Source organism: Ascidiaceihabitans sp. (assembly GCF_039986515.1).
GTDB lineage: Bacteria > Pseudomonadota > Alphaproteobacteria > Rhodobacterales > Rhodobacteraceae > Ascidiaceihabitans.
Genome location: NZ_JBDWQO010000003.1, coordinates 113,533 through 305,464, shown reverse-complemented (window position 1 = coordinate 305,464; position 191,932 = coordinate 113,533). Strand labels below are relative to the sequence as shown.

Sequence of the window (191,932 nt, the reverse complement as noted above, 5' to 3'; positions counted from 1 at the left end):
TGTTCACCGCCCGGCAATGCGCAAAATCTATGCCCAGGTTTTCAGTGATCATGGTTTGGATGCGATCGTCTTTCCCACTACGCCACTGACGGCGCGGCCCATCGGGCAGGACGAAACGGTTGAGTTGAACGGCGCACAAGTCCCCACCTTTCCGACTTATAAATCACTGGACAGATCTTTGATCGCCTCGGTTACAAGATAATAATTTTCGCAAGCATGTAGAGGCACGCCGACGCTATTTTTCTGTCCTAATTCTCGCGCCCACATCCCACCGCAATTGACCACGTAATCAGCAGTGATGATGCCTTGATCCGTGCGTACACCGCGGACTTTGCCACCCTCGACATGCACCTGCTCCACTTTGATCTTTTCCAAGATTGTCGCGCCGTGCACACGCGCGCCCTTATGTTGCCGGAAATTATGATGTCAGTCGGATGACGGCGCACCGCGTACTTGAAGCCAAAGGATTGGCGTATCGCGACGGGCGTAAAGGGCGTTTTGTATCGCCGCAGCGGCTAACATATGACATCAGCCAAATGGTTAATTTTTCGGCGGATGCACAGGCAAGAAATGTGGGTTTGCAGATCGAAATACTCGACGCCGGACCGCACGATGCCGATGCGAAATTGGCCCGTGAACTATCAGTACAAGTCGGAGAACAGCTGCATGCGTACACGCGACTATTTAAGATAGAAGGTCACGCTATTTTCATTGAAACCGAATTCGTGATCGCCGCGCAATTTCCCGATTTGTTAGGCCACGACCTGCGCCAATCGACAACGCTGTTTCTAAGCCAGCACTACAACATGTGCGCACATACTGGCGGTGTGATCATTCGAATGCGCGGCGTATCGGCAAACGAAGCTAAGCTGCTTGGACTGTCGGAAAACACCGCCGGTATCGAATTGGAACAGGTCATCCACGACGCCGAGGGCACTGCGTTTTGCATTGGCCGTCAGATATGGCGCGGGGAATTGGCTGAGTTTTCGGCCCGTACATTCGTAAATTCCGAAAGCTAAGTCTTCAGGAAAAACTTGCAACATCGTCCATGTTTTCTGAGTGCCGTTCTGTTGACGCAAAACTTGGAGGAAATTCATCGCGATCAGTGGCTTTTTTGATGTGTAGTTTCCCGTCATATCATTAGGTTATGGTTCATCAGTACAGGGATTGAAGATGAACACGTTTCACAAAAAGCTGACCGCGCTGCGGCATGCCTTTCACCGTGATCCTGAACTTGGCTTTCAAGAACTGAAAACCAAGGCGGTGGTGGCCGATCATCTACGCGGTCTGGGGCTTGATGTTCACGTCAGTGCGGGCGTCGTCGGCGTATTGCGCGCAGGTCTCGGCAATCGGACCATTGGGCTGCGCGCAGACATGGATGCGCTGTCGATCTTAGAGACCAGCACTCATGATTATGTGTCAAACACGCCCGGCGTGATGCATGCCTGCGGTCATGATGGCCACATGACGATGTTATTGGGCGCAGCTGAAACGCTGGCGAAAGACCCTGATTTTGACGGCACAGTCGTGTTCATTTTTCAGCCCAATGAGGAACACGGACTGGGTGCACGCGCCATGATTCACGAGGGTTTATTGGAGACGTTCCCGATTGATGAGGTCTACGCAATCCACAACTTACCCGGCGCACCTGTTGGACAAATATCAACGCGCGTCGGACAGGTCTGCGCGAGCGAAAGCCTGTTTGAGATTGAGATAAGCGGCCAAGGCGGACACGCCTCGATGCCGCATGTCGGTGTTGATGCAATCACAGTTGGCTCCGAGATGGTGCAGGCGCTGCAAACAATTGTGTCGCGCAAACTTGCCCCCGGTGCAGGTGCGGTTGTGTCGGTCACGGAGTTTTTGAGCGATGGACAACGCAATGTGCTGCCCGGGCATGCAACACTAAAGGGCGACGCGCGCGCACGGTTGCCGCAAGACCGGTTGGATATTGAGCGCTTCATGCGCCAGATCGTGGACGGGATCGCCGCGGCCCATGGGGTTACGGCCAAAGTTCAATTTGTGACCGAATTCATCGAGACCATCAACGCGAGAGATCCTGTCGACGCGGTTGTGCGTGCGGCCAATGCCATGGGTCTAGAGGTCATCGGTGATCGGGACGCCATGAGCTTTTCCGAAGATTTCGCCCATTTTTGCGCAGCTGTTCCGGGTTGCTTTCTATTGCTTGGCAATGGGGAAAACGGCCCGCATGGCCAACCGCTGCATGCGGCGGATTACGATTTCAACGACGCGCTTTTGCCTATCGGAGCGGCCTTTTGGGCCCAACTGGTACGTGATCGCCTGCCAACCAGAGAGACTTTGTTATGACCAACATTCTGCCAACCGCTCAATTGGGCCATGTGCCCGCCAACCGAAAATCCGGCGATGCCGCGTATCGGGTTTTGACCGAAAGCGAATTTGCCATCGCGCGCGCAGAGATTACGGCATGGGACGGTTACGCGGAAACTCCGTTGGTGTCACTTGGTGCTTTGGCTTCGGCAATTAATGTTGGAGAAATACTCTACAAAGACGAAGGTTCCCGCTTTGGCTTAGGGAGTTTCAAGGCATTGGGGGGGGCTTATGCGGCGGTGCGCGTCCTGCAGCGCGTTATTTCAGAACGACTGGGCCAAGAGGTCTCGTTGGCGGATGTCCGTGGCGGCAAGCATGCGGCGGAATGCGCCGCAATTACCTTGGTCTCTGCAACCGACGGCAATCACGGGCGCTCGCTTGCCTGGGGCTGTAAACGGTTCGGCGTGCCTTGCCGTATCTACATCCATGCAGAAGTCAGCCAGGGGCGCGCGGATGCAATGCAAGACCTTGGCGCTCATGTTATTCGGATCGAGGGAGATTATGACGCGTCGGTCGCTTTGGCCAAACAAGAGGCAGAAGAAAACGGTTGGTTTGTGGTCTCTGACACGTCTTGGCCGGGCTATTCACTTCCGCCTCGCGATGTGATGGCGGGTTACGGGGTGATGACGCAGGAAATTTGCGAAGCTTTGGCCCAGGCACCATCACATGTGTTCTTGCAAGGAGGCGTTGGTGGCTTAGCCGCTGGCGTCGCAGCGGGCTTGCGCCAATTTTATGGCGATGCGTCGCCGCGCGTTGTTATTGTAGAGCCGGACCTTGCGGCGTGCTTGTTCGAAAGTGGCAAGTCAGGCAATGCCACGAATGTGAAAATTGACGAAGAGACCTTGATGGCAGGTCTGTCTTGCGGAGAACCATCGCCCCTCGCGTGGGAAATTCTAGAAGAGGAGGCGAGTGACTTCCTCACAATCCCTGAACGTCTCGTTGCACCATGCGTGCGATTGTTGGCCGCGCCATTGGACGGCGATCCGACAATTGAGGCGGGAGAGAGCGCCATTGCAGGTCTTGCGGCTTTGATTGTGGCACGCAAGGATAGCGTGTTGTCCAACACGTTAGAATTGGACGCAAATTCGCGGGTGTTGCTTATCGGTTCCGAAGGGGTCACTGACAGAGCCATCTTTAAGATGATCATGGAGGGCCGCGATGCCGCCTAAGACATTGGCGCGCGGATTTTGCACCGCTGAATTTGAGGGCCGGACCCAGAGGGCGCAGGCGCTTATGGCCCAGCAAGGGCTGGCAGGCATGCTGCTGATGAGCGAGCCTGACGTGCGGTATTTCAGCGGATTCCAAACGCTGTTCTGGCAAAGCCCGACACGACCATGGTTCTTGTTCGTTCCCGCCACGGGCAAACCAATCGCCGTGATCCCCGAAATCGGAGCCGCCTTGATGCGACAGTCTTGGCTCGACGACATTCGGACGTGGAGCGCGCCGGCGCCTGATGACGATGGTATTAGTTTGCTGACAGAGCTCTTGTCGCCCTATGCGAAAGCAAAGGCGCGGATCGGGGTGATGAAAGGGCACGAAACGATGCTGCGGATGCCTTTGGGGGACTGGGAACGCCTGATCATGGCGCTTCCCGGTCTGGACATCGCGGACGTCACCGGACTTGTTCAGGGCCTTCGCATGGTGAAGTCTACCGCGGAAATCGAGAAACTCTCCCACATTTGCGCGATTGGATCGGCAACGTTTGCCCGCGTTCCAGAGGTTATGTCGCAGGGCATGGCGCTCGAAGACGTGTTTCGCACATTCAGACGCGAAGCACTGGCGCAAGGCGCTGATGATGCGCCCTATGTTGTGGGGGCCGCAGATCAGGGTGGGTATGTCGACGTCATCTCACCACCCACGCGCCGCCCTTTGCAAGTTGGTGACGTGCTGATGTTGGACACTGGCCTCACATGGGATGGGTATTTTTGTGACTTTGATCGCAACTGGGCCATTGGCCGCAGGGATGATGCTTCGCGCCGTGCCTATGATGTGTTGTGGCGTGCGACCGAAGCGGGCATTGCAGCCGCGCGACCGGGCAACACCTGCCGTGATTTGTTCAATGCCATGTCCGCAGTGATTGCCGAACTTGACGAAAGTGGCGGTGACATCGGGCGTTTAGGTCACGGGCTTGGGATGCAGCTAACCGAACAGCCGTCACACGCATCGTTTGACACCACTGTTCTGACCGAGAATATGGTGCTGACGATTGAACCTTCGTTATCATACGGCAATGGTTTGATGATGGTACATGAGGAAAACATCGTCGTCGGAAAAGACGCCGCGACTTTGTTGAGCACGCGTGCGGCGCCAGATCTGCCGGTCATTTAATCGAGGAGCGCCGAATGGATAAGTACAAACCCGGCGATGATATCGGCGCGCTGGACTTCTGGCCCTTTGATGCTCCGGCAAGCCAGTATCGCGTCACCAAGGGTGATCCAAAGACCTATGGGCGTATTGATGCCGGTGGGGCGGGGCACACCACCCGCTACGGGATATGGCGCTGCACGATCGGTGCATTTGAATGTATCGAGCAGGGCGACGAGCTGATGACAGTGCTTTCTGGTCGCTGCAAACTTATCCAACATGACACTGGGATGACCCGCAGCCTTGGCCCCGGAGACAGCTTGTTCGTCCGCGATGGCAGTCAGGTAACTTGGGACGTGGCTGAGGATATTACCAAAGTCTTTTTCGGGCACAAAGCGCGCGGATACTAAGGCAGAAGTGACGTGCCCGCTTGGGAAAACAACTGACCAAACCCAGTCAACTGGTCCGTAATTCCAGCGCGGCGCAAGCAGCTCCAGAACTGGGCCTGATTGGACGTGATAACGGGTTTGCCAGCGGCCTGTTCAATCTCTTCGATGACCTCCAGCGAACGGATGCCGCTGCATGACAGGAAGATCGCATCTGCCTGCGGGTGATCAATCTCAAGTGCGAACTTCTTCCAGTAGGCGGGTGTAACCCGACCAAACTCCAGACCAGTTTCCAGATTGAGCCCCTGAATATCAAGAACCTCGAACCCTTTTTGCACCAAAAATTCAGCCTCGGCGACGTTGATCGCGTCCAGATAAGGGGTGCCAACCACAATCTTTCGCGCCCCCAGTTCGCGCAGTGCATCAACAACGCCAGTGACAAGGCACATAGGCTGCGTCCACGGTGCGCCTTTCGCAATCTGCGAAAAGACACGATCCTCACCATTCACAATTGACCCGCTTGTGCAGGAATAGCTGATGACCTCGGGTTTCATATCAGGTTGCAGGCGCGCTGCGGCCTCTGCCATGTTGGCGATGTGTTGGGCAAGCGTTTCGGGGGTCGTGTAATCGTCGGTCTTAAGACGGGTGATATGCACTCCGACCCCTTCAGGCGCCATGGTGAAAAAGTCCTGCTCTGCGGCCAGATCAGTCGACATCAGGATAAAGCCCAGCCCAGCCCTGTGATAGCGCCCGCCGTCCATTTCAGGCGTGCGGGGTTTGGACGTGATGACATCACCGGATCTATACATGGTTCTGCCTCCTTTGGCGAATTAGACGGCCTCTTTCACCGCGCTCAGAAATTGTTGTGTTCGCTCTCGTTGCGGGTCGCCAAAGAGGTCGGCTGGCTTGCCTTGTTCCTCGATCTTGCCACCGTAAAAGAAGCACACCCGATCCGAGATATCGCGGGCAAAGCCCATTTGGTGTGTCACCATTAGCATAGTGAGGTTGTGCTCTGACACCAGTTTGCGGATCACGTTTGTCACCTCACCGATCACCTCGGGATCAAGCGCAGAGGTGACTTCGTCAAACAACATCACCTTGGGCCGCATCGCCAATGCGCGGGCAATCGCAACCCGTTGCTGCTGACCACCTGACAGGCGTGATGGATGCTGGTCTTTTTTGTCGGCCATTCCGACCAATTCAAGAAGTTCCTCACCCCGGTCGCGCGCCTCGGCCTTGGACATGCCAAGTACCTGCACCGGCCCTTCCATGCAGTTCTGGATCGCCGTCATGTGCGGAAACAGATTGAAATGCTGGAAACACATGCCGATATCTGTGCGCCGTTCCCGCAGATGGCGCTCATTAGCTCGAATTAGTTTTCCGTCTTTGCCCATGTGCGTCAACGGTTTGCCATCGACATAGATGACACCTCCGTTGATCTGCTCAAGCGTCATAAGCATCCGCAAAACAGTTGTCTTGCCAGAACCGGACGGCCCAATAATCGACACCATTTCACCCGCCGCAACGTCCAGATCAAGGTCATCCAAGACGACCAAAGACCCATAGGCTTTGCGCACTTTCTTAAAGCTGACCATCGGTTTGTTTTCGTCCGCAATCTCCAGCGGGAAACCTGAAAAATCTTCCATGTTCTACATTCCTAGTTTGCGGCGCACGAGGTTTTCAAATGCGCGGATAAGGCCAGCGGCAGGCAGGGAAAGCGCCAGAAAGATAACACCGACGAGTGTGTAAGCTTCCAAGTAGCGCCACGTTTCCGAGCCGATCGAGTTAGCGGTATGGATAAGTTCGGCAACGCCGATCACCGAAAGCATCGGCGTGTCTTTGAAAATCCCGACGAGGTAGTTCCCCATGCCTGGAATGGCAGATGGGATCGCCTGTGGGATGATCAGGCGTTTGTAGGTCTGCATTGTCGTCATGTTCAATGCAGTCGCCGCTTCCCACTGCCCTTTCGGGACACTGTCCAAACCGCCGCGATATACTTCCGAGAGGTAGCACGAATAATGCAGGCCGATGGCAATCATACCCGAGATCCATGGGCTGAGGGTGATACCGAATTGTGGCCCGACGTAGAAAATGAAAAAGATTTGCAGAAGGAGAGGTGTCGAGCGCACGAATTCAACGAATTCACGGACCACAAACGTCAAAATCCGACTGTCACTGCGTTGTGCGAGCGCAAATACCAAGCCGAGCACCAGTGCAATAAGATAGCCCGCTGCCGCGGCAATGAGCGTGTTCAGTGTCGCCTCAAGCAGGCGCGGAAGGATTTCCCAAGCATAGTCCCATCGCCAATCAAACTTTGGGAACCACTCGTCTTTCAATAACCAGTCAAACATGGATCATGCCCTCCCCATTTTGCGGGCCATAAAACCCTCAAGCCAACGCATGAACGGCGTCAGCAGGAAGCGCGCCAGAATGTAATAGATGACCAGTGCCATGCCAAAGATTTGTGCAGACATATAGGTGCTGGCATTGATTTGTTTGGCTTGGAACATCAAATCTGTGACGGAAATCAGTGACACAAGTGCGGTGCCTTTCAAAATTTCGACCATCAGGTTGCCCCACACGGGCAGCATATTCACCAATGCTTGTGGCAAGATAATGCGCCACATGCGGCGTGCGCCGCTCATGTTGATTGCGGTTGCCGCCTCCCACTGTCCTTTAGGGACCGACATAATACCCCCACGAACAAGCTCGGCACCATAGGCACCGGCATTCAACCCAATTGCGACCCAACCGGCTGTGAACTTTTCAAGCGTGACGCCGAACAACGGCAAAACAAAGAAAATCCAATAAAGCTGAACCAACAGGGACGTGCCCCGGAAAAGCTCAATGTAAGTGACCGCAGATCCTTTGATCATTCTGTTTGGGGACATTTTCATCAACCCAAAGACAAGTGCGAGGCCGACCGTCAGTGCTGCCCCCAAAAGAAATTGAGCGACCGTAACTCCGGTACCTGACAACAGTCGCGGCCAATACTGGCTCAAGAATTCAAAAAGGCTCATGTGTGTGCTCGACCGTTGAGATTTCAAGAAAAGTGGCAAGCCCTTTGGCCCGCCACTTATCGCTGCATTAGTGAAGCCGAACCTTAGCGGTTAGCGCAGGCCCACTCAGTGGTGACGTCACCCGGTAGGTGCAGCTCTGAATATTCGTGCTCGGCAACCTTCGCCATCATTTCCTCAGTTCCAAGATAATCCTTAAGGGCTGCGTTAAAGCCGGCCAAGAAGTCTTGATCCTCATGGCGGAACCCGATTGCAGCAAAGTTCTTGCTCCACTCTTCCATCTGCGATGAGTCACCCAATTCAATTTCGTCGTGATCAGCCGCGAGGTGCTGCGCTTCGAAATCGGTCAAAACAGCGGCGTTAGCACGGCCAGCTTTCAGGGCTGCTACCATTTCTGTCGGGCCAGGAACCTGCATGATGTTCGCATCTGCAATTCCAAGTTTTTGCGCTGCCTCAACAGTGTTGTAGCCAGCGCCCGTCACCATGATGTGTTCGCCGTTTAACACGTCAGTATAGCTGTTGATGCCTTCAGGGTTTCCCGCAGCAACCAAAATACCGTCACCAGATCTTGCAACCGGCTCAGAAAACGACACGTTTTCACAACGCGATCCCAGAACGTACATACCGCCTGTAATCAGGTCGAAACGCTCAGCTTTCAAACCTGGAATCAAGCCACCCCAGTCGCCAACAACCGGTTCGACATTCGTAAGACCCATTGAAGCCAGAACTTCAATTGCGATGTCGTTTGTGAAACCGTCTGCATCGCCGGCCTCGTTCGGGTAACCCCAAAGCGGAATGTTTGCAAAACCAATGCGGATAGTTTCACCAGCGTCGATGCGGTCTTGTAGTGGGCCCGCGAAAACGGACGTCGCCGTGGTCGCCATTAAGAAGCCGGTCGCGATAAGACCTTTTGTGATGTTCATGGGCATAAATACCTCCTTGCCATTGTTGATCTGAGCGTGCGCCGTAGGCGTCACGTCCCAAGGGGTTGTTGATTGCGCCGCACACCAAGGGATGCCCCCAAGCTGTGTTTTCAGCACTTGTTCAGTTTTTTGGAATTAGCCCCCCAACTTCCAACAACGATGATAGAGACGATGAGGGAGCATTTTCGTCGATATTCTCGTTTTTTTTGACTAATTGCGTTGTCTTTTGATAATTTTCCGATCTACATCGGAGCATGGATGACAAAGACTTAGAGATTCTCAAACTTGTTCAACGCGATGCCCGCCTCACGGCCGAGGCGTTGGGATTCGAGATCGGGCTATCCCCTCCGGCAGTGCAAAAACGCCTGAAGAAATTGCGCGAGACCGGTGTGATTGAAAGCGAAATTGCCGTGCTGTCCTCTGCCAAATTGGGGCGGGGAATGACGGTCATTGTTCAGGTCATGCTCGAACGCGAAAGTCGTATGCATTTGGATGCGTTTAAACGCAAAATGCGAACTGCACCAACGGTACAACAATGCTATTATGCAACGGGTGAAGCCGACTTCATACTGGTAGTGATTGTTGAGGACATCGCCGAATACGAGGCCTTTACCCAAGAGTATTTCTTCGATGAATCCAATGTGAGCAAATTCACATCGTCAATCGTGATGGACAGGGTCAAAGTCTCATTAGATATTCTTTAGACGTTCTAGGGTTTCGTCCCTTGAACCAGTGTTTAAATCTGCCCCGAGAACAACCTAAACACCGACGTTCCCCAAACCGCCAATGTCAAAGACCAACTGCTGCATCTACAAGCCGGCACAAAAATTTTCTGAACGTTTATACACGGGTCCACGTCTCAAGTTTTAGAGAATCCCACAGCGAATGGTCAATTTGACCTCGCCCTATTTTGTCGTGATTAAACTGCCAATAAGCGGAAACTCGCCACATCACAAAGACCTTTGTGTTACGAGCGCGCGAATGCTGCGCCAGCATAAGCCGCACGTGCATAAGACCGCTTCGTCCCGCACTGTGTGAGTTCCTGGAAGGTGCAGCGAATGACTGCGACGCCGAGGAAATCGGGACAATCAGTGTTTGAAACCGTTGCTACGGCAAGCCCTGGCCTCATTGCGCAATACCCTACCTTGCGAGACCTGCTGGATGCTGAAATATCTGAAGCGTTGAAAGACAGCGAAAACCTGTCCGCAAAAATCCCCATCGCCGAGATCACATTCCAGCCGCCCATTCCAAACCCCCGCAAGATCATCTGTGTTGGTATGAATTATCCCAAGCCTTACCCCGTTGATGGCGTGGCCCCGCCCAGCCCTGAACACATCATTCTGTTTGGCAAGGAAGGCGAGACACTTGTCGGGCATGGCGCCACTTTGGAGGCACCGCGCGGTACACCGGCCGACAGCTTTGACTATGAGGGCGAAATTGCGGTTGTGATCGAAAAACCAGCACGCCATGTGACGGCCGCGCAAGCGATGGATCATGTTCTAGGCTACGCGCCTTTCAACGATGGTTCTGTGCGCGACTGGCAAAAACACTCGATCTATGCAGGCAAGAATTTTGCAAATTCTGGATCCTGGGGGCCTTGGGCCACCACCGCTGATGCGCTGCCGCGTGTAGAGGATTTGCATCTGGCCGTCACCTTGAACGGGGACATGATGCAATCCGCATACGGGCGCGAAATGATCTTCTCCCTGCCCGAACAAATCGCTTACGCCTCATCTTTGTTCACTCTGCACCCGGGTGACGTAATCGCAACAGGCTCCCCCGATGGAACCGGCGGTAGTCGGACACCAAAGCGGTTTTTGAAACCAAATGATCTGCTTGCGGTACCTGCTTGTCCATTCAGGATCACGCGGTTTTGGGGCTGCAGTTCTGGGCTCTGTCCCGCAGGGCGCATTTTCAGGGATGAATCCCGGCGAAACAACCACCCAAGACTATATGCAAAGCCATGACAATGCCGTTCTCTGGGCTAGCCTAAATCGCCCGATCATTGCTGAACGTGCGGCCGAGGCATTGCGTGCGGACCTGCATCTGATTGCCGATGCGCCGCACAATCCCCTGACGCAGCATGGTGATGATTGGCTACACCGCAAAGGGGCGGCAAGTGCGGCCTCTGGTCTTGTTCCGCTGGCCGGATCGCGGGCAACACCCGGCTACCTTTTGCGCCCAATCGATCAACCTGATGCGTTGATGTCCACGGCGCATGGGACGGGTCGCCGCTATGATCGATCTTCCATGCATGGTCGGGTGCGGGCCAAACGATCTGATGTTGAAGCAATGCAACGCACGTCCTTTGGCGGTCGCATCATTTGTCAAGATCGTGACTTGCTGATTGAGGAAGCACCACTGGCCTACAAATCGTCGCAAAGTGTGGTGGCCGATCTAGAAACAACCGGTGCAGCAAAATCAGTTGCAATGTTCCATCCGCTTTTGACCTTCAAGAAAACACGAAATGGAGATCGGATATGAAACATAACATGCCAATTTTCCTTCTCATCACTAGCGGCAACGGACCTGCCGAATGCAATCAAGCTGTCGCAGGCATTCTACAGCATATGCTTGATGAGACCGAAGCGATCGGCCTTGATCTGGATGTGAATACCAAGCCTTCAAAGCATGGTGCAAAGTCCGCTGTGGTTGTTGTAAATGGTCTGGGTAATGATGCGTTTGCCCGACGCTGGTGCGGGACGATCCGTTGGCGTTCCAAAAGTACGTTACGACCGAACCACAAGCGCGCAAACTGCTTTGTTGGCGTTTTCCAATTGACGCGGAACGCGACACAGAAGGTTGAGGTTAACCCCAGCGATGTTGTGTTTGAGAGCTTCCGGGCAGGTGGGCCCGGTGGTCAACACCAGAACACGACAGATAGCGCAGTGCGGGCAACGCATCGGCCAACCGGATTGACAGCAGTAGCGCACGAAATGCGGTCACAACATCGCAACAAGTCCCTGGCACTTGAGCGACTACAGACCTTGATGAATGCGCAAGCCACAGCAGATTATGAGGCCCAAAAAAACGATCAGAACCAGCTCCACAACACACTGGAACGTGGCAACCCTGTCCGTTGCTTCAAAGGCACCAACTTTCGTGAGGAAAGGTGCCGATGATGGACATGATCAATAGCTTCTTAACCGATGCATTGAAAAGTGACTTCTTCGCTGGCGGTCTAGCTTTGGGTGCCTTTGGCATTGCCGTCGCGTCTTTTCGTGTCGGGATAATTGCGCTCTACAAGCTGGTCATGCGCCGTGTTTGGGTCAGCCTGACGTTGGATAACCGCAGCGCGGCTTATCGCCACTTTTGCATTTGGATGGAACATAACAATGTGCTGTCTAAATCGCGGCATGTGCGGATGACTGATGGTAGATGGGCCAGCGGCACAAAGGGATATGCCCCGGCACCCGGACTGCATTGGTTTTTAAGCCAGGGTAAGATTTGCCGTCTTGAACGCGACATTAACGAGAAGTCAAAAATCGGAAATCCTCACAATCAACGTCCAATGGAAACTTTACATGTCACCGTATTATTCGGCCGCGTCGCGACCATCCTTGGATGGATCGAGGTCGGACGACAAATCGCGCAAACGAAAGATCGCATCGGCCCCGGGCTACACATCCTGAAAGGCGATTACTGGGATAATGTTGGTGATATCCCGCGCGGCTCCATGGATACAGTTGTGGTAGACGACGACCGCGTGCGGCGGGTCTTGGAAGACATGCGTTGGTTCTATTCAACCAGTCAATGGTATGCTGAACGCGGTGTGCCATGGCGGCGAGGATATCTGTTTCATGGCCCACCCGGCACTGGGAAATCGAGCCTAATCCGAGCGCTTGCGTCGGAATTGTCTCTGGATATCGCGACTCTTGATGTTGGCAGGGCAACGCTGACAGATGATGATCTTCGTGAAGCAATGATTTGCGCGCCGAAACGCGCGTTGATCGCCGTCGAAGATGTGGATGCCGTATTCACACAGCGGACCGGTGGCGAAAAGCGTACTGGTGTCAGCTTCTCAGGACTGCTGAACGCTATTGACGGCGTTGCTGCTCAGGAGGGGAGCGCATTGATCATGACGACGAACCATAAGGAAAAACTGGACCCTGCTCTGATCCGACCAGGTCGTGCTGACGTGCATACAGAATTGAGATTGGTGAATGCTAAAACAGCTCGGCAGTTGTTTGATCGGTTCTTCCCAAATGAGGCGTTGCTTGCGGAACAGTTTCAAGAACGGTTGGGAATTCAGAAAAGTAGTCCAGCCGAAATTCAGGGCTGGTTGTTGGCAAACAGCTCTGATCCATCAAAAGCCGCGCTTGCGGCAGGTTTGTTGCGCGATCCGGGCATCATGGCGGCAGAATGAAGCATGCCGACTTGCGGTGCTGTGGCGCATCTAAGCCGACCTCGGAGAATTTGATCTTAATGTCCGCTGTTGATTTTTTTACCAACCAAAGCTATCAGCAGAATCCTGTTTCAACCCCGAACCCCACGGAAGTCCGATGTAATCGCTGCACACATATTTCAACCGACGCCCTGACAATTCATGTCGGGTGTTTTTGTGCGACCAATCGATACACCGTGAGACAGTTATGACTATCTACAAATACCCGCGTACGCGGCACATTGAAGGTTCGCGCCTTCAAGTTGGCGATATGGCGGATGATAAACCAATCAAAGACCTCAAAGGCGAACGCCTGATCGTGGAAGAGAAACTCGACGGGGCCAACTCAGCCGTATCCTTCGACGCGAATGGCAACTTGATGCTGCAGAGCCGTGGGCACTACCTGACGGGTGGTGGCCGTGAACGCCACTTTGCCTTGCTCAAGACGTGGGCTGCTGCCCATGCCCATGTTCTGCACCCGGTGCTGGGTCACCGCTTTGTCATGTATGGCGAATGGATGTATGCCAAGCACACTGTGTTCTATGACAGGTTACCCCATTACTTCATGGAGTTTGACGTGCTGGATCGGGACAATGGCACCTTCCTCAGCACTGTTGCTCGTCGGTCGTTGCTAACCGGTTTGCCAATCATGCCGGTCCCTGTAGTGCATGAGGGTGAAATCACGTCCGTCGATCACCTGAACAGCATGACACGTCCAACACCATACAAGTCGGTTGATTGGCGTGATGCTTTGGCCGTTGCAGCAGAAAGGTCTGGCAGTCGCCCTGATATGGTGGACCAGCAGACAGAAGACAGTGATTTGGCCGAGGGCCTTTATCTGAAATTGGAAGATGCGGATCATGCGCTGGACCGGTTCAAGTTCGTCCGAGCTGACTTCTTGCAAGCGATCGAAGCCGCCGATGGCCATTGGCACGACCGTCCGATCTTGCCGAATAACTTGGCAGATGGGATCGATATCTTTGCGCCGGTGCTGGGCGTGCAAGGGGCTTACGATGCGTAGGCCCATTAAACCCATTGTCACGCACGACGACCTGTTGTCGTTGGTTCCAACCGGCCCGCTTTGGCAGGTCGATTGGGCGGCAATCTGGCCGTTATGGCCTGAATTAGCGAAACTGGACACCTGCCCGCAGGATCCGATCCACCATGCTGAAGGCGATGCGGGAACACATACGCGCATGGTGGTCGAAGTATTGGTCGCTGATCTTGATTGGCAAAACCTGTCACCTGATGATCGCAGCAACGTGTTTTGGGCGGCGGTCTTGCATGATGTCGGTAAACCGGCGGTGACGAAACATGAGGACAATGGACGCATCTCGTCCCGTGGGCATTCACGGGTTGGGTCGTCCATCGCACGACAGTTACTTTGACATGCAAGGTCGCCATTCGCATGGCGAGAGGCGCTGTGCGGAATCATCGCTCATCACCAACTCCCGTTCTGGCTGATCGAACGACCTGATCCTATTCGACTGGCGATTGAAACGTCATGGCGGTGCAGGCCTGATCTTCTATGTTTGCACGCCAGAGCAGATGCGTTGGGTCGGATATGTCAGGATCAACAGGCGATCTTGGAGTGCGCCAGCCTTGCTGAAATGACGTTCCAAGACGCCGGTTGCTTGCACAAGTCATTCGCCTTCGCTAACGACGAAAGCCGTGTTGCCTTCTTCGAGCTTGAAGACCGTGATCCAAACTATGCCGCGCATGAGAACTTCAAATGCACGGTCACGGTGATGTCTGGCCTTCCCGGCGCAGGCAAAGACACGTGGGTGTCTCATCATCGTCCTGATCATCCGGTTGTCAGCCTAGACCTTATCCGCGATGAACTTGGGCTATCGGCCACAGACAACCAAGGTCAGGTCATCCAAGCCGCCCACGAACGGGCCAGGGAGTATCTGCGGGCTGGAACAGACTTCGTTTGGAACGCCACGAACGTGACACGACAAAACAGATCAAAGGTGCTGCGGCTACTGCGGGATTACGGTGCGCGGGTTGAGATCGTCTACGTCGAAGTCAACCCCGATCAATTGCGTCGACAAAACAGAAATCGGCCGGACGCGGTTCCTGATGCAGTCATTGAGCATCTGACACGGAAGCTAGAACCACCTGAGATGTGGGAAGCTCACAAAATTTCTAATGAATGCTAGCGAGGGCGGGCGAGGAATCAACAAGCGGACGTTCATGTTCTTTGCAACATCCGGTAAAGAGGGCCGGAGGAGCCGTTTGCTGCGTCCGGAACGAGTGGTCGCTTCAGGGTTCGTTGCGGAAATCATGACATTTGCAACAACTCGGCAGAGCCATGGAACCAAGTTGAATTGGCTAGTGCATATTTCCGGTGCGAAATGTTGGGCTGTTTTTAGGTGCTAGGCAGGGGTCCTAGATGCGTGCCGCACCGCAAGAACCCTCAACAAGGGCGTATTCTGTTGAAAAACTCCAATGTCGAGCAATTTGAGTAAATCTGGCAGAATAATATTCCGAATTGCAGGCTTTTCTTTGACATTTTGCGGCATGTTTAGGCCGGCGGAGGACAGTGTTCTGGTTTCAGAAAATTTGCAATCGCTGCAAAGAGTTTTTCAACAGAATGGGCGGGAAGCGGACATTCGCTGCACACTAGCTTCCATAGAACATGCCAGCAGCGCCTCCAGATATTCTTTTATTGACTGTATCGATCAGACCAAACACGTTCCAAACCTCAAAATGACGTTCGCAGTGTCTTCTGGTTGCGTTGCAAAGAGCCCAGACGCAGTCGTCTTAAGGCGCAGGTCGCTCTTTTTCACCCAAGTTTCAAACGTATTTGCATCATGATAGCCTAGGTCCATCGCAACGATGCTGGGTGTTTTACTGTCTGTAATATCTGAAGGTAACGTTCCAAACTCAGCTTCAATAGCATCTAGAGTTTGCACCGAGATTTGCCCGTTCGCAGTATGCACGAAAAACCCTCCGCTCAAAGGTGATACGTCGCCGTAGAGGCCCCTCAATTTTGTTTTCAGCGTCTCTTGCTCTGCCACATTAGCCAGTATCGTGACGCCTTTAATCCCACTTGCCGTATTGGGATGCTCTAGCCATTCGGGAACATATATCAGCTCAGGCCGGTGCTGTTGGCACAAAAAGAACGAGAGCCGTGGGAAATCCAGGTCTGGCATGAGCGCGAGAGTTGTCTTTGTTCTGTCGGCGCTGCCATCGGGCAAAGTGACATTTCGCCCGAATTCAAGGTGGCCAGCAACCGTGAAACCCGCGTCTTGGGCCGTTGCTGCGTCTTTCACGCTGTCCGTGCTGTGCAACGCGCTTAATGCGACACCTTCGCGCTGTTGAAGATGTTCGAACACATGGCGCCCAAAGCAAAATTCGCCCGCGGGCACTTCGTCGATCAAAGTCTCATCATAGATGCCCATGATCTCCAGCAGGCAGCCATCGAACATGGCAAGGCTTGTACTGGTGCCCCAAGGATGTCTGCCAATCGCCGTCATGTTGAACCCAAGCGAAATGAGCCGGTCGCGGAGCCCTTCGATATCATGGGTTGCGAGAAGCGGATGGTCGATGCCGAATGACGCGTTCAAGTGCCTTGCTCCTTGTCTAGAAAAGATACACGCGCCGGTCCGACATCACGTGCTTTGGTGCCGACGACGACCCGACCTGCAGGGACATCTTCAAGAACGATTGCGCCTGCGCCTATATTTGCGCCGGCGCCGATAGTGACGCTACCAAGCACCAAGGCCCCCGCACCTATGATCGCGCCGTCTTCAACTTTCGGATGACGATCTGCGCCGGAGTTATTGAAGGTGCTGCCAAGGGTCACGTTGTGCCAGATTGATACGTCCTTGCCGATCACTGTGGTTTCACCGGCAACAAAACACAGCCCGTGATCCAGCCAAAAGCCCGCGCCAATTTGCGCGGCGGGGTGGATATCTGTTGCAAAAGCCCGACCGCAAGCAGCTTTCACCGCCATAGCAAGGGTCGTGTCCCCGTTTTGCCAAGCCGCATGGGCCACGCGATGTCCCATCGTGGCCTGAACACCGCGCGAAAACAAAAGAATTGCAGCAGGTCCACCGGGTTCAAAATTGCGACGCGCTGTTTCGGCTATGTCGCGTTCGGTGTCCGCCACAATTTCCGGTGTTTCGCGATAAGTGTGCGCAACGACGCGCCCGACAGCTGCGTTGCACATCGTACCGAACAAAGCCCCTACGAGATCAGGAAAATCGTTGAATGAGCCCAGACCTAAAAGTTCGGAGGTTTGCGGATCGCGCGCAAGCAGCGCTTTGACGTCATCAACTAACATAGCCAAACGCTATCCGAGGGGTCGGTGCACTGTCGAGCCAAACGCTTTTAGCGGACGTATATTCCATCAGCGCATCCGTGCCGCTTGAGCGCCCAAAGCCAGAGTTCAGCGACCCGCCAAACGGGGAAGAAACGTGAATGGCTTTGTAGCTGTTTATCCAAAACGTTCCCGCTCGCACCTGATCAGCGATGCGGTGTGCACGCCCCACATCGGCGGTCCAAACTGCTCCGGCAAGGCCAAAGTCTGTGGCATTGGCAAGCGCGATAGCCTCCTCTTCGGTATCAAAGGGGATGGCTGCAACGACGGGGCCGAAAATCTCGGTCTGTACAGCGTGATCGATGTTCGACAAACCGTTTAGAATCGTTGGCGGCACAAAAAAACCTTTGTCCGGTGTCGTGTCGCGGCTAAGAACACTTGCCCCGTCCGACATCGCCCGCGCCACCATGTCACTCACATATGCAAATTGGCTGGCGTTGCTGATCGGACCGACCTCGGTCGCTTCATCCAGCGGGTCGCCGAGTTTGATCTCGTTCATGCCGTTTGTCAGCATCTCGACCAATTCCGCATGAACCGAGCGCTGCACAAGCAAACGCGATCCAGCAACACAGCTCTGCCCCGCACCAGAAAAGATCGCGGCCTGCGCCCCAAGGCAAGCGTGTTTGAGGTTTGCATCATCAAAGACAATATTAGCCGATTTCCCACCCAACTCCAAAACCGCAGGCTTCAGGGCTTTTGCAGCCGCCGTTGCCACTACACGACCCGTCTCAGGCGAGCCCACAAAGATCACCTTGCGCACCGCTTGGTGTTCGATGGCGGCTTGACCTGCAGTGGGCCCAAGCCCGCATAGCACATTCACAAGACCCTTAGGTAATCCCACCTGCTCCGCCAGATAGACCAGTGCAACCGTGGTCACCGGGGTCAGCTCGCTTGGTTTGATGACGACACCGTTGCCTGTGGCAATCGCGGGTGCGATTTGCCAGCCGCCAGTGAAGATGGGCGCGTTCCAAGGGGTGATCTGGAAGACAACGCCCAAGGGTTCGCGTTTGGTATAGTTCAGATGGCCCGACGGCACTGGGATCACTTCACCATGAATTTTGTCCGCCCATCCACCGTAATAGGCAAACATCTCAGCCACTTTGGTGACTTCCACGCGGCAATCTCGGATCGGTTTGCCAGCGACCAGTGCCTCAACTGTGGCAAGCGGTTCTGCGTTGGCCAGAACTGCGCGTGCAATCTCCTGCATCACCTGACCACGCGCTGCACCAGACATCGTCACCCACTCCACCTGCGCAGCTTGGGCCGCGAGGCAGGCCTCTTTTGCCAGCGCTGCACCTGCATCGGGGTACTGGCTCAAATTCTGTTCGGTATAGGGATCGATCAAAGTAATCGCGTCGCCAGCGCCGTCCACCAATTCACCATTGATCAGGCTTTGTGGCCGCGTTCCAAGGCCAAGTGCCGCCATTTGGGCGGCAAAAACGTCTGTCCGCGCAGTCATGTGTTGGCTCCGTACTTGGTGATTTCGTTGAAGTCGGCGGCATCGGGGATGTCTCCAGAGTGAGATAGCCATAGGTCTGCAATTCCTGCAAACCCTGCCAAATCAACGCCTGTCTGTTCGGCCAGCTCTAGCGCTAGTCCGACGTCTTTGCGCATCAGGCCCATCGTAAAGCCGGAATCAAATGCACCGTTCAGCACCCACTTGGGGAAATTCACCTCACTGACCCCGCTGCGACCCGACCCTGCGTTCACACCGTCAAGCAACCCCTCCGGCTTCACCCCCGCCGCTTCGCACATGCGCACGGCTTCGGCGACAAGTACAAGGTTCGCGGCGCACAACATATTGTTTGCGATCTTGGCCGCATGACCTGCGCCGGACGCGCCAACTACCACGGTTTTTGCCGTTAGGATATCGGTCACAGGGGCCAAACGATCAATCGCGTCCTGATGTCCTGCCAGCAACATCGTCATCGTGCCTGTATTGGCCGCGGCTGGTCCACCGCTCACAGGGCCATCGATGAAATCAAAGCCATTGGTCTGACCCAATTTTGCCATCGCTTGAGATGTGGTTGGGGTCGACGTCGATGTATCAAGCACGATGGCGCCGGTTTCGATATGTGGCGCAACATCAGCCATCACTAACTCAACCACTTGCGCTTTGGGGAGGGACAGAATGATAATCTCTTGCCCGGTCACCAATGCGCTGGCTGTTTCCACGACATTTGCGCCAACAGAGCGCATGCGTGCCTGAATACCAGCGTCAGGATCATAACAGCTCACATCCATCCCTACTGCAATCAGTTGGCTGGCCATGCCACCGCCCATGTTGCCGCATCCAATGACCCCGATTTTCATAAAAACACTCTCCTTCATTTGAGAGGATCATAGCAGCGTTCCGCAATCTGCAAATGCATCGCCGTGTCAATATTGTTGCGCTGAACGCAACGCTTAATTGTTCAATGCCACCAATGAACGCGACATTATGGGGATCAGCTTTTGCGCAGCCAAAGGCAGCCTACGGCCTTGCCGAACGAATAGGCTCACCTTGCCGCTGCCAAAATTTGAAACCGCGACTGCACGTGCGCGCAAATTCCCCGCATTGATGTCATCAGCCACAACAAACTCGGGCAAAAGTGTTATGCCCAAATCACTTCGCACAAAGGCTTTGAGCGCGGCGATCGACCCCGTTTCCATCACCGCACGTGCTCGAAATCCATGCGAAGCTTCCATATCTGCAATCACTGCGCCTACCCCGTAGCCTTTGTTGAGAAACGCACAGGGTAAGCCGGAAAAATCTGCAATTTTCACTTCTCCAGCTGCATCGAATTTCCCACCCTTTTGGCAAACAACAACCAAAGAGCGGTCCGCCTGAGCGATAACATTCAATCGCGGATTAGGGGCGACATCAAACGCCAGACCAATATGGGCCCTATCTTCAATCACGGCGTCCGCCGTTTGATCCGTGGAACCAACGTTCAAGGAGAACGTAATCTCGGTGTGGTCTCGTGAAAACTTTTCCAACACCGATTGCGAGAAATCACTAACGAACCCTTCGCCTAGAGCGATAGAAATCGCGCCGCGTTCCATGTTCGCAAGGGCGTCGAGCTGGGACCTGAGAGCCTCCATCTCGCCGCTTTGCCTTTGCGCGTAATCTAGCAGCAGCAGGCCCGCCTCGGTTGGCAAAACACCCTTCCGCCCGCGTTCAATCAGCGCCGTCGCAAGCTGCTTTTCCAAAGATGCGATATTGCGGCTGACTGTTGAAGGTTCCAGTCCAAGCTGATCCGCCGCCGCACGGATTGTCCCCGCTGTCAGTGCCGTTTTGAAACTCAGGATATGTTTGGGTTCTGGCTGCATCTATTTACCAATTTTGCAACGCGACCTTATCGTTTGTTGCGATTAGCGCAATGATGTTTGCGGTGCTGTGTTATGACTGGCGAACAACCCAGAATGCGCTACCGCCTTCGCATTTAGATTTTTGATACGCTATGACATTGCAGAGCTTCATGCACATTGCAGCATCGGTTGAACCGGGCTCGTTGCCGCCTTTTGCTTTCGCAGAAACACTTGATGGCGCGCCATCGGCAAAGCCGCCATTTGTTTTTAGGCTATTATACGTCGTCAGCGCTGTGTGGATGTTTGGGCAGGAGGGTTGGATGGAGGGCAAATCATGCCGAGAGTACAACTTCCCACCGTCACCCCGAAACGCAGAGCTTGGAATAAGGGCCGCCTTGTCCGACAAAAGCGCCGCTACTTCCCAAACAGGTTTGGGCCATCCGCGCACGCCTTGAACTTGCGGGCAATCTTCGCGATCTGGCTCTGTTTAATGTCGCAATCGATATCAAGCTACGCGGTTGCGACTTGGTCTCGCTGAAAGTTACAGATCTTGTTAGGGACGACAGAATTCCTGAACGCGTGTCCGTGGTTCAAAGCAAGACGAACAAGCCTGTGCAGTTTGAACTGGCTGAAAACACGCGAGATACTTTGACCAACTGGATCAAGTCTCCGGAAATGATAGGATACCAGTTCATGTTTCCGAGCCGGTTTCATGATCGGCCGCACATATCGACACGCCAGTATGGGCGCTTGGTTCGGGATTGGGTTGTCTCGGTTGGTTTGAAACCTAGTGGCTACGGCACCCATTCTATGCGCCGAACAAAGGTGGCGGAGATTTATCGCAAGACAGGCAACCTGCGTGTTGTTCAGCTTCTGCTTGGCCACACAAAAGTTGATAGCACCGTCAGATATCTGGGGGTCGAGCATCGAGGATGCGCTAAGCATAGCAGAAAGGATTGATATCTGAGAACTCTGACGAACGGTTGGAGCCGTTCGTCATTTCGAAGCGGCCTTGATCGTTTGATACTTCCTACGGCAGCGCTGAGCCCGAACCTACGCCGGAAGGAGAATTTGCGAATGTCCGCTGGCTGACCCTGCGGTTCCTCAGCTACAAGAGCTCAATTTACAGTTGAAAATGAGGCTAAGCTTCGGTTTGGGAGGAAAACATGCGGATTTTGGTGAAGATTAGCGGCGAGGCTTTAGCAAGCGGTGCATCCGGCGTTTTTTCGGACGAAGCAATCACTCAAGTTGTTGACCAACTACTTTTTCTTCATTCGAATAATATCGATTTAGCTGTTGTCGTCGGTGGTGGCAATATTTTCAGAGGGAGTAGTTCCTCTGATTGGAACATTGAACGTGCCGAAGCAGACAACGTTGGCATGTTGGGGACTATAGTGAACGGCATTTTGTTGAGGGCGAAGTTTGAAGCAGCTTCGAATGTTCCAATTCGTCTTATGTCAGCTGTTGATATCCCACAAATCGGTGAAAAATATGTGCGCCGAAGAGCCAAACGGCACTTGGAAAAACGGCGCATCGTCATCTTAACTGGAGGGATTGGTGAACCGTATTTGACGACTGACTATCCATCTGTCCAGCGAGCCGTTGAACTCGGCTGTGAAACCGTGCTTGCAGTGAAGAATGGAATTGATGCCGTTTATGAAAGCGATCCGGCGGAAAACCCTGATGCTCGCAAATTTTCTAGTTTGACATTTGAACATGCAATCAAAGAGTCACTCGGATTTATGGACCGTGCGGCGCTGGTTCTTGCTGAGCAGCACGATATGAAAATTCGGGTTCTCGGCTTCGAAAACCAGCAAGCTGCATTGGAAGCGCTTAAGGATGGAAAGATTGGCACGACGGTGACGCGGACAGGCCCCATATCCTACCATTAGGAGAGACAATCTCCCTGATGCGGGCATTGAATCTGGCTGAATGAACGGCGGCTTTGTCCGCATAGCAGACCTTAACCGTGGCGGGTCACTGATTTTTCGCTGCCACACGGCCGCAAGTCCGGTTTGAGCCCATTGCGGAAGTGTCAAATTCTTGCTGCGCACGCATGCGGCGTAAGAAATGCCGCTTGCGCGAAAAAACTGATGGCGTCTTGCAGCGAAAAGATTGGACATTCATGTGGGCCGCGGTAAGGATCATACGTTGAATTCACAGATCGCATATCTTTGTCACCGTTCACCTTTGGTATCAAGCTTGCGTAGAACTGGCCCTATAGCTTGAAAATAAACCAACCTATCTTAAGGTCGTAAAGACGGAGGTCGCTATGACACGCTGGGTAGTGATATTTAGAGATACGGCCGACATGCTTGCCGTGCGGGCGAGCCAAGAGCTGCGCGATGCGCATGTCGCGTATGCGAAGAAACACCCTGAATTGTTGATAGGTGGCGGTTTGAAGCCCAATCCCGACGAAGAGTTTTGTGGCGCACTTTGGGTTGTTGAAGCCGCAGAAAAATCGGAAGTCGAAGAATTGGTTGCCAACGATCCATTCTACTTTCCCGCCCATCGGACATTCGAGATTTTTACTTGGGGAAAGCTCCTAGAAGACCAAACAGCCACCCTCTGACTCTGGTAGTAAGGCTCACGCCAAAGCGTTTAGTTGGCCAACCGATGCTCTTGCTTTGGGCCAGTTAAGCCGCTTAGCCAGTGAAACAGATGATACCAAACAGGATGAAGCCAGCAATGAAGACGGTTTCAATAACGGTCAGAACAATGGCTTGTCCGCCAACATCAAAGATGGTTCTGAACGATGTCTTCATGCCGGCCGCGGCGATGGAAACCAACAGCGCCCAACGGGACAGGTCGGCAAGGAGGGATTGCAGGAACTCAGGGATTCGACCCGTAAAGTTATTGGCAAAGGTCAGTCGGGAGGCCATCGGGCGCAATCTCCTTGGTCGCAAGCGCAGGATGTGGCGCAGCGTGGTGTGTTAGGATCTTGGGAGGCCATTTCGTGAAATGGGTGAAGGAGACACACAAGATGCATCCCCTTCTGTTTTCAGGAAATTCACAGCTCCGCTGTTTTGACAGCACTCAAAATCAACAAGAGTTGTCAGCAAAATAGGGTCAGACCTGCAAGCGTGAAGTTTCTATGCGTCTTTGCCAGCCGTGAAGTTAAATTCGGCACCGGTACGGATGCCCGATGGCCGGCGTGTCGTCATGGTCTTAAGCCGCGTGCAAAAGCGAACGCCTTCCATGCCATGCAGATGGTGGTCGCCAAACAACGACCGTTTCCAGCCACCAAAGCTGTGGTAGGCCACAGGCACCGGAATAGGCACATTCACACCCACCATCCCGATCTTGACCCGTGACCAGAAATCGCGCGCGGCATCCCCATCGCGGGTGAAAATCGCGGTGCCATTCCCGTATTCATGATCGTTGATCATATCGACGGCCTGGTCATAAGACTCCGCACGAACAACCGACAGGACGGGGCCAAAAATCTCTTCGCGGTAGATCGTCATATCCGTTGTCACATTATCGAACAGGCAACCGCCGATGAAATAGCCGTTTTCATAGCCCTGCAATTCGACGCCACGTCCGTCCACAACAAGGTTGGCGCCCTTGTTGATGCCTTGGTCGATGTAGTCGTGGATTTTGTCGTAGCTTTGCTTGGAGATAACAGGCCCGAGTTCTGAGCTTGGGTCAGTGTAAGGCGCAACTTTGAGCGCACGGATGCGTGGCGTCAAAGCCTCGATCAACCGATCCGCTGTGCCTTCCCCGACGGGGACCGCCACCGAAATCGCCATGCAGCGTTCGCCCGCCGACCCGTAGGCCGAGCCGATCAAAGCATCTGTGACTTGTTCCATATCCGCGTCGGGCAAAATGACCATGTGGTTCTTGGCACCACACAAGGCCTGCACACGTTTGCCCGCAGCGGTGCCACGCTGGTAAATGTATTCACCGATTGTCGTGGACCCGACAAAACTGACAGCGTCAATCAACGGACTGTCGAGCAACGTATCCACGGCCTCTTTGTCGCCGTTGACGACGTTGAACACACCTTCGGGCAAACCAGCCTCGGCCAGCAGTTCGGCGATGCGCATGACGACGGATGGATCTTTCTCGGATGGTTTCAGGATGAACGCGTTGCCAGTGGCAAGGGCGACCGGATACATCCACAACGGCACCATGGCCGGAAAATTGAACGGGGTGATCCCTGCAATCACACCCACCGGCTGGCGAACCGAAAAACTGTCCACATTCTGACCGACGGCTTCGGAGTATTCCCCCTTGAGCAGCTGCGGCACGCCGCAGACAAATTCCACCACTTCGATCCCACGGGCAATTTCGCCTTTGGCGTCGGGGATGGTTTTGCCATGCTCAGCCGACAGCATCACCGCCAGTTCTTCGATGTGCCTCTTCAGCAGATCGCGGAAGTTGAACATCACTGCGGCGCGCTTGGCCGGGGGTGTTGCGGCCCAACCGGGGGCGGCTTTGGCGGCGATGCCGATCACGGTATCGACGTCTTCCTTTGTTGCCAGTGTTACGCGGCTGATAACCTCGCCAGTGGCTGGATTAATGACATCTCCAAGGCGGCCGGACGTCCCCGGCCAGTGTTCGTTAGATACAAAGTGACCAATGGAATTCATGTGAAATCCCCTTTTTTGTTTGAGTGTGATGAAAGTAAAGTGTTCGGTTTAGTGTGCCGTGGTCCGCATTCGTTCCGACCTACGGCGCAGCATTTCCAGCGTGACCAGCAGTGCGATGGATGTCAGAATCAGCAATGTCGCGACGGCCAGAATAGTTGGGTTGATCTGTTCCCTCAGGCCCGAAAACATCTGACGCGGGATCGTGCGCTGTTCGGGTCCGGCGATGAACAGGACAACAACAACTTCATCAAAGGATGTGATAAAGGCGAACAAGCCCCCCGAAATCACCCCGGGCCGGATCAACGGGATCACGATATCCCAGAACGCTTTCAACGGTCTGGCACCCATGCTGAGACCCGCATTGTAAAGGGACCGATCAAACCCTGCCAAGGTCGCCGTCACTGTGATGATCACAAAAGGCACGCCAAGGGCAGCATGGGCGAGGATCAGCCCTGAGTAGCTGCCAACAAGATTGAAGCGCGAATAGAAAAAGAACATCCCCGCCGCGATAATGATCAGCGGCACAATCATCGGCGACAACAACAGCGCCATGATCAACCGTTTGAACGGCATGACAGGCGACGCCAGCCCGACGGCAGCGATTGTCCCCAAAACCGTGGAGATAAGGGCCGCAGCAAACCCGATGACAAAGCTGTTGCGAATGGCAATCATCCACTTGGGGTCATTGAAAATATTGGCATACCAGCGGGTTGAATAAGCAGCCGGGTCAAGCGCTAGCATGCCTTCGGTGAAGGAGAAATACGGCTCAGTGTTGAACGACAGCGGAATGATGATGAGGATCGGAACCATCAAGAAGGCGAGCACAAGAAAGGCCGTAGCGCGCAGGCCATAGTGGCCCAGATAATGCCAGAAGCCGAAATAGGGAGGAAGGTGCTGCATGGATTATCCCAACTTGATGTTTCCGGCCCCGACGAAACGGTCGTAAAGCCAATAAAGGATCAGGATCATGCCCAGCAAAAGCGAGCCAAGTGCCGCGGCAAGTTCCCAGTTGTTTGATTGCTGCATGTGGAAGGCGATGATGTTCGAAATCATCTGCCCGTCGGTCCCACCCACAAGTGCAGGGGTGATGTAATACCCGACCGAAATAATGAAAACGAGGAGCGCGCCCGCGGACAGGCCCGGCAATGTCATCGGCAGGTAAACCCGAATGAACGCCGGGATCGGGCGGGCGCCCATCGACAAGGCTGCGCGCAGAAAGCTTGGGTCGATACCTTTCATCACGCTGAACAAAGGCAGGATCATGAAGGGCAGCAGAATGTGGGTCATGGCGAGGATCGTCGCGAATTGGGTATAGAGTAATTCAAGCGGGGCATCGGTAATTCCAACGGCCATCAACATCGAATTCACCACACCATTGGTCTGCAACATCGCGATCCATGAGGTGGTGCGCACCAAGAGCGAGGTCCAGAAGGGCAACAACACGAACACCATCAACATATTTGCGTACTTTGCCGGTGCGCTCGCCATGTAATAGGCCAGCGGATATCCCAGCAGAACGGTCAGGCCAGTGATAATCAACGCCGTCCACAGCGTCTTGGAATAAAGCTGGACGTAGATTTGCGTGTCTTCACGGGTTTGGATGCCCCCATCGGCCCCTCGTTCCAGATCAAGGGCCGTCAGGTAGTAATTGGACGTATACACATCGCCAGAACTTTGAATGGCGCGCCATGTCTCGGGTTCGGCCCAGCGTGCATTCAGATTAACAAGGATTTCGGCGCCACTGGCGGCCAGCTCGGCCTCTTCGATGCGGCCCAACCGGCGGGCCGTTGAATTGATGATGCTGCTGAACCCTGGCAGGATGCGGTTGATTTCTTGGCCCAACTTGCCCGCAGTGCGGTCTTTGGCCAAACGCCCAAGATCAATCGCCATCTGCGCCAGCATGGCGTCACTGGGCAGCGCGGTGTTGTCCCATCCATCAAGGGTCTGCAAGGTATCGGGGATAAGTTCGGCGACAATCGGGTGATGCACGCTGCGAAACAGCATAGTGGCAATCGGGGCCACAAAGGTGAACATCAGGAACGCCAGAATGGGCAGAACGAACATGAACGCCGCGCGTTTGCGTGTGCGCAATTCTCGCATCGCCGCACGTCTGTCTGTTGTTGAAATCACGTTGGCATTCATCTGATCGCATCCCGCAAAATGAAAACTGGTGGTGGTCCACGCCGCAAACGGTACGGCGTGGAGCCTGCATTAGAGGCCTATTGCAGCAGCCATTCGTTGAACTGCTCGCCCAGGGATTCGCCAAAGTCAGCCCAGAAGATACCGTCGGCCTTCAGACCCTGATCAATGTGTGATGTTGGCAGATCCGGCACGACCGCCGCATCAACATAGGCCGCAGACGACAACCGTGTCGGGCCATAGGCCACGTCCGCCATCCCCGCCAAGGGGCGCGACTGTGTTGCCGAAGCAATGAAATCCATGGCCAGCTCTTTTTGCGCGGACCCGCGCACGATGGCCCAGACGTCAAGGTCAAAGACGTGGTTGTCCCAGACCATCTCAAACGGTTTCCCATCTTCCTGAATTGCGCTGAAAATACGCCCGTTCGCAGATTGGACCATCACCGCACCGCCGTCGTTCAACAGTTGGGGGGCTTGGGACCAGCTGTCAAACCAGACGATGTCATCACGGATCGTTTCAAGTTTTGTAAAGGCGCGGGCCTGACCTTCTTCGGTCGCCAACACTTCATAAACGTCCTCTGGCGCGACCCCATCAGCGATCAATGCCCATTCCATGTTGACTTGTGGCCGCTTGCGAAATGCGCGCATGCCGGGGAACCTTTCGGTGTCAAACAGATCGGCAATTGTGGACGGCGTGTCACCTGTCATTGTTTCACTGTTGAAGGCATAGACGATTGTCCAGACGATCACGCCCACTCCGCATTCGTTGGCCAACGCCGACGGGATGAAATCATCCATGGCGGGGGTGCCATCATCACCGGCAGGAAGAATGTCACGTGGAATGATTTCAAGCAGGCCTTCGGAACAGGCGCGTTCAAGGTCGATCACCTCGATGTCGACCACATCCCATTGGACGTTGTCCGCCTCAACCTGAGCTTTGATCTCGGCGATGCCACCGGAATAATCCTCAAACAGCACGTTTGTGCCAGTCGCTTCGGCAAATGGGCCGATCATGTGTTCCTGCTGGGCTGCACCATATGCGCCGCCAAACGAAACCACCGTCAAATCTTCGGCGCTTGCAAGCGAAGCAAAGCCCAGCACGAAAGCCGCCGCACTGGCCAGCATGTTTGGTCTTAAAGTCATATCTTACTCCTTGTTGTGATGGTGCGCACTTGTTGTCCGCATCCGAGATGGCGCATCCAGTTAGGCCGGAAACGCAAAACAATCTTTCTTAAGCCAAACCAGTTGGCCGGTCTGACCTTCCTCAAATTCCGGCGCGGCCAGATCATTCAGAACCTTGACGTTCATTTCGGTTTTGTCGGGAAGCTGAAAATAATACCGGATGAAATCTCCGACATAGTGTCGGGCAACAAATGCAGCTGACATTTCGTTTTCATAGGCGTGTGATGTTGGCTTGATGAACAGCTTTTCCGGCCGCACAGAGATGTTGCAACTGTCGCCGGCTTTAACCCCGTCTGCGCATTGTGCCGTAACCGTTTCGCCGCCGCTGATCACAACCTGCGCCAAGGTGCCATCGATCGATTTGACCTTGCCGGGCACAAAGTTGTTTTCACCGATGAAGTCCGCAACAAAGGCATTGCTTGGTTGTTCATATAACTCTGCCGGGGATGCGCATTGTTGCACTACACCATCGTTGAACACGGCGATTCTGTCCGACATCGACAGTGCTTCGGTCTGGTCGTGCGTCACATAAACGACGGTGAACCCCAGTTTCTTGTGCAGCCTGGTGATTTCATACTGCATCTGTTCGCGCAGCTTTTTGTCCAACGCGCCCAAGGGTTCGTCCATCAGGATCATGTCGGGCTCAAAGATCAGCGCACGCGCCAGCGCGACCCTTTGGCGTTGACCACCCGACAATTGACCGGGAAACCGCCCGCCGAAATCTTCCATCTCGATCAGCTTCAGGTATTCGCTCACCCGCGCCTTGATATGGTCTTTGGGCATTTTGCGCACAGTCAGCGGATAGCCCAGATTTTCTCCAATCGTCATATGTGGGAACAGAGCGTAATTCTGGAACACGACACCGATGTTGCGCCGATAGGGTGCAGTTTTGGTGATTGATGTGCCGTTGATGGCAATATCGCCGCTGGTGACACCTTCAAAACCGGCAAGCATCATCAGGACCGTACTTTTGCCGGACCCCGAAGGGCCCAACAACGTCAAAAACTCACCTTTGCCCACATCAAGTGTGAAGTCTTTCACAACCAAGGTCTTCTGGTCATAGCTCTTTTTGACGCGGTCAAATCGTAAGAAGGGTGTTGCGGTATCCGGGTCCATGAAACTCTCGTTGATCATCAGTGAATGCGATGCGAAAGGACACCAAATCGGACTTCCCCACCGTCGGGAAAACACCGCTAAAGCAGCCTCAGCTTCACAAGTTCATGGATGTTAGTTCGCGTTTTGCGAAGTTTTATAGATACAGATTTTGGTCGTGTATGGGTACAGATTAACCTTCGTTAATCGCGCACCTCAGCTTGCCCAAACCTTCTTCCAGTGCCGCATCATCCACACAGGAAATGCCAAATCGAAACGAATAGGTGCCGTCGCCCGGATCGTGGTAACAGCTTGAAATCTCTTCGATAACGACGCCGTCCGACAATGCGCATGCTACAATTTGTTTTGCGGTTCGGGTCTGGCTGAGGTCGGTCATCATAAAGTTTGTTCCCCCCAAGGAACTGCTGATCTGAAAGTCCTGAAAATCCTGTTTCAATATCTCATGGGCCAAGATCCATCGCTGCTCAAGCGACGCATGCAGCCGCGACAAGAGGGCATCATAGTGCCCGAACCGCAAAAAAAGTGCCGCCGTGTTCTGCAATATCATCGGAGCATGGCGAATCATTAATCCGCGCAAGGCTCGCGCTTCGGTGATCAGTCTTGGGTCCGCCACCAAAAAACCAATGCGCAGCCCGGGTGCAAGGCTTTTGGACATGCTGCCAATATAGATGACCCGTCCGGATTTATCCTGCCGTTGCAACGCAAGGTTGATATCTTTGCGGTAATTCAGCTCGCCATCATAGTCGTCTTCGAGGATCAGAAAGTCGTATTCATCAGCCTTTTGTAGCAACAGGTTTCGCCGAGCGGCAGACATTGACGCCGTTGTCGGGAATTGCCGGTTGGCCGTTACATAGACCAGATCAACCCCCATAAGGCGCTCGTCCACAACAAGGCCCTCATCATCCACCTCAATGAACTGGACATTTCCAAACAGCCGCTCGAAAATGTTGCGTGCTTCGGGATATCCGGGGTCTTCAAATGCCACCGTCTTATCGGCCCCCCCAAGCAGTGAGGCGACAATATAAAGGGATTGCTGACTTCCCATTGTCACCAGAATATTCTCGCTGAAGGTGAAGATCCCGCGCAACGGCAGAATGCGCTTGCGGATCTGGTCCAGCAATTCCTCGCTGTCGCGGTAAAAATTGTCTCCGGTCCAGATGCTTAGGTCGTGCCGGTTCATCGCCAGTCTTGTGCATTCTCGCCATTCAGTCAGCGGGAAATGCGCAACATCGATCTGGCCGCAGACCAGTGGGTACGGGCAATCCCGCCAGTTTTCGGGTCGCTTGATGCTTTTGTTTCGCGAGGGCCGCACCTTAGTGTTCAGGTGTTTCTCAAGGTCAACCGACTGATGGACCTCGCTGACCACATCAGACCCATTTGGCGGCGCCAATCGCAGATTCGAATGCACGAAATACCCTGACCTGTGGCGGCTTTCGATCAACTCATCTTCTAAAAGTCGCGCATAAGCCCCAAGGACCGTGTTGACCGAAACGTCAAGCTGACCCGCCAACAATCGAACTGACGGCAATTTCGAACCCGGCGGCAGGATGCCATCCAAAATCACTTGGGAAATTTCGGCATGGACCTGATCGCGCAATCCAACTGGTGAGGTTCTATCAATGTCAATGCGCAGGATCATCGGGATTATGCCTTTACCGTGTTTGGGGATTGGTACTCAGCGATAGTTTGCGGTTGTCCCGGATCAAAGCGATGGTTCTTCTAAGCGAACTCAGAGAATATCCGATTAATCTTCGCTGTTTGGCAACCCTTCTCCTCCAGCCTGGATGAATGCGATTGCTCAACATTGTACTTTCTGATGATCAGAGGGCACCCAAAATGTGGGTCATTTGGACATCAGGTCGGGTTTGTCATAAGAAAATTCTAGGAATTCAGTCGAGTGGCAGCCGGTTGGCCTGTGTACAAGGGTAACCATTTTGAATTTGCCACACAATTTGAGGTACTTCTCTATGAAGCACCTGACTACTGCGACAACCGTTCTAAGATTGCAGCATGAGCATTGGTTGCACCTGCAAAAGGCGGGTCTGTCCCGTGACTTTCGTGTTGATCTAGCGAGCAGCGAAAGGGAGGTTCTGGTTTGGTGATTTTTGACGACCTTGAACGACTGCTTCGGTGACGTGGGCTGCGATGCAGCAAGCGTGTGCTGCAGCCGCGAACAATTACTACGTTAGCAACATGGCCAAATGGGAAAGGCGGCTTTGTCCGCATAGCAGACCTTAACCGTGGCGAGTCACTGATTTTTCGCTGCCGCACTGCCGCAAGTCCGGTTTGAGCCCAATATGACCGATGCTGCACCGTGTATAAACAGTAACAATCTGCTGAAAGCAGCCATTGCAGCCCAAATGAACGGCGCTGACACGGCATTCGTTTAATCTGCAGGGGCTACTGAATCGCACGAAATTCGGACGGTGTTAAACCCACACTCGCGCGAAAGTCTCGGCTGAAATGGGCACTGTCGGAAAACCCGGCGCAAAACCCAATCACTGTAAGTGGGGTGTCGCCAGACTGCAGTAGACGGCAGGCCTTAGAGATACGCACCAGGCGAACCAAGTGCGAAAAACTAAGTCCAGTTTCGCCCAATCTGCGCTGGAGCGTCCGGCTTGACAGACCTAACGCGCTTGCCAAGTCGCCGGTTTTCCATTGACGCGCAACATCTCGCATCAATAGATCGGTCACTTTTTTGACCAGGGCCGCTAAGGATTGATCGCCGATCGGTGGCAAATCTAACAGCAGCAGCGCTTCATCTGTTGTTCCCATACCTTCAGGGTCGGCGTGGGCCCTCCATCCAATTGTCCATTCACCGGTCACAAGACTGGCCGGATCATCAGGGAGCCAAAAGCAGCGCTTGTCGCGAATGCGCAAAACCCTGCCTCCCTGCGCCGCCATCTCGCACGACAGCCCACGACAACCGATGCCTTCCAAAAGCCCAATGATCAATCCACAAATAAACAGGTTCTCCGCTGCCGTAGGAATGCCGTCGCCCGTCGAGTAACGCTTGAAACGAGCTTTGTTTCCATCGGAAAAATCAATTTCCAATCGGTTTTTCGAATGGGAAAACACTTCAAACCGACGCCATTTACCAAACAATACTGCTGGATTTTCAGAGCGAAGTGCGTTGTGCCAAATCGGATCATATGTGACGTGACTGATCCCTTGACCGATTGACAATAGCGCCTCCTGACCGCACTCGCGCCCGACAGTTTGCAATAAGCTGCGCTTGAATTCTGCCGGAATATGGGCCTGGCGCAACGTATCGACGCCACCTAAGTCCTTAGGGAGCAACGCCGGGTGAGTTTGTCCGAGATAGATTGCGACAAGGTCAATCAGGCTCGCTTTGGCGAAATTGCGAATGAGATAACCTCCACAACTATTTGGTAGCTCAGGCAATCGACAATTATGGCCATACTTGATGCAGGTTAGGATCGGCCATTAACCTATACAACAGACTTCGCTAACCCGTCTCGTCAAAACGACTTTCGTAGGTCATCGGCAGGTGCCGGTTCCGCTGCCCTGTCGCTGCAAATACCCCGTTTGCAATCGCCGCTGGAACTGGTGGCAGTGCCGCCTCACCCACTGCGGATGGGGCCGTGTCAGCCGGCACAACCAATGCCACTTTCACCTCAGGGGCGGACTCTTGGCGAAGTGGTTCGTACATATGGAAATTGTCTTCATCGATACGCCCCGCGGCAATTGTGATCTGTTCTTTCAAACTCATACTGCAGCCCCAGATAATATTGCCCATTATCTGACTTTCTACCTGATGTGGGTTTAGCACCAAGCCACAATCCTGAGCACACCAAGCTTTAGTTACCCGTACTGCGCGTGTTGTGTGATCGATCTGAATGTCCACAACAACGGCGGCGGCGGTTTCATCTTTGTAAACAGCACACGCCAGCCCACGTCCGGTTTCGGGGGGGGATGGCCGACCCCAGTCGGATATTTCGGCCACCTCACGCAATACATTGGCTAGTCGATCACTGCTTAGTGGCAGGTTTTGCAAACGGAATTGCAACGGGTCGATACCCGCTATGAACGCCAATTCGTCCATCATACTTTCAATAGCAAAAGCGTTTGGTGCAGACCCAAGGCCGCGCCAGGCATTGATTGGGACCGGAGTACGGACAGCCGCGTAACGGATGCGCCGATTTGAAATGTCATATTGCGGAACAATGCCGCGAATTGTTCCATCATCTGGGGTAGCAATATCAATTGCCTTGCCAACCAAACTGGGCACTGTCCCTGTCAAGATGGATGAAGAAACAAAGTCATGATCCCAGTGACTTATTTTGCCGTCTGAGGTGACTCCAGCCTCGATGTAATGCGCAAATTTCGGTTGGAAATAATTGTTCTGAAACTCGTTCTCGCGATCCCATTGCACGCGCACTGCCCGGTTGAAGATGGCCGACAAACGCGCTGCCGCCTCGGACGCCTGACAGGGCACCCGCCCACCAAATCCGCCACCGATACGGTGCGTGTGCACAACAACATCTTCGGCCTCTCGACCAAGGATCTTTGCCACCCGGTTTTGAACGAAATATGGGTCTTGCGTGCTGCACCAAACCTCAATCTTGTCCTCTTTTACCCAAACCACACCAGAACGCGGTTCAATCGCCGCATGGGCCGCAAAAGGCGTGTCGTAGCGACCGGTTACACGATGTTTGGCATGCCGCTGCGCCGTGCCTAGATCGCCAGATGACCACAGAGTGTGGGCGAAATTATCGTCTGAACGAAATTTTTCGACATCAAGACGAGAGTCTATTTGGCCCTGATCAAGCGTCTCGTCTATTTTCCATTGCGCATTTAAGGCCTCAATAGCAGCTCCAAGAATAAACGGACTTTCAGCAACTAGACCAATAAAGTCATCGCCTTTGTCGATTTCAACGCCAATGATGCCCGGTATTGCGCGGGCTTTGTTTGTGTCGGCTGATAGAAGTTTTGCCCCAAAGCCTGGCGGGTAAATCACAGCGCCAAAAGCCATGTCAGGGACCTGAACGTCACGGGCGTAGGTCATCTGACCGGTAACAATTGCCTCTAGTTCATGATGTCGCCAATCTTGTCCGATTGCCTTGTGGTTTTTGGCTGATTTCAAGGCAAGTCGTGGCAGGGTGTCATCTGGCAGCAATTGGTCCTCGCTGACAATAACTTCTGTGTCAGGCACCAAGTCGCTGTAACGGAGGGTGGTACCATCTGGCAAAACAAATCCTGCTCGACCGTCCTTGATCTGGTCCGCAGGCAGATCAGATTTTTCCGCCCCCAATCTCCGCAATGCCTCGCGCAGCTGTGCCGCGCCCCAAGAAACCGGATCAAAGAAATTCGCGATACTTTGGCTGCCAACGGTCATCTGAAACGGAGGAACCTGATCTGTATCAGGCAGAATGCACTCAATATCGGCCTGATCAATATTCAGCTCTTCAGCCACAACCTGACTAAGCCCCAGTCCAGCACCTTGCCCCATTTCCATTCTTGGGCAAAAAAACCGGATGCGCCCGTCGGCCATTGCCTGAAGCCATAGCACCCCGTCCTGAGTGTTGGGGGCGTCAAGCGTCGGGAATGCGGGCAACTTGGCGCGCATCACGGGATAAGAAGCATAAGCGGCAACTGTCAGACCTGCGGCAATCCAGCCAGTCTTTTTCAGAAAAAGCCGGCGGTTGATTTTTTTCGTTTCGATTCGTTGTTTCATGGTCAAGCCTCTTGCGCGACGCGGACAATGGCCTGGCGAATACGTCCGTATGTTCCGCACCGACACAAGTTCCCACTCATTTCTTCGCGAATTTCCGCATCGGTCGGATCGGGCACGCGTCGCAGCAGTGCTGATGCGGTCATTATCTGCCCGGCCTGGCAATAGCCGCATTGCGGGACACCTTCGGCGATCCAAGCCTGCTGAACCGGATGCAGCCCCTCTCCAGAGAAAGTCTGCGCCAGCCCTTCGATGGTCGTGACCTGCGTGTCGTCTAAATCTGAGACATATGTCTGGCAGGATCGTGTTGCCACGCCGTCAAGATGCACGGTGCAGGCTCCACAAAGCCCGATCCCGCAACCAAATTTAGTGCCCGTCAGTCCCGCAAAGTCGCGAAGAAAGTCCAGCAAAGTCACGTCCTGCAATTCTTCAGGCACGGTGACCGGGCTGCCGTTAATTACTAGTTGCATGATGAGCTCCTCTTTTTTTTCAGAGTAAATTCATAACTTCGGAGGCGATATGATAATCGCGCCAAAATGCATGACATCCGCGAAAACCGTCAGGTTTCGATTTAGGAACTGTGCTCAAGCAACGGAAAAGTATCAGGCCAAGATAAATGCAGTGTTAGGCATGAAGACGTTTCATTCCCTGCATTGCGGAAAATAGAATAAGGTGAAATGCAATCGCGAGCAGCCCGATTAGACCGTCAAAAAATGGTCCAGTCGCGACGTGACGAAACCAGCCGTTGGTGCCACTCCGGCGAAAGCTAACTTTGTCCGCCTGACTGTGAGTTCGAGCAACTCCGAATGTTGCTCTTCCAGCGAATGACCGGATTGTGGACTACGACCGCAGCATCTTGGCCAATGGACGAAGGTCCGAAGGGGGCCGTCATGAACTACACTCGTTACATTGAAGGGAAGTCGGCTGACGGAGTTTCCTGATCGAAGACTCTTTCCAAAGCATCTTGGAGTTCTGTAGGCATCTCGAGAAACTGCTTGGTTAAGGCGGGCACGCAGTTGGTCTTTTCGTGGCGAGATTTTGCAATTTCCAACAACAAGGCTTCCACTAGCTCCGCCTTGCTCGGCTCTGGCAGGCTTGTAGATGCGGCCAACCCACAATGAATGGCCTTCAGCGCTTCCAGCTTATCGTCACTTACCCGGACCGGGCACAAACTCCTTGGCCTCTCCGCACCAGCACATCAAATCGGTACTGAGGCAGGAGGTAAAGGTCGGCAGAGCGCCAAAGTGGCGTTCCTTTCTTGGAGTTGAACGGCAGCTTCCATAACTAGCTCACTCAGCCAGCGAAATTTTGAACTCCAGCGTCTCGTACCCACCAAGAGACTTATCGGCAATATAAGTTCTTGCCAAAGTGCCGCCTGCTTTTTCGATGACCCGCATCGACGCAGGGTTATCAGGGCTGGTGGTAATTTCGACGTACTTCAAGCCGATTGCCTTCGCCTCTGGAAGAATTCCTAGAAGCGCGGCAGACGCCAACCCTTCTCCTTGCCGCCAAGGCACGACAGCGTACCCAATGTGACCCAAACAAGTTGGAGGCAACTCTTCGGTGCCCGGTTTCCATCGCAAACCTATTTGGCCACAAAATCCATCATCCCAGATCCAACGACGGATACTTGGCAAGCGTGGCACTTTCGAGCCGTCTGGCAGTGTAACTGGTCCTCCCCTTGCAGTCGGATCATCGAGATTCAAAATAAATGATGGTGCGTCCTTTGAGATGCTGTCTAATTGCTCTTGTGCGGCTTCGGACCGCAAATTGGTTGGCGACCAACCTCTTCGCAAAGCCGAGACGTAAGCGGGAATGCTATCAATGCTTGGCTTGAGCAATATCATTTGGTCGGTTCCATAAGTAATTTTCTTGAAACAGACATTCAGGCAAGGCGCTGCAAATGGCAAGAAAGGCTCAAAGCGGATATGCGCCGGCGCGGCAGCAGGGGCGCAGCAAGTCCGCGCGAATTCCCAGCCGCCCGATGGCTGGTGTCAGCCCATAGCGGTCCTCGGGCGGAATACCTGACAATTCAAAAGCAGATTTTGGTGTCCAACTGAGTGAACAACATCGATGTGGAATTAGTAGCCGTTTTTGCTTACCGGCAATGGCGGCTTAGAGTTAGACTGCGTCGGTTTCTACAGACCCTGTGAGCATTCTAAGAAGGTCGTTCAACTCGCCTCTTTGCTTGTGGGAAAAGCCATCCATCAGCCGATGCTGTGTCTTCACATGGTCGGTCACTGCGGCCTCAATTTGTGTCATACCGTCTTCGGTGAGACGGATAAGAAAACCACGCTTGTCTTCGGGGTTCGGTACCCGCACAACAAGCCCCCTCTTCACCAGCTGGTCGACGCGATTGGTCATTGTTCCGGATGTCACCATTGTCAGGTCAAGAAGCTCGCCCGGGGATAATCCATCCGGTTTCCCTGATCTGCGTAGGGTCGCCAGAACATCAAAACTGGCGGAGTTAAGCCCATGGGCCTTCCAGGTTTTTTCCATCTCACTTCGTAACATCGCCGCGAGGCGATACAGCCGACCGATGGTTTCCATTGGTCCAACGTCTAGGTCGGGGCGGGCGCTGTTCCATTGCGCGACGATGCGGTCAACTTGATCCATGAAGTGGTGAGTAGTGACAATTCATCTTGACGTCAAGATTTATCCATGTATCTTGACGTCAAGAGAAATGGAGCCCAGCATGAACCGACAAATTGACCTTGCAATCACCGCCATCGCGCCCTTGGTCTGGGGCAGCACCTATTATGTAACGACTGAGTATTTGCCTGTAGGCTATCCAATCACGATGGCCGCACTACGCGCCTTGCCCGCCGGGTTGATACTGCTGGTATTGGCCAGGCAATTGCCCCAAGGAATTTGGTGGGCACGTGTTTTTGCGCTTGGGGCGCTAAATTTTACTTTGTTCTGGACCTTGCTGTTTGTCGCTGCTTATCGGCTTCCGGGCGGCGTTGCAGCGACTGTTGGGGCGGTTCAGCCGCTCATCGTTGTGTTCCTCGCCTCAATCGTCCTCGGGTCCGCCATAAGACCCACATCAATCACCGCCGCGGCCATGGGTATTGTCGGTGTCGGCTTTCTTGCGCTTGGCGGGAACGTTGGTCTGGACCCAGTCGGGTTGGCTGCGGGGCTTGGCGGGGCAATCTCCATGGGAGCGGGGACGGTGCTGACGCGTAAATGGCAACCTTCTGTACCGCTCCTTACCTTTACCGCATGGCAGCTGAGCGCGGGGGGGCTGTTGCTGGTGCCGCTTGCTGTTTTGCTTGAGCCACCCCTGCCAGCGTTGGACGTACAAAATATCCTCGGCATTGGATATCTTGGCCTCATTGGCGCAGCACTAACCTATATCCTGTGGTTCAGAGGCATTTCGCGCATCGAACCGGGCGCGGTATCCGCCCTTGGCTTCCTCAGCCCGTTGGCCGCCGTTCTGATCGGCTGGGTGTTGCTTGGTCAAGCTCTCACCGTCTGGCAGATCGTCGGCGCTGGAATCGTTCTTTCTGCAATATCGCTAGGACAGCTATCTGGTCGGTCCCTGCGCCTCACTCCCCTACAACACGCAAATCATACAACCAACTAAAGGAAATTCCGATGAAAATTATCGTATTTGGAGCAACCGGTGACGTCGGCTCTCGCGTCGTCACAGAAGCCGTCACTCGCGGTCATGACGTTACCGCGGTGGTCAGAAACAAGGCAGGGCTCGCCAAGCTACCGGAAACTGTTAAGGGTCTTATCGCAAGTGTCAGCGATCCCTCGGCCGTTGCAAAAGCCATGGCAGGCCATGATCTGGCGATCAGCTCTCTTCGCACGCCGTCCGGCCACGAAGGCGACGTCGTCGCCCTCACGCGATCCATCCTCAAAGGTGCTTCGATCGCGGATGTCCGGGTGATCATCGTCGGCGGTGCCGCGCGGTTGCGTCTTCCAAACGGCAGTCCGCATACTGTTCTTTCCGACCCTGATTTCCTGCCCGAGAGCATCGTTCCAACCGCCAGAGCCTCGCTCGCGCAGGCTGAGCTTTGCATAAGCACCGTCGATGCGGACTGGACTTACGCCAGCCCCTCAGCCCTTCTGCGGCCCGGGGTCCGTCGGGGAAAATTCCGAATTGGCGCCGATACGCTTTTGATCGACGCAAATGGCAACTCGGAAATCTCAATGGAGGATTTTGCCGTTGCTTTGGTAGACGAAGCGCAGAGTGCCCAGTTCATACGGACCTCATTTACCGTCGGGTATTGAGAACTAGCTCCTAGGGGCGTGAAGACATATTGCACTCCTCCCTTGTCATCTGGTGGAGTGTTTTCATATTTCGGATCGATCAATTTTGCCGGGTTGAGCTAAACGCTTTCACCATTGGCCTGCTATTGTCGGAGCTGCCATTCGCTACGCATCGGTCCAAAGTGCGGTTCCGGGCGCGGCACTAAGCTTTGCAAATTGCACTATCTGCGCAAAGCAGACACTGGCGCTGACTGTAGTTGGTGTTTCAACCAAAAGGACCAACTGCCAGTTGTCCGATCATCAAGTACGCAAAGGTCATCACCAGCGGCGGTTCGTTGGCTTCTCTGATCCCAGGCACCTCTGTGATCCTCTTGCAGTCGTCCGCATAGCCCTTAGTCTACTCTTTCGCAACTTAGGGAGTGGTCGAAATTGAACGCAATTTCCAATCAACTTCAAGCTGTTGAAAAGGCTTTGGTCTCAGACGCAAAGATCTCCAGAAATGTTTTGGAAACGTTGTTGGGCCGCACGCCACGACGAATGGCGGTCTGCACAGTAACAACGCGATCATATCCGCCATTCGCGATATTCTTCATCCGGCCATCCGCAACCCATTCTTCAGCAAAATAGGAGGGAAGGTAGCCCACGTATTTTCCTGTCAGGATCAAAAGCGCGTTGGCCTCCATCTGATGAGCAGTCGCATTAGATGGAAAATCCCGGGTCTTCGGGGCTACGACGTCTTCGTTGAGATACGCGCGCTTCGCGAATAGAGATCGGTGCAAGGCTGCCTCTACCTTGGCTGGATCGTCCAAGTCAAAGAGAGGGTGATCTGCGCCGCAATACAAGCGCACCATCTCTTTGCAAACATCTGTGTAGATCAGCCCGGGCTTTGGCGAATGAAATACTCCAATCCCAATCGACACCTTATCGTCGAGGACTGCAAACTCGATATCATTGGGGGCAAGCGAATGCATTTCGATGGTCACATCCGGTGCTTTGCTCATGAACTCAGACAAAGCTCTGACAATGGGCGCAGACTTGTTTGACGCCCAGTTTTCTATGATCCCCAGTGACAGATGCCCAAATAGCCGGCCTCTTGAGCCGTCTACCGTTTCCTGGAATTCTCCTAATGCGCCAAAGAGTTTCTGCGCTGCCTGATAGACCGTGGTCCCATTGTCTGTGAGGCGAAAGCCTGTTCGACCTCGATCGCACAACCGCATACCCAAACGGGTTTCAAGCTCTGATATCTGGCGTGAGATCGTCGAGGTCGCAACATTCAAGACCACTTGCGCGTTTGAGAAACCCTCGGCTTCGGCAACGACGCAAAAGACGCGCAGCAAGTGGATGTCGGCCTTCGCTATCTGTTTGGCAACCATGCTGCTCTGCCTCTTAGTTGTATCTTTGTGCATCTCGAGTCCTGATTATTGTAATTTATTACATTTGTAAAAGGTGCAGAATTTTGTCGTGGGCGATGCGTCGACGGGTCAGGTTGGATTTCGCGGAGCAATGAGAACCCCGTTCAAGAAATGAAGGACAACATGGAGAAGAGAATGAACAAGCTAACGAAACTGACTACAACGGCCGTGTTGGCCACGCTTGGTACTGGTGCATTCGCCGCTGACGTTGTTATTGGCGTGCCCAACTGGCCATCGGTTCGTGTCACTGCGAATGTTTTGAAAATTGTCCTTGAGGACAATCTTGGTCTGGATGTGGAGCTGCAAAATGGCAGCAACCCCATTGTATTTGAAGCAATGGATTCCGGGGCGATGCATGTACATCCCGAGGTTTGGCTGCCGAACCAGTCCAACCTTCACAACACGTTTGTAAAGGAAAAGGGCACTGTCGCGATGAACCCCAATGGGATCTCCGCTGATCAGGCAATGTGTGTGACCACCGCCACCGCTGAGCGGACGGGCATCAAGGCGTTGTCTGAGCTGAGCGATCCTGACATGGCAGCCAACTTTGACACGGATGGCGATGGTATGGGCGAGATCTGGATCGGTGCAGCCGGTTGGGCATCGACAAATGTTGAAAAGATCCGCGCCAAATCCTATGGCTACGATCAGACCATGACGTTGAAGGAAATGGACGAGACATTGGCGTTGGCCGAGGTGGGTGCTGCCACGGATCAGGACAAGAATATTGTCTTTTTTTGCTACACGCCGCATCACATGTTCCAGCTCTATGATTTGACCGTACTGGACGAGCCTGCCCATGATCCGGCCAAGTGGAATGTGGCGCAGCCCACCGATGATCCAAACTGGTTGGAAAACTCTTCAGCTGGTGTTGCTTGGAGCAAAGCCTATTTGCACATTCACTATCAGGCCGCGATGAATGAAGACGCGGCAGCAATCCTGTCCAAAGTTGACCTAACCTCGCAACAGGTTTCCGCCATGGTCTACGCATTGATTGTGGAAGAACAAGATGCCGCCGAATTCGCCCGCAAATGGGTCGAAGAAAATGCAGACCAAGTGGACAGCTGGCTGAACTAATTCAACACTCCCGTGCCTCGCACGTCAACAGATGTGCGGGGTGCACTTGCAAGTGCTGACCTGTCATTCGGCACTTGCCTTTTTCCCAATAGGTCAAAATCAATGAATGATAACTCTGTCATATGCCTGGACGGTGTGTGGAAAGTTTTCGGCGAACGTTCGGATGAAGCAATCAAAGCCATCGAAACCAGAAACCTGAGCAAGGCTGAGGTGTTGGGCGAGTTTGGTTGTGTTGTCGGCATCGCTGATTGTTCCTTCTCTGTTCAAAAGGGCGAGATTTTTTGTGTGATGGGGCTTTCAGGTTCCGGCAAATCCACAATGGTCCGACACATCAACCGTTTGATCGAACCCACTGCGGGCAAGATTTCTGTTTTGGGCAAGGATGTGCTCGCGCTGTCGCCAGAAAAACTGCGTGAAATGCGCGCTGTGAACCTTGGCATGGTATTTCAACACATGGCCTTGCTGCCGCACCGCACTGTGCGCGACAATGTGGCGTTTCCTTTGCAAGTGCGCGGAGAACCAAAATCTCGCCGCTGGGAAGTCTCGCAACGCTGTCTGGAACTGGTGGACCTTCAGGGCTACGAAGATCGCTTCCCGCGTGAGCTGTCAGGCGGCATGCAGCAGCGGGTAGGCTTGGCCCGCGCACTGGCCTCGGACCCGGATGTCTTGTTGATGGATGAGCCATTCTCGGCGCTCGATCCGTTGATCCGTCGCCAGTTGCAAGATCAGTTCATGGCGCTTTCAGCAGAACTTGGCAAAACAACCGTTTTTATCACCCATGATCTGGACGAAGCGATCCGCATCGGCACCCGAATTGCCATTATGAAAGACGGGCGCATCGTACAAATCGGCACACCAGAAGAGATTGTCACCAAACCCGCAGATGATTACGTGCGCGATTTTGTGGATGGGATTTCCAAGCTCAAGCTTGTCTTTGCCCATTCCATCATGGTGCCCCTGGGGGAATACACACCCAAAGCTTGGGAAGATCTGTCGCAAAGCCCGCGCACGGCTCATGGGACAGATTTGGATACGCTGATTGATATCAGCACTGCCACTGAACATCCCATCGTGATCACATCTGATGACGGTACTGACGTTGGCGTGATCGACAAACCGACCCTTCTCAAGGGCATTCAGGGAGGTAAGGCATGACCGATACAGGATTGGAAAGCGGCCCCAGTGCCGCCAGCACGACAGTCGCCGATTTCACTGTCCAGAATAACGCCTTCTATAAGACGGCGTTTAAGAAAATTCAGGATACCAATGGGTTTGCATGGTCATGGAACACAATGGCGGCGGTCTTTGGCCCGCTTTGGGGGGCGGCCCGTGGGATCTGGGGGTTCTTCTGGATGTTCCTGGTGTTGGAGCTCTTCGCGCTGGTACAGATCGGACGCGGCCTTTGGGGGGAATTGGGTGCGGAGCAACTGGCAAAGTTAGAACGCGCACTCAATAACATTGAAAAACGAGAGGCGCAGGCGGCAGAGCTGCTGGCCAATGGCGATGCGACGGGGGCCGAGGCAAAACTCAAGATCGCCGAGAACCTGAAAAAGGTTGCCGCACGGGCGCAGGAACAGGCTGATCTAGCCTCAGCCGAGGCCACAACAATTCTACTGACAGGGATCGTGATCCTTGTTGTCATTAAGCTGCTGGAAGGGTTCTACGCCAATGTTGCCTATGAGGCGCAATATCTGAAATGGCGGACAAAACCGGAGAGCCAGCAGTCAGGGATCAAAACCGCAAGCCTGATGTTCGGATCGGCCATGGCATTGGCCATTGTCCCGCTGACATTGCTGCGGTTTACGGTGACCAACCCCGATCAGGTGTTGGCCAGGCTGACCTCCGGCCTGATAGGCGAGACAATTCCAATAACTGAATTCCCGGTCAAAAAAGAATACTTCTCTGCCCTTTCCAAAAGGGGTGATGCAGGATTTGATTGGGCCGCGGAAAATTTTTCGGACACGTTTGACGGTATAACCGCAGGCATTCGCTGGTGTCTGGACGGGTTGGAAATTTTGCTGCTGCAAACCCCTTGGCCTGTGGTCATGCTGGTGATTGTTGTGATGGCCTACCGCTTGGCCGGACCACGTGTGGCAATTTTTACGGCCGCCTCATTGGCCTATCTTGCCTTCATGGGGCTTTGGGAACTGTCCATGATCACGGTCGCATTGATCGGGGCTGGGGCGCTGCTGTGCATCACCATTGGCGTGCCTTTTGGCATCTGGTTTGGAAAATCCAAGCGCGCCTATGCCATCGCAGAACCGGTGCTGGATTTCATGCAGACCATGCCCGCCTTTGTCTATCTGATCCCAATCATTGCCTTTTTCGGCACGGGCAAACCTCCGGGGGTGCTGGCAACGTTGATCTTTGCGATGCCACCGGTGATCCGCCTCACCGCATTGGGGATGCGCGGCGTGCCCGAGGCCACCAAAGAGGCCGCCATCGCATTTGGCTGTTCGCGGCGGCAATTGTTGTTCAATGTTGAATTGCCGCTGGCGCTGCCCTCGATCATGACAGGGATCAATCAAACCATCCTGATGTCGTTGTCCATGGTTGTCATTGCCTCATTGATCGGGGCCGATGGGCTGGGGGCGCTGATCCTTGAATCCCTGCAATACGCTGCCAAAGGGCAAGGGTTGCTGGGTGGTCTTGCCATCCTTCTGTGTGCGATGGTGATCGACCGGATTGCGCAGGGCAGCTATCGCAAAAACGCTGGCGGTTCCTGACCGCCAGCCTCTCCTGAAAAACTGTTTTGATACTTGCGCAAAGGGAATATTCATGTCCGATCCACATCTGAATTCTATGATGGAGAACCTCTATTGGTGGGGCATTCCCACATTGTTTCGCTGTCCCAATAAACCAGCAACGGGCCACGACATTGCCCTGGTTGGGGTGCCGCATTCCACAGGAAATGGCACGACTGAACGCGATCAGCACCTGGGGCCGCGCGCATTAAGGAATGTATCCAGCATGCAGCGGCGCATGCATAGCGGCTTTCGGCTTGATCCATGGAGTCAGGCAAGCATTGTGGATGTGGGCGATGTGCCTTTTCCGCGCGCCAATGACAACGAAGACTGTATCGCGCAGATCACACGCTTTTACAGTGACATCGACGCGGCAGGCGCGCGTCCGATTTCTATAGGTGGGGATCATTCCATCACGGGCGGGATCATTCAGGCGTTAGGCTGTGGTCAGGTGACAGGTGGCGAACCAGTGTGTTTTTTGCATCTGGATGCGCATACGGACGTTTTTACCAAGGTAGATCACTTTCTGGGGGCGCATAAATCAGCAGCCCATTGGGGGGCCTATCTCGCCGATCAGGGAAAGGTCGATCCGACCCATTCCATGCAGATCGGTTTGCGCGGTCACGCGCGAACATTGGATTGGCTGCAACCCTCCTATGACTATGGTTACAACGTCGTCACCATGAAAGAGTTTCGCCAGAGAGGCCTTGCGGATGTGGTCGCGCAGGTGGCCGAGACATTGGCTGGGCGGCCTGTCTACATCACGTTTGATCTGGACTGCCTTGACCCGACAATCGCGCCAGGGGTGTCCAACATCGAAGCGAGCGAAAAAGGGTTCGACATCGATGAAGCCATAGGTCTGCTGCACGCTGTTCGCGGGTTAAACATTGTCGGGGGGGACATCGTTTGCATGATGCCGACCAAAGACAGTCCCAACCAGATCACCGCTTTGACCGCAGGGGCCGTAATGTTTGAGATGATCTCAATGGTCGCCGAAAATCTATCAAAGACACCCAAGGAGGTCACATCATGAACGACATCACAAAAGAGTTTTTCCAGCCTGTATCAGGCATGGACTTGCCCCGCTTTGCGGGCGTGCCAACCTTCATGCGGCTTCCACATGTGACCCCGGACCATCCGGCTTATGACCATGTGCAGCTTGGCCTTGTGGGTGTTCCGTGGGATGCGGGAACCACCAACCGACCGGGTCCACGTCACGGCCCGCGCCAGGTGCGGGACCTGTCAACAATGATACGTGCGGGTAATCCGGTCACCGGCGTGAACCCCTTTGATCTGGTCAATTGTGCGGACCTTGGGGATGTTTCGCCCAATCCGATTGACATCATGGATTGCATGGACCGGATTTCTGCCTTCTACGCGCATTTGAAATCTAGAAGCATCTTACCCATAACTGTTGGCGGCGATCACCTTGTTTCCCTACCAGTTTTGCGTGGACTGGCCACTGAAGCGCCTCTGGGATTGATCCAGTTTGACAGCCACACAGACTTGTTCGACACATATTTTGGCGGCAACAAATACACCCATGGCACGCCTTTTCGCCGCGCCATCGAAGAAGGGCTTGTTGACCCAAAACGCATGGTACAAGTCGGCATTCGCGGCACCGCTTACAACACCGAAGATGTGCAATGGGGCGAAGCACAGGGCGTGCGGATCATTCGGATAGAAGAGTTTTTCGAGCGCGGCGTGAAGGATGTGATGGCTGAAGTGCGTGCGATCGTTGGCAGTCAACCAACCTATTGCACCTATGACATCGACTTTGTTGATCCAGCCTATGCACCAGGGACCGGCACACCAGAAGTAGGTGGGCCAAACAGCTATCAGTCGATCCAAGTTGTACGGGAATTGTCAGGATTGAACTTGATCGGCGCGGATTTGGTCGAAGTTTCGCCCCCATTTGATGAACGCGGCAACACGGCTTGGCTGGGTGCATCACTTGTATTCGAACTGATGTGCGTTTGCGCCTCGTCCATGGCCTGAGACAAAAAGATTGACATGGCGCTTCGGCCAAACGGCAGCTCTTCTCCTATCCGCAGATTGATTTTTGAGCGTTTCGTTCCAGCTAGCGGCCACAGCACAAAACCTCAGGAAACTTGCAAAACTGGACCCTACACCAGACCCCATATGAAGAAGGGGTGCGTCACCCCAAATTTCGACGGCCGTCAAACCAGCCAAAACATCGACTTCTTCAACAGTATCAGGACAAAGCGACCATTCGTTGCGATCGCAGCAAAATCCGGTTCGCGATTCCTAGATGGCGGCGAAAGGGGAAAGGTTCGGCCAGCGTGGTGTTTCCGGTGATCTGGAGTGTGGCCTTCAGTCCGGCATAGCCTACAAGGTTACATCAAAGTAAAAACCGCTCTGAGCGATCAGCAAAATCGTGCAAATGGACCGTGACTTGATCGTCGCTTAGCATCGCCACACCATAGGCCGGTGGTTCGAAATTTGCCGCAATAGGATCGACGCTTTCGCTCAGCTCTAGGGCGACTTGATGATTGAGGCCACGCATGCAGGAATAGCTTATGCCGCGCCAATTCCCAAAGATCGCACGATGCACATGGCCAAAGAACAGATGTCGGATACGGGCCTTATGGGGCGCAATAACATCGTAGAACGTTTCAGCATCCCGCAACATGATCTGGTCCATCGCGGCTATGCCGATCTTGAATGGCGGGTGGTGCATGAACAAGAAGATCGGGCCGTTGGTTTGGTCCAGTTCGCGATCCAACCAAGCTTGGCGTGCCGGACAGTAAGCGCCCGCATGGGATTCTGGGTCTTTTGTGTCCAACAACAAGAACCGCCCGAACGGAGTGTCAAATCCACTTTGCACAAAACCGTTTCTATCACGGGGTATCTCTGGGAAAGCCGCACCAAAGGCAGCGGTATCGTCGTGATTTCCGACCAACAAATGTACGGGCATGTTGAGCGCTTTGATTTCTCGCGAAAACCGCGCGTAGGCGGCCGCGTCACCCCAATGGGTGATGTCACCCGTCAGGACAACGAAGTCCGCATCACCGTGTCCCGCATTGATAGACGCGACAGCGGCTCGCAGCCGCGCGGCGGGGTCTTGTCCATAGAGCGTCCCGTCGCCAATAACATGTGTGTCAGTGAGATGGATAAATTTCATTCTGCAGCCATCGGTTTGGCCCAATCGTCCCAGTTGGTCCCTGTACTAAAAACCGGCCCGTCCCAAGTGAATGGGATCTCATGAATAGTGGTGCCTGTGTCCTGTGCTAGGATAACAGCATAGGACGGCGCCATGGGAGCACCTTGCAGCAACTCTTGCTCGGACAGGTCAGGCAAGGATTGATTGCCGGTGGAGCGGACGCTGGCAAAGGGAATGCCGCACCAAGTCCCGTGTACGGGAGCATGGACATGGCCAAAGTGAATATACTCGATGCGGTCGCGGTAGGTGGTTAAGAGCTTGGCCAAAAGTGCGCGATCTTCGGGAACAACAGCGATTTTGTCTTCGGCAGGCAGGCCAAGCGGCATGGCATTGTGATGCATGAACAGGCGCGCGCTGGTGCAGTCTTTCAACTCATTTTCAAGCCAATCGCGCCGCGCGGCGCAGAAGTGGCCAGCGTGGGTGCATGGGGCTGTTGTATCGAGGTAGATTAGACGCGTGCCATCCACCGTTTCTGCGTGGTTGATGAAACCCGCCGAGTCTTTGGGATGATCCGGGAAGGCCGCAAGAAAGGCGGCGCGGTCATCGTGGTTGCCGATCAACAGACGCACGGGACAGGGCAAATCGTTAAGGGCATCAACAAGTGTCGCATAGGCCGCAGGTTCGCCCCAATGGGTCAAATCACCAGTGATGATGATCCGCTTGGCATCGTTGTGCTCGGATCGCACATCGTCGAGCGCTTGGGCGAAACGTTTGTGGGGGTTCAATCCGCCCATGCGTTCACCGGGAGCCGTCAAGTGAATGTCGGAGATATGCACAAGCTTCATGGGTATTAACCTTTTAGAAAAGAGTTCTGGCCGCCCCCGAAAGGACGACCAGAGGTTGGTTTAGCCGTTTGGCAGAAGGTCAGTGATTTCTTCGACCAGCTCTTCCTGAAGCTCTTTCATGTCGGTGGCATCGCCGGTGACAATGCGTTCGATACCGTCATAGATCACCTGCGTGATCGCCAAGCCGTTGTCGCCGGGATAGGCCAGCCATTCGCGCAGCAGCGGAAGCTGATCCACAGCGGTCTGCTTGTTAGGGTTCTGGTCGTAGAAGTCCGCGAGGATGATCTCGTTTGCGGCCTTGTTCGGTGGCATGTAGCCCGTGGTCTTAGCCACTTCTGCAGCCCCTTCACCAGAGGTGATGAATTTCAACCAAGTCCAAGCCGCTTCGCGCACGGCAGGATCGTCTGAGGTCGAGGTCAGCATCGCTGCGTTGCCGCCCGCTGGCAGACCCTTAGGGGTGCCGTCGAGACCGGGGAATGGGCCCGTGACAAGTTCAAAATCGCCTTGGCTACGCTCAACCGCGCCGAGGGCTGAAGTGGACCAGAACATCATGCCAACATCACCCGCAGAGAATGACGACAAAGCGGCCTTCCATTCGAGGTTTTGCATTTCACACTCTGTGAAGATTTCCTGCATCTGCTCCAAAGCGACCAGAGCCTCAGGGCTGTCCATGGTCACGCGGCCCTCTTCGACGATGGCTTTGTCTTGGCTCCACAACAGGGCCTGCACGAACCAGTTGCCGGTGATGTTCCAGCCCCAGAAAATCGGGTTATCGATGCCGTTGGCTTTCATGGTTTGACAGGCAGCAATGACCTCATCCCAAGTCGTTGGAAGTTCGGTGAGGCCGCCTTCGCGCAGGATATCCATGTTGTAATAGCCAACAGGCAGAGAGATCGAGAACGGCAGGCCGTAGACTTCGTCGTCGAAGGTCGACAGAGACAGCATGGCTTCGTGGTAGCCATTTGTTTCAAAATCGGCCTCGGCTGCAATGAACGGGGCCAATGACTGGGCGATGCCTTTGTCGACCAATGGCGCCTGACGGTTCAGACCCTGCATGGTGACGTCTGGCAAATTACCTGCGACAGCCTCGCGCAGGATTGTGTTGGTAGCATCCTCATAGGATTCGTAGGTGGCGCGGAAGACGACATCGATGTTTGGGTGGGCAGCGTTGAAGGCCGGCATCATGGCTTCATACGTCACATCAAACAGGTGGCTATAGGGATAGGCGAACTCGATCGTCACCTTGTCTTGGGCGAAAGCGGCAGAGGCAGATAGCGCCAGAGCCATTGCAGTTACAGTATTTTTCATTATCTCTACTCCAGTTGGCGGGGCGTCCGGTTTGGCGATTGGTAGACCCCAATGATGTTCCCCGTGCGGGGAGGCGATATTCCCTTGCAGGGCTATGGGTAGGGCGGGCCAAGGCGCGCCCTATTTCATTCCAGACAGCGTGATCCCCTCGATAAAGCGGCGTTGTGCCAGCAGGAACGCGACGATCAGCGGTGTGACAATAACGGTGGCTGTGGCCATCATCGGACCAAAGAACGACCCGTCTCCATCGCCCTTGAACTCACGCAAACCCAGTGGCGGGGTGAAGAGATCGCGGTTTCCGGTCACAACGATGCGTGGCCAGAAATAGTCGTTCCAATGGGCTACGACGGAAAAGATCGCGAAGGCCAGAAGCGCAGGGATTGCGGTGGGCAACATGACCCGCCAGACGATGGCCAGTTCCGACATTCCGTCCATGCGCGCGGCGTCAATCAGATCGTCAGGCACAGTCATAAAGAACTGGCGCATCAGGAAGATCCCAAAAACCGAGATCGTCCACGGCACGACAAGGGCTGCATAGGTGTTGGTCAGCCCCAGCTTCGCCAGACCGATATAAAGCGGCAATGCAATGGCGTGGACTGGGATCAACAGACAGAACAGGACCAGCCCAAAGACCGCATCGCGCCCCCAGAAATTCAGCTTTGCCAGCGCATAGGCGGCAGGCAGGGCCACAACACTCTGGATCAAGAAGATCGATACCGTTACGATAACGCCATTCAACAGATAACGGACAAGCGGCGCCTCGGTGAAAGCCTTGGAATAGTTGAAGACAACAGGCCGCATGGAACAGTCTGCCTCAGTCTCGGCCAAAAGAGAGGCCTGCACGCTGGCGTCATCTTGGCCCACAAACCGTGCGCGGGCGGCTTCGATATCGGCGCGGTCTGGCTGGCGCAGGGCGACGCAGCGCGGGTCTATCATCATCTCTTGACGGCCGAAAAAGCCGCCTTCACCACGGTCGATTTCGCCGGGGCTTTTGAACGAATAGCTGACCATCATGTAAAAGGGCGCCAGCACGATAATCGTACCAAGGATCAGCACCATGTGTTTCCACCAATCGCGTGTCATCAGTAGTGCACCTTACGTTCGACCAGCCAGCGCTGGATCAGGGTCAGAAACATAACGAACAGCAGGAACAACATGGTGATGGCCGAGCCGATCCCAATCAGGTTCTGCTGGATGCCTTTCTCGAAAATTGCGAACATCATCACGTAGGCGGATTTGTTCGGCCCGCCGCCTTGGGGCCAGAAGGCCTCGATCGTGTCAAAGACTTGAAAGGCGCGAATACAGGAAATGGTCACGACAAAGACGGTGGTTGGCCCAAGGGCGGGCCATGTGACCAGTCGGAACCGCTCCCAACCAGAGCGGGCACCATCCATTTCAGCGGCGTGGTACAGCTCGCGATGCACTGACGTTAAACCCGCCAAAAACAACACCATGTTAAAGCCGAAGCCCTGCCAGATGCCAATAAAACAGACCACCCAGATCGCGTAGTCACGATCCCCCAGCCATAAGGGGAAGCCATCGGCGCAGCCACCTGCAAAGAAGGGGATAACCTCAAACCACGTCCCGCACGCCATCTCTAACGTGCGGTTCACCATGCCAATGGTCGGATGCAGCATGAATTCCCAAGCAATCGCCATCGCCAGAAGCGTGGCCATCACTGGCAGGAAATAGATCGTTTTGTAGATGTCGCCGATCCGGCCCAATGAGTGGACCAGCAAGGCCGCCCCAAGGCCAAGACCCACGGAGATTGGCACCACGGTCACCACGTATGTAAAGGTCGCGACAAACATCTTTTCGTAAGTGGAGCGGGTGAACAGGCGCTCGTAGTTTTGCAGCCCGACCCAATCGAATCCGGCATTGCCCAACGAATAGTTGGTGAAAGACAGGACACAGGCCACGAGAATCGGCACCAGCAAGATCAAAACCATCAAAATCAGGGCCGGCGCGGCCAACCCCCAGCCTGTGCGCGCTTGTCTATTGTCGGCTTTGGCCTTGGTGACGTCTGCTGCGAGGCTGGGATCCACGGTCACCATGTCAGGCCACCTCAGCTGCGCGGCTGGCAGCAAGTTCGACGTGGCGCAACCGCGCGCCACCCGCGTCGAATATCATGGCTGCATTCAGATCAAAGCTCAGGCCAACCTGCGCACCCAGCGCCAGATTCTGCCGCTGCGCTGGCATGGCCCGGAGGGTCACCCGCGATCCATCGTTACCCAAGGCAACTTGGGCGAAGACTTCCGACCCGAGGTTTTCTAAATGCACAACCCGTCCGGTCAGACGCGGCGCGGATTGCGTCAATCGCAGGGCTTCGGGACGCAGGCCCATCTGCATCACCTTCGGGCTGTCAATGGATAGACGAGAATTCAGGACCTGATCAAACATCGTTAACGCAGTGCCGTTGCGCTCTACCGGCAGGACATTGATCTTGGGCGAGCCAATGAATTCAGCCACGCGAATATCGTCAGGGTTTTCATAGATCACATCAGGGGCTGCACATTGCAGGATTTCACCGCCCATCATCACCGCGATCCGGTCGGACATGGTCATGGCTTCGACTTGATCATGGGTGACGTAGATAAACGTGGCCTTCAGGCGGCGGTGCAACTCGGCGATCTCGGCGCGGGTCTGAACACGCAGCTTCGCATCAAGGTTTGACAGTGGTTCATCCAACAAAAACGCCGCCGGATCGCGCACCAATGCGCGGCCCAAGGCAACACGCTGTCGCTGCCCACCCGACAATTGCCCGGGCTTGCGATCAAGAAGTGCCGCGATTTCCAGCATCTCGGCTGCATGCCGGACAGCTTGGGCGATATCGTCTTTCTGCGCCCGCGCACCAGGGAGGACATCACCCAGCACCGGCAACCGCTGCAATGCGGACATTTGGCGCATCTGCAAAGGCACAGCGATATTCTCGGCCACGGTCAAATGCGGATAAAGCGCGTAGGATTGAAACACCATCGACAGGTTGCGATCCGCCGCGCGGAGCTGTGTCACGTCCGTACCGCCGATTGCGATGGTGCCGCTTGTCGGTGTTTCAAGCCCAGCGATGATGCGCAACAGGGTCGACTTTCCGCAGCCGGAAGGGCCCACCAGTGACATGAATTCACCATCCTTCACGTCCAGGGTCACCCCTTTCAAAACGGGGGTCTCTCCGAAGTGCTTGGTGACAGATGCAATCTGCAGATCTGACATGTGATTCCCCTTTGGTTCAACCAAGGGAATAGGTGGCGAGCACAACAGTTTTGTGTCGTCATATTAGTGAAACCGATGGGTTCTATCAGAGGGGCAAAAGGAAAGATCATGCGCCCCAACCACCATCAATTCGAAGCCTTTGCCTATGTCGTCCGTGAGGGGAGCTTTTCCGCTGCAGCCAAACGGCTTGGCGTTACCCAATCCACGATCACGCAACATATTGCCAACCTTGAAAGAAGCGTCGGGACACTTCTTTTGCTGCGCGGACGCGACGGGGTGGAACTGACCCCGACCGGACAGGATTTTTATGGTCTAGCAGACCGCATGATCGCCCTCAGCGCAGAGGTCACCGAGAGGCTCGAAGGGTTCAACGCCATGAAAGAAGGGCGCCTCAAGATCATCGGAAATGCGCCACAACCCGCGCTGAAGATCATCGCACGGTTTCAGCGCCGTTTTCCCGATATCCGCGTCGATTTTGGACTTTACGATTGGACGACGGCCAAATCAATGATCGGCAACCGCCTTGCGGATGTAGGCTTGATCACGGATGCACCCGATCATGAGCATTGGGAAAAGATCCATATAGAAAGCGCACGTTACATGATCTATTGCCGCTGCGATCACCCTTTCGCCAAGCGCGCCAAGATTTCACTGTCTGAACTTGAACAAGAGACAGTCATTGTGCCCGAGAAAGGGTCGCTCACGCGCCGCTTACTTGACCACACTTGCGCTCGTTACGATATTTCCCTTAATCGCGTGGCCACCATGACGACTTTCCCATTGATGTGCGAAGCGGTGTTGCAGGGCATTGGTGTCGCCTTGTTCCTTCAAAACAGCAGCCTGATCAAAAGCAATCTTTGCGAAATTGACATCGAAGAAATGCCTGAAGCCCAGGACACGTCCCTTATCGCCACCAAAGACCGGGCGCGGTTGAAGCTCGTTTCAGAATTCATCAATGCCGCCATTGAATGAGAATTCTCCAAGCGTTCGGTTCCACTTTGCGAGCTAAAGGCAGCCGTTCATGTGTCCTGCAGCATTGGGAGGGTTGGAAAGACGTTGGAACAGTTATGAAATTTCATGCTCATGCGATGGATGATCCGACAGTCACAGATGTGCTTTTTGGCACAAAATAGACACTTAACGATTTCGTCACGACGTAAAATGTTCGTCACGACGTAAAATGGAGCCCATCGGAAACGCCGATTACTGTGAGTATGCTTTCAAATCTATTGTTTTGGTTACGCATCTATCGTTTTGAATTTGGCCACCTCGCAATCCGTCTGGTGCCTTAATCTGGCGCCCTAACTGGTAAAGTGTATTTTGATGCGCTACGTCGGCTGCGACTTTGCGCATCGGAGATCCCATGTTTATTGCCACGCTTCTGACCTCACCTGTTTCGCCAACCTTGGACCCGGCTTTGGTCGAAAGCCTGCGCAATGCCTGGGGCGGTGGCGACGCGGTTTGGTTGTCCCCGGATGAGGCGGCGGAGTTCACTTTGCCTGTTGTACCCGACAACCAATGGGATGTGTGGGCGGATGTTCAGGGCCTTGGCGTTGATTTAATCGTTCAACCTTTGGAAGGGCGCCGCAAACGCATGCTGTTGGCCGACATGGACAGCACGATGATCCAGCAAGAATGCATCGACGAGCTGGCGGATGAGGCGGGCGTTGGCGCACGCGTCAAAGACATTACGGCACGGGCGATGAACGGTGAGTTGGACTTTGACGGGGCCTTGCGCGAACGCGTTGGTTTGCTGAAAGGTCTACCGGAAAGCGTGATTGAAACCGTCTTGGCGCAGCGCATTACCTTGATGCCGGGCGGGGATGCGTTGCTGGCCACGATGAAGGCAGCCGGCGGCTATGCAGCTTTGGTGTCAGGTGGGTTTACGGCATTTACATCATCCGTCGCAGCGCAACTGGGATTTGATGAGAATCGCGCCAACACGCTTGTGGTTGAAGGCGGTATTTTGACCGGAGCCGTCGGCCTGCCAATCCTAGGAAAACAAGCAAAAGTCGATGCCCTTGAGCAGATAACCGCGCGTTTGGGATTGGCTGAAACTGATGTGCTTGCGGTCGGGGACGGGGCCAATGATTTGGGCATGTTGCACCGTGCGGGCACAGGGGTGGCCTTACATGCCAAGCCAGCTGTCGCGGCAGAATGTGACGTGCGTATCAACTTTGGCGACCTGACTGCTTTGTTGTTTTTGCAAGGTTATGCCCGCTCTGATTTTGTAGGTGCTGCAAAATAGTGCGTTTTGTGATATCCTGGGTTCAAGAGCCGAAGAAGGGAACACGAAACGCCAAAATTCCCGCTTACCTACCACGGCGGTGGAATGCCGGAAACCGAGTAAGAAGGGGCCAAAGCCATGGCCCTCTGACAGGCTTGGTTTGAGAAAGATGGACCGGCCTTTGTTGACGGGGGAAACCCTGTAGGCCTGTCCAAGACTGTTAGTGCAAGTGGTGTGGCCAATGATGGGGGCGCCAACCCTGTGTCAGGCTATTCGATCATTCAAGCCGACGACATGGCAAGCGTTTTGTCTGTAGCCAAAGGTTGCCCGATGGTTGTGGACGGGTCCGGGTCTTGTGAAGTCGCCGAGATTGTTGAGTTAGGGTAGGCTGGGGGCTTTGCCCCCGACCGGAGGTCGGTGTTTTTAAGGGAATTGGGGGCTTTGCCCCCAGACCCCCAGGATATTTGTTGCGAAGAGATCCCTAGAGCAATTTTGGAGCTGCTCTGAGCGTTCCGGTTTTTAGTCCTGCGAAATTGGTGATCGGAGCGTTGAGGTATTTCATCGTTTCCGGATGTTCAGGGTCAAGCACACCTAACTTCACAAGGATCGCCGCAATCGCGCATTCGCTGGCCCTTGTCGCACCATCCGTAATTTTTAGCGCCACGCCCATCTTCTTTTCGGGAATGATTGCTACAAAGAAGGCTTCGGCCCCTGTTTTTATCGCAACTTTTCCATGCATAGCCCGCATCAGGTTTGTGCAAGCGCGACCTTCCCCTGCAACCAATTCGGGGTGGGCCATCATGGCGCTGCGCAGACGTTCTTCGGGGCTGCCGGTCGGCGCTGCTGCGAAATGCGCCATGGCCCTTGCCATACCGTGTAGCGTTGTGGCGTAGTTGGGCGCAGAACATCCATCAATTCCGAACCCCGGCGACGTGACTTGCGTCAGGGTTTCGTAAATATCGAGGCATGCTTTTTGCACCGGATGATCGGGATGTACGTAGTCGGGACCCGCTTTGAGGTGTTGCGTCAGCGTCAAGAACCCTGCGTGTTTACCTGAGCAATTGTTGTGGATGCGGCAGGGGCTTTGGTCTGTTTTGATCAGATCATCACGCGCTGGCACATCAGCAGGGATTTGAGGCCCGCAGCGGAATGCATCGTCATCAAGGCCCAGCGCATCCAGCCATTTTCCAACGCGGTCCGTGTGGATTGCAGCCCCTTGATGCGACGCACATGCCAGCGCCAACTGCTCTGACGTCAAGTTGTAAGCATCTGCTGCGCCCGATTGGATCAATGGCAATGCCTGGATCATTTTGGACGACGATCTGGGCAGCACAACAGCCTCTGGATCACCCCATGCGTGGGTGATTTGCCCCGCTTCGTCGCAGACCACGGCATGGCCGGAATGCACAGATTCAAGGAACGGACCCCGCCAAATTTCTGCCATTGGCACAGATTGCGTCATTTTTCCCCTCACAACTTGGCGAATTCCTGCCAATCAGGCTTTCGCACGTCGCCAATTTCGCGCTAATGTGCCACTTGTCGAGAAGAATAGAGGCACTGGCAAGAGAGGGATCACAAATGATCTCCGGGCTTGTGTCGAAAAATTGAGGATTAGGTACAGTCTGGAGGCTGGACAGATGGGAATTAAAACAGTTTTTGCCGGGTTTGTGGCGGGTGCGGCGATGATCGCAACCAGTGCAGCGGCGCAGGATCAAAGTTCGAACCGCGTTGCGGCCAAAACCGACTGGAGCGTCTTTGTCGAAGACAATCCAACCGAGTGCTGGGGCGTGTCGACACCAAAAGAGATCGTCAATTCACGTGATGGGCGGGTTGTTGCCGCCACGCGCAGCCAAATTTTGCTTATGGTGTTTTACCGCCCTAGCGCACAGGCCAAAGGTCAGGTCGCATTCACGGGCGGCTACCCTTTCGCAGGGGGCAGCACCGTTAACATGAATATCTCTGGCAACGAATTTGAACTGTTCACAGATGGCGAATGGGCTTGGCCCGCAAGCCCTGCTGACGACGCCAAAATCGTGACAGCGATGAAGCGCGGAGCGTCTGCAATTGTGACGGGCCGTTCCGGTCGTGGGACAGTGACCAAAGACACCTTTTCGTTGCTGGGCTTTACGGCCGCGGTTGAAGACGCTGAAAAGCGCTGCGGCGGGTAATCTGCACCGTTGGATTGGGTCAAGATCATACACATTCTGTGCGTGATGGGGTGGATGACGAGCATTTTCGCTGTCCCCCGCGCCTTGATCTATTGGAAGCGTGAATTTGCGCGACTGAACGAGGACGGCCCAACCGGGGATTTGACCTTTCGGCTATATCGCTTTTCCTCCGGGCTGGGCTTTATCGCGATTGGCACCGGATTGGTGCTGGGTTGGCATTGGGATTTCCAAACTTGGGTTTGGGTCAAGCTGGCTTTGGTCGCGGCCCTCGCTGTACATTACACAATGACTGGCCGCATGGTGCTGCGTGCGCGCAAAGGCGTGTTCGTTGAATCGGATCGCTATTTGCGGATTTTTAACGAGGTCAGTGTATTTGGCGTCATCGGTATCCTGTGGGTTGTTGTCACAAAGCCGTTTTAAGGGCTTGGCCCTTTTAATTTGCGCCCATGATCCGATATAGGGCCTGAAACCCGCATTTAAGGATTCTTCCCATGGCCAATGCGCCTATCACGCAAGACGTTATGACCATTCCGCGCAAATTGCCGGAGGGTCCGGTCAATTTGGTCGGCATGACGCGCCCCGCAATGCGTGAGGCTTTGATCGCGATGGGTGCGCCCGAAAAGCAAGCCAAGATGCGTGTTGGCCAGATTTGGCAGTGGATCTATCAATGGGGCGTACGCGACTTTGAGGCGATGACGAACCTGTCCAAAACCTTTCGCGCCGAACTGGCAGAGCATTTTGTGATCGAGGTGCCCGAAGTTGTCAGCAAGCAAGTGTCAGAAGACGGCACACGCAAGTATCTGGTGCGTATCGCAGGTGGCCATGAGGTTGAGGTCGTGTACATCCCCGAAGAGGGCCGCGGCACTTTGTGTGTGTCTTCACAGGTCGGATGCACGTTGACATGTTCTTTCTGCCACACAGGCACGCAAAAACTGGTGCGCAATCTGACGGCTGGTGAAATCATCGGTCAGGTTATGTTGGCGCGTGACGATCTGGACGAATGGCCCACACAAGGCACACGCCCCGATGATCGCACCCGCCTGTTGTCCAACATCGTTTTGATGGGCATGGGTGAGCCACTTTACAACTTTGAAAACGTCCGCGATGCGATGAAAATTGCAATGGACCCCGAAGGCATTCAGCTGTCGCGCCGCCGCATCACGTTGTCCACATCGGGCGTTGTCCCGGAAATTGCGCGCACGGCCGAGGAAATCGGCTGTTTGTTGGCGGTTTCGTTTCACGCAACCACGGACGAGGTCCGCGACACATTGGTGCCGATCAACAAACGCTGGAACATCGAGGCCCTGCTGGAAGCGCTGCGTGCTTACCCGCGCGTCAGCAATTCGGAACGCATCACGTTTGAATATGTGATGCTGGACGGCGTGAACGACAGCAAAGAAGACGCGCACCGTTTGGTGAAACTGATCGAAGGCATCCCCGCCAAGATCAACCTGATCCCGTTCAACGAATGGCCTGGCGCACCCTACAAGCGGTCATCGGGTAACCGCATCCATGCCTTTGCAGATATTATTCACGATGCCGGATACGCGAGCCCGATCCGCAAACCGCGCGGTGAAGACATTCTCGCGGCCTGTGGTCAGTTGAAATCGGCCACAGAACGTGCCCGCAAATCGCGCAAACAGATCGAAGCCGAAGCGGGCATGTAATCCCCTGCTCCGGCTTTTGATCATTCAGGCAAAGATAAAGTCAGAGTTCGACAGATCCGCAATTTGCGTGTTCAAAAACCCGATATCGATCCACGTGCTGTATTCCATCAATACGTGATCCCCCACTTGCGTCAGGGTGAATTGGTTCAGGCTTGTGAACCCCCAGAACGACATGTCCACAAGATCTTCGCCAGACGTGAAGTCGGTGATCTTGTTAAGTTCGTTTTGATCCGTAACCTGGAAGACAAATACGTCATTTCCAGCGCCTCCGGTGATACGATCATCGCCGTCGCCGCTGTAGATGGTGTCGTTGCCATCGCTGCCACGCAAACGGTCATTGCCATTACCGCCATACAGAACATCGTCTCCGATGCCACCGTTCAACACATCAACGGACCGTCCGCCGTAAATGGTGTCGTTGCCGGTGTTTCCGTAGATACGGTCGATATCGTTTACGAGACCAGTGTAATCCACATCGTTGATGTCGCCGTAGATCAGGTCATTACCTTGATTGCCCAAGATGAAATCGCGACCTTCTGCTCCGGTGATTGTGTCGTCGCCTTTGCCACCATTTAGCGTGTCATTGCCTTGCCGGCCCACCAGCGTATCGTCACCGCTATAGGTTTTGATAACTGTGTCTACGTTGGTCGCCACAACCACATCCGCCTGATCCGCGAAGGTGGTTTTGATCGTAACCACATCGCTGGCACTGACTGTCACTCTCCAATTGTCAAACGACCCGGCCGCGCCATAAATTTCTTGCATCGCCTGAACATCAAAGGTGCCCAGTTCGGTCGTGTAGGGGTTGTCGATGTTGTAGGTCATGACGGTGTTGTCTTGGTTGTCGGACCCAGAGTTCAATTGAACGTTGCCCTCAAACGGATGTTGCAAACCCAAAGCGTGCCCAAGTTCGTGCAGGTTAACCTGGTATCCGTAGGCGCCTTCGGCCTGATTTTGGTACGCATTCACAAAGTAGCCCGTGCCTGCTTCGTTGTTGTAGGCTTGCGCCACGTTGGCCCACCCCCCAACACCAGACACGTCCGCGCCCATGATGTTGATCATGCCTTCGCCTTGGACCTCGACGAACTTCAAGCCGGACACCGCTTCGTATTTGTCCATGACCTGACGCATCAACGTGCGCTGGGCTTCGGTGTAAGACCAATAGGCGTCCGCTTCATATGGGTCGTAATCGGCCAGTGCAGGAAGATCAGCTGTGTCCGTAAAGCTGTATGTCACCACGGTTTGCGTGCCAACGGCGACGCCACCGTTCCAGCGCAAGTTGTCGTTTTGCGTGTAGTACAGGATCGCAGTGTAATCATCGACAAAGACAGGTGCCGCATCCGAAGTGCCATCACCACCGATTTCATCGATGTTTTCATGTGTATGCGAATGGTCGTGGCCGTGGTCGCAGTCGGCACCACAGTTCTCGTCACATACATGTCCGCCTGAACCATCTTGGTCGATTGTCGCAGCCATTTTCACCATTCCCATTTCAAAATCTCTTACACCGTAACCTGACTTAAGAATGTGGCCAAGTTAGGTTTCATTCACTGCGTTTCAGGAAACAATCGAATTCGCAAAAGTAAACAATTTCATAACGTTAACTACCAGTCGGTATAAGTATAATCCCGCCTATACCTGCCTCATTGTTTACAAAATGCCCTGTAATCGCCCCGATTTGGCGCTTTTGAAGCCATTCTTAGACGCGAAAACAGTCTGCAGGGAAACCAAGGAAATGGAATTTAGAAAATGACACTTATTGTAAATCAAGACGCCTTTGTGGCGGCGCAAGTGGTCGATCTGATCGCGAAAGAACGGGCTTTGGCATTGTCCAAGCGTGAATGGAAACACCGCATCGCAGGCTACGGCTACAGCATCCGTGAAACCGCCGAAGGTGAAATCATCGAAACGCTCCCCCACCACGTTCCTGTGTGCGCCTTGCCGCCAGAGCTGGCTGCTTGATTGCTGCCACGCCCTTGCTTGGATTTTAAGGTGCAGTAAGCTTTCCACATTTAGATGTGGAGGATTTTATGACACTTAAGATTGGCAAAGCCGAATTCGATGTGCAGCCGTTGATCGCGCAGCCCGCGTTGGACAATGTCGCCGACTATCTGGACCGAAATCAATTTTCGCAATCCAAGGTTTTTTGGTGGAACTGTCGTATGCTAAGGGGCAGCGATGCCGACGGGCAGCTGACGATCGAACTGGATTGTTTGATCTCTTTTCCAGTGCTGGCCCCGCGCAGCACCACAAAGATCGACAAACCTAAATCCGTGGCGTTGCGCAAAGCCATGCAAACCCACACGGGCCTGAAACGCAAAGATATGCTTGCGGCCATTCGCAAGGCCGTCCAACCCGTGCGCGTTGATTTGGATGCGAGACCTGCCGTCAAGCGCCTTGGCGAACGCTTCTCCTTCGACATCAACCTAAGCGTTATTTTTCGCTTCTTTACGATGACGCCCACAAAGAACGCAGCCTTGGGCAGCGTTGTCATCGGCGTGCCTGTGGCGAACCTCTTTTCAGTAAAAAAAACCAGCATGTGTGGAAAAGGCGTGCAGATGGGGGACTATTTCAACGACTGGGCCGACGGTCTCCACAACACCGAACAGCACAAAGGCTGGTTCGAAAGCGAAGCAGAACACGTCGACGCCGCCAATGAACGGCTCAAGAAACGAGAAGCCGAACGTAACGCCAAAAAAGGCATCCGCATCAAACCCCGCGACGGTTAACGCCCGGGGATTTCATCGCGGCGCGCACCGGGCTCCCAGTTTTCAATCAGCTCCATCGCCTCGGCAGCGGTGTCCACAAAGCGGAATAGGTCGAGGTCTTCCGCCGAGATCGTGCCCGCATCCGCCAACACATCCCAATTGATGATCCCGTCCCAGAACGCCTTGCCAAACAGCAAGAACGGCACACGCTGCATGCGGCCCGTCTGGATCAGCGTCAGCGCCTCAAACAGTTCGTCCAAGGTGCCAAAGCCCCCCGGAAACACCGTGATCGCCCGCGCCCGCATCAAGAAATGCATTTTGCGGATCGCAAAATAGTGGAAGTTGAAACACAAATCCGGCGTGACATACTCATTGGGGGCTTGTTCAAACGGCAGCACGATGTTCAATCCGATGGACGCGCCCCCCGCATCGACGGCACCGCGGTTGCCCGCTTCCATCACACCCGGACCACCGCCTGTGACGATGACGTTTTCCTTACCGCCGCTTTCCATAGATTTCAGCGTCATCAGCCGTGAAAACTCGCGCGCTTCGTCGTAAAAGCTGGACAGATCGGCCAGCGTCTTGGTGCGGGCTGTGTCCTTTTTCGCGGGTTCAGGAATGCGTGCGCCGCCAAACATGACGATCGTGGACTCGATCCCTTGTTCGTCCAACATCATCTCGGGCTTCAGCAATTCCAGCTGCAACCGCACAGGGCGCAATTCATCGCGACACATGAATTCCTCATCCGCAAACGCCAACGCGTAGGCAGGCGAACGGGTTTGGGGTGTATCAGGCGCGCCTTTGGCGGCCTCACGGTCGGTATGTGCGTCCCGAAACGGGCTTTCACGGTGGTCTTTCATCTCAAGCAATCCTTTGGCTGTTGATCAAAAGGTAACGCGCCAAGCACACCTTGCCCAGACGAGATTACAGATTTGATTGCAGATATTATTGCACGAAGCCCCCGTTTGCTGTCTAAGCGCCGCAACGCATTTTGGGAGAGAATCCATGTCTAACGCACAACTCGAAACTGCCATCGAAGCCGCCTGGGAGGCCCGTGACACAATCACCCCAGCGACCAAAGGCGAACAACGCGACGCGATCGAAGCCACATTGCATGCGCTGGACAGCGGTTCCTTGCGCGTTGCTGAAAAACAGGCGTCCGGGGATTGGCATGTGAACCAATGGGCCAAAAAGGCCGTGCTTCTGGGATTCCGCATCAAAGACATGGAAATGCAATCTGGTGGTCCGCAAGGCGGCGGCTGGTGGGACAAGGTCGATAGCAAGTTCATGGGCTGGGGCGAAGCCGACTGGAAAGACGCAGGATTTCGCGCCGTACCAAACTGCATCGTGCGCAAATCTGCATATATCGCACCTGGTGTCGTGCTGATGCCGTCCTTTGTGAACTTGGGCGCTTACGTCGATGAAGGTACAATGGTCGACACATGGGCCACAGTCGGGTCATGCGCCCAAATCGGCAAAAACGTGCACTTGTCAGGTGGCGTCGGTATTGGTGGCGTTCTGGAACCCATGCAGGCTGGCCCCACAATCATCGAAGACAACTGCTTTATCGGCGCACGTTCCGAAGTGGTCGAAGGCTGCATCGTACGTGAAGGTTCCGTTTTGGGCATGGGTGTCTACATCGGGCAATCCACCAAAATCGTGGACCGCGAAACCGGCGAATTCACCTATGGGGAAGTGCCTGCAGGGTCTGTTGTCGTGGCGGGCTCCATGCCGTCCAAAAACGGCGTCAGCCTGTACTGCGCGGTTATCGTAAAGAAAGTCGATGCCCAAACACGGTCAAAGACCTCCATCAACGAGCTTTTGCGTGACTGACGCCCCCAAAAAACCAAAGAAACCGTCGCGCCAGCAGGTCTTTACCCTGCTGGTGCAAATCGGCCGGAAAGACGGTGACGGTCTTCCCGAAAAGGCCACCGGTGCAGCACTTATGTGCTTTTCCAGCGGCATCGACGAAGCAGAAGCCGTCCGCGAAACCGTGGCCATTCTTAAGCAGGCGGATACAGCCCCTTTGGACGTGACGGGCTATGGCACCTTGGCAGAACGCGAAGCCGAGGGGCATGACATCGGTGATGATGAACGCGAACTGATGCAACGGGCTTTGGATGAAAACTCTGTGATTATCGCCCAGATGACGCCATTCTTCGACTGACCCAAACCTTAAGCGGCCCTTTGATCGACCAATGTAATCGCTTCAAAGGCGCGTAAAACCGGAAACACAGGCTTGCCATGTTCCGGCAATTTGCTTCTGTCGCTGCCGGCCAGAACGCTTGCGTTCAGATCTTCGGCTTTGCGCCGCAACCGTCCAATATACAAGCTTTCGACAGATGTCCCTGCCGCCATGATTTCCTCATGCCCGGGCAACAATAGATGTGTGTAAGTGATCAGAGGCGTGAAATCTTCATAGTGGGCTGCATAACCGTTCACCAGATGACGGGCTGGCACCAAAACAGCTTCTTGGCCGAAAAGATACTCTACCTCTGATCCACGAATAATCAGGCGTTGGTCCGGTGCTGCAATCATGTCCTGACGCAATCCGAAATAAGGTGCGCGCAGTCGTATCGGCCGGTAACTGCCCAAGGCAGGTACAGTACGTTGCACGCGGTTCAACACAGGCACAGATCCCGATCGTTCCGTTTGCACCAAATCCCCACGCTGCAATTGCCCTGCTGCCCGATACCCCCACGGCGTGGCAATCGGCGCAGACAAACAAAGGGTCGGCGATGGACCGATCGGTTCGATCTGGGTGGAAACGGCGGCAAAAACAGCATCGGCGGACATGTCACGAGGGCCTTTGGCCAACATGAAATCACGGATGTCGTGGGCGCTCAGCGGTTTGGCGTTTTGCACAAAAACCGATTCTGACGTTGCCTCTTCGGGTCGTTCAAGCGACAGGCGGCCCCACTTGGCTGCGACATCCCATGCATAGGTCAAACGTACAACGTCTGTACGCCCTGATCCACGCCACCGCAGTGTCGCATGCGTGACTTCGTTGTCATGCGCATGAACCAATGCCACCCCACCGCCAGGAATAGCTTGAATGCTGAAAGACCTGTTGAACGGGTGTCGCCGCTCAAATCCCAGCAAAACCTGCGGCCGGCCATTGGGTGACATTCGGGTTTCCAGAACCAGTGTACCGCGCGGCATTACAACTTCGGGCTCCAGATCCACCAAGCGCGTCTTGCCGCGATCGGACCCAAGCCCGGACGGCGCGAACCGTCCCTCATTGTGATCTGTTGTCGCGATCCAGGACATTTTGCGTCAGGCCACTTTCTGCGCGTCACGCAGCAATAGTGCTTCAAAGTGCTTCAGAACACGGCGGGCCGCAGGGCTATATCCAAGCCCTGTATCAGGGTCTATTTCAGGGAAAAGCGTGCATATCTCCTCGACCACAGCGCGGTCAAAACTGCTGGTGGTTTGTGGTCCCGGCAGAAAGCTTTCTGTCGCCAAGCCTTCGGAATAGACCACCTGATGACGGTCAAACATCAAGTGAACATATGTCACTTCACCACCCACACGCCGTGTCACAGACTTATCATTGATCAGCTCTTTGGCCGCCACCAGAACCTCACTTTCGCCGAACAGCAATTCGGCGACGTTGTCCTGAATCAAGATGCGGTGCTCGGGCGAGACCAGCAGATCGTTATGGGTGCCAAAGGTGTTGGCACGGATATGAATGGGCGCAAAATGATCCTGCGCCGCAACGGTGCGTGTCCCGATCCAACGCAAAGGCTGCGCCTTTTCGTCTTGGGTCAGCACCAGATCACCCGGCACCAATTCTTGCACTTCACGCTGCCCGGTCGGCGTGGCAATCATCGTGCCCGCCACAAAACACGGAATGGAATTGACGTTTACGATACCAATGTCCGTGTTATCGCCATTGTCGACGGTGTAGGTAAAGTTGAACTCTTCGGTGTCACCATCCCCCACGATGTTGATCGTGCCATCGGCATTCAACATGATGGTCTGGCCAGTGCTCAGCGTCACTGGCACACCAACTGTTACAGGTTGCCCGTTCAGGTGGGTGATCGTCAGTGTGCCACCGCCACCATTCACGTCGTTGGCCAACACATCCAGGTCAATGTCGCCGTTGGGGTAAAGATTGGTTGAATCCGTCAGCGCCACAACTTCGGTTTGAACGGAATCTCCGGCGATCAGCAGGTTGGAATCATATTGGCTATCTGTCACATCCGCGATAGCAATCCGAATGGAATTGACCACGCCGGAATTGACAGGAATCGTCAGTGTCATCGTAACGGTAAAACCGTCCATTTCCGTGTTGTAATCACTGTTGGCATTGTCGACATACAGGTTCTGGTTTTGGCCAGAGTTGATGTTGCCCGGGTCGGTGTCCCCGTTGCCCACGGACATCGGCACCAAAGATCCGTTGATCCAAACACCCACGAAATCCTGATAAAGTGAATCTTGATATTCGGGGTATTCCTCTGACGAAAAGACGAATTTCATCGTCATTAAGTCACCCGTTGGAATGAAATCCACATCCAGAACAGACGCATCAAAGGTGCGCGACCCCGCGGCTGTGTTGAACTGTCCGAAGTTGTTGATCCCGGATGTATTCGTCGAGGTGTTGTTGTCTTGGTTCGCTTGCCCGTTTGAATTGGTGAAGTCGTCCGCATCACCGGTAGACATAATAACACCGGTGTCGCCCGGTGTGACACCCGGTGAAACACTGTCACCGTTGGTATAGATGCCCGAAGAATCGTTATCCCCGTAGTAGGTGGCCCCCGTTACGGTAACCCCATCCCCGAAGATAGTTTCCGCCATCTGCGTCGCATTTGCGCTTGTATCGATCGGAAGTTCCGATGCTGTAACCATGTCTGCCTCACCCAATTTTCAAGGCAGCACACATCACAGCGCACACAGGTTTTTCCTGCATGAATTCAATCGCACATCGTTGGTGCGCAAAGCCGTTCTTTGACGGTCTAACTGCTAGATGCCCTGCCTCGGGTCATATTATTAAGTGAACGTTAACACGTATGGCGGGCCTTTGGGAATTATTTGCGCAAACAACCCCTTGGCATCGCGTCCTTTTCGCCACATTGCTATGGGAAGCCACCGACAGGAGATACCAATGACCGCAATAGATCCCGCCGCACTGACCGCAGACCTTGTGCATTGTCCCTCTGTCACTCCGGCGGATGCCGGGGCTTTGGACATTTTGGCGACGCTTCTGACCGATGCGGGTTTTCACATTGCCTGGGCCGACCGCGTCGGTATCCGTAATCTTTTTGCGCGGTGGGGAGAAAAAGGGCACGCGACCACATTTGGGTTTAACGGACATACGGATGTCGTGCCCATCGGAGACGAAGGCGCGTGGACCATGCCCCCGTTCGGCGCCGAGGTCAAAGACGGCATAATGTACGGGCGCGGCACAACAGATATGAAATCCGGCGTCGCCGCTTTCGTTGCGGCTGCAGTGGATTTTGTGCGCAATACCCCACCCGATGGGGCCATCATCATCGCCATTACAGGCGACGAAGAAGGCGATGCGATTGATGGCACCACTGCATTGCTGGAACACATGGAGCACACAGGCGAAAAGATGGACGTCTGTCTGGTCGGCGAACCCACCTGTCCGAACAATATGGGTGAGATGATTAAAATCGGACGTCGTGGGTCTTTGACGGCGTTCTTCACAGTGACCGGAAAGCAGGGCCATTCGGCTTATCCGCACCGCGCAAACAATCCGTTGCCTGCGGTGGCACGCCTTATGGATCAACTGGCCTCTCACGAGCTGGACCAAGGCACCGAACATTTCGACGCATCAACTTTGGCTGTTGTCACAATCGACACCGGTAACCCTGCCACAAACGTCATCCCGGCAGAATGTTCCGCAACGGTCAACATCCGCTTCAACGATGATCATTCAGGCGCATCTTTGACCGATTGGCTGCAACGCGAGGCAGACGCCGTGGCAGCCGCATTCCGGGTGCAAATAGACATGCGTGTGAAGATCTCGGGCGAAAGCTTCATTACGCCACCCGGCGCCCTATCGAACTTGGTCAGTGCTGCGGTGCAAGCGGAAACCAACATCGTTCCGCAACTGTCCACCACGGGGGGGACCTCTGATGCGCGCTTTGTGAAGGCCCATTGCCCGGTTGTCGAATTTGGCCTCGTCGGGCAATCGATGCACCAAGTCGATGAACATGTTCAGGTCGCGCATATTCATCAGCTGAAATCGATCTATGGGCGCATTTTAAGAGACTATTTTACATGATAGTCTCTGTTTTTCAGACCTCTGACATCGACACATGTCTTGCATTGCGCCGCGTGGTGTTCATCGAAGAACAAGGTGTGTCTGAACAGGAAGAAGTTGACGGTCTGGACGATAATGCCCTTCATGTTTTGGCGACGGTGGGGGACTTACCCGTCGGCTGCGCCCGAATTTTACAAAAAGGCGCAACTGCCAAAATTGGACGTGTCTGCGTTTTGAAGGAAAAACGTGGCACCGGCCTTGGGGCAAAACTGGTGCAAAAGGCCTTGGAACTGGCATCGCAAAATGCTGGCATTGATCGCGCTGTTTTGGGCGCACAACTACACGCCATCGCGTTTTACGAAGGTCTTGGGTTTACCGCATTTGGTCCCGTTTATGACGATGCAGGGATTGATCACCGCGATATGGAACGCCTGCTGTGATCCGTCAAACCTTGGTCGTGATGCTGAAAGAGCCGCACGCGGGGCGTGTCAAAACCCGGTTGGGGCGCAGCATTGGAATGACCGCGTCGGCATGGTGGTTCCGTCATCAAGTGAACGCCCTGCTTAGGCGCATCGAAGATCCACGTTGGGATATTGTTTTGGCGGTATCCCCTGACCGCGAAGGTCTGTTGTCGCGTGTTTGGCCAGCGCATTTTGCCCGTGTGCCCCAAGGGCATGGCGACTTGGGTGACCGAATGGGACGCGCCTTGGCGCTGTGTGGGCCGGGGCCGGTCTGTGTGATTGGCGCGGATATTCCAGGGATAACATCCAAACGCATTGCACGCGCTTTTGCACATCTTGGGTCAAACGACGCAGTGTTTGGGCCCGCCCCCGATGGCGGCTATTGGCTTATTGGGCTGAAGCACACGGCCCCGTTGCCTTCACGTTTGTTTCAAAACGTGCGTTGGTCCACGCAACATGCGCTGACAGATACCGAAGCGTCTATGCCGGGTCTTCGCATCGCGTATTGCGACACATTGCGCGACGTGGACACTGTCGACGATTTGCCCATGACGGCGCGAAGCGGGCGTGATAGCTGAACTGGTATGACCCGTATCCCCACAAAGCCCGAGATCCTTGATTGGATCACCGCCAATCCCACGCTGACATCCAAGCGCGACATTTCAAAAGCTTTCGGCATCAAAGGTGCCGCACGCATTGATCTGAAGCGGTTGCTGAAAGAGCTTGAAGCAGAAGGGCATCTGGAGAAGCGGAAAAAGACCTATTCCGATCCCGATCGGCTTCCACCTGTAAGTGTTTTGTTGGTCACGGCACCCGATAACAACGGTGATTTGTTTGCCAAACCGATGGAATGGCAAGGAACGGGCGTTGAGCCCGTTGTTCTGCTGATCACCCGCGCCTCAGATCCAGCACTTGGGGAAGGCGACCGCATCTTGGCCCGCCTCACTCAGGTCAAAGCCGATGACCATCACTACGAAGGGCGTCTGATCCGACGTATCGGCACCAACCCCAAGCGTATCTTGGGTGTGTATCGGGCGCGCTCCGAAGGGGGCCGCATTCTGCCAATCGACAAAGGCGGCGACAAAGAATGGATCGTGGGCGCCGGTGCCACAGGCGGGGCCAAAGACGGCGAACTGGTTGAAGCCGAACTGGCCGGACCAAAGGGGCGCATGGGATTGCCACTTGCCCGTATCGTCGACCGGTTGGGCGATCCTTCTGCACCCAAAGCGGTATCCTTGATCGCCATCCATCAACACGCCATTCCGGACGCCTTCCCGGACGATGTTGTTGCCGAAGCGGACGCACATTCCCCCAAGGAATTGGGCAACCGCGTAGATCTGCGCGATATGCCACTGGTCACCATTGATCCATCGGACGCCCGTGATCATGATGATGCCTGTTTTGCACAAGCCGATGACAATCCCGACAATGAAGGTGGTCACATCGTTTGGGTCGCCATCGCGGATGTTGCAGCCTACGTCACGCCGGGGTCCGCATTGGACCGTGAAGCGCGCAATCGGGGGAATTCGACGTATTTTCCCGACCGTGTTGTGCCCATGTTGCCTGATCGTTTGTCCGGTGATCTTTGTTCGCTGCACGAAGGCGTGCCTCGCGCCTGTATTGCTGTGAAGATGACACTGGACGCGCAGGGTCAGAAAATCGCGCATGAGTTTGTCCGCGGCCTTATGAGATCGCCTGCGTCCTTGCACTATGAAGAGGTGCAAGCCGCCATTGACGGATCACCGAATGAGCGCACAGAGCCTGTGTTAGAGCCTGTTTTGCAGCCCCTTTACGCCGCCTACGCTGCATTGGTAGAAGCCCGCCAACTGCGCCAACCACTTGAGCTGAACCTGCCCGAACGCCAGATCGTTTTGGGCGATGACGGCGCAGTACAATCGGTGAACTTCAAAGACCGCCTTGATGCGCATAAACTGATTGAAGAGTTTATGGTGCTGGCCAATGTCGCGGCTGCAGAAACATTGATCGCAAAAAAGTCGCCGCTGTTGTTCCGCGTCCACGAGGAGCCCTCGCAAGACAAGCTGAACGCCTTGCGCGAAACCGTCATGGCGGCAGGTTTGACGCTGGCTAAGGGTCAGGTGTTGCAAACCGCGCACTTAAACCGGCTGTTGGCGCAAGCTGCAGACACCGACGATGAAGAACTGATCAACATCACCACGTTGCGCAGCATGACGCAGGCCTATTACAGCCCGCAAAACTTTGGGCACTTCGGTCTGGCCCTGCGCAGCTACGCTCATTTCACATCACCCATTCGGCGGTATGCCGACCTGATCGTGCATCGCGCTTTGGTCACGGCACACGGTTGGGGTGATGACGGCCTTTCACCTGCTGACATTGATAATCTGGAAAAGACCGGCACACATATCTCGGACACAGAACGGCGATCCATGGTTGCTGAACGCGACACCACAGACCGTTATCTGGCCGCCTATCTGTCCGAACGCGTCGGCGAGGAATTCACAGGCCGCATCAATGGCATCGCAAAATTCGGCATGTTTGTGAAACTGGACGAGTCTGGTGCAGATGGCTTGGTGCCCATCCGCTCTTTGGGGAATGAATTTTTCCACTTTGACCGCGACGCAGGCACTTTGATGGGTGCTGACACAGGCATCACCTATCAGATCGGGCAAACCGTCACCGCGAAATTGACCGAAGCAGCACCCGTTACAGGCGGTGTCGCACTTGAGCTTTTGACCGTGGAAGGTGCCGAAGTCCCACGCGGCAACCGCATGTCCCCTGCAGGCCGATCCCCTCGTCGAAAAGCAACCAACCACAAGCGCAAATCAGATAAGATCAAGCGCAAGGTCAAGCGCACCCGCCCTTAGCTTTTCTGTCCAAGCGCCTCGTCAACACGGTCAATATACGCGCCTAGAATCGCGTCCTCCGATACACGCTTGGACAGCAACGTGCCCACTGGCGTCGACCGCAGCCCACCCAGAACGGGCGCCACACAGGCGTCCGCCAATGTTGGCTGTTCCCCAAACAAAAACGGTCCTTCCCACAACCGGGTTGTGATCGCTTCAAGGTCTTGGTTGGCCCGCGCAAGCCGCTCTTGCGGACTTAACCGACCCAGTCCCTGAACGTGCATCCCCTTCATGACATTTCGACGTAGCCCACGTGTAATCAGGACACGCAATGGTTTCGGGATGTCGGCAAAGTATGCATCTCTGATTGTCGGCCAAACTGCGTCATCAGCCCAGCGGTCCAACATGACGTGATAGTACAGATGGTCTTCTGCCATACGAATTAGGCCCCGCGATGTGGACTTTTCCAAATCCGAAAGCCCTTTGTCAAAATCAGCACCCTGAGCTTCCAGATAGGCACGAATACCATCGCTATCGCCAATCACCTGCCCATCCACTGTGATGGCGGGCAATTTTCCCTTAGGCCACTTACGAGGATCGCTTGAGTTTTCACGCGCCCATGGAACGCCTGCCATAGTCATCAAATAAATTGCCTTTGTGGAAAACGAACTTGCGCTTGTTTCCCCGAAAAGCGGTGGAAAGACAGTCAAAGTGATCATTGAAACGGCTCCTATTCTGGTTGGTGTCATCTCTAACAATCGATCCTGTCAATTATTGTCAGTATGTGTTTTTATGTTGTGACCATGAACCGAACGCACCGTCTTTTCCAAATGATGCAAAGCTTGCGTAGGATGCCTGCGCCGGTAACCGCGCAGCAATTGGCAGATGACGTCGCAGTGTCCCTGCGGACTGTCTACCGCGACATTGACGCCTTGCGCGGTCTTGGGGCTGTTATCGACGGAGAGGCCGGTTTCGGTTTTACCTTGATCGAAGATGCTGCACTGCCACCCCTTGGATTTGATAACGATGAATTGGAAGCTTTGGTGCTGGGGCTGCGCAACGTGAAGATTATCGGCGATCCAGCCTTGGCCAAAGCCGCAACATCAGCTCTTGGCAAAATTCACGCGCGTGTCCCACCACGTCAGGCTCACCGGTTAGAGCATGCCGTTCTGGACGCACGTAGGTTTCATCGCCCGGAACCGGCAACCATTGACGTTGCACGGCTGCGACAAGCCACTTGGGACGAAGTTTGCGTGTCTTTTGACTACGTCGATGGCAAAGGTTCGGCCACACAACGCACTGTTAAACCTTTGGGCATCGTTTACATGGACCTTAGCAATTCGTTGCTTGCATGGTGTTTTCTGCGTCAAGATTACCGCGTTTTTCGTCTGGACAGGATGCAGGCTTTGCAAGTCACAACAAACAGCTTTCGCCCGCATCGCGTTGCACTTTTGCGCGAACATATGGCGTTGATCAAAGCCGAAGTTACCGCGTCGGCGAAAGGTCGCAAAAACTCTGAATGACCATTGTTGACGCAGATCATTTGTTGCTAATTTGGAAACAATAGACAGGTTGGGGATATAGAAATGCGTGGCAACCGATCAGGGCTTTGGGCAATTGGGCTGGTGTGGTTGGCACAGGCAGCAGACGCGAACCCCGCAGAAAAATCCTTAAGGCCAGTGGAACGCCCAACACCCGTCTCGTTCAAAACGGCACCGCAAACCGAACCGATTGCTTCAACAGCTGGCTTACGTAAATGGGCAAAAGAATTCCAAACCCGCGCTGAATCGGAAGGCATCGACCCGGACTTGATCGCCAGCGTTTTCAAAGAAGCCGTCTATGATGAAAAGATCATAAAGCGGGATCGAAACCAGTCGGAATTCACCAAAACAATCTGGGACTATCTCGATACCGCCGTTTCGGACGTGCGGGTATCCAATGGGCGGACTGCACTGCGTAGACACGAAAAAACACTGCACGCCATCGAAAAGAAATTCGGAGTAGACAAAGAAGTTGTGGTGGCCGTTTGGGGCTTGGAAAGCGCTTATGGAAGCTTTCGCGGCAGCAACAACACTTTGAATTCTCTGGCAACGCTTGCCTACGATGGCCGACGTGGTGCGTTCTTTGAAACGCAATTGATCGCAGCATTACGTATTTTGGAAAATGGGGACACAACTGCGTCTAACATGAAAGGCAGTTGGGCCGGCGCAATGGGGCACACTCAATTCATGCCGACATCTTTCTTGGAACACGCCGTCGACTTTACCGGTGATGGAAAGCGCGACATTTGGTCAGATGATCCTACGGATGCACTGGCCTCGACAGCGGCTTATTTGGCATCGTTTGGATGGCAAAAGAACGTGCCGTGGGGGATCGAAGTCCGCGTGCCGGAAGGCTTCGACTACACCCTCGCAAACCGTGACATCACGAAGTCTTCCACAGAGTGGCAAAAGCTGGGTATCACAGCCGTGACCGGCTCAACCGCCAAAATTGGGCCTACATCATTGCTGTTGCCTGCAGGTGCAAAGGGCGCAGCATTTCTGATTACACCCAACTTTGATGTCATCGAGCACTACAATACTGCGGACGCTTATGTGATTGGGATCGGACACTTAAGCGATAGGCTAAAAGGGCGTCCAGCGATCCAAGCTAAATGGCCACGCGATGATCGGGCTTTGACAAAAAGCGAACGCATTGAGCTGCAAACAAACCTAACGGCCAAAGGTTTTGATACGCAGAAAATCGATGGAAAAATCGGCCCTTTGACGATCAACGCTGTACGCGCTTACCAAATCAGAACAGGTATGATTCCCGACGGATATGCGTCTTTGAGGCTGCTGAAATCCCTACGTTGAAGCGGCAATTTCTTTTCGCCAAAAATATCCCGGGGGAGGGGCAACGCCCCGGGGGCAGAGCCCCCAAATAACGCCCCGGGGGCAGAGCCCCCAAATCCCGGGTGGTCAAGTCACAGGCTTAGGATGGCGACATGCCACGCAACCGCTCTGAACGGCGGCGCAGCAGCTCAACCACGGTAAGCAGCAAAATTGAAATTGCGACAAGGATTGTGGCAACAGCCAGAATAGTCGGGCTGATTTGCTCACGCAGACCCGTGAACATTTGCCAAGGCAGAGTTTTCTGGCCCGCAGACCCCACAAACAACACCACGACTACCTCATCGAAAGAGGTGATAAAGGCAAACAAGCCGCCCGAAATCACACCCGGCAAAATCAAAGGCATCTGGATCCGGAAAAATGTCGTAACAGGATCAGCTCCCATGTTCGCAGCGGCGCGGGTCAGGGAATTGTCAAACCCGACAAGCGTTGCGGTAACGGTGATGATCACAAACGGAATACCCAACACGGCGTGCGCCAAAACAACCTTAACGTAACCCACAAAGTTCTTTCCAAGACCCAGTGAACTTTCCATGAAATTCCCAAGGTCAGAGTAGAAAAAGAACATGCCCGTCGCGGAAATAATCAGCGGTACAATCATCGGTGAGATCAAAATCGCCATGATTGTGCCTTTGAAGGGCACATGGGATTGCGACAAACCGATGGCGGCCAAAGTGCCCAAGGACACCGAAATGATCGTCGCAATCGGCGCGATAATCAGCGAGTTTTTCAAGCTACGCTGCCATTCGTTGTTGGTGAAAAAATCCTGATAGTGCTTCAAAGAATAGGCGTCAGGGTCCAAACGCAGCATACCCGGCGTGTAAGTGAAGAAATCCTGCGCATTAAAGCTAAGCGGGATAATCACCAGAATAGGCGTGATCAAAAATATGAAGATCAGCGCACAAATTACGCGAAATCCGTAGTACCAAACCCGCTGTGGCAGCGTGGCGTATGGAGGCAATCCCATAGTCTTTATCCCAGTTTAACGTTGTCGATGCCGACGATGCGGTCATAGGCCCAATACAGCGCCAGAACCACAATCAGCAGGATTGTTCCAAGCGCAGCCGCCAAGCCCCAGTTGAGCGAGGAAGAGATGTGATAGGCAATCCGGTTGGAGATGAAGACACCTTTGGTGCCGCCGACGATTTCGGGGGTGATGTAGTAGCCAATCGACAGGATGAAGACGAGGATAGACCCCGCGCCAATACCCGGAATGGACTGCGGGAAATATACGCGCCAGAAGGCCGTCCAATTGGTGGCCCCCAACGATTTGGCCGCACGTAAGTAGCTTGGCTGAATTGTCTGCATCACGGAATACATTGGCAGGATCATGAAGGGCAACAGAATGTGCGTCATCGCCACGATCGTACCAAACTGATTGTTGATCAGGATCAAACGGTCCGCATCCGGCACAAGCCCGATCCAAACGAGAACCTCGTTGATCACCCCGTTTTGCTGCAACATGACTTTCCATGCAGACGTCCGCACCAGCAGAGATGTCCAAAACGGCAGCAGAACCAGAATAAGCAACATATTCGCTGTCCGAGAGCTCGCATTCGCCAACAGCCAGGCAACAGGATAGCCCAGCGCAATGCATGACCCTGTGATGATCAGCGACATGATCAGCGTTCGCCCGAACAACTTAAGCAAAATCTGCTTGTCTTCCGATTGCCATTCGATGCCTTCAGGCGTTTTTTGCGCGTCGACCGCGTTTAGGAAGTAGCCCGAGGTGTAGATGCCGGAATGCGTTTGGAGCGTCTTCCACGTTTCAACGTCACCCCAGCCTTTGTGGATCTTGATCAACTTATCTTTGAAGGGCGCGTCTTCCGTCGGGTCCAGCCGTTTCATTTTCCGACCCGATTGCCGGAACATGGACGACATCCCGGTTTTTTCGTAGTTCAGGCGCGTTCCAAGTTTGGTGTGTTTCTTTTCGGCGATGGCAACGACCATGTCGCGCGTGAAGGCCGCATAAACGGCTTCGTCTGGCAGCTCTCCGGTGGTGGCGTCCCAACTGGACAAAGCGGCCACCGTTTCGGGCAAAGTATTCACGACGATGTCGTTCTCAACGGACCGGAACAACATAGATCCGATCGGGATGATGAAGGTCAAAAGAACAAACAAAAGCAATGGCGCAATCAGCATCAATGCACGCAGCTTCTGGCGGCGTAAGGCGCGCGCCAGACTGCGTTTCAGGGGCGTGCCGTCTGCGGCCAACATCACGCCGTTTGCTGTGCTATCGCTCATGTTTGGTCTCTCAATTAAAGGGTCGCAGGGGCCCGAGGGCCACTGCATTTGGTTTTGGGGTAAGGTGGGTTTTAACCCACCCTACGTGGCTTATTTTGCCAACCAAGCTTGGAATTTTGCGTCGATATCGTCGCGGTAGTCAGCCCAGAACTCGTAGTTGTAGAGGAACGTGTTCTTGGCGTTGTTCGGGTCTGTTGGCATGTGTGGTGCCATGTCGATACCCAGTTCTTTGTGCTTGCCGACCAGTGGTGCGGAAGACTGACGCGCAGGGCCGTAGGAAATGTACTGCGCTTGGTCTGCCAGACGCTGTGTGTCTGTCGCGAACATGATGTAGTCCAGTGCACGTGCTTGACGCTCTGGGCTCAGGCCCGTTGGGATGATCCAACCGTCAAGGTCAAATACTTGCGCGTCCCAAAGCATACCGATTGGCTGCTTTTGCTCTTCGATCGCTGCGAACAGACGGCCGTTGTATGTGGAACCCATAACGACTTCGCCGTCAGCCAACAGTTGTGGCGTGTCCGCACCCGCAGACCACCAGATCACATCGTCTTTGATGGTTGCCAGTTTATCAAGCGCCTGCTGTTGACCTTCTTCGGTCGCCAGAACGTCATAAACGTCTTCGTTTGCAACGCCGTCACAGATCAACGCCCATTCCATGTTGTTGATTGGACGCTTTTCCAAAGAACGCTTGCCTGGGTAGGCTTCTGTGTCGAACACGGCGCAGACGGATGTTGGAGCTGTCGCGCCAACGAGGTCTGTGCGGTAGCCGAATGTTGTCGAGTACACGATTTGCGGGATGAAGCAGTCGGAAACCAACAGATCGCCAAAGTCTTCAGACGCTTTTGTGCCATCAGGCGCATCAGCCAACATTGTGTCCGGGTCGATTTCCATCGCCAGACCTTCGTCGCACAAACGGATCGCGTCCGCCGCAACCACGTCAACCACGTCCCATGTGACGTTGCCCGCTTCGTTCATCGCGCGCAGTTTTGCAACGGCTTCGGCAGAGCTGTCATCGTTGATGATCGTTACGCCATTCGCTTCGGCATAGGGGTCGTGATACGCGCCTTTTTGCGATGCAGAGTAAGCGCCGCCCCAAGATACGATTGTCATTTCGGATGCCATGTGGCCGTCAGCCGATACCATGCCAGCCGCAACAGTAAGGGCCGTTGTGGCCATCAATGTTTTGGTGAGTTTCATATGTAGTCTCCCAAGTTCTGCCCGGTTTGGTATTGAGGCTGGGGGATACGGGCTTGTTACCCCGCCTCTAATTTATCGCACCGGGGGGTCGCCCGCGCGATTCCATTTACCGCTACGCGTCCAGCGCGCGGCAATCCTCTGCCATCCAGCCGATCTCAATCTGCTCGCCCGGCTTCAAACGCACCTGATCTGGCGCGTTGCGTGTTTTGATGATGAATTCATCTGTGCCTGCCACGCGCAAGCGCGTGCGGAAGATGTCACCCATATACACAAATTCCAGCACTTCGGCTTTCAGCGTGTGTGCGCCTTCTTGCAAGCGCGTCGGATCCATTTCGACCCGCTCTGGGCGGATGGACACCCGCGTGCGTTCGCCGGGTTTTGTCACGTTCACCGGCTTTGCATCAATCAAATCGCCACCATCAAGTTGAACTAATGCAATGCCGTTTTTGATTTCTTTGACCACACCTTCCAGCGTGTTGTTTTCACCGATGAACTGCGCCACGAAGCTGTTTTCGGGTTCTTCATACAGCTTGTCGGGCGGGGCCAGTTGCTGAATGCGCCCGTCGTCAAACACCGCAACACGGTCTGACATCGTCAACGCTTCGGTTTGGTCATGCGTCACATAAACAGTCGTGATGCCCAACTCATGCGCCAGATTGGTAATTTCAAACTGCAAAGTTTCACGCAGCTGTTTGTCCAATGCGCCAAGCGGCTCGTCCATCAAAACCAGTTCGGGTTCAAACACCAAGGCGCGCGATAATGCGATACGCTGTTGCTGACCACCGGACAGTTGCGCAGGACGTCGTCCGGCAAAGTCTTGCATCTGAACCATGCCCAGCGCCCGCATCACTTTTTCTTCACGCTCGGATTTACCGATCTTGCGGACCTCCAAGGGGAAGGCAAGGTTCTCGGCGACAGTCATATGCGGGAACAATGCGTAGTTCTGAAACACCATACCGATGCCACGTTTGTGCGGTGGAATGTTGTTGATCGACACCCCATCAAGGCGAATGTCGCCATGCGTCGCTGTTTCAAAGCCCGCCAACATCATCAGGCAAGTCGTTTTGCCTGAGCCTGACGGGCCAAGCATTGTCAAAAACTCGCCTTGCGGCATGGAAAGGTTCAAATCTTTGACGACAAGATTCACGCCGTCATAGCTTTTTTGCACGCGCTCGAATTCGACAAACGCCATGTCGTGTTTGGTTTTGGCCAAGAGAGGCTCCCCAGTTGTACCAGCGGATTTTTCCGCTTTTGTTGAAGATAATTAAAACGAGGGCACATCAACTTTGCAACCAACTATGTCACAAATCTGCGCATGAAAGGTCGATTTTCCGAAAAAGAGACGAAATTGGTCGCATCGACTGGCATTTTTGGGCGGCATGGTTGAACCTTAGGGCACCGGCCTGTGTTGCAAAGGAACCAACAGTGGAAAAACCGAATCTACCATTTAAGCAAAGTGAATATGACGATCGTCTTTTGATGGTGCGGACTGCTATGGCTATGGCAGGGTTGGATGCTTTGCTGGTAACAGACCCTTCCAATCAAGCCTGGTTGACCGGATACGACGGTTGGTCTTTTTACGTGCATCAAGGTGTGATTGTGACACAAGATGCAGACCCTATTTGGTGGGGCCGAAGCCAAGATACCAATGGCGCCCTTCGCACAGTTTGGATGCAAGATGATTGCGTCATTGGCTATTCGGATGACCATGTTCAATCTGATGTAAAACACCCGATGGAGGATCTCGCACGGCATCTCGATGGTCTCGGCATTCGCAATCTGGGCGTGGAAATGGACAACTACTACTTTTCAGCCAAGGCCTTTTCCGTTCTGCTTCAGGCCCTGCCAAACATCGGTTTCGCCGACGCGACGGGCATGGTGAACTGGCAGCGAACCGTTAAATCCGAAACCGAACTCACCTACATGCGTAAAGCTGCCATGATTTCTGAGAAAGTAATCAATGGGCTGTTGGACCGGGTCGAACCCGGCGTTCCGAAAAACGAAATCGTTGCAGAAATCTACCGCGACGCCATTCGCGGCGTTGAAGGCGCTTGGGGTGATTATCCTGCTATCGTGCCCCTGTTGCCTTCCGGCGCAAATGCCGCCGCCCCTCATCTGACGTGGGACGGAACACCATTTGTATCAGGCGAAGCTACCTTTTTCGAGATATCGGGATGTTATAGACGCTATCACGCACCTTTGTGCAGAACCTTGTTCTTAGGCACCCCGCCCGAAGACATGAAGCGCGCCGAAGCTGCATTGGTCGAAGGTTTGGATGCTGGCATTGATGCTGCCCGCGCGGGAAATCGTGCCTGTGACGTGGCCAGGGCCTTGGATGCCTGCTTGCAAAAGGCCGGGATCGAACGCGCGGCACGATGTGGGTATCCCATCGGCCTAAGCTATCCACCAGATTGGGGCGAACGTACCATTTCCTTACGCGCCGATGATGAAACCATTCTGGAACCGAACATGACATTCCACCTGATGCCAGGGCTTTGGACGAAGAAATGGGGACTGGAGATCACAGAAAGCATTCGCATTTGCGAAACTGGGCGGGCCGAAACCTTCAGCAACATGCCACGTGAACTTTTTGCGAAACCTTGAATGGGGGCTTTGCCCCCGGCCTTTGGCCTCCCCCGGGATATTTTTAGCAAGAAGATGCACAGTATATTAACGATCAAAATTCATGATGGTCCGGCAGTACAGGCGGGGACGCCGATGACTGTGCGAGGAGAAGCAAAGCTTCTTTATCTATGGGGGATGTTCAACCTGAATCATCCCCCATTTTCTTTTCGCCAAAAATATCCCGGGGTGTCTGAGGGGCTGGCCCCTCAGGATGCTGGTTTCAAAAGGCCTTGATCTTTCATTTGTGTATAGGCTTCGTCCAAAGCTTGCCTTGCACGTTTGCCCAAAGTCGTGATTTCTTCTGGCGTGATCACCAACGGTGGTGAAATCACCATGCGGTCATAGACATGCCGCATGATCAGGTTGTTGGCAAAGCAACGTTCCCGCGTCATATAGCCCGCTGTACCCGCATCCATAGCGAATTTTGCCCGGCTGTCTTTATCAGGCGTAAGCGCCAAGGATCCCATCATTCCAACAATGGTCGTTTCCCCCACAAGAGGGTGATCACTCAACCCATGCCACACCTCGTGAAGTGCAGGCATAGCCACATCGCGCACGTGGCCAAGAACGTTTTCCTCTTGCAAGATGCGCAGGTTTTCCAACGCGACTGCGGATGCCACAGGGTGGCCAGAATAGGTATAGCCGTGGTTGAATTCCCCCGCATTGATAACATCGGCAACCTCGTCCGAGACAATGGAACCACCGATCGGTTGATACCCGGACGATAGGCCTTTGGCGATTGTCATGATGTCGGGTTTGATCCCAACCGTTTCAGACCCAAACCAATTGCCTGTGCGCCCGAAGCCACAAATGACCTCATCAGCAATCAGCAAAATCTCGTATTTGTCGCAGATGCGCTGGATTTCAGGCCAATACGTTGCAGGTGGAATGATGACACCGCCTGCGCCCTGAATAGGTTCTGCGATAAAGGCCGCCACACGATCTTCGCCCATTGCAAGGATTGCTTTTTCAAGGTCCTGCGCCCGCGCCAATCCGAAGTCTTCCGGTGTTGCGTCGCCACCTTCCGCCCACCAGTAGGGCTGATCGATATGGTGAATGTCGGGAATTGGCAGACCGCCTTGCTCATGCATGGGCGTCATGCCGCCCAACGATCCGGAACCCACCGACGATCCGTGATAAGCATTTTTCCGGCTTATGATGATCGACTTGCCCGGTTTGCCTTTCATGGCCCAATAGGTTCGCACCATTCGAATGTTGGTGTCATTTGCTTCGGACCCTGAGCCCGCAAAGAACACTTGGTTCAAATGCGAAGGCGCAAGCGACGCAATTTCTTTGGCCAGGGCAATGACAGGCGCGTGAGTCGTCATAAAGAAGGTATTGTAATAGGGAAGTTCGCGCATTTGGCGGGCTGCCACATCCGCCAATTCATGCCGCCCGTAACCGATATTCACACACCAAAGACCCGCCATGCCATCAAGGATTTCATTGCCTTCGCTGTCCGTAAGATACACCCCTTCAGCCCGTGTGATGACCCTTGCCCCACGTTCTGCAAGCTCGTTTCCGGTTGTAAACGGATGCATGTGATGCGCCGCATCCAATGCTTGTAGCTCAACCGTGGGCAAGTGGTTTGTGATGGCAGACATGGGGCATCCTTTCAAAACGTGCAACGCGTCGACAATATGGGCTTCGTTCAGGCAGTCAATCACCCTTTCAACGGGGAAGAGCCAACATCTTCTTGCCGCGTGATACAAAACTTGGTTCTATACAAACTGACCGGGATCAACCCGGCGCACCGCACGGGAGATACCTTATGACACGAAGATTGCTTGCTACAGTTGCTGTAGCTGCGTTGACCGCCACATCAGCCTTTGCCGAAGAGGTCCGCGTTTACAACTGGTCCGATTACATCGACGAAGAGTTGTTGACCAAATTCGAAGAAGAAACAGGCATCAAGTTGATCTATGACGTCTTCGACAGCAATGAAGTGCTGGAAACAAAGATGCTTACGGGTTCTTCCGGCTACGATGTGGTGGTGCCATCCGGCACGTTTTTGCAGCGCCAGATTTCCGCAGGCGCGTTCCAGCCATTGGACCAATCCAAGCTGAGCAACGCAGGCAACATGTGGGACGTGATTGAAGCGCGGACAGATCAATATGATTCCGGAAACGCCCATTCCATCAACTACATGTGGGGCACTACGGGTCTTGGCGTGAATGTCGGCAAAGTCACAGAGATATTAGGCGCAGACGCTCCGATGGGATCTTTGGAACTGGTGTTTAACCCCGCCAATATGGAAAAGCTGGCTGAGTGCGGTGTGCATTTTCTGGATGCTCCTGCCGAAATGATCCCCGCAGCGTTGCAGTTCTTGGGCGAAGATCCCGACAGCCATGATCCGGAGGTCATTGCAAAAGCCGAAGCGGTCTTGATGGGTGTGCGCCCCCATATCACCAAATTCCACAGCTCCGAATACATCAACGCCTTGGCCAATGGTGACATTTGCGTAGCGTTCGGTTGGTCTGGCGATATCTTGCAAGCCCGTGACCGAGCGGCAGAAGCCGAGAACGGCGTAGAGATCGCCTATAATGCTCCGTCTGAGGGCGCATTGATGTGGTTCGACCAAATGGCAATTCCGGCCGATGCACCGAACCCGGATGCAGCGCATAAATTCCTGAACTTTATCATGGATGCGCAAAACATGGCGGCGGCGTCGAATTACGTTTACTACGCCAACGGCAACAAAGCGTCGCAAGAATTTCTTGTCGAAGATGTGATTGGTGATACAGCGATCTACCCGGACGAAACCACGCTGGAAAACCTATACACAACAACGCCTTATCCGCAGAAAGTGCAGCGCGTCGTGACGCGTTTGTGGACTAAAATCAAATCAGGCACCTAACTTCCTGATCCTATGGGCGCGGCACAGGTCGCGCCCTAAACCATGACATAGGGGATACCTTTGGCCGAGACCGTTTTTGCCCCTTGGGATGATCCGAGCGAAAAGCCGTTGATCACCTTCAGCAACGTCACAAAACGCTTTGGCGATTTCACCGCCATCGACGATCTGACGCTGGATATTTTCGAAAAAGAATTCTTTGCACTGCTTGGCCCGTCGGGTTGCGGCAAAACCACAATGATGCGGATGCTGGCGGGGTTCGAAAACCCAACAAGCGGCGTCATCGGGCTGGCCGGCAAAGACATTGCCGGCGTGCCGCCCAACAAACGCGCCGTGAACATGATGTTTCAAAGCTATGCGTTGTTTCCGCACCTTTCGATCTGGGACAATATCGCTTTTGGATTGAAGCGCGACAACCTGGGCAAAGATGCAATCGCCACCCGTGTGGATGAAATGTTGAAACTGACACGTCTGGAAAAGTTTGCGCGGCGCAAACCACATCAGATTTCTGGCGGTCAACGTCAACGCGTGGCGCTGGCACGATCTTTGGCAAAAGCCCCAAAGCTGCTGTTGCTGGACGAGCCACTTGGCGCCTTGGACAAAAAGCTGCGTCAGGACACGCAGTTTGAATTGATGGACATTCAGGAAAAGACCGGCACGACATTTGTCATCGTGACCCACGATCAGGAAGAGGCCATGACCGTCGCTTCGCGCGTCGCCGTCATGGACGAAGGGCGCATCATTCAAGTGGCCACGCCCGAACGCATCTACGAGGGGCCGAATTCTGTCTATGTTGCCGATTTCATTGGGGACGTGAACATTCTAAGCGGCACAGCATCTGCCTATGGCCGCGAAATGTACCGCGTCGATTGGGGGGGCAGCACACCCGCAACTGCCACCAGCGCCGTGCCCTTTTCCGATGGCCAAACGTGCCATCTTGCGATCCGCCCAGAAAAGATTTCAATCACTGCAGACAAACCCGAAGCGGACAATGCGGTTCAAGGCAAAGTGCTGGACATCGCGTATCTGGGGAACTTGTCGACGTATTACGTCGAACTTGCCACCGGCCAAACGATAAAAGCGCAAACTGCAAACACACGACGCGTGTCGCGCCGCAGTTTTACTTGGGAAGATCCAGTTTGGGTGTCGTGGACGGCAACAGCCGGAGTGCTTTTGGACAAATGAGGCGCACGTTTTTAATAACAGTGCCTTACATTTGGCTTTTGGCGTTGTTTCTGGTGCCATTTGTCATGGTGTTCAAAATCTCGCTGTCGGATTCTGTGCTGGCTATTCCCCCGTACTCGCCCACGATGAAAGACGGATTATGGGGTTTGCTGTCGCAGCTGGACATCGAAAACTTCACCTTCCTGACCACGGATGATCTGTACTGGAAAGCCTACCTAAGCTCGGCCCGCATTGCGTTAATCTCTACGTTTCTAACGCTGATCGTGGGGTATCCAATCGCTTACGCCATGGCACGCGCCCCTCAGGAATGGCGGGCCACTTTGATGATGTTGGTAATTTTACCTTTCTGGACGAGCTTTTTAATACGGGTCTATGCATGGATCGGCATCCTAAGCACAGAAGGGTTCCTGAACCAATTCTTGATGGGAATTGGCATAATTTCGGAACCCTTGGTGGTCTTGAACACCAACACCGCTGTCTACATCGGCATCGTTTACACCTATGTCCCCTTCATGATCCTTCCCATCTACGCAGCTTTGGAACGGCTGGATGGTTCCTTGATTGAAGCGGCCGAAGATTTAGGCTGCTCACGCCTGCAGGCCTTTTGGTTGGTCACAATTCCATTGTCGAAAAACGGGATCATTGCAGGGTGTTTTCTGGTCTTTATTCCGGCGTTGGGCGAATTTGTTATTCCATCGTTGCTGGGCGGTTCAGGTACTTTGATGATCGGTAAAGTGCTGTTTGAAGAATTCTTCTCGAACCGCGATTGGCCCGTCGCATCAGCTGTAGCCGTAATCTTGTTGCTGATTTTGATCATTCCCATCGTCCTGTTTCAACGCAATGAACAACGCCAAGCGGAGGCGGATCAATGAACCGTCTGAGCCCATTCAATGTCGTTTCCCTCACCCTGGGTTTTGCGTTTCTATACCTGCCGATGCTGATCCTTGTGATCTACAGCTTCAACAAGTCAAAGCTTGTGACGGTTTGGGCCGGGTTTTCCACAAAATGGTACGGCGAACTGTTTCAGAACGAGGCCTTTCTGGACGCAGCTTGGGTCACCTTGAAAGTGGCCGTCGTGTCGTCGACTTGTGCCACAATCCTTGGCACAATGGCCGCCTATACCTTAGTGCGCGGCGGTCGGTTTTTCGGGCGAACACTGTTTTCCGGCATGATCTATGCGCCCTTGGTCATGCCCGAGGTGATCACAGGTTTGTCGCTGCTTTTGTTGTTCATCAGCATCGGTCTGGATCGCGGCACGATGACAATCGTTTTGGCGCATACCACGTTTTCGATGTGTTTTGTGTCGGTTGTTGTCTCGTCACGCCTGATGTCATTTGACCGTTCCTTGGAAGAAGCCGCGCTGGATCTCGGGGCCACACCCTTCGCTGCGTTTCGGCTGGTAACTTTGCCCATCATTGCGCCCGCAGTGGTCGCAGGTTGGTTGTTAGCCTTTACCTTATCGCTGGACGATTTGGTCATTGCGCAATTCGTTTCAGGCCCATCGGCAACCACATTACCCATGAAAATTTGGTCATCTGTTAGATTGGGCGTCAGTCCGGAAATCAATGCGCTTAGTTCAATCCTGATCGCGTTGGTATCCGTCGGAGTGATCACCGCATCGCTGGCATCAAAGCGCCAAACCATTCGCATGCAGCAAGAAGAACAATCCGCAGCCCGCATCACATGAGGCACATTTTTCCAAGCTACGCGTATGGTCCCGAACCCAAGGCGCACTGCTGGTGGGATGAAACCTGCACCATACCGCAATTTTCATCGCTGACCGCAGATGATTCCGCCAGTATAGCAATCATCGGCGGCGGATTTACCGGATTGAACGCAGCCTACCATCTGGCAAAAGCGGGCAAGGACGTTGTTGTGCTGGACGCGAACGAAATCGGTTGGGGCGCATCGGGGCGCAATGGCGGTTTCTGCTGCTTGGGCGGTGGAACCGCAAGCGATGCGCTTTTGGATTTACGGTTCGGTAAGCAAGATCGCCTGCATTATCGGGAAACCGAAAAACTGGCCGTTTCATATGTCGGCGATTTGATCCAAAATTTGGGTTTGGATGTTGATCGCCACTCGAATGGGGAAACAGCAGTCGCGCACCGCGCAAAAGACATGAACCACCTGCTGGCATCTGCGGAGCAGATCGAGGAAAACTATGGCGTTGTACCGCAGTACACTTCGCAAGATGACATGGCTGCCCAAGGCTTATCCGGTCCATTCTTCGGCGCAATGACAACGCCAATCGGCTTTGCTTTAAACCCTCGGAAATATCTTTTGGGGCTCGCTACAGCTGCAAGTAACGCAGGCGTCCGCATTTTTGAAAATGCTGATGTCGTCAAAGCGGAACGCACAGCCAATATGTGGGTATTGGATGTTGGGAATTTCCAACTGAAAGCCGACAAAGTCATTGTCGCGACCAACGGATATTCAAGCGAAACAGTGCCGGACTGGCTTGCGGGAAGATACATGCCCACGCAGTCAAACGTGATCGTCACGCGCCCGATTTCCGATCAGGAACAAGCCGAACAGGGCTGGACAAGCGCTCAGATGGCCTTCGATACGCGCAATTTATTGCATTATTTCAGGCTATTGCCGGATGGACGGTTTTTGTTTGGAATGCGCGGCGGATTAACAGCTTCTGCGCAATCCGACTTACGTTCAATGCAAGCCGCACTTCGAGATTTTCGGAAAATGTTCCCAGCTTGGTCGCAGGTCGACATAACCCACAATTGGTCAGGCATGGTCTCGGTTGCCCGCAGTCAGTTGCCGTTTGTTGGACAAGTTCCAGATGCGGAGAACATGTTCGCAGGACTCAGTTTTCACGGGAACGGCGTGGCCATGGGCAGCTATGTGGGCAAGCTACTAAGTCAATTGGTCATGAAGGATGACGCAGTATCACGTCCTTTGGCAATGTCAGATCCCCCCGCACAGTTCCCGTTTGGCGCAGCAAGGCGCGTGATAATGCCCGCTGTTTATGCCGGGTTGGCCATGCTCGATTTTTAAGGCTGTGCCTGAATAGACCCTTCATGCGTTCAAAACTGACGAACGGGCCCTCCAATATTGACACATGCGGTGCCGTGGCCCATTCCAGCACCCAAACCGCGTAAAGAGGTGAGCAGATGAAGATCGCAATGATTGGCACCGGGTATGTCGGATTGGTGTCCGGTGTATGTTTTTCAGACTTTGGGCATGATGTTGTATGTGTCGACAAGGATCCCGCAAAGATCGAGATGCTAGAAGCTGGCAAAGTTCCAATTTATGAACCCGGTCTCGATGCATTGATGGCAAAAAATGTTGCGGCGGGACGGCTGTCGTTTTCGGGGGACCTGGCAAAGGCTGTTGACGGGGCCGAGGCTATTTTTATCGCTGTTGGTACGCCAACCCGACGCGGCGACGGGCACGCGGATTTAACGTATGTCATGGCTGCTGCCGAAGAAATCGCCACGGCGCTGACAGGATATGCCGTCATCGTAACCAAATCGACTGTTCCGGTTGGAACAAACAGACAAGTAAAACATGTCGTCAGCAAAGCCAATCCAGATGTCGAATATGACGTCGCATCAAACCCTGAGTTTTTGCGTGAAGGTGCTGCCATCGATGATTTCATGCGCCCAGACAGGGTTGTCGTTGGGGTGCAAAACGACCGCGCGGCTGACGTCATGGCGGAAGTCTACAGACCCCTCTACCTGCGAGATTTTCCAATCATGACCACCGATCTGGAAAGCGCAGAGATGATAAAATACGCAGCCAACGCATTTTTGGCTACCAAAATTACCTTTATCAACGAAATTGCCGCCCTGTGTGAACGCACAGGGGCAGACGTGAAAATGGTGTCTAAAGGCATGGGGCTAGACGGGCGTATCGGAAACAAGTTTCTGCATGCAGGTCCCGGCTATGGCGGCAGTTGCTTTCCAAAAGATACTCAGGCTTTGGCACGCATGGGGCAGGACCATTCCATGCCTATGCAGATCACTGAAGCCGTCATTAAGGTAAACGATGAAGTCAAACGGCGCATGATCGATAAGATCGTCGATATTTGCGAAGGTTCTGTAAACGGAAAAACGATCGCGATCCTTGGCGTGACGTTTAAACCCAACACCGACGACATGCGGGATGCTCCGGCCTTAACGATTGTTCCAGCCCTTGTAGGTGCAGGTGCCAAAGTTAGGGTTGTGGACCCACAGGGGCAACGGGAAGGCCAAGACCTACTACCCGGTGTCAACTGGCTGGACGATGCGTACAAAGCGGTACAAAACGCCGACGCGACAGTCATTTTGACCGAATGGAATGAATTTCGCGCCCTAAACTTGAAACGCGTCGCAAACCGTATGGCGCGACCAGCTTTAGCCGATCTGCGAAACATCTATTCGGAAAAGGACGCCAAGCGCGCCGGATTCGTTGCATACACCTCTATCGGACGGGCAGACTACGGCATCTCAAGTTAAGCATCTTCCCGAATTGCGGTGACTTCACCAGGGAATACCAAAACACCCCCCTGCAGTACCAGCATAGTCGCGCCGCCTTCGCTGCGCACTTCAGTGATTCTTGCATAGCTTTCAACGGCAGTGGAACCGATCAGGGAATCATTCGCATATGCTTCAAGCTCGAAGCTGTACACGCCGTCCTCAAACGGTGTTTGATCATCACCCACGCCAGCCCATTCAATCGGTTCTGCGCTGTTTGGTACGGTCATTCGCTGCACTTCGGCGCCATTTGAATCTCTTACAACAAGAAACACCTCATCTGCTGCCGCAGGTGGATTCGGCGCCAATGTAATTGGAGATCCGCTGAATTGAGCAGGCGCTGCGCTACGGACTTCCATACCAATCCAGCCTCCCATCTCGGCCATATTCCCTGCCCCAATTTGGGTTCCCAGTGCAGACAACAGCTCATTTGCCTTCACTTGCTGTTCAACCATCGAAAATTGAGCCAATTGAGCCGCGTATTCAGACGAATCAATTGGCTCCAAAGGGTCCTGATACTTTGCCTGCGCGGTTAACATCTGCAAAAATGTTTCGAAATCAGAGGACAGAACAGACCCTGCCTCTGCGGGTGCTTGCTGCTGTCCTGTTTGCATCGCGATACTATTTGCAAACGTACTGGTCTGGGTAATCGGGGTCATTTTCTTAATCCTTACACACGAATATCAATACCGTTGGACGCATAGGCCAACGTGTTTTCAGAAGCACTATTAGCAATATTTGACTGCGCTACCTGTGCGGTCACGCTTTCTGGGTCATCATCAAAAATTGAGCCAGAGTCCGATTGTTCTGATGGGTTTTGCCCAAATGAGAAGTTGATGTCGTCATACCCCATGTCCATGAAGGATTGTTCCAGATCACCGATATGCCTGCGCAGCAAATCAAGCGTATCAGAACGATCAGCTAAGATATTTACCGAAATTCCGGCTTCAACAGGAGTTAACATCATACGAACTTTACCCAATTCCGCAGGGTTCAAGGCAACTTCTATAACTTTATCCGCAGCTTGTGCGCTTTTTACCGCTTCAATCAATTGCTTTGCTACCGCAACCTGATGATCCGGGCGCGGCGTAGCCGGCAAAATTGGCGATGGTGAAGATTTGGTTTCCGCGGGGGTATCAATTGACGCTAAACCCACTTCCAAAACGTCAGCAATTTGTGCTATTTTAGGGTTCGCGTTTCGCAAATTTTCCGGCATTTGAGCATGCAATATGGACTGAACTGGATGCGACAACACCTTCGGTGTAATGATCTCAGGTTGATTTGGTTTGGTTATCCGAACGTCAAAATCAATGGCGTCAAGTTGGGCTTCTTCAGCCGCAATATCACTCTTGTTCACCACCAGCGTCGCGGATCCACGCCCACTTTTTAACAGATCATACTCAAGTCTTTGAACGTTTGCCGTATCAAACAAAGATGCTTTAACCCCAATCTCTGCTTCACCTTTTTTAATAATTTCGGTGGCTGTATCCGTCACAGACTCTGCAGCCATATCCGACGGTTGCCTTCCAGGAGGCAACACCATCATTTGCTCCAGAGGCGTCCGGACAGAGGAACTGACTATTTTTTTCTCAAACCCCAAAGAGGCCGAACCAGCATCAGCATCAGTGGTTTCAACTACGGTATGTTCTTCAGGTGCGCTTTGTTGAATCGAATTTTTCAAGTTCTTTGGGCTAAAAGGGATGACTTGCTCTTCAGGTTTCTCTGAACCCCGAACAGTCACAACCACTTTTGGCACCTCTTTTGTGGTGTCTTCCAGAAGCACCTTGTTGCCTCGAACTTCACCTGAGTCCTGAAGGGTGTTTTCGGTCGCAGTCGAAGGTTTTTCCAGTTTGGTCTCAGCGTCCCGCGCAATATCTGCAGCATGCACTAACACCTCGTCAGGGTCTTCGTCCAATCTATCAGATCCATCAGCTTCCAGCTCACGTTCCGCGGCCAGCAGCACATCTTCAAAACTATCTTCACCTTCAGTCTCGATACTGTTTTCAGTTGTAGATTTTACACCAGCGGTGACAGAATTTAAAAATGTAGATTGTAATGGGTGCACCCGAACGCTCCAAGAATTCTTCTTCGATACGCTTACTATGTACATGTATAGTTACCAGTTCTTTACTGGTTTGCCTGCATTATCTGAAAAGTACTTTCAATTGAAGAGATATGCACATGATAGAAATCACACAGAGTGCCCAAGCAACGAAAGCCCTAACGCCAAAGGATGACAAAGCGTTACGTCAAGCGGCGGAGAATCTAGAAGCAACTTTTTTAGGCGAGATGTTAAAGGCTGCCGGTCTTGGCGAATCACGGGAAAGCTTCGGTGGCGGTGCTGGCGAAGATCAGTTTTCTTCTTTTCTAGTCCAACAACATGCCAAAGCAATGGTTAGTTCTGGTGGAATTGGCTTGGCCGAATCAATTTACAACTCATTAAAGGAGCGCCACGAGAATGGATGATCTTTTACAAAACACAATTAGCGCACTGGATAGTATACTGGACGACGAGCGTCGAGCGTTATTGGATGGAGATCTTGAATTAATATCTTCTCTACTGAAAGAGAAAGAAATTTTAATTGAAACACTTAATGCACAAGAGGAAACTGATCGCGTCGAACTGGAAAACTTGAATGATAAGGTCAAGCGCAACCAAGACTTGTTAAATTCGGCACTTGAAGGAATTCGAACAGTTGCGCGCCGCTTGGCGACGATGCGACGCATACGCGGATCGCTGGACACCTACGATGCACAGGGCAGAAAAAAAACAGTTGATTTGCAAACAAGCCGATCTGTCGAAAAACGAGCCTGAAGCGATTGAATAAAATGTGATGAATTGGAATTAGGAAATTTAGCAAACCGTTAGCACTTTTCGGCGCATGTTTGGATCGCACTCATGACGAGTGGCGCATCTCCAAAAATGGATAATGCAGCTGTCAGAATGACATCCTGTCCGGACCATACAGGTCGGAATCAAACAGACGTAAAGCGTCACAAGAAGGAAAGTGCAAATGTCGAGCATTCTTACAAACAACAGTGCCATGGTTGCGTTGCAAACCCTCAAAGGGATCAACAAAAACCTAGCAATGACCTCCAACGAAATCTCAACTGGTAAATCCGTCGCTAATGCCAAAGACAACTCTGCGGTATGGGCCATTTCGAAGGTGATGGAGTCCGATGTAAAAGGTTTCAAAGCCATTTCTGATAGTCTGTCACTGGGCGAAGCGTCAGTTGCCGTTGCGCGGAACGCATCGGAATCGATCACTGATCTGCTGACAGAAATGAAAGGCAAAATTGTTGCTGCCCAAGAAGACAATGTTGACCGTGGTAAAATCAACGATGATGTCACGGCCCTGAAAGAGCAGATCTCTTCAGTTGTATCCGCAGCGCAGTTCAACGGACTGAATTTGGTCGACGGGAACACGGCATCAGCAAACGTTTTGTCATCGCTTGATCGCGATTCAACTGGTGCTGTCTCATCTTCGTCCATCACCGTTGCTGGCCAGGATTTATCCAGTGGTGCTTACGTTGCACGAGATGTCTTTACCCTAACGACTGGTACAGCAGCAACCACTGGTGATAGTTTTGGTGTTTCACTGGACGCAACGACCGGGACTGATACATTAGCCATTGATGACACACAGTTGACTGCAGGTGACAAAATTTCAATGCGCTTTGGCGAAAGTGAAATTTCGTACACCGTGACATCAGAAGACGTTACGTCCTCTGATACTGCAGCGGTGGTCGCCGTTGGCCTGAAGTCTGCCATCGAAGCAGGTACTGAAGGTATTAGGGTGGACTACAATCCTGGTACAGCTGCAAATGCGATCGTGATCACAAACGATAGTGTCAATTCTGTTTCCGTGTCCGCACAGGTTACAAACGCAGGCGCTGGGGGTTTGGGCGCGTTGGCTGCAATTGACGTGTCCTCTAGCGGTGGGGCAGCCGCTGCTTTGGGCTCAATTGAAACCTTGATCGATACAGCAATTGATGCGTCAGCCGCATTTGGTTCCGTGGAAGGTCGTATCTCTACCCAAGCCGAGTTTATCTCGAACTTGTCTGACTCTTTGAAATCAGGCATCGGCGCGATGGTAGATGCGGACATGGAAGAAGTGTCTGCTCGTTTGCAAGCTCTGCAAACACAACAGCAGCTGGGTGTTCAATCCTTGTCGATTGCAAACCAAGCACCTCAGACTTTGTTGTCTCTCTTCCGTTAAGTTAACGATTCGGGGCGCAGAAATGCGCCCCGGGCTTTCTATACTCATGACTTCAACTTAATTTGAAAGCTGTAATGTGAACGCATTCTCAAAAGCAAAAAATGGCTATGCCCAACATGCGGCTACCACCCAGACTGACCGCAGAGCAGAATACGATGTTATTGTAAAAGTGACCCATAGATTACGTGCAACTGCACAAAAGGCCAAAACTGATTTTTCAAAATATGCAGAAGCATTGCATGACAATCGGCGGCTTTGGAATACTCTGGCCATCGATGTGTCCGATGCTGACAATAGCTTACCTCAAGAGTTACGGGCTCGCGTCTTTTATCTATCAGAGTTTACGGCACAGCATACGACCAAAATTTTGCGGGAAAAAGCGTCTGTTATGCCGTTGTTGGAAATAAACATGGCCGTAATCAGAGGGCTTAAAAATAAGGGCGCTTCAAAATGAGTGGATTAATTTTAAAACTGAGCCCAAAAGAGCGTATTCTCATAAATGGGGCTGTAATTGAAAATGGTGATCGCCGTAGCCGGTTGGCAATTATGTCTCCAGATGCGAACATACTTCGGCTTAGGGATGCAATTCATCCAGAAGATGCAAAAACGCCAGTGAGAAGAGTTTGTTATGCCGTACAACTGGTTTTGACTGGCGATACGACTACTGATGACGCTCACCTACCCTTGCTGCGTCATATCGAAGAACTAAGCCAAGTGTTTGTGGACACAGACAGCAGGAAGCACTTGGATATGGCATCTGATGCTTTGGTCCAAGGCGATCACTACAAATGCCTTAAAGCACTGCGCACTCTCATTCCAAGAGAAGACAGGCTTTTAGCGACGAGAAATTGATGATCGGCGGTTAACTGAAAGTCTACTTTCAAATAAATTGAATGCGAGTGCACTCATGCATGTGTTGTCGGCCGAGGTACTGTCTTGACTCTACGCAAAATCAGACCGAGCTGATCGAAGCCGTTCCTTACCCCTTTTGGAGTACTTGAAGCTAAAAATTCGTCCAGATCTGGCCATGCTTGTATCGCTGCATCAATCTCCGGATCCGCTCCATGAGCGTACAAGCCGGAACTTATCATCATTTCATTTTTTGCATAAGTTCCCAAAATTCGGCGGGTTCGTCCTAGTAAGTTGTTTTCTTGATCAGTCGCAGCTGCTGGCAAGCTCCTAGACACAGATCGCAGGACATCCACAGCTGGGTACCTCCCTCGCTCCGCAATCGCTCTGTCTAAAACCACGTGTCCGTCCAACACTCCGCGTAGTATGTCTGCGATTGGCTCATCCATGTCTGATCCAGCCACCAAAACGCTAAACACCGCTGTAATGTCGCCTTGCGCCGGTCCTCCTGTTCCAGATCTTTCACAAAGAGACATAATCATATGTGATGTTGAGGGCGGATAGCCCCGCAAAACCGGGGCCTCACCAGCCGCGACAGCGACTTCTCTATGTGCCTCAGCAAAGCGAGTAATCGAATCCGCTAAGAACAAAACTGACTTACCTTGATCACGGAAATATTCTGCAACGGCCATCGCTGACCAAGCGCAACGCCGCCTCAACAAAGGAGATTGATCTGAGGTGGCGGCGACGATGACCGAGCGAGCTAAACCCTCCGAGCCCAAAACTGTCTCGACAAAATGGCGCACTTCACGGCCGCGTTCCCCAATCATAGCCACTACGACAACATCGGCTTCCATGTTCTGCGCCAAACTGCCCAACAAACTAGACTTCCCGACACCCGATCCAGCAAAAAGACCAATGCGCTGACCGCGGACGATCGGCAGCATTGTATCAAACACAGCCAAACCAGTAGCCAGCCTTTCGCCCATAGGACGCCGTTGTCCGGCGGCTGGCGGAGGCGCTTTCAATGGCGACGGCACTCCGCCTTCTGGTAAAGGCAAATTATCAAGCGGACGTCCGTCTGGGTCAACAATGCGCCCAATCCAATCATTGCAAGGTGAAATGGTAGCGGCGCCATGAACCATAGCTTTATTGCCAAGCGCCACGCCTTCCACAGGCCCGTCAGGCAAAACGGTAACAAGATTTGAAGACAGCTGAACGACCTCTCCTGACAAAGAGGCTTCGTCATGACGAATGATTGTAACACGATCGCCGATGCGCGCGTCGCTCTCTAATCCCGAGACGACAACTACGCCCCCTTCGACTGCGTCAACTCGACCCACAGTTCTAATAGCGCTGATTTTCGCCAATTGCCCACGAAGGGCGCTTACATTTTTTTCGTTGTTCATGAAAATCCTCCGGACTTCGCTCACTGTTTCTAAAGGAATCAGGGTTAAGCCTTGGTTGAAATTTCACAAGGGAGAAGCCCTGATGTTTGAAAATCTGGATGTTTTTAAAATTGCGCATGCGATGGCAAGCCATGCCGGTCAAAGACAAGCCATCATTTCACAGAATGTCGCAAACGCAGACACGCCCGGGTTTAAGTCCCTGGATCTGCCCGATTTTAAAAGCTCATATACAGGTGAAAACCAGACTGGTTTGCAAAAAGCGACTCGCGACAAACACCTGCATGGGACTCACTCCGGGATTGCACTGAACGCCTTTGAAGAAAAATCTATAGCTTCTCCTGATGGCAATAGTGTGTCCATTGAAACAGAAATGCTGAAGGCCACAGAGGTTTCGCGCCAACACAATAGGGCGTTGGCCATATACAAATCGTCCTTGAACATTCTGCACAAATCATTGGGACGTCGATAAATGACCGATTTTTCAAAATCACTCACCGTGGCAACCAGTGGGTTAAAAGCTCAAGCTATGCGTTTACGCCATTTGTCTGAAAACATTTCAAATGCTGACACTCCGGGATATCGGCGCAAAACCGTACAATTTGAATCAGAATTTGGGACACGAAGCGATGTCGCAAGTGTTTCAACGGGCAAAGTTAACTTGGATCGTACCGAACTGGAACGTATTTACGATCCATCTCACCCATTGGCTGACGACACCGGACATTTTGACGGATCAAACGTCAATCTGCTGATTGAATTGGCTGATGCCCGCGAAGCCCAACGCAGCTACGAAGCTAATCTGAAAATGTTCGAGCAAACACGAAAGATGTCTTCAGGCTTGATGGACTTGCTACGTCGATAATTATCTAAATCAAGGAGATCCAGAATGGATATGAACTTAATTTCAGCTGTACAAAAGTACGCCGCGTCGAAACCTGCCACTCAACCCGATCCAAAAGGCGCGTCAGAAACAAGTTTAGGCAAGGTCGCAATAGATTTTGCACAAACACTCGCGAACAGCGAAGCAGCTGCTAAGCAGGCAATGATCGGTGACGCTGACCCGCATGCGCTGGTGCAAGCCTTGGCGCAAACAGAGCTTGCTGTAGAAGCAGCAGTGACCGTCCGCAACAAAGTCGTCGAGGCATATCAAGAAATTTTGAGAATGCCTGTCTGATGATTACCGAAATCATCTTTTACGACACAATGAGAGCAGGGTTGTGGATTGCAGTTCTTGTTTCAATTCCAATCCTCACTGTCGCTCTGCTGGCCGGTGTATCCATCGGCCTGGTTCAAGCGCTTACTTCCATTCAGGAAATGACCTTAACTTTCGTTCCTAAACTTGCAGCGATTGTCATCGTTTTTTGGATGTCCATGGGCTTCATGACCGAAACTTTGGTCGCCTTCTTTCAAGATAGAATAATTCCTTTAATTATAGGAGGTTAGATTGGACAATACAGGGTATACGATCATAACTCGGCAATCCGGCCTTTCCCGTGAGATGCAAGTCATAGCAAACAATATTGCCAATTCGGCAACAACCGGTTTTCGGCAGGAAGGCATTATTTTCTCTGAATATGTGCAAGGTGTTGAGAACGGCCCATCATTGTCGATGGGACAAGGCAATGTTCGGGAAACGTCTTTTCTGCAAGGTGCGCTGACGCCAAGTGGCGGTACTTTTGATTTCGCAATTGAAGGGGATGGTTATTTTCTGATCGAAACCCCCTTGGGCGAACGGCTAACACGGTCAGGTGCGTTTTCACCAAACGCTGCTGGCGATCTCGTTACATACGATGGATTTCGAGTTTTGGACGCGGGGGGGGCACCTGTCTTCGTACCCCCTGGTGCGCGATCCATTTCTGTATCCAATGATGGAACCCTAAGTGCAGACGGCACTCTGATTGGCCAATTGGGTGTCGTGTCACCCAATGCACCAAACGACATGGTGCGCGAGGACGGCGTAATGTTTCGGGCCGATGCAGGGTTCGAGCCTGCCGTGGACGCCCGCGTCCTGCAAGGGTTTGTGGAAGGATCCAACGTTCAACCCCTGACACAGCTCGCCCGGATGATCGAAGTGCAGCGGGCATATGAAATGGGTCAAAACTTCTTGGAAAGCGAAGACGAACGGGTGCGTCAAGCCATTGAATCACTGACAAAATCTTAAGGAGAAATCATGCGCGCTTTACAAATTGCCGCAACCGGAATGGCCGCTCAGCAAATGCGTGTGGAAACCATTTCCAACAACCTCGCGAACATGAGCACGACCGGCTACAATGCCCGTCGCGCAGAGTTTGCTGACCTGCACTATGAACAGATGGCACGCGCAGGGGCTGTAAACGCATCAGATGGGACCGTTCTTCCGACCGGCGTGCAGTTGGGTCTAGGTGTGCGGCCCGCTGCGGTTTCAATGCAACTTGCTCAGGGATCTTTGTCTGCTACCGGCGGTGACTTGGATGTTGCGATTGAAGGAAACGGATACCTGGAGGTGACACTTCCATCCGGCGCTTCGGCTTACACCCGTGATGGTGGCTTAAAACGAACCGGTGACGGTCTAATTGTGACATCTGACGGCTTTCCCGTCACCCCGGATATTGTCATTCCTGAAGACGCGCGCAGCATTTCGATCAACGCTGACGGTGAAGTTTACGCATACTTTGCAGACGCAACTGCTGCGCAGCTTTTAGGGCAATTTACCTTAACCGGGTTTTCGAATCCAAAAGGATTGGAAGCTTTGGGTGGAAACCTGTTTTCTGAAACAGAAGCTTCAGGAGCACCTGTCAACTCAACCCCGGGAACCGACGGCTTGGGGACCTTGCGTCAAGGGTTTCTTGAAGACAGCTCGGTCGATGCCGTTCGCGAGGTCACCGAACTGATCGAAGCCCAAAGGGGCTATGAAATGAATGCCAAAGTCATTTCTGCAGCGGATCAGATGATGGGCGCAACGACGCAAATCCGATGATGAAATGGGTTTGCGCAACAGCATTAGTTTTCTCAGGGTATCAGGCCATGGCCGACATCCTGGTGACCACTCGCACAATTCGGCCCGGAACGGTGATCGTGGCGTCGGATTTGGGCGTTTTGCCAGGAGATCGTGCAGACAGCTTTTCGTATGCCGCTGATGTTGTCGGGCAAGAAGCTCGCGTGGCGCTTTACCCGAATCGCCCAATTCACTTCGACCACGTCGGACCACCTGCCTTAGTTGAACGAAACCAGATCGTTTCGCTTCGATATGTTGGTGCAAAATTGGCAATCTCCACTGAGGGCCGATCCTTGGACCGAGGTGGGGTAGGAGACAGGGTGCGGATTATGAACCTGTCATCCCGTGCAACCATTTTTGGATATGTTCAACCTGATGGAACGATAAAAGTATCCCGCTAGGAAGGTATAAAATGCAAAAACACACAATCGGCTTTGTCGGTCTAAGTTTCCTCATCAGCGCATGTGGCGGTAGCGATCATCTCGGCAAAGCTCCGTCGTTTTCCAAGCCAACGGACAGCGCGGAGCATTCCGCAATGATCTCACAAGGCTTGCCCGTGCGTCTTGAAGCGCAGCGACCACAAGATCAAGCATCTCTTTGGAGCGGAACAAGGCAATCTCTTTTGGGTGACAGACGTGCCGTACAGCGGGGCGACATTATGACGGTTGTGATAGAAATTGACGAAAAGGCCGAAATATCAAACGCCACAGCTAGATCACGATCCGGAGGCGAAACATTGGGAATCCCACAGCTGGGTGGATTACCTCAACGACTAGACGAAAAACTGCCCGACGGGGCATCTTCCTCGGAATTGGTCTCCGTTAACTCAAGCAGTACATCTTCCGGAGACGGGTCCGTAAAACGTAAAGAGAAACTTACGCTTCGTGTCGCAGCAACCATCGTCGATGTATTGCCCAACGGTGTATTGGCTATCTCGGGCTCACAAGAATTGCGCGTCAACTTTGAACTTCGTGAGCTTCTGGTGACAGGTTACGTGCGTCCGGAAGATATCTCACGGCAAAATGAAATCACCTATGATAAAATCGCTTCTGCAAGAGTCTCATACGGTGGGCGCGGTCAGATTACAGATGTTCAGCAACCACGAATTGGTCAGCAAATTCTCGACCGAATTCTCCCATTTTAAGGAAGTGACATCATGAAAAAACTACTCCCTCTCATTTTGCTACTTGTTGGATCCGGCGCTGGTGTCGGCGCCGGTGTTTTTTTGCGTCCGCCACCTCCGGAAATGACTGAGGAAGAAGCACAGATTCATGCCGAAAAGCAAAAGGAACTTGATAGCGAAAGCGAAAGCGAAGAACCACCAACCAGTGAATACGTAAAACTAAACAACCAGTTTGTTGTCCCTATCGTCAATGACGAACGGGTTAACGCAATGGTTGTTATGTCCCTGAGTATCGAAGTCGAAGCAGGACAAAAAGACGCCGTGTTTTTGAGAGAGCCAAAGCTGCGTGACTCATTTCTGCAAGTTCTGTTCGATCATGCGCACATTGGTGGGTTTGATGGTGAATTCACCAGCGCACGCAATCTAGCCATACTTCGGCAGGCATTGGTAGAGATCGCACGTAAAGACATGGGCGACACCGTGACAGACGTATTGATTCAAGAAATTGCCCGACAAGATTACTAGATCTAACGAAGTTTGAAATGTTCTAGTACGTTCTCCAAATTGCGTTTTTGTCGTTTGGAGGATACTTGCGCTTTGTGGCTTGCTGAAAGCGTATCGCTCACGAGAACCTTTCCATAAGCGTGACGTACACGTTGAAGCTGGGCTTCTTTTTGCACCATAACTTGCGCGAGCTCGTAATTTAGTGCGCTTCGCGCTTTGGACAGCCACTTCGCCCAAAGAACATCTGATCCCAATGTCTTTGAGGCACTAGCATCATCAAAACCTAATGAACGCCCATCTTCTTCCTGCTGCCTCAACTCAGCAAGATCCTCTCGTAGTTTTTCTTCCCTTTTCAAGAACACTTGCAAAACCTGCTGTTCCTTTTGGTACTTCATTTGAGTCAATACGTTCAAATCTTCTAAGTTTTTCATGACCAAATATTCCGCTTCGCCCGTTTTCTTGTTTCTTCCGCAAACCGTACTGCTGCTGCAACTGCCTGGTAATGTTCAGGAGAAATTTCTTCACCGATCTCCGTAACCGCATGCAACGCCCGTGCCGTTGGCGGATCGCTGTGGATGGGAACGCCGGCTTCTACGGCCACTTCCCTTATCCGTAAGGCAACATCATCGATGCCTTTTGCAACACAATTTGGGGCACTTCCTGCTGCGCGAGACCACTTAAGGGCAACCGCATAGTGTGTAGGGTTCACAATGATCACATCAGCGTCGGGCACATCGCCCATCATCTGAGACATCGCAGCCGATTGCGCACGTTGTCTTCGCTCCGCTTTCAAATGTGGGTCTCCTTCGGATTCCTTTGCTTCATCCATCAATTCTTTGTGTGACATTCGGTTTTTCCTGATGTGTTCAGCGTGCTGCCACAAAGCATCTACCCCACCGATCGCTGCGGAGATGAGAACAACCAGTATCAAAAAGGTTATGCACAATTCACCAAGAAGGCTTACAATAACGTTCGGTTCGCTTTGTGCGGAGGACACAATCTCTAATATCCGCGATTTTAGAAAAACAGCTAAGCAGGTCGAGTAAATAACAAGCTTGGTAAAACTCTTCCCAAACTCGAACAATCCGTTACGGCCGAATTTATTTTTCGCGTTTGAGATCGGTGAAATTTTCGAAAGTTTTGGCTCAAGCTTTGAGGGTGCAAAAACCAGTCCGTTTTGCGCAATAATAGCCGCTAATACGGAAATGAAAGGGAACCCGAACACCGGCATCAAGGCAAGCGACACAGTGAAAAAGACGCCACCAAGCGTAGGGGAAAACGCCCCGGCAAAGACAGACTGCGAAAGATTTGAAGACTGATCTAACAGCACAGACAATACAGTCCCCAATTTGGTAACCACGAAGGACCCGGAGATCAAAAATGCCAGAATTAGCCCAAAGTATGCAGATGCTGTCAACAAATCGGCGGATCGGGCAATTTCGCCCTTCTTTCTTTGATCCGCGAGCTTCTTTGCAGATGGATCAAATGACTTGTCTGTGTCGTCACCCGAACCACTCATGGCAGGTTTCCAAATGGATTGAACAAAAATTGATCAAAGGCTTGTAGCCAAACAGCCAACATAACCGGCGCGGCCAAACAAAGTATAAAAAGACCACCAGCCGTGATCAACGGCGCCCCGACAAACGCCACCATCAACTGAGGCATAGCCTTGTTTATGACGCCAAGCATCAAGTTGTACAAAACTGAAACCAAAATGAACGGCGCAGACAAGGTAAACGCCAGCGCAAATGCTTTGCTAACTTGCTTAGTGCCCCATTCACCGACATCACCCCCCCCAGCAAAGCGACCAATCGGCAAGAACTCGAAGGACAAGATTAGCAATTCAGCGGCTTTGATGTGCAATCCCGCGATCACCGCCAAAGCCATACCGCCAAACATCAACACGTACCCGATGGCCGCCAACGGCTCTACAGCAGCACCACCAAGCAATTGTGACAAAGATGTCGATTGCGCGGCGATTGCCCCCGCTGTTTGAAGAGCCAGGATAAAAAGACGGATGCCTAATCCAATTATCAAACCGGATGCGACTTCTGTCATTGCTAGAAATGCCAAATCTGATGGTGTGTTGGAAAATGAACTAAATTCGACCGCAGGCGCGACAATCATAGTAAATGAGAGGGCTAAAATTAGCTTAATCCGTGCTGGTACAGCCTGCTCACCAAACGCGGGAAGAAGTGCAACTACTGCTCCAGTTCGCAAGAATACAATCAATCCATGCCAAAGATATTCATTCGAGATCTCTAAAAACTCGGCTAACCCCTCCATTAAGCCGCAACAACACCAATCAGAGAAGGACGGGCATCTACACCAATCTCTTCGAATGATAAGACGGGTGTATTGATCCCTTTGGCATGCATCAAAGTACGCAAAAACCGGCGACGGCGAGTGCTGGTAACGACAGCAGGGAAAATTCCTTCGTCATTGGCGTCGCGCACCTTTTGGGAAACGTTATCGGCCAATGTGTTAAAGAGATCAGGGGGCAAAGCGATATCTAATCCGCGATCAGCTTCGACTTGATAGTTTGCAAATGCATCCTCCCATTCCGGTGCAAGCTGCAATAAAGGCAGAGTACCATCAGCCCGACGCATCTCTGCTACCAGCTGAAATCCCAACCTTTGACGTACATGTTCACAGATCACCTCTGGTGTCGCATTCTGCCCTCTGGCCTCAGCTATAGCTTCCAATATGAGAGGTAGGTTTCTTATCGAGACCTGTTCTTCCAAAAGAAGCCGCAGTACTGCGTGTAACAAATCGATAGGGACACGATCAGGAATTAGTTCATCCAAAAACTTTCTGTTCGCTTCCGCGCGGGATGGGTCAGATACATTAACCATTTCTGACAAAAGCCGCCTGAGGGACTTCAACGACAGCAATCGCCCGAAATTGCGCTTGACCACTTCTAGCAAATGAGTGGCCAAAACCTCGGTTGGAGTTACGATTGTTACTCCAGCCAATGCGGCAGTTTCTTGATCGGAGGTTGTTATCCAACGCGCTGGAGCGCCATATACTGGCTCCTTTGCATCCAAACCACTTGGAACTGTTGACGGATCATCAGGAAGCAATGCCAACACTTGATCGGATTGAAGCACTGCTCTGACTTGCTCAACCCCATGAATTCGAATGACGTAGGTACCAGAAACTAATCCAGGATGATCCGTCAAACGCACCTCCGGGAGAAGCAGGCCAAATACAGACGCTACATGTGTCCGCATATTAGCTATTCGAGAGTCCAACCCGGTTCCAGGGTCCAACACCATATTTACCAAATCTGGAGCAAACTCTACGTGTATGTCGTCCAATTCTAAAATGTCACCCAACGATTTTTCTGGCAAGGGCTCATCAATTACAACACTATCTGATGCATGCGACGCCCGTTTCTTGTTTCGTTCACTTACAAAATACGCAAAAGCCGCCAGCCCAATTGCTCCCAAGATGAACGGTACAAACGGTAGGCCAGGAAGAAATGCAAAACCTCCCATAACTACAGAAACTGTTGCAATTGCGGCTGGATGCTTTCCCAATTGGTCAAAAATTGCTAGGTCAGTCGATCCTTGCGCACCGCCCCGCGCAAGCAAAAGAGCAGAAGCTATCGAAATAATGACAGCAGGGATCTGCGTGACCAGACCGTCGCCAACAGTAAGAATTGCATAGGTAACAAACGCGTCACCAACGGCCATGCCATGCACGGCTATGCCCATTATCAAACCAGCGACCAAATTTAACAAAGTAATCAGTAGGCCGGCGACTGCATCCCCTTTAACAAATTTTGACGCACCATCGAGAGAGCCAAAAAACGTAGTTTCTTGTTGTTCCCTTTCACGTCGTTCCTTAGCTTCGGCGTGATCAATCGCACCGGCTGACATGTCACTATCGATCGCCAGTTGCTTGCCCGGCATTCCATCTAGTGCAAAGCGGGCGCCCACTTCCGCCATACGCGCCGCGCCCTTGGTGATAACCATAAAGTTAACAATCAACAGGACACAAAACACAACCAAACCCAAGAAGACACTGCCACCCATGACAAACTGAGCGAAACCTTCAATTACCCCGCCCGCAGCGTCGGTGCCAGTATGCCCCTGACCAATGATCAGTTTGGTCGATGAAACATTAAGGGAAAGGCGGAGCATTAACGTAGTTAATAGAATTGTAGGGAAGGCGGAGAAATCTAGCGGCCTTTGAATAAATAAAGTCACCGTGAAAATCAGTATCGCCAGCGCGAAAGACGAAGCTAAACCAACATCTAAAACCCACGATGGCATCGGAAGGACCATCATTACGATAACCGCCATCAACGCCATGGCCAACAGAACGGTTGGATTGAAATATTCTCTCACAGAACTTTTCAACTTTTTTGTCTCCGGTTAAGCGCAATATCTTTCACCCAACAGACTACAAACTGAATAAAATTCTCTTAATACTAGTCGTTTCTCAAGGGTTTAATCTTCCAGAGACTTCGTTATCGAAACACGCGACTCGATACTTTTAATCAAAGCTTCATCTGCTTCTTTCAAAAATCCGTTAGGGTCAACTCTAGGCGCAGTGTTTTTCTGGACCGCTGACTCTTGACTCTGACTTAGAGGTTCAAGTCGAACTGGTTGTTCCTGAGGTGCAGCCGGTACTGTCTCCAATTCTTCACTTAAGTTTGGATCGTTCCCAAATTTTCTAGTTTCTCCATTAATGGCACTGCCACCAATCGTATTAACGTTGGCTTCGCCGGCAATCTCAACCACACTAGTATTCAGAATCGCCATGTTTGAAAAAGACTCTGCTTGCTCCAGAAACCCTAGCTCTTCCAGTCTTTCAGAAATTTTTTTCATTGTTGAAGCATTCAGGTTGAGTGTTCTTCTATCTAGCGTAGCAAAGGTAAAGAGCAGAAATTCTTCAACGGTGGAATGCTTGGTCAAATATTGAACGACACGATTTTGAAGACCATCAGTTTGAAACTTTGATCTTTCTTTAACATAATCTTCCAATATTCTTATGGATCTTGAAAATTCTCCACTCATCGTCAAAGCCAAAATAAAAGCTCTTTGTATTTCATGAATCAGGTCGTGATGACGTAACTCCATAGTGTATGCGCTGGCGAGAAGTAGTTGCTGCTCACTTATTTGACCGTCGTTCTTAAATTCTAGATCAATCAATTTTATCAACGCTTCAGCTGACTGAAGTGTGTTAGAATCAATTACGTATCTCAAGTTTTTTTTGGACTCTTTTGGAGAGTTATCGACAGTATCCAAGTTGGACCTTGCAAGGACGACGTCTACCGTAGAGAGTTCACTAGAACGTTCTAAAGTTCGCAACGCCAAGTCAGCAGCCGCACCCAAATCCAGCGCCAACAGTTGATTACTGATAGTGGGTGCTAGGTTCTCTCTCAAAGAAATGGGTAAATCATTTAGTGCAAAAATCACTGCATCCGTGTTTACTTCAGCTGATCGGATTCCAGAAATATTGTTGGTGAACAAAGCCCACATTGCGGCAGCCGAGTTGCAGGATTCCATAGCCTTAAAAAAATTCCCATTTGCAGATTTGGAAAATTCCATTATTTCCGCTATCGCAAGCAATTCAGGATGATTTTTCTTTAACGACGGTACAATATTCAAAGTAGCTGCGGACTCTGCGCCAAAACCAAGATGTAGGTACAACTTAGCTAATTTTAACACTTCCTGAGGTTCTACTTGCTGCAACTCATCAAAAATTGCAGATCTCAAGTTTCCAACTTCAGAAATAGGGGAAGATTTTTTCCCCCACTGCGAAATTTGAAGTAGATCTGCGTCGACACAAAAGCCTGAGCTTTGTATAATCTGCTGTGCTGCAGATGTATTCAGCAAGTCACTGCTCGAAGAAATTTCAATGTTTGGGCTGCCCACTTCGCTTCTCTCTAAGGAGTCTTCAAGATTTTCACTGAATATGGATAAATCGATTTGTGGTGAGCGCTCTTCCCTCGCAGGTAAAGAAGAGGAAATGCTCAAAATTCCACGTGTAGCTGAAGATCCAAACTCTTGCAGCAGGATTTCGCGAGCTCCCTTTAAGGATTCTCCATTTTCTATTTTTAAACTTGTTTCTGTAGCATTCTCGACCTTATTTCGTACCTGACCTACGTCGACCGGTGGTTCTTTCTGCTCCCTCGGCGCGTTGACTTCAAGTTCTTCTTTTTGTGTTTTGGGAAGTTGAAGATTCCTGGCTCCTAAGTGCGCAAAATCAACCTGGTCAACTTGTAAATTCGCATTGACGACATCATCTTGATTGAAAATGTCCAAAACAATTAGATTTTTGACTGTACGGTAGCTTTCAACTGTACAGTCACACCCCATTTGTATTTCAAGATTTGACGAGCTTGCTTTGAAACTCGAAATTCGATCTCTTCCTATTCGATCGAAAGCCTTCGACGTGTCAAAACCTACCTTATGATCTGAGATCTTTATTAGAATGACTCTTCCTGTGACCTCTTCAACCCAATTTGACGAAGATGGAACGCTTAATACTACTCTTGTAAAGTTATCATGGTCACCGGTTCTAACGGGAATCGGGTTGGCGGATAACAAATGCGGGAAGATCGCAAAAACCACTATATGAAGGCTAATATTTTTCATGCGGCACTTTGTTTTACTGTTTTCAAAGCCTCTTCCAAATCTGCGTACGATGGTCGACAATGAGAAGGAGTATTCTGCCGCCCTACTTCGATACAGATATTGGTTGCGTGATTATGCAAGTTTGCGACTAGGACTTCTCGAATAAGTTGATAGAAGTGGCTGTCTTCCTCTGTTGTCGCTTTGACCTTTTCAGCAAATGGACCAACCAGTCCATATGCTAAGAAAACACCCAAAAATGTACCAACCAGCGCCCCGCCAATTAACTTCCCGAGTACTTCGGGTGGTTGATCGATTGAGGCCATAGTCTTAATTACCCCCAAAACGGCAGCCACAATCCCTAAGGCTGGCAGGCCATCTGCAATTGTTTGAAGCGCATGACTCGAGTGTAGAGCGTGATGCATATTCGCATCCATACGCTTCTCCAACACTTCCTCAACTTGATGCGGATCATCATAGTTCATGGACGCGGAACGCATTGTGTCGCAAATTAGCGCTGTTGCCTCGGTGTCTGAAATAATTTTGGGATACTTAGAAAATATGCTCGATTCTGATGGGGCTTCGATATGCTCCTCTATGGCCACAGGATTTTGACGTGCCAATCGGATAAGCTCAAAAAGTAGACACAAGAGATCTCGATAATCCTCGTGTTTCCATTTTGGGCCTTTGAAAACCTTCCCCAGATCTTTTAGTGTGTGCTTTACTTCCGCACCACTGTTGCTGATAAGGAATGCCCCCACAGCTGCGCCTCCAATCATGGTCATTTCGAAAGGAAGTGACTTTAGAATAATCCCCATTTTCCCGCCGGCAGCCAAGTATCCACCAAACACCATTACGAAAATTGTTATTATCCCAACAATTCCAATCATTTCGCTTCCTCTCCAACTTCGTTGAAGTCAACCTATCCAAATCGAGTTAATAATTTCTATTTCTACGCTAGTTTTTTGGAACTTTTCCATTTCTACCAGCAAGCAGAACACTAATTGTATACGCTTTTTGTGGATCTAATCCCGCCATGATCGCTGCCGCAGAATCTGGGCGCATGCGACCTAGAAAGCCGGCTGCAAACGAAGCTTCCATTGCCTCGAATAGGGCAGCGGCCTCGGCAGGCTTCATGCTTTCATAAACCGTCGTTAGTCGCGCAAGGTCTTTTTCTTCTGCGCCTCTCGCTTGGGCTAAGGTTTTGCTTAGCCGGTCCTCCAAAGCCTCCAGTTGCACAAGCTTACTTTCAATCTCCTTTTTTGCTTGTTCTAGCGATTCTGCTCTAAGCGATTGACGTTTTTCCGTTTCCTTTACTTTTTCTTCCCTTTTTATCAAAGCATCGAGGAGCGCAGGAACTGTTTGCGGTTCTGATTGAGCAGAATTTGTAGTCTTTTGTGTTTCTGACTGCGTAGATTCGGTTTCTGTGTTGGCTGATTTGGCAAAAGCTGCGTCAGTGCTGAGAGCTATTCGCATTCCCGCAGAACCTAGAAACATCAGCGCGATCAAAGCAACGGATCCGCGCCCTGTCCGAATTTTGTTTTTTACTGGCTTAGTCATTGACGTCTCCCACTTTCCGAATGACGCATAAACATTGGTTGGCTTGGCTCTGAGTTGGGAACGATTTCTTCTTGCGCAGGAGGTTCTTCAACTGTCGGTACGTCGTGCAATGCGGCCATTTGCAGCTCAAGATGCTTGGACATTTGCTCAGCACGTTCAGTCAGTTTGGTGAGTGTGTCGGCCGATTCCGCAGCTGTCTGACGTGCGCTTGCAAGAGATTTGTTTAGATCATCAACCTGCGCCGAGAGCACTGCAACGGCACCACCAACACCTTTTTCAAGACTATTAAATCGCTTAAGGCGTCGCCCCAAAATGAAGCAGTAAAAGCCAGCACCTATTGCACCAGCTGCAAGCAAAATATCAGCGATCAATTCCATTTTAGGTCCTCAATTCAGTACAAATTCCATGACCAACAGGTCATTAACGCGTCCACTTCCGGCAACCATCTGAACCCGACGCAACATTTGCGCCCTTAGTCGGATCAGGGCGGACGGACTTTCAAGGTCTTCTGTTCTTACCGCGCGTAAATATCCGTTCAGCACATCTGTCACGCGGGGCAAAAGATGTTCAACATCCGCTTGATACTGACTCGGGACTTCGAGTTGTGCACGAAAACTCAAGTGCCTACTGTTAGAAGGGGGGCTTAGGGATATGACCATCGGGTCAATCGGCACAAACGCTATGTCAGGAAGTGCATCAACAGCATCAACTTGCGCCTCAACGTTTTCCGCAGGTTCAGATCCGAGAATCATGCCGCTCCAAGCTGCGTAAAAGCCCCCACCGCCTCCAAGCATGGTGGCCAGAAGGCCAAGTATCATAGGCATTTTTGATGCCTTCTTGGGTTCTGCTTCTGCTTCTTCATCAATCTCTGCCATTCGCTGTCCAATCGCTTAGGTCTAATTCTGTATAACCTGTGATCCACTAACCGATTATTAAGCCTGATCGTTCTATTGATGTTTATCGCTGGGCAGAACGCCCGGTATGACGGAGGCGAACGTGCAGCAATTTATAAATGCCTGGACTGGATTGGACTTAAGGCGCCAAATCATAGTGGTAGCGGCATCAATCGCTATGTTTTTTGCTATATTGGCTATGTCGCGAATGGTGACAGCCCCAAGTATGACACTACTTTATGCAGGGCTAGAAAACGGAGCCGCCGGTGACGTAGTGACCGCCTTGGAGCAGCGCGGCGCAGACTTCGAAATCAGAGGCGGGTCAATTTTTGTCGACTCGAAACAGCGCGATCAACTGAGAATGACATTGGCCAGCGAAGGGCTGCCAGCAAACAGCAGTGGCGGCTATGAATTGTTGGATTCTTTGTCGGGATTTGGGACAACTTCCCAGATGTTTGACGCCGCTTACTGGCGGGCAAAGGAAGGGGAGTTAGCTCGAACAATTATTGCGAGTTCTCAGTTTTCTATGGCACGCGTTCACATCGCAACAACTGGGTCCAACCCATTCCAGCGAGGTGTGACACCAAAAGCATCTGTTTCAGTAACATCCAATGGTGGGGATGTGTCTGCCCAACAAGCAAAAGCGATTCGGTATCTTGTCGCATCTGCTGTTGCCGGATTGGCGGCAGAAGACGTTGCAGTCATCGATTCAAAAGGAGCACTTATTGGTGCCAGCGACGACGCCGTACCGGCCGCTGGCGCAGAAGATAAGGCCCAGGTGCTAAAAGATCGGGTAGAACGACTGCTTGAGGCGCGGGTTGGGTTCGGCAACGCCATCGTCGAAGTCAGCGTGGACACTGTGACTGAAAGCGAAGCTATTAGAGAGCGCCGCTTTGATCCGGAAAACAGAGTGGCTATCAGCACGGACACAGAACAGCGAAACAATACATCTAACGAAGCAGGTGGCGCGGGTGTAACAGTCGCCTCCAACCTGCCGGATGGTGACGCTGCAGCGGGCAACGACAGTTCTTCTTCGCAAAACACGGAAAGTCGTGAACGGATAAACTATGAGGTTTCCGAAACGGAACGTGAAATCATCCGGTCGCCAGGTGCAGTAAAACGGTTAACTGTTGCCGTGCTGGTCAACGACATCACGAATATTTCGGAAGATGGGCAACCCGTGCAAGAACCTCGATCCGAAGAAGAGCTAGGCGCCTTGGAGGAGCTTGTTTCCTCAGCTGTAGGCTTTGATGAGAGCAGAGGCGACATTATTACCATAAAATCTATGTCCCTACAGTCTATCGCTCCGAGCGGAACAGTTGCCACCACATCAATCATGGATCACTTTGCATTGGATGTAATGTCGGCAATTCAAATGGCAGTTCTGGCAATAGTGACGCTGATTTTAGGTCTATTCGTGGTACGCCCCGTCTTAACACGGCCGCCACAATCCTTAAGTCCTCCGGCCCCGGCGCTAACATCGGATGTAGATGGGAACGTAGAACAAAGCGGACCTGTTTTATCCGGTGAAATAGAGTCCCTAGGTGACTTAGATCTACCTGATTTCTCAATGGATTCCGACATCGGCAGCTTACCCGACATCTCTATGTCAGGTGGCGCAACCGGTGATCCAGTAGACAGGCTGCGCGCAATGATAGGCGAGCGCCAAGAAGAAACCGTCGAAATACTTCGTAGTTGGCTCGATGAGAAAGAGGAGAGTGTTTAATGTCGATTGCACATCTTTATCAGGATTTTGGACCAAAAACTCTTGGCCGAGACGTCAACATTTCATTGAACGATGTTGAAATTGAAAATCAGAAGCTCGATTCTTTTGAAAAAGGCTATCAAGCTGGTTGGGACGATGCAGTGAATGCGCAAGTTGCAACAAAGACACGGATAAGTTCGGATCTTGCCAAAAATTTGCAAGAAGTTTCTTTTTCCTACCACGAAGCAAGAAGCACATTAACCAAGTCTTTGGAACCTCTATTTTCAGACGTCGTTGCTACTCTGCTGCCCGAAGTTGCACGTCATTCGCTTGGACCCCATTTGGTCGCCCAACTTACCGACATGGTCCGCGTACAAACTGATCAAGTAATCGAAATTACTGTTTCACCAGTAAACCTAGAAACCATCGAAACGCTGATCGAAAACGAACTGGAATCGCCATTTGTCATGGTCCCAGACCCCAACTTGAGTGATGGACAGGTCTTTTTGCGAATTGGGGTGGAGGAACGAGAGATTGATCTTGACCACGTAATTGAGACTGTTGGCGCTGCCTTTAACAATTTCTTCACTGCAACAGGGCAGGACTCTTGATATGAATGATATTCCTGAACCCAAAACTCTCGCTTCTGACACCAACAACCCTTTCACTTCGGTTCCCATCGAGATCACCGTTTCCGTTGGGAAGGCACGTCCCTTGGTCCGGGATTTGGTGATGCTTGGGACAAATGCTGTTTTAACATTGGACAAACGAATAGATGATCCAGTCGATTTGTTTGTCGGAGACAAGCTGATCGCCCGTGGAATGCTGGAAGAGGATGACAAGTCGGACTCTGGACAGCTTGTCGTGCGCCTGACCGAAATCATAAACTTACAATCTGACTCCTAAAAATCAGATGCACCGTCTTTTTCTGATCATCGCATTAACCATGATTTGGCCGAGCGTCTCGTTGGCGCAAGACCTCTCGGTGTCTTTGGGAGATGATGGATCGATAAGCGCCAGAACACTACAACTCTTTGCCTTAATAACCGTTTTAAGCCTGGCACCCGGGTTGGCAATAATGGTTACGTGTTTCCCGTTTTTGGTAACCGTATTGTCTATCTTACGGCAAGCGATCGGCCTTCAGGCATCACCGCCCAATATGATGATCGTAAGTCTTGCACTGTTTCTTACCTATTTCATAATGGAACCGGTTTTCAACGAAGCGTGGGTTAATGGCCTACAACCTCTTACAAACGAACAAATCGACGCTGAAACGGCATTCGTGCGCACTTTGGAACCGTTCCGCGTGTTCATGGCGGCGCGTTTAGATCCTGATACTTTTATGGCGATGGCGGACCTTCGGCCTGATACCCAAGGCCAAGAACTATCCCCGGAAGCGCCGATATCTGTGCTTATTCCAAGTTTTCTTTTGTCGGAAATATCGCGGGCATTCCAAATCGGATTTTTGATTTTCTTGCCATTCTTGATTATCGACTTGGTCGCGGCAGCGGTACTGATGTCGATGGGCATGATGATGGTCCCGCCCGCAATCGTTTCACTACCCTTTAAGTTGGCGTTTTTTGTAGTTGCCGACGGGTGGAGCTTGATTGCAGGCAGTCTTGTTCGAAGTTACTTCTAGCGAGACTATTTTTCAGTACTCAACGCCGCATTATACCCATGTGCACGCAATAACGCGCTTTGCTTCGCGATACGCAGATCTTCCGAAACCATTTCCACACACATCTCATGTGTCGATATTTCGGGCACCCATCCCAGTTTTTCTTTCGCCTTTGACGGATCACCCAAGAGGGTTTCGACCTCTGCCGGCCGGAAATATCTTGGATCAATACGCAAAATCACATCACCCACGCTAAGCTTGGGTGCCTGATCACCTTCGATTTTTTCAACAATACCAATTTCGTCAACGCCACTCCCTTCGTATCGCAATGTAATACCAAGCTCGGCAGCGGACCATTCAATGAACTGACGCACAGAATATTGCTTGCCGGTTGCAATTACAAAATCGTCCGGTTCTTCTTGCTGCAGCATCATCCATTGCATTCGGACATAGTCTTTAGCATGCCCCCAATCACGCAATGCATCAATGTTTCCCATGTATAAACACGGCTCTAACCCAAGTGCGATATTGCACAGTGATCGCGTGATTTTACGGGTTACAAAAGTCTCACCACGGCGTGGGCTTTCATGGTTGAACAGAATTCCGTTGCACGCATACATGCCATAGGCTTCACGATAGTTTACCGTCATCCAATAGCTGTACAATTTCGCTACAGCGTAAGGGCTTCGCGGATAGAATGGTGTCGTTTCACGTTGAGGCGTCTCCTGAACGAGGCCGTACAATTCAGATGTCGACGCCTGATAAAACCGTGTCGCCTTTTCTAAACCCAACAGCCTGATCGCCTCCAAAATCCGTAACGTGCCCAAGCCGCTGACATCCGCCGTGTATTCCGGGCTCTCAAAACTAACGGCGACGTGGCTTTGCGCCCCAAGATTGTAAACTTCATCAGGCTGTACCTGTTCAATAATACGCGTCAGATTTGAGGAATCTGTTAGATCCCCATAGTGCAACTTCAGCCGCGCATCCGGTACGTGGGGATCTTCAAAAATGTGGTCTATGCGCTGTGTGTTAAACGATGATGACCGCCGCTTGATCCCATGCACTTCGTACCCTTTGGCCAGTAGAAACTCGGCCAGATAGGACCCATCTTGACCTGTGATGCCGGTAATCAATGCTTTTTTCATCGGTGCGCCCTTTGTGTTTCCATTCTACCTAAAACCAACAGGACCCACCTGCAATAGTTAGCTATCACCGATTCGCGTTGCGAAATCCTCATTGAAAATAAGGTGCTTGGCGTTCTGATGCCCGGATGCGTCGAGACCACAAAGGGCGCCATCACACAGGGGGAAAGCGATCTGAAAATTTCCCTTTGTTTTGGCAGGATTGCTCACTAATCTAATTCATGAGCCCAAATTAAGGGCCAAGTCCAAGGTGGGAGAATTCAATGGGCAAGAGAGATGACTTGATCGCGCAATACGCCGACGATCTGAAAAACAAATGTGGCATGGCACCTGATATGGATCTGCTAACGAAGGTTACAATTGGTTGTGGGCCGGCCATCTACAATGCCGACGCATCAACCGTTGCGGGCAGCCAAGCCTCAGAGCTTGAAACAGTCAAAGAGAACTTCTTAAAGAAAAAGCTTGGCCTCGCTGATGGTCCGGAACTGATGGATGCGATCAACAAAGTGATCGAAGTGTACGGTAAATCCGAACGCAACAAATATCGCGCTGTCGTCTACTACATGCTGACGAAGCACTTCGGCAAAGAATCCGTTTACGGCTAATCATCTGATCATGCTTAATAAAGATCCGCTTGGTTAAGCGGGTCTTTTTTTATTGAATACGCTTTGATGCACTCAAAAATTGCATTTTCCCACGTGGGGTGGTACACATATTCATCCGGCCAGTATGGCTAGAACCGAATTTTGTAACGTGTGTGGTGGCTATGGGAGCACGCGGGGTGATTAAGGGTTCTGGCGCAGCGCCAGAACCCTTTTTCATATCAAATTCAATCTACAGCCCGTCAGCAATATCAAAGGCGTCGATGCGCCTTTCCAACCTGAAATCAGGGCGAAATTCCCGCCAACTCACATACAATTTCCCATTCAGATTCTTGAACAGGCTGCACAGACAAGCGCGAGTTTTTTACCAAAATCATGTCGTCCAACCGTCCGTCCGCTTTGATCATGTCCAATGATACGGAATGCACAACGGGCTTAACCGCCCTGATGTCCACACAGTCCCAGCATTCGTCATCCGTTGTGCTGTCCGGGTGTGCCGTGGCGCAAACTTCGATGATCCCGACAATCGCCTTCTCTTTTTGGGAATGGTAAAAGAACCCAAGATCACCGATCTTCATCTCGCGCATGAAGTTTCGGGCCTGATAATTTCTGACTCCGTCCCATTCTTCACCCGTACGTCCCTTGGCAACCTGTTGATCCCAGCTCCAGGTTGACGGTTCAGATTTGAACAACCAGTAGGCCATCACCCAATCACCTTGTTCCACGGCATAAGGGTGACTTCACTGAACAAACCCGCCTGACCGTAAGGATCGCCCGCGACCCATTGGTTGGCCGCGTCCATATCCGGAACATCCAGCACGATCAGCGATCCACACATGTCGCCCGCCTCGTCCAAGAATGGGCCAGCCTGCACCACCGCGTCAGAACTTTTCAGATATGCGACATGCGCATCCCGATTGGCTTTTCGCACATCAAGCGCACCTTTTTTGTCGTAAGCCATCAAAGCAACCAGCATATTATTCCTCCTTCAAAGGACGTGATAGCAGATGCTCAATTGCAGTTTGCACATCTGCTTTTTTCTCTACCAAACGTGCCACAGTCTGTGTGATCGGCATGTCCAGATTTTGATGCAAAGCAATTTTCTTCATCGCAAGCGCAGTGCTTGCACCTTCAACCGTCGTGTTTCGATCAAACGACTGCCCAGACCCAAGCGCAACACCAAACTGATAATTCCGTGAACCTTCCGACGTGCAGGTCAAAGCCAAATCGCCAAAGCCTGACAGGCCAGAAAGTGTTGCAGAATCCGCTCCATATTGAACAGCAAAACGTATCATTTCTGCAAATCCGCGCGTCATAAGCGCCGCACGGGCGCTGTGCCCAAGACCTGCGCCAACAGCGACACCGCAAGCGATCGCCATGACATTCTTCAATGCCCCACCCAATTCAGCGCCCCTGGTATCCGTCGTTCGGTACAAGCGTAAAACAGGTGTAGACAGCTGTTTTTGCAATATTCTACCGACATCACTGTCAGCACAGGCAAGCGTTAAAGCGGTCGGCAAACCGACTGCAAGATCGGCTGCAAAACTTGGGCCCGTTAGGACGGCGGGGATTGCAGTAGGAACAGAAGCCGCAATGGTGTCGCAAGCGCCCAACCCTGTTTCTCTATCAATTCCCTTACAGCAGGCCACAAGGTATTTGCCGGCGAACAAGTCTCGGTTTTCTGTTAACACGCCAGACAGTTTCTGAGCTGGAACCGCCAGCAAAACCGTTTGCGCATCTTGCAACGTCGCGGTGACAGTCAAAGGGTCGGGGAAATTTGCCCCGGGCAAGCGCCGTGTATTGCGACGCGTGGCCTGCATTTCGGCAATGTGCTGCGGGTCACGCGCCCAAAGCGACACAGGACCTTGTCGCCCAAGAGAAATTGCCAAGCTTGTTCCAAATGCACCCGCGCCAACCACCAGAATGCTCACGCCTTGGCCCCCTTTTTACCGCTTCCCAACATCGCAGGGCTGGATTTATCCAAAGGCCACCGCGGACGCGCAGATAGATCAAAACCATCCGCGTCCCGATCCGGCATTTGCGCCAGTGCCGCGTAAGCAATCATCGCTGCGTTGTCCGTGCAAAGGCGCAACGGCGGTGCCACAAATTGCACACCTAACTGCGTACAAACAGTCTCTAATAGGGACCGAATAGATGCATTTGCTGCAACACCACCTGCAACACACAACGTGGGCCGCGCAGGACTTAGATCTAGATACGACATCAAAGCGCGTCTGGATTTTTCCGCCAATACATCTGCAACGGCGGCCTGAAAGCTGGCCGCAAGATCAGATTGATCCGTTTCGGTCAGGCCACCTTGCTGTGCTATAACGCCGTCACGCGCCCGAAGGGTCGCTGTCTTCAAGCCTGAAAATGACAAATCGCATCCGGGCCGATCCAACAATGGACGCGGCAGCGTAAAACGTCGGGGATTGCCCGCTTTCGCGCATGCTTCGATGGAGGGTCCGCCGGGTTGCGGCAAACCGATCAATCGGGCCACTTTATCAAAAGCTTCCCCCGGCGCATCGTCAATCGTGCCCCCCAGACGGCGAAATGTGCTTGCATCCTCAACAATCAAAAACTGACAGTGCCCTCCTGACACCAAAAGCATCACATAGGGAAACGTGACATTATCAGTCAGTCTTGGCGTCAGGGCATGACCTGCAAGGTGATTGACCCCGTAAAGGGGTAAACCCGTCGCGGCACTCAACCCCTTGGCCAGCATTACCCCGGACACTACGCCACCAATCAGGCCCGGCCCTGCCGTGACGCCAATTGCATCAATCTGCGACAGTTCAAGGTTTGCATCGGTCAAAGCCTGCTTCACGCTAACATCAAGCTTCTCAACATGGGCCCGCGCAGCGATTTCCGGCACAACGCCTCCAAAGGCAGCGTGCAGTTCTGTTTGTCCGACCACAACAGACGATACCACCGTCGCAGCCCCGCCTGGAACACCACGCACAATGGCCGCAGCAGTATCATCGCAACTGCTTTCGATCCCTAAAATATTGATGTCATGTGCCAAATTGGGTCCATTGCACGCTATCTAAACAGCCATTAACATCGTGTGTCGTGGCTAACAATGCAAAGCACCCGCAGGTTTCTCTGCTTTTAACGCGTCCTTCCGACGCCGCACGCGCATTTTTGTCCGATTTACCGTTCGAAATCACGACACGTATTGTGCCAATCTTGTCGCCCCTGATGTCCATCAAACCGTTGCGCCCAAAGGAACCTTTGGCAAAATGCGCCGTGTTCACATCTGCCCAAGCTGTTGGTTTTGCATCACGCGGCGACGAACGCAGTGCTTTTTGCGTTGGTCAGAAAACAGCAAGCGCTGCGCAAGCGCGTGGTTGGCGCGTCACCTACACTGCGCACACAGCCGACGACTTGGTCGCATTTCTGAAAACACACACCCCGCAGGATCCTTTGATTCATTTCGCCGGCGTTCATACACGCGGAGATGTGGCGCAACGTTTGACAGCAGCTGGAATACCCACACGACACATCGCGCTTTATGATCAAACTCTAAACGACCTGAACAGTCAGGCCCGCATTGCGCTTGACCGGGAAACGCCTGTTGTAGTTCCCCTGTTCTCACCCCGCACAGCACGGCATTTTGACGCACAGAATCATGGCAAGGCACCTTTGCACATTATCGCGTTAAGTACGGCAGTGGCAGAAGCGCTAAACCATACTATCTGTACATCCATGAGCGTTTGTGCGCTTCCCACACGTCAGGACATGGTCAAACAGGTCAAAAAGCGAGTGCTTTCGATGACCTTGGGTTGAGCCTTCGGTGGGCGGTGCGTAGACTACCAAAAAGTGCGCGTGTTGAAGAATCTGGAAGGTGTGAAAGTGGCTGAGAAAAAAGACGATACGATCAGCGATAGTGACATGGGCCGCGATAAAGATGTTGCTTCGCACGATGACGCCCCCGTTCGGTTGGAATCCCCAGATCAAAACGCACCATCTGAAAAATCAGACGATGTTGATGCGTCTTCAGAACCCACTTTGACCGACGATCCATCTGACAAAACGCCAGTTATGCCAGACGAAGATACCGCAAGCGACGACGAGACATCACAATCAGAACCAACATCAATCGAACCAGCCCCCGCGCCGGTTAAGCCTGAACCAAAACAGCAAAGCCCTGTTCCTTTGGTCATTGGGGGCGTGATCGCAGCGCTTCTTGGGTTTTTGGCCGCACGCGCTGATCTGCTTGATAACGTCTTACCGCCGTCCATGCGACTGGGTGCAGATGCCGTGGTTGCAAATGAAAAAATAGACAACCTACAAGGCGCTTTGAACGCGGCAAACGCAAAGATTGACGCACTTGAGGATCAAATCACTGCCGCAGAGGCAGTTGAAGTGTTTGATGCATCAGAATTAGAAAACTCTGTCGCGGCCTTGGGCGAACGCATCCAGTCATTGGAAAAGCGTCCCGTCGCTACAGCAGATGGATCCGCCCCGAACTACGATGCCGATTTTGCCGAACTGCAAGACATGGCGCGCAAACAGCAGGAAGAAATTGATCGCCTTCTGACAGATGCACGTCTGGTTGAAGAATCCAGCGAGGCGGCGGCCAAAGCGGCCCTTGCACGCGCTGCAGCCACGCGCATTGTCGCTGCTGTAGAAAGCGGTGCGCCTTTTGATGCCGCCCTTGATGATCTTGCGTCAACCGGCGTCGAAGTTCCTGCAGAATTGTCCGACGCCGCGCCAAATGGCGTTACCCAACTGGCAGAACTGCAAGGCACCATTCCGCAGGCTGCACGCACCGCATTGGCTGCATCGCGCAGTGCAGACACGTCTGGCGGCCTTGGCGGGTTTTTCCAACGCCAACTCGGCGCCCGATCTGTCACGCCCAAAGAAGGGTCCGATCCCGATGCCGTTTTATCACGCGTCGAAGCCGCTGTGCGTGAGGGTCGTTTAAATGACGCTCTGGCCGAAGCCGAAACACTGCCCCCGGAAGGTCAGGCCGCAATGGCCGACTGGCTGGAACAAGCCCGCACCCGCCTTGATGTTACAACCGCAACCGAAGCGCTGATGCAGCGCCTTGCCGCGAACTGAGGAATTATCATGCTTTGGTCACTCGTTAAAATCATCCTCTTTTTCTGCGCTTTGGTCGCTGTCGCTTTCGGAGCAAGCTTTTTGCTGGAAGCGCAAGGCGGCGTCCGCATCGAAGTCGCTGGCAGCGAATACAATTTCGGCCCGCTTCAATCGGTAATTGCCCTTGCTTTGCTGGTTGTTGCAGTCTGGGTCTTTATTAAAGTCCTGGGCTTGATCATCGCGACATGGAAGTTCCTGAACGGTGATGAAACCGCCATTTCGCGTTACTTTGAACGCAATCGTCAGGCCAAAGGCTACGATGCGCTTTCACAAGGTATGATGGCACTTGCATCCGGCGAAGGCCGCTTGGCCATGTCAAAAGCCGAAAAGGCCGAAAAATATTTGAACAAGCCCGAGCTGACGAATTTACTCACCGCTCAAGCCGCTGAGTTGGCCGGCGACCGACGAAAAGCAGAACAAACATACCGCGCCTTGATCGAAAATGACGCAACCCGATTTGTGGGCGTGCGCGGTATCATGAAACAACGTTTGGCCGATGGTGATACTGAAACAGCTTTGGCTTTGGCGGAAAAAGCTTTTGCGTTGAAGCCCAAGCATGAGGACACCCAAGACGTTCTTCTGAAGCTTCAGGCGAAAAAGGAAGACTGGAAAGGGGCCCGCGAGACCCTAAGCGCCAAGCTGAAATATGGCGCATTGCCTCGTGATGTTCACAAACGCCGCGATGCAGTGTTGGCCTTGTCCGAAGCGCGCACGGTCTACGACGACGATCTTACAATCGAAGCGCGTGAAGCGGCCATTGAAGCCAATCGCCTGTCCCCTGATCTCATTCCGGCCGCGGTGATGGCGGCCCACGGCTACATCGAACAAGGCAACAAGAAATACGCAACGCGCGTGCTGAAAAAAGCATGGGATGTGGCCCCGCATCCTGATCTGGCCGCGACTTTTGCCGCCATCGAACCGGACGAAGCCCCTGCCGCGCGTCTCAAACGTTTCAGGCCGCTGGTGAAGGCCACAAGCACCCATCCTGAAAGCCAAATGCTGATGACCGAATTGCATCTGGCAAACGAAGATTTCCCCGAAGCGCGGCGCATGTTGGCAGACCTGAACGAAACAAATCCAACCGCGCGCACTGCCACTTTGATGGCCGCGATCGAGCGCGGCGAAGGTGCTGACGATACGGTTGTTAAAGGCTGGCTGGCACGGGCCTTGTCATTGCCACGCGGGCCTCAGTGGATCTGCGAAAACTGTCAGCACATCCACACGGAATGGAAGCCAACCTGTGAAAACTGCGAAAGCTTCGATACACTTTCGTGGAAAACCCCCCCTCAGTCCGAGGTCGCTATGCCCGGCGGTATCGAAATGTTGCCGTTGATTATGGGGCCAAAGGCAGATGAAGGTTCTGACGTTGTGGTGATTGAAGACGCCGAAATCATCGAGGACGACACCGAAGCGAAGTAATATCTGTCGTTTCGCGTTCTCGAAAACTCTGCTTTTCGGCCCCATTGATGCCTAAATAGGCGGTCACTCTACTGTTGCGTGTACAGATAGAGTCAGCGATGTCAGATCAAAACAGCTTTCAAGAACGCCTCAAACGGCTGGAAACCAAACACGGTGGATTTAAAGAACCACCATCATTTGACCCTGTGCCGCCCAAAAATGAAATCAGATCATCCAGCAACGATTTTGGGATAAAATATGCCATTATGTGCGTCCTCGGGATGGTTATGGTCGTCATCGTCGGCTCAGGTGTTTTTGTATTTCAATCCATTTCTGGCGCCCCGATTTCAGTGGTGCAACCGTCACCAGAATACCTTGAAAGAATGCGCGACGATTCAGCAGAAACCTTTCGCCGGTTGGCAAGAGGTGAAACACCCAACAGTCTGAACGGGTTTTTCCTGGAAGCCGCCTTCAGAAAACAAGCCGGGGACGGACCGATGCCCGCAGTGTTTTTGCCAAAGGACAAACGGGATTGGGTTGGGGTCAACACACACGACGCAAGACAACCAAACGCGTTGAAAACCTTGGAAACGCGCTGGACACAGCAAACTAGAAAATCCGTATCCGCTTTAAAGGACCACCCGCATTGGAACAGCGTGGAATTCTTTTTGCTGGGCAACAAAGAGCCTTCATTGCAAAGCCGTGCAAATGCCCCTTACGGCGCGACAGCTGTCTTCATCCACCCCACAGGAAAATATCTACACGTCAAAATGAGATTTTTGCACGAACAAACTGTTCTAGGTGACAATCGTTTGGGCCCGCTTTCTGAAAGAGCATCGTGGATTGACCAATTGGAAAAGCTGGAAGCCAAAAAAGGGTCTTCGTTTGAGCGCATCAAATTGTCTGGCATTAAGTCGCTCAATCGCGTCGATAAAAGCGGCGCACCGTCATTGCGAACAAGTGGTCGTTCAGCCACCAATCTTGATGTCGCTGTTCCCCTGTCATCCCGCGCGATCCTGTATCTAAGGGGCAATGCGACGGTTCGGGATTTGGAAAGTTTGATAAGTACAATTGATCGCAAAGCGCTGGAAAAAACCCACGACATTGCGCCCAAATCATGAAAAGCAAAACGCCCCCGCTTTGACACGAGGGCGTTCTGGAACAGTAAATGTCGTCGCTTAGTAGCGGTAGTGTTCCGGCTTGAACGGGCCTTCTGGCGCAACGCCAATATAAGCCGCTTGTTCCGCGTCCAGCTTGGACAGCTTCACACCGATGCGATCAAGGTGCAAACGCGCCACTTTCTCGTCCAAGTGCTTGGGCAAGATGTAGACTTCGTTCTTGTAGTTGTCGCCGTTGTTCCACAGCTCCATCTGCGCCAACACCTGGTTGGTGAAGGATGCGGACATCACGAAAGACGGGTGGCCCGTCGCGTTACCAAGGTTCAACAAACGGCCCTCGGACAACAGGATCAAGCGATTGCCATTCGGCATCTCGATCATGTCGACCTGTTCTTTGATGTTGGTCCATTTGTGGTTCTTCAGCGCCGCCACCTGGATTTCGTTGTCGAAGTGGCCAATGTTGCCAACGATCGCCATGTCCTTCATCTCGCGCATGTGCTCGATGCGAATGACGTCTTTGTTGCCTGTGGTCGTGATGAAGATATCTGCGTCGAGGTTTTCCTCGAGGATGACAACTTCATAGCCGTCCATCGCCGCCTGCAACGCACAGATCGGATCGACTTCGGTCACTTTCACGCGCGCACCAGCACCAGACAGGGAAGCGGCAGAGCCTTTGCCGACATCGCCGTAGCCCATAACAACAGCAACCTTACCTGCCATCATGGTGTCTGTGGCGCGGCGGATGCCGTCCACGAGGGATTCTTTACAACCGTATTTGTTGTCAAACTTCGACTTGGTCACAGAGTCATTCACGTTGATCGCAGGGAACGGCAGCTGGCCTTGTTTGACCAGATCGTACAAGCGGTGCACGCCTGTTGTCGTTTCCTCGGACACGCCCTGAATTTGGTCACGCATTTTGGTGAACCAGCCGGGGGACGCTTCCATGCGCTTCTTGATCTGCGCTTTGATCGCAACTTCTTCCTCGGAAGTCGGAACAGCAATCACATCTTCACCCGCTTCGGCACGCGCACCAAGCAGAATGTACAACGTGGCATCACCACCGTCGTCAAGGATCAAGTTCGGGCCTTCGTCAAACATGAAGGATTTATCAAGGTAGTCCCAATGCTCTTCCAGAGACTGACCTTTGATTGCGAAAACGGGCACGCCGGATTCTGCAATCGCGGCAGCCGCATGGTCTTGCGTAGAGAAGATGTTGCATGATGCCCAGCGCACGTCGGCGCCAAGTGCCACCAGTGTTTCGATCAGAACAGCCGTCTGAATGGTCATGTGCAGCGACCCGACGATGCGCGACCCCTTCAAAGGCTTTGCTTCGCCATATTCGTCACGCAATGCCATCAGGCCGGGCATTTCAGTTTCTGCAATGTTCAGCTCTTTGCGGCCAAACTCTGCCAGAGCGATGTCTTTTACGATATAGTCTTTCGCCATTTCGTGCGTTTCCTTTGCAACCGTTTGCGGCGCAAATAGCACTGACATCGTCTTACGGCAACGTGCGATTAGGTCACAGCGGCAGTGCGCTGATGAAACACTGCGTTTATTGCTCCAAAGCGGCCAATGCTTCGTTCTTTTCTGCGACGTCTGGCCAGTTCTCACCTTGTTCCACAACACAGCTGTTGCCATCCGTCAAATATTTGACCACCGTCCACGATCCCGTTGCAGCAGATGCCCAAACTTGTTGCTTTTGGCCCGCATAGTTTTCGACGGGTGCTTCACCGTACCAGTCCTTCAAGGCCGCTTCCATTTCCCGTGTGTGCATGCAAATGGTTTGGGCCCCAGCGGTGGTGGCCAAAGCGGACAATGCCAAAGCGGCGGTGCGTGATTTGGACAAAATGCGGGTTTCATGACGTTCTTCTTCATGTCAAAAACAACGAAGGCAGCAGTTTGGTTCCACCAACTGGGTAAGTTAAAAGCTGGAGGTCCGGAAAATGGCGCAACAACCCCGCGCGTGGCAGCGTATGCTGTCCGGCCGCAGACTGGACTTGTTGGACCCGACGCCCGTCGACATAGAAATCGAAGACATCGCACATGGCCTTGCATTTGTGGCGCGTTGGAACGGGCAAACCCAAGGGGACTTCGCCTATTCTGTGGCCGAACATTCGCTGTTGGTCGAAACCCTTTTTGGCCGCATCGCGCCGGGTGCGCCGGTGAAATGGCAACTGGCTGCGTTGCTACATGACGCACCCGAGTATGTGATTGGCGACATGATTTCCCCTGTCAAAGCCGCTGTTGGTCCGGGGTACGGGGCATTGGATGAACGGCTCGAAGCCGCTATTCACATTCGTTTTGGATTGCCTGCAAAAATCCCAGCACCCATCAAAAAGCAAATCAAAAAGGCCGATAAAATCAGCGCCTGGATGGAAGCCACCCAAATTGCGGGATTCAGTGCAGCAGAAGCAGACAAGTTTTTCGGAAAGCCTGATCCGAACATTATGACCGACCTTACAATCGTCTTGCGCACCCCGACAGAGACGCGAAATGCGTTCACCGCCCGCCATCATACCTTATTGAAAGCATTGCCATGATCACTGTTCGTCCCGCCATGCCCTTGGATGCAAATTCGATGGCCAACTTGCTGAATGCTATCATCGAACAAGGCGGCACAACTGCGCTAACGCGACCAATGACTGGAACAGACATCAACAAACGCATGGACAGCAATTCGGATCGTTCAGCATGGCATGTCGCTTTGGATGGCTCAGAGCAAGTTGTAGGGTTTCAATGGATCGCGCCCCACGAAAACTTGCCCGCCGAGGCCTGCGACATCGCTTCGTTTGTACAAATCGGACGCACCGGTTTGGGGATCGGATCGTCATTGTTCAACGCCACAGCCAAGGCCGCAAAAAACCTTGGCTACGTCTGGATCAACGCCACCATCCGCGCCGACAACGAAGGTGGCCTGACGTATTACCAGTCTCGTGGCTTCAAAACCTGGACGATAGACGAAGGCATCAAATTGGAAAGCGGGCTGATCGTGGACAAAATCAGCAAACGCTACGACGTCTGATACCTGTTGTTTGATCTTTACCTGGGCGACCGCTTGGCCAATATGCGCTGCAATGTCCGACGGTGCATGTTCAATCGCCGCGCTGTTTCTGACACGTTGCGATCACACAACTCATAGACACGCTGGATGTGTTCCCAGCGTACTCTGTCCGCGCTCATAGGGTTTTCCGGTGGCGGCGGTAGGTCATCGCCAGTCGCCAAAAGCGCGTTGGTCACGTCTGTCGCATCAGCAGGTTTAGACAAATAATCTGTTGCCCCGATTTTCACCGCGGCCACCGCCGTCGCAATGGCGCCGTAGCCTGTCAAAACCACGATCCGTGCCTCTGGGCGCTTTTCGCGAAGAACCTCGACGATATCCAATCCGTTGCCGTCTCCAAGGCGCAAATCCACCACTGCATAGGCCGGGGGGCGCGCTGTAGCGATAGCCTTACCACCCGCCACAGAGTCAGCGGTTTCTACGGCAAAACCACGTTTTTCCATAGCTTTAGCCAACCTGCGCAAAAACGGTTCGTCATCATCAACAAGCAGCAAAGACGGGTCTTCCCCGATCTCATATTTTGGTTGCTCTGCCATGGTGTCCCCTTGCTATGCGCCAAAGTCCGGCGACGCTTGCGCCGTCTGTCAACTATGTAGCCCGAAAGGCAATTCGTCAACGAACAGGGCGGGTTAGCTGTTCTCTATGAAACACCCGATTTGATCTGCCATCTGTTCGGCGGTGACCTCCCGACGGAAGAATTCCACAAAGCCGTGTTCTGGTAAAACCAGATAACTGAAGGTAGAATGATCAACGAGATAAAATTCATCATCTGCTGGCTGCGCTTTATAATAGGTGCGATACGCTTGGCTGGCTGCCTTGATCTGCGCGGCTGATCCGGTCAGGGCGATCATCTTTTCATGCATGTTTTCTGCATAGTCCGCGACCACTTCGGGCGTGTCACGTTCGGGATCAATGGTGATGAAAACCGGCGTCGCAGACATCCCGTTTTCCTGCACAAGATCAATGGCCTCTGCGTTGCGTGCCACGTCAAAAGGGCAAATATCCGGGCAGAACGTGTACCCAAAATAAATCAAAGACGGTTCTGTAATCACGTCTTTTTCGGTCACCGTTGCACCGGCGCCGTTGACCAATTCGAACGGACCGCCAATCGCGCCGGCACCGGCCACCGAACTCGCGCGACACTGTGCAAACTGGTCGTCGTTGTTAGGCTGGCTGACATACCAGACCGCGGCAATGGCAACGGCAGCTGATACTGCGGCAACGGGCGCGATGATGCGTAGCATTTGTTTCCCTTTCGAAAAGCGATACGGTTGTGGTCTGTTTGGCCGGACCCTACCCGTCCAACCGCAAACTGCAATCTACGATTTGGTGAACTTATGCCCGCCCAAAGCCTCGGTGACTTTTCAGGACAGCGCAGATCCAACTGGATAAGGCTGCGGACGATGATTTTGCTGCGATGGGTCGCCATTGTGGGACAAATTACCGCAATCACCGTGGCCCAACGCATGTACGGTCTGCAGCTGGAATTAGGACTGTGCTATCTGGCTGTTGGCGTTTCTGTTATCGGCAACTTGGTGGCGATATTCGTTTTTCCCGAAAACAAGCGCCTGACAGAAGTCGAAAACCTGCTGATGGTGATGTTCGATCTTTTGCAGCTTGGATTTTTGCTGGTTCTCACCGGCGGCCTACACAATCCGTTTGTACTGTTGCTTTTGGGGCCAGTCAGTATTTCAGCCGCAGTCCTGACCACACGGTCGACAATGATCGTCGGCAGCACAGCGATTATTCTGGTGACGCTGATGGCCGAGTACCATTTGCCGCTGCGCACCTACGAAGGCTTCATCTTGCGCATCCCGGATGTATTTGTGTTTGGCAATTGGATCGCTTTGGTCATTGCCATCATTTTCTTTGCTGCCTATTCCCAGCGCGTTACGTCCGAAATGCATTCTATGTCTGACGCTTTGTCAGCCACGCAAATGGCTTTGGCGCGTGAACAAAAGTTGACTGATCTGGGCGGTGTTGTCGCGGCTGCGGCACATGAACTGGGCACGCCTTTGGCGACAATCAAACTGACCAGCGCCGAGTTGATGGAAGAACTTGAAGATCATCCCGAGCTGTATGAAGATGCCGCGTTGATCCGCCAGCAAGCGGACAGATGCCGCGATATTTTGCATGATATGGGGCGGGCCGGGAAAGACGATCTGCATATGCGTCAGGCCCCTTTAAGCGCCTTGATCGGGGAAGCCGCCGAACCCCACTTGAACCGCGGGAAAGACATCAATTTTGTTTATGACCCCGAAGATGGTTTCGACATTGACCAGCCGTCAGTGCTGCGTAAACCGGAAATCGTGCATGGGTTGCGTAACTTGGTCCAGAACGCGGTAGATTTTGCCTATTCCAGTGTCTGGGTTGAAACCCATTGGACAGATGCAACCATTTCGGTACGGATCATCGACGATGGGCGCGGGTTTCCGTCGTCCATTATCGGCCGGATTGGTGATCCGTTCATGAGCAGCAGACGCGGCGCATCTGACAAGAAACAACGCCCCGAGTATGAAGGCATGGGATTGGGACTTTTCATCGCGAAAACCCTTTTGGAACGCAGCGGCGCAAAACTTCGGTTTGCAAACGGCTCAGACCCGAATGAAACAGAGGCCAACGAGCTTACTCTGACAGGGGCCATTGTTGAAGTTATTTGGCCACGAGACGCCATTGACGCCAAAGCAGAGAAAAATTTCGTGCCTGTCGGGGAAAATCAACAATTTGCCCCATGAGCCAATCAGCCAATCAGCCAAAAATTTAATAAAATAGGTTAATCGAACGCAAGATTAACGTTCGATTAACCTATTGGCCAGACATTGAGCGAAGTGCTCTGCGAAAGGGCTTTGTCGCAATGCCTCTTATGGATCTGATTTTTATCGTCTCAGCAGCTGTTTTCAGTGCGCTTGCGGCTGTCTTCTTTGTAAGTCGTACACCCCGAAAATTACCCTCTGCAATCAAGCCTCCCGGATCCGAAATCTCCTTTCTTTTTAAAAAGGACACTATTCAGCATGCGTCTGAGCAGGCACATGCCATTGTGGACTTAAATGAGGATGACAGCGATTGGACCGCTTTATACCGAAGCTTGTCCCCCAGATTCCCGACCATTCCGGAAACGCCAGACAGCCAATCGCAAAACCCGATGATCATAAAAGCTGGCGGATCGAATGATGCGGGCCTTTTGCGTCTGACAGCCATGGACGACTGCACCCATGTCGAAGTCATCGACACTTGTTTGGAAAGTCCGTCCGAACAGCATCACATCAAATCGCTTGAAGCGGAATTAGCGACGCTTCGTATGGCAAGTTCGACCGCACCCCATCCCGTTTGGCAGGTGGATGATACAGGTGTCGTGCAATGGCACAATGAAGCTTATGCGTCGCTATATCACCGCATTCTTGAAGAAACGCCGAACCCGCAACAACCCCTGTTTGAAACATTCGCCATGGCACGCCAGCCCAGCGGCAACACACGTGCGTCCCTGAAGTCCAACAGGGGCAACGAAGTGCTTTGGTTTGATGTGACAACGATGCAGGCAAAAAATCTGACGATGTTTCATGCCATAGACATAAACGCCGTCATTCAAGCAGAAGTCGCGCAACGCAACTTTGTACAAACGCTGGCAAAAACCTTCGCGCAGCTGTCCATTGGCTTGTCGATCTTCGATCGAAATGGTCAGCTTGCACTGTTCAATCCCGCACTTGTTGATTTGACGGCGCTGCCTGCCGAATTCCTATCCGCGCGCCCCGATTTGTTGTCCTTCTTTGACCGCTTGCGTGACAATCGAGTGATGCCGGAGCCCAAGAATTATCATTCGTGGCGCCAAGAAATTTCAGAAGTGATCGCAGCGGCAACAGACGGGCGGTATCAGGAAACATGGACACTGGACACCGGCCAAACCTATCGCGTGTCGGGCCGTCCGCATCCTGACGGGGCCATTGCATTTTTGATCGAAGACATCAGCGCGGAAGTGTCCCTAACACGCAACTACCGCGCTGAACTTGAAATGAGCCAATCCTTGATCGATAGCCTGGGTGAAGCCCTGGTTGTATTTTCAGCTGGTGGGGTTCTTCAGTTTTGCAACGCAGCCTACCGCGATCTATGGAAGCTTGATCCAGACAGCTCATTTGCTGACGTCACAATTCTGGATTCTATACGCGATTGGCAACGTCAAAGCAGGCCTAACCCCGCATGGGGCGACATCCGCGACTTCGTGTTCAAAGTCGGTGAACGCGCACCCTGGGACAGCGTCATTGACCGCGACGAAGAGGATCGTTTGATTTGCAGAGTCTCTCCAATCACATCAGGCGCGACGCTTGTGCAGTTTGAAATCTTGGAAGACGCCGTACAATTACATCCCGGCAAACTGAGCTTGATCCAGGACTGACGCCCATTTCCCTTGCAGCAGAATGTGGCGCAGGTAACGTGGGCCAATGGCAAATTCTACGTTCACCCGCACTTTGAATTCCGAAACACAATCCGCGGCGTTCGCGCGTAGGGTCGCGGCCCGCCTATCTTCTGGTCATACTTTGCTGCTAGAGGGTCCGGTAGGCGCAGGTAAAACCCATTTTGCCCGCAGCGCGATCAAATCACTTCTTCTGGATGATGAAGATGTGCCATCCCCCACTTTCACGCTTGTGCAAACCTATGACAGCACAGCCGGGCCTATCTGGCATGCTGATTTGTACCGCCTGACCTCAGACTTTGAAGTGGAAGAATTGGGGCTGATAGATGCCATGGAAGACGCTATTTGTTTGATCGAATGGCCTGACCGTTTGGGAAGTTTGATGCCCTCGGATGCCGCCGTTCTGGCATTCACACCTGACCCCTATGACGAAAACAAACGCAGCTTGACCGCGACGTGGTCAGGGGCGACATGGGACGCGGTATTTAAAGGCTTGGCACATGACTGATCGCGAAAACCTACTACGCTCATTTATCCATGATGCTGGATGGGATGACGCCCAGCGCGTGACTGTTGCAGGCGACGCATCCAACAGACGATATGACCGGCTGACGCGGGGCGATGGAACAACCGCAATCTTGATGGATGCACCGGCTGAAAAAGGCGAAGATGTACGCCCTTTCATGCGCATCGCAAAACATCTGTCAGACGTTGGGCTTAACCCCCCTTCGATCCTATACGCCAACGCAAAGACCGGATTTTTGCTGTTGGAAGATCTTGGGGATGCTCTGTTTGCGCGTGTTCTTGAAAACGATCCTTCCAAAGAAACAAAGCTATATGAAGCCGCTGTAGATGTGCTGGTTCATCTGCATGCAGCCCCCATGCCGGAACTGGCCACTTATGATGCGCAGGTTATGACGGACATGGCTGGACTTGCCTATGATTGGTATTTGTTCGGGGTGACTGGTCAAAAAGACAGCGCAAAAACGGCCTTGTTCAAAGCTGCATTTCACAAGGCAATCTTGCCGCTGGATGCTGCGCCATCGGTTTTGATCCAGCGTGATTATCACGCGGAAAACCTGTTGTGGCTGCCTGATCAGAATGGGCTGCATCGCGTTGGTTTGTTGGATTTTCAAGATGCGATGGCGGGTCATGCGGCCTACGATCTGGTGTCGGTCCTGCAGGACGCCCGCCGCGATGTACCCCAAGCCATCGAAGCCGCCATGGTGGCGCGCTATGTCGCGGCAACAAAGGCAGACCCGGCCGAATTTGAAACTGCGTATGCACTTCTTGGCGCCCAGCGCAATTTGAGGATTTTGGGCGTATTTGCACGACTTTGTATGGCGCACGGCAAAGCGCACTACGTGGATTTGATCCCACGCGTTTGGGATCAAATCGAAACCAACTTAAGGCACCCCGCATTGTCAGAAATATCCGTAATGGTTCACGCGGATTTGCCGTACCCGACCCCTGCCCTGTTAAAAAAGTTGAAGTTACAATGCGCCACGCACCCAATGCCGTAATGATGTTTGCCGCGGGCTTCGGCACGCGTATGAAGCATTTGACGCAGAACCAGCCCAAACCAATGGTGCAGGTGGCAGGGCGTCCATTGATAGATCACGCATTGGACTTGGCAACGGCCATCACACCGGACGTCATTGTTGCAAACCTACATTACCTTCCCGACGTGCTTGAAACGCATCTGGACGGCACAGGCGTGGTCACGTTGCGTGAAGAACCTGACATTCTGGAAACCGGAGGCGGCTTGCGAAATGCCTTGCCAATCTTGGGCAGCGACCCTGTTTTCACGATGAACACAGACGCGATCTGGGCCGGACCAAATCCGTTAGAGTTGGCTAGACAAGCATGGGACGCCGATAAAATGGACGCATTGTTGGTCTGTGTGCCCACAGCCAAAACCGTCGGGTATCAAGGCAAGGGCGATTTCCAGATCGGGCCAGATGGCCGTTTAACGCGTGGTGCAGGTTACGTGTTTGGAGGGGTTCAAATCATCAAAACGGACATGCTGTACGACGTTGAAGATACTGCATTTTCACTCAACGTGGTGTGGAATGAAATGCTTAAATCCAAATCGGTCTTTGGGCTGATCTACCCGGGACAATGGTGCGACGTTGGACATCCCGGCGGAATTTTAGACGCCGAACACCTTATTGAGACAACCAATGTTTGACCCAAGCCCAGCCCCCCGCGTCTTTGGCGCCGCCCCCGGTCTGGATTTTCCGAAGGCTTTGGTCGACGGCCTGATTGAGCGCATGAAAGGCCGGCCACCCGAAGACATGGCGCGTGTCGATGTGATTGTGAACACAAGGCGGATGGCCCGGCGGATGCGTGATTTGTTTGATCAGGGCCCCGCGTTGTTGCTGCCGCGTATTCGGTTGCTGACGGATCTTGCAGGCTTTGCCCCTGACATAAAAATTCCTCCCTCTATGCCCCCTTTGCGCCGCCGGTTGGAACTGATCCGGTTGATTTCAGAACTTCTGGACAGACAACCTGAGCTGGCACCACGTGCGTCACTTTACGGATTGGCCGACAGCCTTGCGGCTTTGCTTGACGAAATGCAGGGTGAAGGCGTCAGTGCAGAAACCATCGCTGCCTTGGATGTCACGGATCAATCGGGGCATTGGGCGCGGGCGCAATCATTTATCAATATCGCGCAAACCTATGTATCGTTTTCCCGATCCGAACCCGACCCCGAAGCACGCCAACGCATGACTGTTGAGGGTTTACAGACCCACTGGGCTGCAACACCGCCTACGCATCCCGTAATACTGGCAGGCTCTACCGGATCACGCGGCACAACATTGATGCTGATGAAAGCCATTGCAGCTTTGCCCCAAGGGGCTGTGATCTTGCCGGGGTTCGACTTTGATATGCCAGCCCCTGTGTGGTCCGCTTTGTCAGACGCAATGACAGCAGAAGATCACCCACAGTTTCGGTTTCACAAACTTCTGGCAGCTTTGGACATGGGGCGCGGAGACGTCAAAAACTGGACAACAGAAACGCCCTACGCCCCGCACCGAAATGCGCTGGTGTCATTGGCGTTGCGCCCTGCCCCTGTGACCGACGCATGGCTGGACGAAGGGCCGGATTTACAGGATTTGATGGGGGCGACCGCCGACATAACTTTGGTCCAAACCGAAACACCCCGCGACGAGGCGCTGGCCATTGCCATGCGATTGCGCGAGGCGGCAGAAACCAACCAGACTGCTGCTTTGATCACGCCAGATCGCTTGCTGACACGGCAGGTTGCCGCCGCGCTGGACCGCTGGAATATCCTACCAGACGACAGCGCTGGTGCCCCCCTGCACCTGTCTGCGCCAGGCCGGTTTTTACGCCATGTCGCTGGGCTGTTTGTGCGGCCCTTGGATGCAGAAGCCCTGCTGACCATTCTGAAACACCCCCTGTGCCACAGCACTGACACACGCGGCCAACACCAGCTGAACACCCAACGGCTAGAACTTCGTATTCGCCGCGATGGCCTGCCTTATCCAACTCCGGAAACGCTGATCGCTTTGGCCGCCAAAGTCGCAGAGAAACGCGATGACGCCGAGGCATTTATGGATTGGGCGGCTTGGGTTGCGAACACGATTTGCGGCGTTCGCGTTGGCGTGGATCAACCGCTTGTGGATTGGGTCACACACATCGAAACCTTAGCCGAAAATATTGCGGGCGGACCACAGCCACACGATCATGAGCTGTGGAAAAAGAAAGCCGGACAACTGGCCCGCAGCGTTCTGGATGTGCTGGCCGCCAACGCAGAATACGGCAGTGAGATGTCTGCCTCTGACTTCGCTGATTTGTTGGGCGCCTTACTGGCAGCCGAAGAAGTCCGCGACAGGGATGCCCCCCACCCCGGCATTATGATCTGGGGCACATTGGAAGCACGCGTGCAGGGCGCAGATCTGGTTATTCTGAGCGGCCTGAACGAAGGCACATGGCCTGAAGCCCCGAAACCGGATCCTTGGCTCAACCGGGCCATGCGCTTTGACGCGGGGCTTTTGCTGCCCGAACGGCGCATTGGTCTGTCAGCCCACGATTTCCAACAAGCCATCGCCGCAAAAGAAGTCTGGATCACGCGCGCCGTGCGATCGGATGACGCGGAAACCGTGCCGTCCCGCTGGCTCAACCGTATTCAGAACCTGCTGGGCGGGCTGCCTGAACAAAACGGCCCCGACGCGCTGAAATCAATGATGGCCCGCGGTGACATCTGGCTTGCAAAGGTCAAAGCGCTTGAAACGGTTGTTCCGTCACCCAAAGCTGACCGCCCGTCACCGCGACCGCCAAAAGCCGCGCGACCGCACAGGCTGTCCGTTACAGAAATCAAACGGCTGATCCGCGACCCCTACGCGGTCTACGCAAAGCATACACTTGAACTGCGTCCTCTGAATCCGATTGTTCAATCCCCCGACGCCCCCTTGCGCGGCATTTTGATCCATGAAGTGATGGAACATTTCGTCGAGGACATCGGCAAAGACCCTACTTTACTGACTGCCGCGCACCTTATGCAAACCGCAGGACGCATTTTATCTGAAAACGTGCCGTGGCCTGCTGCGCGCACCCTTTGGTTGGCGCGGCTGGGGCGGGTTGCCGATTGGTTCGTCGCGCAAGAACACATACGCCAACTGGCAGGCACCCCTATCGCCTTCGAAAAAGAGGCGCACGGCGTTCTGGAATTGGCAGACATCGGATTTAGTTTGATCGGGTTTGCCGACCGCATCGACGCGCGCCCCGACGGGTCCGTGGTGGTCTATGACTACAAAACTGGAAAGCCGCCCACGGCCCCACAGCAAGCCAAGTTTGAAAAGCAACTGCTGTTGGAAGCCGCCATGCTGGAAGAAGGGGCATTCAAACACATCGGCCCCCGACCCGTTCACGACGCGGTATTTATCGGGTTGGGCAGCTCTCCCGCCGAAGTCCGCGCGCCCTTGACCAAGGAACCTGCCCCAAAGGTCATTGCCGAATTGCGCGACTTGATCACTGCCTACCTGTCGCCAGATCAAGGATTTACATCAAAACGCATGGAAATGTCAGACCGCGAGGTCGGTGATTACGACCAACTGGCCCGCTTCGGGGAATGGGACAGCACCGATGCGCCTGCCCCGGAGGATTTGACATGATGGCCCGCGACGACGCAACACAACGCCAACTGGACGCGGCGGCGCCCACAACCTCGACGTGGCTTGCGGCAAATGCAGGATCCGGAAAGACACGCGTGTTAACAGACAGGGTCGCACGCCTGCTTTTGGAAGGGGTACAACCGCAGCATATTTTGTGCCTGACCTACACAAAAGCTGCCGCTTCGGAAATGCAGAACCGTCTGTTTCGCCGCCTTGGCGATTGGGCCATGTTGCCTGACGCAGCACTGCGAAAGGCGCTGGACGAATTGGGGGCAAATTCCAACGCCAACGAAACAGCCTTGCGAGATGCGCGTACCCTGTTTGCCCGCGCCATCGAAAGCCCTGGTGGCTTAAAAATCCAGACCATCCATTCGTTCTGCGCATCGCTTTTACGCCGCTTCCCGCTAGAGGCAGACGTAAGCCCGCAGTTTACCGAAATCGAAGACCGTGCAGCGGACATGCTGCGCGCGGAAATCGTCGACGACATGGCAGGTGGCCGCGACGCCCATCTGGTGCGCGACATCGCACGGTATTACACGGGCGAAGATTTTCTACGGTTGTCCCAAGAGATCGTGCGCAACCGATCTGCGTTTGATGCGCCTATCACGCGTGGTGATCTTTTGGCGTTGATGGGTCAAAGCCCGACACTTGATGCGTCTTCGCTAGCAGCTCAGACTTTTTTGGGTAGCGAACAACAATTGATCGCCGATTTGGTACCTCTGTTGCAGGCGTCATCAAGCAAGACAGATGGAACTGCTGCACAAAAATTGCAGTCCATTGTTCAGTGGGACATCGGCGATCTTCCTCTATTAGAGTCTGTTTTTCTGACAGGTGCGACAGCGGCTGACCCCTTCACAGCAAAAATTCGCAAGTTCCCAACCAAAGCCATTCAAGCCACCGCCGCGCATCTGATGCCAGCTGCAGAAGACTTGATGATGCGCGTTGAAAGTGCGCGCGACATGCGGCTTAGTCTTCTGGCTGTCGATCGCGCCGAGGCGTTACATGCCTTCGCAAAGGCCTTCATCACGCGGTACGAACACGCCAAATTGCTGCGTGGCTGGCTTGATTTCGACGACCTGATTTTGAAAGCTCGCGGGTTGCTGAATGACGAAAAAGTGGCGGCTTGGGTGTTGTTTCGCATCGACGGGGGCATCGACCATATTCTGGTGGACGAAGCCCAAGACACCAGCCCCGACCAATGGGATGTGATCCGCAAGCTGGCAGAAGAATTTTCGTCCGGCGAAGGGGTGCGCACCGATGTGGCGCGGACGCTTTTTGTGGTCGGGGACAAAAAACAATCGATCTATTCATTTCAAGGGGCCGACCCGCGCGAATTTGATAGAATGCAGGCCGAGTTCAAACAAAAGTTCCGTGACGCCTCGGCCCCGTTTCAAGAAACCACCTTGGATTATTCCTTCCGATCCTCCAGCGCGATATTGCGTCTGGTCGATCAAACTTTTGACCAACGCCTGCAAGCCGGGTTTGACAAAGACAGCCAACATATCGCGTTCAAAGATACCTTGCCCGGGCGTGTCGATTTGTGGCCAGTGGTCGAAACCATCAAAGAAGCCGATGACCGTGAATGGTTTGACCCTGTGGACAGGCGTGCGCAAACCCATCACTCTGTTTTGCTGGCGGATCAAATTGCGCATCAGATCAAGACCATGATTGAAAGCGACCAGACCATCCCTGATGATGGCAACACGTCAGGCCGTTTTGTCCGTCGTCGAATCAAGGCGGGGGATTTCCTAATTCTGGTACGGCGGCGGTCAGCTTTGTTCGCAGAAATCATTCGCGCCTGTAAGGCCTATGATTTGCCAATCGCCGGAGCGGACCGCTTGAAAGTCGGCGCGGAATTGGCGGTACGTGATTTGGGCGCGTTGTTGTCCTTTCTTGCCACGCAAGACGATAGCCTCGCGCTGGCCACTGCACTGCGGTCGCCTTTGTTTGGCTGGACGGAACAGGAATTGTTCACTCTGGCGCACGGGCGGACATCCAAACCGCTTTGGCAACGCTTGCGGGAAAGGGCTGCGGATCATCCGAAAACAGTCTCTATCTTGGAGGATTTGCGCAACAATGCTGACTTTTTGCGGCCCTATGATTTGATCGAACGCATCCTAACGCGCCATGCAGGTCGCGGATTGTTGTTGTCACGTCTTGGCGTCGAAGCAGAGGACGGCATCAATGCGCTTTTGTCGCAAGCATTGGCATTTGAACGAAACGCGATCCCCAGCCTGACCGGTTTTCTGGTTTGGATGAAAACCGATGATTTGGACATCAAACGCCAGATCGACAGCGCCTCTGACCAGATCAGGGTCATGACTGTACATGGCGCCAAGGGCTTGGAAGCCCCGATTGTTATTTTGCCAGACACCGCAAAACGCGCCGAAACCGTGCGCGACGAGATTATCAAAGTCCAAGGCACGCCAGTTTGGAAAGCATCAGAGAAAGACGCACCCGCAGCGATGCGCGCCGCCCTTGACGGTATCAAAGATGCGCAACGCAACGAACAATTGCGCCTGCTTTATGTGGCCTTAACCCGTGCTGAAAAATGGTTGATCGTGGCGGCAGCCGGCGACTTGGGCAAAGACGGCAATAGCTGGTATGAAACAGTTGAAGGCGCCATGATGCACAGTGGTGGGGGCGATGTGGATGTCGCAGGCCTTGGTCAAATCAAGCGCATTGAACACGGCGACTGGACGCAAGGTGCGCTTGTGTCATTGCCGCCAAAACAGAGCCAAACCGTCAGCTTAGACCCGCTTTTTGAACATGCAGCCCCACCGCCCATTGCAACCGCCGAAACGCTTTCGCCATCTGGGTTGGTCGGTCCAAAAGCCTTACCCGGCGCGGATAGCTTGCCCGAAGATCAGGCCATGGCCTATGGCAGCTTGATACACTGGCACCTTGAGAACCACGAAGGCGACCCCCCCTCAGATATGCATGTTCTGCCAGATGCCTTGATAGATCAGGCTAAGTCGGAAGCTGAAAAAGTTTTAAACGACCCTGCCCTTCGCTTTGTCTTTGATAACTCTTTGGCTGAAGTCACCGTTACAGCCCCCGTTTCCGCAGGCCGCGTTCATGGCGCGATCGACCGGTTGATCGTGACAGACGACACAGTCACGGCAATCGATTTCAAATCCAACGGAACTGTGCCAGCAACGCCCCAGATGTGCCCGTCTGGCATCCTGTGTCAAATGTGGGCTTATGCGGCAGCCTTGGCGGTGATCTATCCCGACCGCCAGATTGAGACCGCCATCGTTTGGACAAAGACAGCCAGCTATATGTCACTTCCACACGATCTTGTGTTTCAAGCCGCCAAATCCGCAGGATATCTTGACGAAAGCACCTTGGCTTCTTAGGTTCAGCACTCAGAATTTATCCCGCCAGGAGAAAACCAATGGCTACAGTTTCCGTATCAGACGACCAATTTGACGCCGAAGTCAAAAACTCTGACATCCCCGTCGTTGTCGACTTCTGGGCAGAATGGTGCGGCCCGTGCAAATCTATTGGCCCAGCGCTTGAAGAGCTGTCCGACGAGATGGCCGGCAAAGTGAAGATCGTTAAAGTGAACGTGGATGAAAACCCAAATTCACCCGCCCAACTGGGTGTGCGCGGCATTCCTGCGTTGTTTGTCTTCAAAGACGGTCAGGTCGTGTCCAACATGGCAGGCGCAAAACCGAAAGCGTCCCTGCAAAAATGGATCGAAGATTCGATCTAAACCCGTTCACACCTGTGCAATGTATCAAAGCGTCCCAATTCGGGGCGCTTTTCTTTTGGCGCACGACGCTTGTCTGATCTGATCAGGGCCGCCATATAGGTTTCAATCAAGACGGAGACGGATATGGCAGACGATACATTCCCGGGCTGGCACGGCACGACCATCATCGGCGTCAAGAAAGATGGCAAAGTGGTCATCGCAGGCGACGGGCAAGTGTCCTTGGGGCAAACAGTTATCAAAGGCACGGCACGAAAGGTGCGCCGCCTGTCACCGGGTGGATTTGATGTCGTGGCAGGCTTTGCGGGTTCAACCGCCGACGCTTTTACGCTGTTGGAACGTCTGGAAACAAAGCTGGAAGCGACCCCTGGTCAGCTTGCCCGCGCATCGGTGGAACTGGCCAAGGACTGGCGCACCGACAAGTATTTGCAAAAGCTGGAAGCCATGTTGATCGTCACCGATGGCAAAGAACTGTTGGTCATCACCGGCGCTGGCGATGTTCTGGAACCCGAACACAACGTGGCCGCCATCGGATCGGGGGGCAACTTTGCCCTCGCGGCTGCCCGCGGCATGATGGACAGCGACAAATCTGCAGAACAAGTGGCCCGTGGCGCTATGGCCATCGCCGCAGATATCTGCGTTTACACAAACGGCAATCTGACGGTGGAAAGCATATGACCGACCTGACCCCCCGCGAAATCGTTTCCGAACTGGATCGTTTCATCATCGGTCAAAACGACGCGAAACGCGCTGTGGCTGTGGCCCTGCGCAACCGCTGGCGTCGCAAGCAATTGCCGGATGATCTGCGCGATGAAGTCTATCCAAAAAACATCCTTATGATCGGGCCAACGGGCGTCGGCAAAACCGAAATCAGCCGCCGCCTTGCCAAATTGGCCAAGGCACCGTTTCTGAAAGTCGAAGCCACAAAATTCACCGAAGTGGGTTATGTAGGCCGTGACGTGGAACAAATCGTTCGTGATCTGGTTGATGGCGCCATCGCAATGGTCCGCGACCAAATGCGCGAAGACGTGAAAGCCAACGCGCGCCATGCCGCCGAAGAACGGGTGATCGATGCCATCGCTGGATCAGAAGCCCGCGAGGGCACCCGTGATATGTTCCGTAAGAAACTGAAATCCGGCGAATTGGATGACACGATGATCGAACTGGATGTGGCAGACACATCCAGCCCGTTTCCAACTATGGAAATTCCAGGCCAACCCGGCGCCAACATGGGCATGATGAATCTGGGCGACATCTTTGGAAAAGCGATGGGCAACCGCACAACGCGCAAGAAGATGACCGTCGCCGAAAGCTATGAGGTGTTGATTGGTGAAGAAGCTGACAAGCTTCTGGATGAAGAAACGGTGAACCGTGCAGCACTTGAAGCAGTCGAGCAAAACGGCATCGTCTTTCTGGATGAAATCGACAAGGTCTGCGCCCGCTCTGATGCGCGCGGCGGTGATGTCAGCCGCGAAGGTGTCCAGCGCGACTTGCTGCCTTTGATCGAAGGCACAGTGGTCAGCACGAAACACGGGCCCGTCAAAACCGACCACATTTTGTTCATCGCCTCAGGTGCATTTCACATCGCCAAGCCCTCCGATTTACTTCCCGAACTGCAAGGCCGTCTGCCTATTCGCGTCGAATTGCGTGCACTCACCGAAGACGACTTTGTGCGCATCCTGACAGAAACTGACAACGCGCTGACCCTGCAATACACCGCGCTAATGGGCACCGAAGATGTCACCGTTACCTTTGAACAGGACGGGATCGCGGCATTGGCCAAGATCGCCGCAGAGGTGAACCAATCTGTTGAAAACATCGGTGCGCGTCGCCTGTACACCGTGATGGAACGGGTCTTTGAAGAGCTTTCCTTCGCAGCCCCAGATCGCAGTGGTGAAGGCGTGATCGTGAACGCGGAGTTCGTAGACAAGAACCTTGGCACGCTGGCGCAATCAACGGACCTAAGCCGCTACGTCCTTTAGGCACATATCAAGCACACGCACGAGGCACACGCACGGGGCAGTTTTGCGCCTAGCTAAAAAAGCAGTTGTCCGTTACCCATAGACGACAGGGTTTTGGATGACTGTGATGCGTTGGATCGTTTTATGCTTGGTTTTTGTTGTAGCTGGATGTTCGAACAGAACAGCCGCCCCAATTGTGCCATCCGCATTGTCGGTGGGCACAAACAAGACGGTATTTGTCGGAACAACACGTAAACAAGGGTCAGAAGGGCTGTTCGGGATCGAACGATCAAGCCTAAGTCTTTTGCAGCTGCAAGTTTCAATTCCCCCACAACGCACCCCCGGCACAATTTCAGACGGCTTGGACAAGCCGAACCCGATGCGAGATTTCACAATCGCCGACCAGAAATTGTTTGCCACGCCAACTGCGTTCAGAAGCACCCTTCGCAAAGACATTCAGGCTGATGGCCTGCCTCAGGACGAGGTGACAATCTATGTGCACGGGTTCAACAACAGCTTCGCAGATACGGCGTTTCGCATCGCCCAGTTGTCACATGACCTCGATTTGCCGGGACCTATGGCAACCTATGCATGGCCCAGTCGCGGCCATCCGCTGGGGTATGAATATGACGCCGACAGCACCTTATTTGCGCGGGACGGCTTGCTAGAGCTGATCGACAACATTCAGGCAAGCGGTGCGAAAAAGATCTTCCTTGTGGCTCATTCGATGGGTGGTCGTTTGGTGATGGAAGCCCTACGTCAGATCGAAATCAAAACTCCAGGCTGGAGCAAGCAACACGTGTCCGGGGTGATGTTGATTTCGCCAGATATCAACGCCGATGTGTTTTTGTCCCAGATCAGATCATTCAAATCCCTACCTGAACCATTTATCGTATTCACCTCAACACGGGACGTTTTGCTGAAGTTATCTGCCGGACTAAGATGGGAAGATCAACGGCTTGGCAACATTGAGGATATTGATGTTTTTGCGGATTACCCCATCAACTTCGTAGACGTCAGCGCCTTTGAAGATCGCAGTTCAGGCAATCATTTTGTTGCAGGCAATTCACCTGCTTTGATCGCGTTGCTGAAATCGCCACAACGGTTCGATCAAGAGTTTCTTCAGGGGCACGCGGGATCTGTGGGTGGCTTGCCGGGCTACAGACGCGTCTTGCGAAACGCCACGCAAGTCGTGATCATGCCCGCAGGCGAAAGATAAGTGACAACCACATCCGGGTTTCTAAAGCTTAATGCACCTTGGCTATCTGCCGGGGCATTGCTGACGTTGCTTTCGTCTTTCGGACAGACGTTTTTCATTTCACTGTTCGCCGCTGACATCCGCCTTTCGTTTGACCTAAGCCACGGCGAATGGGGCGGATTGTATTCTCTTGGCACAACCGCATCCGCCATCATCATGATTTGGGCTGGCGGTTTGGTGGACCATTTTCGCGTCCGAAGTTTGGGCGCCTTCGTGTTGGCGGCATTATCATTGGCCTGTGTGATGATGGCACTGAACCCTTACGTTTGGGCATTGCCGATTGTGATATTCGCGTTGCGGTTTACGGGGCAAGGCATGCTAAGTCACATCGCCGTCGTCGCCATGGCGCGCTGGTTTGTGGCGACACGGGGGCGCGCGCTGTCCATCGCGGGGCTTGGGTTCAAATTTGGCGAAGCCGTTCTGCCCATCGCCTTTGTTGCCCTTTTGGCCATTGTGGATTGGCGTGTGCTTTGGGGTGTCGCCGCGGCCATCAGCCTTGCAGGTATTCCTGTTCTTTTGATGCTGCTTACAAAGGAACGAACCCCGCAATCCATGGCACATGAAAGTCCGAAACTTGGGATGGGGGGCCTGAACTGGACGCGGAAAGATACTTTGGTTCACCCGTTGTTTTGGCTGATGATCCCTGCGCTTTTGGGGCCCTCTGCATTCAACACCGCGTTCTTTTTCTTGCAGGTTCATTTTGCAGAGATCAAAGGCCTCAGCCACCTGTCTCTGGTCAAGTTATTCCCGATCTACACAATCGTATCCATCATCGCGATGGGGGCGTCAGGTTGGGGCTTGGACAAATGGGGCACCGCGCGCTTGATGCCATTTTTTCAAATTCCGATGGTCGCGGCTTTTTTGTGCTTTGCCTTTAGTCAAAGCTTGATGCTGTTGATGTTGGGGTTCGTCTTTTTGGCCCTGACTGCGGGGGCAGGGGCCACGTTGCCTGCGGCGTTCTGGGCAGAATTCTACGGCACCAAATACATCGGCAGCATCAAGGCTTTGGCCGCCGCTGTTATGGTTTTGGGGTCTGCCATCGGGCCGGGGATCACGGGAATTCTGATCGACCTTGGCATTGGCTTGGAAACACAATTTATCGCAATCGCAGTATATTTTGTGGCGGCGTCCATCCTGATCTGGATCGGGATCAAGCGCTATAGCCCAGCCCTGACTTAACGCGGCTTTCGAAGATAAACGTAATATGCACCGCCACCGCCATGTCTATCGTGGGCTTGGGTGATTTGCATCACCGCAGAAGACAGCGGCTGCATGCCCAGCCATTGCGGAACCTGATGTCGCAACACGCCAAAACGGACAGGAATAGGCCCACCGTCATCGCGCGATTTCCCTTTGCCAGTGATCACCAAGACCAAGCGCTTGCCAGATGAGTGGGCAGAAAGAATGAACCGCGTCAACGCAGGGTGCGCACGGTCCAGCGTCATTCCATGCAAATCAATGCGACCCTCTGGGCGAATTTTGCCGCGTTTCATCTGGTCGAACGCTTTGCGGTCCATCTGCAATGGGGCACTGCGCAAATCGTCAGACACCGATGGCTGCCGGATCACGCGTGTTGAAGGTTGTGATTTGGAGCGATCCCGCTGCACCAGCGTTTCAATCAACTTTTTACGCTTGGGGGCCGTGATCACTTGTGGCTCTAATCCGACGGATTCGGGTCTAAACCCCAGATCAAGCCGTTCAGTGCGTTCCGCCACTTTGCGCCACAGATCAAGCTCATCGGGACGTAGCTTGCGGCTCATGATGCGTCCTCGGGCAGCAACGCATAGGCCCGTTGAATAGGCATCAACACAATCAAACGACCCGGATCACGCAATCGTCCCGCCGCGCGACCCGCTTTGTCGCCCGTTCCAAAGAACACATCGGCGCGCTGCGCACCTTTGATGGCCGATCCGGTGTCTTGTGCGATCATCAAACGGCGCAACGGCTGTTTCCCGTCTTTTTCGATCCACACAGGAGACCCCAAAGACACAAAAGCAGGATCAACCGCAACAGACCGCATCGTTGTGATGGACCGGTTCATCGCCCCCAACGGCCCTTTGTGCGCGGGCACTTCACTGACCTCGCGGAAGAACACGTAAGAGGGGTTGTGATACAACAATTCACGCCCGTCTACCGGATTGCGACGCACCCAGTTTTTGATGACTTGCGCACTGACCTGATGTGCGGCGTAGACTTTGCGGCGCACAAGTTCCTGCCCGATGGACCGGTACAAGTGGCCGTTTGCGCCGGAATACCCAACGCGAATGAATTCCCCACTGGGCAACCGGATACGACCGGACCCCTGGATTTGCAGAAAGAACAGCTCAACAGGGTCATCAACCCATGCAATTTCCAACCCACGGCCCCGCATAACGTCGGTGCCCAGAATATCGCGGCGCGTCAGCCAAGGGCGAATGCGACGGGCTTCAGGCGGCATGGCATAGACGGGATACCGGTATCTGCTGGTGCGGGTACGATTGCCGTCAAGTTCAGGTTCAAAATAACCGGTAAACAGCGCGTCCTGACCGTCATCAATTTGAACGGGGCGAAAGAACAGTTCAAAGAACGCCTTGGCATCAGGTTGTTGCGTGGCATAGGCGCAAAGGGCGGTCCAGTCCGGATCGTCCATGTCCATACACGTGTTTTGGAAAACGGTCAGGGCGGCGGCGTGGTCGTCGACCTCCCAACCGTCCAGATCATCATAAGATAAAACAGAATATGTGACCTCGGCGGATGCGGGTTGGGTCATCGCGACCACCGCAACGCAGACCGAGGCCAGCACATAGTTTAAGCGTCTGTAGAAACGAGCAACCAATTTGGATCATCCGCACCCATGATCCGCGCAAAGGACCAAGTGTCTTTTTGTTTTTTGACGTCCGTCAGGCTGCCTTCCACGATATCGCCACCACGGTCACGCACGGCAGACGTCATTTCGGACACAAACCGGATCGTGATTTCGCCTTCGTTGGTATCTTTGTCCAACGTGGCGTTCACCAGCTTCATTTCGCGCACGCCGATAAAGTTGGCCTCGATTGTCAAACCTTGGTCTTCACGCGCGGCGACGCCTTCCACAAAGCTTTCGTAGATTTCTTCGGACAGGAATGGCTGAATTTCGGCAAGATCGCCGTTTTCATACCCCATAACGATCATCTCGTATGCGCCGCGGGCACCTCCGATGAAATCACCTACGAAGAAAGACTGCTCAAGACGCTTCATTTCAGAAAGGGCTTTGGCCGCATCGCTGTCTTCTTCGACATGGTCGGTGATGTCCAAGTCCGGACCGCCTTCGATCACCTCGAATTCAGGGCGCGACGTCCGTTCGGACGCGGGGGCGGCGGCGGGGGGATGTTCATGTCCTTCGCGTGTGCCAAGCACATTGCGCAGGCGCAGGATAAGGAACACGGCAATGCCGGCCAAAACCAAAAGTTGGATCAGGGGCTGATTCATAAAAACCTCTTGTCAGTGAACAGCATGGAAACACGCGTTGATCGGTCTTATGTAGGGGCTGACCCCGTGCAAGTCCACTGTGCGGGCAAAGAAGGAGTGTCGCAGATGTGGCTGTTAATCGCTTTTATTGCCGTTCCGGTGATCGAGATCTTTCTGTTTATCCAAGTTGGCGGGGCCATTGGCACGCTTTGGACGCTGTTGATCGTGATTGTGACGGCCATTTTAGGCACATATTTTGTGCGGTCCCAAGGCTTGGCCACATTGGCGCGGCTTCAGGGATCTTTTCACGAAATGCGCGACCCGACAGAACCTTTGGTACATGGCGCCATGATCCTGTTTGCGGGCGCCTTGCTTTTGACCCCGGGGTTTTTCACAGATGCAGTCGGGTTTTCGCTGATGGTGCCGCAATTTCGCACCTTTATGTTCGAGGCTTTGCGCAAGCGCGTTAAAGTCAGCAGTTTTTCCACCTTTCAAACCACCAATCCCGGATCACACTACAATCGTGGTGATGTCGTTGACGGCGACGTCATAGATGGCGATTTCGAAGAGGTGAAAAACACAAGCGACGCGCCCAAAGGGCCGTCAGGGTGGACCAAGCATTGAGGCTGCTTTCCCAAGCTGCTACAGACATCGCAAATTAAACTTGGCACAACCAGATATCCTTCAGGAGCAAAACTTTATGGCCGAAAACGAAGCACAACCGCAGCAGCCGAACATGCGCGTGTTAGGACAATTTGTCCGCGACATGTCATTCGAAAACATCATGGCCCAAAAAGGCGCGTCACCAGAAGCACAGCCAGATGTGCAGGTTCAGGTGAACTTGGATGCGAAGAAACGCGGCGGTGACAACCAGTTTGAATCTTCCATCAAGCTGAACATCACATCCAAGGAAAAAGGCACAGACACCACGTTGTTTGTGTGCGAAATCGACTATGTGGGCATTTTCCACATCGAAAACGTGCCAGAAGACCAGCTGCACCCGTTTCTGTTGATCGAATGCCCGCGCATGATTTTCCCGTTCCTGCGCCGCATCGTCAGCGACGTGACACGTGACGGTGGTTTCCCGCCGCTGAACCTGGAAAACATCGACTTTATCGCGCTGTACCGTGCCGAAATCGAACGCCGTCAGGCCGCCGAAGGCACCGCGTCGCCAGCAGACGCCTAAAACTTACGCCAAAGAGCTTCTTCACCAAGCTCTTTGGCGACAAACGCCGCATGCGCTTCGGCTTCGGCCTCGGAAATACGCGGCGGTAGGGCAGTCGGGCGCGGTTTGGGTGTCCAAGCGGCTTCGTTCTGATTTGTTTGCGACCCACCAGCGGTGGCCAATCCAAAATCTGGTTGCCGCCCGCCAATAAGCTCAAGATACACTTCTGCCAGAATTTCACTGTCCAACAGGGCGCCGTGCAGGTCCCGTTCTGTGGTGATCCCGAACCTGCGACACAGCGCATCAAGCGACGCGGGCGATCCGGGGAACTTTTTGCGGGCAATCATCAGAGTATCGACAGCCTGTTCCCACGGAATTTGCGGCAGGTTCATCCATTTCAGTTCTGCATTCAGAAACTTCATGTCGAAGGCTGCGTTGTGGATCACCAGCTTTGCATCACCGATGAAATCCAGAAACTTCTGTCCAACTTCTGCAAACTTCGGCTTTCCACGCAAGAAGTCATCGCCAAGGCCGTGCACCTCGAAGGCCTCTTGCGGCATGGACCGTTCTGGGTCGATGTATTCGTGAAAGGTTTTGCCTGTGGCCACGTGCCCCATAAGTTCCACCGCGCCAATTTCGACGATACGGTCGCCGCTTTGGGGGTCAAATCCAGTGGTTTCTGTGTCGAGTACGATCTCACGCATGGGTCAGTTGCTTTCTGATGGTATCCACCACCTTTTTAACGTCTGTCTTTGCGCCTTCAAGCGTGTCGGTGTGAATAACGTAATCCGCACGCGACACTTTTTCAGCGGCAGGCATCTGTTTGGCTTTTATCGTCAGAAATTGTTCGCGGGACATGATCCCACGCGCTAGAACGCGGCGTTCCTGTTCTGCGTCATCGACAAAAACACAGGCTACGGCGTCCATGTTCTTATCTCCGTTTGTTTCATACAAAAGCGGTATGTCAAAAACCACAATATCAGCTGTTGTTTTTGCCAAAAATCCGGACCTGTCCTGTCCAAGCAAAGGATGCACGATCTGTTCGATATCTTTCAGAACACTTGGGTTTTGACCGACAAGCTGGCGCAATTTGTCTCTGGAAACCGCATCATTTTCCACAACTTCTGGAAACTTCAACGCCATCGGTGCCACTGCGGCACCCCCTGTCTGGTACAATCGATGCACAGCCGCGTCAGCATCCCAAACGGCGCACCCTTCGTCTTGAAACATCTGGGCTGTCGTTGACTTGCCCATGCCGATGGATCCAGTCAAACCCAGCTTGAACATCACCGCAAAGCCGCAGCGCGGGTGGCACTGTCTACGACCGGGCGCTTTCCAAACCAGCGTTCAAAAGCGGGGACTGCTTGATGCAAAAGCATTCCCAACCCGTCAACGGTTGTGCATCCCGTTTCTTGGGCGGTGGACAAAAGTTTGGTTTGCAGTGGTGCGTAGACAAGATCAGTCACGATTGATCCCTTGCGCAAACCATCCAAAGGCACGCGCAATTCCTGTTTTCCAATCATGCCAAGCAAAGTGGTGTTCACCGTTAACGTGGCATCTTCAAGGATGTTGCCGGCCTGAACCCAATCGACAACCCGGATGCGTTTTCCAAAATCATTCGCCAGTTTTTCTGCACGGACCCGCGTACGATTTGTAAGCAAAATCTCTGGCACACCAGCATCCAACAACGACGCCAACACAGCACGCGACGCACCACCTGCCCCAAATACAGCCGCGGGGCCTGATTTCGGATCCCAATGCGGTGCCCCCGATTTCAGGTTCTCGATAAATCCGTAACCATCTGTGTTATCGGCGTGAATTTTCCCGTCTTTGCGGAAGATCAACGTGTTTGCGGCACCAATAAGCGTCGCCCGATCAGTGATAAGGTCAGCGATATCCATCACAGCTTCTTTGTGTGGAACAGTGATGTTCACGCCCACAAATCCCATCTTTGGAAGCATCAACAGCGCATCACGAAGGTTTTCGGGGGCGACGTCCATCGGGATATAGAAGCCGGCTAGCCCAAGCGTCTTTAACCAATGCTGATGAATTTGCGGGGATTTTGAATGTCCGATGGGCGATCCAATGACGCCTGCCAAAGGAATTTTGTTGGCGCTCATGTTTCGATTACTCCCTTAAGTCCCAAATATGCCAGCAGTTCCAAAAGCGGCAAACCCAGCACGTTGAAGTAATCACCATCAATGCTGTGAAACAAGCGCACACCTTCTTCTTCCAATTTATATGCACCGACTGCGTGGCGGATGCTGTCCCAGTTCCGGTTCACATAGCCTTGCAAATAAGTGTCTGACGCCTGCCGCATCCGCAATCGAACCTGGCCAACGTGCCGCCAGATCGGTTTGCCGTTTTCGTAAATCACGCAGGCTGACAGCAACATATGCCGTTCACCACGCATTGATTTAAGCTGAACCAACGCTTCTTCTGCGCTTTTGGGTTTGGACAGCATCTGACCGTTCAGGTCCAACACCTGATCACATCCAAGGACCAGCGCATCGGGAAGTTTTTGGCTGACTTTACGCGCTTTTGCTTCGGCAAGGGCATCTGCAATATCGCGGGGCGGCGCGTCTTCTGCCTGGAGTGCTTGCTTGATTAACTCTTCATCAACTAATGCTGGCTTAACATCGAATCGCAGGCCTGCTTGACGCAGCATTTGTGCACGAATGTCAGAACCTGACGCGAGAATGATCTGTTGGGTCATGTGGATAAACCTGTGTCAAAGTCTTGTATCTCATATCGTGTGATCTGTGAAAATCACAGACCGATCCTGCCGTGTTGGGATAAATCAGGATTCCAATCCCTTTTGTCCCAAAGCATGCACCGGTGATAAGGATAAACTCCATCCAGTAGATAACTTAGTTATGCAGGATTTATCCCCAGATATACTACCAACTTTCAAGCAATGTGTATCATTTAACATTATGTAATATCTTAATAAATTCCGTAATAGGCAATCCAACGTGAGATAGTGAACAAAACAGCCCACATCTGGATAACCTGTCCATAAATCACTAATCCACAGATATTCAGCGTCCTACTTAATCATCATCCTTTCTTCTCTCTTATATTTATTTAAATAGAGCAGACCTAAGCGTTTAAATCGAACTGATTGACTTAAAGCCCTCAAACCCATATTTGACCTGCAACGCCCCGTCCGGGGAACGTTTGATACTCACATGAAAATTTAGATTGGCGCAGTCATCTTCTGTGCTGACGTGGTGATATACTATGACGAACGACGCTATCGACATCTCTGAACGCTTGAACTTGGCGGACTTGAAGGCAAAAAGTCCAAAAGACCTTCTGTCTATGGCGGAAGAGCTTGAGATCGAAAACGCATCCACAATGCGTAAAGGCGAGATGATGTTCCAAATTCTGCGCGAACGCGCAGATGAAGGTTGGGAAATCTCCGGCGATGGTGTCTTGGAAGTGTTGCAGGACGGGTTCGGGTTTCTACGCTCTCCGGAAGCAAACTATTTGTCTGGTCCTGACGATATCTATGTTTCCCCTGAAATGATCCGCAAACATTCGTTGCGTACAGGGGACACAATTGAGGGCGTGATCAAAGCTCCTGATGAAAATGAACGTTATTTTGCGTTGATTGAAACGGTGAAGATTAACTTTGAAGAGCCTGAGAAAGCCAAACATAAAATCGCCTTCGACAACCTGACGCCGCTGTATCCGGACGAGCGTTTGAATATGGAAGTCGAAGATCCGACTGTCAAAGACCGTTCCGCACGCATCATTGATTTGGTGTCGCCGATCGGCAAGGGCCAACGTTCTTTGATCGTGGCGCCGCCGCGTACCGGTAAAACTGTGCTACTTCAGAACATTGCCAACAGTATCGAAAAGAACCACCCAGAGTGCTACTTGATCGTTCTTTTGATTGATGAACGTCCTGAAGAAGTCACGGACATGCAACGCTCTGTGAAGGGGGAAGTGGTTTCATCCACTTTCGATGAACCTGCAACGCGTCACGTCGCCGTGTCTGAAATGGTTATCGAAAAAGCGAAACGTCTGGTCGAGCATAAGCGCGATGTCGTTATTTTGCTGGATTCGATCACGCGCTTGGGTCGTGCATTCAACACCGTCGTGCCGTCGTCTGGTAAGGTTTTGACCGGTGGTGTAGATGCGAATGCCTTGCAGCGTCCAAAACGCTTCTTTGGTGCAGCGCGGAACATCGAAGAAGGTGGATCGCTGACAATTATCGCGACGGCTTTGATCGACACAGGTAGCCGCATGGACGAGGTTATCTTCGAGGAATTCAAAGGTACGGGTAACTCTGAGATTGTTCTGGATCGTAAGATTGCAGACAAACGTGTCTTCCCGGCGATTGATATTCTTAAGTCGGGTACCCGTAAGGAAGACCTTCTGGTCGATAAAATCGATTTGCAAAAAACATTCGTATTGCGCCGGATTTTGAATCCAATGGGCACCACAGATGCGATCGAGTTCTTGATTTCGAAGTTGAAGCAAACAAAGACGAATTCCGACTTTTTCGATTCAATGAACACATAACTTATTGTTTAATAACAATGGGTTGAATGAATGGAAACGATTTTTGCCTTAGCAAGCGCACAGGGCCGGGCAGGGGTTGCGGTGATCCGTATTTCTGGTCCCAATGCCTTGTCCGCTGCCAAAACTCTGACGCACAGTTTACCAAAAGACAGGGTCGCTGGGCTGCGGTCTCTGTTCGATGGGTCTGGCGCGCTTTTAGACAAAGCATTGGTTCTTTGTTTTGCAGGCCCAAACAGTTTTACGGGCGAAGACGTCGTAGAATTTCATTTGCATGGCAGCATTGCGGTCGTGCAGGCGGTTATGAAAGACCTTTCAAACCGACCTTCGGTTCGCTTGGCGGAACCGGGTGAATTTACGCGTCGTGCTTTGGAAAACGGTCGAATGGATTTGGCACAAGTCGAAGGCCTTGCCGATCTGATTGAAAGCGAGACAGAAGCGCAGCGTGTTCAAGCGTTAAAAACAGTTTCAGGACATCTGGGTGATTTGGTAGAAGGCTGGCGGTCTTCGTTAATCAGGTCTGCGTCATTGATCGAAGCTACAATAGATTTTGCAGATGAAGACGTTCCGGTAGATGTTTCACCCGAGGTACGTGGTATTCTCCAAAGCGTTCGGGATGAACTTGTCCGTGAAATTGACGGAAGTCATGTTGCGGAACGTATTCGTCTGGGTTTTGAGGTTGCAATCATAGGTCCTCCAAACGCGGGTAAGTCCACGTTGCTGAACGCATTGGCCGGCCGCGATGTTGCTATTACGTCAGATATAGCGGGAACGACGCGGGATGTGATCGAAGTTCGAATGGATTTGAATGGACTACCTGTGACTTTCCTTGACACAGCGGGTCTTCGTGAAGGCCAAGATACTGTCGAACAAATCGGAATTGATCGTGCTTTGGATCGTGCCAAGCAAGCAGATTTACGCGTCGTTCTGGCGAAAGATGGTCAAGATTTTGGTCTAGAGTTGACAGATGATGATATTGTCGTTGCGCCTAAGGCCGATTTAACGGGTCAAGGTATCTCTGGCTTGACTGGCCATGGTGTTGAAGGGCTGTTGAAGTGTGTTCAGACAACATTGTCCAAGCGCTCGTCCACTGCTGGTTTAGCGACACATGAACGTCATAGAGTTGCGATGACTGAAACCCATTCTGTGTTGCTTACAGTGTTGCCTCTTATTGATCGTGGACCTGAACACTACGATATTGCTGCGGAAGAATTGCGAACTGCGGTTAGATCGCTGGAAGCATTGATTGGTCGCATAGACGTTGAAAACCTGCTAGATGAGATATTCGCAAGTTTTTGTCTTGGAAAATGATGGAGTGTTTCACGTGAAACATTTTGATGTTGCAGTTATTGGTGGTGGACATGCTGGTGCAGAAGCCGCCCATGCATCCGCCCGCATCGGAGCTAAAACTGTTTTGGTAACGATGTCACTGGCTGGAATTGGCGTGATGTCGTGTAATCCCGCGATCGGTGGCTTAGGCAAAGGCCATCTCGTTCGGGAAATTGATGCGATGGATGGTGTGATGGGGCGTGTTGCCGACGCATCTGGTATCCAGTTTCGTCTACTGAACCGGCGCAAGGGCCCTGCGGTTCAGGGACCGCGGACTCAAGCCGATCGAAAACTCTATCGTAAAGCGATGCTTAACGAAACGCTTAACCGACCAAATCTTGATGTCCTGGAGGGCGAAGTTGTAGACTTCCTCATGGAGTCTGGTGCAGTTGTTGGTCTTATCTTGGCCGATGGTTCTGAAGTTCGCGCCGCAAAAACAATTCTTACTACTGGCACCTTTCTAAGGGGGGTGATCCACATAGGAGATGTGTCCAGATCGGGCGGCCGGATGGGTGATAAAGCATCGGAACGGCTTGCAACGCGGATCGACAGCTTTGATCTGCCTTTGGGTCGGTTAAAGACGGGAACACCGCCGCGATTGGACAGTCGTTCAATAAATTGGGACGGACTGGAGATGCAGGAAGGCGATTCCGACCCTTCGATGTTCTCTTTCATGTCGAATGGTACAGATATCCCTCAGATTTCATGTGGGATTACGCACACTAATGAACGAACACACGAAATTATTGCTAAGAATCTCGAAAAGTCTGCGATGTATGGCGGACATATAGACGGAATTGGGCCCAGGTACTGTCCTTCGATCGAAGACAAGGTCGTTCGCTTTGCCGATAAAACCTCTCATCAAGTTTTTTTGGAACCTGAAGGACTGGATGATCATACAATCTACCCAAATGGCATTTCAACATCGCTGCCAGAAAGCACTCAGGAAGAATATGTTTCCTCAATTGCAGGCTTGGAAAACGCAAAGATTCTGCAACCTGGGTACGCAATCGAATACGATTACATCGACCCCAGAGCTTTAGACGGTAATTTGGCGCTTCAAGATGTTCCAAACCTGTACTTGGCCGGTCAGATAAATGGTACCACGGGCTATGAAGAAGCGGCTGCGCAGGGTTTGGTTGCAGGCCTTAACGCTGGACTTACCGCCAAAGGTCTAGACCCCGTTCACTTTGGACGCGGGACAAGTTACATCGGGGTCATGATCGACGATTTGACCACCCGCGGCGTAAGTGAACCGTATCGGATGTTCACATCAAGGGCAGAGTTCAGATTGTCCTTAAGAGCGGATAATGCAGATCAACGACTTACTCCCGTGGCAATAGGGTTGGGCGGCGTTTCCCAGAAAAGGGTACGTGTATTTGAAGACAAGATGGAACGCTTGGAACAAGGAAGATCTGTCGTTTCCGATCAATTCTTTACGCCTAAGCAAATTGCAGAAGCTGGAATTCGGATAAATCAAGATGGGACAAAGCGAAACGCTTTTCAGCTATTGGCATTTCCAGATGTAGTGTTCGATGATCTTGAAGCACTAGATAGTGGTATCGGTACCTTGGATGATGAGACTAAAAAGCAGCTGTCCAGGGAAGCCTTGTATGCAAATTATATTGTTAGGCAAGAAAAAGACATAGCTCGGTTGGCCAAAGATGAGGCTCATAAGATACCCGTTTCGTTCGTATACTCGACGATTGAAGGTCTCTCGAACGAGTTGAAGACAAAGCTTGAGAAAACACGGCCATCCACATTGGCGCAGGCTGCACGGATTGATGGGATGACGCCTGCGGCGCTCGCTTTGATCCTTGCAATCCTGAAGCAACGTTCGCGGAAATCGGCATGAGTGTACCCCCGGCGTGGCTTAACCTGGATGTTTCACGTGAAACAATGAACGATTTGACCTCGTTCGTTTCGTTGGTAGAAAAATGGAATCCAAGAATAAACTTGGTTTCCAAAATGAGTGTTGCTGATATATGGGATCGTCATATATGGGATGCGGTGCAGATTGCTGACATCGTAAAGTTTGAAGAAAAATGGTTAGACATTGGAAGCGGTGGGGGCTTTCCTGGCATTGTCTTGTCTATCCTCGCAAAACAGCTGTCGCCAAAGACAATTTTCACGTTGATTGAAAGCGATCAGAGAAAATGTGCATTCCTACGCACCGCTGTAAGAGAATTGGGTCTAAACGTTAACGTCATCTCCGAGCGGATTGAGGCTGCAACGCCCCAGAAATCGGATGTTATGTCCGCCAGAGCGCTGGCAGATCTAAGTGCTTTGCTGCAATTTGCCCAGTATCATCTATTGCCCACAGGATTATGTGTTTTCCCAAAGGGGCAGACTTGGGTAAAAGAGATTACATCAGCGCAAGAAAACTGGTCTTTCACATACGAAGCGCATAAAAGCGAAACCAATCCAGATGCTGCAATCTTGACGATTAAGGACATACGACGTGCCTGATTACATCACGCAAACGCTTCCAAAAATTGTTTCTGTGGTTAATCAGAAAGGTGGCGTCGGTAAAACCACGACATCTATTAATTTGGCCGCGGCTTTGGCTGAGGCTGGTCAGAAGGTCCTGGTTGTTGACCTTGATCCACAGGGAAATGCATCCACAGGACTGGGTGTTGCGGCGCAAGATCGTGAATACACCACATATGAACTTTTGCTTGAAGATATCGATCTGACCGAAGTCGTACAATCCACGGATGTTGAAAACCTGTCCATCGTTCCTGCAACTGTTGACCTTAGTTCTGCTGACATTGAGCTAATTTCCAATGAAAAACGCAGTTTTCTTCTTCGCGATGCTTTGCGACAGGTTCAAATGGAAGGCTTTGGTTTTGACTATGTGTTGATTGATTGTCCGCCGTCACTGAACCTGTTGACTGTAAACGCTTTGATTGCGTCGGACTCTGTACTGGTGCCCCTGCAAAGCGAGTTCTTTGCGTTGGAAGGCTTGTCTCAGCTGATGTTGACGATACGCGAAGTGCGCGAAACAGGTAACAAATCGCTTCGAATTGAGGGGATTGTGTTAACCATGTATGATGCACGGAACAATTTATCTTTGCAGGTTGAGCAAGATGCACGAGACAATCTGGGTGATCTGGTTTTCAGAACCGTTATCCCCCGAAATGTTCGTGTAAGCGAAGCACCATCTTTTGCGATGCCGGTGCTAAGCTACGATACAGCATCAAAAGGGGCTGTTGCGTACCGCGCCCTGGCCGCTGAGATGATGCAAAACAACAAACAACTCTGAGAGGGCAATGAACATGGCAAATGGAAAAGACCGCAAACGCGGATTGGGTCGTGGATTGTCAGCGTTGATGGCAGATGTCTCAGAGCCTGACGCAACAGTTTCTTCGCCGCAGGCAGAACGGTTTTTGCCAATCGAACAGATTGCTCCTAATCCTGATCAGCCGCGGAAGCGTTTTAACCAAAGCGATCTGGATGACTTGGCTGCGTCAATCAAGGAAAAAGGCGTCATCCAACCTTTGATCGTCCGGGACATGGGCGCCAATAGCTTTGAGATCGTTGCCGGGGAACGGCGCTGGCGTGCCGCCCAAATGGCGCAACTGCATCAATTACCGGTTATCGTTCGTACATTTTCAGACACTGAAGTGCTTGAAATCGCTATCATTGAAAACATCCAAAGGGCGGACCTCAACCCAATCGAAGAGGCCGCAGGCTACCGACAGTTGATGGATCGCTTTGGGCACACTCAGGAAAAGATGGCAGAAGCTTTGGGCAAAAGCCGCAGCCATATTGCAAACCTACTTCGCCTGCTGCAGCTGCCCGACGATGTGGTGGAACTTGTTCAGCAGGGTGAATTAACAGCTGGACACGCACGTGCGTTGATCACGGCGCAAGACCCGTCGGGTTTGGCCAAAGCTGTGGTAAAAGGGGGCCTAAGCGTCAGGGCAACTGAGGCATTGGTGAAGGCGGAAACCAATCAAGGCAGTAACATCTTCAAAGACAAGACTTCCAAAAAAGCAGGCACCGAAAAAGACGCTGATACGCGGGCTTTGGAAGCTGACCTGTCAGCTGCCTTAGGCATGAAGGTCCAGATCACACACAAGAATGGCGGCGAGGAAGGCCAAATGTCCATTCAATACGAATCATTGGAAGATTTGGATGAATTGTGCCGTAAGTTAAGCGGTTCTTAGTCTGAAAGTAGGGCTTCCAAGACACCGTTTAGGACAATAACTCCTTGATCAGAAACGATAATATCGGTTTCAGAGGGTGTTAATAATCCGTGTTCCAACAAAGTTTCTTCCGCTTTGGGATTCACGGGGTGCCCTGACAACGCCTCGTATCGTTTGCGGGACACACCGTCTTTCACCCGCAAACCCATCAACAGCAATTCGCTGGCTTGATCTGCGGTGCTAAGCGCTATGCGTGCTTTTTCTGCTGTGCCGGATGCGACGCTGTCGAGCCATCGTTTGGGATTGCTGTAAGCTTCGGTTGCAAAGCGTTGCCCGTTGATTGTGACGCGCCCATGCGCACCCGGCCCGATCCCGATGTAATCCCCGTAGCGCCAATAGATCATATTGTGCCGAGATTGCGCCCCGTCGCGGGCGTGATTGGAGACCTCATAGGCCGGCATGTTGTGCGCCGAACAAATGGCTTGCGTTCGCTCATACATGTCGGCGCCAAGGTCTTCGCTTGGGAGGCCCCGCAGTTTTCCGATGTTGTACCGATCCCCAAAGGCTGTGCCTTGTTCAATGGTGAGCTGATACAAAGATATATGGTCTATCGCCAGGTTTAGAGCCTGATTAAGCTCTGCTTCCCACTGGTCCAAGGTTTGATCTTGTCGGCCATAAATCAAGTCAAAGCTGACACGGTCAAAGACCGTTCGCGCAATTTCAAAGGCGTTCATCGCATCTTGCGCTGTGTGTATGCGCCCCAAACGCTTTAAATCTGCATCATTCAAAGCTTGGACGCCCATCGACACACGATTTATCCCCGCATCACGGAAAGCCTTGAACCTGCCAGCCTCGACCGAGCTTGGGTTGGCTTCAAGTGTAACTTCAAGATCATTGGCTGTGGGCCAAAGCCGTTTGATCGCTGCCATGATGTCGCCAACCACATCGGGTTCCATCAGGCTGGGCGTGCCACCGCCAAAGAAGACGCTGTGCAGAACGCGCCCTTTTGTTTCGGATGCGGTGCGTTCGAGTTCCGATAGGTAGGCAACCCGCCACGCATTATGATCGATGGACCGAACAACGTGACTGTTGAAGTCGCAGTAGGGGCATTTGGCCTCGCAATAGGGCCAATGGATGTAAAGGCCGAAGCCCCCGTTTTCCCAATCTTCAGCCAAAACAGCCTGCGATCAGTTTGCTGAACGCATCTGCGCGGTGGCTGATTTCGTTTTTTTCGTCGTGGGACATCTCGGCAAAGGTCCGAGAATGCCCGACAGGTTGAAACATGGGATCATATCCATGCCCCAAAGCGCCGCGCATGGGCCAAACGAGAGTACCTTCTGCAACGCCTTCAAAGATTTCTTCATGCCCATCAGGCCACGCCAAGACCATTGTAGCGCAAAACCGTGCCGTTCTGGGGTGGGGTGCGTCGCGTTCTTCCAAAAGATCGTTGGTTTTGTTCATCGCCATGGTGAAGTCACGACCGTTTGGCGTTTCCGCCCAATCCGCAGTGTAAACACCTGGGGCGCCGTCCAATCCATCCACGACAATACCTGAATCATCCGAGAGGGCCGGCAATCCCGTCGCTTTTACAGCTGCGACAGCCTTTATGCGGGCATTGCCGATGAAGGTATCTTCAGTTTCCTCCGGTTCAGCCAACTGCATTTCCGCAGCCCCCACGACCGTGACGCCGAAGGGGGCAAAAAGCTCCTGCATTTCTTCCAGCTTGCCCGCGTTATGCGTGGCAAACAGAAGCTTTTTGTCCGTGAACTTACGGCTCATTTTGTGGCGGCCAGTTGTTTGGCAGCCAGTTCGCCCACGCCTTTTTCCGCGAGGTCCATCAGTTGGTTCATCTGATCGCGGGAAAAGACAGATCCTTCGGCGCTCATTTGCACTTCGATCAAGGAACCAGAGCCTAACATAATGAAGTTACCATCAACGCCGGCCTCTGAATCCTCTGGATAGTCCAGATCAAGAACGGGTTGGCCTGCGTAGATCCCGCAAGAAATCGCCGCAACCGGATCAACCAAGGGATCGGACACGACGTCGCCTGCTTTCATCAGTTTGTTCACAGCCAAACGCAACGCAACCCAACCCCCCGTGATGGAAGCGCAACGCGTACCGCCATCAGCTTGCAGCACGTCACAATCGACGGTGATCTGACGTTCGCCCAATGCAGAACGGTCCACACCAGCGCGCAAAGCACGCCCGATCAGGCGCTGAATTTCAACAGTGCGCCCGCCTTGCTTGCCAGATGCCGCTTCACGCCGCATCCGGGTGTTGGTGGCGCGGGGCAACATGCCATATTCCGCAGTGACCCAGCCCAGGCCGGACCCTTTGATAAACGGCGGCACGCGGTCCTCGATGGTGGCGGTGCACAACACGTGCGTGTCGCCCATCTTGATCAATGCAGACCCTTCCGCATGTTTCGTGAAGCCGGTTTCGATCGAAACATCGCGCATTTGGTCTAGTTCACGTCCGGAAGGTCGCATGATATATCCTTTTTGCTATGTCCGCGGGGATACCGCCCGTGGCATAAGGGATGCAACCCCATTGGTAAGAGAACCATAATGTCTGACGCGCCAAAGATGATCGAAGAGATGAACGACCGCTCGCGCGAAGTGTTTCGGCGCGTGGTGGAAGGATACCTTGAAAATGGTGATCCTGTGGGGTCGCGCACTCTGACGCGGGATTTTAGCGAAAAGGTCAGCGCAGCCACGATCCGTAATGTGATGCAGGATCTTGAGTATATGGGGCTTTTGGACAGCCCCCATATCAGTGCGGGCCGCATCCCGACGCAGATGGGGTTGCGCATGTTTGTGGACGGTTTGATGGAAGTCAGCGTTCCTGACGACGGTGACCGCGAAAAAATCGATGCCACAATGGGACGCAATGAAAGTGATGTGGGCGGGCTGTTGGATCGTGTGGGGTCTGCATTATCTGGGGTGACACATGGTGCGTCCTTGGTTTTGACGCCAAAACACGAAGCGCCGATCAAACACATCGAATTTGTGTCGCTGGCCGCCGACCGCGCCTTGGTGGTTTTGGTGTTTGCGGATGGGCATGTGGAAAACCGACTGTTCACACCGCCCCCGGGGCAAACGCCAAGCTCAATGCGCGAGGCCGCCAATTTTCTGAACGCGCTGATCGAAGGCAAAACGCTGACAGATGTCCGTGGTGCAATCCAATCCGAAATTTCACTGCGCCGCCAAGAGATTGATGTTCTGGCACGCGATCTTGTCGATAGCGGCTTGGCCGTTTGGCAAGACGCAGGGGACCGGAATGAGCGATTGATTGTCCGCGGCCGGTCCAATTTGCTGGAAAGCGCCGGTCAACCAGATGATCTGGACCGTATTCGCACCCTGTTTGATGACCTAGAACGCAAGCGCGATATCTCGGAATTTCTGGAATTGACCGAAGGTGGCGACGGTGTGCGCATTTTTATTGGTTCTGAGAACAAACTTTTCTCACTTTCGGGTTCCTCTTTGGTCGTTTCCCCATATATGAACGCAGACCGTAAGATCATTGGCGCCGTCGGTGTCATTGGCCCTACGCGACTGAATTATGGACGGATCGTGCCGATTGTAGATTACACGGCACAACTGGTGGGCAAAATGTTGTCCGACCGGAGTTAGAGGTAGAAAAATGGCTGACCCAGAGAACAACGACTTTTTGGATGACCTCGCAAATGCAGAGGCTGAAGAATTTGCGGATGAAATGGAAGAGATCGATGACGAGGCGCTTGACCTGGAAACGGTCACCGCGGAACGCGATGAATTTCGCGATCGGTTCATGCGGGCTTTGGCCGATGCGGAAAATGCCCGCAAACGGTCCGACAAGGATCGCCGCGAAGCTGAAAACTATGGCGGATCGAAACTGGCCCGCGATATGCTGCCCGTTTACGACAACATGAAGCGTGCGCTTGAAACAACGTCTGACGAACAGCGCGCTGTTGCAGGCCCGCTTTTGGAAGGCGTTGAGCTGACAATGCGAGAGCTTTTGAATGTGTTCAAAAAGCATGGCATCGAAGTGATAGCACCGGAAGTCGGAGACGCGTTTGATCCCCAGCATCACCAAGCGATGTTTGAGGCGCCTGTGCCCGGCACCAAAGCAGGCGACATCATCCAAGTTGCTGCGGAAGGCTTTATGTTACACGATCGATTGCTGCGCCCTGCCCAAGTTGGCGTGTCTTCCATGCCTGCAAGCTAAGAAGCCTCTGACGGGTATTTTTGGGAAAAAAACACTGCATAGCGCAGGACGGAGGCGGTCAGTTTTTGGCCGCCTCTTTTAGTTTGTAAATAAGGTTCAGGGCCTCGCGTGGGCTAAGTTCGTCGGGGTGAATGGTGTCCAAAAGATCCACGGCGGGCGATGTTTTGGTTTGAACCGGGGCGGGGGGCGGCGTTGCCGAGAAAAGCGGCAGATCATCGATCAGGGTTTTTTGCGCAGCACCTCCTTCGCGTTCGCCCTGTTCGAGCGCCTCTAGCACAACGCGCGCCCTTGCGATTACGGTTTCGGGCAATCCCGCAAGCTGGGCCACTTGAACGCCATAAGACCGATCCGCAGCGCCCTTGTGCACTTCATGCAAAAAGACAACTTCACCTTCCCATTCCTTCACAGCGACCGTTGCATTGTCCACGCCGTCCAATTTCCCTGAAAGGGATGTCATTTCATGGTAGTGCGTCGCAAAAAGGGCGCGTGATTTATTGACGTCGTGTAGATGTTCCAGCGTCGCCCAAGCGATGGACAAGCCATCATAAGTTGCGGTGCCTCGACCGATTTCATCAAGAATGACCAACGCATGATCATCAGCTTGGTTCAGGATCGCTGCCGTTTCCACCATTTCAACCATGAAGGTCGAACGCCCGCGTGCAAGATCGTCTGATGCGCCAACGCGACTGAACAGTTGGCTGACAATACCAATGTGGGCAGACGTCGCTGGCACAAAACTGCCCATCTGCGCCAACAAGGCGATCAAGGCATTTTGCCGTAAAAAGGTCGATTTACCAGCCATGTTCGGGCCGGTCAGCAACCAGATATTGGCGGTGTCTTCTGCGCTAAGATCACAGTCGTTGGCGATGAAGGTTTGCCCTTTATCTCGCAGGGATTTTTCCACCACGGGATGCCTGCCGCCTTCGATCGCAAATGCACGACTGTCGTCTACAATCGGTTTACACCAGTTTTCCACTCGCGCCAGATGTGCCATGGCGATTGCCAGATCTAGTTCTGCCAAGGCGCGGGCGGTTTGGTTGATCAGGGGGGCTTGGGTTAGGATCGCTTGCCTAAGGGTTTCGTAAATCCGTTTTTCGATTTCCAGCGCACGGTTGCCGGCATTGAGGATTTTGGTTTCCATTTCGGACAATTCGACCGTGGTGAACCGCACCTGATTTGCGGTGGTCTGACGGTGAATGAATGTTTCGTTCAGCGGTGCGGACAACATTTTATCCGCATGGGTTGATGTGGTTTCGATGAAATACCCAAGGACATTGTTGTGTTTGATTTTGAGAGTCGAAATGCCTGTTTTAGAAACGAATTCTTGTTGCATCGTGGCTATGACACTGCGCCCCTCATCACGCAGCTTTCTTGCTTCGTCCAACTCTGCATCATAGCCGTTTGCTATGAAACCTCCGTCGCGTGTCAACAATGGTGGTTCGGCGATCAGGGCCTCGTCCAGCAAATCCATCAATGCGGTGTGACCTTGAAGGTCTTTTAGTGCGGCAATCAACAGTTCTGGCGCGTCATTCAAACCGGCAGCGCCAATGTGTTCTGCTTCTGTCAGCCCGTTGCGAATTGCGGCCAGATCACGTGGACCGCCGCGATCCAGAGACAATCGTGACAAAGCGCGATCAAGATCAGGCACTTTACGCAATTGGTCCCGAATTGTGTCTGCGATCTGCTTGGCATCGAACGCGTAGGATACAGCGTCCAATCGGTTCTGAATCGTCTCTAACTGGCGGGATGGACCCGAGAGACGACGCTCAAGAAGGCGTCCACCGCCTGCGGTCACAGTATGATCGATCACCGAAATTAACGATCCGCTGCGACCGCCAGACAAAGCTTGGGTAAGTTCAAGATTACGGCGTGTTGCAGCATCGATTTGTACGCTTCCGCGATGGGTTTCTTGCCGTGGAGTTTGCAGCAGCGGCAATTTTCCCTTTTGCGTGATATTTAAGTATTCGATGACGGCACCCATGGCCGCAATTTCTGCGCGGTCAAAGTTACCGTAGGCATCCAATGCGCTTACGGAAAACAAGTCACAAATCCGCTTTTCACCTGATGTGCTGTCAAAGCTGGCGCGGGATAAGTCTGTCATCGGGATGCTAAAATCAGAGACTAAATCGCGCAAATCATCAATTTGTCCCTCGGACACGATCAGCTCGGACGGGGACAAACGGGCAAGCTCCGGACCCAAGCGCGTTTGCGTTGTCTGCATGACGTGGAAAGCGCCTGTTGAAATATCAACCCAGGCCAAAGCAGCTTGATCGCGGACCTCTACGAAAGCCGCGAGGAAATTGTGCCGACGTGCTTCCAGAAGGCTGTCTTCCGTCAACGTACCCGGTGTGACCAGCCGGACAACATCACGCTTTACGACCGATTTAGAGCCTCTTTTCTTGGCTTCTGCCGGACTTTCAAGTTGTTCACAAACACCAACACGAAAGCCTTTGCGGATCAGTGTCAGCAAGTACCCTTCGGCGGCGTGGACGGGCACACCGCACATCGGAATATCTGCACCGTCGTGCTTGCCGCGCTTGGTCAAGGCGATATCCAGCGCTTCGGCGGCGTTTACGGCGTCTTCAAAGAACATTTCGTAAAAGTCGCCCATCCTGTAGAACAGCAACGCATCGGGATGTGCTGCTTTGATCTCAAGATATTGCGCCATCATAGGCGTGACGGTCATGGATTGCCCCCCAGCAAATGTTGCCAGACCTTACAAAGCCATACCTCCAGACGAAACCCAAAAGCGCATAGCGGTTGAGCGCGTTTCATTGCTGCGATAAGACGCTGAGGCACAGGGAGGAAAGTTGCGCAATGTCCAAGACCAGAGTTACCGATGAAGAGGCCTTGGCCTTCCACCTTGAACCGACGCCAGGCAAGTTCGAAATTTCGGCCACCGTTCCGATGACGACGCAACGCGATTTATCTTTGGCGTACTCACCCGGCGTTGCGGTGCCTTGTGTGGCTATCGCTGAAAATCCGGAGCTGGCCTACGACTATACCAACAAAGGCAATTTGGTTGCTGTTATTTCCAATGGCACAGCCGTCCTTGGATTGGGGAATTTGGGCGCATTAGGGTCAAAACCCGTGATGGAAGGCAAAGCAGTTTTGTTCAAACGCTTTGCGGATGTGAACAGCATCGACATCGAGTTGGACACCGAAGATCCGGACGAATTCTGTAAGGCAGTCAAGCTGATGGGGCCGACGTTCGGTGGCATCAACCTTGAGGACATCAAAGCGCCTGAATGCTTTATCATCGAACAGCGTCTGAAAGAGGAAATGGACATTCCGGTCTTTCATGACGATCAACACGGTACCGCTGTGATTTGCGCAGCGGGTTTGATCAACGCGCTGCATTTGTCGGGCAAAAAGATCGAAGACGTCAAAATTGTACTGAATGGCGCGGGTGCGGCTGGCATTGCGTGCCTCGAATTGTTGAAATCAATGGGTGCGCGTTACGACAATTGCATCATGTGCGACACCAAAGGTGTGATCTATCAAGGTCGCACCGAAGGCATGAACCAATGGAAATCAGCGCATGCGGTGAAAACAGAAGCGCGGTCTTTGGAAGATGCCATGAAGGATTGCGACGTGTTTCTTGGCGTGTCGGCCAAAGGCGCTGTCACCCCGGCGATGGTGGCCAGCATGGCGGACAACCCCGTCATTTTCGCAATGGCGAACCCCGATCCGGAAATCACCCCCGAAGAAGCGCATGAAGTTCGTATGGATGCGATTGTGGCCACTGGCCGCAGCGACTACCCGAACCAGGTGAACAATGTTTTGGGTTTCCCTTACTTGTTCCGTGGTGCTTTGGACATCAATGCCCGAGCCATCAACGATGAAATGAAGATCGCATGCGCCCACGCGTTGGCGCAATTGGCGCGTGAAGATGTGCCGGATGAAGTGGCGCTGGCATACGGTAAAAACCTGACATTCGGGCGTGACTATATCATTCCGACGCCTTTTGATCCGCGTCTAATCCACCGTATTCCGCCAGCTGTGGCGCGGGCGGGCATGAACACAGGTGCGGCACGCCGTCCTATCATCGATATGGATGCGTATGAGCTTTCACTGAAATCACGCATGGATCCAACAGCTAGTATTTTGCGGGGCCTGAATGCTCGGGCCCGCGCCGCACAAGCGCGTATGATTTTCGCAGAAGGCGACGATCCCAAGGTGCTACGTGCCGCTGTCATGTATCAGCGTTCCGGTTTGGGCAAAGCGCTGGTCGTGGGCCGCAAAGAAGACGTAAAAGCCAAGTTGGAAGAAGCGGGTCTTGGGGACGCTGTGCGCGAAATCGAAGTGGTGAACGCCGCGAATACCCCACACCTCGAGATGTATAAGACCTTTCTGTACAATCGGTTGCAACGCAAAGGGTTTGACGGGGCCGACATTCACCGCCTTGCCGCCCGTGACCGACATGTGTTTTCCGCGCTGATGTTGGCCCATGGTCATGGTGATGCGCTTGTCACGGGTGTAACGCGAAAGTCCGCCCATGTGTTGGAACGTATCAACCATGTTTTTGACGCTGACACAGAAAACGGGGCCGCAGGTATTACGGCGCTTTTGCACAAGGGTCGCATTGTGTTTATGGCGGATACGCTTGTGCATGAATGGCCGGATGAAAACGATTTGGCGAACATTGCAGAACGCGCCGCCGTGGTTGCAAAAGACATGGGGCTAGAGCCGCGCGTGGCTTTCGTAAGCTTCTCGACGTTTGGATACCCAGTTTCGGAACGTGCTGAAAAAATGCATTTGGCGCCAAAGGTTCTGGATCAGCGGGGCGTCGATTTCGAATACGAAGGCGAAATGACCGTTGATGTGGCTTTGAACGAAGTGACCCAGGCGCAGTACCCGTTTTCCCGTTTGACAGGTCCTGCGAATATCCTTGTCGTTCCGGCGCGACACTCTGCCAGCATTTCTGTGAAACTGATGCAGGAAATGGGGGGCGCTACGGTGATCGGCCCCATTCTGTCGGGTGTTGATGGATCCATTCAGATCTGTTCAACCAGTTCCACGGCAAATGACATCCTGAACATGGCTGTGTTGGCGGCCTGCAAGGTGGGCTGATGACAGTCTACAATCTGGGTTCGATCAATATTGATATGGTCTACCGGGTGTCGCACCTTCCCAAACCTGGCGAAACATTGGCGGCTGGCCGTTTCAGTCAGGGTTTGGGTGGCAAAGGGGCGAATATGTCCGTCGCTGCTGCGCGCGGTGCGGCCCATGTCCGACATATCGGTGCCGTCGGGCCTGACGGGCGCTGGGCGGCGGATCGGCTTTTGGAGTATGGGATCGATACGACCCATATTACCACCAGCGTTGAGGCGACGGGCCACGCGGTGATCTACGTCGATGATGCGGCTGAAAACGTGATTGTTCTGTGGCCGGGTGCCAACGGCGTTATCGACGAAAACCAGATAGGCACAGCACTGTCCGAGGCTAGCCCCGGCGACATACTGATCATGCAGAATGAAACATCCGGACAAGTCTTGGCCGCACGGATGGCACGGGATTTAGGGGTGCGTGTGGTCTATGCCGCAGCACCTTTTGACGTGGATGCGGTGCAGGCTGTGCTGCCCTTTGTTGATATGCTTGTGATGAACGAAGTCGAAGCGGCGCAGCTTGAAGGTGCCTTAGGCGTTAAAATTCCGGACCTAGACGTGGATGATGTGATTGTGACACTTGGGGCAAAGGGATGCCGTTGGTATCAGAATTCTACCAAGTTAGAGACTGCTTTTGACGCAATTAGTGTTGATCCTGTGGACACCACGGGTGCTGGTGACACGTTTACCGGATATGTCATAGCGGGACTTGATCGCGGTATGCCCATGGCGCAGGCGATCGGACTGGCGACCCAAGCGGCGGCCTTGATGGTCACGCGACTTGGGGCGGCAGATGTTATTCCTGACCTTAAAGACATTCAGGATATGAAGCTGGGTTAACCGCCGACAAAAGGTGCCGCCGACCCCCAAAGTTGTTTGACGCGTTGGTCACGACCACATGCGTTGCGGTAGGCTTTGTATGCCTTGGATTGTTTCTTCGGGCCAAAACGTGTCAGCACAATTTTTGAGCCTTTGTAGTAATTTTGATGGGATGCGTCGGCTGGATAGAACTTTGATGCGCCAACAACGGGCGTCACGACGCTTTGGCCCAATGCTGCGGCTGCATCGGCTTTGGCTTTCTCGGCGGCAGACTTTTGCGCAGGCCCATTTGCGAAAATGGCAGTGCGGTAACTGGCGCCTCGATCACAAAACTGGCCGCCAGCGTCTGTTGGGTCAACAGAACGGAAGAACTTTGCAAGAAGGACATCGCGGGACACAACGCTTGGGTCAAAGATGATTTGCACCGCTTCGTAGTGGCCTGTTTTGCCACCTGTGACCTGTTTGTAGGTGGGATTTGCCGTTTTGCCGCCAGTAAATCCGGAAATCGCTTCCTTAACGCCTTTGACGCTTTCAAAGTCTGACTCAACACACCAAAAACATCCCCCGGCAACAGTCAGGGTTTCCGTTTCCGCTGCATGTGACGTTTTGGATTGTGCAAAAACGCCCAGCGCGATCATCAAAGCCAATGCGAATGGTTTAGCAGTTTGAACGAAGGTCATAGGGTTCTCCTTTTGACGTCAGGATCACGCACTCTGTTGCGTTGCTCAATACACAGCATTGAGAGGTCACAGGTCAGTGAAAGCTGTTACAAATTCGTGCTTCGTTTTATGGTGCGCAAAACGGGGGGATATGATGCCAAAAACCATTCGCATTGCCATGTGGTCCGGGCCGCGTAATTTGTCGACAGCGATGATGTACAGCTTTGGGGCGCGCACAGATTGTCATGTTATGGACGAACCCTTTTACGCAGCTTATCTGGCAACGACTGGCCTGAGCCATCCAATGCGCGACGCCATATTAAAGTCGCAACCCGTTGATCCAAAAACAGTCGAAATGTCTTTGTTAGAGCCTGTTTCAGTACCGTTTTCGTACCAAAAGCACATGACACAACATATGATCCCAGACATGCCACGCACTTGGATGCGCGATGTGGTCAACGTATTTTTGATCCGCCACCCTGCGCGTGTTGTGGCAAGTTATGCAGCCAAACGCGAAGGGCCTGTATTGGACGATATCGGTTTTGTTCAGCAGGCTGAATTGTACGACCACGCGCAGTCTTTGGGGCAAAATCCGATTGTGATTGATTCAGCAGATATTCGCCGTGATCCCGCGACAAAGATGAAACAATTGTGCGCGGAGGTTGACCTGCCTTGGGATCCGAAAATGCTGAGCTGGCCTAAGGGTGGTCATGCCGCAGACGGTGTTTGGGCGTCTCACTGGTATGGGGCGGTGCATGGATCATCGGGGTTTGCGGGTGCGGAAGGCCCATTGCCCGATCTCAGCCCAGAGTATCAAGAGATCGTGGCGCAAGCCTTGCCGTATTACGACCGGCTTGCTGCCGTTAAGATTTGATCAGGATGTACGCCGTTTGCGTGCGGCCAAAAGTTTCAGACGCAGAGCATTCAGCTGGATAAACCCGGCTGCATCTTTTTGGTCATACGCGCCTGCGTCGTCTTCAAAGGTGACATGCGCTTCGGAATAAAGCGAATAATCAGACCAACGCCCCACTGTGCGCGCCAAGCCTTTGTACAACTTCAAGCGGACGGTGCCGGTGACGTGTTCCTGACTTTTGTCGATCATAGCTTGCAGCATTTCACGCTCTGGTGAGAACCAGAAACCATTATAGATCAGTTCGGCGTATTTTGGCATCAGCTCATCTTTAAGGTGGGCCGCGCCCCGATCCAGAGTGATGGATTCGATGCCGCGGTGCGCTTCCAAAAGCACTGTGCCGCCGGGGGTTTCGTAGATGCCGCGTGATTTCATACCGACAAAGCGGCCTTCGACCAGATCAAGGCGGCCAATACCGTGTTTGCCACCCAATTCGTTCAGTTTGGTCAGGATGGTTGCAGGCGACATGGCTTCGCCGTTGATGGAAACTGCGTCGCCTTTTTCGAAACCGATTTCGATGAATTCAGGCTGATCTGGCGCGTCTTCGGGGTTCACAGTACGCTGGTAGACGTAATCGGGTGCGTCAACGGCCGGGTCTTCCAGAACCTTGCCTTCGGACGAAGTGTGCAACAGGTTCGCATCCACGCTGAAGGGTGCTTCACCGCGTTTGTCCTTGGCGATTGGGATTTGGTTTTTCTCTGCGAAATCAAGCAGCTTGGTGCGGCTGGACAAATCCCATTCACGCCATGGTGCGATGACTTTGATGTCGGGGTTCAACGCATAGGCTGCCAATTCGAAGCGGACCTGATCGTTGCCCTTACCGGTCGCGCCGTGGGACACTGCATCTGCGCCTTCGGCCTCTGCAATTTCGACCAACCGCTTGGAAATCAAAGGTCGCGCGATGGACGTGCCCAACAGGTACAACCCTTCGTAAAGAGCGTTGGCGCGGAACATCGGGAACACGAAATCGCGTACGAATTCTTCACGCAGATCTTCGATGTAGATCGCCGAAGCACCCATCAATTCGGCTTTTGCGCGCGCTGGCTCAAGTTCTTCGCCCTGACCCAAATCTGCGGTGAAGGTCACAACCTCACAACCGTATTCAGTTTGCAGCCATTTCAGAATGATGGAAGTATCTAGGCCGCCGGAGTAGGCAAGAACGACTTTTTTAGGCGCGGACATCTGCAGTTTCCCTCTGTGTGGTTCGTGGCGGGCGATACCGCGTTTTTCTATGTGGGGCAAGATGCAGCCCCGCGTTGACGGCATGAAGTGCAACCTCTACCTCGGTTGTATCTGCTTGAAGGGTGCTTCCATGACCAATGATCAATTTGTTTCTGCCGCGCAGGCTGCCGAACGTGCGATGCGCGATGTGTTTCCTGAAACGCCTTTGATGCGCAATGATCATTTGTCAAAAAAGTATGGTGCCGATATCTGGTTGAAGCGCGAAGATTTAAGCCCGGTGCGATCTTACAAATTGCGCGGTGCCTTTAATGCGATGCGCAAGGTGATTGATCGCCACGATACTTTTGTTTGCGCAAGTGCTGGAAATCATGCGCAGGGCGTCGCGTTTATGTGTCGTCATTTCGGCGTGCGTGGTGTGGTTTTCATGCCTGTTACAACGCCGGCCCAAAAGGTTCAGAAAACTGCAATGTTCGGTGGATCGTTTGTCGAGATAAAACTGATCGGCGATTATTTTGACGATACCCTGGCGTCGGCGCAGGCGTATTGCACGGACCATAGCGCACATTTTTTGTCGCCCTTTGACGATGAAGATGTGATCGAAGGGCAGGCGTCCGTAGCGGTTGAGATAGAGCGCCAATTGGGGCGTGTTCCGGAGCACCTGGTTTTACCTGTAGGTGGCGGTGGATTATCTTCTGCATGCTATAGTTACTATGCGGGTGCGTGTGATTATACGTTTGTCGAACCCACTGGCGCACCCAGTTTGGCGCGTGCTTTGGAAACGGGTGCGCCAACAGATGTGTCGCCGATCGATAGCTTTGTTGATGGGGCTGCCGTTGCGAAGATAGGCGCACGGACATTCGAGCGCCTGAAATCCGTACCGCGTGATAGCGTGATGCATTTGCCAGAAGATCGCATTTGCATGACAATCACCGAGATGCTGAATGTCGAGGGTATCGTTTTGGAACCTGCCGGCGCCTTGTCCATCGAGGCGCTGGGCGATTTGCAAGAGGACATTGCGGGCAAGACCGTTGTCTGCGTTGCATCAGGCGGAAACTTCGATTTTGAACGCCTGCCTGAAGTGAAGGAACGGGCCCAACGCTACGCAAGTCTAAAGAAATACTTCATTCTGCGGCTGCCACAACGCCCCGGTGCGCTGAAAGATTTCCTTGATTATCTTGGGCCATCCGACAACATCACACGGTTCGAGTATCTGAAGAAGTCTGCCAGAAACTTCGGATCTGTTCTAATTGGAATCGAAACGGATGATCCAGAAAACTTCGTGCAGTTTTTCGAAAATCTGGATCGTGCTGGCTTGACCTACACAGATATCACAAACAACGAAACGCTGGCGCAATTTGTGATTTGATCAATGCAAAACCTGGGGCAGATCGGTGACAAAGGCTATCTTGGACACCGCATAACATTCGACAACCTTGCTTAAGTTTATCTCATCCCCCCGTCCTTCAGCGGCACGCAGTTCACCGTCTTGGCACAGGGCTGAAAATTCTGAAAAGCCCAGGTTCATGGCGCTGCCCTTTAAAAAATGCAGGTCATTTTCCAGCTCATTCACGTCCGCGTCCTGCTTTAAGCGCGTGACGACTTCTTCTACTTCTTCTAGAAAAAGTTCCACGACTTCGTCAAAATCCTCGGGCCCGACGTCAGCACGAAGAGATTTCACCTGGCTCCAGTCAATCATTTGCAGTCTCCGCTTTGGGTTTGGCACAGCAATGCCACAGGGTTGCTTAATCAACCGTAAGTTAAACTCAACTGGATAGACGCAATTTTAGCTTTCATGGGTCGTTAAGGTCAGTCGATTAGCCAATGGATATCCGAGTTTGTGAAAGTGAGTCTGATGCCGCTTCCTGCATCGAAAATCGAACCTGAAAAGCCGCAAAACGAACATAGCATCAATCGCCATGTTCTGATTGTGGACGATAGCCGTCTGCAGCGAAAGATATTAACCAGTTCAGTAAAGCGCTGGGGGTTTCGTGTTACCGAAGCCGATAGTGGCGACAAGGCCTTGGAATTGTGCCGTGAATCTGCGCCGGATATTATTTTAAGCGATTGGATGATGCCGGGCATGAACGGCTTGGAATTTTGCGACGCATTTCGCAAGCTGCCAGGTGAAAGTTACGGCTATTTTATTCTGCTGACGTCAAAAAGCGAAAAGGGCGAAGTGGCACAGGGTTTGCAAGCCGGTGCTGATGATTTTCTGACAAAGCCTGTCAACGCACATGAACTGCGTGCGCGCATATCAGCAGGTGAACGAATTTTGGATATGCAGCATGAGCTGACAGAGAAAAATAGACTGATTTCAGACACGCTAGCAGAATTACAACGTGTGTATGACTCGCTGGATAGCGATTTGCTTGAAGCAAAAAAATTACAGCAGTCTTTGGTGCGTGAACGCCAAAAAACTTTCGATACGGCTGAGTTGTCATTGATGTTGCGTTCAAGCGGACATGTGGGCGGTGACCTTGTCGGGTTTTTTCCTGGGCAACCGGGGCATTTGGGACTTTATGCAATCGATGTTTCTGGCCACGGCATCAGCTCTGCCTTGATGACCGCGCGATTGGCTGGCTACTTATCCGCGACCGCACCTGACCAAAATGTAGCGCTGCGTCGGCAAAGTGATGGAAGCTATAAGTTTCGTAAACCAAGCTGCGTGATCGAGGAATTGAACAACCTTGTTCTGGATGAAATGGACACGGAACACTATTTCACGCTTTTGCTTGCAGACGTAAATCTGGAAACAGGGCATATGCTTGTCAGTCAGGCTGGGCATCCACATCCAGCTGTTCAGCGCCGGGACGGCACCGTTGAACAGAACGGGACGGGCGGTTTTCCTGTGGGTCTTATGTCTGGCATCACTTTCGAAGATTTCGAGATACAGCTTAAGCCGGGTGATCGTGTTTTGATGTTGTCCGATGGCGTTACGGAGTGTCCAAATCAGGAAGGCGATATGCTTGAAGAATCCGGTTTAGAGAAAATGATGAACGATATGAAAGACATGTCGGGTCAAAAGTTTTTTGATGCCATGATGTGGAATTTGGGCGCTTTTTCAGGGCTGGATGAATTTCCTGACGATATTTCGGGCATCCTGTTTGAATTTTCTGGTCATAAAATCCCGTAGTGTTGTTTGACAAACATCTGATCGCCAACATTGCCCAGCATTTGGGCGGCTTCCTCGGGATGCATAACCATAGTGATATGATCAGGTTCGATAGGGTCACAAATTTGGCGGACAGGTGTCGCAACGTACACGTGGCATAGTTTTTCGGCCCACATATCGTATTCGGGCATATGCACAAATCTGCGAAATGCACCCAGACGTCTTGGGCGTGCAATGGACCAGCCGATTTCTTCGCGAACTTCCCGGTACAGCGCCTGCAAAGAGGTTTCGCCAGGATCAACCCCGCCACCGGGCAGTTGAAACTCTAATGCGCCGTTGGTTTGTGCCGTCAGCAAAACACGTTGCTTCAAAGGCAAAATTGCATAAACGCCGGGTCGCAACCTGTAGCTTTGGGACTTCAAAGGTGGTTCACCCACACGTCGGATCATTGCAGTTGCCCCTCTTTTTGTTTTGAACTTCGATGCTATATAGCTCCGATATGCCAATCAGAGGCGCATAAGGAAACCCCAATGACCCTTGGACACCAGATCGCGTGGGACGACACCGTCCTGCCATTTCAGCTTGATACATCCGACATTCGCGGCCGCGTTGCCCGTTTGGACGGCGTGCTGGACGGCGTTTTAAAGCAACACAATTACCCACCTGCCATTGAAGCGCTTGTGGCGGAAATGGCGTTGCTGACTGCGTTGATCGGCCAGACTGTCAAGTTGCGTTGGAAGTTGTCGTTGCAGGTGCAAGCCAAGGGTGCGGTGCGTATGATTGCCACCGATTACTACGGCCCCGAAAAAGAGGGCGAACCTGCCCGTATCCGCGCCTATGCCACCTATGACGCAGACCTGCTGACCGATGCTGCCCCCTTCGACCAGATTGGGGAAGGGTATTTCGCAATCATGATTGACCAAGGCAAAGGGATGCAACCGTACCAAGGCATTACTCCGTTGGATGGTGGATCGCTGGCGGCCTGTGCTGCGGCCTATTTTGCGCAGTCCGAGCAGCTGCCGACACGTTTCGCGCTAAGCTATGGCAAGTCCACGCAGCCGGGTGTGTCTGAACATTGGCGCGCCGGCGGCATTATGGTTCAGCATATGCCCAAAGCCTCGCCTTTGATGGCGAAAGGGGAAGGGTCTGGCGACGTTTTGCAAGCATCTGACCTGCTGGAACATGATGCGGAAGAAAACTGGAACCGCGTGAATGTCTTGATGGACACCGTAGAAGAAATGGAGCTGATCGGCCCGACCGTGCCACCCAACGATTTGTTGGTGCGCCTGTTCCACGAAGAACAGCCACGCGTCTACGACACGCAACCGATCCGTTTTGGATGCACATGTTCCGAGGATCGCGTGCGCCAAAGCCTGTCCATCTATTCAGCGGGTGACATCGCGACGATGACAACAGAAGACGGTCGCGTCACAGCAGACTGCCAATTCTGTGGGGCGCATTACGATCTTGATCCCGCGACCGTAGGGTTCGAGGCTGAAAAGGACGCGCGTGACTGATCTGATTGCTCAGATACGCGCGGCGCTTGTGGATGGGGGTGATGGATCATCTGATTTTGATCTTAACCCTGAATTTACGCAGCCTAATGGCCGTGTTTTGCGTCCTGCAAGTGTTCTTGCCCCAATTATTGTGCGGGGTGGCACGTATTATCTGATCCTGACCAAGCGGTCGTCGGCCCTGAAGCATCATCCGGGCCAGATTGCGTTTCCGGGCGGCAAACAGGATGACACGGATGCAGACTTGATTGCGACGGCTCTTCGTGAAGCGCGTGAGGAAATCGGCCTGCCCTCTGATCTGGTCGAGGTCCTTGGCATTTTGCCGCCCCATGAAACAGTAACGGGGTTCAAGGTTACGCCAGTGATCGGATTGGTCACAGCCGAATTTGACATCGTTGCCGAACCCGGCGAAGTCGAAGAAGTATTTTTTGTCCCGCTGTCTCACGTATTGAATGTGGACAGTTTCGCGGTGCAATCGCGACGCTGGCGTGGTCAACGCCGTGCTTATTTCGCAGTGCCGTTTGGCCCGTATTACATTTGGGGCGCCACCGCGCGGATGCTGCGGGCCTGGGCGGATCGTATGCCATGAAACTGGCGCCGGATACGCAATGGTTGGCCGATCCTGTCACACAGAGTGTCTGTGGGATCATAGAGAACGCAGGCTTCGACATTTTCTTTGTCGGGGGCTGTGTGCGCAACGCGGTCATGGGGGAGGATATCAGCGACATTGATCTTTCGACCAACGCACGGCCCGAAAAGGTTATGCAACTGGCCCGTGACGCAGGGCTGAAAGCTATTCCGACGGGTATCGATCATGGCACCGTCACGGTTGTGGCTGATGGTGAGCCGTATGAAATAACAACCTTTCGCCGCGATGTTGAAACCGATGGCAGGCGTGCCGTGGTGACATTTTCTGACAGTATAGAAGATGATGCCAGGCGGCGCGACTTTACCATGAATGCGCTTTATGCGCGTCCCGATGGAACCGTTGTTGATCCGTTGGGGGGCGCTTTGGATGCGACCCACCGTCGGGTTCGCTTTATTGAAAATGCCAGTCTTCGCATCCGCGAAGATTATCTGCGCACCCTGCGCTACTTTAGGTTTGTCGCATGGTATGCTGCTGCGGATGCGGGGTTTGATACGGACGCTTTGGATGCAATTGCCTCCAATCTTGACGGGTTGGAACGGTTGTCAGCAGAACGGGTCGGCGCAGAAATTCTAAAACTGCTGTCCGCCCCAAACCCGGCACCGGCCGTAGCGGCCATGCGTCAAACGGGTGTTTTGCTTCAGATATTGCCGGGTGCAGATGACCGTTGGCTGGCGCCTTTGGTTCACATGGAAACCCTGCTGGACGTGCCACCAGACCCCATTCGCCGCTTGGCGGTTCTGGGCGGAGAGGACATGCCGCGACGTTTGCGATTGTCCAAAGCCCAAGCCAACGCTTTGGCGGTCTTGATAGACGGCATGTCTGGCACCCAGTCGCCTGCGGCACTTGGGTATTTACAGGGTGCGGAAACCGCGCTGGGCATCGTTGCCTTACGTTCGGCGTTGTTTGAAACGCCGCCTGCATTGGACACCGCGACGCAGGTTCAGGTAGGAGTGGATGCGGTTTTTCCAATCGTTTCCGCCGATTTGACACCCGATTTTCAAGGCAAAGCTTTGGGTGATCGTTTGAAGGCCCTAAAGCATGACTGGATCATGTCTGGCTTCACCAAAACGAAGGATGACCTTTTAGGGTGACTTTTGCGCACAGCTGGCGTATGACAAAAGCACAACACCGGAGGTTTGCAACATGTATCGTGGGATTTGGCTACACCGTATTTGATCGGCACCAAACCCTTTTGGATGGCTTGATCGCATCATCATCCAACACATGTTCTACCTAAAATACTGGCGTTCTTCCGATGTTTAAATTCTTCGAAAACCTTGTCGACCCTTACGTGTCCTATGCTGAAACGGACACTCCGCCCACAAAGCTGTGGCCGTTTTTGCGCGAATATTCAAAACCGTTCAAAACTGTTTTCATCCTAACTGCGATCATGTCGATTGTTGTGGCCGCGGTTGAGGTTGGCCTGATCTATTACATGGGTCGCGTAGTCGATGTTCTGGGCGGTGAACCCGATCAGGTGTGGGCAGACTACGGCACGGAATTCATCGTTATGGCGGTGTTTATATTGGTGCTGCGCCCCGTGCTGCAGGTACTGGATGTGGCGCTTTTGAACAACGCAATTTTGCCGAACTTTGGCACTCTGATCCGGTGGCGCGCACATAAGCATGTGTTGCGGCAATCCGTGGGCTGGTTTGAAAACGACTTTGCGGGGCGCATTGCCAACCGTATCATGCAAACGCCGCCGGCGGCAGGAGAAGTCGTATTTCAAGTTTTTGACGCGATTTCCTTTTCGCTGGCCTACATGATTGGTGCCGCGATTTTACTAAGCACCTCGGACCCCCGATTGTTGCTTCCATTGCTTGGATGGTTTGTGCTGTACGCGCTTTTGATCAAGTGGACGGTCAAACGTGTAGGCCCTGCGTCGCAAGCCGCGTCTGATGCGCGGTCTACCGTGACGGGCCGTGTGGTGGACGCCTATTCCAACATCCATTCCGTCAAAATGTTTGCCCACCACAACCGTGAAATCGACTATGCAAAAGACGCGATTGAGAAAACGCGACTGACCTTTCAAAAGGAAATGCGCATCTTCACCGTGATGGATGTGATGTTGGTGTCCTTGAATGGTTTGTTGATTGTTGGCGTTGTTGGTTGGGCCATTGCGCTTTGGGTTCAAGGGTCTACCAGCGTCGGTGTTGTTGCTGCGGCAACTGCGCTGACCTTGCGTTTGAACGCTATGACAGGCTGGATTATGTGGGCGCTGACGTCGTTTTTCCGTCAGCTTGGGGTCGTCGCCGAAGGGATGGAAACCATCGCACAACCGATCACTTTGGTGGATGTGCCGGACGCACAGCCTTTGGCATTGGAAAATGGCCGGATCGAAATGCGGGGTCTGACCCACCACTATGGTCGAGAAACGGGTGGCATCGAAGCCATGGATCTGGTGATTGAGCCTGGTCAGAAAATAGGATTGATCGGGCGGTCAGGCGCTGGCAAATCCACCTTGGTAAAGCTGTTGCTGCGCTTTTATGATCCCGATGCCGGACAAATCTTGATGGACGGGCAGGATATTTCAAAAATCACCCAAGACAGTCTGCGTTTGAACATCGGTATGGTGCAGCAGGAAAGCTCTTTGTTGCACCGGTCGGTGCGTGACAATCTTTTGTATGGCAAACCCGACGCCACTGAGGAAGATATCATTGCCGCGGCCAAACAAGCCGAAGCGCATGATTTCATCCTTGGGCTGGAAGATCCCGAAGGGCGTCAAGGCTATGACGCGCAAGTCGGTGAACGCGGCGTCAAGCTGTCGGGTGGGCAACGGCAGCGTGTGACGCTGGCGCGTGTTGTTTTGAAAAATGCGCCAATCTTGCTGCTGGACGAAGCCACCAGTGCCTTGGACAGTGAAGTCGAGGCCGCCATTCAGGACACGCTTTATGGTATGATGCAGGGCAAAACCGTGATCGCGATTGCCCACCGTTTGTCCACCATCGCCCAGATGGACCGCATTCTTGTCCTGGATGGGGGACAGATTGTCGAAGACGGCGATCATGACGCGCTTTTGGCGCAAGATGGCCTATATGCTGAATTCTGGGCGCGCCAATCCGGCGGGTTCCTGAAAACAGAGGCTGCTGAATGATGCGTTTCCCCGATATTGGCAATTGGATCAATTCCTTCCAGCCCGCCGATGGCCCACCCCCACAAGAACTGGGTGCATTCATGCGCTGGTGCTTGGCGGGATCATGGCCCGCGTTGTGGTTGGCCGCGTTCTTGTCTGCGTTGGCGGGATCGATGGAAACGGTTACCGCGTTGATCCTCGGCAAGGTCATTGACGCCACGGCGCTTGGCCCCAGCGGCTTCTTTGAGGGCTCAAACCTGTGGATTGTCATTGCCGCTGTTGCGTTCTTTTTGCTGATCCGCCCCGTGGCTTTCGGGCTGTCGGCGGCGTCCAATTCGATCACCGTGCAACCCAATGTGAACCCTTTGGTGTTGTCGCGCTTGCACCGTTGGACGCTGGGCCAGAACGTCACATTTTTCGATGACGACTTTGCGGGCCGCATCGCGCAAAAGCAGATGCAATGCGCACGCGCCGTTACGGATGTCGCGTCCGAGGTGATCAATGTTGTCGCTTTTGCCTTGGCGTCGCTTGCGGGGTCGGTGATCTTGCTGCTGGCAATTGATTGGCGGGTGGCCTTGGGATTTGGCGTTTGGCTGATCCTGTATTTCGCCCTGATCAACTGGTACTTGCCGCGTGTGCGTGTGCGGTCTGCCAAACGGGCGGGGGCCCGGGCGATGGTGTCGGGGCAGGTTGTTGATACGATCACCAACATCAAAACCGTAAAGCTGTTTGCCCACGCGGATCATGAAGACCGTGCAGCGCTGGGCGCGATGCAGACGTTTCGTGAAACCTCGCTTAGTTTCGGGCGATTGTCTGCGGCGTTCCGCTTTGCCTTGATGACCTTGGCGGGACTGTTGCCGGTGATCATGCTGGGCGGCACGGTTTTGATCTGGCAAGCGGGTCAAGCCACGCCCGGTGATATTGTGGCGGCGGGTGCCGTGTCCATTCGCATCGCACAAATGACGGGTTGGGTCAGCTTCACGCTGATGCAGATCTACGCCAACATAGGCGAGATCGAGGACGGGATGCGCACCCTGACCCCGCGTGTGCGTGTTGACGATGTTGATGGGGCCCAAGCCTTGCAGGTGCCGCAGGGTGAAATTGCGTTGAAAAACCTAAGCTTTGCGTATGGGCGTGAGAAAGGCGGCATTTCCGACATCAATCTGACAATCAAACCGGGTGAAAAGCTTGGCATCGTGGGTGCGTCAGGCGCGGGCAAATCCACGTTGGTATCGCTTTTGTTGCGGCTTTATGATCCCGAAGAAGGGCGTATAGAAATTGACGGGTCCGATACACGGCAAGTGACACAAGAAAGCCTGCGCCGTGCGATTGCCATGGTCACGCAAGAGACGGCGATGTTTAACCGTTCGGCGCGCGAAAACATTCTTTATGGACGTCCCGACGCGGACGAAGCGGCCCTGATCGAGGCGGCGGAAAAGGCCGAAGCGCATGGGTTCATTCAAGATTTGCAAGACCACAAAGGGCGGCAAGGATATCAGGCACATCTGGGAGAACGGGGTGTCAAATTGTCGGGGGGCCAGCGCCAGCGCATTGCTTTGGCCCGTGCCATTGTCAAAGACGCACCGATTTTGGTGTTGGATGAAGCGACAAGTGCACTGGACAGCGAAGTCGAAGCTTCCATTCAAACTGCGCTTGAACGGGTGATGGAAGGCAAAACGGTTCTGGCCATTGCGCACCGTTTGTCGACGCTTACGGAAATGGATCGCATCATCGTTATGGACCAAGGGCGCATCATCGAAGCGGGGTCTCATGATGAATTGCTGGCCAAAGACGGGCTGTATGCCAGCTATTGGCAGCGACAGTCCGGCGGCTTCATTCGGACGCAAGCTGCACAATAGGCCTTTTTTCTTGGGGCATAGCGCTGTAATCGCAGCCCATGAGTGAACATAAAATTATACGCCTTGGCCATCACGGTGATGGAATTGCCGAAGGCCCTGTCTTTGCGCCCATGACATTGCCCGGTGAACTGGTCAGTGGCACCGTTGATGGAACGGCTTTGAAGGATGTGCGGATTGTCACGCCATCCTCGGATCGTGTCGCTGCACCATGTCGCCATTTCAAGGCATGCGGCGGATGCCAGTTGCAGCATGCGAATGATGATTTCGTGGCGCAATGGAAAGCAGACGTGGTGCGCCATGCTTTGTCTGCACATGATTTATCGCCTGACATCCGCGAGACGATTACATCGCCCGCCCAGTCGCGACAGCGCGCAACTTTGGCAGTCAAGCGCACCAAAAGTGGTGCGATGGTGGGGTTTCATGGCCGTGCCAGCGATACACTTGTCGAAGTGCCAGAATGTCAGCTGATCGACCCAAAGATCAAAGCGTCTTTTGGTATTCTTAAGGAATTGGCCATCATCGGGGCCAGCCGCAAGGCGCCATTGGCTGCGACGGTGACGGTTTCTTTGGATGGTTTGGATGTGTCGGTTCAGGGCGGTAAACCGTTGGACGGGCCGCTACGCGCGGGTTTGGCGCAGCTGTGTGATGCCACGGGTTTGACGCGTCTGACATGGGGCGATGAGGTGGTCGCGATGCGCACCCCGCCGCGCCACGCGTTCGGTTCGGCGTTTGTTGCACCACCTGCAGGCACGTTTTTGCAAGCCACCGCGCACGGGGCACATGCCCTGCAAACGTTGGTGCGTGAAGCAGTGGGGTCTGCGAAACGTGTCGCGGATCTTTTTGCAGGGTGCGGAACATTTTCGCTGCCACTGGCAGAACGCTCAGAGGTGCATGCCGTTGAAGGTGACAAAGGCATGATCGCCGCCCTTGATCATGGATGGCGGTTTGCGACCGGCCTAAAGCCGATCACGCATGAAGTGCGCGATCTGTTTCGGCGCCCGTTGCTGCCTGATGAATTGAAGCGCTTTGAGGCTGTGGTTCTTGATCCGCCCCGGGCGGGTGCCGCGGATCAAGTGGCCGAGATATTGAAAGCCGACGTTCCGGTTCTGGCCTATGTATCTTGCAACCCTGTCACCTTTGCGCGTGACGCCGCACAATTGGCAGGCGCGGGCTACGTTTTGGAATGGGTGCAACCCGTCGACCAGTTCCGTTGGTCATCGCATGTTGAATTGGCGTCCAGATTTGTGAAGACCTAAGCCATCACACATTGGTGACGCGCTGTGTTTTTTCTATCCAAAAATGGCGGTTCGATGATAAACACGCGAAAAATGAGTATGGGCAGAGTACGATTGACATGAAACGCAGGCATTTGCTTACAACCGGAACAGCCGCTTTGGCGCTGGCTGGTTGTGCGACCAAATCGAAGTTCCAGCGCTACAACGGGCCTGAGGTGACATATGTCATCGTGAACAAGGGCGCCCGCGAGATGTTCTTGTTGCACAATCAAAAGATAATGAAGCAATACAGGATCGACTTGGGGTTTGCCCCGATTGGCGACAAATTCTATGAAGGTGACGGCAAAACGCCTGAAGGCACCTATCTGATTGACCGCCGCAACCCGAACAGCAAATTCCATCTGTCTTTGGGTATCTCGTATCCGAACGCCCATGATATTGCCCAAGCCCGCGCGTTGGGCAAGCCGCCGGGCGGCGACATCTTTATCCACGGCGAATCCAAGCCTTGGAAACTTGGCAAAAACGATTGGACGTGGGGGTGTATCGCCGTTCCAAACGAAGAGATGGAAAAAATCTACGCCATGGTGAAGAACGGAACGCCGATACGGATCAACGCCTGATTGCAGGCGTTAGATCCTTATCCTGTTGTGCCGACAATCGTTTCCGCTTGATCGTCTGTTGCGGTGTCTTCGGGATTGTCGACCCGATCTGGCACCAGACGTGATGCGGATGGGTTCGCGGATGGAATCAGCGGCGTGCTGGATGGGTTGCCCATGATCATGGTCCACCAGATTTTACCGTTTGATTCCTGATGCCATGAAAACCCCATGTCTTGTGCATTTGTAGACATGATGGTGCGACGTGTGTCGGGCTGTTCGATCCAAGCCCCTAGTGTTTCAAGCTCTGTTTCGTAGCTTTCAGAGATGTTTTCACCCACAAGCTGGCCTGTGTATCCCACGCGCTGAACACGGTCGATGGGGGATGAACCGTCTGATCCGAAGTGCCACGGACGGTTTTGTGCAGCCATATCACGAGAATGTGTCGCGGCCGCCGCGTTCAGCTTGGGATTAAGCGTGACCGGGGCCACGCCTTGGGCCTGACGCAAGGCATTGACCGAATCAAGCATACGGAATTGCAGTTTTCCGGCATCGTTTCGACCAATTTTGTATACTTTTGACAATGGCTTACCATCTGTACCGGCCGTTGGTGTTGCGGGCTGGCAAGCGGCAAGTGCAACCACAGCGGCTGTCATAAGTGCGGTTAATCTGACCATTTTTGGCTCCACTGAAAAAACATGTTATATCCGCATAGCGTGGCCCGCGTTGCATTTCAAACGCACATCGGCGTGAGCCTGCGAAATGACGCTTGTTTGATTTGCGACTGCGTCTTTGGCGCAATAAAAGCGTCGGTAAAGCAGTATTTATCAGCTATGGAGAGGCTTCAATGTCCAAAAAGCTATTCGAAACACCGACCCGTCGCGCCTTTTTGGCGGGGTCCGCCGCCCTGATCGGTGCGCCTGCGCTGGCCCAAAGCAACGTTCCAGCCGGTCAAGCAGAGCGTGATCCGGCGTTGTCCGTGCGTCGCAACATTTCCAGCTTTCGCACGCTAGACTGGCAGCCGTATTTCACGAACCTGCGCAAGGGTGCCATTCTGGTCGATATCGACAGCCGCGCCGTGCACTACTGGAACGAAGATCAAACGATCTACAAACTGTACCCTTCCAGTGTCCCGTTGACCGACGATCTGACGCGCCGCGGCCGCACGCAGGTTGTGCTGAAAGACCCGAAACCCGATTGGCGCCCGACGCCGTCGATGAAAAAGCGCAACCCTGAATGGCCAGACTACATTGGGCCAGGTTCGGACAACCCGCTTGGCACACGGTCTATGCACCTCAGCTGGACGTACTACCGTATTCACGGCACGCATGACACACGCAAGATCGGGCGTAAGTCTTCAAACGGGTGCATCGGGCTTTACAACGAACACGTGGAAGAGCTGTACGAGATGGCCAAAGTGGGCACGCAAGTGTTGCTTATTTGACGACATTGGGGCTTGACTGACGGTCTCCCGTCTAAACTGCATTTGCAATCACCGCAAATTGCTGATTAGAAACAGACACGAAGTTAAGTCTTGGGTGTGCATCGGCGCTGTTGCTGATGTGCTATTTCTGGAGGTCAAAATGAAAAAATTCGTACTCGCAGCTGCTCTGACAGCCGCAGCGTCCACAGCTTTTGCTGGCGCCCCTGCCGATCCAATCATCGAAGCACCTGTCATCATCGAAGAAGCTGGTTCTTCTTCCGGTGGCATCGTTCTTCCATTGATCCTGCTTGCCGTTGTTGCAGCAGCTTTGGCAGACTAAGCTACAGTCGATTTCGACTATCAAAAGGCGGTGCAGCAATGCTCCGCCTTTTTTGCGTTCTGTTTTGGGCGTTTGATCGAATTTTACCCAATTGTCATGAGAACCATTTGCCGTTTAGACTGTTGTACACACAATAGAGCGGTCCGGCGCTGTTGCCGGTTCTGCCATCTGGAGGGACTAATGAAGAAAATCGCACTTGCAACTGCAGTCACATTCGCAGCATCCACAGCTTTCGCTGGCGCACCGGCTGATCCAATCATCGAAGCACCTGTCATTATCGAAGAAGCTGGTTCTTCTTCCGGTGGCATCGTTCTGCCGCTGATCTTGCTGGCAGTTGTTGCAGCGGCACTGGCCGACTAAAGCGACCCTTACAGTTTCTGCGTTGGGCGGTACCGCAGCGTGCCGCCCTTTTGCGTTTGCCGCTATAGCCACCCTTTAAGGTTTTTATCGATCACGCCAGACAGCGCTTTGATATGGGCGTCATCATCGTTCAGGCACGGGATATAGGTGAAGTGTTCGCCGCCTGCCTCTTCAAAGCTTTCTTTGATCTCTTCGTTGATCTCTTCCAGCGTTTCGATGCAATCGGCGGAAAATGCTGGCGCACAGACCGCGATGTTCTTTTTACCAGCCTCGGCCAAACGGGCGACTTCCTCGACGGTGTAGGGTTGCAGCCATTCTTCAGGGCCGAACTTCGATTGGAAGGTGGTTTTGATTTCGGTGTCTGCCCAACCCAAACGTTCCTTCAACAGGCGCGTCGTTTTCTGGCATTGGCAATGGTACGGATCGCCTTCCATCAAGTAGCGGATCGGCACGCCGTGGTAGGAACACACCAGAATATCGGGGCGCGTTTCAAGGTTTGCGTAGGCGCGTTCGATGGATTGTGCCAATGCGTCAATGTAGGTTTCATCAGCAAAATAAGGTTCGACTGTGCGTGACGTCGGCTGCCATTTTTCCTTCATCAAGGCACGAAAGAATTCATCGTTGGCTGTGGCTGACGTGGCGCCCGCGTAATGGGGGTACAACGGGAAGAACAGGATCTTTTGGCATCCGGCCTCTGTCATGGCCCGAACTTTGGATTTGGTCGACGGGTTACCGTAGCGCATGCAAAAATCGACCATAACCTGATCGCCGTAGCGCTCTTGCATTTCGGCTTTGATCTTTTTGGTCTGTGCTTTTGTGATCGTCATTAACGGGCTTTCGCCGTCTTCTTCGTTCCAGATCGATTTGTAGGCCGCACCCGATGAAAACGGCCGTTTCGTCAAGATGACCAGCTGCAACAAAGGCTGCCAGATCCAGGCCGAATAATCGATGACCCGTTTATCTGACAAAAATTCGTTCAGATAGCGCCGCATTGACCAATAGTCATAGTTGTCTGGCGTTCCGAGGTTCGAGAGCAAAATGCCGACACGGGGGGCGGCCACTTTGGGGTGGTCGGCTTCGGCGTGTGCTGGGCGTGTGGCGGTAGGGGTCGCGTCGAGCATTATAGGTCCGATCAATGGGTGTTATGGCTCAAATAAACGCTTTTGCTCTCAGGTCAATCTGGCAGCCTGTTTTCGTCGGTCCCCAACGCGTCTGCCAACCGTGCTTCAGCTGATCCGGGGCGCAGTGGTTTGGGTTGGCTTTCGTCGGGGGCCCAGCCCGTCAACATCACGATTTCAAAGGTCGCAGCAATGCCGCCTTCAGGGGTTGGGTAGGTCTGTGCATAAAGTTCTGCAGCACGTTCAAAAACGCGACGATGTGTCGGAAAACGCAGACGTTCCTGCAAGGCGTTGGCTTCGCCCATGTGGCGCAAATCGTGCATCAGATGCCACAAATCGCGGTAGTTCACTGTCAACGGCAAAACGTCTGCCACAGGTAAGGCAAAGCCAGCCCTTTGTAGCAGACCACCCAAATCGCGCAGTTCCCCCATGGGGGCGATGCGGGGTGACAATCCGCCGCTGGTCTCGATCTCTGCCTGCCCCAGACAGGCGCGCAATTCGTGCAGAGTTTGCCCCCCGAAGGTGGCCGCCAGAAACAGACCGTCTTTTTGCAGGCTGCGTTTGCATTGAATGATCTGGCCCACAGGGTCATTTGCCCAGTGCAAAGCAAGTGTGTGGATCACAAGGTCGTGTGCGCCTACGCCCAACTCCAGCACGTCTTTGTCCGCGACGCTGTGGGCGTTTGGCATCAGTTTGCGCCACAGATTGGGGAAACCGCTGACCACTGCTGCGGAATTAAACGTCCTGTTAACCATATCCGCGCGATCCTGAAGATCATCGGCCACGGCTGCGTGCAAGAACATCGCGTCCGCTTGGGTTCGCGCCCGGCGCTGCGTAAGCGCGATAGAATCAGTAAGTGGTTTTGGTCCCGACATAAGGCACACATAGAATGGCACACCCCGCATTACAAACCACCTTGGCGCTGGTCTATCCGCCGCGCTGTTTGACATGCGGTGACCGTGTGGACAGCGATTTCGGTCTGTGCGGAACGTGTTGGCGTGATGTGGCATTTATTGGATCAAACGCCTGTGACGGATGCGGCGCACCCATTCTGGATGGTGAAGATATCGCACAGGGAGAGGCCCTAAAGTGTGACGATTGTTTAACGATTGCAAGACCTTGGCGTAAGGGTCGCGCGGCGTTGATCTACAAGGGAACAGGTCGCAAAATGATCCTTGCCCTAAAGCACGGTGACCGCCAAGAGGTCGTGCATCCTGCCAGTCTTTGGATGGCAAACGCTGTGCGCGATATTCTTGAACCCCGCACCTTGATCGCGCCGGTGCCGTTGCATTGGACGCGGCTGTTGAAGCGGCGGTTCAACCAGTCTGCGGCGCTGGCCAATGCAATGGCGCAACGCCTTGATGTGCCGTGTTGTCCCGACCTGTTGCAACGCTTCAAGCGGACCCGCAGCCTTGATGGCATGACCCGCGATGCGCGGTTCCGCCACCTGCAAGACGCCATCGCCCCACACCCCAAACACAGACACCGCATGGCGGGTCGTCCGGTTTTGTTGGTGGACGATGTGATGACGACAGGGGCGACTTTGGCCGCGTCCACACAGGCGTGTTACGATGCCGGTGCCAGTGACGTGTGCGTGGTCGCACTGGCGCGGGTCGTCAAAGATGCCTAAGTCTGGGTCAAATGGAATATGATCAAGGACACGACCTATGAAGCCTGTAGAAATTTACACGTCGCCGCTGTGCGGCTTTTGTCACGCAGCAAAACGCCTTTTGACCCAAAAGGGCGTCGCTTTCTCAGAAGTTGACGTTTTGGCCAACCCCGATCGCAAGCCCGAGATGATCAAACGTGCCGACGGCGGCCGCACAGTGCCGCAGATTTTTGTGGGCGATATGCATGTTGGCGGATGTGACGACCTTTATGCATTGGAGCGGGCAGGCAAACTCGACGCGTTGTTGGCGGCATGACGACAGGCGCTTTGGTGCAGATGAATGCCTCGGATGATCCGGGGCACAATCTGGCTGTGTTGCAGGGATACATCGCGTCAGCCGCCAAGCAAGGTGCTGATTTTGTTTTGACCCCTGAGGTCAGCAATTGTCTGTCTGTGTCGCGCGCCCGCCAAAGCGCTGTTTTGTCCCATCAAGACGATGATCTAACGCTGGCTGCTTTGCGGGACGCTGCAAAGACGCATGGCATTTGGGTGTTGATCGGATCGCTTGGCATCAAAACGGATGATCCGGATGGCCGCTTTGCCAACCGGTCATTCCTGATTTCGCCGGATGGCGCGATTGTGGCGCATTACGACAAGATACACATGTTCGATGTGGATGTGTCCCCGACCGAGACGTGGCGCGAAAGCGAAGGATACCGTCCCGGCACGCAGGCTGTGGTGGCGCAAACCCCGTTTGGCGGTATTGGCATGGCCATCTGCTATGACATGCGCTTTCCGCTCTTGGCCAACGCTTTGGCGCAGGGTGGTGCCCAAATCCTGACCTATCCCTCTGCCTTTACCCCTGCCACGGGTGCGGCGCATTGGCACAGTCTGTTGCGGGCGCGTGCGATCGAAACAGGGTGCTTTGTGATGGCGCCCGCCCAGACAGGGTTGCACCCAAGCACCTCGGACAAGACACGCAGCACATATGGCCATTCACTGGTTGTCTCGCCTTGGGGTGAGGTTATCCTTGATGCTGGCACCGATCCCGGTGTTTATGTATTTGAGTTCGATATGAACAATGTGGCCGATGCCCGCGCTAAGGTTCCTGCCTTACAAAATGAGCGGAGCTTCAACGGCCCCTAACCAAGTGTGGCCCATGAGCGCAGACACAAATGCACTGGCAATTTCGCTGTTCAGCGAAGTTCTGGCGGCGGATCAAACCGTTCGCAATGCCTTGGGACGGGTGTTGCCCAAGGGTATGGAAATCTCGCATTTCTCGGTGCTCAACCATCTGACATGGCATGATGGTGAACGCTCGCCCGCGCAATTGGCGCAAACGTTCAATGTCACACGCGGTGCCATGACCAACACTTTGGCAAAACTTGAATGGGCGGGATACATCCACGTTCGTCCCGATTGGGACGATGCGCGCCGCAAGATGGTGGCGATCAGCCCAGCAGGACGCAATGCTCGCGATCAAGCCCTAAGCGATATGGGGCCGATGGTTAGCAAAGCCGTGGAATCGCTGGGCGAAGACAGGGTGCGCGAAGCCCTACCCATTTTGCGTGAAATTCGGAAGCATCTGACGTAATGTGAAATGGTATGAACAGGGGCGCCGTTCATGTCCGAAAGAAGTTTTTGGTCGCGCAGCTATCAGGTTATCGAAAAAGGCACGAATATTTTCGGCTTTTTGTCGGCCTTGATCTGGATCTGGGCGTTGGTGTTTCCGGCAAAGGCCGTGTCTGTTCTGGAAAGCTATGAGGCGCGGTTTTGTATCAAGATACACAGCTTTCATAAATGTCGAAGACACCACCGCATTTGATATTCCGGGCACTGTGCGTCCCGTACACATCTGTTTGAATGCCATAGATGCCTAAGGCCAAGACCGAATGTCAGGATTTACGATTATGCGATGGCGTAAAACGCACGACAGCTGTGTTGCCAATAGTCGCTCTGGATAGGTCAGCCACGATGGCAATGCCTTGCCTATTGCGGAAGCCGCCACTGCGCTTTGCCAGTGACGGCCGCCCCTTGTCATACCTCTTTGGATTTCACACTTGCCGTGACATAATTCACACTTAAATCCCGATCAGACAAACGCCAGCCCCATGTCAGCGGATTAAAGACAAACCCCTGACGGTCCACGGGGTCCATTCCCGACTGTGACAACAGATCGAACAGCTCGTCCGGTGTGATGAACTTGTTCCATTCATGTGTGCCTTTTGGCAGCCAGCGCATAACGTGTTCCGCCCCGATGATGGCAAAGACGTAGGATTTGGGGTTGCGGTTCAGCGTCGAACAAATTTGTAGCCCGCCCGGTTTCAACAGATGCTGACACGCCGTCAGATAGGCCAGCGGATCGGCCACGTGTTCGACCACTTCCATATTCATCACCACGTCGAACTGTTCGCCGGCCGCGGCCATGTCTTCGGCTGTGGTAAAGCGGTAATCGATGTCCAGGCCCGATTGCGCGGCATGGGCTTGCGCCACGGGAATGTTGCGTTCTGCGGCATCCACCCCCACGATTTCGGCGCCCAACCGGGCCATGGGTTCCGACAAAAGCCCGCCCCCGCAGCCAATGTCCAGAACGCGCAGACCTGCGAACGGGTGTTCTTGTGTCAAATCACGGTCGAATTCCCCTGCGATCTGGTTTGTGATATAGTCCAACCGGCACGGGTTGAGCATGTGCAACGGTTTGAATTTTCCATTCGGATCCCACCATTCAGCTGCCATCGCTTCAAACTTGGCGATTTCAGAGGGGTCCACGGTGCTTTGATGCGCTTGCATTCTGATCTCCATGTGCTCATGTAACTTATCGACCTATATAGGGCCCTTAATGGACAAGCACACCGACCAAAAACGCGCAGTGCAATATCTGTACCCGCCGATTGACCCGTTTGATCAGCGTATGATGGATGTGGGCGACAGCCACCGCATTTACGTTGAGCAATGCGGCAACCCTCAGGGCATCCCTGTGGTGGTGTTGCATGGTGGTCCCGGTGGCGGATGCAGCCCCGCGATGCGGCGGTATTTCGATCCGGCCGTGTACCGTGTGATTCTTTTCGATCAGCGTGGGTGTGGCCGTTCGCGCCCCCATGCGTCGGTGAAAAACAACACCACATGGCATTTGGTGGCGGACATTGAAGCCATCCGCGAGGCCTTGGACATCGAGGCGTGGATAGTCTTTGGCGGCTCTTGGGGGGCGACATTGTCGCTGGTCTACGCCCAAACGCATCCCGACCGCACCATGCAGATTGTCTTGCGCGGTGTGTTCCTTGCCACGCAAGCCGAACTGGATTGGTTCTATGGCGGCGGTGCCGGGAAATTCTGGCCCGAGGTCTGGGACAAGTTCGTGAAACTGATTCCCGCAGATGAACGTGACGATTTGATCGGGGCGTATCACAAGCGCCTGTTTTCCGGTGATCTGCCGATTGAGACGCGGTATGCCCGTGCGTGGTCTTCATGGGAAAACGCGCTGGCGTCCATCCATTCCAACGGCAATGGCGGCGAGGCCCCTGGCGAATATGCCCGTGCCTTTGCCCGTCTCGAGAATCACTATTTCATCAATGCGGCTTTCCTGGAGGAAGACGGTCAAATTCTGGCCAACATGCATAAGATTGCGCATATTCCCGGCACCATCGTGCAGGGCCGCTACGATATGATCTGTCCCCCCGACAGCGCCTACGCCATTTCGCAGGTCTGGCCTGCAAGTGATCTGGTGATGGTGCGCAATGCAGGGCACGCCTTGTCAGAGCCGGGCATCAGCGCCGAACTGGTGCGCACCATGGACAGGATTGCAGGACATTGACCCGTTTGGACCGCCGCGTATTATTTACATCAGGTGCAGCTGCTGCTTTGCTGGCGGCCACGGGTGTGTTTGCGGGACCATCCCCGAAACGCGGGGGTCGGATGATGGCTGCATTGTCCGGCGCTGACCGTGCGGACGATTGGACAACGACATCGGGCCTTTTCATGCAAGCCGCACGGGGCGCTGTGTTTGAAACCCTGACCGAGATTGCAGCAGACGGTACGTTGCGTGGCAATATTGCGCAGGCATGGGCGTCTAACGATGGTGGCACGACGTGGCGCTTTGAATTGGCGCAAGATGTGATGTTTCATGACGGCGTGCCTTTGCGTCCCGCCGATATTGCGGCGTCCCTAAAGGCGGATGTGGTTGATCTGGGGGCAGGCGCTTTTCAGATAGCCCTCGGTGATCCGAACCCCAACTTGCCATTCCAACTGGCGGATCCGCGATTTGCGATCCTGCCTGCCGAAGCCGACCGTCAAGCGGCAGGGATTGGCACGGGGCTTTATGCTGTGCGCAAATTCGATGCGGGTCGCCAGTTTATCGGATCGCGTGTGGCCGTGCACCGCAAAGACGGCACCGAAGGCTGGTTCGATGAGGTCGAAATCGTGTCGATTCCGTCCCATACCGTGCGTGGCGAAGCGTTGCGGGATGGCCTTGTGGATGTGGCGGATGTCACGACCCTAGACGCTTACGCCGATCCCGCAGAATTCCAGTTCTTACCGTCAGAGCATCAAGCGCAACAAATCGCGCATCGCTCGGTGGCCGTGCCTGCGTCTGTTGGCACAGCTTGGCCATTGGACAACCTTGCGATGGCGCGGCGGTGGTGGAAAGCGTAAGTTGACGCAGGGCTGGGCCGTCTTATCTGGGCCAGTATGAAAACCTCAACTCAAAAATTGTCCCAAGATCATGTCAGTGCCGTCATTGAGATGGCCCTGTCCGATCACATCAGCTTTGCAGACATCAAGCTGGAATACGGGCTGTCCGAGGCCGAAGTAAAAGCCCTGATGCGTGAAAATCTACGGGCGGGCAGCTACCGTGCATGGCGCAAAAGGGTGCGTAAATTTTCTGACCGGCGCGAGAATTACAAGTGAGGCTTGCAGACTCGGGTCCAACTGGCTATATCGCTTTCAACAGCGGCGCGTCGGGGTCCAAACCCAACGCCCACCGGATACATCAACGGGCCGCGCGCCCGTTTTTTTGTGCCTGAACAGAACCTGGAGATACCTTGAACGACCTGCCCCCAAATACCCTGATTGCCAAAGCTGCCATTGATCGCCGTTTGGCTGAAATCGTAACCCCAGTCATTGAAGACATGGGTTACGAATTGGTGCGCATTCGTTTGATGTCTGGCAAAGCAACCACATTGCAGGTCATGGCCGACAAGCCCGAAGGCGGCATTGAGGTCGATGATTGCGCGAAGATTTCCCAAGCCATTGGTGCGACGCTGGATGTCGAAGACCCGATCCTGGATGAATATGCGCTGGAAGTGTCCAGCCCCGGCATCGACCGCCCTTTGACGCGCTTGAAGGACTTTGAAAACTTCGAAGGTTACGAGGCAAAGATCGAAACAGACGAGCTGATCGACGGTCGCCGCCGCTTTAAGGGCGAGCTGGCAGGCGTTGAGGGCAACGAAGTGCTGATCAACATCGAAGAAGGCACTGTTGGTTTGCAATTTGACTGGTTGTCAGACGCCAAGCTGGTTTTGACCGACGAGTTGATTAAAGAAATGCTACGCCAGCGCAAAGCTGCTGGAACTATCAATGAAGACGAGTTTGATGAGATCGAGACGGAAGAACCGTCCGATGGAGGAGAAAACTGATGGCCATTACATCTGCAAACCAGCTTGAGCTGTTGCAAACCGCCGAGGCAGTCGCCCGCGAAAAGATGATCGACCCTGTGTTGGTGATCGAGGCGATGGAAGAATCGCTCGCCCGTGCTGCGAAATCCCGCTACGGCGCGGAAATGGACATTCGTGTCGCCATCGACCGCAAAACGGGTCGTGCCAAATTCACGCGC

The 191,932-nt window shown here is 53.2% G+C and carries 196 protein-coding genes and 3 pseudogenes (1 of these 199 cut by a window edge); 118 read left to right on the top strand and 81 right to left on the bottom strand.

Annotation, left to right across the window (positions count from 1 at the left end; all coding sequences use genetic code 11):
* Positions 1–156: 156 nt before the first annotated feature.
* Positions 157–393, bottom strand: coding sequence for an FAD-dependent oxidoreductase (locus tag ABJL60_RS01905; RefSeq protein ID WP_348373523.1), 237 nt, complete (start codon positions 391–393; stop codon positions 157–159).
* A gap of 41 nt (positions 394–434) precedes the next feature.
* On the opposite strand from ABJL60_RS01905, the gene ABJL60_RS01900 reads away from it, so the two are divergent.
* The 5 genes from ABJL60_RS01900 (at position 435) to ABJL60_RS01880 (ending at position 5,060) form a co-directional block, all read left to right on the top strand.
* Complete coding sequence (locus ABJL60_RS01900) at positions 435–1,019, top strand: GntR family transcriptional regulator (protein WP_348373522.1); 585 nt, start codon at positions 435–437, stop codon at positions 1,017–1,019.
* Positions 1,020–1,173: 154 nt separating this feature from the next.
* The gene (locus tag ABJL60_RS01895; RefSeq protein WP_348373521.1) at positions 1,174–2,325 is read left to right on the top strand and encodes an amidohydrolase; all 1,152 of its coding nucleotides are present in this window, start codon (positions 1,174–1,176) and stop codon (positions 2,323–2,325) included.
* Positions 2,322–3,515 carry a diaminopropionate ammonia-lyase gene (locus tag ABJL60_RS01890; RefSeq protein WP_348373520.1) on the top strand — a complete coding sequence of 398 codons (1,194 nt, stop codon included), beginning with the start codon at positions 2,322–2,324 and terminating at the stop codon, positions 3,513–3,515. Before ABJL60_RS01895 ends, ABJL60_RS01890 begins: the two co-directional genes overlap by 4 nt.
* Positions 3,505–4,674 carry a Xaa-Pro peptidase family protein gene (locus ABJL60_RS01885; RefSeq protein ID WP_348373519.1) on the top strand — a complete coding sequence of 390 codons (1,170 nt, stop codon included), beginning with the start codon at positions 3,505–3,507 and terminating at the stop codon, positions 4,672–4,674. The genes ABJL60_RS01890 and ABJL60_RS01885 overlap by 11 nt, the downstream gene beginning before the upstream one ends.
* A 14-nt stretch (positions 4,675–4,688) precedes the next feature.
* Complete coding sequence (locus ABJL60_RS01880) at positions 4,689–5,060, top strand: cupin domain-containing protein (protein ID WP_348373518.1); 372 nt, start codon at positions 4,689–4,691, stop codon at positions 5,058–5,060.
* On the opposite strand, the gene ABJL60_RS01875 is transcribed toward ABJL60_RS01880, so the two are convergent.
* The 5 genes from ABJL60_RS01875 to ABJL60_RS01855 all read right to left on the bottom strand — a co-directional run bounded on the left by ABJL60_RS01875 (position 5,057) and on the right by ABJL60_RS01855 (position 8,982).
* Positions 5,057–5,845 carry an arylmalonate decarboxylase gene (locus tag ABJL60_RS01875; RefSeq protein WP_348373517.1) on the bottom strand — a complete coding sequence of 263 codons (789 nt, stop codon included), beginning with the start codon at positions 5,843–5,845 and terminating at the stop codon, positions 5,057–5,059. The genes ABJL60_RS01880 and ABJL60_RS01875 overlap by 4 nt on opposite strands.
* A gap of 21 nt (positions 5,846–5,866) precedes the next feature.
* Positions 5,867–6,682, bottom strand: coding sequence for an ectoine/hydroxyectoine ABC transporter ATP-binding protein EhuA (gene ehuA / locus ABJL60_RS01870; RefSeq protein ID WP_348373516.1), 816 nt, complete (start codon positions 6,680–6,682; stop codon positions 5,867–5,869).
* A gap of 3 nt (positions 6,683–6,685) precedes the next feature.
* A complete protein-coding gene (gene ehuD / locus ABJL60_RS01865; RefSeq protein ID WP_348373515.1) occupies positions 6,686–7,387 on the bottom strand; it encodes an ectoine/hydroxyectoine ABC transporter permease subunit EhuD in 702 nt (233 codons plus the stop codon).
* 3 nt (positions 7,388–7,390) lie between these two features.
* A complete protein-coding gene (gene ehuC, locus ABJL60_RS01860; RefSeq protein WP_348373514.1) occupies positions 7,391–8,056 on the bottom strand; it encodes an ectoine/hydroxyectoine ABC transporter permease subunit EhuC in 666 nt (221 codons plus the stop codon).
* An 83-nt stretch (positions 8,057–8,139) separates the two neighbouring features.
* Positions 8,140–8,982: a transporter substrate-binding domain-containing protein gene (locus ABJL60_RS01855; protein WP_348431220.1), complete on the bottom strand. Its 843-nt coding sequence runs from the start codon at positions 8,980–8,982 to the stop codon at positions 8,140–8,142.
* Positions 8,983–9,230: 248 nt separating this feature from the next.
* Between ABJL60_RS01855 and ABJL60_RS01850 the strand changes: the two genes are divergently transcribed.
* From ABJL60_RS01850 to ABJL60_RS01815, 8 genes are all read left to right on the top strand, one after another.
* Positions 9,231–9,680: an Lrp/AsnC family transcriptional regulator gene (locus ABJL60_RS01850; RefSeq protein WP_348373512.1), complete on the top strand. Its 450-nt coding sequence runs from the start codon at positions 9,231–9,233 to the stop codon at positions 9,678–9,680.
* Between the two features lie 354 nt (positions 9,681–10,034).
* Positions 10,035–10,943, top strand: coding sequence for a fumarylacetoacetate hydrolase family protein (locus ABJL60_RS01845; RefSeq protein WP_348373511.1), 909 nt, complete (start codon positions 10,035–10,037; stop codon positions 10,941–10,943).
* The gene (locus tag ABJL60_RS01840) at positions 10,864–11,460 is read left to right on the top strand and encodes an RtcB family protein (protein WP_348373532.1); all 597 of its coding nucleotides are present in this window, start codon (positions 10,864–10,866) and stop codon (positions 11,458–11,460) included. Before ABJL60_RS01845 ends, ABJL60_RS01840 begins: the two co-directional genes overlap by 80 nt.
* Entirely contained in the window at positions 11,457–12,098 is a 642-nt protein-coding gene (gene prfH / locus ABJL60_RS01835; protein WP_348373510.1) for a peptide chain release factor H, read from the top strand. Before ABJL60_RS01840 ends, prfH begins: the two co-directional genes overlap by 4 nt.
* The gene (locus ABJL60_RS01830) at positions 12,095–13,342 is read left to right on the top strand and encodes an AAA family ATPase (RefSeq protein WP_348373509.1); all 1,248 of its coding nucleotides are present in this window, start codon (positions 12,095–12,097) and stop codon (positions 13,340–13,342) included. The genes prfH and ABJL60_RS01830 overlap by 4 nt, the downstream gene beginning before the upstream one ends.
* 226 nt (positions 13,343–13,568) lie before the next feature.
* Positions 13,569–14,381, top strand: a complete 813-nt coding sequence (locus tag ABJL60_RS01825; RefSeq protein WP_348285372.1) for an RNA ligase family protein — start codon at positions 13,569–13,571, stop codon at positions 14,379–14,381.
* Positions 14,374–14,748, top strand: a complete 375-nt coding sequence (locus tag ABJL60_RS01820; protein ID WP_348373508.1) for an HD domain-containing protein — start codon at positions 14,374–14,376, stop codon at positions 14,746–14,748. Before ABJL60_RS01825 ends, ABJL60_RS01820 begins: the two co-directional genes overlap by 8 nt.
* A 222-nt stretch (positions 14,749–14,970) precedes the next feature.
* The gene (locus tag ABJL60_RS01815) at positions 14,971–15,522 is read left to right on the top strand and encodes an AAA family ATPase (RefSeq protein WP_348373507.1); all 552 of its coding nucleotides are present in this window, start codon (positions 14,971–14,973) and stop codon (positions 15,520–15,522) included.
* 522 nt (positions 15,523–16,044) lie between these two features.
* Here ABJL60_RS01815 and ABJL60_RS01810 read toward each other — a convergent pair.
* From ABJL60_RS01810 to ABJL60_RS01790, 5 genes are all read right to left on the bottom strand, one after another.
* Positions 16,045–16,932, bottom strand: coding sequence for a VOC family protein (locus tag ABJL60_RS01810; protein WP_348373506.1), 888 nt, complete (start codon positions 16,930–16,932; stop codon positions 16,045–16,047).
* On the bottom strand, positions 16,929–17,651 hold the full coding sequence (locus ABJL60_RS01805; protein WP_348373505.1) for a serine acetyltransferase: 723 nt from the start codon (positions 17,649–17,651) through the stop codon (positions 16,929–16,931). The genes ABJL60_RS01810 and ABJL60_RS01805 overlap by 4 nt, the downstream gene beginning before the upstream one ends.
* Positions 17,641–19,146 carry an aldehyde dehydrogenase family protein gene (locus ABJL60_RS01800; RefSeq protein WP_348373504.1) on the bottom strand — a complete coding sequence of 502 codons (1,506 nt, stop codon included), beginning with the start codon at positions 19,144–19,146 and terminating at the stop codon, positions 17,641–17,643. Before ABJL60_RS01800 ends, ABJL60_RS01805 begins: the two co-directional genes overlap by 11 nt.
* Positions 19,143–20,000, bottom strand: a complete 858-nt coding sequence (locus tag ABJL60_RS01795; protein ID WP_348285367.1) for an NAD(P)-dependent oxidoreductase — start codon at positions 19,998–20,000, stop codon at positions 19,143–19,145. The genes ABJL60_RS01800 and ABJL60_RS01795 overlap by 4 nt, the downstream gene beginning before the upstream one ends.
* A gap of 93 nt (positions 20,001–20,093) precedes the next feature.
* A complete protein-coding gene (locus ABJL60_RS01790; protein ID WP_348373503.1) occupies positions 20,094–20,999 on the bottom strand; it encodes a LysR family transcriptional regulator in 906 nt (301 codons plus the stop codon).
* Positions 21,000–21,312: 313 nt separating this feature from the next.
* Here ABJL60_RS01790 and ABJL60_RS01785 point away from each other — a divergent pair.
* The 3 genes and pseudogenes from ABJL60_RS01785 to ABJL60_RS01775 all read left to right on the top strand — a co-directional run bounded on the left by ABJL60_RS01785 (position 21,313) and on the right by ABJL60_RS01775 (position 23,550).
* Positions 21,313–21,945: pseudogene (locus tag ABJL60_RS01785) on the top strand (tyrosine-type recombinase/integrase).
* A gap of 199 nt (positions 21,946–22,144) precedes the next feature.
* On the top strand, positions 22,145–22,870 hold the full coding sequence (pyrH, locus tag ABJL60_RS01780; protein WP_348373502.1) for a UMP kinase: 726 nt from the start codon (positions 22,145–22,147) through the stop codon (positions 22,868–22,870).
* A 380-nt stretch (positions 22,871–23,250) separates the two neighbouring features.
* Positions 23,251–23,550, top strand: coding sequence for a YciI family protein (locus ABJL60_RS01775; RefSeq protein ID WP_348285364.1), 300 nt, complete (start codon positions 23,251–23,253; stop codon positions 23,548–23,550).
* 73 nt (positions 23,551–23,623) lie between these two features.
* Here ABJL60_RS01775 and ABJL60_RS01770 read toward each other — a convergent pair whose 3' ends face one another.
* The 12 genes from ABJL60_RS01770 to ABJL60_RS01715 form a co-directional block, all read right to left on the bottom strand.
* The gene (locus ABJL60_RS01770) at positions 23,624–23,860 is read right to left on the bottom strand and encodes a hypothetical protein (protein ID WP_348373501.1); all 237 of its coding nucleotides are present in this window, start codon (positions 23,858–23,860) and stop codon (positions 23,624–23,626) included.
* 210 nt (positions 23,861–24,070) lie between these two features.
* A complete protein-coding gene (locus tag ABJL60_RS01765; protein WP_348373500.1) occupies positions 24,071–25,573 on the bottom strand; it encodes a CoA-acylating methylmalonate-semialdehyde dehydrogenase in 1,503 nt (500 codons plus the stop codon).
* A 48-nt stretch (positions 25,574–25,621) separates the two neighbouring features.
* Complete coding sequence (locus ABJL60_RS01760) at positions 25,622–26,473, bottom strand: ABC transporter permease (protein ID WP_348373499.1); 852 nt, start codon at positions 26,471–26,473, stop codon at positions 25,622–25,624.
* A gap of 3 nt (positions 26,474–26,476) precedes the next feature.
* Positions 26,477–27,715, bottom strand: coding sequence for an ABC transporter permease (locus tag ABJL60_RS01755; protein ID WP_348373498.1), 1,239 nt, complete (start codon positions 27,713–27,715; stop codon positions 26,477–26,479).
* A gap of 77 nt (positions 27,716–27,792) precedes the next feature.
* Positions 27,793–28,854, bottom strand: a complete 1,062-nt coding sequence (locus ABJL60_RS01750) for an ABC transporter substrate-binding protein (RefSeq protein ID WP_348373497.1) — start codon at positions 28,852–28,854, stop codon at positions 27,793–27,795.
* A 60-nt stretch (positions 28,855–28,914) separates the two neighbouring features.
* Positions 28,915–30,009, bottom strand: coding sequence for an ABC transporter ATP-binding protein (locus tag ABJL60_RS01745; RefSeq protein WP_348285358.1), 1,095 nt, complete (start codon positions 30,007–30,009; stop codon positions 28,915–28,917).
* 169 nt (positions 30,010–30,178) lie between these two features.
* Positions 30,179–31,645, bottom strand: coding sequence for a PLP-dependent aminotransferase family protein (locus tag ABJL60_RS01740; protein ID WP_348373496.1), 1,467 nt, complete (start codon positions 31,643–31,645; stop codon positions 30,179–30,181).
* Positions 31,646–32,406: 761 nt separating this feature from the next.
* On the bottom strand, positions 32,407–33,411 hold the full coding sequence (locus ABJL60_RS01735) for an AraC family transcriptional regulator (RefSeq protein WP_348373495.1): 1,005 nt from the start codon (positions 33,409–33,411) through the stop codon (positions 32,407–32,409).
* 64 nt (positions 33,412–33,475) lie between these two features.
* Positions 33,476–35,704, bottom strand: coding sequence for a molybdopterin cofactor-binding domain-containing protein (locus tag ABJL60_RS01730; protein ID WP_348373494.1), 2,229 nt, complete (start codon positions 35,702–35,704; stop codon positions 33,476–33,478).
* 2 nt (positions 35,705–35,706) lie between these two features.
* Positions 35,707–36,171, bottom strand: a complete 465-nt coding sequence (locus tag ABJL60_RS01725) for a (2Fe-2S)-binding protein (protein WP_348285354.1) — start codon at positions 36,169–36,171, stop codon at positions 35,707–35,709.
* 819 nt (positions 36,172–36,990) lie between these two features.
* Positions 36,991–37,548: a GNAT family N-acetyltransferase gene (locus ABJL60_RS01720; RefSeq protein WP_348373493.1), complete on the bottom strand. Its 558-nt coding sequence runs from the start codon at positions 37,546–37,548 to the stop codon at positions 36,991–36,993.
* A 274-nt stretch (positions 37,549–37,822) separates the two neighbouring features.
* Positions 37,823–38,317 (bottom strand): MarR family transcriptional regulator, encoded by a 495-nt coding sequence (locus tag ABJL60_RS01715; protein ID WP_348285352.1) that lies wholly within the window; start codon positions 38,315–38,317, stop codon positions 37,823–37,825.
* 79 nt (positions 38,318–38,396) lie between these two features.
* On the opposite strand from ABJL60_RS01715, the gene ABJL60_RS01710 reads away from it, so the two are divergent.
* On the top strand, positions 38,397–39,287 hold the full coding sequence (locus ABJL60_RS01710; RefSeq protein WP_348285351.1) for an EamA family transporter: 891 nt from the start codon (positions 38,397–38,399) through the stop codon (positions 39,285–39,287).
* A gap of 11 nt (positions 39,288–39,298) precedes the next feature.
* Positions 39,299–39,940 carry an NAD(P)H-binding protein gene (locus tag ABJL60_RS01705; RefSeq protein ID WP_348285350.1) on the top strand — a complete coding sequence of 214 codons (642 nt, stop codon included), beginning with the start codon at positions 39,299–39,301 and terminating at the stop codon, positions 39,938–39,940.
* A gap of 431 nt (positions 39,941–40,371) precedes the next feature.
* On the opposite strand, the gene ABJL60_RS01700 is transcribed toward ABJL60_RS01705, so the two are convergent.
* A complete protein-coding gene (locus ABJL60_RS01700) occupies positions 40,372–41,325 on the bottom strand; it encodes a LysR family transcriptional regulator (RefSeq protein WP_348373492.1) in 954 nt (317 codons plus the stop codon).
* Between the two features lie 141 nt (positions 41,326–41,466).
* Here ABJL60_RS01700 and ABJL60_RS01695 point away from each other — a divergent pair, with 141 nt between their 5' ends.
* From ABJL60_RS01695 to speB, 5 genes are all read left to right on the top strand, one after another.
* Positions 41,467–42,408 carry a glycine betaine ABC transporter substrate-binding protein gene (locus ABJL60_RS01695; RefSeq protein ID WP_348373491.1) on the top strand — a complete coding sequence of 314 codons (942 nt, stop codon included), beginning with the start codon at positions 41,467–41,469 and terminating at the stop codon, positions 42,406–42,408.
* A gap of 102 nt (positions 42,409–42,510) precedes the next feature.
* Positions 42,511–43,563 carry a betaine/proline/choline family ABC transporter ATP-binding protein gene (locus tag ABJL60_RS01690; protein ID WP_348373490.1) on the top strand — a complete coding sequence of 351 codons (1,053 nt, stop codon included), beginning with the start codon at positions 42,511–42,513 and terminating at the stop codon, positions 43,561–43,563.
* Complete coding sequence (locus ABJL60_RS01685; protein WP_348373489.1) at positions 43,560–45,134, top strand: ABC transporter permease subunit; 1,575 nt, start codon at positions 43,560–43,562, stop codon at positions 45,132–45,134. The genes ABJL60_RS01690 and ABJL60_RS01685 overlap by 4 nt, the downstream gene beginning before the upstream one ends.
* A gap of 52 nt (positions 45,135–45,186) precedes the next feature.
* Positions 45,187–46,185: an arginase family protein gene (locus ABJL60_RS01680; RefSeq protein ID WP_348373488.1), complete on the top strand. Its 999-nt coding sequence runs from the start codon at positions 45,187–45,189 to the stop codon at positions 46,183–46,185.
* A complete protein-coding gene (gene speB, locus ABJL60_RS01675) occupies positions 46,182–47,150 on the top strand; it encodes an agmatinase (protein ID WP_348373487.1) in 969 nt (322 codons plus the stop codon). Before ABJL60_RS01680 ends, speB begins: the two co-directional genes overlap by 4 nt.
* A 364-nt stretch (positions 47,151–47,514) precedes the next feature.
* Here speB and ABJL60_RS01670 read toward each other — a convergent pair whose 3' ends face one another.
* From ABJL60_RS01670 to ABJL60_RS01645, 6 genes are all read right to left on the bottom strand, one after another.
* Positions 47,515–48,297: a phosphodiesterase gene (locus ABJL60_RS01670; RefSeq protein ID WP_348373486.1), complete on the bottom strand. Its 783-nt coding sequence runs from the start codon at positions 48,295–48,297 to the stop codon at positions 47,515–47,517.
* Entirely contained in the window at positions 48,294–49,121 is an 828-nt protein-coding gene (locus ABJL60_RS01665; protein WP_348373485.1) for a phosphodiesterase, read from the bottom strand. The genes ABJL60_RS01670 and ABJL60_RS01665 overlap by 4 nt, the downstream gene beginning before the upstream one ends.
* A gap of 60 nt (positions 49,122–49,181) precedes the next feature.
* Positions 49,182–50,429 carry an ABC transporter substrate-binding protein gene (locus ABJL60_RS01660; protein ID WP_348373484.1) on the bottom strand — a complete coding sequence of 416 codons (1,248 nt, stop codon included), beginning with the start codon at positions 50,427–50,429 and terminating at the stop codon, positions 49,182–49,184.
* Positions 50,430–50,549: 120 nt separating this feature from the next.
* Positions 50,550–51,512 carry a carbohydrate ABC transporter permease gene (locus ABJL60_RS01655; protein WP_348373483.1) on the bottom strand — a complete coding sequence of 321 codons (963 nt, stop codon included), beginning with the start codon at positions 51,510–51,512 and terminating at the stop codon, positions 50,550–50,552.
* Complete coding sequence (locus ABJL60_RS01650; protein ID WP_348373482.1) at positions 51,512–52,483, bottom strand: sugar ABC transporter permease; 972 nt, start codon at positions 52,481–52,483, stop codon at positions 51,512–51,514. The genes ABJL60_RS01655 and ABJL60_RS01650 overlap by 1 nt, the downstream gene beginning before the upstream one ends.
* Before the next feature lies 1 nt (position 52,484).
* A complete protein-coding gene (locus ABJL60_RS01645) occupies positions 52,485–53,639 on the bottom strand; it encodes an ABC transporter ATP-binding protein (protein ID WP_348373481.1) in 1,155 nt (384 codons plus the stop codon).
* A 108-nt stretch (positions 53,640–53,747) separates the two neighbouring features.
* Here ABJL60_RS01645 and ABJL60_RS01640 point away from each other — a divergent pair, with 108 nt between their 5' ends.
* From ABJL60_RS01640 to ABJL60_RS01630, 3 genes are all read left to right on the top strand, one after another.
* Positions 53,748–54,611, top strand: a complete 864-nt coding sequence (locus ABJL60_RS01640; protein ID WP_348285336.1) for a LysR family transcriptional regulator — start codon at positions 53,748–53,750, stop codon at positions 54,609–54,611.
* Between the two features lie 391 nt (positions 54,612–55,002).
* A complete protein-coding gene (gene serB / locus ABJL60_RS01635; RefSeq protein WP_348373479.1) occupies positions 55,003–55,887 on the top strand; it encodes a phosphoserine phosphatase SerB in 885 nt (294 codons plus the stop codon).
* Positions 55,888–56,100: 213 nt separating this feature from the next.
* Positions 56,101–56,253, top strand: a complete 153-nt coding sequence (locus tag ABJL60_RS01630) for a hypothetical protein (protein WP_348373478.1) — start codon at positions 56,101–56,103, stop codon at positions 56,251–56,253.
* A 94-nt stretch (positions 56,254–56,347) separates the two neighbouring features.
* Here ABJL60_RS01630 and ABJL60_RS01625 read toward each other — a convergent pair whose 3' ends face one another.
* A complete protein-coding gene (locus ABJL60_RS01625; protein ID WP_348285334.1) occupies positions 56,348–57,328 on the bottom strand; it encodes an asparaginase in 981 nt (326 codons plus the stop codon).
* A gap of 175 nt (positions 57,329–57,503) precedes the next feature.
* Here ABJL60_RS01625 and ABJL60_RS01620 point away from each other — a divergent pair, with 175 nt between their 5' ends.
* The 3 genes from ABJL60_RS01620 to rlmN all read left to right on the top strand — a co-directional run bounded on the left by ABJL60_RS01620 (position 57,504) and on the right by rlmN (position 59,701).
* Positions 57,504–58,034, top strand: a complete 531-nt coding sequence (locus ABJL60_RS01620) for a hypothetical protein (RefSeq protein WP_348285333.1) — start codon at positions 57,504–57,506, stop codon at positions 58,032–58,034.
* 9 nt (positions 58,035–58,043) lie between these two features.
* Positions 58,044–58,454: a CopD family protein gene (locus tag ABJL60_RS01615; protein ID WP_348373477.1), complete on the top strand. Its 411-nt coding sequence runs from the start codon at positions 58,044–58,046 to the stop codon at positions 58,452–58,454.
* Positions 58,455–58,525: 71 nt separating this feature from the next.
* The gene (gene rlmN / locus ABJL60_RS01610; RefSeq protein ID WP_348285331.1) at positions 58,526–59,701 is read left to right on the top strand and encodes a 23S rRNA (adenine(2503)-C(2))-methyltransferase RlmN; all 1,176 of its coding nucleotides are present in this window, start codon (positions 58,526–58,528) and stop codon (positions 59,699–59,701) included.
* A 24-nt stretch (positions 59,702–59,725) separates the two neighbouring features.
* Here rlmN and ABJL60_RS01605 read toward each other — a convergent pair whose 3' ends face one another.
* Positions 59,726–61,177 carry a matrixin family metalloprotease gene (locus ABJL60_RS01605; protein ID WP_348285330.1) on the bottom strand — a complete coding sequence of 484 codons (1,452 nt, stop codon included), beginning with the start codon at positions 61,175–61,177 and terminating at the stop codon, positions 59,726–59,728.
* A 273-nt stretch (positions 61,178–61,450) separates the two neighbouring features.
* On the opposite strand from ABJL60_RS01605, the gene ABJL60_RS01600 reads away from it, so the two are divergent.
* Both ABJL60_RS01600 and ABJL60_RS01595 read left to right on the top strand, forming a co-directional pair.
* Positions 61,451–61,663 (top strand): hypothetical protein, encoded by a 213-nt coding sequence (locus tag ABJL60_RS01600; RefSeq protein WP_348285329.1) that lies wholly within the window; start codon positions 61,451–61,453, stop codon positions 61,661–61,663.
* Between the two features lie 68 nt (positions 61,664–61,731).
* Positions 61,732–62,430, top strand: coding sequence for a hypothetical protein (locus ABJL60_RS01595; protein ID WP_348373476.1), 699 nt, complete (start codon positions 61,732–61,734; stop codon positions 62,428–62,430).
* Here the strand turns inward: ABJL60_RS01595 and ABJL60_RS01590 are convergent.
* Entirely contained in the window at positions 62,427–63,269 is an 843-nt protein-coding gene (locus ABJL60_RS01590; RefSeq protein ID WP_348285327.1) for a TIGR00730 family Rossman fold protein, read from the bottom strand. The two genes, ABJL60_RS01595 and ABJL60_RS01590, sit on opposite strands and share 4 nt — an antisense overlap.
* 145 nt (positions 63,270–63,414) lie before the next feature.
* On the opposite strand from ABJL60_RS01590, the gene dapD reads away from it, so the two are divergent.
* Together dapD and ABJL60_RS01580 are read left to right on the top strand one after the other, a co-directional pair.
* Entirely contained in the window at positions 63,415–64,242 is an 828-nt protein-coding gene (gene dapD / locus ABJL60_RS01585) for a 2,3,4,5-tetrahydropyridine-2,6-dicarboxylate N-succinyltransferase (RefSeq protein ID WP_348285326.1), read from the top strand.
* Positions 64,235–64,576, top strand: a complete 342-nt coding sequence (locus ABJL60_RS01580) for a hypothetical protein (RefSeq protein WP_108826670.1) — start codon at positions 64,235–64,237, stop codon at positions 64,574–64,576. Before dapD ends, ABJL60_RS01580 begins: the two co-directional genes overlap by 8 nt.
* Positions 64,577–64,584: 8 nt before the next feature.
* Here ABJL60_RS01580 and ABJL60_RS01575 read toward each other — a convergent pair whose 3' ends face one another.
* Positions 64,585–65,679, bottom strand: coding sequence for a Hint domain-containing protein (locus tag ABJL60_RS01575; protein WP_348373475.1), 1,095 nt, complete (start codon positions 65,677–65,679; stop codon positions 64,585–64,587).
* Positions 65,680–65,685: 6 nt separating this feature from the next.
* Positions 65,686–67,260, bottom strand: a complete 1,575-nt coding sequence (locus ABJL60_RS01570) for a Hint domain-containing protein (protein ID WP_348285324.1) — start codon at positions 67,258–67,260, stop codon at positions 65,686–65,688.
* A gap of 256 nt (positions 67,261–67,516) precedes the next feature.
* Between ABJL60_RS01570 and dapE the strand changes: the two genes are divergently transcribed.
* From dapE to rnr, 4 genes are read left to right on the top strand one after another with little or no spacing between them, the layout of a single operon-like run.
* Positions 67,517–68,662: a succinyl-diaminopimelate desuccinylase gene (dapE, locus tag ABJL60_RS01565; protein WP_348373474.1), complete on the top strand. Its 1,146-nt coding sequence runs from the start codon at positions 67,517–67,519 to the stop codon at positions 68,660–68,662.
* Positions 68,659–69,081, top strand: a complete 423-nt coding sequence (locus tag ABJL60_RS01560; protein ID WP_348373473.1) for a GNAT family N-acetyltransferase — start codon at positions 68,659–68,661, stop codon at positions 69,079–69,081. The genes dapE and ABJL60_RS01560 overlap by 4 nt, the downstream gene beginning before the upstream one ends.
* Entirely contained in the window at positions 69,081–69,680 is a 600-nt protein-coding gene (locus ABJL60_RS01555; protein ID WP_348373531.1) for a TIGR04282 family arsenosugar biosynthesis glycosyltransferase, read from the top strand. Before ABJL60_RS01560 ends, ABJL60_RS01555 begins: the two co-directional genes overlap by 1 nt.
* A 6-nt stretch (positions 69,681–69,686) precedes the next feature.
* Positions 69,687–71,945 (top strand): ribonuclease R, encoded by a 2,259-nt coding sequence (gene rnr, locus ABJL60_RS01550; RefSeq protein ID WP_348373472.1) that lies wholly within the window; start codon positions 69,687–69,689, stop codon positions 71,943–71,945.
* Here the strand turns inward: rnr and ABJL60_RS01545 are convergent.
* Positions 71,942–72,643 (bottom strand): glutathione S-transferase family protein, encoded by a 702-nt coding sequence (locus tag ABJL60_RS01545; RefSeq protein WP_348285320.1) that lies wholly within the window; start codon positions 72,641–72,643, stop codon positions 71,942–71,944. The genes rnr and ABJL60_RS01545 overlap by 4 nt on opposite strands.
* 84 nt (positions 72,644–72,727) lie before the next feature.
* Between ABJL60_RS01545 and ABJL60_RS01540 the strand changes: the two genes are divergently transcribed.
* A complete protein-coding gene (locus tag ABJL60_RS01540; RefSeq protein ID WP_348285319.1) occupies positions 72,728–73,447 on the top strand; it encodes a YafY family protein in 720 nt (239 codons plus the stop codon).
* 63 nt (positions 73,448–73,510) lie between these two features.
* Complete coding sequence (locus ABJL60_RS01535; protein ID WP_348373471.1) at positions 73,511–74,779, top strand: lytic murein transglycosylase; 1,269 nt, start codon at positions 73,511–73,513, stop codon at positions 74,777–74,779.
* Between the two features lie 118 nt (positions 74,780–74,897).
* Here ABJL60_RS01535 and ABJL60_RS01530 read toward each other — a convergent pair.
* The 4 genes and pseudogenes from ABJL60_RS01530 to ABJL60_RS01515 all read right to left on the bottom strand — a co-directional run.
* Positions 74,898–75,776 (bottom strand): annotated as a pseudogene (locus ABJL60_RS01530) (ABC transporter permease); the annotation flags it as partial.
* Positions 75,777–75,787: 11 nt separating this feature from the next.
* Entirely contained in the window at positions 75,788–77,059 is a 1,272-nt protein-coding gene (locus ABJL60_RS01525; RefSeq protein ID WP_348285317.1) for an ABC transporter permease, read from the bottom strand.
* A gap of 90 nt (positions 77,060–77,149) precedes the next feature.
* Complete coding sequence (locus ABJL60_RS01520; RefSeq protein WP_348285316.1) at positions 77,150–78,256, bottom strand: extracellular solute-binding protein; 1,107 nt, start codon at positions 78,254–78,256, stop codon at positions 77,150–77,152.
* Positions 78,257–78,368: 112 nt separating this feature from the next.
* The gene (locus ABJL60_RS01515; RefSeq protein ID WP_348373470.1) at positions 78,369–79,469 is read right to left on the bottom strand and encodes an ABC transporter ATP-binding protein; all 1,101 of its coding nucleotides are present in this window, start codon (positions 79,467–79,469) and stop codon (positions 78,369–78,371) included.
* Positions 79,470–79,735: 266 nt separating this feature from the next.
* Here ABJL60_RS01515 and ABJL60_RS01510 point away from each other — a divergent pair, with 266 nt between their 5' ends.
* A complete protein-coding gene (locus ABJL60_RS01510; protein WP_348373530.1) occupies positions 79,736–80,860 on the top strand; it encodes a M24 family metallopeptidase in 1,125 nt (374 codons plus the stop codon).
* Between the two features lie 227 nt (positions 80,861–81,087).
* Here ABJL60_RS01510 and ABJL60_RS01505 read toward each other — a convergent pair whose 3' ends face one another.
* Positions 81,088–82,485, bottom strand: a complete 1,398-nt coding sequence (locus tag ABJL60_RS01505) for an aspartate aminotransferase family protein (RefSeq protein WP_348373469.1) — start codon at positions 82,483–82,485, stop codon at positions 81,088–81,090.
* Positions 82,486–82,652: 167 nt separating this feature from the next.
* Here ABJL60_RS01505 and ABJL60_RS01500 point away from each other — a divergent pair, with 167 nt between their 5' ends.
* The 6 genes from ABJL60_RS01500 (at position 82,653) to ABJL60_RS01475 (ending at position 89,371) form a co-directional block, all read left to right on the top strand.
* On the top strand, positions 82,653–83,738 hold the full coding sequence (locus ABJL60_RS01500; protein ID WP_348373468.1) for a polyamine ABC transporter substrate-binding protein: 1,086 nt from the start codon (positions 82,653–82,655) through the stop codon (positions 83,736–83,738).
* A 60-nt stretch (positions 83,739–83,798) separates the two neighbouring features.
* Positions 83,799–84,920 carry an ABC transporter ATP-binding protein gene (locus ABJL60_RS01495; RefSeq protein WP_348285312.1) on the top strand — a complete coding sequence of 374 codons (1,122 nt, stop codon included), beginning with the start codon at positions 83,799–83,801 and terminating at the stop codon, positions 84,918–84,920.
* The gene (locus ABJL60_RS01490; protein WP_348373467.1) at positions 84,917–85,792 is read left to right on the top strand and encodes an ABC transporter permease subunit; all 876 of its coding nucleotides are present in this window, start codon (positions 84,917–84,919) and stop codon (positions 85,790–85,792) included. The genes ABJL60_RS01495 and ABJL60_RS01490 overlap by 4 nt, the downstream gene beginning before the upstream one ends.
* Positions 85,789–86,607: an ABC transporter permease subunit gene (locus tag ABJL60_RS01485; RefSeq protein ID WP_108826687.1), complete on the top strand. Its 819-nt coding sequence runs from the start codon at positions 85,789–85,791 to the stop codon at positions 86,605–86,607. The genes ABJL60_RS01490 and ABJL60_RS01485 overlap by 4 nt, the downstream gene beginning before the upstream one ends.
* The gene (locus tag ABJL60_RS01480) at positions 86,604–87,929 is read left to right on the top strand and encodes an FAD-binding oxidoreductase (protein WP_348373466.1); all 1,326 of its coding nucleotides are present in this window, start codon (positions 86,604–86,606) and stop codon (positions 87,927–87,929) included. The genes ABJL60_RS01485 and ABJL60_RS01480 overlap by 4 nt, the downstream gene beginning before the upstream one ends.
* Before the next feature lie 116 nt (positions 87,930–88,045).
* Positions 88,046–89,371, top strand: coding sequence for a UDP-glucose/GDP-mannose dehydrogenase family protein (locus ABJL60_RS01475; RefSeq protein WP_348373465.1), 1,326 nt, complete (start codon positions 88,046–88,048; stop codon positions 89,369–89,371).
* On the opposite strand, the gene ABJL60_RS01470 is transcribed toward ABJL60_RS01475, so the two are convergent.
* Positions 89,368–90,048 carry a flagellar hook capping FlgD N-terminal domain-containing protein gene (locus ABJL60_RS01470; RefSeq protein ID WP_348285308.1) on the bottom strand — a complete coding sequence of 227 codons (681 nt, stop codon included), beginning with the start codon at positions 90,046–90,048 and terminating at the stop codon, positions 89,368–89,370. The two genes, ABJL60_RS01475 and ABJL60_RS01470, sit on opposite strands and share 4 nt — an antisense overlap.
* An 11-nt stretch (positions 90,049–90,059) precedes the next feature.
* Positions 90,060–91,499, bottom strand: a complete 1,440-nt coding sequence (locus ABJL60_RS01465) for a flagellar hook-length control protein FliK (RefSeq protein ID WP_348373464.1) — start codon at positions 91,497–91,499, stop codon at positions 90,060–90,062.
* A gap of 71 nt (positions 91,500–91,570) precedes the next feature.
* Between ABJL60_RS01465 and ABJL60_RS01460 the strand changes: the two genes are divergently transcribed.
* The 5 genes from ABJL60_RS01460 to flbT all read left to right on the top strand — a co-directional run bounded on the left by ABJL60_RS01460 (position 91,571) and on the right by flbT (position 94,461).
* Positions 91,571–91,855, top strand: coding sequence for a rod-binding protein (locus tag ABJL60_RS01460; RefSeq protein ID WP_348285306.1), 285 nt, complete (start codon positions 91,571–91,573; stop codon positions 91,853–91,855).
* Positions 91,848–92,204 (top strand): flagellar biosynthesis protein FlgN, encoded by a 357-nt coding sequence (locus ABJL60_RS01455; protein ID WP_348285305.1) that lies wholly within the window; start codon positions 91,848–91,850, stop codon positions 92,202–92,204. The genes ABJL60_RS01460 and ABJL60_RS01455 overlap by 8 nt, the downstream gene beginning before the upstream one ends.
* Before the next feature lie 199 nt (positions 92,205–92,403).
* A complete protein-coding gene (locus ABJL60_RS01450) occupies positions 92,404–93,609 on the top strand; it encodes a flagellin (RefSeq protein WP_348285304.1) in 1,206 nt (401 codons plus the stop codon).
* 76 nt (positions 93,610–93,685) lie between these two features.
* A complete protein-coding gene (gene flaF / locus ABJL60_RS01445) occupies positions 93,686–94,063 on the top strand; it encodes a flagellar biosynthesis regulator FlaF (protein WP_348373463.1) in 378 nt (125 codons plus the stop codon).
* Complete coding sequence (flbT, locus tag ABJL60_RS01440; protein ID WP_348285302.1) at positions 94,060–94,461, top strand: flagellar biosynthesis repressor FlbT; 402 nt, start codon at positions 94,060–94,062, stop codon at positions 94,459–94,461. Before flaF ends, flbT begins: the two co-directional genes overlap by 4 nt.
* Before the next feature lie 53 nt (positions 94,462–94,514).
* Here the strand turns inward: flbT and ABJL60_RS01435 are convergent, their stop codons facing one another.
* A complete protein-coding gene (locus ABJL60_RS01435; protein WP_348373462.1) occupies positions 94,515–95,867 on the bottom strand; it encodes a FliI/YscN family ATPase in 1,353 nt (450 codons plus the stop codon).
* Between the two features lie 82 nt (positions 95,868–95,949).
* On the opposite strand from ABJL60_RS01435, the gene ABJL60_RS01430 reads away from it, so the two are divergent.
* The 9 genes from ABJL60_RS01430 to ABJL60_RS01390 are packed head-to-tail and all read left to right on the top strand — an operon-like array spanning position 95,950 to position 100,489.
* Positions 95,950–96,336 carry a FlgB family protein gene (locus ABJL60_RS01430; RefSeq protein WP_348285300.1) on the top strand — a complete coding sequence of 129 codons (387 nt, stop codon included), beginning with the start codon at positions 95,950–95,952 and terminating at the stop codon, positions 96,334–96,336.
* Positions 96,337–96,729: a flagellar basal body rod protein FlgC gene (flgC, locus tag ABJL60_RS01425; RefSeq protein WP_348285299.1), complete on the top strand. Its 393-nt coding sequence runs from the start codon at positions 96,337–96,339 to the stop codon at positions 96,727–96,729. It begins immediately after the preceding gene.
* A 24-nt stretch (positions 96,730–96,753) separates the two neighbouring features.
* Positions 96,754–97,041: a flagellar hook-basal body complex protein FliE gene (gene fliE / locus ABJL60_RS01420; RefSeq protein ID WP_348285298.1), complete on the top strand. Its 288-nt coding sequence runs from the start codon at positions 96,754–96,756 to the stop codon at positions 97,039–97,041.
* Positions 97,041–97,310: a flagellar biosynthetic protein FliQ gene (locus ABJL60_RS01415; RefSeq protein ID WP_348285297.1), complete on the top strand. Its 270-nt coding sequence runs from the start codon at positions 97,041–97,043 to the stop codon at positions 97,308–97,310. The genes fliE and ABJL60_RS01415 overlap by 1 nt, the downstream gene beginning before the upstream one ends.
* Position 97,311: 1 nt before the next feature.
* Positions 97,312–98,028: a flagellar hook-basal body complex protein gene (locus ABJL60_RS01410; RefSeq protein WP_108826701.1), complete on the top strand. Its 717-nt coding sequence runs from the start codon at positions 97,312–97,314 to the stop codon at positions 98,026–98,028.
* Positions 98,029–98,037: 9 nt separating this feature from the next.
* A complete protein-coding gene (gene flgG / locus ABJL60_RS01405; protein ID WP_108826702.1) occupies positions 98,038–98,823 on the top strand; it encodes a flagellar basal-body rod protein FlgG in 786 nt (261 codons plus the stop codon).
* A 47-nt stretch (positions 98,824–98,870) separates the two neighbouring features.
* The gene (gene flgA, locus ABJL60_RS01400) at positions 98,871–99,242 is read left to right on the top strand and encodes a flagellar basal body P-ring formation chaperone FlgA (RefSeq protein ID WP_245925891.1); all 372 of its coding nucleotides are present in this window, start codon (positions 98,871–98,873) and stop codon (positions 99,240–99,242) included.
* 11 nt (positions 99,243–99,253) lie between these two features.
* Positions 99,254–99,985, top strand: a complete 732-nt coding sequence (gene flgH / locus ABJL60_RS01395; protein ID WP_348285296.1) for a flagellar basal body L-ring protein FlgH — start codon at positions 99,254–99,256, stop codon at positions 99,983–99,985.
* A 12-nt stretch (positions 99,986–99,997) separates the two neighbouring features.
* Positions 99,998–100,489 (top strand): flagellar basal body-associated FliL family protein, encoded by a 492-nt coding sequence (locus ABJL60_RS01390; protein WP_348285295.1) that lies wholly within the window; start codon positions 99,998–100,000, stop codon positions 100,487–100,489.
* 2 nt (positions 100,490–100,491) lie between these two features.
* Here the strand turns inward: ABJL60_RS01390 and ABJL60_RS01385 are convergent, their stop codons facing one another.
* From ABJL60_RS01385 to ABJL60_RS01345, 9 genes are all read right to left on the bottom strand, one after another.
* Complete coding sequence (locus tag ABJL60_RS01385) at positions 100,492–100,899, bottom strand: hypothetical protein (RefSeq protein WP_348285294.1); 408 nt, start codon at positions 100,897–100,899, stop codon at positions 100,492–100,494.
* The gene (locus ABJL60_RS01380) at positions 100,896–101,987 is read right to left on the bottom strand and encodes a flagellar type III secretion system protein FlhB (protein WP_348285293.1); all 1,092 of its coding nucleotides are present in this window, start codon (positions 101,985–101,987) and stop codon (positions 100,896–100,898) included. The genes ABJL60_RS01385 and ABJL60_RS01380 overlap by 4 nt, the downstream gene beginning before the upstream one ends.
* Entirely contained in the window at positions 101,984–102,754 is a 771-nt protein-coding gene (locus ABJL60_RS01375) for a flagellar biosynthetic protein FliR (protein ID WP_348285292.1), read from the bottom strand. The genes ABJL60_RS01380 and ABJL60_RS01375 overlap by 4 nt, the downstream gene beginning before the upstream one ends.
* On the bottom strand, positions 102,754–104,835 hold the full coding sequence (gene flhA, locus ABJL60_RS01370) for a flagellar biosynthesis protein FlhA (RefSeq protein WP_348285291.1): 2,082 nt from the start codon (positions 104,833–104,835) through the stop codon (positions 102,754–102,756). The genes ABJL60_RS01375 and flhA overlap by 1 nt, the downstream gene beginning before the upstream one ends.
* A gap of 90 nt (positions 104,836–104,925) precedes the next feature.
* Positions 104,926–107,079: a hypothetical protein gene (locus ABJL60_RS01365; protein ID WP_348373461.1), complete on the bottom strand. Its 2,154-nt coding sequence runs from the start codon at positions 107,077–107,079 to the stop codon at positions 104,926–104,928.
* Positions 107,076–107,945 carry a flagellar motor stator protein MotA gene (motA, locus tag ABJL60_RS01360; protein ID WP_348285289.1) on the bottom strand — a complete coding sequence of 290 codons (870 nt, stop codon included), beginning with the start codon at positions 107,943–107,945 and terminating at the stop codon, positions 107,076–107,078. The genes ABJL60_RS01365 and motA overlap by 4 nt, the downstream gene beginning before the upstream one ends.
* Positions 107,946–108,012: 67 nt before the next feature.
* Complete coding sequence (locus tag ABJL60_RS01355; RefSeq protein WP_348285288.1) at positions 108,013–108,615, bottom strand: hypothetical protein; 603 nt, start codon at positions 108,613–108,615, stop codon at positions 108,013–108,015.
* The gene (locus tag ABJL60_RS01350) at positions 108,612–108,992 is read right to left on the bottom strand and encodes a DUF6468 domain-containing protein (protein ID WP_348285287.1); all 381 of its coding nucleotides are present in this window, start codon (positions 108,990–108,992) and stop codon (positions 108,612–108,614) included. The genes ABJL60_RS01355 and ABJL60_RS01350 overlap by 4 nt, the downstream gene beginning before the upstream one ends.
* 9 nt (positions 108,993–109,001) lie before the next feature.
* Complete coding sequence (locus ABJL60_RS01345; RefSeq protein ID WP_348285286.1) at positions 109,002–109,490, bottom strand: flagellar basal body-associated FliL family protein; 489 nt, start codon at positions 109,488–109,490, stop codon at positions 109,002–109,004.
* A 106-nt stretch (positions 109,491–109,596) separates the two neighbouring features.
* On the opposite strand from ABJL60_RS01345, the gene fliF reads away from it, so the two are divergent.
* The 4 genes from fliF to fliP are packed head-to-tail and all read left to right on the top strand — an operon-like array spanning position 109,597 to position 112,852.
* Positions 109,597–111,234 carry a flagellar basal-body MS-ring/collar protein FliF gene (fliF, locus tag ABJL60_RS01340; protein ID WP_348373460.1) on the top strand — a complete coding sequence of 546 codons (1,638 nt, stop codon included), beginning with the start codon at positions 109,597–109,599 and terminating at the stop codon, positions 111,232–111,234.
* Positions 111,234–111,824 carry an ABC transporter ATP-binding protein gene (locus ABJL60_RS01335; RefSeq protein WP_348373459.1) on the top strand — a complete coding sequence of 197 codons (591 nt, stop codon included), beginning with the start codon at positions 111,234–111,236 and terminating at the stop codon, positions 111,822–111,824. The genes fliF and ABJL60_RS01335 overlap by 1 nt, the downstream gene beginning before the upstream one ends.
* A 1-nt stretch (position 111,825) precedes the next feature.
* Positions 111,826–112,119 (top strand): FliM/FliN family flagellar motor C-terminal domain-containing protein, encoded by a 294-nt coding sequence (locus ABJL60_RS01330; RefSeq protein ID WP_108826715.1) that lies wholly within the window; start codon positions 111,826–111,828, stop codon positions 112,117–112,119.
* A gap of 7 nt (positions 112,120–112,126) precedes the next feature.
* The gene (gene fliP / locus ABJL60_RS01325; RefSeq protein ID WP_108826716.1) at positions 112,127–112,852 is read left to right on the top strand and encodes a flagellar type III secretion system pore protein FliP; all 726 of its coding nucleotides are present in this window, start codon (positions 112,127–112,129) and stop codon (positions 112,850–112,852) included.
* Between the two features lie 5 nt (positions 112,853–112,857).
* On the opposite strand, the gene gmd is transcribed toward fliP, so the two are convergent.
* The gene (gene gmd, locus ABJL60_RS01320; protein WP_348285282.1) at positions 112,858–113,976 is read right to left on the bottom strand and encodes a GDP-mannose 4,6-dehydratase; all 1,119 of its coding nucleotides are present in this window, start codon (positions 113,974–113,976) and stop codon (positions 112,858–112,860) included.
* Positions 113,977–114,236: 260 nt separating this feature from the next.
* Between gmd and ABJL60_RS01315 the strand changes: the two genes are divergently transcribed.
* Complete coding sequence (locus tag ABJL60_RS01315; RefSeq protein WP_348285281.1) at positions 114,237–114,578, top strand: DUF2853 family protein; 342 nt, start codon at positions 114,237–114,239, stop codon at positions 114,576–114,578.
* Between the two features lie 281 nt (positions 114,579–114,859).
* Here ABJL60_RS01315 and ABJL60_RS01310 read toward each other — a convergent pair whose 3' ends face one another.
* Genes ABJL60_RS01310 through tsaD form a run of 4 tightly spaced genes read right to left on the bottom strand, consistent with a single transcriptional unit; the run spans position 114,860 to position 117,600 of the window.
* Entirely contained in the window at positions 114,860–115,279 is a 420-nt protein-coding gene (locus tag ABJL60_RS01310; protein WP_348373458.1) for an EVE domain-containing protein, read from the bottom strand.
* Complete coding sequence (locus ABJL60_RS01305; protein ID WP_348285279.1) at positions 115,279–115,551, bottom strand: YciI family protein; 273 nt, start codon at positions 115,549–115,551, stop codon at positions 115,279–115,281. Before ABJL60_RS01305 ends, ABJL60_RS01310 begins: the two co-directional genes overlap by 1 nt.
* A gap of 1 nt (position 115,552) precedes the next feature.
* Positions 115,553–116,506 (bottom strand): NAD(P)H-dependent glycerol-3-phosphate dehydrogenase, encoded by a 954-nt coding sequence (locus tag ABJL60_RS01300; protein WP_348373457.1) that lies wholly within the window; start codon positions 116,504–116,506, stop codon positions 115,553–115,555.
* Positions 116,503–117,600: a tRNA (adenosine(37)-N6)-threonylcarbamoyltransferase complex transferase subunit TsaD gene (tsaD, locus tag ABJL60_RS01295; RefSeq protein ID WP_348373456.1), complete on the bottom strand. Its 1,098-nt coding sequence runs from the start codon at positions 117,598–117,600 to the stop codon at positions 116,503–116,505. Before tsaD ends, ABJL60_RS01300 begins: the two co-directional genes overlap by 4 nt.
* A gap of 119 nt (positions 117,601–117,719) precedes the next feature.
* On the opposite strand from tsaD, the gene ABJL60_RS01290 reads away from it, so the two are divergent.
* The 4 genes from ABJL60_RS01290 to ABJL60_RS01275 all read left to right on the top strand — a co-directional run bounded on the left by ABJL60_RS01290 (position 117,720) and on the right by ABJL60_RS01275 (position 122,200).
* The gene (locus tag ABJL60_RS01290; protein WP_348373455.1) at positions 117,720–118,364 is read left to right on the top strand and encodes a uroporphyrinogen-III synthase; all 645 of its coding nucleotides are present in this window, start codon (positions 117,720–117,722) and stop codon (positions 118,362–118,364) included.
* A gap of 66 nt (positions 118,365–118,430) precedes the next feature.
* The gene (locus tag ABJL60_RS01285; RefSeq protein ID WP_348373454.1) at positions 118,431–119,642 is read left to right on the top strand and encodes a hypothetical protein; all 1,212 of its coding nucleotides are present in this window, start codon (positions 118,431–118,433) and stop codon (positions 119,640–119,642) included.
* A 9-nt stretch (positions 119,643–119,651) separates the two neighbouring features.
* Positions 119,652–121,100 (top strand): heme biosynthesis HemY N-terminal domain-containing protein, encoded by a 1,449-nt coding sequence (locus ABJL60_RS01280; RefSeq protein ID WP_348373453.1) that lies wholly within the window; start codon positions 119,652–119,654, stop codon positions 121,098–121,100.
* Between the two features lie 98 nt (positions 121,101–121,198).
* A complete protein-coding gene (locus ABJL60_RS01275) occupies positions 121,199–122,200 on the top strand; it encodes a hypothetical protein (RefSeq protein ID WP_348373452.1) in 1,002 nt (333 codons plus the stop codon).
* Positions 122,201–122,257: 57 nt separating this feature from the next.
* Here ABJL60_RS01275 and ahcY read toward each other — a convergent pair whose 3' ends face one another.
* On the bottom strand, positions 122,258–123,643 hold the full coding sequence (gene ahcY / locus ABJL60_RS01270; RefSeq protein WP_348285272.1) for an adenosylhomocysteinase: 1,386 nt from the start codon (positions 123,641–123,643) through the stop codon (positions 122,258–122,260).
* A gap of 106 nt (positions 123,644–123,749) precedes the next feature.
* Positions 123,750–124,043: an S-adenosyl-L-homocysteine hydrolase gene (locus ABJL60_RS01265; RefSeq protein WP_348373451.1), complete on the bottom strand. Its 294-nt coding sequence runs from the start codon at positions 124,041–124,043 to the stop codon at positions 123,750–123,752.
* A 97-nt stretch (positions 124,044–124,140) separates the two neighbouring features.
* On the opposite strand from ABJL60_RS01265, the gene ABJL60_RS01260 reads away from it, so the two are divergent.
* Complete coding sequence (locus ABJL60_RS01260; RefSeq protein WP_348285270.1) at positions 124,141–124,737, top strand: HD family hydrolase; 597 nt, start codon at positions 124,141–124,143, stop codon at positions 124,735–124,737.
* Positions 124,734–125,219: a GNAT family N-acetyltransferase gene (locus tag ABJL60_RS01255; RefSeq protein ID WP_348373450.1), complete on the top strand. Its 486-nt coding sequence runs from the start codon at positions 124,734–124,736 to the stop codon at positions 125,217–125,219. Before ABJL60_RS01260 ends, ABJL60_RS01255 begins: the two co-directional genes overlap by 4 nt.
* A 17-nt stretch (positions 125,220–125,236) precedes the next feature.
* On the opposite strand, the gene ABJL60_RS01250 is transcribed toward ABJL60_RS01255, so the two are convergent.
* Together ABJL60_RS01250 and ABJL60_RS01245 are read right to left on the bottom strand one after the other, a co-directional pair.
* Positions 125,237–125,791, bottom strand: a complete 555-nt coding sequence (locus ABJL60_RS01250) for an ActR/PrrA/RegA family redox response regulator transcription factor (RefSeq protein ID WP_348285268.1) — start codon at positions 125,789–125,791, stop codon at positions 125,237–125,239.
* Between the two features lie 93 nt (positions 125,792–125,884).
* The gene (locus ABJL60_RS01245) at positions 125,885–126,499 is read right to left on the bottom strand and encodes an SCO family protein (RefSeq protein ID WP_108826730.1); all 615 of its coding nucleotides are present in this window, start codon (positions 126,497–126,499) and stop codon (positions 125,885–125,887) included.
* 93 nt (positions 126,500–126,592) lie between these two features.
* Between ABJL60_RS01245 and ABJL60_RS01240 the strand changes: the two genes are divergently transcribed.
* The 12 genes from ABJL60_RS01240 to ABJL60_RS01185 all read left to right on the top strand — a co-directional run bounded on the left by ABJL60_RS01240 (position 126,593) and on the right by ABJL60_RS01185 (position 142,911).
* On the top strand, positions 126,593–127,990 hold the full coding sequence (locus ABJL60_RS01240; protein WP_348373449.1) for an ActS/PrrB/RegB family redox-sensitive histidine kinase: 1,398 nt from the start codon (positions 126,593–126,595) through the stop codon (positions 127,988–127,990).
* A gap of 302 nt (positions 127,991–128,292) precedes the next feature.
* Complete coding sequence (locus ABJL60_RS01235; protein ID WP_348373448.1) at positions 128,293–129,642, top strand: PAS-domain containing protein; 1,350 nt, start codon at positions 128,293–128,295, stop codon at positions 129,640–129,642.
* A gap of 46 nt (positions 129,643–129,688) precedes the next feature.
* Positions 129,689–130,168: a tRNA (adenosine(37)-N6)-threonylcarbamoyltransferase complex ATPase subunit type 1 TsaE gene (gene tsaE, locus ABJL60_RS01230; RefSeq protein ID WP_348373447.1), complete on the top strand. Its 480-nt coding sequence runs from the start codon at positions 129,689–129,691 to the stop codon at positions 130,166–130,168.
* Positions 130,161–131,183, top strand: coding sequence for a phosphotransferase (locus ABJL60_RS01225; protein ID WP_348373446.1), 1,023 nt, complete (start codon positions 130,161–130,163; stop codon positions 131,181–131,183). Before tsaE ends, ABJL60_RS01225 begins: the two co-directional genes overlap by 8 nt.
* Entirely contained in the window at positions 131,159–131,851 is a 693-nt protein-coding gene (locus tag ABJL60_RS01220; RefSeq protein ID WP_348373445.1) for a nucleotidyltransferase family protein, read from the top strand. The genes ABJL60_RS01225 and ABJL60_RS01220 overlap by 25 nt, the downstream gene beginning before the upstream one ends.
* On the top strand, positions 131,844–134,798 hold the full coding sequence (addB, locus tag ABJL60_RS01215; protein ID WP_348373444.1) for a double-strand break repair protein AddB: 2,955 nt from the start codon (positions 131,844–131,846) through the stop codon (positions 134,796–134,798). The genes ABJL60_RS01220 and addB overlap by 8 nt, the downstream gene beginning before the upstream one ends.
* Positions 134,795–138,157: a double-strand break repair helicase AddA gene (addA, locus tag ABJL60_RS01210; RefSeq protein WP_348373443.1), complete on the top strand. Its 3,363-nt coding sequence runs from the start codon at positions 134,795–134,797 to the stop codon at positions 138,155–138,157. Before addB ends, addA begins: the two co-directional genes overlap by 4 nt.
* A gap of 38 nt (positions 138,158–138,195) precedes the next feature.
* Entirely contained in the window at positions 138,196–138,516 is a 321-nt protein-coding gene (gene trxA / locus ABJL60_RS01205; RefSeq protein WP_108826738.1) for a thioredoxin, read from the top strand.
* A gap of 123 nt (positions 138,517–138,639) precedes the next feature.
* Positions 138,640–139,191 (top strand): ATP-dependent protease subunit HslV, encoded by a 552-nt coding sequence (gene hslV, locus ABJL60_RS01200; protein WP_108826739.1) that lies wholly within the window; start codon positions 138,640–138,642, stop codon positions 139,189–139,191.
* Complete coding sequence (hslU, locus tag ABJL60_RS01195) at positions 139,188–140,495, top strand: ATP-dependent protease ATPase subunit HslU (RefSeq protein WP_348373442.1); 1,308 nt, start codon at positions 139,188–139,190, stop codon at positions 140,493–140,495. The genes hslV and hslU overlap by 4 nt, the downstream gene beginning before the upstream one ends.
* Positions 140,496–140,592: 97 nt before the next feature.
* Complete coding sequence (locus ABJL60_RS01190) at positions 140,593–141,693, top strand: alpha/beta fold hydrolase (RefSeq protein ID WP_348373441.1); 1,101 nt, start codon at positions 140,593–140,595, stop codon at positions 141,691–141,693.
* Complete coding sequence (locus ABJL60_RS01185; protein ID WP_348373440.1) at positions 141,694–142,911, top strand: MFS transporter; 1,218 nt, start codon at positions 141,694–141,696, stop codon at positions 142,909–142,911.
* On the opposite strand, the gene ABJL60_RS01180 is transcribed toward ABJL60_RS01185, so the two are convergent.
* The 3 genes from ABJL60_RS01180 to ABJL60_RS01170 are packed head-to-tail and all read right to left on the bottom strand — an operon-like array spanning position 142,908 to position 145,179.
* Positions 142,908–143,495, bottom strand: a complete 588-nt coding sequence (locus tag ABJL60_RS01180; protein WP_348373529.1) for a Smr/MutS family protein — start codon at positions 143,493–143,495, stop codon at positions 142,908–142,910. The two genes, ABJL60_RS01185 and ABJL60_RS01180, sit on opposite strands and share 4 nt — an antisense overlap.
* Positions 143,489–144,481 carry an MltA domain-containing protein gene (locus ABJL60_RS01175; protein ID WP_348373439.1) on the bottom strand — a complete coding sequence of 331 codons (993 nt, stop codon included), beginning with the start codon at positions 144,479–144,481 and terminating at the stop codon, positions 143,489–143,491. The genes ABJL60_RS01180 and ABJL60_RS01175 overlap by 7 nt, the downstream gene beginning before the upstream one ends.
* Before the next feature lie 38 nt (positions 144,482–144,519).
* A complete protein-coding gene (locus ABJL60_RS01170) occupies positions 144,520–145,179 on the bottom strand; it encodes a Tim44/TimA family putative adaptor protein (protein WP_348373438.1) in 660 nt (219 codons plus the stop codon).
* 105 nt (positions 145,180–145,284) lie between these two features.
* Between ABJL60_RS01170 and ABJL60_RS01165 the strand changes: the two genes are divergently transcribed.
* On the top strand, positions 145,285–145,782 hold the full coding sequence (locus ABJL60_RS01165) for an FxsA family protein (protein ID WP_348373437.1): 498 nt from the start codon (positions 145,285–145,287) through the stop codon (positions 145,780–145,782).
* A 76-nt stretch (positions 145,783–145,858) separates the two neighbouring features.
* On the top strand, positions 145,859–146,344 hold the full coding sequence (gene secB, locus ABJL60_RS01160) for a protein-export chaperone SecB (RefSeq protein ID WP_108826746.1): 486 nt from the start codon (positions 145,859–145,861) through the stop codon (positions 146,342–146,344).
* Here secB and dnaQ read toward each other — a convergent pair.
* Genes dnaQ through ABJL60_RS01140 form a run of 4 tightly spaced genes read right to left on the bottom strand, consistent with a single transcriptional unit; the run spans position 146,341 to position 149,039 of the window.
* Positions 146,341–147,027: a DNA polymerase III subunit epsilon gene (gene dnaQ, locus ABJL60_RS01155; protein WP_348373436.1), complete on the bottom strand. Its 687-nt coding sequence runs from the start codon at positions 147,025–147,027 to the stop codon at positions 146,341–146,343. The genes secB and dnaQ overlap by 4 nt on opposite strands.
* A complete protein-coding gene (gene coaE, locus ABJL60_RS01150) occupies positions 147,020–147,610 on the bottom strand; it encodes a dephospho-CoA kinase (protein WP_348373435.1) in 591 nt (196 codons plus the stop codon). Before coaE ends, dnaQ begins: the two co-directional genes overlap by 8 nt.
* Entirely contained in the window at positions 147,610–148,443 is an 834-nt protein-coding gene (locus ABJL60_RS01145; protein WP_348373434.1) for a shikimate dehydrogenase, read from the bottom strand. Before ABJL60_RS01145 ends, coaE begins: the two co-directional genes overlap by 1 nt.
* Positions 148,440–149,039, bottom strand: coding sequence for a nucleoside triphosphate pyrophosphatase (locus ABJL60_RS01140; RefSeq protein ID WP_348373433.1), 600 nt, complete (start codon positions 149,037–149,039; stop codon positions 148,440–148,442). The genes ABJL60_RS01145 and ABJL60_RS01140 overlap by 4 nt, the downstream gene beginning before the upstream one ends.
* Positions 149,040–149,566: 527 nt before the next feature.
* On the opposite strand from ABJL60_RS01140, the gene rho reads away from it, so the two are divergent.
* From rho to ABJL60_RS01110, 6 genes are read left to right on the top strand one after another with little or no spacing between them, the layout of a single operon-like run.
* Positions 149,567–150,856, top strand: coding sequence for a transcription termination factor Rho (rho, locus tag ABJL60_RS01135; RefSeq protein ID WP_108826751.1), 1,290 nt, complete (start codon positions 149,567–149,569; stop codon positions 150,854–150,856).
* Positions 150,857–150,886: 30 nt separating this feature from the next.
* On the top strand, positions 150,887–152,164 hold the full coding sequence (mnmE, locus tag ABJL60_RS01130; RefSeq protein ID WP_348373432.1) for a tRNA uridine-5-carboxymethylaminomethyl(34) synthesis GTPase MnmE: 1,278 nt from the start codon (positions 150,887–150,889) through the stop codon (positions 152,162–152,164).
* 4 nt (positions 152,165–152,168) lie between these two features.
* Positions 152,169–154,037: a tRNA uridine-5-carboxymethylaminomethyl(34) synthesis enzyme MnmG gene (mnmG, locus tag ABJL60_RS01125; protein WP_348373528.1), complete on the top strand. Its 1,869-nt coding sequence runs from the start codon at positions 152,169–152,171 to the stop codon at positions 154,035–154,037.
* The gene (gene rsmG / locus ABJL60_RS01120; RefSeq protein ID WP_348373431.1) at positions 154,034–154,651 is read left to right on the top strand and encodes a 16S rRNA (guanine(527)-N(7))-methyltransferase RsmG; all 618 of its coding nucleotides are present in this window, start codon (positions 154,034–154,036) and stop codon (positions 154,649–154,651) included. Before mnmG ends, rsmG begins: the two co-directional genes overlap by 4 nt.
* Positions 154,644–155,447 (top strand): AAA family ATPase, encoded by an 804-nt coding sequence (locus tag ABJL60_RS01115; protein ID WP_348373430.1) that lies wholly within the window; start codon positions 154,644–154,646, stop codon positions 155,445–155,447. The genes rsmG and ABJL60_RS01115 overlap by 8 nt, the downstream gene beginning before the upstream one ends.
* 13 nt (positions 155,448–155,460) lie before the next feature.
* On the top strand, positions 155,461–156,354 hold the full coding sequence (locus tag ABJL60_RS01110) for a ParB/RepB/Spo0J family partition protein (RefSeq protein WP_348373429.1): 894 nt from the start codon (positions 155,461–155,463) through the stop codon (positions 156,352–156,354).
* On the opposite strand, the gene hemW is transcribed toward ABJL60_RS01110, so the two are convergent.
* Genes hemW through rph form a run of 3 tightly spaced genes read right to left on the bottom strand, consistent with a single transcriptional unit; the run spans position 156,351 to position 158,822 of the window.
* On the bottom strand, positions 156,351–157,508 hold the full coding sequence (gene hemW / locus ABJL60_RS01105) for a radical SAM family heme chaperone HemW (RefSeq protein ID WP_348373428.1): 1,158 nt from the start codon (positions 157,506–157,508) through the stop codon (positions 156,351–156,353). The genes ABJL60_RS01110 and hemW overlap by 4 nt on opposite strands.
* Positions 157,501–158,112, bottom strand: coding sequence for an RdgB/HAM1 family non-canonical purine NTP pyrophosphatase (gene rdgB / locus ABJL60_RS01100; RefSeq protein ID WP_348285244.1), 612 nt, complete (start codon positions 158,110–158,112; stop codon positions 157,501–157,503). The genes hemW and rdgB overlap by 8 nt, the downstream gene beginning before the upstream one ends.
* Positions 158,109–158,822 carry a ribonuclease PH gene (rph, locus tag ABJL60_RS01095; protein ID WP_108826758.1) on the bottom strand — a complete coding sequence of 238 codons (714 nt, stop codon included), beginning with the start codon at positions 158,820–158,822 and terminating at the stop codon, positions 158,109–158,111. The genes rdgB and rph overlap by 4 nt, the downstream gene beginning before the upstream one ends.
* Before the next feature lie 78 nt (positions 158,823–158,900).
* Between rph and hrcA the strand changes: the two genes are divergently transcribed.
* Both hrcA and ABJL60_RS01085 read left to right on the top strand, forming a co-directional pair.
* Positions 158,901–159,965: a heat-inducible transcriptional repressor HrcA gene (hrcA, locus tag ABJL60_RS01090; protein ID WP_108826759.1), complete on the top strand. Its 1,065-nt coding sequence runs from the start codon at positions 158,901–158,903 to the stop codon at positions 159,963–159,965.
* 10 nt (positions 159,966–159,975) lie between these two features.
* The gene (locus ABJL60_RS01085) at positions 159,976–160,539 is read left to right on the top strand and encodes a nucleotide exchange factor GrpE (protein ID WP_108826760.1); all 564 of its coding nucleotides are present in this window, start codon (positions 159,976–159,978) and stop codon (positions 160,537–160,539) included.
* A 58-nt stretch (positions 160,540–160,597) separates the two neighbouring features.
* On the opposite strand, the gene mutS is transcribed toward ABJL60_RS01085, so the two are convergent.
* The gene (mutS, locus tag ABJL60_RS01080) at positions 160,598–163,225 is read right to left on the bottom strand and encodes a DNA mismatch repair protein MutS (RefSeq protein ID WP_348373427.1); all 2,628 of its coding nucleotides are present in this window, start codon (positions 163,223–163,225) and stop codon (positions 160,598–160,600) included.
* A 131-nt stretch (positions 163,226–163,356) separates the two neighbouring features.
* Between mutS and ABJL60_RS01075 the strand changes: the two genes are divergently transcribed.
* Both ABJL60_RS01075 and ABJL60_RS01070 read left to right on the top strand, forming a co-directional pair.
* Positions 163,357–165,612 carry an NADP-dependent malic enzyme gene (locus ABJL60_RS01075; RefSeq protein WP_348285241.1) on the top strand — a complete coding sequence of 752 codons (2,256 nt, stop codon included), beginning with the start codon at positions 163,357–163,359 and terminating at the stop codon, positions 165,610–165,612.
* Positions 165,612–166,487, top strand: a complete 876-nt coding sequence (locus ABJL60_RS01070) for a ribokinase (protein WP_348373426.1) — start codon at positions 165,612–165,614, stop codon at positions 166,485–166,487. Before ABJL60_RS01075 ends, ABJL60_RS01070 begins: the two co-directional genes overlap by 1 nt.
* Here ABJL60_RS01070 and msrA read toward each other — a convergent pair.
* On the bottom strand, positions 166,484–167,146 hold the full coding sequence (msrA, locus tag ABJL60_RS01065; RefSeq protein ID WP_348373425.1) for a peptide-methionine (S)-S-oxide reductase MsrA: 663 nt from the start codon (positions 167,144–167,146) through the stop codon (positions 166,484–166,486). The two genes, ABJL60_RS01070 and msrA, sit on opposite strands and share 4 nt — an antisense overlap.
* A gap of 133 nt (positions 167,147–167,279) precedes the next feature.
* On the opposite strand from msrA, the gene ABJL60_RS01060 reads away from it, so the two are divergent.
* On the top strand, positions 167,280–167,999 hold the full coding sequence (locus ABJL60_RS01060) for an HAD family hydrolase (protein WP_348373424.1): 720 nt from the start codon (positions 167,280–167,282) through the stop codon (positions 167,997–167,999).
* On the opposite strand, the gene ABJL60_RS01055 is transcribed toward ABJL60_RS01060, so the two are convergent.
* Positions 168,000–169,217, bottom strand: a complete 1,218-nt coding sequence (locus ABJL60_RS01055) for an argininosuccinate synthase (RefSeq protein WP_108826765.1) — start codon at positions 169,215–169,217, stop codon at positions 168,000–168,002.
* Positions 169,218–169,347: 130 nt separating this feature from the next.
* Between ABJL60_RS01055 and ilvA the strand changes: the two genes are divergently transcribed.
* Positions 169,348–170,583: a threonine ammonia-lyase IlvA gene (ilvA, locus tag ABJL60_RS01050; protein WP_348373423.1), complete on the top strand. Its 1,236-nt coding sequence runs from the start codon at positions 169,348–169,350 to the stop codon at positions 170,581–170,583.
* On the opposite strand, the gene ABJL60_RS01045 is transcribed toward ilvA, so the two are convergent.
* A complete protein-coding gene (locus ABJL60_RS01045) occupies positions 170,584–170,913 on the bottom strand; it encodes an Hpt domain-containing protein (RefSeq protein ID WP_348285236.1) in 330 nt (109 codons plus the stop codon).
* 156 nt (positions 170,914–171,069) lie between these two features.
* Here ABJL60_RS01045 and ABJL60_RS01040 point away from each other — a divergent pair, with 156 nt between their 5' ends.
* A complete protein-coding gene (locus ABJL60_RS01040) occupies positions 171,070–172,350 on the top strand; it encodes a SpoIIE family protein phosphatase (protein WP_348285235.1) in 1,281 nt (426 codons plus the stop codon).
* Here the strand turns inward: ABJL60_RS01040 and ABJL60_RS01035 are convergent.
* Positions 172,335–172,778, bottom strand: coding sequence for an NUDIX hydrolase (locus tag ABJL60_RS01035; protein WP_348285234.1), 444 nt, complete (start codon positions 172,776–172,778; stop codon positions 172,335–172,337). The two genes, ABJL60_RS01040 and ABJL60_RS01035, sit on opposite strands and share 16 nt — an antisense overlap.
* An 81-nt stretch (positions 172,779–172,859) precedes the next feature.
* On the opposite strand from ABJL60_RS01035, the gene ABJL60_RS01030 reads away from it, so the two are divergent.
* The 7 genes from ABJL60_RS01030 to ABJL60_RS01000 all read left to right on the top strand — a co-directional run bounded on the left by ABJL60_RS01030 (position 172,860) and on the right by ABJL60_RS01000 (position 181,279).
* Positions 172,860–173,846, top strand: coding sequence for an Hsp33 family molecular chaperone HslO (locus tag ABJL60_RS01030; protein WP_348285233.1), 987 nt, complete (start codon positions 172,860–172,862; stop codon positions 173,844–173,846).
* Positions 173,839–174,432, top strand: coding sequence for a CoA pyrophosphatase (locus ABJL60_RS01025; RefSeq protein WP_348373422.1), 594 nt, complete (start codon positions 173,839–173,841; stop codon positions 174,430–174,432). Before ABJL60_RS01030 ends, ABJL60_RS01025 begins: the two co-directional genes overlap by 8 nt.
* Positions 174,429–175,583 (top strand): CCA tRNA nucleotidyltransferase, encoded by a 1,155-nt coding sequence (locus ABJL60_RS01020; protein WP_348285231.1) that lies wholly within the window; start codon positions 174,429–174,431, stop codon positions 175,581–175,583. Before ABJL60_RS01025 ends, ABJL60_RS01020 begins: the two co-directional genes overlap by 4 nt.
* 164 nt (positions 175,584–175,747) lie before the next feature.
* The gene (locus ABJL60_RS01015; RefSeq protein WP_348285230.1) at positions 175,748–177,586 is read left to right on the top strand and encodes an ABC transporter ATP-binding protein; all 1,839 of its coding nucleotides are present in this window, start codon (positions 175,748–175,750) and stop codon (positions 177,584–177,586) included.
* Positions 177,586–179,424, top strand: a complete 1,839-nt coding sequence (locus tag ABJL60_RS01010) for an ABC transporter ATP-binding protein (RefSeq protein ID WP_348373527.1) — start codon at positions 177,586–177,588, stop codon at positions 179,422–179,424. The genes ABJL60_RS01015 and ABJL60_RS01010 overlap by 1 nt, the downstream gene beginning before the upstream one ends.
* 38 nt (positions 179,425–179,462) lie before the next feature.
* Positions 179,463–180,680, top strand: coding sequence for a class I SAM-dependent RNA methyltransferase (locus ABJL60_RS01005; RefSeq protein WP_348373421.1), 1,218 nt, complete (start codon positions 179,463–179,465; stop codon positions 180,678–180,680).
* Positions 180,681–180,778: 98 nt separating this feature from the next.
* Positions 180,779–181,279: a L,D-transpeptidase family protein gene (locus ABJL60_RS01000; RefSeq protein WP_348373420.1), complete on the top strand. Its 501-nt coding sequence runs from the start codon at positions 180,779–180,781 to the stop codon at positions 181,277–181,279.
* A 149-nt stretch (positions 181,280–181,428) separates the two neighbouring features.
* On the opposite strand, the pseudogene ABJL60_RS00995 reads toward ABJL60_RS01000, so the two are convergent.
* A pseudogene (locus tag ABJL60_RS00995) lies at positions 181,429–181,932 on the bottom strand (CAP domain-containing protein); the annotation flags it as partial.
* Between the two features lie 170 nt (positions 181,933–182,102).
* Between ABJL60_RS00995 and ABJL60_RS00990 the strand changes: the two are divergent.
* The 3 genes from ABJL60_RS00990 (at position 182,103) to ABJL60_RS00980 (ending at position 183,378) form a co-directional block, all read left to right on the top strand.
* Entirely contained in the window at positions 182,103–182,699 is a 597-nt protein-coding gene (locus tag ABJL60_RS00990; RefSeq protein WP_348291745.1) for a L,D-transpeptidase, read from the top strand.
* 139 nt (positions 182,700–182,838) lie between these two features.
* Positions 182,839–183,018 carry a hypothetical protein gene (locus ABJL60_RS00985; protein ID WP_348291743.1) on the top strand — a complete coding sequence of 60 codons (180 nt, stop codon included), beginning with the start codon at positions 182,839–182,841 and terminating at the stop codon, positions 183,016–183,018.
* Between the two features lie 180 nt (positions 183,019–183,198).
* Complete coding sequence (locus ABJL60_RS00980) at positions 183,199–183,378, top strand: hypothetical protein (protein ID WP_348291741.1); 180 nt, start codon at positions 183,199–183,201, stop codon at positions 183,376–183,378.
* A 62-nt stretch (positions 183,379–183,440) separates the two neighbouring features.
* Here the strand turns inward: ABJL60_RS00980 and hemH are convergent, their stop codons facing one another.
* Both hemH and ABJL60_RS00970 read right to left on the bottom strand, forming a co-directional pair.
* Positions 183,441–184,499, bottom strand: coding sequence for a ferrochelatase (gene hemH, locus ABJL60_RS00975; protein ID WP_348373419.1), 1,059 nt, complete (start codon positions 184,497–184,499; stop codon positions 183,441–183,443).
* A 53-nt stretch (positions 184,500–184,552) separates the two neighbouring features.
* The gene (locus ABJL60_RS00970) at positions 184,553–185,371 is read right to left on the bottom strand and encodes an SAM-dependent methyltransferase (RefSeq protein WP_348291760.1); all 819 of its coding nucleotides are present in this window, start codon (positions 185,369–185,371) and stop codon (positions 184,553–184,555) included.
* A 14-nt stretch (positions 185,372–185,385) separates the two neighbouring features.
* On the opposite strand from ABJL60_RS00970, the gene ABJL60_RS00965 reads away from it, so the two are divergent.
* From ABJL60_RS00965 to ABJL60_RS00945, 5 genes are read left to right on the top strand one after another with little or no spacing between them, the layout of a single operon-like run.
* The gene (locus ABJL60_RS00965; RefSeq protein WP_348373418.1) at positions 185,386–186,126 is read left to right on the top strand and encodes a ComF family protein; all 741 of its coding nucleotides are present in this window, start codon (positions 185,386–185,388) and stop codon (positions 186,124–186,126) included.
* A 37-nt stretch (positions 186,127–186,163) separates the two neighbouring features.
* Complete coding sequence (grxC, locus tag ABJL60_RS00960) at positions 186,164–186,421, top strand: glutaredoxin 3 (protein WP_348373417.1); 258 nt, start codon at positions 186,164–186,166, stop codon at positions 186,419–186,421.
* Positions 186,418–187,251, top strand: coding sequence for a carbon-nitrogen hydrolase family protein (locus tag ABJL60_RS00955; RefSeq protein WP_348373416.1), 834 nt, complete (start codon positions 186,418–186,420; stop codon positions 187,249–187,251). Before grxC ends, ABJL60_RS00955 begins: the two co-directional genes overlap by 4 nt.
* A 13-nt stretch (positions 187,252–187,264) precedes the next feature.
* Positions 187,265–187,699, top strand: coding sequence for a MarR family winged helix-turn-helix transcriptional regulator (locus tag ABJL60_RS00950; protein ID WP_108826784.1), 435 nt, complete (start codon positions 187,265–187,267; stop codon positions 187,697–187,699).
* Between the two features lie 30 nt (positions 187,700–187,729).
* Positions 187,730–187,930 carry a hypothetical protein gene (locus ABJL60_RS00945; RefSeq protein ID WP_348373415.1) on the top strand — a complete coding sequence of 67 codons (201 nt, stop codon included), beginning with the start codon at positions 187,730–187,732 and terminating at the stop codon, positions 187,928–187,930.
* Between the two features lie 212 nt (positions 187,931–188,142).
* Here ABJL60_RS00945 and ubiG read toward each other — a convergent pair whose 3' ends face one another.
* Positions 188,143–188,895 (bottom strand): bifunctional 2-polyprenyl-6-hydroxyphenol methylase/3-demethylubiquinol 3-O-methyltransferase UbiG, encoded by a 753-nt coding sequence (gene ubiG, locus ABJL60_RS00940; RefSeq protein WP_348373414.1) that lies wholly within the window; start codon positions 188,893–188,895, stop codon positions 188,143–188,145.
* 49 nt (positions 188,896–188,944) lie between these two features.
* Here ubiG and pip point away from each other — a divergent pair, with 49 nt between their 5' ends.
* The 5 genes from pip to nusA form a co-directional block, all read left to right on the top strand.
* A complete protein-coding gene (pip, locus tag ABJL60_RS00935) occupies positions 188,945–189,916 on the top strand; it encodes a prolyl aminopeptidase (protein WP_348291725.1) in 972 nt (323 codons plus the stop codon).
* Positions 189,913–190,752 carry an ABC transporter substrate-binding protein gene (locus ABJL60_RS00930; protein WP_348373413.1) on the top strand — a complete coding sequence of 280 codons (840 nt, stop codon included), beginning with the start codon at positions 189,913–189,915 and terminating at the stop codon, positions 190,750–190,752. Before pip ends, ABJL60_RS00930 begins: the two co-directional genes overlap by 4 nt.
* Before the next feature lie 36 nt (positions 190,753–190,788).
* Complete coding sequence (locus ABJL60_RS00925; protein ID WP_348373412.1) at positions 190,789–191,007, top strand: DUF2805 domain-containing protein; 219 nt, start codon at positions 190,789–190,791, stop codon at positions 191,005–191,007.
* Positions 191,008–191,150: 143 nt separating this feature from the next.
* A complete protein-coding gene (rimP, locus tag ABJL60_RS00920; RefSeq protein WP_348291758.1) occupies positions 191,151–191,735 on the top strand; it encodes a ribosome maturation factor RimP in 585 nt (194 codons plus the stop codon).
* A protein-coding gene (gene nusA / locus ABJL60_RS00915) for a transcription termination factor NusA (protein ID WP_348291719.1) crosses the window boundary here: on the top strand, positions 191,735–191,932 show its beginning. The gene runs 1,425 nt beyond the window's last position; 198 of the gene's 1,623 nt are visible here — the first part of the coding sequence; its start codon is at positions 191,735–191,737; its stop codon lies off the right edge, out of view. Before rimP ends, nusA begins: the two co-directional genes overlap by 1 nt.

Bases quoted from the DNA above. Each gene is read 5' to 3' on its own strand.
- ABJL60_RS01900 (WP_348373522.1), top strand. From the start codon at position 435: ATGACGGCGCACCGCGTACTTGAAGCCAAAGGATTGGCGTATCGCGAC.
- ABJL60_RS01895 (WP_348373521.1), top strand. From the start codon at position 1,174: ATGAACACGTTTCACAAAAAGCTGACCGCGCTGCGGCATGCCTTTCAC.
- ABJL60_RS01890 (WP_348373520.1), top strand. From the start codon at position 2,322: ATGACCAACATTCTGCCAACCGCTCAATTGGGCCATGTGCCCGCCAAC.
- ABJL60_RS01885 (WP_348373519.1), top strand. From the start codon at position 3,505: ATGCCGCCTAAGACATTGGCGCGCGGATTTTGCACCGCTGAATTTGAG.
- ABJL60_RS01880 (WP_348373518.1), top strand. From the start codon at position 4,689: ATGGATAAGTACAAACCCGGCGATGATATCGGCGCGCTGGACTTCTGG.
- ABJL60_RS01875 (WP_348373517.1), bottom strand. From the start codon at position 5,845: ATGTATAGATCCGGTGATGTCATCACGTCCAAACCCCGCACGCCTGAA.
- ehuA (WP_348373516.1), bottom strand. From the start codon at position 6,682: ATGGAAGATTTTTCAGGTTTCCCGCTGGAGATTGCGGACGAAAACAAA.
- ehuD (WP_348373515.1), bottom strand. From the start codon at position 7,387: ATGTTTGACTGGTTATTGAAAGACGAGTGGTTCCCAAAGTTTGATTGG.
- ehuC (WP_348373514.1), bottom strand. From the start codon at position 8,056: ATGAGCCTTTTTGAATTCTTGAGCCAGTATTGGCCGCGACTGTTGTCA.
- ABJL60_RS01855 (WP_348431220.1), bottom strand. From the start codon at position 8,982: ATGCCCATGAACATCACAAAAGGTCTTATCGCGACCGGCTTCTTAATG.
- ABJL60_RS01850 (WP_348373512.1), top strand. From the start codon at position 9,231: ATGGATGACAAAGACTTAGAGATTCTCAAACTTGTTCAACGCGATGCC.
- ABJL60_RS01845 (WP_348373511.1), top strand. From the start codon at position 10,035: ATGACTGCGACGCCGAGGAAATCGGGACAATCAGTGTTTGAAACCGTT.
- prfH (WP_348373510.1), top strand. From the start codon at position 11,457: ATGAAACATAACATGCCAATTTTCCTTCTCATCACTAGCGGCAACGGA.
- ABJL60_RS01830 (WP_348373509.1), top strand. From the start codon at position 12,095: ATGATGGACATGATCAATAGCTTCTTAACCGATGCATTGAAAAGTGAC.
- ABJL60_RS01825 (WP_348285372.1), top strand. From the start codon at position 13,569: ATGACTATCTACAAATACCCGCGTACGCGGCACATTGAAGGTTCGCGC.
- ABJL60_RS01820 (WP_348373508.1), top strand. From the start codon at position 14,374: ATGCGTAGGCCCATTAAACCCATTGTCACGCACGACGACCTGTTGTCG.
- ABJL60_RS01815 (WP_348373507.1), top strand. From the start codon at position 14,971: ATGACGTTCCAAGACGCCGGTTGCTTGCACAAGTCATTCGCCTTCGCT.
- ABJL60_RS01805 (WP_348373505.1), bottom strand. From the start codon at position 17,651: ATGTTAGTTGATGACGTCAAAGCGCTGCTTGCGCGCGATCCGCAAACC.
- ABJL60_RS01800 (WP_348373504.1), bottom strand. From the start codon at position 19,146: ATGACTGCGCGGACAGACGTTTTTGCCGCCCAAATGGCGGCACTTGGC.
- ABJL60_RS01795 (WP_348285367.1), bottom strand. From the start codon at position 20,000: ATGAAAATCGGGGTCATTGGATGCGGCAACATGGGCGGTGGCATGGCC.
- ABJL60_RS01790 (WP_348373503.1), bottom strand. From the start codon at position 20,999: ATGCAGCCAGAACCCAAACATATCCTGAGTTTCAAAACGGCACTGACA.
- pyrH (WP_348373502.1), top strand. From the start codon at position 22,145: ATGCGGATTTTGGTGAAGATTAGCGGCGAGGCTTTAGCAAGCGGTGCA.
- ABJL60_RS01775 (WP_348285364.1), top strand. From the start codon at position 23,251: ATGACACGCTGGGTAGTGATATTTAGAGATACGGCCGACATGCTTGCC.
- ABJL60_RS01770 (WP_348373501.1), bottom strand. From the start codon at position 23,860: ATGGCCTCCCGACTGACCTTTGCCAATAACTTTACGGGTCGAATCCCT.
- ABJL60_RS01765 (WP_348373500.1), bottom strand. From the start codon at position 25,573: ATGAATTCCATTGGTCACTTTGTATCTAACGAACACTGGCCGGGGACG.
- ABJL60_RS01760 (WP_348373499.1), bottom strand. From the start codon at position 26,473: ATGCAGCACCTTCCTCCCTATTTCGGCTTCTGGCATTATCTGGGCCAC.
- ABJL60_RS01755 (WP_348373498.1), bottom strand. From the start codon at position 27,715: ATGAATGCCAACGTGATTTCAACAACAGACAGACGTGCGGCGATGCGA.
- ABJL60_RS01750 (WP_348373497.1), bottom strand. From the start codon at position 28,854: ATGACTTTAAGACCAAACATGCTGGCCAGTGCGGCGGCTTTCGTGCTG.
- ABJL60_RS01745 (WP_348285358.1), bottom strand. From the start codon at position 30,009: ATGGACCCGGATACCGCAACACCCTTCTTACGATTTGACCGCGTCAAA.
- ABJL60_RS01740 (WP_348373496.1), bottom strand. From the start codon at position 31,645: ATGATCCTGCGCATTGACATTGATAGAACCTCACCAGTTGGATTGCGC.
- ABJL60_RS01730 (WP_348373494.1), bottom strand. From the start codon at position 35,704: ATGAAACAACGAATCGAAACGAAAAAAATCAACCGCCGGCTTTTTCTG.
- ABJL60_RS01725 (WP_348285354.1), bottom strand. From the start codon at position 36,171: ATGCAACTAGTAATTAACGGCAGCCCGGTCACCGTGCCTGAAGAATTG.
- ABJL60_RS01720 (WP_348373493.1), bottom strand. From the start codon at position 37,548: ATGATATTGCTCAAGCCAAGCATTGATAGCATTCCCGCTTACGTCTCG.
- ABJL60_RS01715 (WP_348285352.1), bottom strand. From the start codon at position 38,317: ATGGATCAAGTTGACCGCATCGTCGCGCAATGGAACAGCGCCCGCCCC.
- ABJL60_RS01710 (WP_348285351.1), top strand. From the start codon at position 38,397: ATGAACCGACAAATTGACCTTGCAATCACCGCCATCGCGCCCTTGGTC.
- ABJL60_RS01705 (WP_348285350.1), top strand. From the start codon at position 39,299: ATGAAAATTATCGTATTTGGAGCAACCGGTGACGTCGGCTCTCGCGTC.
- ABJL60_RS01700 (WP_348373492.1), bottom strand. From the start codon at position 41,325: ATGCACAAAGATACAACTAAGAGGCAGAGCAGCATGGTTGCCAAACAG.
- ABJL60_RS01695 (WP_348373491.1), top strand. From the start codon at position 41,467: ATGAACAAGCTAACGAAACTGACTACAACGGCCGTGTTGGCCACGCTT.
- ABJL60_RS01690 (WP_348373490.1), top strand. From the start codon at position 42,511: ATGAATGATAACTCTGTCATATGCCTGGACGGTGTGTGGAAAGTTTTC.
- ABJL60_RS01685 (WP_348373489.1), top strand. From the start codon at position 43,560: ATGACCGATACAGGATTGGAAAGCGGCCCCAGTGCCGCCAGCACGACA.
- ABJL60_RS01680 (WP_348373488.1), top strand. From the start codon at position 45,187: ATGTCCGATCCACATCTGAATTCTATGATGGAGAACCTCTATTGGTGG.
- speB (WP_348373487.1), top strand. From the start codon at position 46,182: ATGAACGACATCACAAAAGAGTTTTTCCAGCCTGTATCAGGCATGGAC.
- ABJL60_RS01670 (WP_348373486.1), bottom strand. From the start codon at position 48,297: ATGAAATTTATCCATCTCACTGACACACATGTTATTGGCGACGGGACG.
- ABJL60_RS01665 (WP_348373485.1), bottom strand. From the start codon at position 49,121: ATGAAGCTTGTGCATATCTCCGACATTCACTTGACGGCTCCCGGTGAA.
- ABJL60_RS01660 (WP_348373484.1), bottom strand. From the start codon at position 50,429: ATGAAAAATACTGTAACTGCAATGGCTCTGGCGCTATCTGCCTCTGCC.
- ABJL60_RS01655 (WP_348373483.1), bottom strand. From the start codon at position 51,512: ATGACACGCGATTGGTGGAAACACATGGTGCTGATCCTTGGTACGATT.
- ABJL60_RS01650 (WP_348373482.1), bottom strand. From the start codon at position 52,483: ATGGTGACCGTGGATCCCAGCCTCGCAGCAGACGTCACCAAGGCCAAA.
- ABJL60_RS01645 (WP_348373481.1), bottom strand. From the start codon at position 53,639: ATGTCAGATCTGCAGATTGCATCTGTCACCAAGCACTTCGGAGAGACC.
- ABJL60_RS01640 (WP_348285336.1), top strand. From the start codon at position 53,748: ATGCGCCCCAACCACCATCAATTCGAAGCCTTTGCCTATGTCGTCCGT.
- serB (WP_348373479.1), top strand. From the start codon at position 55,003: ATGTTTATTGCCACGCTTCTGACCTCACCTGTTTCGCCAACCTTGGAC.
- ABJL60_RS01625 (WP_348285334.1), bottom strand. From the start codon at position 57,328: ATGACGCAATCTGTGCCAATGGCAGAAATTTGGCGGGGTCCGTTCCTT.
- ABJL60_RS01620 (WP_348285333.1), top strand. From the start codon at position 57,504: ATGGGAATTAAAACAGTTTTTGCCGGGTTTGTGGCGGGTGCGGCGATG.
- rlmN (WP_348285331.1), top strand. From the start codon at position 58,526: ATGGCCAATGCGCCTATCACGCAAGACGTTATGACCATTCCGCGCAAA.
- ABJL60_RS01605 (WP_348285330.1), bottom strand. From the start codon at position 61,177: ATGGCTGCGACAATCGACCAAGATGGTTCAGGCGGACATGTATGTGAC.
- ABJL60_RS01600 (WP_348285329.1), top strand. From the start codon at position 61,451: ATGACACTTATTGTAAATCAAGACGCCTTTGTGGCGGCGCAAGTGGTC.
- ABJL60_RS01595 (WP_348373476.1), top strand. From the start codon at position 61,732: ATGACACTTAAGATTGGCAAAGCCGAATTCGATGTGCAGCCGTTGATC.
- ABJL60_RS01590 (WP_348285327.1), bottom strand. From the start codon at position 63,269: ATGAAAGACCACCGTGAAAGCCCGTTTCGGGACGCACATACCGACCGT.
- dapD (WP_348285326.1), top strand. From the start codon at position 63,415: ATGTCTAACGCACAACTCGAAACTGCCATCGAAGCCGCCTGGGAGGCC.
- ABJL60_RS01575 (WP_348373475.1), bottom strand. From the start codon at position 65,679: ATGTCCTGGATCGCGACAACAGATCACAATGAGGGACGGTTCGCGCCG.
- ABJL60_RS01570 (WP_348285324.1), bottom strand. From the start codon at position 67,260: ATGGTTACAGCATCGGAACTTCCGATCGATACAAGCGCAAATGCGACG.
- dapE (WP_348373474.1), top strand. From the start codon at position 67,517: ATGACCGCAATAGATCCCGCCGCACTGACCGCAGACCTTGTGCATTGT.
- ABJL60_RS01560 (WP_348373473.1), top strand. From the start codon at position 68,659: ATGATAGTCTCTGTTTTTCAGACCTCTGACATCGACACATGTCTTGCA.
- rnr (WP_348373472.1), top strand. From the start codon at position 69,687: ATGACCCGTATCCCCACAAAGCCCGAGATCCTTGATTGGATCACCGCC.
- ABJL60_RS01545 (WP_348285320.1), bottom strand. From the start codon at position 72,643: ATGATCACTTTGACTGTCTTTCCACCGCTTTTCGGGGAAACAAGCGCA.
- ABJL60_RS01540 (WP_348285319.1), top strand. From the start codon at position 72,728: ATGAACCGAACGCACCGTCTTTTCCAAATGATGCAAAGCTTGCGTAGG.
- ABJL60_RS01535 (WP_348373471.1), top strand. From the start codon at position 73,511: ATGCGTGGCAACCGATCAGGGCTTTGGGCAATTGGGCTGGTGTGGTTG.
- ABJL60_RS01525 (WP_348285317.1), bottom strand. From the start codon at position 77,059: ATGAGCGATAGCACAGCAAACGGCGTGATGTTGGCCGCAGACGGCACG.
- ABJL60_RS01520 (WP_348285316.1), bottom strand. From the start codon at position 78,256: ATGAAACTCACCAAAACATTGATGGCCACAACGGCCCTTACTGTTGCG.
- ABJL60_RS01510 (WP_348373530.1), top strand. From the start codon at position 79,736: ATGGTGCGGACTGCTATGGCTATGGCAGGGTTGGATGCTTTGCTGGTA.
- ABJL60_RS01505 (WP_348373469.1), bottom strand. From the start codon at position 82,485: ATGTCTGCCATCACAAACCACTTGCCCACGGTTGAGCTACAAGCATTG.
- ABJL60_RS01500 (WP_348373468.1), top strand. From the start codon at position 82,653: ATGACACGAAGATTGCTTGCTACAGTTGCTGTAGCTGCGTTGACCGCC.
- ABJL60_RS01490 (WP_348373467.1), top strand. From the start codon at position 84,917: ATGAGGCGCACGTTTTTAATAACAGTGCCTTACATTTGGCTTTTGGCG.
- ABJL60_RS01485 (WP_108826687.1), top strand. From the start codon at position 85,789: ATGAACCGTCTGAGCCCATTCAATGTCGTTTCCCTCACCCTGGGTTTT.
- ABJL60_RS01480 (WP_348373466.1), top strand. From the start codon at position 86,604: ATGAGGCACATTTTTCCAAGCTACGCGTATGGTCCCGAACCCAAGGCG.
- ABJL60_RS01475 (WP_348373465.1), top strand. From the start codon at position 88,046: ATGAAGATCGCAATGATTGGCACCGGGTATGTCGGATTGGTGTCCGGT.
- ABJL60_RS01470 (WP_348285308.1), bottom strand. From the start codon at position 90,048: ATGACCCCGATTACCCAGACCAGTACGTTTGCAAATAGTATCGCGATG.
- ABJL60_RS01465 (WP_348373464.1), bottom strand. From the start codon at position 91,499: ATGTACATAGTAAGCGTATCGAAGAAGAATTCTTGGAGCGTTCGGGTG.
- ABJL60_RS01460 (WP_348285306.1), top strand. From the start codon at position 91,571: ATGATAGAAATCACACAGAGTGCCCAAGCAACGAAAGCCCTAACGCCA.
- ABJL60_RS01455 (WP_348285305.1), top strand. From the start codon at position 91,848: ATGGATGATCTTTTACAAAACACAATTAGCGCACTGGATAGTATACTG.
- ABJL60_RS01450 (WP_348285304.1), top strand. From the start codon at position 92,404: ATGTCGAGCATTCTTACAAACAACAGTGCCATGGTTGCGTTGCAAACC.
- flbT (WP_348285302.1), top strand. From the start codon at position 94,060: ATGAGTGGATTAATTTTAAAACTGAGCCCAAAAGAGCGTATTCTCATA.
- ABJL60_RS01435 (WP_348373462.1), bottom strand. From the start codon at position 95,867: ATGAACAACGAAAAAAATGTAAGCGCCCTTCGTGGGCAATTGGCGAAA.
- ABJL60_RS01430 (WP_348285300.1), top strand. From the start codon at position 95,950: ATGTTTGAAAATCTGGATGTTTTTAAAATTGCGCATGCGATGGCAAGC.
- flgC (WP_348285299.1), top strand. From the start codon at position 96,337: ATGACCGATTTTTCAAAATCACTCACCGTGGCAACCAGTGGGTTAAAA.
- fliE (WP_348285298.1), top strand. From the start codon at position 96,754: ATGGATATGAACTTAATTTCAGCTGTACAAAAGTACGCCGCGTCGAAA.
- ABJL60_RS01415 (WP_348285297.1), top strand. From the start codon at position 97,041: ATGATTACCGAAATCATCTTTTACGACACAATGAGAGCAGGGTTGTGG.
- flgG (WP_108826702.1), top strand. From the start codon at position 98,038: ATGCGCGCTTTACAAATTGCCGCAACCGGAATGGCCGCTCAGCAAATG.
- flgA (WP_245925891.1), top strand. From the start codon at position 98,871: ATGGCCGACATCCTGGTGACCACTCGCACAATTCGGCCCGGAACGGTG.
- flgH (WP_348285296.1), top strand. From the start codon at position 99,254: ATGCAAAAACACACAATCGGCTTTGTCGGTCTAAGTTTCCTCATCAGC.
- ABJL60_RS01390 (WP_348285295.1), top strand. From the start codon at position 99,998: ATGAAAAAACTACTCCCTCTCATTTTGCTACTTGTTGGATCCGGCGCT.
- ABJL60_RS01385 (WP_348285294.1), bottom strand. From the start codon at position 100,899: ATGAAAAACTTAGAAGATTTGAACGTATTGACTCAAATGAAGTACCAA.
- ABJL60_RS01380 (WP_348285293.1), bottom strand. From the start codon at position 101,987: ATGAGTGGTTCGGGTGACGACACAGACAAGTCATTTGATCCATCTGCA.
- ABJL60_RS01375 (WP_348285292.1), bottom strand. From the start codon at position 102,754: ATGGAGGGGTTAGCCGAGTTTTTAGAGATCTCGAATGAATATCTTTGG.
- ABJL60_RS01365 (WP_348373461.1), bottom strand. From the start codon at position 107,079: ATGAAAAATATTAGCCTTCATATAGTGGTTTTTGCGATCTTCCCGCAT.
- motA (WP_348285289.1), bottom strand. From the start codon at position 107,945: ATGATTGGAATTGTTGGGATAATAACAATTTTCGTAATGGTGTTTGGT.
- ABJL60_RS01355 (WP_348285288.1), bottom strand. From the start codon at position 108,615: ATGACTAAGCCAGTAAAAAACAAAATTCGGACAGGGCGCGGATCCGTT.
- ABJL60_RS01350 (WP_348285287.1), bottom strand. From the start codon at position 108,992: ATGGAATTGATCGCTGATATTTTGCTTGCAGCTGGTGCAATAGGTGCT.
- ABJL60_RS01345 (WP_348285286.1), bottom strand. From the start codon at position 109,490: ATGGCAGAGATTGATGAAGAAGCAGAAGCAGAACCCAAGAAGGCATCA.
- fliF (WP_348373460.1), top strand. From the start codon at position 109,597: ATGACGGAGGCGAACGTGCAGCAATTTATAAATGCCTGGACTGGATTG.
- ABJL60_RS01335 (WP_348373459.1), top strand. From the start codon at position 111,234: ATGTCGATTGCACATCTTTATCAGGATTTTGGACCAAAAACTCTTGGC.
- ABJL60_RS01330 (WP_108826715.1), top strand. From the start codon at position 111,826: ATGAATGATATTCCTGAACCCAAAACTCTCGCTTCTGACACCAACAAC.
- fliP (WP_108826716.1), top strand. From the start codon at position 112,127: ATGCACCGTCTTTTTCTGATCATCGCATTAACCATGATTTGGCCGAGC.
- gmd (WP_348285282.1), bottom strand. From the start codon at position 113,976: ATGAAAAAAGCATTGATTACCGGCATCACAGGTCAAGATGGGTCCTAT.
- ABJL60_RS01315 (WP_348285281.1), top strand. From the start codon at position 114,237: ATGGGCAAGAGAGATGACTTGATCGCGCAATACGCCGACGATCTGAAA.
- ABJL60_RS01310 (WP_348373458.1), bottom strand. From the start codon at position 115,279: ATGGCCTACTGGTTGTTCAAATCTGAACCGTCAACCTGGAGCTGGGAT.
- ABJL60_RS01305 (WP_348285279.1), bottom strand. From the start codon at position 115,551: ATGCTGGTTGCTTTGATGGCTTACGACAAAAAAGGTGCGCTTGATGTG.
- ABJL60_RS01280 (WP_348373453.1), top strand. From the start codon at position 119,652: ATGCTTTGGTCACTCGTTAAAATCATCCTCTTTTTCTGCGCTTTGGTC.
- ABJL60_RS01275 (WP_348373452.1), top strand. From the start codon at position 121,199: ATGTCAGATCAAAACAGCTTTCAAGAACGCCTCAAACGGCTGGAAACC.
- ahcY (WP_348285272.1), bottom strand. From the start codon at position 123,643: ATGGCGAAAGACTATATCGTAAAAGACATCGCTCTGGCAGAGTTTGGC.
- ABJL60_RS01260 (WP_348285270.1), top strand. From the start codon at position 124,141: ATGGCGCAACAACCCCGCGCGTGGCAGCGTATGCTGTCCGGCCGCAGA.
- ABJL60_RS01255 (WP_348373450.1), top strand. From the start codon at position 124,734: ATGATCACTGTTCGTCCCGCCATGCCCTTGGATGCAAATTCGATGGCC.
- ABJL60_RS01250 (WP_348285268.1), bottom strand. From the start codon at position 125,791: ATGGCAGAGCAACCAAAATATGAGATCGGGGAAGACCCGTCTTTGCTG.
- ABJL60_RS01245 (WP_108826730.1), bottom strand. From the start codon at position 126,499: ATGCTACGCATCATCGCGCCCGTTGCCGCAGTATCAGCTGCCGTTGCC.
- ABJL60_RS01240 (WP_348373449.1), top strand. From the start codon at position 126,593: ATGCCCGCCCAAAGCCTCGGTGACTTTTCAGGACAGCGCAGATCCAAC.
- tsaE (WP_348373447.1), top strand. From the start codon at position 129,689: ATGGCAAATTCTACGTTCACCCGCACTTTGAATTCCGAAACACAATCC.
- ABJL60_RS01225 (WP_348373446.1), top strand. From the start codon at position 130,161: ATGACTGATCGCGAAAACCTACTACGCTCATTTATCCATGATGCTGGA.
- ABJL60_RS01220 (WP_348373445.1), top strand. From the start codon at position 131,159: ATGCGCCACGCACCCAATGCCGTAATGATGTTTGCCGCGGGCTTCGGC.
- addB (WP_348373444.1), top strand. From the start codon at position 131,844: ATGTTTGACCCAAGCCCAGCCCCCCGCGTCTTTGGCGCCGCCCCCGGT.
- addA (WP_348373443.1), top strand. From the start codon at position 134,795: ATGATGGCCCGCGACGACGCAACACAACGCCAACTGGACGCGGCGGCG.
- trxA (WP_108826738.1), top strand. From the start codon at position 138,196: ATGGCTACAGTTTCCGTATCAGACGACCAATTTGACGCCGAAGTCAAA.
- hslV (WP_108826739.1), top strand. From the start codon at position 138,640: ATGGCAGACGATACATTCCCGGGCTGGCACGGCACGACCATCATCGGC.
- hslU (WP_348373442.1), top strand. From the start codon at position 139,188: ATGACCGACCTGACCCCCCGCGAAATCGTTTCCGAACTGGATCGTTTC.
- ABJL60_RS01190 (WP_348373441.1), top strand. From the start codon at position 140,593: ATGACTGTGATGCGTTGGATCGTTTTATGCTTGGTTTTTGTTGTAGCT.
- ABJL60_RS01175 (WP_348373439.1), bottom strand. From the start codon at position 144,481: ATGACCCAACCCGCATCCGCCGAGGTCACATATTCTGTTTTATCTTAT.
- ABJL60_RS01170 (WP_348373438.1), bottom strand. From the start codon at position 145,179: ATGAATCAGCCCCTGATCCAACTTTTGGTTTTGGCCGGCATTGCCGTG.
- ABJL60_RS01165 (WP_348373437.1), top strand. From the start codon at position 145,285: ATGTGGCTGTTAATCGCTTTTATTGCCGTTCCGGTGATCGAGATCTTT.
- secB (WP_108826746.1), top strand. From the start codon at position 145,859: ATGGCCGAAAACGAAGCACAACCGCAGCAGCCGAACATGCGCGTGTTA.
- dnaQ (WP_348373436.1), bottom strand. From the start codon at position 147,027: ATGCGTGAGATCGTACTCGACACAGAAACCACTGGATTTGACCCCCAA.
- coaE (WP_348373435.1), bottom strand. From the start codon at position 147,610: ATGTTCAAGCTGGGTTTGACTGGATCCATCGGCATGGGCAAGTCAACG.
- ABJL60_RS01145 (WP_348373434.1), bottom strand. From the start codon at position 148,443: ATGAGCGCCAACAAAATTCCTTTGGCAGGCGTCATTGGATCGCCCATC.
- ABJL60_RS01140 (WP_348373433.1), bottom strand. From the start codon at position 149,039: ATGACCCAACAGATCATTCTCGCGTCAGGTTCTGACATTCGTGCACAA.
- rho (WP_108826751.1), top strand. From the start codon at position 149,567: ATGACGAACGACGCTATCGACATCTCTGAACGCTTGAACTTGGCGGAC.
- mnmE (WP_348373432.1), top strand. From the start codon at position 150,887: ATGGAAACGATTTTTGCCTTAGCAAGCGCACAGGGCCGGGCAGGGGTT.
- rsmG (WP_348373431.1), top strand. From the start codon at position 154,034: ATGAGTGTACCCCCGGCGTGGCTTAACCTGGATGTTTCACGTGAAACA.
- ABJL60_RS01110 (WP_348373429.1), top strand. From the start codon at position 155,461: ATGGCAAATGGAAAAGACCGCAAACGCGGATTGGGTCGTGGATTGTCA.
- rdgB (WP_348285244.1), bottom strand. From the start codon at position 158,112: ATGAGCCGTAAGTTCACGGACAAAAAGCTTCTGTTTGCCACGCATAAC.
- rph (WP_108826758.1), bottom strand. From the start codon at position 158,822: ATGCGACCTTCCGGACGTGAACTAGACCAAATGCGCGATGTTTCGATC.
- hrcA (WP_108826759.1), top strand. From the start codon at position 158,901: ATGTCTGACGCGCCAAAGATGATCGAAGAGATGAACGACCGCTCGCGC.
- ABJL60_RS01085 (WP_108826760.1), top strand. From the start codon at position 159,976: ATGGCTGACCCAGAGAACAACGACTTTTTGGATGACCTCGCAAATGCA.
- mutS (WP_348373427.1), bottom strand. From the start codon at position 163,225: ATGACCGTCACGCCTATGATGGCGCAATATCTTGAGATCAAAGCAGCA.
- ABJL60_RS01075 (WP_348285241.1), top strand. From the start codon at position 163,357: ATGTCCAAGACCAGAGTTACCGATGAAGAGGCCTTGGCCTTCCACCTT.
- ABJL60_RS01070 (WP_348373426.1), top strand. From the start codon at position 165,612: ATGACAGTCTACAATCTGGGTTCGATCAATATTGATATGGTCTACCGG.
- msrA (WP_348373425.1), bottom strand. From the start codon at position 167,146: ATGACCTTCGTTCAAACTGCTAAACCATTCGCATTGGCTTTGATGATC.
- ABJL60_RS01060 (WP_348373424.1), top strand. From the start codon at position 167,280: ATGCCAAAAACCATTCGCATTGCCATGTGGTCCGGGCCGCGTAATTTG.
- ABJL60_RS01055 (WP_108826765.1), bottom strand. From the start codon at position 169,217: ATGTCCGCGCCTAAAAAAGTCGTTCTTGCCTACTCCGGCGGCCTAGAT.
- ilvA (WP_348373423.1), top strand. From the start codon at position 169,348: ATGACCAATGATCAATTTGTTTCTGCCGCGCAGGCTGCCGAACGTGCG.
- ABJL60_RS01045 (WP_348285236.1), bottom strand. From the start codon at position 170,913: ATGATTGACTGGAGCCAGGTGAAATCTCTTCGTGCTGACGTCGGGCCC.
- ABJL60_RS01040 (WP_348285235.1), top strand. From the start codon at position 171,070: ATGCCGCTTCCTGCATCGAAAATCGAACCTGAAAAGCCGCAAAACGAA.
- ABJL60_RS01035 (WP_348285234.1), bottom strand. From the start codon at position 172,778: ATGATCCGACGTGTGGGTGAACCACCTTTGAAGTCCCAAAGCTACAGG.
- ABJL60_RS01030 (WP_348285233.1), top strand. From the start codon at position 172,860: ATGACCCTTGGACACCAGATCGCGTGGGACGACACCGTCCTGCCATTT.
- ABJL60_RS01020 (WP_348285231.1), top strand. From the start codon at position 174,429: ATGAAACTGGCGCCGGATACGCAATGGTTGGCCGATCCTGTCACACAG.
- ABJL60_RS01015 (WP_348285230.1), top strand. From the start codon at position 175,748: ATGTTTAAATTCTTCGAAAACCTTGTCGACCCTTACGTGTCCTATGCT.
- ABJL60_RS01010 (WP_348373527.1), top strand. From the start codon at position 177,586: ATGCGTTTCCCCGATATTGGCAATTGGATCAATTCCTTCCAGCCCGCC.
- ABJL60_RS01005 (WP_348373421.1), top strand. From the start codon at position 179,463: ATGAGTGAACATAAAATTATACGCCTTGGCCATCACGGTGATGGAATT.
- ABJL60_RS01000 (WP_348373420.1), top strand. From the start codon at position 180,779: ATGAAACGCAGGCATTTGCTTACAACCGGAACAGCCGCTTTGGCGCTG.
- ABJL60_RS00990 (WP_348291745.1), top strand. From the start codon at position 182,103: ATGTCCAAAAAGCTATTCGAAACACCGACCCGTCGCGCCTTTTTGGCG.
- ABJL60_RS00985 (WP_348291743.1), top strand. From the start codon at position 182,839: ATGAAAAAATTCGTACTCGCAGCTGCTCTGACAGCCGCAGCGTCCACA.
- ABJL60_RS00980 (WP_348291741.1), top strand. From the start codon at position 183,199: ATGAAGAAAATCGCACTTGCAACTGCAGTCACATTCGCAGCATCCACA.
- hemH (WP_348373419.1), bottom strand. From the start codon at position 184,499: ATGCTCGACGCGACCCCTACCGCCACACGCCCAGCACACGCCGAAGCC.
- ABJL60_RS00970 (WP_348291760.1), bottom strand. From the start codon at position 185,371: ATGTCGGGACCAAAACCACTTACTGATTCTATCGCGCTTACGCAGCGC.
- ABJL60_RS00965 (WP_348373418.1), top strand. From the start codon at position 185,386: ATGGCACACCCCGCATTACAAACCACCTTGGCGCTGGTCTATCCGCCG.
- grxC (WP_348373417.1), top strand. From the start codon at position 186,164: ATGAAGCCTGTAGAAATTTACACGTCGCCGCTGTGCGGCTTTTGTCAC.
- ABJL60_RS00955 (WP_348373416.1), top strand. From the start codon at position 186,418: ATGACGACAGGCGCTTTGGTGCAGATGAATGCCTCGGATGATCCGGGG.
- ABJL60_RS00950 (WP_108826784.1), top strand. From the start codon at position 187,265: ATGAGCGCAGACACAAATGCACTGGCAATTTCGCTGTTCAGCGAAGTT.
- ABJL60_RS00945 (WP_348373415.1), top strand. From the start codon at position 187,730: ATGTCCGAAAGAAGTTTTTGGTCGCGCAGCTATCAGGTTATCGAAAAA.
- ubiG (WP_348373414.1), bottom strand. From the start codon at position 188,895: ATGCAAGCGCATCAAAGCACCGTGGACCCCTCTGAAATCGCCAAGTTT.
- pip (WP_348291725.1), top strand. From the start codon at position 188,945: ATGGACAAGCACACCGACCAAAAACGCGCAGTGCAATATCTGTACCCG.
- ABJL60_RS00925 (WP_348373412.1), top strand. From the start codon at position 190,789: ATGAAAACCTCAACTCAAAAATTGTCCCAAGATCATGTCAGTGCCGTC.